This window comes from Arthrobacter sp. KBS0703, from assembly GCF_002008315.2.
Lineage (GTDB): Bacteria > Actinomycetota > Actinomycetes > Actinomycetales > Micrococcaceae > Arthrobacter.
Genome location: NZ_MVDG02000001.1, coordinates 3250555 through 3474645, shown reverse-complemented (window position 1 = coordinate 3474645; position 224091 = coordinate 3250555). Strand labels below are relative to the sequence as shown.

Here is a 224091-nt window from a genome sequence, read left to right as displayed (position 1 = left end):
GGCGCGTGGACCGGTTCACCAAAGAGTTCAACAAGTCGATCGCACTGCCAGGCGGCGCATCGCCCCGGCAGCGGCTGGACCACGCGGAGCAGGTGCTCTCCCGGCTGTTTCCCAATGTCCCGGCCATCATCCCGCTTCCCGCGCTCGGCTTTGCGATGCTGGCCCTCGCCGGAAAGCTGCTCAGGGGCGGCACGCGGCAAGGACAGGGTCAAGGACAGGGACCAGGGCAGGGGGAGGCCGGGCGCGAGGCGTGGGCCGAGCTCCAGCCGGTTCTCCGCGGACTGCCCAACAACGTCACTACGGAGATGGACCTGGACCTGTGGCGGCTTGCCACGGCCATCCGTGCCGACGCCGAATCCGCGCAGCTGCTGATCGGCCAGCCGCCCGCGCTGCTTGCCCAGCGGTTCAGTGCCGGCGAACTGCCGGCCGTGGCGCAGTCCGGCCTGGCCGGATTCCTCGAACGGTTCGGGCACCGGGCTGTTGCGGAAATCGACGTCGGGATGCCGCGGTGGCGGGACGACCCCACCCACATCCTGGGTGTCCTGGCCAACTACCTGCGGCTGGATGACCCCGCTCTCGCCCCGGACCGGCAGTTCAGCCGTGCGGAAGCCGAAGCGGAGGCACAAGTGGCGCGGCTGGTGGCGGAGGCCAGCTCCCGGGGCCGACTCCGCGGGATGATGGTCCGGGCCGCGCTCCGGCGGGCCCGGCTATTCGCCGGCCTGCGCGAACTTCCGAAGTACCAGATCGTCGTGGCCCTGGCGGAGGCCCGCCGGCAGCTGGCCGAGGTGGGCAACGCGCTGGCCGCAGAAGGACGGATCGCCCGCGCCGACGACGTCTTCTTCCTGGACTTTGCGGAAACTGCGGACGCGCTGGACGGCGCGGACATGCAGGAGCTCGTGGCGTGGCGGCAAGGGGCCTACTACCTGGAGCTGGAACGGCGCCATATCCCGCGGCTGCTGCTGTCCGACGGGACGGAGCCGGAAACGCTGGCCTCTGCCCCAGGGTCTGCCGCCGAGGGCGCCCTGACGGGGAGCCCGGCGTCGGCCGGCACGGTGACGGCCCCGGCCCGGGTGATCCTGGACCCGGTGGGTGCGCACCTGGAACCGGGCGAGATCCTGGTGGCCCCGTCCACCGATCCCGGCTGGACTCCGCTGTTCCTCACGGCCGGCGGCCTCGTGATGGAAATGGGCGGCCCCAACTCGCACGGCGCCGTGGTGGCCCGGGAGTACGGCATCCCCGCCGTGGTGGGCGTCCCCGACGCCACGTCCGTCCTGCGGACGGGCCAGGAAGTGACGGTCGACGGCGCCGCCGGCACGGTGGTGCCTAGTGGCAGCAAAGTGGCCGGCCCCTGACGACCGGCACTTACTGCGGTTCGTCAGCCGTCTTCCTGCGGCGGATGTACCGGACCACGAGCCACGCCACCACGACTGCCAGCGCCGCATAGACCGCGTAGTTGAGGAAGCGGGAGTACTGCTCCACCATCGAATATTGCTTCCCCAGCAGGACACCCAGCCCGATCAGGGCTCCGTTCCAGATCCCGCTTCCGGCGATGGTGAAGATGCTGAACGTGCCCAGATGCATCTTCTCCGCCCCCGCCGGCAGGGAAATGAGGCTGCGTACGCCGGGAAGCAGCCGGCCGAAAAAGATGGCTGACTTGCCGTGCCGCCGGAACCAGCCTTCCGCGGTCTCGAAGTCCTCCCGCTCCACGAGCGGCAGCTTGGACAGCCACCGGATCGAGCGTTCCAGCCCTACCTTCGCCCCGAGGAAATACAGAGCCAGGGCTCCCGCATAGGCCCCGAGCGTGCTGGTCACGAAGACCAGCGGCAGGCTCAGGGACCCCTGCCGGGTCAGGAATCCCGCGAGCGGAAGAATGACCTCGCTGGGGATCGGCGGGAACACCGTTTCCGCGAGCGTGAACAGCCCCACGCCCCACTCCCCAAGGGAATCAATGAACCGCGCGGCGAAGCCAACAATGCCGGTGAGCTCATCGGCGGACGTGGACATGGCACCAATACTGCTCATTTGCTCAGGCTCCTGAAGCTGGATGACGGCGTCCCATCCAGTCTGTCCCAGCGCACGGTCCTGCGATAGCTGCAGCACGAACTGGGGGCTGTCACGCGGTGAGCCGAGGCGTACCCTGAGGATATGAGCTGCGACCACGGATCGGAGTTATGATGACGCCCACTTGGCTGCGGTGGATGCCCGCCGTGGCGGTACCTGCTGTAATCGCTGCCGGAGTCCTGGCAGGGTCCGTCCCTGCCAGCGCCCGCGATCCGTTGCCCGGCAAGACTCCCGCGCAAGTGCTGGCAATGATCGCGCAGCACAGCACCAAGGCCCTGTCCGGAACGGTGGAGCAGACGTCCGAGCTCGGCCTGCCCGACGTTCCCCAGGTAGGGCCGAGCAGCGGCCCCGCCGCAGGCTCGATGGCGGACCTGCTGTCCGGTCCGCATAGCGCCCGGGTCTATGTCGACGGACCCGCCAAGGTGCGCGTGCAGGTCATGGACCGGCTGGCTGAGCGGGACGCGGTGCGGCAGGGCAACGAGGTTTGGCTGTACAACTCCAAGGACAACACGGCTACGCACCTGACGCTTCCGGGCACTGCGTCCGGCAAGACGGACAGCGGCTCCCGGATGCCGGGCAGCGTGGCAACGCCCGAAGAACTTGCCGCCCGGATGCTTGAAAAGGTTGATGCCTCCACGGACGTGGCTGTCCGCGGGGACGTTGATGTGGCTGGCCGGGCCGCATACAACCTGGTGCTCACTCCGCGTTCGCAGGGAACGCTGGTGGAGTCCGTGGCTGTCGCCGTCGACGGTGAGAGCGGCTTGCCGCTGAGCGTGGAGGTGCGGGCCCGCGGACAGCAGGAGCCGGCCTTCCGGACGGCATTCACCAGCCTCCAGCTTGGGGCGCCTGACGCCGCCCTCTTCAACTTCACGCCTCCGCCCGGTGCCACGGTCAAGGAACAGGCGGTGCCGCGGTCCGGCTTTGGCAAGCGCGACCTGGGCGAGCACGCCAAGGGCACCGCCGGCGCCGGGAAAAACGAACAGGGCAAGCTGGACAAGGACCGGAAAACGCCCGCTGCGGCTGGAAGGGCCCCGTCTGTGACCGGCTCCGGCTGGGAGGCGGTGGTCGGCTTCCCGGCCCGCGCCGGCGCCGCTGGGGCAGTCGGGCCGTCCGCCGACACGCTGCTGAATGATCCGCTTCTCCGCCAGGCAGCAGTCGCCGTGTCCGGCGGCAGGGCGATCTCCACGTCGTTGCTGAACGTCCTGCTAACGGACGACGGCCGGATATTCGTTGGCTCGGTACCCCTGGAGCGGCTGCAGGCCGCCGCCGCGAGGTGACTGCCGCTGACCGGGGCGCCGGACTCGCCATTGAAACCACGGGGCTGAGTAAGCGCTTCGGCCATCAGCTTGCCGTCAACAGCATCGACCTTGCCGTGCCGCGGGGTTCCGTCTTTGGCTTCCTCGGGCCCAACGGCTCCGGCAAAACCACCACCATCCGCATGATGCTTGGCCTGGCCGCGGCGACGGCGGGGTCGGTGCGGGTGCTGGGGCAGGACATGCCGGGCAGGCTGGACGAGGTCCTGCCGCAGGTGGGCGCCCTCGTCGAGGGGCCGGCGTTCTATCCATTCCTTTCCGGGGCGGCAAATCTGCACCGCTTTGATGCCGCGGACCGCCACGCTTCGCCTGGAACGCGGCGGGCCCGGGTGGGGGAGGCACTCGAACGGGTGGGGCTCTCACATGCCGCACGCAAGAAGGTGCGCGCCTATTCGCTGGGCATGAAGCAGCGGCTGGGCATCGCCAATGCCCTGCTCTCGCGCCGGGAACTGCTGATCCTGGACGAGCCCACGAACGGGCTGGATCCCCAGGGCACCCGGGAGGTGCGCAGCCTGGTCCGGTCGCTCGCCGCCGACGGCGCCACGGTCTTCGTCTCCAGCCACCTGCTGGCCGAAGTGGAGCAAATTTGCACGCATGCGGCCATCATGAGCGCGGGGCGCCTGGTGGCGCAGGGTCCGCTGGCTGAACTCCGCCAGGCGGGCACCGCACAGCTTCGCCTGATAACGCCCGACGCCGGAGCCGCCTCGGGCGTGCTGGTCCGGTTGGGCATGACTCCGGTCATCGGGCACCCCGACGGCGCCGACGCCGTCATCACATCCGCCCTGCCCGGCAGCGCGGTGGAGCTGTCACCGAACGGCTTCCGCAACCCGGGGGGAACTGGCGGAACTGGCGGAACGGGCGAACGGGCTGCTGCCGACGGGCTTGATGCGGCGCCGGAGGCCATCGTGGCTGCGCTCGTGGCGGACGGTGTGCGGGTCCGGGGCTTCGCCGTCGAACGAGGCAGCCTCGAGGACCGCTTCGTGGCGCTCACGGGGAGGGCTTCGATGTCGCGCAGTGACGAGTTGTCCGCACGGGGCTCCAGGACAGCAGAGGAGCCCGGCAGGGAGGGGGCCGCGCCGCAGCAGCGGCCGTCCAGCCTGCCGCTGCTCGCATCGGAGCTCAAGCAGCTCTTCCGCCGCCGGCGGACCCAGGCCCTGCTGCTGGCGCTCGCCGCGATTCCGGTGCTGATCGCCGTCGTCGTCCGGGTGTCCACGGCTGTCCCGCCCGGCCGGGGGCCGGCGTTCCTGGACCGCATCACGCAGAACGGGCTGTTCGTCGGAGTGACCGCCCTGATCGTGGCGGTCCCGCTGTTCCTGCCGCTGACCATCGGCGTCGTGGCCGGAGACACCATCGCCGGGGAGGCCGGCCACGGAACCCTCCGCTACCTGCTCGTGGCTCCCGCCGGGCGGGTTCGGCTGCTCCTCGTCAAGTATGCGGGGGCCGCCGCGTTCTGTGTTGCGGCCCCGCTGGCCGTGGCGCTCGCCGGGGCCGGAATCGGGGCGGCACTGTTTCCCGTAGGTCCCGTGACGCTGCTGTCCGGCGACGTGGTGCAGCCCGGCGAAGCCCTGAACAGGATGCTGCTGATCGCCGCCTACCAGACGGTGTCCCTGCTGGGGCTGTCGGCGATCGGGCTCTTCCTGTCCACCCTGACGGACGTGCCGGTGGGGGCCATGGCAGCCACGATCGTCCTGTCCGTCGCCGCGCAGGTGCTGGACCAGCTGCCCCAGCTGGAGTGGCTGCACCCGTGGCTGTTCAGCCATTACTGGTTCGGCTTTGCGGACCTGTTGCGCCAACCGATCGGGTGGGATTCCTTCACCAGCAATGCCGGGCTGCAGGCAGGCTACATCGCCGTGTTCGGCGCCCTGGCCTACGGCCGGTTCGTCAGCAAGGACGTGCTGTCCTAGGCGTGCTGCCCAGGGCGGAGCGGCGCTCGCACCCCGAGTCAGGCTGGCCGAGCCGGGCTAGTAGCGCGCCGCCACCGGATGGAGCTGCATGCCCGCCATCATGCTCAAATCCGTCACGGTGATGCCGGCAGACGGGTTCAGGGCCTGCACCACCCTGCCGCCGCCCAGGTAGATGGCCACGTGATAGAAGCCGGGAGCCGATCCCCAGACCAGGAGGTCACCAGGCTGCGCCTGGGACAGGGGAACGTGGACGGGTGCCTGGGCGAACTGCTCGGCGGCCGTGCGCGGCAGGTATTTTCCGGCCGCAGCGAAGGCGTTCTGGACGAGGCCCGAGCAGTCATAACCGTAGGCTCCGGTGCCGCCGTACTGGTAGAAATAGGGCTTCCCCACCTTGCCCAAGGCCACGGAGATGGCGGTCTGGTTGGAGTCTCCCGGTGACGGTGCGGGGGCGGGCTGGACCGGTTGCGGAGCCGGAACCGGAACCACGGGAGCCGGCTGGACCGGAGCGGGCCGTGCCGGAGCCGGCCGTGCCGGTGCAGGGGCGGGTGCCGGGGCAGGCGCCGGGGCAGGCGCCGGGTTTGCGGCCGCCGGTGCCGGTGCCGCGGGCCGAACAGCCGCCGGTGCAGGAGCTGCCTGTGCCGGAGCTGCAGCCCAGGCAGGGGATTGTTCCTGCGGGGAGGCCGGATCGCCGTTTGCCGTGGCCGCATGCTCCGCTGCGGCCTGATCGGCGGCTGCGGTGATGGCGGCGAGCCGGGCCTGCTGCCGCTGCCGTTCCAGGCCGTCGATTCTGGCCGACTCAAGGGCCGTCGTGGTGCGCCTCAGCGAGGCAAGCTGCCCCCACCAGGACGGTCCGCTGCGCCTTGGCCCCGGACACGGCTTTCAACTGTGCCGCGTTGGCCTGCTCGGCGGCAGCCTTGAGCGATGCGGCGGTCGTGGCGGCGTCATCGGCGGCCCGCCGGGCGTCTGCGGCGGCTGCGGTCAGCGATTCGGCCGCGGAGGCGGTGGTCTCGGCCGATTCGAAGGCGCGGCTGCGGCCGGCAGAGAGGGCCTGCAGCGTTGCCGCCTGCTCCAGGACGTCACCCTTGCCGGCGACGAAGCTGCTCAGCGCGGGGTTCAGCCCGCCGTTGCGGTACAGGTCCCCGGCCAGTTGGCCGATCTCCTTGCGGCTCTTTGCCTGCTCCTTGGCCGCGGCCTCGGCACGGGCGGTTGCCACGGCGGCGGCGTCGGTCCGGTTCCGGAGCTCCACGAGGGCGTCGCTGTAGGCGTTGTTTGCCTCGAGGGTCCGCGCGAAGGTCAGCTCCTGCGCGGACGCGGCATCAGCCAGGATCCGTTCGATGCCGGTGACCTGCGCCGCCGTCGCGCTTTCACTGGACTTGGCGGCAGCAATGTCGCCGGGCGAGGGAATCTCCGGTGCGGCCGGCAACACCAGCTCCGGCGCGGCGGCCGGAGTGTCTCTTATACACATCTAGATGTGTATAAGAGACAGCGCGGGCGCAGCAAGGCTTCCAAAAACTACGACGGCGGCGCACAGCGCGGCGGCCTTGCGGCCTGTTCCGGTCAAACTCATTCGCAAACCTCGCTGCGTTCGGGGCCGGGACGAACGAGTAAGGAGGCGGCACGAAAGTGCCCCTCTGCAAATCACCCAGCAGCACTGAGGCTACGGCTCATGTGCAACTTTGGCAACACGAGTCACATCAATAACATAAAACACAAGCGTGTCATTTGCTTGGATTTTCCGCCCGCGTGTCACGCGGCGGCGGAGCGCCAGGCTCGGGCGGCCCCGCTCTCGGCCCTGTTCAGCGCTCAGGCGTGCTGGTGGGACTCGTGCTCGGAATGGCTGGCAGGTTCCAGCTGGAAGGTGCAGTGTTCCGTGTCGAAGTGGGAGCCGAGGCACGTGGTGAGCTTGTCCAAAACCTGGTCCGCGCCCTTGGCGCTCAGGACGGCATCCTCCACCACCACATGGGCGGAAAACACGGGCACGCCGGACGTGATCGTCCAGATATGGATGTCGTGGACGGCCACGACGCCGGCCACGGACAGGATGTGCTCCCGGATCATCTGGACCTCCACACCCTTGGGCGTGGCCTCGAGCAGCACGTCCACCACGTCCCGGAGCAGGTGCCATGCACGCGGCAGGATCATCAGGGCGATGACGACCGAGGCAATCGTGTCCGCCGCGTGGAAACCGGTGAACTTGATCACCAGGGCCGCAGCGATGACCGCGAACGATCCCAGGAGGTCGCCCAGCACTTCCAGGTATGCGCCGCGCACGTTGAGGCTTTCCTTCTGCGCCGGGCGCAGGATCAGCAGCGACGCCAGATTGGCTGCTGCGCCCAGGACGGCCGCGTACAGCATAATGTCCGTCTGCACTTCCGGCGCGGAACCGATCCGGCGGATCGCCTCGGTGAAGATGACCACGGAGATCACCACGAGGATGAGCGCGTTGGCGAGGGCGGCCAGGACCTCCGCGCGCTGATAGCCGTAGGTGCGCAGGTCGCTGGCCGGGCGGGCCGCGATCCACGCGGCCAGGAGCGCGATGAATACGCCGGCGGCGTCGGAGAGCATGTGTCCGGCATCGGCCAGCAGGGCGAGGGAGCCCGATAGTGCTGCGCCGATCACCTGGATGAAGACCACGGCCAGGGTGATGGACAGGACCGCAACCAGTCGGCTGCGGTGTTTCCCGGTGGCGGTGACACCCTGCGCGTGGTTGTGGTCGTGTCCCATGCCTACAAGGCTAGTCCCAACCGAGTTCGTGGAGCCGCTGGTCGTCGATGCCGAAGTGGTGGGCGATCTCGTGGACCACCGTAATGGCCACTTCCTCCACCACGTCCTCCCGGGAGGAACAGATGTCCAGGATGGGCTGTCGGTAAATGGTGATCCGGTCCGGCAGGGATCCCGCGTCCCACCATGAATCGCGCTCGGTCAGGGGAACGCCCTCGTACAGTCCCAGCAGCACCGTGTCCGGGTCCTCATTCGGCTGGGGAGTGTAGTCATCTTCAATGAAGACCGCCACGTTGTCCATGGCCCGCGCCACTTCCGCCGGTATTTTGTTCAGGGCGTCACTGACGGCAGCTTCAAAATCGGCTTCCGACATATCAAAGCCTGCGGGTTCACCGTCGCCGTCCGGGACGATGGGAAGTCCGGGTGGCAGGTTTGCAGGCATATCCAAACTTTAGCGGGATCTCCGCCGGGTGAGCCCCACACCGACCAGGCAGATTGCGCCGCCCACCAGCCCCCATGCCGTCGGGATTTCGCTCAGCACCAGCCACGAGATCAGGACGGTGGTGCCGGGAACCAGATAGGTGGTGGCGGCCAGCTTCCCGGCGTCGATCAGCGACAGTGCGTAGGCCCAGGTGGTGAATGCAATGGCGGTCGGGAAGATGCCGAGGTACACGAGGCCCAGGGTTGCCGGCAGCGGCGCCGTCTGGAGTTCCGTCACAAGCTGGCCGCCGAACGGCAGGCAGCACACCAGGCCCACCATGATGCCGAACCACGTGGCCTGCCCGGCAGGGAACTTCCGCAGCACGGGCTTCTGGATAATCACGCTGACGGCCGCGAGAGCGGCAGCGAGGAGGCAAAGCAGCACGCCGGCCACATCCGCCGTCGACCGCTGCCCGGAACCCAGCGCGATCACGGCAACACCGCTGAACGCCACGAGGCTGCCGATGATCAGCCAGCGAGGGAATCCCTCCTTGAGGATGAGGCCGGCCATCACCGCGATGAGGATGGGGTTCACGTTGATCAGCAACGCGCTGGTGCCGGCGTCGAGCAGGTGTTCGGCGGCGTTGAGGGCCACGTTGTACCCGCCGAACCACATGACGCCGTAGGCCAGGATGGGCCACCACTCGCGTCCCCGCGGCAGCATGCGGAGTTTGGGCAGAACCACTGCGCCGAGCACGACGGCGGCAATCGCCAGCCGCCCGAGCGTCAGGGGGCCGGGGGAGAAGCTGGGGCCGACGGCGCGGATGCCGACGAAGGCGGAGGCCCAGAGCACCACGGTGACAACGACGGCCGCGACGCCCAGTTTGTTGACGGGCTTCTGCCGGGGAACCGCGGGCTGGGCCGAGGCTGGGCCGGCCGGAGGGGATTGGGAGGCGCCGGATTGGGTTGGGATTGATTGGGCGGGCGCTGCAGCGGCGGATCCTTCGTGGGGATCAGCGGGGTGCAGGGAACTGGTGTCGGCGGTGGTTGCCATGGTGACAATCTAGTCCTGTTCCGTGTCCCGGGGCTGGCGGAAATCGGTCACCTCTAGGCAAGAAACTGCCATTCTGCCGCACCCGGCGCGGGGCCGCCGTGGAGGCCGCCGCGCCGATTTTGGAATTTCCCGGAGTAGGCCCTATAGTTTTAGAGGTCCAGTTCGGAGCAACTCGGAGGGACAAAAACGAAAGGCTTCGGCCCTTTATTTTTGCCCTGAATGAGCCGGATTGAGTTCAGGCCCCCATCGTCTAGCGGCCTAGGACACCGCCCTTTCACGGCGGCGGCACGGGTTCGAATCCCGTTGGGGGTACGCAAGGAAGTGGTCAAACCGGACTAAAAAGTCTGGTAGGCTAAAGGCCTTGAAAAATTGCAGTAGCGATACTGCGAACAGCAAGAAACAAGCAAGGCCCTGTAGCGCAGTTGGTTAGCGCGCCGCCCTGTCACGGCGGAGGTCGCGGGTTCAAGTCCCGTCAGGGTCGCTCTGATTGCCAGAAGAAATTCCGGCTGTCATGGTGACATGTCACCTAGGCTCTGTAGCTCAGTTGGTAGAGCGTTCGACTGAAAATCGAAAGGTCACCGGATCGACGCCGGTCGGAGCCACATTTCGGCAAGCTCAACGCTGGCAGCTAGAACCCCGCAGTTCCTCGTGTTTACACGGGAGCTGCGGGGTTTTTTCGTTGCCTTCAAGAGTAGTAGTAGGTAGACTGGGCTACCTACTACTGCTCTGACGCCAGCGAAGGACCACTGATGACTGAAAAGCCGACGGCGCCCGGAAGCGTCCTCCCCAAGAGGCCGGCTCGCGCCGCCCTGCTTGAAGCGGCTTCGCGGCGCTTCTATGCCGACGGCCTGGCCCGAACGGGAATTGACACGATTACCTCCGAGGCGGGCGTGGCCAAGAAGAGCCTCTACAACAATTTTTCCTCGAAGGCTGACCTCGTGGCAGCGTACCTGGAGGCCCGCCACGAGGAGTGGATGGGGCTGTACCGGGCGCGGCTGGAAGCCGCCACCAGCGCCCGGGAACGCGTCCTGGCGGTCTTCGATGCCTATGCGGACCATGCCGATCTGGCCTATGAGCATGGCTTTCGGGGCTGTGGCCTGCTCAACGCTGCGGCGGAGCTTCCTGCCGGGGATCCCGGAAGGGCGGCGGTCCGGCGTCACAAGGAGGAAGTTGAGGCGCTGATATCGCAGCATGTGGCCGAACTCCTCCGGCACTCACCTGAGCGGGCCCGGACAATGGCCCGGCACCTGGCGTTCCTGCTTGAAGGTTCCATGGCCCGCGCTGGCCTTGAGGGCAATGACCGCTGCATTCAGGAAGCCCGCCAGATCGCGGCCACCCTGATCGGGACCCTGTGACTGGCGCGGGCTTCCAGGGAAGCGCGTGGGGTGCACTGTTTGTGCTGGCCGCCTCGGTGTTATGGGGCACCACGGGCACCGCGGCCACATTTGCCCCCGACGTCAGCCCGCTGGCGATCGGGGCGGTGGCAATGGGCCTAGGCGGCCTGTTGCAGGCGGCGTTTGCGGCCCGATCGATCATTGCGTTCTCGGCGTCCCTGCGCGGTCAGTGGCCCACGGTGGCTTTGGGATCGGTGGCCGTCGCAACGTACCCGCTCGCCTTCTACTCGTCAATGCACCTGGCCGGCGTGGCGGTCGGCACGGTTGTCTCCATCGGGTCGGCTCCACTCGCCTCCGCCGTCATTGAGCGGATCATGGACAAAAGAAGGTTCACCGGCCGGTGGGCCGTGGGTGCGCTGCTCGGTCTGGCTGGTGCCGCGCTGCTCTGCTTCGCGGAATCCGGGCAGGGTGATCCGGCGTCGGCCACGGACTCGGGGTGGTCCACGCCCGCCGGCATCGGCCTGGGTCTCGTTGCCGGGCTCACGTATGCGCTCTACTCCTGGGCTGCACACCGCCTGATTAACACCGGGGTGCCCTCGAGGGCCGTCATGGGTGCCGTCTTCGGCATGGGCGGCCTGCTCCTCATGCCCGTGCTGGCCGTCACCGGATCGCCGCTCCTGGCCACGTGGCAAAATTCGCTGGTCGGCACGTACATGGCGCTGGTTCCCATGTTTGCGGGGTACGTCCTGTTCGGCTGGGGCCTCGCCCGCGTCCGCGCCAGCACGGCCACCACCATTTCGCTTGCTGAGACGGTGGTGGCTGCCATCCTGGCTGTGGTGGTGGTGGGTGAACGCCTGCCGGCACTGGGATGGGTCGGCGCCGCACTCATTGCGGGCAGCCTCTTCGTTCTGGCGCTGCCTGCCCCGATGCGGCGCAAAGGGCTGGCCGAAGAATCCCCGACCGAAGACGGCATCCCTGTCCCTGCAGCGCAGACCCTGGCGTAGGCCCAGGCAGGCCTCATCTATTCCTCTGGTGCGCCGCCGGCCAGTTTCTCCGACGTCCAGCCCTGTTCGTGAAGCCGCTCGAAACCATCAAGCATCAGGTCGAGGGCAAACTCGAACTCAAACTGGTCGTCGCAGCCCGCCCCGACCACCGAACCGTCGTCGTGACTGGCGGCGGTGGCGACCTTCAGTATGTTCGGATACCGCTCCGCCATTTCACGGAACATGACGGCCTGCGCGTCCGGCGCCACATCGGCCAAATTCTCGTTTGCCGGGTCGCCGAACAATTCCTGGGTGAACCCCCACATCCGGCTGCCGAGGGCGTGCATCACATGGTGGGTGAGATCGACAGAGAACCCTCCCGCCAGGAACATGCCCATAAACGAGTCCATGTACCCAAGAACGGCAGGCGTCGTGTTGGTGCGGGATTCGAGCACCCGTCGGGCCCAACGGTGCCGCAGAAGTGCCCGCCTCGCCGAGAGAACCCTCAGCCTTACCGTGCGCTTCCAGCCCGCATCCCGGACCGGGGGGTCGATCTCCGCGACGATCGCGTCGACCATGCCGTCGAGAAGTTCCTCTTTGTTGGCGACGTGCTTGTACAGCGCCATCGGCACCACGCCGAGCTCCTGGGCGAGCCTGCGCATGCTGAGTGACTCGATGCCCACCTCATCAGCCAGCTCGACGGCGGCGGCCAGCACGCGGTCGCGGCTCAGGGGCACGCGGCGTGCAGCTTCCGTCTGCTGAGTCATCCGGACCAGCCTCCTTTTGCGGTTTCTCTTGACAAGTGTACTGCGTACACCTACTGTCGGGATTCATGAGGTGTACACCGTACACCCGGTGAGCGGAGGTAGACATATGCCAACAGAAACCATCGGCGCACCGGCGCCCGTTCGGCGTTCACGGGCCCGGTGGCCCGTGCCCGCCGCCTTGATTTTGCTCAGCCTCATCCCGGTCTTTTTCGGCGCGGTTCGTCTTGCCGAACTGCCGGGCGGCGCCGCGGTGACGCCGCAGAACGCGCGTTTCTTCGACTCGCCCTTCCCTGTGCTGATCCACATTCCCGCTGCCATTGTCTACAGTCTGTTGGGGGCATTCCAGTTCGTTCCATCACTCCGCCGGGGCAGTCGCGGCAGGCTCGGCTGGCACCGGATCGCGGGGCGGATTCTCGCGCCGGCCGGCCTGCTCGTCGGACTCTCAGGCCTGTGGATGGCGGTCTTCTACGACCTCCCGGAGGGCGACGGCGACATGCTGCTCGTCCTCCGGCTCATCTTCGGCTCGGGCATGGTGGTGAGCATCGTCCTGGGGCTGCTCGCGATTCGGCGCCGGGACTTCGTCAGCCACAGTGCGTGGATGGCCCGCGGCTATGCCATTGGAGTCGCCGCGGGAACCCAGGCGTTGGTGTCCATCCCCTGGCTCCTCCTGATCGGCCCCGCAAGCGAGCTGACCAGAGCGGTGCTCATGGGGTCGGCATGGGTGATCAATCTCGCAGTGGCCGAGTACTTTATCCGTCGGCGCGGAAATCCATCCGCGCGCGGGTAGAACCGGATCGGGCGCTCCGCAACTGCCCTTTTGCGGCTCTAAAAGGACAGCCGTGGAGCAGTTGACGGGTTAACAGGTAGTAAATGACGGGTATAAAGCAGATTTATTAAGCGGCGTTTGAATCGCCGGCCCCGATATGGCACGCGCGCGCAGACGGAGATGTAAGCGCTTGCACTTTTTCGGCCCGGCCTTCTGGGTGCGTCGAAAACCGGGTTGAACTCGGCTGACAACGTTGTCTACGGTGGAGTGCAGGCCGGGAAAGCACAACCTCCCGAGCCGCTTTACCGGGGCCTTACCCAAGCCCCGTTCTCCCCTCGACACAACGGCGTCCTCGATGACGCCTGCCGTGTCATCGGGATCTCCGGAGTGCGCGGGGACAAGGGCACATGCCCGTCTTCCACGAAATGTAACTCCGCGAGAAGAGCAAAACATGCACAAGCACCCCAACGCACCCCGGATGCTGCGGTGGCGACCCGCCGCCGCAGCTCTGGCGGCCGCCGTCGCGGCCACCACGTTCTTGGCCGTGCCGTCGGCGCAGGCAAACGAACCGTCGGATCCGCCGTCGAACACGCAGATGCCCGCCCCCACCCCGGGCTTCCCCCTGCCGACCAAGCACACGCAGCTGGCTCACGATCCGGCGGCCGACTTCACCTCCAAGTGGACCCGTGCCGATGCCAAACAGGTCATGGCCCAGAGCGACTCCACCGTCACGCCTGGCAAGAACTCCATGAGCCCGGATGTCACCATGCCGGAGATCCCTGAGGATTTCCCCGCCATGAACAACGACGTGTGGGTCTGGGACACCTGGTCCCTGACCGATGAGAACGCCAACCAGATCAGCTACAAGGGTTACGACGTGATCTTCTCGCTCGTCGCCGACCGGCACGCCGGCTACGGCTTCGACCAGCGTCACTGGAACGCCCGCATCGGTTACTTCTTCCGCAAGACCAACGCAGATCCGGCCAAGGACAAATGGAACTACGGCGGACACGTGTTCGTGGACGGCTCTTCCATCGGCAACACTGAGTGGTCCGGTTCAACCCGGCTCATGAAGGGCGGCAAGGTGAACGTGTTCTACACGGCCACCACGTTCTACGACGTCAAGGAGCGCAACGCGGGCGGCGGCGGAATCGCCCCCGACGCAGCCATCGCCAAGGCTCTGGGCAACATCCACGCCGACAAGAACGGCGTCACCTTCGACGGCTTCAAGCACACCAAGCTGCTCGAACCGGACGGCAAGATGTACCAGAACAAGGCCCAGAACCCCGGCTTCGCGTTCCGCGATCCGTACACGTTTGCTGACCCGGCCCACCCGGGCAAGACGTTCATGGTCTTCGAAGGCAACACCGGCGGCAACCGCGGCGATTACCGCTGCAAGAACGAGGACCTGGGTTACGCCAAGGGCGACCCCAACGCCGAGAAGCTCGACGAGGTCAACAGCAAGGGTGCCTACTACCAGACCGCAAACGTCGGCCTGGCAGTGGCCGAGAACAAGGACCTGACCAAGTGGAAGTTCCTTCCGCCGGTCCTGTCCGCCAACTGCGTCAACGACCAGACTGAGCGCCCGCAGATCTTCATCCAGAACGAGGGCGGCAAGAACAAGTACTACCTGTTCACCATCAGCCACCAGTTCACCTACGCAGCGGGCATGCGCGGCCCCGACGGCGTGTACGGTTTCGTGGGCAACGGCGTGCGCTCGGACTACCAGCCGATGAACAACAGCGGCCTGGCCCTCGGATCCCCGACGGACCTGAACCTTCCGTCCGAATCCCCGGAAGCCCCGACGCCGAACCAGAACGGCCGCCAGTTCCAGGCCTACTCGCACTACGTGCAGCCTGGCGGACTGGTCCAGTCCTTCATCGACAACGTCAACGGCGTCCGCGGCGGCTCCCTGTCGCCCACCGTGAAGATCAACTTCCGGGACGGCGTGTCCAAGGTTGACCGCAGCTTCGGCCAGAACGGCCTTGGCCCGTTCGGTTACCTGCCCACCAACCTCAAGGTTGGCGGCGCCGGACAGTACAAGTAAGACAGCATCACAGCATCACAGCATCACGTCTGCGGAGGCGCCCGGAGCACATCCGGGCGCCTCCCCGCGTTAACACTGTGATCTTCCGATTGTCCGGTTCCCGAATGCTGCCCAAATTGCCGTGTTCGTTCCCTTATATAAGGGGAAGGCTGCAAGGACCAGGCGCAAAGTCAACTTGGTAAGCGGGCTACGGCCCGGGCTAGACTCGCACGCCGGGGGACACTGCCGGCGCGCTGCGCCGGCCAGACAGGCCGCCGAAGCCGGCGGCGCAACCGATCCAGGAATGTTAATTGTGAAAAACCTTGCACGCCCGCTGACCGCCGCCGCCCTCTTCGCCGTTGCGGCACTCACTGCCTGCTCCGCTCCGACGGCCGGCAGCGCGCCGTCGTCCGCCTCTCCCAGCACCCCCGCTTCGTCAAGCGGCAGCCCCTCGGCGACGGCCAGTGCGTCGTCCGGCCCATTCGGAGGCTACGCCTCCGCTGCTGAGGCGTGCACGACCATCTCCGAGCAGGCCACCGGAGCCTCGCTGTTGCCGATGTCGGCCGCCCAGGGAAAGACCGCGGAACTGGAGCAGAAGAAGGCCGAACTCAGTGAAACGGCGGAGCGCGTTCCGGATGCGCTGAAGGCCGACTTCGCGAAGCTTAATGAAGTCGCCGTGGCGGGGCTGAAGGACCAGACCGTGTATTCCAGCGGCCAGTTCCAGAACGCCATGGCCCCGGTGACGAAGTGGCTGGCCGCCAACTGTTCGTAAACCGCCGGCGGAGGCTTCTGGAACCGCAGGCGAATCCGGTGCGCTGCGCCCCTGACGTTGTCGGACCTAAGGGATAGGGTTGTGTTCAACAGAAGGGGAGCGCCTGATGGAATACCAGAACCCACAACCCTCCGCCGGAGTCCGCGCGGAGGCGGCCCCGGGGCAGTCCGCGGCCAGCGGCCGCACCATCATCTCTGAGACGGCAGTGGCCAAGGTGGCGGGAATTGCGGCCCGCGCCGTGCCGGGGGTGTATTCCCTTGGAACGGGCTCTTCACGGGCGCTGGGTGCCATCCGCGACGCCGTGGGTAGCTCCGACCATGCCGCAGGTGTGCATGCCGAGGTCGGCGAGACCCAGGTCGCTGTCGATATCACGCTGGTGGCGGCCTACGGGACGCCGCTGCATTCCCTGGCCAACCAAGTCCGGGCGGCTGTCTATTCGGCGGTCGAAAAACTCGTTGGCCTGCAGGTCATTGAGGTGAACGTCGAAATCAATGACGTTTATATAGCTCCGCCGCCGAAACCCGTGGGGGCTGCGGCTGTGACTGAAAGGGAGTCGGTCCTGTGAGCCTGACGGTCGTAGGCATCGCAATCGGTGCGTTCGTGGCGTTCATGTCCTTCCAGTTTGGCCTGTGGGGATTCCTGATCTCCCTGCTGTTCATGGGCATAGGTGCCCTCCTGGGCCGCGCCGCAGAAGGGAAACTGGACCTGCGCAGCGTCATGGACGCCCTCAGCGGCCGGCGCTCCTCATCATGAGCGGGGCAGCCGAAGCAGCCATGCCGAGCCCGCCGTACAGCGGGCATAACCGGATCAGCACCCAGGCCCTCACCAGCCTGGCCAAGGCCGCAGCCGCAGAGTCCCTGGGCGTGCCGGCCCACGACGTCCGTGCGGAGTGGTCGGACGACGACGGCCTGCTGGCTTTATCCCTCGTCACGCCTATCAAGATCCCCGGCCTGACGGCCGTTCTCCGCGATCCGGAACGTGTCTCTGTGTTCGGCGGATCCATCTGGGAGCGAGCGGTCGCCGCCAAGTCCGACATCCTCACCAAGGTCACGGAACTCAGCGGTGCACGGTTGAGCAGGGTAGACATCCGCATCAGCGGGGCACACGTCACGGAGAGGGGCCGGGTTCGTTGAGTTCCGTCACTGAACAGCAGAACGAGGCAGGCGACGCGCCCGGGGAGGGTGCGGCCGGCCCGGCGCATGCCGCCCCGTTGGACATGAACCGGGTTCTGCGCCGGGAGACGCATTCCTCCCGTGCGGCAGCAGCAGGGGTCGCCGCGGCCCTGGTCGTTCTCCTCTGCCTTTATGCCCTGCTCGAGTCCGCCGTGCGCGCCATCGGCCAGCCGCCTTGGCTTATCGATCCCCAGACGGCGGCGGAACGGATCGTGGCGCTGCCGGGCGGAGTGCCTCCGCTCCTCTTGGGAGTCACGGGAGCCGTGACCGCAGCCGCGGGGCTCTTTTTCTTCCTCAGTGCCGTCCTGCCGGGCCGCCGGGCCCGTCACTTACTTGACGATCCGCGAGTAGCCGTGGTGGTTGATGACGAAGTCATCGCCTCAGCCCTTGCCCGCCGGGCTCGCCTGGCGGCGAATGTCACCCAGGAACAGGTCATGGTGGTGGTGTCCCAGCGTCAGGCAGTGGTGAATGTCCGCCCCACGTCCGGCGTGCCGGTCAGCGAGAACGCAATCCGTGAGGCGGTCGAGGACGAACTGCACTCCATGGCCCCGACCCCCATGCCCCAGGTGCGGATCAACCTCGCGACGTCCGGGGTGATAGGCGCATGAACAGCACGCCTAGGACCCTCAACAGGATCCTCATCGGGATCCTTGGATTCAAGTTGCTGGCAGTGGGTATCCTGCTCATGCTGCTGGCCACTGTTCCCGCTGTGGGGACGTGGTGGCAGTCCTGGTCGCGGGGCGTGTGGAACGTCGCCAACCAGATGTTCGAGAGCACGCGGTTCCCGGGCCGGTCGGAAAGCTGGCTTTGGATCGTCCTGGCCCTGGTCCTTGTTGTGCTGATCGGCCTCATGGTGGCCTGGGTCGCGCAGCAGGGAAAGGGCCGGACAGACCTCCTGCTGGCTGCCGAGGATCCCGGCGGGGTTCCCGGTGACATACGGATCGGAAGCGGAGTGGCCGAACAGGCGCTGAGGAATGCGCTGGCCGAACGCCCTGACCTGGCCGGTGCCACGGTTGCCACGTACGAGGTCCGCGGGCAGCCCGCCCTAAAGATCCGACTGCACCCCAGGCCGGGAGTTCCGCCGCAGGTCCTCGCCGCGGACACCTCGGCGCTGGTGGCCGCACTGGAAGCCGTGGTGGGCCAGCGCACGCCGGTGCTGGTGTACATCGCCGCGGGCGCGCGCGCCCGGTTCAGCCGTGCGGAGCGCGTCCGCTGAATTGAGGCTTCCTGATTGTGACGTCACTGTGCCCTGGTGCGTCCGGGGCCGCGGACGGTTTTGGCCCGGGGATCTTCAAGGCCATAGGTTGAAAGAGAAGGCTGGCGGCTGCCCTGCAGACGCCATTGCCCTGACCGGGCCAAAAACCCGGCGAAGCCCGTCAACAAGGAGAACACTGTGAGCGATGAAGTAACAGGAAACCAGGCTGCCAAGGACGGACTCGAAAACGCGGTTGGGCACGCCAAGGAATTTGCCGGTGAAGCGGCCGGCCACGCGAAGGAATTTGCCGGTCAGGCCACGGAAAACGTCAAGGAATTCCTCTCCGGAGATGTTGCGGACAACGCCAAGGAACTCGCCGGTGACGTGGCAGGGAACGCCAAGGAAATCGCGGGAGACGTTGCCGAGAACGTCAAGGGCCTCGGAGCCCGGATCGCCGGCTTCTTCAAGGGCGGCAAGTAGCCAGGCTCGAATTGCCGGCTCCTGCGGGCTCACCTTCGGCGAGGCGCGTACTCCGTTCCGCTGAGTGCCGTCCCGCCTGAGTGCCGTTCCGCCGGTGCACCGCAGAGCGCTGCGTTCCTTTCGGGACGCAGCGCTCTTTAGTGCAGCGCTCTTTAGTTAAGGCGCGGAGCGCGGGGCTACCCCTGTCTCTTATACACATCTAGATGTGTATAAGAGACAGTGTTGGGGGCAATGACGGCAGCGTCGAGGGTTCCGCCTGCGGGTACTCCGGATGCCCGGACTCCAGTCTCCGCAGCGGCCGGGCGCGAGGCCAGCCGTCCGGCACCTGCCCCGACAACGGCCGGTTCTCTTATACACATCTAGATGTGTATAAGAGACAGGTTCGACGGCGGCCGGTCCGCCGGCGCCGGCCTCTGCGGCACTCGAAAGTTCCACCCGGTAACCGTCCGGCACGGGAGTCGGCTCCGTGCCCATGTTGGCGATCACCAGGATGTCACGGTTCTGGAAGGCCAGGACGCCTGTTTCGGGATCGTGCATGTCGGCCCAGCAGAAGGTGCCCGACCCCAGGCCGTGGCCCTTGCGCAGCGACAACGCCGAGCGGTACAGCTCCAGCGTTGAACCCTCGACGCCGTCCTGCCGGTCAGCGGCCAGTTCCCCGAACGAGTCGGGCTGCGGCAGCCACGGAGCCGCAGGCGGGCGGTGACCAGATCCGCCGTCGGACGCAACGCCGTCGGACGCAACGCCGGCTGTGTAGCCATCGGCGAAACCGTAGCCGGGCTCGCCGGACTTCCACGGCAGCGGCACCCGGCACCCGTCGCGCCCGCGCTCAATGCCGTTGGTGCGGAAGAACGTCGGGTCCTGGCGGGCCTCAGCCGGCAGCGTGGTGTGCTCCGGAAGGCCGAGCTCCTCGCCCTGGTACACGTAGGCCGAACCCGGAAGCGCCAGGGACACCAGAGTGGCTGCCCGGGCGCGGGCCAGGCCCAGGCCGGCGTCCGGCTGCTCGTCCTCCGCCGCAATGCCCTTCGGGAACGTGGTGGGGTCGGCCAGGCCGAAGCGGGTGGTGTGGCGCACGGTGTCGTGGTTGCTCAGGACCCAGGTTGACGGGGCAGCCACCGATGCGGCCGCTTCCAAGGAGTCTTCGATGGCCACCGCCATCCTCTGGGCGTCCCAGCCGGCCAGCAGGAAATCGAAGTTGAAGGCCTGCTGCATCTCGTCCTTGCGGATGTACCGCGCAAGGCGTTCCGCGGGTTCCACCCAGGCCTCGGCCACCAGCATCCGGTCACCGTCGTACCCGGCCAGCACCCGGTTCCAGTCGCGGTAGATCTCATGCACGCCGTCCTGGTCAAAGAAGGGCGACGGCGGGTACAGCGGTGACACCGGCTGGTGCCCGGCGTCGTCTGCAGACTGGTCTTCGCCGGGCCGATCCCGGGAATGGTGGGCCGTGTGCGGCTCCACCGCTTCGCTGTGCGCGCCGGGCGCATCCGGCCGGTGCCCGGCGTCGGCCGATCCCTCCACCATGGCGGCAACGCCGTCCCAGTCCGGAAGCCCGGCCTCCTTGACCATGCCATGGGCCACGTCCACGCGGAAGCCGTCGACCCCGCGGTCCAGCCAGAACCGCAGCACCGAGCGCATCTCCTCCTGGACTTCCGGGTTCTCCCAGTTCAGGTCGGGCTGCTTGGTATCGAAGAGGTGCAGGTACCAGTCGCCGGGAGATCCGTCTGGATTTGTGGTCCGGGTCCAGGCCGGGCCGCCGAAGATGGATTTCCAGTTGTTTGGCGCCAGGTTTCCGTCGCCGGAACCCGCCACCTGGTCCTTCCCCGGCCTGAACATGTAGCGCTCCCGCGCGGCCGAGCCGGGCGCCGCAGCCAGCGCCTCCTGGAACCAGGCGTGTTCATCAGAAGTGTGGTTCGGTACCAGGTCCACGATGACCTTCAGGCCCAGGCTGTGAGCTTGGCGCAACATGCCGTCGAAGTCCTCCAGCCTGCCAAACATGGGGTCCACCTGGCGGTAATCGGCGACGTCGTAGCCGGCATCCGCCTGGGGGGATTTGTAGAACGGCGACAGCCAGATCGCGTCCACACCGAGCTTCTGAAGGTACGGCAATCGCGCCGTCACGCCCAGGAGATCGCCCATTCCGTCCCCGTTGGCGTCGGCGAATGACCGGGGGTAGATCTGATAGACGACGGCGCTGGCCCACCACGCCGTGATGTCGGAACCGGGCGTTGCAGTAGGGCGGTGGGTCATAGTTGCCTCTCCGGTAACAATTAGGTGTAAACGCTTGCATTTCCCAGCGCAACGTTACTAGTGTGATGGTCACCACATCAACCGCACTATGTCTTTTTTCTTGTCACTCAGCGAGGAGTCTCCAGCCAATGAAAACCCCGAAGTTCTTACTCCCGGTAGCTACTGCCGGTATTCTCGCCCTGACGCTTTCCGCCTGTGGTGGCGGCGGCGGAGGCGGCGGTACCCAGGCTGGCGGCGGCGACGCTGCTGCCGGCCTTGATGGGCGTGGACCAATTACATACGTCCAGGGCAAGGACAACAGCAACGTGGTCCGGCCGCTGGTGGCCAAGTGGAACGCTGCGCACCCGAACGAGAAGGTCACCTTCAAGGAACAGACGGACCAGGCCGACCAGCAGCATGATGACATCGTGCAGCACTTCCAGGCCAAGGATGCCGGTTACGACGTCGTGGATGTTGACGTGGTTTGGACGGCCGAGTTCGCCGCCAAGGGCTGGCTGCAGCCGCTCAAGGACAAGATGGCAATTGACACAAGCGCCATGCTGAAGCCCACCGTTGACAGCGGCACGTACAAGGGGACGCTGTACGCCGCGCCGCAGACCTCCGACGGCGCCCTGCTGTACTACCGCAAGGACCTGGTGCCCACCCCGCCCAAGACCTGGGACGAGATGATGAGCATGTGCTCCATCGCCAAGAAAAACAACATCGGCTGCTACGCCGGCCAGTTCAGCAAGTATGAGGGCCTCACGGTCAACGCGTCCGAGGCCATCAACTCCGCCGGCGGATCGGTCCTGGACAAGGACGGCAAGCCCAGCCTGAACACCCCCGAGGCCAAGGCCGGCCTGGAAAACCTCGCCAAGGCATACGCCGACGGCAACATCCCCAAGGAAGGCATCACCTTCCAGGAGGAACTGAGCCGGCAGGCGTTCCAGAGCGGCAAGCTGCTCTTCCTGCGCAACTGGCCGTACGTCTACAACCTGGCAACTACTGAGGGTTCGTCCGCAGTGAAGGACAAGCTCGGCATCGCTCCGATCCCCGGCGCGAGCGGCCCCGGCGCCTCCTCGCTGGGCGGACACAACCTGGCTGTCAGCGTCTACTCCAAGAACAAGGCCACTGCCCTGGACTTCGTGAAGTTCATGACCTCGGAAGAATCCGAGAAGTTCTACGCAACCCAGGGTTCGCTGGCCCCCGTGCTGGGAGCGCTTTACACGGACAAGGACCTTGTGGCGAAGCTTCCGTACCTGCCGGTCCTGAAGACGTCCATTGAGAACGCCATTCCCCGCCCGGTCAGCCCGTTCTACCCGGCGGTAACCAAGGCCATCCAGGAGAACGCGTACTCAGCCATCAAGGGCGAGAAGCCCGTGGACACTGCACTGTCTGACATGCAGAAGTCCATCGAGTCCGCCGGTGCAGGATCGTAGGTCTGCCATGGCAACCGAAGTAGGCCCGACGCCGGTCAAGGCACCGGCGTCGGGCGGTACCCCGATTCACCACGGGCCCAAGGGTGTTGGTGAGGACAACAAGATCCTGAGCCAGGGCAGGTGGGCCTCTTGGCTCCTTGCCCCCACCATCATCGCGTTGGGCATTGTGATCGTTTACCCGATCATCAGCGCCATCGTGATGTCCTTCCAAAAGGACGCCGGGCTCGACCCGGCCACCGGCCTCTTCACCGCCGGCGGCCCTGCGGGTGTCCAGAACTACGTGAATTGGCTGGCGCAGCAGTGCGCTGCCCCGGCCGGCGGAACCGTCGCCTGCCCTCCGGGAACCCTGGGCGCCCAGTTCTGGTCGGCCACCGCCACCACGTTCTTCTTCACGGTGGTCACCGTTACGCTCGAGACGGTCCTGGGCTTCTGGATGGCCATGATCATGGCCCGGACCTTCAAGGGCCGCAGCCTGGTCCGCGCGGCAGTCCTTGTGCCGTGGGCCATCCCCACGGCCGTGACGGCCAAGCTCTGGTTCTTCATCTTCGCTTTCGAAGGCATCGCCAACAAACTGTTCAACACCACTATCCTGTGGACCGGCAGCGAGTGGCCGGCGAAGTGGGCAGTGATCATCGCCGACGTCTGGAAGACAACGCCATTCATGGCGCTGCTCATCCTCGCCGGCCTGCAGATGATTCCGGCCGAGGTCTACGAGGCGGCCAAGGTGGACGGCGCCACGGCCTGGCAGCGGTTCCGGATGATTACCCTGCCGCTGGTCAAGCCGGCGCTCATGGTGGCCATCCTGTTCCGCACGCTTGACGCGCTCCGCATGTTCGACCTGCCCTACATCCTCACGGGCGGTGCCAACAACACCACCACGCTGTCGATCCTGGTGATCAACCAGATCAGGCAAGGCTTCAACTCCGCCGCGGCGTTGTCGACCATCACCTTCATCATCATCTTTCTTGTCGCTTTCATTTTTGTCCGCTTCCTCGGAGCGAACGTTGTGGAGCAAAGCGGCGCCACCGGTAAGGGGAAGAAATGACCGCCGCGACAACCGAACTGCGCGCGCAGCAGGACAGGGGCAGGAAGGCATCCCAGAACCGGGAGAAATGGGCGCAGGGCCGCACTTACATCAGCGCGGCAGTCGTCCTGATCTGGTGCCTCGCCCCGGCGTACTGGATGGTGGTGACCGCCTTCCGCGACGTCGGCTTCACCTACGACACCTCCATCCTGCCCACGCACATCACGCTGGACAATTTCAATACCGCGTTCGACACATCGTTTGGTAACCGTTTCGGCCAAGCACTGCTCAACAGCGTGTTCATTGGCGGAGTTGTCACCTTGGTGTCACTGGTCATCGGCGTGTTCGCCGCCTACGCACTGGCCCGGCTGAACTTCAAGTTCAAGTATTTGGTGCTTGGCTTCATCCTGGGTGCTTCCATGTTCCCCGGCGTTGCCCTGATCACCCCGCTGTTCCAGCTGTTCACCAACATCGGCTGGATGGGCACCTACCAGGCGCTGATCATCCCGAACATCTCGTTTGTCCTGCCGCTGACCGTTTATACCATGACCTCCTTCTTCCGCGAAATGCCGTGGGAGCTGGAGGAGTCGGCCCGTGTGGACGGTTGCACGCAGGGCCAGGCGTTCCGGAAGGTGATCATGCCGCTGGCGGCTCCGGCCATCTTCACCACTGCGATCCTGGCGTTCATTTCCTCCTGGAATGAATTCCTGATCGCCAGCCAGCTGTCCAGCGATGCGACCCAGCCGGTGACGGTGGCCATCGCCAACTTCGCCGGGGCGCAGCCTAACCAGATTCCGTACACAGCCATCATGGCGGCGGGCACCATCGTCACCATTCCGCTCGTCATTCTGGTGCTGGTGTTCCAGCGCAAGATCGTGGCCGGCCTGACGGCAGGCGCAGTCAAGTGACCGACGGAGCAGCGCCGCGTGGCGGGAAGCCGGCAGCCGGGATCGGCCACAGGCGGGTCCGCTCCGGCGAGGACTTCGACATCATCATCGGATTCCTCGGTTTCTGGGCAGTGGTGCTGCTCGTCGTCACGGTATGGATGGAGGTCACCGCCCAGCCGGCACTCGGCTGGGCGCTGGGCCTGCTGGCCACGCTGCTGGCGCTGTACGGGATGATCAGGCTGCGCAGGCGCCTTCCCGCACGCACGGCCACGCGCCGCAGCTAAGCGCCGGCCAGATTAAAATGATTGCTTGCCGCCGGGAGAACGACATGGCGGAAAACTGTACAGGGGCTTTGAGGGGACACCGTGGCGCGCACAACTGACAGGGCACAGCGCGGCGGCCACTCGGGAGTCAGCATCGAGGACGTGGCAGCGGCGGCCGGAGTGTCCACGGCCACCGTGTCCCGGGCCGTGCGCGGCCTGCCGAGGGTTTCACCGGCCACCCGGGAAAAAATTCTTGAAGTGGCCGGTGCCCTCGGGTACGTGGCGTCGTCGTCGGCGTCTGGCCTGGCCACCGGCCGCACCAAGACCATCGGCGTGCTGGCGCCCTTTGTGAGCCGCTGGTTCTTCTCCAAAGCCATCGAGGGCGCGGACCGCGAACTGCACGCGCGGCAGTACAACCTGTCCCTGTTTAACCTGGGGGGCCACGGCAGCCACCGAGAGCGGCTCTTCAGCAAAACCATGGTCTACAAGCAGATCGACGCGCTGCTGGTCCTGTGTATGGCACTCACGCACGAGGAACTCGAACACCTGCAGAAGATCGAGATCCCCCTGGTGGTGGTGGGTGGGCACGTAGAGGAATGCGCCTACATCGGCATCGACGACTACGCCGCCGCTTCCACCGCCGTCAAGCACCTGATCGACCTCGGCCACCGCGATATTGCGCTGCTCCACGGGGACGACGAAACCGACCTAAACTTCGACGTTCCGCGCGTCCGCATCCTGGCGTTCCAGGACGTGATGACTGCGGCGGGACTTGAGGTCCGTCCGGAGTGGGACGAGTGGGGCGATTTCACCGTCCGCAGCGGCCAGGAGGCGTTCCGGCGGCTGTGGGGCCAGCCGGGAACCAAGCCGACCGCCATCTTCTGTGCCTCCGACGAAATGGCCATGGGGGTCATCTTCGAAGCGCACCGCGTGGGCGTCCGAATTCCCGAGGACCTGTCCGTGATAGGGATCGACGACCACGACTTCTCCGACGCCGTGGGCCTGACCACCGTGGGGCAGCGGCCCGACGAGCAGGCCGAACTGGCCACCAAAATGCTGCTGGACGAGCTGGTGGGGATGACCGGCTCCGTGCGCTCCGCCGTCGCGCCCCACACGCTCATCGTCAGGCGAACGACGGCGCCCCCGCGCGCCTAGCGGGCGGCAATTAGCCCGCGGGAATTAGCCCGCGACAATTACCCCGCGGCAAATTGGCGCGGCCAGTGACAGGCGGGAAGCGGAGCGCCTGGTCAGGAAGCGCGGGCCAGCTGGCGGATGGGGATCCAGCGCGAGGCGAGCCTGCGGTAGGCGGCGGCCGCGCCGGTCATGTCGCCCTCGGCGAGGCACTCGATCCCAAGCCGTACGTCCATGGGGGAGTCGTCCGGGTAGACCTTGTCCGCCACGGCTCCGTAGTCGAGTTCCACCATGGAATCCGCATGGAACAGCTCCAGCCATTCCGTGAGCTGGGTCAGGTCATCCAGCATGTCCAGGTCGGGCGCCGCCAAGGCCAGGTTTGCCACCGCGTAGCGCACCCGGTCCAGGGCCTCGGATATGGTCGCCCACACGCGGACGGTGAGAATCCTGCCGCCGGCCTCCACCACGTCCTGCGGGTCGGACTCCAGGAACAGCGAGAACCAGCTGAAGGGGATTCCCCACGTGGAAGCCCGGGTGTGCACGCGGGTAATGCCGTCGCGGGCGTTGACCTGGTCGATCCGCTCCTGGTGCCGGTCCCGCTGCTCCTCTGGAATCAGCAATTCGGCAAGGGGGCCGTGGATTCCTTCCATGAGCGCGTTGGCGGCCAGGCCGGCCCGCAGCACAAGCTGGCTGGGGCAATACAGCAGGGCGGCGCCGTCGGAGGTTTCCGCGCCGGACTCTTTCGCGGCGTCGCCGCCGGTGGAAATGCCCGGTGCCCGGGTGACGCGCACCAGATCGGTACGCCCTGTGGGGAACGGATCTCCGCCGGGCCGCGTGATCCGTCCCAGCGAGGCCAGCAGCTCGGCGTTTTCGACGGCGGCCCGGGAAACTGCCCGCTTCCCGGCGGCTTTGAGGGCAGCCCGCTGGTCCTCCGGGAAAGCCTCCAGCGGTTCATAGACCCGGAGCGTGGACGAGAACGGCAGCCCGGCCTGCCCCCGGTAAAGGCTTCCCGTCATGAGTGCCTGCCTGTCATCGGCGTTCAGTCCCCATCAGTCGGCCAGTTCCACGATCACGGGCGCGTGGTCCGAGGCGCCCTTGCCCTTACGTTCCTCGCGGTCGATCGAGGCTCCGGTGACACGGGCCGCAAGGGCAGGGGAGGCCAGGACGAAGTCGATCCGCATGCCTTCCTTCTTCGGGAAGCGCAGCTGCGTGTAGTCCCAGTAGGTGTAGACGCCGGGGCCGGGAGTGTGCGGCCGCACGACGTCGGAATAGCCGGCGGCCTCGAAAGCGTGGAACGCGGAGCGTTCGGGTTCACTCACGTGCGTCATGGCATTGGCACGGAAGAAGTCGATGTCCCAGACGTCGCCGTCCTGCGGCGCGATGTTCCAGTCGCCCATCAGGGCAATCTGCGCCTCGGGGTTTTCGGTGACCCAGCCGGCGGCGTGGTTCTTCAGGGACTCGAGCCACTCGAGCTTGTAGGGCATGTGTTCGTCGTCGAGCGAGCGGCCGTTGGGGACATACAGGCTCCAGACCCGGACGCCGCCGCACATGGCAGACATGGCGCGGGCCTCTTGGATGGGGTCCTTGCCCGCCTTGCCGAACACCGGCTGGTCCACAAAGGCGCGTTCCACGTCGTCGAGCCCCACCCGGGAGGCGATGGCCACGCCGTTCCACTGGCTGACGCCGTAATGCGCCACCTCGTAGCCCATCCGCTCGAACAACTCCCATGGAAAGTTGTCGTCCTTGCACTTCGTTTCCTGGATGGCGAGCACGTCGCAGTCACTGCGCTGCAGCCAGGCCTCCACACGGTCGGCGCGGGCACGGAGCGAGTTCACATTCCAGGTAGCAATCTTCACAGTTCCTAACTTACCCAACTTGGGCCGCGGGTGGATGGTGGGCGGCCGGGGTGGGGCTGCCGGCCCGGATCCCCGGACTCTGGAATTTAGTAGGAAGTCCGAGTATATTCAGCTCCAAGATGACCCGGGTCACATGCAAAGGAGCATTCCACCATGGTGCGCGAACTGTCCCACTACGTTGACGGCCGGAGGATGGAGGGCACCTCCGGAAGGTTCAGCGACGTCTATGACCCCTGCACCGGCGAGGTCCAGGCAAAACTCCCGCTGGCCAGTGCGGAGGAAGTCCGCAACATTATCTCCAGCGCGGAAAAGGCCCAGCTGGAGTGGGGTGCCATGAACCCGCAGCGCCGCGGGCGCATCCTGCTCAAGTTCGTGGACCTGGTGAACGAGAACCTGGACGAGCTGGCCCGGCTTCTCTCCTCTGAGCACGGCAAGACGGTTCCGGACGCCAAGGGGGACATCCAGCGCGGCATCGAGGTGGTGGAGTTCGCCGCCGGCGCCCCGCACCTGCTGAAGGGCGAGTTCTCGGACGACGCCGGTTCCGGCATTGACGTTCATTCCATGCGCCAGCCGCTGGGCGTGGTGGCGGGCATCACGCCGTTCAACTTCCCGGCCATGATCCCGCTCTGGAAGTCCGGCCCCGCACTGGCCGCGGGCAACGCCTTCATCCTTAAGCCCTCCGAACGGGATCCCTCCGTGCCCCTGCGCCTGGCCGAGCTCTTCACCGAGGCGGGCGTGCCGGACGGCGTGTTCAACGTGGTCAACGGGGACAAGGAAGCCGTGGATGCGCTGCTTGAGGATCCCCGCGTCAAGGCAATCGGCTTTGTGGGGTCCACGCCCATCGCCCAGTACATCTACGCCACGGCGGCTGCCCACGGCAAGCGGGCGCAGTGCTTCGGCGGCGCCAAAAACCACATGGTGATCATGCCGGACGCCGATCTCGACATGGCCGCGGACGCCCTGATCGGGGCCGGCTACGGCTCCGCCGGCGAACGCTGCATGGCCATCTCGGTGGCTGTTCCGGTGGGGGAGGACACCGCGGACAGGCTTGTCTCACGGCTCCGGGAACGGATCAAGGGACTTAAGGTAGGCCATAGCCTGGACAAGGACTCCGACTTCGGGCCCGTCGTGGCGGCCGCCGCGAAGGAGCGGATCGAGGGGTATATCCAGTCCGGCGTGGACGACGGCGCCACCCTCGTGACTGACGGCCGCGGCCTCACCGTGGACGGGTACGAGGGCGGCTTCTGGGTCGGCCCCACGCTCTTCGACAACGTCACCAAGGACATGAAGATCTACAAAGAGGAGATCTTCGGCCCCGTCCTGAGTGTCCTCCGGGCTTCCGACTACGACGAAGCCCTGCGGCTCTGCAGCGAGCACGAGTTCGGCAACGGCGTGGCCATCTTCACGCGCGACGGCGATGCCGCACGCGACTTCGCCAGCCGGGTGCAGGTGGGCATGGTGGGAATCAACGTTCCGATTCCGGTGCCCATCGCCTATTACACCTTCGGCGGCTGGAAGGCCTCCGGCTTCGGGGACCTCAACCAGCACGGCGCGGACGCCTTCCGCTTCTACACCAAGACCAAGACAGTGACCACCCGCTGGCCGTCGGGCATCCGCCAGGGCGCCAGCTTCATCATGCCGGAAGGAAGCTGATGACCGGAACATCCCCCGACGCCAGCCCCGCAGACGCAGTTCCCGAGGAAGCAACACCCGAAGAAGTGCTGTTCGAGCGGCGCGGCCACCTCGGCGTGGTGACGTTGAACCGGCCCAAGGCCGTCAACGCGCTCACCGCCGGGATGGTATCGGTAATGCTCGATCAGCTGTCCGCGTGGGCGGACGACGACGCCGTGGCGGCCGTCCTGGTGCAGGGTTCCGGTGAGCGCGGACTGTGTGCGGGCGGCGACATCGTGGCGATTTACCGGGACATGCTCGCGGGCGGGGACGAAACGGCCGGATTCTGGGAGGCCGAATACCGGCTTAATTCGCTCATTGCGCGCTACCCGAAGCCTTACGTGGCGTTCATGGACGGGCTGGTGCTGGGCGGCGGTGTGGGCATCTCGGCCCACGGTTCCGTCCGCATCGTCACCGAACGCACCCGGATGGGCATGCCCGAGACCACCATCGGATTCGTCCCCGACGTCGGCGGCACTCTGCTGCTCTCCCGCTCGCCGGGGGAGTCGGGCACCCATGCTGCACTGACGGGGGCGCACCTGAGCGGCGCCGATGCGGTGTTCCTGGGGCTCGCGGACCACTTCGTTCCGTCCCAACGGCTCGCCGACCTTGCGGCGGCGCTGGAAACCGAAACCGCGGAAGCCGCCGTCGGGCGCTTTTCCGGCCCGGCTCCCGCCTCGGGGCTGGAGGCGCAGCGGGACTGGATCGACGCCTGCTACGCCGCGGATGACGCCGAGGAGATCGTCCGCCGGCTGCGAGCGGCGGGCGGCGAGGCCGCGGAGGCTGCGGACACCATTGAGGCGAAATCGCCCACGGCCGTCAAGGTGGCTCTGGAATCGCTGCGCCGGGTCAGGGGGCTGAGCCTCGACGAAACGCTCGCCCAGGAGTACCGCGTGGGTCTGCACTGCCTGGCCGGCCCGGATTTCCGTGAGGGAATCCGTGCGCAGGTGGTGGACAAGGACCGCAACCCGAACTGGCGGCCGGCCACGCTCTCGGAAGTGCGCGCGGACGACGTCGAGAGGTACTTTGCGCCGTTGGGGGACAGGGAGCTGGTTCTTTTGGAGAAGGAGACGGGTCATGCCTGAGGATGCAACGCCGGACGTAGCCGCAGACGATTCCGCGGCCAGGAAGGAACACATCGCCTTCCTCGGGCTGGGCCACATGGGCGGACCCATGGTCGTCAACTTGGTCAAGGCTGGTTATCCGGTCACCGGGTACGACGTCGTGCCGGCGGCGGTCGAAGCCGCCCGGGAGCACGGCATACCCGTCGCCGCCAGCGCCAGCGAAGCCGTCGCCGGGGCCGACGTGGTGCTCACCATGTTCCCGAGCGGGCAGCATGTGCTCTGTCTCTTATACACATCTAGATGTGTATAAGAGACAGGCCGGCCCGGGCTGCTCGCCGCCGCCGCCCGACACCATGTTCCTGGACTGCTCCACCATCAACGTGGACGAGGCCAGGGAAGCGGCCAGGCTGTCTCTTATACACATCTAGATGTGTATAAGAGACAGCTCCGTGGACGCGCCGGTCTCCGGCGGCGTTGTCGGCGCGGAGGCCGGCACCCTGACGTTCATGGTGGGCGCACTGCCGGAGGACTTTGAGGCGGTGCGCCCCATGCTGGACGTGATGGGCAAGCGCGCAGTCCTCTGCGGGGAGCACGGCGCGGGCCAGGCGGCGAAGATCTGCAACAACCTCATCCTGGGCGTGTCCATGATCGCCGTGAGCGAGGCGTTCGTCCTGGGCGAGAAGCTGGGCCTGACGCATCAGGCGCTGTTCGACGTCGCCTCCGCGGCGTCCGGCCAGTGCTGGGCACTGACCACCAACTGCCCCGTGCCGGGACCTGTGCCCACCAGTCCGGCCAACCGGGACTATCAGCCCGGATTCGCCGGGGCCCTGATGGCGAAGGACCTGAAGCTGGCCCTAAATGCCGTCCAGAGCACAGGCGTGGCAGCCCGGATGGGCCCGCTGGCCTCCGAAATTTACGATGCCTTTGCCGCTGAGGGCGGCGCCGGGCGCGACTTTTCCGGCATCATCACCGACATCCGGGACAAGTCCGGAAAGTAGTCTTGGATTCAGGACCAACCAACCACGTGAGGAACACGGATGACGCACGAGTACGGGAACATTCTGGTGGAGCGCCGGGGGCGCGTCGGCCTCGTAACCCTGAACCGGCCCGAGGCACTGAACGCCCTCAACAAGGCGACCCTGGATGAGCTCGTCGCCGCGGTCACGGCCATGGACACGGATCCGGGCGTGGGCGCCGTGGTGATCGCGGGGTCGGGCAAGGCGTTCGCCGCCGGCGCCGACATCAAGGAAATGGCCTCCCAGGGCTACATGGAGATGTACGACGCCGATTGGTTCCGCGGGTGGGAGGACCTCACCCGGCTTCGTATTCCACTGATCGCCGCCGTGTCCGGCTTTGCCCTGGGCGGGGGCTGCGAACTGGCCATGATGTGCGATTTCATCATCGCCGGAGACAACGCCAAGTTCGGCCAGCCCGAAATCAACCTGGGGGTTCTTCCGGGGATGGGCGGCTCCCAGCGGCTCACCCGAGCCGTGGGAAAGGCCAAAGCCATGGACATGATCCTGACCGGCCGGTTCATCGACGCGGATGAGGCGGAGCGCTGCGGGCTGGTGGCCAGGGTGGTGCCGGCCGGGGACACGGTGGAGGAGGCCCTGAAGGCCGCCGAAGTGATCGCGTCCAAGTCCAAGCCTGCGGCCATGCTGGCCAAGGAGGCAGTCAACGCGGCCTTCGAGACCGGGCTGGCGCAGGGCGTGCTGTTCGAGCGCCGCCTGTTCCATTCGCTCTTCGCCACCGAGGACCAGAAGGAAGGCATGGCAGCTTTCACCGAGAAGCGCCAGCCGGAGTTCAGGCACCGGTGAGCATGCCCCTGGCCGTGCAGCGCACTGTCAGGGGGACATCCCTGCGCATTATCCCGGCCGCGATGCTGTCGCTGTCCGGCTTCCTCCTGCTCGGGCTGGAGCAGGGCGCTCCCGGATACGCCCTGCTGGCGGCCTCGCTGCTCCTGGCCGCCTTGCTGGACAGGATATTGCTCCGGGACCTGGCGCTGATTGCTGCGGGAGTCGTCGCCATCAGCGCCGTGCCGGTCACCACGGACGTCAGCACGTCCCACATGCTCGTCATGGGATCCGCGATGATTCTGGCCGTCGGGATCCCCTACGCCGTTTCACGATTCGTCACCAGGGAGCACTCGGTGGTCTTCCCGGTCCGGACCGGGAAGAAGTGGACCCGGGCCGAGAAATGGTATCTGCCGGCCGTGGTGGTGATGGGCTACGCCCTGCTGCCCGTGTACATGATCAGGACCGGCGTCTACATGAACTGGCCGGCCGTGCATGACCCCGAAGGCATTGCCCGCCTCTTCGTGGGCACCAACGCCCTGGGCATTTGGGACGAGCTGTTTTTCATCTGCACCACGTTCGCACTGCTCCGGAGGCACCTGCCCGACTGGCAGGCCAACCTGCTGCAGGCCGTCCTGTTCACATCATTTCTGTGGGAACTGGGATTCCGGTCCTGGGCGCCGCTGTTCATCTACCCGTTCGCCCTCCTGCAGGCACGCATCTTCACGGTCACCAAGTCGCTGTCCTACATCGTCAGTGTCCACCTGCTCTTCGACTTCGTGCTGTTCCTGGTGCTGCTCCACGCCCACAACCGCGCATGGATCGACATTTTTCTGTACTAGGGCAGGCCGCCGAGGGGCCGCTGATCGAGCCTGTCGAGATCCCGCCCGTTTCCGCAGGCTGTTGGCCGTCGGGATTTCACCTGCCGTTAAGCGCGGTGCTCTAGCCTTGCACTTCAAGCAACTGGGCGGATCCGGTGACCGGCCGAACCGGCAACTGTGCGGGAAGGGAAACGATCGTGGACAATATTGCTGCTGTACTGGGACGGCTTACCGCGGATGAACTCGAGGAAATCCACGCTGCGGGGCCCCACGGCCACCTCACCCGCCGGATCGTTGAGGCGCTTGATCGCGCTGCGGGCGGGCCGGGATCCGGGCGGGGTTACTACGTGCCGGCGGGAAGCGTCAGCGGGACCGGAAGCCCGCACCTGGTCCTGCGGAGCGACGTCGCGGCGTGGCTCTTCGGGTCGCCAGCGACGGCGGCCGTGGCAAATCCGGTCTGACGCGCTGACACGGTCCCTCCGAGGCTCCGCCCCGGCGCCGTTCCCGTGCGCTGGCCAGTGCGCTGGCCTTAGCGGTGGCACGCAGCGGCTAGAGAGCCGCCGCTCGTCGGCTGCTGGTGCCGGCGGTGGCACGCCGGGCCACTGACGGCAAATTGCCGGCCTGGAAGCCGCCAGCCGGAGGATTTCCGCTGGTCTGGAGGACTGTGCCAAGGAGGCCCCGCGCTGCGTCGAGAACCTCGCTCACGTCCGAGCAGGAGAGTTCGTAGAAGAGGCGGCCGTCCTTCCGCGACGGGACGACCAGGCGCTGGCGGCGGAGAATGCCCAGGTGCTGGGACAGGTTCGATGCCTCAAGGCCCGTCCCGTCCCGCAGGCGGCTAACTGCAACCGGACCGTCAGCCATCATCTCCAGAATCAGGATTCGCGCGGGATGACCCATGGATTTGAACAGCTCAGCCTTCACCTCCGTCTGGATCACACCCTCTGGCATGTCATCCGTCATGGGATTCCTTCCGCTGAATTCCTGGTTCCGGCGCCGATAAATGTCTTCTGGTTCCAAGTATAGAGACAGAACGGTCTGTCTCGAGATATCACCCAATCCGTGCTCTGCAACATGTCGGCACGCCCCGCGGCCGGGCTGCTCGCCGCCCCGTCTTCGGCGCGGACAAGGCTTGCCAAGAGCGCCTCGGCTAGTTCACAATTTCATAAATTCATCAATTCGAACCCCGGGACATCTGCGGGGTTACGGTGCGGAGAACTTCAACTGTCCCCTGTGACGATGGCGTCGCGGGAGGACTGGGTGATCCTTGGATCCAGGAGGACTTTATGGCTGGCATGTTCGAACTTTTCATCGACTCAGACGCTTCTTTCAGATTTCAGCTCACTGCACCGGACGGGACCGTGATGGCAGTTTCCCGGGCGTTTCCGAGCAAGGCAGCCGCGGTGGAAGGTATCGCTGCCGTTCGCGAATACGCCGGCATGGGCCACGTGCGGGAGTTGCCCGAAGCGCCCGCGGAACGCCGGGCCGCACATCGCCCGGCAGCGGTGATGGGCGGAGCTGTCCGGCGGGTCCAGCCCGTCCGGCCCGAATTGCGGCCTTCCTGCAAGGATTCCGTTCCTCCCCTTTCGCTGGCGACTTCTTTCGTTCGGTATCCCGCCGGTGCCCGGGGATGAGCTGGCAGAGGGCGCCGAAGATGCCCCGATGAACATGCCGAAGACGGTCCGGACCTACTCGAGTGCGCTCGGGGAGGCAGAGTGTGCCGCCGGCACGTTCCGCTACGATGCTGCCACGCAGCGGCTGGACTGGTCGGATGAGCTCTACGCCCTTCACGGATACAGCCGCGGGGAGATCGTTCCAACGCTCGATCTGCTCCTCTCCCACAAACACCCGGAGGACAGGGACCGCTGCCAGGACATCTTTGCGTCTGCCTGCGCCTCGGGAGGGTACTTCTGCAGTTACCACCGCCTCATCGACGCCCGCCTGCGCGAGCACCGGGTCCTGACGGCGGGGGAGGCGCTGGTGGAGGCCGGGACCCTGCGGGTTGTTGACGGGTTCATCATCGACCTCACCAGCACCATGCACTGGGAGACAGAGCGCGCGTCCCGGGAAGCCGTGGCGGGAGCCATCGGCACGCGGAGCACCATAGAACAGGCGAAGGGAATCCTGATGGGGGCCCTGCGCATCCGCTCCGACGCCGCGTTCCAACTGCTTGCCACCTACAGCCAGCAAACCAACATCAAAGTGGCCAGCACCGCCGCCGACCTCGTGCAGTTGGCGAATAATCCGCAGCAGCACGCACTGCTCCGCACGTTCATCGACGAGCTGCACCGCCCCTCCGAACTCCAGCCGGGGAGAGACTCCGTTCCCGGCCGCTAGCCCGTTTGCGGGGCGCTAGTCCAGAGAGGTCATTCGGAGAAGTCCCCGGCTCCCCGGCGGAAGTCACCGAGGATGCGGATTAGCTGGTCAACATCACGGTCTGCGAAGCCGGACTGGCTGAACACTTCGGTGTTGAGCACCGCCGTCGCGCTTTTCGCAAGGGTGCGCCCCTCGGCGGTGAGCTCGATCAGCGTGGTGCGACCATCCGTGGGGTGTGGCGAACGGGCCACCAGCCCGGCCTTTTCGAGGCGGTCGACGGCGTTGGTCACCGAGGTGGGGTGGACCTGAAGCAGGGCGCTCGCCTTGTTCATGGGCAGCGCGCCGCTCCGGGCGAAGCTGAGCAGCGCCAGAAGTTCGTAGCGGGCAAACGTCAGGCCGAAGGGTTTCAGGGCGCCCTCGATCCGGGCCAGGAGAATCTGCTGGGTGCGCATGATCGCCGTGATGGCGGCCATCGGCGCGGCGACGTCCCCCCAGCCGTGGCGCTCCCAGTTGCGCTGCGCATCGGCAATGGGATCGCGGGGCAGCGGCGAGTTCATGGCTCAGCCCTGGCTTTTCAGGCCCGGGAAATCCGCTTCCGAATATTCCCTCCCGAGGCTGGCCTGAACCGCACTCCCGGACGCTCCGGCCGCGCCGGAGGCCGCTGTCTCTTATACACATCTAGATGTGTATAAGAGACAGGGGCCGGGGGCCGCGGCGCCGGACTCCGCCGGGCCGTGCCGGAGCTCCTCGCTGTGCCGCAGTTCAACGCGCCGGATCTTGCCGGAAATGGTCTTCGGCAGCTCGGCGAATTCGATCCGCCGGATGCGCTTGAACGGTGCCAGGTGCTCGCGGCAGTAGCGCAGGATCTCCTCGGCCAGCTCCGGCCCGGGCTCATGGCCGGCAGCGAGGACCACGAACGCCTTGGGCACGGAGAGCTTGAGCGGGTCAGGGGACGGGACCACGGCGGCCTCCGCCACGGCTGGATGCTCAATCAGGACACTCTCAAGCTCGAACGGGGACAGCCGGTAGTCGGAGGACTTGAAGACGTCGTCGTCGCGGCCCACGTAGGTGATGATGCCGCGCTCGTCCCGGCTGGCCATGTCGCCCGTGTGGTAGTAGCCGCCACGGAAGGCGTCCGCCGTCTTGTCCGGATCCCCGTAGTAGGACTTCATCAGGCCCACGGGCCGCGGCTCCAGGCGCAAGCAGAGTTCGCCGTCGTCGGATTCCTCCCCGGTGGCAGGGTCAACCAGCACCACGTCATACCCCGGGAGGGGCTGGCCCATGGCGCCGATCTTCACCGGCTGTCCGGGCGTGTTGGCCACCTGCACCGTGGTCTCTGTCTGCCCGAAGCCGTCTCGGATCGTCTGGCCCCAGGCGCGCTGGACCTGCCCGATCACCTCGGCGTTGAGCGGCTCGCCCGCGGACACCACCTTCGTGGGCGGGTTCTGGAGGAGCGTGAGGTCAGCCTGGATGAGCATCCGCCAGACCGTTGGCGGGGCGCAGAAACTGGTGACCTTCTCGCGGTCCATCTGCTCCATCAGGGCGCGGGCGTCGAAGCGGTCGTAGTTGTAGATGAACACGCAGGCCTCCGCGATCCACGGCGTGAACACGTTGGACCAGGCGTGCTTGGCCCAGCCCGGGGATGCCACGTTGAGGTGGACGTCGCCGGGCTCCAGGCCGATCCAATACATCGTGGACAGGTGGCCCACGGGATAGGACGTGTGCGTGTGCTCCACGAGCTTGGCCTTGGATGTGGTCCCGGAGGTGAAATACAGGAGCAGCGTCTCGTCGGCCTTGGTCGGGGCGTCCGGAGTGAACTCCGCCGGGGCCGCCGCGGACTCCGTGTACCGGAAGGCATCCGGGGCCGCGTCCGCTGCGGAGGGCCCGGCGTCGCCGATTTCAATGAGCTTGTAATCGCCGGGAACCGCGGCGAATTTGGCGATGTTGGCGCTGCCGACGGCGGCCCAGCCCGCTTCGCCGCGCTCCACGCGGTCCTTCAGGTCGGCCGGGCCCATGAGCGTGGTGGTGGGGATGAGTACGATGCCTAGCTTGATGCCGGCCAGCATGAGTTCCCACAGCTCCACCTGGTTGCCCAGCATGATGATCATGCGGTCGCCTCGTTTCACACCCTGGCCGCGGAGCCAGTTGGCCACCTGGTTCGAGCGCGCCGATAACTCGGCGAAACTGCGGCGCGTCGCCGAGCCGTCCTGCTCGACGATCACCAGCGCCGGGTTGCTCCCCGTGGCCGGATCAGCCGCAATGGCGTCGAACCAGTCGAGCGCGAAGTTGAACTCCTCCAGCCGCGGCCACTCGAAGGTGCTCCTCGCCTGGCTGTAGTCATGGCGCAGGGCGAGCAGGTGGTCGCGTGCGGCACGGAAGTCGTCGGTGACTGTCATGGGGCACCTTTCGCCTTTGGAATCCACGTCCTAGTGATCCACATCACTGTGCAATATACTAGGACATCCAAGGGTTTGGAAGAGCGAAGGGATCTATGCCCGTGCAGCCACAAAGACGTGACAGCGGACAATCAACCGAAACGGCGGCCGCCGGTACCGACGCAGCCGCGCCGCCTTTTCCGGACGCGGACCTCATGTACATCGCGGACCTGCTGCCTGCCGGGGAGCGGCAGCGCTACCTCGACACGAGGGAGTTCCTGCAGTCCCGGGTACGTGCCCAGTCCATCGACTACTGGAACCGCGAGGAGTTCCCCTTCGGGCTGCTGGCCGAGATGGGCAAGCGCGGGCTCGGCGGGCTGCAGACGGACGGCACCTCCAAGCTCTTCAAGGGCCTCATGTACGTGGAAGTGGCCCGGGCCGACGTGTCGCTGTCGGCGCTGGTGGGCATCCACAACGAACTCATCGTGGGCATGATCAACGAGCTTGGCTCCGAGGAACAAAAGCGCCGGTGGTTGCCCGGCCTGACTGCCTTCACCCAGCTGGGTGCCTTTGCGCTCACGGAGCCGGACCACGGTTCCGACATCGCCGGCGGCCTGGCCACCACCGCCCGGCTCGAGAACGGCGAATGGGTGATCAACGGCGCCAAGCGGTGGATCGGGGCCGGCACCATTGCGGACTTTGCCCTGGTGTGGGCCCGCGATGTGGCCGATCAGCAGATCAAAGGCTTCATCGTGGAGACGGACCGCCCGGGCTATGTTGCAACGAAGATCGCCAACAAGATCGGGCTGCGGATCATGCAGAACGCGGACATCGTGCTCGATGACGTCCGGATCCCGGAGGCAAACCTGCTCCCCGGCGCCACCGATTTCTCCAAAGCCAACGAGCTCCTGCGGGATTCGCGTGCCTGGGTGGGCTGGCAAGGTGCCGGGATCCAGCTGGCCGCGTTCGACGTCGCCCGTTCCTATTCGCTGCAGCGCAAACAGTTCGGCAGGGAACTGGCCCGCTTCCAGCTGGTCCAGCAGCAGCTTTCCGAGATCCTGGGCAATGCGTCCGCCTCGCTGGCACTGATGGTTCAGCTGGCCCGGATACAGGAGGACGGCAAGCTGGAAATGGCGCAGGCCGCCATGGCCAAGGCCACCACCACCAGGCTCGCGCGCGCCTCCGTGGCCATGGGACGTTCCCTGCTGGGCGGCAACGGCATCAGCAGCGACTTCGAGATGGGCAAGCTGTTCGGTGACGCCGAGATCCTTTACACCTACGAGGGCAGCTACGAGATCAACTCGCTGATCGTGGCCCGGGCCGTGACGGGGAAATCGGCCTTCGTATAGAGCCGCCGTGCTGGCTGGGGGCGCCACGGCTCCTTGGCGCGGTGCGGCGGGGCAGTTTTGCACCATTTTCCTGCCGGGACCGGTGCACGAGGGTTGGAATTCCGCGGGCTGACCCGGACAGGTCGCGGGGTCGTGGCGGCAAAGCGGTGCAGAAATGCGGGCTAAGGCAGCATCCGCCGCCTAGAACAGTGCGGCCGCAACCGTCTGCGTGACCTGATGGATGATCCCGGTGCCGCCGGGCATGCCTGCAGGGTCCTGCCCCAAGGTGTACACCACAAGCACGTAGGCCCGCGTGCCCTGGACCAGGATGGCCGCATCATGCAGGTTGCCGCCGAGCAGGCCGTACTTGTGGAAAACGTTGATTCCGTCCGGAAGGGCGGCCGGGATCAGCCACTCGTAATTCGTGTACTGCATATAGGAGAGCAGCTGGGCAGTATTGGCATCGCCGAGCAGCCGGCCGCTGAACAGCAGCGCCAATAGCTGCGCCGTCTCTGCCGCGCTGAGGGTGTTCGTCATGCGGTCGTAGGTGATGCCGATCGATGCCGCGTAGTCCTGGATCCCCTGGTGGCCGATGGCGCCAAGGATCAGTGACCAGGACTGGTTGTCACTTTGCTGGATCATCCGGCGGAGCTGGATTTCGGCCGCGGCACCGCCCATGGGCGCCGCCAGCGAGAGGAGCCCCGATTCGGCCAGGTGGTAGTAGGCGGCCGCTGCCAGAACCTTGCCCGTACTCGCCGCCACGAACTTCTCCCGGACACCGTACTGGTGGACGATGCCGTCCGCCATGTCGATCAGGGCGACCCCTACCTGGCTGGGGGCGTTTGCGCTGATGATGCCGCTGATCTGCGCCTCAAGGGCCGGGCCGATGGCCGACACCCGGGTGGCCGGGATGACGGCCGCGGCGGGAACCGGCGATGCTGTGGCACGGGTGGTGGCACTCATTGCGGGAGTTGGCTTTGCAGTGGCTTGCTTCGCGGCAGCCGTCGCCGCACGTGTTGGTGCGGGACTTGCGGCTATTGACCGGCTGGGCGGCACTGGCCGGGCGACGGCCGGATTTGCAGGGGTGGCGGCCGCCGACGGCGTCATCCCGGGCGGTGTGCCCGCCGCGCCAACGGGAGGCGAGAGGGCGGATGCATAGATCACCGCCGCGGCGGCCAGGGAGGCAGCCAGGGCCGCTGCAAGAGCGCTGAAAGGGCGGGGAAGAACTCGGCCGCCAGGCAGCCTGTGCGGGCGTCCCGGTATCGGTGTCCGGCGGTCAGGGGTCCCACGATGCCTGCCGTGGCCGCCGTTCATCGGCACGGTCCATGCACGAAATGAGGTTCACGGCTCCGGAACCGGACGCCGCCGGGACATCCAAAGCGCCACAGTGGCCAGCCTGGCGAGCACCCTGACAACGCCCCTCCCAACGCTTGTCACGCTGATTTCGGTGCACCAAGCTTCGCCGGAGGACGTTGTGAAAATCTTGAAGGCCATTCCACGGGTGAGGAAGGGAAGCGGGCCGAACCGCGCCTGGTCAGGCGATCGGTCCGCCGGCCGCAGCTTCCCGGGCGGCGGCTTCCAGCCGGTCGAAGTGTGCGGTCTTCTCCGCATCGCTCCGCATCGGGAGGTTGGGGTCGCTCGGGCCCTGCCCTGCGGCGCCGTCGATGAGTTCGCGGAGGATGTCCGCGTGCCCGAGGTGCTGGGCCGTCTCCGAACCCATATGGACCAGGATCTGCTGCAGGGTCACGTGCTTTCGCTCTTCCGGCCACCATGGCACCACGCCGGGGGCGTCGAGCGCGAGGGCCTCGATGGTGGCATCGCTGTGGTCCGCCGAGAATTGGTGCAGGGCGATGATGTCCGCGCGGGTTTCAGCGGGCGTCGCCCACATATCCGCATCAGGCTCGGCGTCGTCGTCAAGCCACGGGACGTCCCGCTCGCTCGGCCGTCCGAACACCTCGCCGAAGTAGCCCAGCTCCACGCTGGCAACGTGCTTTACGAGGCCCAGGAGGTTGGTGCCGGTGGGAGTCATGGGACGGCGGACGTCGTATTCGCCCAGCCCGTCGAGCTTCGCGAGCAGTTGGGCCCGCCGCGTCTTCAGGTAGCGGTGCAGAATCGCTTTGTCATCCATAGCGGGCACTATACCGAGAACCTTGGGCACTGGCTGTCACATTGGCCGGCCGGAACCCGGCAGTTCTGCACCACTTTGTCCCGCCGGCCGGGCACGCAAGCCAGGAATGACGGGCGGCCCGGGACTTGGAACTGCGGAAACAGGTGCAGAACTGCGCCGGAAAGCAGCGCAACCAGGCCGGGGAGAGCAAAAAACTCCCCTGTCAGTGCTGAGATCAGCACGGACAGGGGAGCTCTCAAGCCGTTACAGCGGGCGAATGTTCTCTGCCTGCGGGCCCTTGGGACCCTGGGTCACATCGAATTCGACCTTCTGGTTTTCATCCAGGGAGCGGTAGCCGCTGCTGGCAATTGCCGAGTAGTGAGCGAAAACATCTGCTGATCCGTCATCCGGAGCGATGAAGCCAAAACCCTTTTCGGCGTTGAACCATTTAACTGTGCCTGTTGCCATTACTACTACTTCCTTTGTAACCCTTTTCTGGTCCTGCTCCGACGGCAGGCAGATGCGGAGACTGTCTTCCGCTGTCTCAAACCTAGGGGGCGTACGCTGGGCGTGCAATAGCTACCGTCATCAACTGTCCCTCCTGTAACGGGAGATTCTGTCCAAAAGGTCAGCCGGACGGCGGAGGGCGAGCGCTTTTTCGCTGCAGGAACCGGACTACGGCAGGGTCCCGCCGTCGGGTTCGGTCGCAACTTCGGTGATGGTCCCGGCGGCTCCGTCCACGACGACGGTCTGGCCGGTGCGCAACCGCGTGGTGGCGTCCGGCACCCCAACCACGGCGGGGATGCCGTATTCGCGGGCCACCACGGCGCCGTGCGAAATGACACCGCCCATCTCCATTACCAGGGCGCCGGCAGTTAGGAAAAGCGGTGTCCAGCCCGGATCGGTGGACGGCGACACCAGGATTTCCCCTGGTTCCAGGTGCGCGCCTACGGGGTCCATAATCACCCTGACCCTGCCCTCGGCCGTCCCGGCCGACGCAGGTGTCCCAACGAGTGCGCCCGGGGCGCCAGCGGCGCTCGCGATGGCGGCTTCTACGTCTGTGCCGTCGGAGAGCAGGAGCCGCGGTATCCGCCTCCGCCGAAGTTCCGCATCGTAGATGCGACGGCGATCCGCGACCATTTCCTTCAGCTCGCCGCCGCGAAGCCCCACGCGGACCTCATCGAAGGTCAGGAAGAAGACGTCGTCTGCAGCCGCTATGGTGCCTGCCTTGGCCAGCTCGGCGCCGATGGCAGCGAGTTGCCGGTGGACTTCGCCAAAGACGGTCACCACGTAAAACTTGGGCAGTTCGCGCAGGCCGGCGAGCTGCCGCGTCCGGTGCAGGCAGAAAGCCACGAGGCGGCCCCGCAACGGGCTCACCGCCCCGGCCCGTGCCACGAGACTGCTGATCCTGGCTTCGGCATGGTCGGCCGCCCGGTCGAACTGCCGGTCCGGTGCCAGCTCAGGATCCTCCACCCTCAGGTAGTTGGAGATCATTCCGAGGAGGTGGTCCGGCTTCTCGGACCACCGCGGCATGCCCAGGTCGATTTCGGCCACGGCTCGGTGGCCGTACCGATCCAGGAAGCGGTGCAGGCCCGTCTGGGCCACGTGCGGCAGCTCCCCGGCGGCATAGTTGACGGCCAGTTCGTCGGGACGCCCGCGCAGGAAAGCCTCCCGCGAGGGGGCGTCGTCGCGGACGGAAACAGCCAGGCTCCAAAGTTCAAGGTCCATTTCGGTCGTCACATTGTGTGGGAGCCCGCGCAGGACTGCCTCCAGCTCACGGGGTTCGGCCACTCCGCGCAGGAGCCAGCGGGCCAGACCCAGCATGGCGTACCCGGCGGCGGGTGCCGGCAGCGTAGCCCGGATCAGGTCATCAACCATGCGGGCCGGGGCGTGCTGGGCGTGGTCAAGCCTCCTGAACGCTGTTGCGGGCTGGGGCAGGGCGAGGTCCGCCTCGAGTCGCTTTCCGTAGCGAAAAGCCCGGCGCAGCTCAGCCTTTGGCCGGAGGACGGCGCGGATCAGGGCGGGGACCAGCCATACGATCGTGGCCAAGCCCGCCGTGCCGTCCCCGCGGACCCATTCCGCTGCCCTAGTTCTGGACCGCCGGGGCGGGGCGTTGGTGAGGCCGAATCTCGGGTCGTCGAGGAGCGCGGGCAGGACAGCAGCCGATCTCCCGTCCGCGAGGGGAACCCACTTCAGCAGCATCCGGCGGCCGGACGCGGTGCGGATCAAAGGCGTCAGGTCCGCGTACATCCTCAGTCCGGGACTAACATACGTCCAGGGCGACCTGCGGTTTCCCATCATTCCCATCATCGAGAGCCCCATTGGCGTGAGGGGACGCGTCAGCCCCTGCAGCAGAGTGCCGCAGAGATACACGCGGGTTTCAGCGTCCGGCGCCGATTCCAGCCCGAAAGGCTTGGCCGACGCTGGATCAGGCAGGGGGTACAGGGTGGTGATCGGCCGTGACTGGGTCAGCCAGATTGTGCCCTCGGCGTCGAGGACCCACTCCACGTCCTGCGGTTCCCCGAAAAGCTCCTGGGCTGATAGGCCCAACGAGGTGAGTTCACGGACCTGCGCTTCGGTCAGGCTTGGGCTGGCTCGGTCGCCTGGTCCGGACTCGTTGCGTCGCGGGCTGGACTGCCGGATCTTTCCCGTGGCCGTCTCCACCACGAAATGGTCCGGAGCCACCGCTCCGGACACCACCGCCGCCCCGGGGCCGGCGCTCGCATCGATGACCGTCTCGCCGCGCGTCCCCGTGACCGGGTTTGCGCTGAACAGCACGCCGGCGGCGGCGGCGTCCACAACATGCTGAACGACGACGGCGAGGCCGACGTCGCCATGGCGGATCCCATTGGCCGAACGGTACGCCACCGCCCGGTCCGTCCAGAGTGAGGCCCAGCAGCGCCGAACCGCCTGGATCACGGCGTCGGCGCCGACGATGTTGAGGAAGGAATCCTGCTGTCCGGCGAAGCTCGCGAAGGGCAGGTCCTCGGCGGTGGCGGAGGACCGCACCGCCACCGCGGGTTCGATACTGGCGTGCGGCGCGTTGCCGGCGGGCGGCGGCTCGCTCATCGCCGCGTAGGCCGTCCGGACGGCTGCCTCCACCTCGGGCGGGACGGGTGCCGTCCCCACGAGCTCCCTGGCACGCTGCGCCATCCCGTGCTGTGCGGTGTCCCGCTGTGCATCGTCCCGCTGTGCGGTCTCCGCCTGTGCGGTCCCGCGGTGCGTGTCCTCATGGCCGGAACTGCCGGCGGCCGGCGCCTCGCCGGTGCGTGCTGTTCCGGCCGCCAGATCGTCCAGGCAGGCCGCCAGCGCGGCCAGCTCGGGAGGAACCGCCATCCGGTAGGCGGCCGTGGTCAGGCAGAACCCGGCGGGCACCGGAAAGCCGGCGTCGGCGAGCCGCCCGAGATTTAGGGCTTTCCCGCCCACGAGCTGCAGGGGCTGCGAGCCCAGCTGGCCGAGTTGCAGCACGAGCGGGTCAGGCGCGCCGCGCTCCGGAAGGCCCATGTCCTGTGCCTCGTTTCTGGGCCAGGTCCGCTCTTTGTTGCCCGTCTATGTGGCGGGGTCCGACTCCTGACCGGTGTCCTCCCACTGCACGTCGAGATTGCGGAAGACAGGTGGTCCGTCACACAGGGCTGCCATCTTGGCGGCGAAGTCCGACGTTTCCGGCCGGTTGGAGTTCTCCATTGCTGACTCATAGGAGTCGAATTCCACGATGGTGAAGTACGTCCCGGGCCGGTCGCGGTCCGCTGCTGCGATGATGCGTCGAAACGTCGGGGCCGTGGTTCCGTCGGTTCTTGACGGCCGGCCCAGCTCTTCGATCTCTTCGATCCGGGAGGTCTGGAATTCGATGATCTGCACAAACCTGGCCATGACGGCTCCTCGATGGCGGCGGTGGAAGCTGATGCGGATCACCGTAGACCCGGTGCCGGGGCAGCGCAATAGCCGCGGCCACGCAGGAGTAGGGCGCGGCACCCGCACCCGGCCTACGGCGTCAGCAGCACCTTGATGGCTCGGCGTTCGTCCATGGCCTTGTACGCCTCGGCCGCCTCCTCGAGCGGCATTTCGACGTCGAACACGCGTCCCGGGTTGATGGTTCCGGCGAGGACATCCGCCAGCAGTTCCGGGATGTACGTCCGGGCCGGAGCCATGCCGCCGCCCACCGTGATGTTGTTGTCGAACAGGTAGCGCAGCGGGATCTCCGCGCCGCCGGTCGGGACTCCCACGAACCCCAGGGCGCCGCCGGGGCGGACGGAATGCAGGGCCTGTTCCATGGACTCCTTGGTGCCCACGCACTCAAGCACGGAGTCGGCCAGCACGCCGCCGAGCAGCTCGCGGACTTTCGCGACGCCGTCGTCCCCGCGTTCCTCCACGATGTCCGTTGCGCCGAACTCGCGGGCGATGGCCTGCCGGTCGGCATGGCGAGACATCGCAATGATCCGCTCGGCTCCGAGCCGCTTCGCCGCCAGGACGCCGCAGAGCCCCACGGCGCCGTCGCCAACGACAACAACGGTCCGGCCGGCGGAGACTCCGGCGCTGAGCGCGGCGTGATGGCCGGTGGCCATGACGTCCGACAATGTCAGGAGGCTGTTCCGCAGGGCGGCATCGGGTTCACGTACATCGGAAACCTTGACCAGGGTGGATTCTGCCAGGGGGACCCGCACCGCCTCGCCCTGGCCGCCGTCGATCTTGAACCCTGAGTCGTCCTTGCCGCCCCAGCCGGCGAGGTGGTCGCAGGCGACGGTGACGCCGTTCAGGCACTGCGGGCACGTGCCGCAGCTGACCACGAACGGGGCAATCACGAGGTCGCCCTCCTTGAGCGCGGTTACGGCAGCCCCGGTGCCCTCCACAACGCCGATGAACTCGTGGCCGATGGCCGCAGGCTTGTGCGTCGGCTTCACGCCGCGGTATGGCCACAGGTCCGAGCCGCAGACACAGGACGCCGTCACCTTGACCACCACGTCGGTGGGCAGCTGGACGACGGGGTAGTCGCGGTCTTCCACCCTGATGTCTCCGGGGCCGTGGATGATGGTGGCGCGCATGGCTGCTCCTGTTACTGATTCGGGTCGGGGGCCGGTTCGGGCTGCAACGAGTCTAGCGCCGGGCCGTGCGGGTTCAGCGGGGCAGCACCGCGTCAGCGCATCCCCTCGCGGCGGATGGCTGTGGCAATGGCGGCGGCACGGGTCTCCACCCCGAGCTTGGCGTAGATGTGGGCGAGGTGGGTCTTGACCGTCGCCTCGGAGATGAACAGCCGCTGGCCGAGCTCCCGGTTGCTGAGCCCCTCGGTCAGGAGGCTCAGCAGCTCGGCCTCCCGCGGGGTCAGCACCTCGTCCGGGTTGCGCAGCTGCTGGAACAGCCGGGAGGCCACGGGTGCGCTCATCACGCTCTTGCCCTGCACAGCCCCGCGGACGGCGGCGAAGATCTCCTCCGGGGCGGCGTCCTTGAGCAGGTAGCCCATGGCGCCGGCGTCCACGGCCCGGACGATGTCGGCGTCGGAATCGTAGGTCGTGAACACCAGCACGGCCTGCCTGCGGTTGCGCTCGCGGAGCTTCCGGATGGCCTCGATCCCGTCCATGCCGGGGCTCATGGCCAGGTCCATCACCACGACGGCGGGCGAGTGCTCCTCCACAGCGGTCAGCGCCTCCTCGCCGGAGGAAGCCTCGGCCACCACCTCAATGTCCGGCTGGGTCCCGAGCAGGGCCTTGAGCCCGCTGCGGACTACGAGATGATCGTCCACCAGGAGCACGGTAATGGCGCTCATTCTTCTCCCCTCACCGGCAGTTGGGCGGCCACAATCGTTCCTTCACCCGGCGTGCTTTCCACGGAGAAGGCGCCGCCCAGCTGCTCCACGCGTTGCCGCATGGCCCGCAGCCCGTACCCTCCGGCGTCCGACGGCGGTGCTGCCGCCGCCGGATCGAAGCCGGCGCCGTCGTCGTAAATGTCCAGGGTGACGGCGTCCGGGAGGAAGCCGAGGGTAACAGTGGTGTGCGCCGCGGCGGCGTGGAGTTTGATGTTGGCCGCGGCGCTCTGCACCACCCGGAGGAGCGCGTGCCGGACCTCGGCGGGGACGGGCCGCGGTTCACCCGTGACCATCAGCCTGGCATCGGGCACGTATTGGGACGCGGCCTGCCGCAACGCGTCCGGCAGCGGAGAGGCATCGAGCCCGGGGGACGCCAGTTCATGGACCAGGCTGCGGGTATCGGACAGGTTGCGCCGGAGCAGTTCGCTGGCCTGGCGAAGGTCCTGCCGGGAGCCGGGTCCCGGCCAGGCGCGGTTGGCCGCTTCGAGGAGGAGCAGGCTGCTGGCCAGGCCCTGCGTCACGGTGTCATGGATTTCGCGGGAAACGCGCTCGCGCTCGGCGATGGTGCCGGCACGGCGTTCACTGGCTGCCAGCTGTCCCTGGGCGAGCGACACCTCGGCGTGCAGGCGGCGCTGCTCGGCGGCGTCGTGCTCTATGCGGTCGTAGATCAGCGTCAGGAGGACGCCGACGGCAAGCGGGCCCAGTAGCATGGCGAGGTCGGTGGCGTCGCTGAGCCTGAACAGCCCGACGGCGGTGGCTGCCGCCGTCGCGCCTGCCGCAATGTAGGCCACCGCGCCCGTGAACGCCGTGCGGCAGAGGAAGAAGAGGGCGAACGAGCACCAGGCGAAGCTGGGGGCGGAAATCACCAGCAGTGCCCAGGCCGCCACCAGGACGAACATCCAGACGGCCCAGGGCCGCCGGCGCTGGGCCAGGACGGCGATGACGGCGTAGAGGGCACAGGCTGCGGCCGCGAGGCCCAGGACCAGGAGGTTGTCATGCGGGCTGTGCCGCATCACGTAGCGCACCACGGACGCCACCATCAGCACTGCGAATCCCACGTGGACGGCGGCGTCAATGCGGCCCAGCCGTCCGCTGCCCTGCGTTGCGGGCGGCCGGGCGGGCAATATTTCCGGGGATGCGGCTGGGGCTGAGGGAGGCATGAGGGGATCCGGTTCCGGTGGTTGAAGTCCTAACCACCATGCTATTGCCCGCGCCGTTGCTGGTCTCTCAGCCTTTTGGCTGATCCGGCCGGCCCGAAGTACGACGCCGGTTCACCTGAAGGCCCGATGTGTCCTGTTGCGCCGGGCGGCACGATGGAATGTAGCCGTTCAGGCCGTTCAAATTTCAGGCTTAGCCAAGGAGAACCACTGTGAAGAAGTCCCAGAAGATTCTTGCCGCCGCAGCAGCCGGGGCGGTGCTGCTGACCGCCGGCGCCACTGCGGTGGCCAATGCGGGCACGGCCCCGATGGCGGCTGCCCCGGCAGCAGCGCCTGCTGCGGTGCCTGCTCCGGCAGCTGTGCCGGCGGCGGACGTCCAGCCTGTACCCGACAATGTCGTGTCCCAGAGCAGGATCAGCGTGGGGGCCTCGGCGAAGGCCGTCGGTGCCGCGCTGGCCAAGTGCCAGGCGGACAAGCTGCCGTTCGTGACCGTAGCCCTTGTGGACCGGTTCGGCACGGTGCAGGCCATCCTGCGCGGGGACAACGCAGCCGAGCACACCATCGAGTCAGCCAAACAGAAGGCCTACACCGCTGCCGCCCTTGGTGCTCCCACGAGTGAGCTGGCCAAGCGCATCACCGGCAGCGGACCCAGCATCGCCGATCTTCCGGGAACCCTGTACCTGCCGGGCGGCGTCCCGCTCAAGGTGAACGGCGCATCCGTGGCCGGGATCGGGGTGGGCGGCGCTCCCGACGGCAAGCTTGACGAGGCCTGCGCAGTGGCCGGCGCCGAGGCGATTGCCGGAACCGCGAAGTAGGCTCCGGCTCATGGCAGCGCGCATATCCAGCGGCACGGGCAGATCCGGGAGAACGTGCAGGTCCGGGGGCCCGTGCGGGTCCGGGGGCCGGCGTTCAGCCGCTCAGCCCACGATGCTGGCGCTGGCGTGCCTGGCGGCGCTTCTGGCGGGGTGCGCCCGGATCCCCGTCGACTGGAGGAACGCCCTCGGGGAGTGCGTCCGGCAACAGCGGCGCTGCTCCGCCGTCGTCGTCAGCCACGGCCGCGGTACCGGCCACTACCCGCCCTGCAGCAGCGACTGGCCCGACACAGCCTGGCGCGGCCCAGTCCCGGCCGGCCCTGTCCCGACCGGCCCTGTCCCAGGAGGCCCAAATGAAGCTGGACCAGCAACTGATCCTGGCAGCCAAAGCCGATGACGTCGCCCCCGTCACGAAGCTGATCCAGGACGGCGGGAACGTGAACGCCAAGGATGTGCTTCAGGATTCGGCATTCCTGTACGCAGGGGCTGAAGGCTTCAACGATGTCCTGCGGCTGACCCTGGCCAACGGCGCGGACGTTGCCAGCACCAACCGTTTCGGCGGAACCGCGCTGATTCCCGCTTCCGAGCACGGCCATGTGGAGACCGTGCGGATCCTCATCGCCGCGGGTGTGCCCGTCAACCACGTCAACAATCTCGGCTGGACCGCCATGCAGGAAGCCATCCTGCTGAACAATGGCGGGCCGAACCAGCAGGAAGTGGTCCGGCAGCTTCTTGCCGCCGGAGCCGACCCCAGCATCCGGGATCCGCAGGGCCGTACAGCCTTGGAGAACGCGGAGCGGCTGGGCTTTTCCGAGATTGTAGGGCTCATCCGGGCCCGGGGCTGACGGGGCAGCGGCTGAACTGGCCCGTTTTTGGACCGCCCACCGCCGCCGTGCGCCCGTCTCAGCCGGCAGGTCCCGTCAAAGCTGGGCCGGTTCAGCCAGCCGCTCCAGGGCAACTGTGAAGTCCGCCTCGGTTTTCTCCCGGATCTCTTCGACGGTGACGCCCGGGGCAAGCCGGGTCAGCGTGAGGTGCCGGTGGCCGTCGTCCGTCTTTTCCAGGTCGAAGACCGCGAGGTCGCTGATGATCCGGTCCACCACGCTGAGGCCGGTGAGCGGCAGGGTGCATTCCCGGACGATCTTGGCGGTGCCGTCCTTGGCGTTGTGCTCGGTGAGGACCACGACGCGCGGGGTGCCGGCGACGAGGTCCATGGCGCCGCCCATGCCCTTGACCATCTTGCCGGGGATGGTCCAGTTGGCGAGGTCGCCGCCATCGGAGACCTGCATGGCGCCCAGGATGGCGACCTTGACGTGGCCGCCGCGGATCATGCCGAAGGACGTGGCCGAGTCGAAGATGCTGCCGCCGGGCAGGACGGTGACGGTCTGCTTTCCGGCGTTGATGAGGTCGGCGTCCTCGTCACCCTCGTAGGGGAATGGGCCCATGCCAAGCAGCCCGTTCTCGCTTTGCAGGACCACGCGGACGCCGGCGGGCAGGTTGTTGGCCACGAGCGTCGGAATGCCGATGCCCAGGTTGACGTAGTCGCCGTCATTGAGTTCCTCGGCTGCGATGGCGGCCATTTCATCCCTGGTCCAGGCCATGGGGTTCTCCTTGGGTTTTCAAAGTTTCAGGGGGCTTAAGTGTTCGCTCGCGCCAGGTCAGGCAGGCACCGCGGCGGAGGCGGGCTCGACGCGCGGGCGGACGGTGCGCTGTTCGATGTCCTTGACACGGCCGCTGGCCTGCACCAGGCGCTGGACGTACACGCCGGGCGTGACGATGTGGTTGGGGTCCAGGGCGCCGGGCTTCACGATCACCTCGGCCTCGGCGATCGTCACGGCCCCCGCGGTCGCCACCACGGGGTTGAAGTTCCGTGCGGTGTAGCGGTAGATCAGGTTGCCGTCCGTGTCGGCGGTGTGCGCGTGGACCAGTGCGACGTCGGCGCGGATGGCGCGCTCCTGGACGTACATTTCGCCGTCGAACTCGGTCAGCGGTTTGCCTTCGGCAACCAGGGTGCCTACGCCGGTTTTGGTGTAGAACGCCGGGATGCCGGCGCCGCCGGCGCGCAGCCGCTCGGCCAGGGTGCCCTGCGGGGTGAACTCCACTTCGAGGAGCCCGGCCAGGTACTGCTCGGCGAACAGCTTGTTCTCACCCACGTAGGACGCGATGACCTTGCGGACCTGGCCGGCCTCGATCAGGACACCGAGGCCCTTGCCGTCCACGCCCATGTTATTGGACACCACGGTCAGGTCGCGGACGCCGGAATCCCGCACGGCCAGGATCAGGTCCGCCGGGATGCCGCTCAGGCCAAAGCCGCCGACGGCGAGCGTCATGCCGTCCCGGAGCACATCCCGCAGGGCCTCGACCGCTGTGGATCTAAGTTTGGACATCGCATCTCCTCATTGAGCTGGGTTGGATCGTCGGGCGTCGGATTGTCTGGCGGCGAACCCTCTCGAGACATGCTCGCCGCCCGTTCCACTTTGTGGACTCAGGCTTTGGATGTTGAGCGTACGGGCGGCCGAGATGCACTGTCAAGGCCAATATTGCCCACATACCTGGCGCTTATTACAGTGTGGACGGTAGTCTTACGCGTGTCCACATTATGGATACTAGAGGAGAATGATGAACCCGACACCCGTTCAGGGAGCCCAGGTGGTCAGCCGCGTTGCCGGACTGTTACGCATCGCGGGCCGCAGGCCCGAAGGAAGCTCCCTGATGGAACTGGTGCGCGAATCCGGCCTCACCCGGCCGACGGTTCACCGCCTCCTCACCTCTTTGGCTGCGGAAGGACTCCTGGACCACGATGCCCGGACCGGCCATTGGGTCCTGGGCCCGGAGATACTGCTGATGGGATCGGTCGCATCCACCCGGTTCCCCCTGGAGGACATTGCCAGGCCCAGCCTGAGGCGGCTCGCCGAGGAAACAGGCGAGAGCGCTTTTTTCTCTGTTCGCAGGGGCGCCGAGACCGTCTGCCTGCTGCGCGAGGAAGGCAGCTTCCCCATACGCTCGTTCGTGCTGCATGAAGGCGTCAGATTTCCGCTGGGCGTGGCGTCGGCAGGCACAGCCATCCTGGCCTTTCTGCCGGACAGCGAACAGGAGCAGGTCCTGTCGGAGTGGGCCGCCCACGCCGGAAAATTTGCAGAAGGGCATCCGGAGTCAGTCGTGCGGGCAAACCTGCAGCAAACCCGCCAGCTGGGCTATTCGGTGAACCCCGGCCTGGTACTGGAAGGCAGCTGGGGAATGGGCGCGGCCGTGTTCGACCAGGCCAACCGCCCGGCCTGGGCACTGTCCCTGACGGGGATCGAGCCGCGTTTCCGCGGAGACCGGCAGGAGTTCCTGGGCCGGCTCCTCCTCGAAGAGGCCCACCGGATCTCAGCCCTGCTCCGCACGCCCAGCGCCAGCTGACCACCCTCGGCATCTCGACAATTTCATCGACGCGGAGCACGATGGGAACTGTATCTGTAGTCTCTGACCGACAGGCTTCGAGCGCATGCCGTCGGTCACGAATCAGGGCTCTGACGGCTCAGCAGAACCACAACTTATTCCTTCGAGAACCGGAAAGTCCCGTGTTGTCGCCCGTTCGGCGGCGGGTCCGGTTCCGAGGCCTCTTCCCTTCCGTGGGCTGGGCGACATGGGAAAGCAGAAGGGTCCCGATGGATCCGCGCCGCTCTGGCATCGGTCCGACGCCGCAATCTGCGGCTCGGGCTCTCCCGGCCGCACCGCGGCTGCCAACGCCCAGCGAAAAAGGAATGGGTCGTAATGACTCTCAAACCAAAAAACCACCAAAGACCGCACCTGCTGCGCATTCTCCTCGCCTCCCTGGCGACCCTGCTCCTGCCACTCTCACTCAGCAGCGCTGCCATTGCCGACGACGAGAACTCGCCGAGGACATGGACTGTCCAAGTCGGCTCAGAGTCCTCAGACCAAGCCATCCAGGGCATGGCCTTCCTTCCGTCGAACATCTATGTCAACGCCGGGGACAAGATCAAGTGGGAGGCAAACTCCGCGGAAATCCACACCGTGACGTTTCTCGCGAAAGGCCAGCCGCTCAAGCCGTTCAACCCCTTTGACCCGCAGCAACTGAATCGGCAGGGCGGCACGACGTATGACGGCCACTCGTACTACAACTCCGGAATCATGGCCAATGTCTCCAATACCGGCTTCAAAGAGGTGGAGCATTACACCCTGAAGTTCACGCACACCGGCACATTCACCTACTACTGCGTCGTTCACGGCATGGTGATGAAAGGTACGGTGCATGTCCGGGCCGCCGGAACGGATTACCCGTTCACGCAGTCGCAATACGACCGCCAGACCAAGAAAGAGGAACGGAAGATCGTGCGGGACGGCGAGATGCAGTGGGAGGCAGCCCGCAAGCAGGCCAGCAACCACAAGGTAATCGCCGGAACGGACAACGAAACCGCCATGCTAATGCGGTTCGTCCACCACGATATAGTCGTCCACCTCGGCGACACGGTGACCTTCGTGAACACCGGTATGGGAGCGCCGCACACCGTGACGTTCGGGCATGAGCCGGCCGATGTGTTCGCGCCGGTGGGCAATCCCAAGAACTTCAAGGGCGGGGACCTCAGCTCCGGCCTGATGGAGCCCGGGGACAAATTCACCGTGACCTTCAACAAGGTGGGCGAGTTCGACTACCTTTGCGCCCTGCATGACTACATGGGCATGGTTGGAGAGGTGGAAGTCCGGCGCTGAGGGGACTCCCAGATGCCTCCTTGTGATGCCTGCAATGCCCTGCCTACCCTTGCACTACAGTGCGGGACAGCAGCAAAGGAGCCAGAGCCATGAGCACCAGGGTCTACTTCGACGAATACGGCGGCCCCCACGTCCTCCAGGTGGGAACGGAGGAGCTGCCTGAGGCCGGCGAGGGCGAGGTCCGCGTGGAATTCCGGGCCGTCAGCGTCAACCCCGTCGACTGGAAACTCGTGGCAGGCTACCTGAAGCAATGGGCACCGCTGGATCTTCCGGCGGTGCCCGGCAGTGAGGCCGCTGGCGTGGTCACGGCTGTGGGGCCCGCCTTCGAGGGGTTTGCCGTCGGCGATGAAGTGATCTGGAACGGCCTCACCGGCGGCTACCGCACGGAAGCCCTGGTCCCGGCCGAACAGCTCACTCCGATCCCTGCGGGTGTCGACTTCGAACAGGCGGCGTGCATCCCCGTGGCCGGCGGCACCGCGTACTCTGCCCTCAAGCAGCTGGGAGTGGGCCCCGGGGACACTGTCCTCATCCATGCCGCGGCCGGAGGAGTCGGCTCTGCGGCGGTCCAGATCGCCGCAGCACTCGGGGCGCGGGTGGTCGGCACGGCGTCCGAGTCCAACCATGAATACCTCCGCGAGCTGGGTGCCGAGCCCGTGACCTACGGGGCGGGACTGGCAGACAGGGTGCGGGATCTCAGCGACGCCATAGGCGATGTCACTGCTGTGTTCGACACCATCGGCAACGAGGAGGCCGTTGCCGCGACTGCCGAACTGCTTCAGGGCCGCAGCCGCGCCGTAACAACCGTTCCCGGCAAGCTCTCGGCGGAAGCCGGAATCGCCGCGGTCCGGCAACTGGAGGGACGCGTCGAGGAAGTGGCAACCCTCGCTGCGGACGGCCAGATCACCTTCACCATCTCCCACCGGATGCCGCTCATTGAGGCCGCCGATGCCCTGGAGATCAGCAGGGCGGGCCACGGCCGCGGCAAGATCGTGCTGCTGCCCTAAGCGGCCAAGCAGCTCCCGGCGTCGTGGTTCAACCCGGGTCAGAGACCTACCCTGGGCTCCTCCGGACCCTCGTGCTTCCACCAGGTGTCGAAGATGCTGACCGGGACGGTGCGCTTGTGCCGGGTCCGCAGGTACTTTTCCTCGATCAGGGCGGCGGCGGATTCGGGGACGTCGCGGCCTTCGAGATAGTCGTCGATCTGGTCGTAGCTGATGCCGAGTTCGTCCTCGTCGGTGCGGCCCGGCTTGTCGTCCAGGAGGTCGGCCGTGGGCACCTTCTTCCAGATCCGCTCGGGAGCGCCGAGGTGCTCCAGGAGGGCGCGGTTCTGCCGCTTGTCCAGACCGAAAAGCGGCAGGATATCGGCCCCGCCGTCGCCGTACTTGGTAAAGAACCCGGTCACGGATTCAGCGCCATGGTCTGTGCCGATGACGAGGTAGTTGTGCTCGCCGGCCAGGGCGTACTGGGCGATCATGCGCGTGCGCGCTTTGGTGTTGCCCTTATGGAAGTCGGAGATCCCGTTGCCGACGGTTTTTTCGAACTCCTCCTCGAAACCGTCCACGGCAGCGGAAATGTTGAAGGTCCACTCCGTCTTTGCCTTGATGAAGTCCAGAGCCGCCTGGGCGTCGTCCTCGTCATGCTGGACGCCGTAGGGGAGACGGACCGCCACGAAGTTCGCATCCGTGCCCTCGGCCTGGAGCTCCTCGACCGCGAGCTGGGCCAGCCGTCCCGCCAGTGAAGAGTCAAGTCCCCCCGAAATGCCCAGGACAAAGCCCTTGGTGCGGGTGGCCTTGAGGTACTCCTTCAGGAAAGTAACCCGTTTGCGCACCTCCTCTGCAGGATCGATCCGGGGCTGAACGCCCATTTCTTCTATGATCTTGGCCTGGAGTTCGCGCATGTGACCCAGCCTAGTCAGCGGGGTCAAGCATGCTCAACTGTGTCCTACCGAGCCGGGCACGGACTTCCCACGTCGGGGGCGGAGTTACGCCGCTGCCGGGCCTGGCGCAGGCGCGAGCCCAGTGGAGCCGCGGACCGTCAGATGCGTGGGCATCACGGACCGGCTGCGGGCGCCGCCACCCGCCAGCGGGTTCAGCTGCGCCAGCAGCATGGAGACTGCCACGCGGCCGGCCTGTTCGATCGGGGAGGCCATGGTGGTCAACGGCGGATTGCAGAAGTCCGCACCGAAGATGTCGTCGCAGCCCACAATGCTCATGTCCTCCGGAACACGGATGCCGCGTTCGCGGAGGCGCTGGAGCATGCCGATGGCGATGAGGTCGTTGAACGCGATGCAGGCCGTCACCCCGCTGTGCACGGCGGCGTCCGCGGCGGCCGCGCCGGACTGCGTCTTGGGCGCGAACGGCCCCAGCCTCCGTACTTCCACGCCGCGTTCCTCTGCCGCCTCGGATAGGGCGGTCCAGCGCCGCGTGCTGGACTGGGACGTTGCCGGTCCGGCGACGTAAGCAATCCGGGTATGGCGCAGCGAGATGAGGTGGTCGAGGGCCTGGCTCGTGGCGGACGGCGTGTCAATGAGAACCGCTGGGATGCCGGGGACGTCCCGGTTGATGGTGACCATAGGCATCTTTGCCGCCGCCGCCAGCAGCGCTTCATCGCTGAGCCGGGAAGCGGTCACCACGATTCCGTCTGCACTCTTGCGGAGCTGTTCCATAGTGCTGGCCTCCACCTCGTCCGATTCCTCCGTGTCCACCAGCAGCTGGGTGTATCCGGCAGCCTTGAGCTGAAGCTGGGTGCCCCGGATGAGGTCGAAGTAGAAGGGGTTGGTGATGTCCGGGACCAGTACTCCCACCGCGCCTGTGCGGCCGGAACTCAGCGCCTTGGCCTGGCTGTTGGGGATGTAGTGCAGCCGCGCCGCGGCCGCCTCGATCCGCTGGCGCGTCCGGATATTGACGCGGTCCGGCGTGGAAAGCGCCCGGGAAACCGTGGAGGCCGCCACACCGCAGAGCGCGGCGATGTCGTGGATGGTGGCCGGGCGGTCCACTGCTGCTGGTTGCGTCGTAGCCACGGCGCTCCTCTCTGAACGTGGTGCCGGGCCGTGGTGGCCGGGCCGTGGTGGCCGGGCCGTGGTGGCCGGGTCGGATGGGCCGCCCTGTAACTGCGGCCACAGGTCCGGTCAGCAAAGAATGCCACAGATTGTCAAAGTTTGGCAATCGGTTGTCATTTGAAGGCAGGTCTAGCTAAACTGAGATGGACAGTGTTTGTGAACTGCGTCACCGCGCCGGAGCTGGGAAAGCAGGCGCGGCGGCCGCGAAACCCAGGAGATCCGCGTGAGCAAAACAACATCCGCAGTCTGGCCCCTTTCCGGTTTCGGCGATGAGATCGACCCGGATCCCGCGGTCCAGGCCGCCGTTTTGCTGGCACTAGGCGCGAGCCACATCGAGGTCCGCAGCGCCTGGGGCACCAACGTCTCCGAGCTGGAACAGGAGCAGGTTGCCCGGCTCAAGGAGATCCTCGATGAAAAGGGCCTCAAGGTCTCGGCAGTGGCCAGCCCCATCGGCAAGGTGGACGTGAGCCTGCCGGTGGAGCACGAGCTGGAACGGCTCCGGCAGATCATCTCCGTGGCCAAGGGCCTGGACACCAAGTACATCCGCATCTTCTCGTTCTACCGGGCGGAAGGCCGCAGCCCCGAAGATATCCGCGAGGATGTCCTGGCCCGCATGGGTGCGCTGGCAGCGCTCGCGGAGGAGTCCGGCGTCGTGCTTCTGCATGAAAACGAAAAGGGCATCTACGGGGATACGCCGCAGCGCGTGCTGGACATCATGGAGTCCGTGGACTCCCCGGCGCTGCGCATCGCCTGGGACAACGCCAACTTCGTCCAGGTGGGCGTCAAGCCCTACACCGAGGGCTATGCCATGCTGCGCCCGTACCTCGACTACTTCCAGGTCAAGGACGCGCTCTCCACCAGCGGCGAAGTGGTGCCCTCCGGCGAGGGCGACGGCGAACTCGACGCCACCATCGCCGCCCTGAAGGCCGACGGCTTCACCGGTTTCGCCTCGCTGGAACCCCACCTGGCCAGCGCTCACGAGCTGGGCGGCTTCTCAGGCCCGGTGGCCTTCGGTATCGCGGCCCGTGCCTTCGCGGCGCTCGCGGCTAAGAACGGGGTTGAACTCTCTTGAGTACGACGGCGGCGGTCATCGGCTGTGGCGATGTTTCGGCTGTGCACTTCGAGGCGGTTGCAAAGCTCGACGGCGCCACGCTGGTTGCGGTCTGCGATTCGGATCCGCGGCGGCTGGCCGCCGCCGTGGCCGCCTATGGCGTGCCCGGCTTCGCCGACCATCTGAGCCTTATCGAGGCGGTCCGGCCGGACGTGGTGCATATCTGCACCCCCCATGACCAGCATGCCTCGGTGGCCGCGGACTGCCTGGAGCGCGGCGTCAACGTCATCGTGGAGAAACCGCTGGCCCACACCCTGGCGGAAGGCCGGCGGCTGGTGGAAGCCGCGTCGGCAGGCCATGCGAAAATCGCCGTGTGCTTCCAGAACCGGTACAACGCCACCGCGCAGGCCATGCACGCCCTCCTGTCCTCGGGTGAGCTGGGGGCTGTGACGGGAGCGTCGGCAACGGTGATGTGGCAGCGCTCCGCCGAGTACTACGAAAACCGCCCTTGGCGTGGAACCTGGGCCGGCGGCGGAGGCGGGCTGATGATGAACCAGGCCATCCACACCGTAGACCTGCTCCAGTGGCTGGTGGGCGACGTTGTCACGGTCACGGGGAATGCTTCCACGCGGTTCCTGGCCGGCACCATCGAAGTGGAGGACACCGCGGAATTCGTGGCGGAACATGCCAGCGGGGCCCGGAGCGCGTTCTATGCCACGCTGGCCAACGCCTTCAACGCGCCGGTGACGCTTGATGTGGTCACCGAGAAGGCCGTCCTCTGCCTGCGGGGCGACCTCACGGTCACCCATGATGACGGGTGCGTGGACGTCATTCCGGAGCGCAAGAGCGATTCCGGCGGCCGGTCCTACTGGGGTGTCTCGCACGAGCTGCTGATCAACGACTTCTACAGCCGGCTGGACGAGGCGGAGCCGTTCTGGATCAGCCCTGCTGAGGCCGAAAAATCGCTGTGCATCATCAAAGACGTCTACCGGCAGAGCTACCCGGAATTGGCTGGCAAGGTGTCCTGAGGCGCTGGCTGCGGTGACGCCTGGGGCTTGGCCGAAGCAACCGGTTGCCTTCAGTGTACTCCCGTTCGAACGACTCATTCCGGTACGAAAAAGAAATATTGCAACGATTTTGACAATCGGTTGCCAAGCGAGGCAACAGTGCGTACTGTGAATCTCACAAGGCGGATGTGGCCCACGCCACACTTGATTCATCCCGCAGGTCTTACGTTCCACGGATCCTAGGAGCCAACAATGAAGTTAGGTCCCAAAGCGGCAGCAGCCGCCCTCGTACTCAGCGCCTCGCTGGCGCTCACCGCATGTGGCGGGGGCGCCGGAGCGGGCTCAAACGCCGGCGCTGCACCAACAGCGCTCACCTTGGGCACCCTGCGTGACATCACTTCCTGGGATCCTGCCCAGGCCCACGTCGGCCATGCCCTGCAGCCGTACCAGGCAGCGTATGACACCCTGATCCTGCGCGAACCGGACGGCAAGCTCAGCCCCATGCTGGCCACGAAGTGGAAGTACAACGCCACCAACACGAAGCTCACCGTGGATCTCAGGACCGACGTCACGTTCAGCGACGGTGCCAAGTTCGACGCCGAGGCAGCCAAGGCCAACCTCGACCACTTCAAGAAGGCAAATGGTCCCCAGATGGCCCAGCTGGCTTCTGTGTCCGACGTTGCCGTGGTGGACGCGGACACCATCGACATCAACCTCACTGCCACTGAGCCCGCCCTGGAATACTTCCTGAGCCAGGCAGCTGGCCTGATGGGAAGCCCCCAGTCCCTGGGTACAGACGCCATCAAGACCGTACCGGTCGGCTCCGGCCCGTACGTGATGGACAAAGCAGCCTCCGTGAAAGACTCACAGACCGTCTTCACCGCCCGCGAGGGCTACTGGAACAAGGACCTCCAGAAGTACAAGAAGCTGACCCTCAAGATCCTTACCGATCCCACAGCCCGCACCAACGCCTTGGTTTCCGGCCAGATCGACGCCACCCTGCTGGACCCCAAAAACGGCAAGCAGGCCGAGGGCGCCAAAATGAAGCTTGAAACCAACCAGGTTGACTGGTCCGGCCTGCTCCTCCTGGACCGCGCCGGAACCAAGAACCCCGCTCTGGCCAACGTCAAGGTCCGCCAGGCCATCAACTATGCGTTCGACCGCAAGACCATCCTGGACCAGGTCATGCTCGGCCAGGGCACTCCCACGTCCCAACCGTTTGGCAAGGACAGCGGTGCCTGGACTGAAGAGCTCGAAAACTACTACAGCTACGATCCCGCCAAGGCCAAGCAACTCCTGAAGGACTCCGGCTTCGAAGGCAACGTGACTATCGACGTCCCCACCCTTCCGGGAGCTGAAACGCTCATCTCGGTTCTCCAGCAGCAGCTCGCCGACGTCGGAATCACCCTGAAGCCGGGCGCCGCGATCACCAACACCTTCACCGCGGACGTCGCAGCCCAGAAATACCACGCATTGTTCTTCAACCTCTTCCAAGGTGAGCCCACGGTAGCGATCGACCAAATCGTCTCCACCAAGGCCCTCTACAACCCCTTCAAGAACACCACCCCGGAGCTGGAGGCCAAGATCCAGGCTGTACGCACAGGTGGCGAGGACGCCGGCAAGCTGGCCCAGAACGTCAACAAGTACGTGGTGGAACAGGCATGGTTCGCGCCGCTGTTCCGTGTGAACCAGATGTATTACCACAACGACAAAGTGAACGTCACCCCGCAGGCACAGCAGGCCGTTCCGTCCATCTACAACTATTCGCCCGCCAAGTAGGACCCCATGATCAAGTTCATTGCGAAAAGGCTAGGCAGCGGGTTGGTGGTGTTGTTCGTAGTCTCGGCACTCACCTTCACTTTGCTGTACACCTCCAGCGGCAGCATTGCCCGGAACATCCTGGGTGACCAGGCCACTCCGGAGCAGGTTGCCCTGAAGGAACAGGAGCTGGGACTCGACCAGCCCCTCGTGACCCGTTACTTCGCCTGGTTGGGCGACGCCCTCTCAGGAAACCTTGGAGCCTCGTGGTTCACCTCGGAACCGGTGGCCAGCTCCCTGGCTACGCGTATCCCGGTGACCATGACGATGGTTTTCACCGCAATGATCCTGATCGCCATCTGCGCAGCACTGATCGGTGTTGCCGCGGCCGTCAAGCGCGGCTGGGTGGACAGGTTAGTCCAGGTGGGCGCGATCGTAGGCGACTCCATCCCGGGGTACGTGATCGGCGTGCTCCTTGTGACCCTCCTGGCCATCCAGCTGGGCTTCTTCCCGGCCACCAGCACCATCTCTCCCGAGGTAGGTCCGGAGGCCTGGGTCTATTCGATGACCCTTCCGGTCATTGCCCTGCTCATCAACGGCGTGACCGGCGGAGCGCAGCAAATCCGCAGCGCCGTGATCAAGCAGCTCGAGCGCGACTACGTCAGGACATTGCGCAGCCGGGGCATCGGAGAGCGGGAAATCCTCTTCAAGCACGTGCTGCGCAGCGCGGCACCGGCAGGCCTGACCGTCTTGAGCCTGCAGCTGATCGGCATGCTGGGCGGCGTGGTGATCATCGAGCAGATCTTTGCCCTTCCCGGAATGGGACCCCTCGCGGTCACCGCCACCGGCCAGTCCGATCTTCCCGTGGTCATGGGAGTGGTCATGTACACCGTGGTGGTGGTCATCGTGGTGAATCTCCTGGTGGACATCCTCAATGGTTGGCTCAACCCGAAAGTGCGTGTGTCATGAGCGATTCCGTAGAAAAAGCGGCGGTAGCCGCACCACTGGCCACCGGCCAGAGCGGCACAGTGGTCCGTTCCACCGTGATGCGCCGCCTCCTCAGGAACCCGATGGGCATCGCCTCGCTGACGATTCTAGGATCCATCGCCTTGCTGGCCATCTTCGCCCCCGTCCTGGCCCCGTTCGAGGAGAACTTCGCGAACATCACCAAGACCCTGGCACCTGCAGACTCGGTGAACATCCTGGGCACGGACAGCGCCGGACGCGACACCTGGAGCCGCCTGCTCTTCGGTGCACAGCTCACGCTGTTGTCCGCACTCCTGTGCGCCGGTGTTGCCATCGTCATCGGCCTCCCGGCCGGTCTGATCGCCGGCTACTACGCAGGGAAGTTCGAGGCCGTCTCCAACTGGGCGGTCAGCATCCTCATGAGCCTTCCGGGCCTGATCGTGCTGCTCACCATCCGCGCAGCGTTCGGACCCTCGGTATGGATTTCGATGATCGCCTTCGGCGTCCTCATCAGCCCGTCCTACTTCCGCTTGACCCGCACCGCGGTCCAGTCTGTACGCAATGAGCTTTACGTCGACGCTGCCCGGGTGTCCGGGCTCTCCGACTGGAGCATCATTGCCCGCCACATCTTCTCCGTGGTCCGCGCACCCATCATCATCCAGACTGCAGCCATTGCCGGCGTGGCCATCGCGATCCAGTCCGGACTTGAGTTCCTGGGACTCGGCGATCCCACCAAGGCAACCTGGGGCGTGATGCTCTCCGAAGGCTTCAAGAACGTCTACCTGACCCCCACGCTGCTCTTCTGGCCCGCCCTCACCATGGCGCTCACCATCGGCGGACTCGTCCTCCTCGGCAACGCTATCCGCGATGCGCTGGAAGACGGCGAAAAGATCAAGCGCCGCAAGAAAAGCGCCGCGTCTTCGGCCACAGGAGCGAACCCGACGGCGGGACCCGCCTCGGCGCGGCCGTCGCGTAAGGCTGTGGCCGCCGTCGATGCCGGAACCGAGCACCACCTCGTAAAGGTCACCAATCTCGGCGTCGGCTACCCGCAGGCCGACGGCTCCATCAAGAAAGTGGTGGACGATGTGTCCTTCCACGTGGACCGGGGTGAGATCCTGGGCATCGTGGGTGAATCCGGTTCGGGGAAGTCCCAGACGGCGTTCTCCATCCTGGGCCTGCTGCCGGACAATGCCCGCATTGTGGGCGGCGCCATCCAGTTCGATGGCAACTACACCGTGGCCCCGGGCGACGAACGCGTCAACCAGACGCGGCTGTCCAAGCTGCGGGGCAAGCGGATCTCCTATATTCCGCAGGAGCCCATGAGCAACTTGGACCCCGCCTTCACCATCGGCTACCAGCTGGTCACGCCCATGGTGCGGGTCCTGGGGATTTCCAAGGAGGAGGCCCGCGGGCGGGCGCTGAAGCTGCTGACCGACGTCGGGATCGTCAGCCCGGAACGGACGTTCAGCGCGTACCCGCATGAAGTCTCCGGGGGCATGGCCCAGCGTGTGCTGATCGCCGGTGCCATCAGCTGTGAACCGGACCTGGTGATCGCCGATGAGCCCACCACCGCGTTGGACGTCACGGTGCAGGCCGATGTGCTGGATCTCCTGCGCGAGCTCCAGCAGCGTCTGAACATTGGCGTCGTCCTGGTGACGCACAACTTCGGTGTGGTGGCGGACCTCTGCGACCGCGTGGCCGTGATGCAGAACGGCCGGCTTGTGGAGGAAGGATCCGTCCGCGACATCCTCCGGAACCCGAAAGAGCAGTACACCCGGACTCTTCTGGCCTCGATGCTCGAAGGCAAAACCCCCATGTCCATGCTTGTATCCAGCCAGAAGGAGCCGGTCGCATGAGCACCACGGAAAGCGCACCGCTTCTGACATCCCCGCTTCTGACAGTGAGCAACCTGGTTGTCGAATACCCGAGCAAGAAGTTCCGGGCCAAGCCCTTCAGGGCCCTGACGGACATCAACATCTCCATCGGCCAGGGCGAGACCCTTGGCCTGGTGGGGGAGTCCGGCTCCGGCAAGACCACCCTGGGCCGCGCGGTCCTGGGCCTGGCCCCGGTCACGGGCGGCAAAATCACCTTCGAGGGCAAGGACATCAGCCACGCCACTCGCAAGCAGCGGCGAACCCTGAGCCGCGACCTCCAGGTGGTTTTCCAGGATCCGTATACTTCGCTCAACCCCGCCCTGGAGATCGGCGACATCCTCGCCGAGCCCCTCGGCGTGCAGGGCATGGAGCAGAATGCCGCCAAGCAGCGCGTCAAAGAACTCCTGGACCAAGTGGGTCTGCCCGCGGACGCCATCCACCGCCTGCCGCGCGAGTTCAGCGGCGGCCAGCGCCAGCGCGTGGCCATCGCCCGTGCCCTGGCCCTCTCGCCCAAGCTGATCGTCTGCGACGAGCCCGTCAGCGCACTGGACCTGTCCACCCAGGCCCGGGTCCTGGACCTGTTCCTGCAGATCCAAAAGGACACCGGTGTTTCGTACCTGTTCGTCTCCCACGACCTTGACGTTGTGCGGCACATCAGCCACCGTGTGGCCGTAATGCACCACGGCGAAATCGTCGAACAGGGACCAGCCGAGATCGTTACCCGCGACCCCGAGCACCCTTACACGCAGCGCCTCCTGCTGGCGTCCCCAGTACCCGATCCGGACCGGCAGGAACAGCGCCGGGCGGATCGTCACCGACTGCTGGAAAGCCAGCGGCATCAGATTGAACAGGCCGGAGCCCTCGCCTAACGGCGGACGCCGGATTTAACACACCAGGTACAACAACGGAGGAATAACGTGGCCAAAATAGGCGTGCAGGCGATGATGCTGAAGGACAGTTTCACCGAACTCGGGGCGTTCGAAACGCTCCGCAAGGTCAGCGCGATCGGTTACAACGCCGTCGAAATTTCCCAGATCCCGATGACCGCTGAGAACGTGGCCGAGCTGGACCGCTCCCGTTCGGAGCTGGGCATGGACATCGCCGCGTTGTCCGTAGCGATGGAATCCCCCAAGGGCCGCCCCGGCGATTCGCTCCAGGACCACTTCGACAAGATAGTGGAGGACGCCAAGCGCCTGGACTCCAAGCTCCTGCGGATCGGGATGCTGCCGTTCCCGGCCATGAAGTCGATCGGTGCAGTCATCGACTTCGCCAAGCAGGCCAACGAATACGCCGAACGCCTGCAGGAACAGGGCCTCGGCCTGTACTACCACAACCACCACATCGAGTTCGCGAAGTTCGACGGCAAATACATGCTGGACATCATCGCCGAGAACTCGCCGGCCATGGGCATGGAAATTGACGTGCACTGGGTACAGCGCGGCGGCCTCGACCCCGTCCGGACCCTGCAGAAGTACGCCGGCCGCACCGCCATGGTGCACCTGAAGGACTACCGGATCGGCCAGATGCCGGAAGCAGCCTTCGGACTCCTGGATTCAGGCGACATCCTGGGGTTCATGAGCGAGTTCAAAAACGTGGTCCAGTTCGCCGAAGTGGGCGAAGGCAACCTGGACTTTCCCTCCATCATTCCGGCCGCGCAGGCCGCCGGGGCCGAATACATGCTGGTTGAACAGGACGAACTCTACGGCCGCACCGTCTGGGATGCCCTGCAGACCTCGTACGACAACCTGGTGGCCATGGGCCACGCCGGCCTGTTCTAAGACTTTCCAGACTCAGCACCAAAGAACACGGAGATTCAACAATGACCAAGAAAGTACGCCTCGGCATTATCGGCCTGGGCCAGCAGGGCGGCGCCTACGCCAAGTTCATCACGGACGGCATGGTCCCCAACATGGAGATCGGCGCCATCTGCGACACCGATCCCGCCAAGAAGGAACTGGCCTCGGCCACCTACCCGGACGCGCCCTTCTACGACGACTACATCGCCATGCTGGACAGCGGCGACGTGGACGCCGTCGTGACCTGCGTCCCGCACTTCCTGCACCCCGGAATGGGCATCGAGACCCTTAAGCGCAACATCCACGCCCTCGTGGAGAAGCCGGCCGGCGTCTACACCAAGCAGGTCAAGGAGCTCAACGAGTTTGCCGCGAGCAAGCCCGAACTGTCCTTCGCGATTATGTTCAACCAGCGCAACAACCCGCTGTACCGGAAGCTCAAGGAAATCGTCGAGAACGGCGAGATCGGTGCCATCCGCCGCACCAACTGGATCATCACCAACTGGTGGCGTCCGCAGGGCTACTACAACTCCAGCGAATGGCGCGCCACGTGGGGCGGCGAAGGCGGCGGCGTCCTGGTCAACCAGGCACCGCACCAGCTGGACCTGTGGCAGTGGATCTGCGGCGTGCCCAAGTCCGTGTATGCGAAGGTGGCCTACGGCTTCCGCCGTGACATCGCCGTCGAGGATGAAGTCACCGCGGTAGTTGATTACGGCGACGGCGCCACCGGCGTCTTCGTCACCGCCACCCACGACCTCGTGGGAACCGACCGCTTCGAGATCCTGGGCGACCAAGGCAAGATCGTCGTCGAAAACTCCAAGACTGCCACCGTCACCCGCCTGGTCAAGCCCGAGCGTGAACTCAGCGACGCCATGGACATGGACGATGTCCGCAAGCTCTTTATGGGCGAGCTGAATCCGGAGCAGTACTACTCTACTGAGGTCATCGAGTTCGAATCCGTCTGGGGCGGCCAGCATGCCGGTGTCTTAGAGAACTTCGCGTCCAACATCCTGGACGGAACTCCGCTGCTGGCCCCGGGATCGGACGGCGTTAACGGCGTCCGCCTGGCCAACGCCATCCACCTCTCCAGCTGGACCGGCACGGAAGTGGGCCTGGACTTCGACGAGGACGTGTTCCTTGCCGAGCTGAACAAGCGCATCGCGGACGAAGGCAAGTTCCCCGAACGCTCCTAGCGAAGCCCCGGGGAAGCCAAACCGGCAACCGCTGGCCAACTAAGCCCAACTAGGTCGCAATTGATGTCGTTATGGGCGCCTATAACGACATTAACTGCGACCTAGTTGGGTTGTTTCCTCGTAGGATGGGGCGGTGACTGAACCCAAGACGCCGGAAGTTGCCGCCACAACAGCGCCGGCCAAAAAGCACGGCCGGGACGGCAAGCCCAACGCCACCATTTACGACATTGCCAAGGTTGCCGGCGTCAATCCGTCCACGGTTTCCCGTGCGCTCAGCAAGCCGGGCCGGGTCAGCGCCAAGACGCAGAAACTCATCGAGGATGCCGCCGCCGAGCTGAATTACCAGGTCAACCCGTTCGCCCGGGCGCTCCCCACCGGCCGTACCAACACTTTCGGGCTGATCGTCGCGGACATCACCAACCCCACGTTCTTCGACATCATCCGCGGAGCGGAAACCACCGCCACGCTGCGGGACTATACCCTGGTGCTGGCCGAATCCGCCGAGTCCGCCGTCACCGAACTAACCGCCGCACGCCGGATGATGGCCACCGTGGACGGCCTCATCCTTGCCAGCCCGCGCATGGACGACGACGACATCCGCACCCTCGCCCGGGACAAGCCCGTGGTGGTCATCAACCGCGAGGTCGACGGCGTGCCGTGCGTGGTTCCCGACGTGAACAAGGGCATCAGCGAGGCGGTCCGCAGCCTCGCCGCCAACGGGCACACGAAGGTTGCCTTTGTTGCCGGCCCGCCGCAGTCCTGGATGTCCGCCCGCCGCTGGGAAGGCGTGCAGGCGGCCTGCGAATGGTCGCGGCTCGAGGCCGTGCGGCTGGAATCCACCAAACCAACGGTCGACGGCGGCAGGCAAGTGGCGCGCGACGTCCGGGCCAGCGGTGCCACGGCGGTGCTGACCTATAACGACCTCCTGGCCATCGGCCTCATGCAGGAACTCCAGGCAGCCGGAATGGTGGTCCCGGACCAGATCAGCATCGTGGGCTTCGACGACATCTTCGGGGCGGATTTCACCACACCGCCGCTCACCACCGTGCGTTCGCCGCTGGGGGAGTGCGGCTCGGGGGCTGCCACACTGCTGCTTGACCTCCTGCACGGCACAGGGGAGCCTGCCGCGACGCTCGGGGTCGAAACGGAGCTGGTGCTGCGCGGCTCGAGCGGACGGCTTCTGCCCGCGGGCTAGCTTTACCCGCAACCAGCCGCAACCCGGATGGCAATTTATGGCAACCGGTTGACAAAACCGAGCTGCAGGCCCGACCATTGAGCTATGTCACAGTCGATTGCAGCCAACCCAGACCGGCTCCTGCCCGCGGATCCCGGAACGCGTAGCATTGCGCGCGACCTCCTGCAGCGCGTCCAGGACCAGCCCATCCTTTCCCCGCACGGGCACGTTGACGCCGCAGTCATCGAGCACAACACCCCTTTCCCGGACCCGGCAGCGCTGCTGGTCAGCCCGGACCACTACGTCACGCGCCTGATCCACGCCAGCGGCGTCCCGCTGGACCGGCTGGGCGGCTCGAATGATTCGGAGCAGGACTCCCGCACCGTGTGGCGCGAGTTCTGCAAGGCCTGGCCGCTGTTCGAGGGCACCGCCTCCGGCTACTGGCTCCGCACGCAGTTCGACAGCGTCTTCGGCCTCCAGCAGGAGATCAGCACCGAAACCGCCGATGCCAGCTACGATGCCATCTCGGCCAAGCTGCTGGAGCCCGGTTTCCGGCCCCGCCAGCTCTTCAAGGACTTCAACATCGAGGTGCTGGCCACCACGGACGATCCCCTGGACACCCTCACCAGCCACAAGGCGATCGCCGAGGACCCCACGTTCCACGGACGCGTCCTTCCCACGTTCCGCCCGGACGCCTACCTGAACATCGCGCACCCCAGCTGGTCCGCGAACGTGGACCGGCTCATCGCGGCAGCGGGCGACGGCGCCAGCGGCTACGCCGGCTACATCACTGCCCTGGAAAACCGGCGTCGCTATTTCGTGGAACGCGGCGCTGTCTCCGCGGACCACGGCGTCCGCACTCCCGCAACGCTGAAGCTCGACGCCGGCGATGCGGCGAAGCTGTTCGACCGCGCCCGCTCGGGCCAGGCCACGGCGCAGGACCGTGAAGACTTCGAAGCCCATATGATGTACCAGATGGCGCGGATGTCCGTGGAGGACGGCCTGGTGATGACTATCCACCCGGGGTCGTACCGCAACCACCACGCACCCACGTTCAACGCCTACGGCGCCGACACCGGCCACGACATCCCCTTCGCCGTAAACTACACCGAGGCGATCCGCCCGCTGCTGCAGGACTTCGGCACCGCCAAGGACTTCCACCTGGTGCTCTTCACCCTGGACGAGACGGTGTTCTCCCGCGAACTCGCGCCGCTGGCCGGCTTCTACCCGTCCGTCTACCTCGGCGCGCCGTGGTGGTTCCTGGACGCACCGGACGCCATGCTGCGCTTCCGTTCGGCAGTCACCGAGACCGCCGGCTTCTCCCGCTCGTCCGGCTTCATCGACGACACCCGGGCCTTCTGCTCCATCCCGGCCCGCCACGATGCCTCACGCCGGATCGAGGCCTCCTTCCTGGCCAGGCTCGTGGCTGAGCACCGCGTCAGCGAGGACCGCGCCCATGAACTGATCGTGGACCTCGTCGACGGCTCGCCCCGAAGGGTCTTCAAGCTGTGAGCATCGAACTGCAGCCCGCCGCAGCTGCGCAACCAGAGGCAGAGCCTTTCTCGGAATTGCCGCAACTCAGCCGCCGCCTGCGTCCGTCCGCCAAGGCACCGGCGCGGATCGTCCACCTGGGGCTGGGCGCCTTCCACCGCTCACACCAGGCCTGGTACACCCACCAGGCATCCGACGCCGCGGACTGGGGCATCGCCGCCTTCACCGGCCGCCGCCCCGACGCCGCTCTGGCCCTCGCTGAACAGGACGGGCTCTTCACCGTCGTGGAGCGCGCCGACGGCGGAGACTCCTTCACCGTGGTCAGCAGCATCGTGGAGGCCGTGGACGGCGCCGACGTGCAGCGGCTGGCCGAACTGGTTGCCGCTCCCGCCACCGCCGTTGTCACCCTGACCATCACCGAGGCGGCCTACCGGCTCGGCGCCGACGGCCACCTCGACCGGACGGCGTCCGACGTCGTTGCCGACCTTGCGCTACTGGCATCGGACAGCGGAAACCCGACGACGCCGCTGGGCCGGCTTGTGCTGGCCCTCGCCGCCCGCCGGGCTGCTGCCGCCGGACCGCTCGCCGTGGTCTGCTGCGACAACCTTTCCAACAACGGCACCGTGGCGCACAACGCAGTGGTGGGCATGGCAGGGGCGTGGGACGCCGGCCTGGCCGAATGGATCGATGCCAACGTCAGCTTCGTCAGCACCTCGGTGGACCGCATCACTCCGCGAACCACGGACGCGGACATTGCCGCTGTCCAGGCCGCGTGCGGATACCGCGACAATTCACCCGTGGTGGCCGAGCCCTTTTCCAACTGGGTGCTCAGCGGGGACTTCCCGGCAGGGCGGCCGCGCTGGGAAGACGCCGGTGCCGTGTTCGTGGCAGACATTGAGCCCTACGAGAACCGCAAACTCTGGCTCCTGAACGGCGCGCACTCGCTGCTGGCCTACGCCGGACAGCTCCGCGGACACGCCACCGTGGCCCAGGCGTTGGCCGACCCGTTGTGTCTACAGGCCGTGGAAACATTCTGGGACGAGGCGGAAGCCAACCTTTGCCGGCAGGAAGGAAAGGCAGCCGAGCTACAGATCCCGGCCTACCGAGCCGCCCTGCTGGCACGCTTCAGCAACGCCCGGATTGCCCACCACCTCGCCCAGATTGCCATGGACGGCAGCACCAAGCTTCGGATGCGCGCCGTTCCGGTGCTGCGGGCCGAGCGTGCCGCGGGCAGGTCCGGTGCGGCCGCCGCGCTCATGATTGCCGCCTGGATGGACCACAGCGCAGCCGCCAGCGTGTTCCAGGATCCCCAGGCTGACCAGGTGGCCGCAGCCAACCGGCTCAGCGGTACGGAGCGGATCAGTGCCCTGCTGGGCCTGGTGGATCCGGCGCTGGCCGGGGACGCCGCCGTCGTCGGTCTGATTGAAGACCTGTGCGGAACGTTCGGGGAGCTGGCTGTCTCCCCGTAACGTCCTCCGTGCGTGCACTACTGCCCGGCCCCCGGATCGTGGGGAGCCGGGCGGCTGTGTATTTGGATGAACTTTCAAGGAAATTGTGGCAACCGCTTGCCAAATGATTGCCAAGTGATTAGGATTGCAACAAGAGCCAAACCGGCATCCCGGGAATCGCACCCGCCGGAGGCCACAGACTTCCCCAGCATCACCACCCAAGCATTTTTCACATTTTTTTCGCCGACTCCACGGGGCGGCACCGGGTAAAGGAGCCCAATCATGAAAAAGCTGAGCAAGCTAAGCATCGCCGGCTACGGCGCCGGAGATGCAGCCAACAACCTCGCCTTCACGACCGCCACGATGTTCCTGCTGGTGTACTACACGGACGTTGCCGGAATCTCCGCCGCCGCGGCAGGGACCCTGCTGCTGGTCGTCAGGATCTTTGACGCATTCGCCGATGTCTTCGCAGGCCGCATGGTGGACCGCACCTTCAGCAAGCGCTTCGGGAAGTTCCGTCCGTTCATCATGTTCGGCTCCATCCCGCTGCTGCTCCTGAGCGTTGCAACCTTCTCCGTCCCGCAGCTGGGCGAGTCCGGAACCCTGCTCTACGCCTATGTCACGTACGCTGCCCTTGGCCTGGCCTACAGCCTGGTCAACATCCCCTACGGCTCCCTCGCCGGCGCCATGACCCAGGAGCCGGGGGAGCGGGCCAAGCTGGGATCGGCCCGCATGGTGGGCGGCCTGCTGGTGGGTTCGGCCCTCGGCATCTTTGTAGCACCGCTCATCAAGCCGGGAGCTGACCTGCAGGGAACCTTCACCACCATCACCTTGGTGTTCGTGGCCATCGGTGCCGCCCTCTACTTCTTCACGGTCCTGACCGCCAAGGAACGCGTCCACCGCGCCGTCCCGAACGTCTCGGTCAAGCAGAGCATGGAAACCCTCAAGGGCAACAAGCCCCTCCTGATGCTTTGCGTCAGCTCCTTCTTCTTCCTCTCCGGCTACCTGGCACTGACGTCGGTGCAGCTGTACTACCTGCGCGACGTCCTGGGACGCCTTGACCTGTACCCGGTGCTCTCCATCATCCAGCTGGTATTCACGTTCGTACTGGCCGCGTTCATGCCCAGGCTGGTCCGGTCCATCGGCAAGAAGCGCGTCTACATTTACTCGTCGCTGCTCACCGTCATCGGTGGCGCCATCATCTTCCTCACCCCTGCCAGCCAGGTCTGGATCGGCTTCTCCGGCCTCGTGATCAGCCTCGTGGGCGTCCTTGCCGTCAACATCGTGGTGTGGGCCCTGGAAGCCGACACCGTGGAATACGGCGAATGGAAGACCGGCGTCCGCACCGAAGGCATCACCTACGCGCTGTTCTCCTTCACCCGCAAGACCGGGCAGGCCGTGGGCGGTGCCCTCGCCGCATACGCACTGGCCCTTGGCGGCTACAAGTCCGGAGCCGTGCAGACGGCGGACGCCGTGTTCGGAATCCAGCTCGCCGCCGGCGCCATTCCGGCCGTGCTGACCATCCTGGCCGTCCTGGTCATGTCCAAGTACAAGCTGACGGACGCCATGCACGCCGAGATCCTCACCGAGATCCGGGCCCGCCGCGTGGATGGAGAGAACTCCAACGGCGGTGCTGCCGGGACCGAACCGTCCGGCGCCGACCCGGCCGCCAAGCCGCTCGCTGCCAACTCCAACTAAGTTCCCCGACCCAGCCCCGCTCGAAAGGAATAGCTGTGAAAATCATTGCCGCGGAAGTCTTCGTGACCAGCCCGTCCCGTAACTTCGTGACGCTCCGGATCACCACGGAGGACGGCGTGACCGGCATCGGTGATGCCACCCTGAACGGCCGTGAGCTCGCGGTGGCCGCGTACCTCAAGGAGCATGTGGCGCAGCTGCTGATCGGAAAGGACCCGCACCGGATCGAGGACACCTGGCAGTTCCTGTACCGGTCCTCCTACTGGCGCCGGGGGCCGGTGACGATGGCCGCGATCGCCGCGGTGGACATGGCGCTCTGGGACATCAAGGGCAAGATCGCCGGGATGCCGGTGTACCAGCTCCTGGGCGGGGCGTCGCGGAACGGGCTGCGCGCGTACGGGCACGCCTCCGGCGCGGACATCCCGTCGCTGTTCGACTCGGTCCGCGAGCACCTGGAACTCGGCTACAAGTCCGTCCGGATCCAGACCTCCGTCCCGGGCATCAAGGCCGTCTACGGCGTCGCGGCCCAGGCGCAGGCCTCGGGCGAACGCTACGACTACGAACCCGCCGGGCGCGGCGCGTTCCCGGTGGAGGAAGACTGGGACACCCGCGCCTACCTCCGGCACCTGCCGTCCGTGTTCGAGGCCGTTCGGAACGAGTTCGGCCCGGAGCTGCCGCTGCTGCACGACGGGCACCACCGGATGACCCCGATCCAGGCCGCGAAGCTGGGCAAGGCGCTGGAACCGTATGACCTGTTCTGGCTGGAAGACTGCACCCCGGCCGAAAACCAGGAAGCGCTGCGCCTGGTCCGCCAGCACACCACCACCCCGCTGGCGATCGGGGAGATCTTCAACACCGTGTACGACTACCAGAGCATCATCAAGGAACAGCTGATCGACTACGTCCGGGCGGCCTCGACGCACTTCGGCGGGATCTCGCCGCTGAAGAAGGTGATGGACTTCGCCGCGCAGTACCAGATCAAGTCCGGCTTCCACGGCCCGACCGATATTTCCCCGGTCGGATTCGCCGCGCAGCTGCACGTGGGCCTGGCGATCCATAACTACGGCATCCAGGAATACATGCAGCACTCCGACGCCACCAACACCGTGTTCGAGCAGTCCATGACCTTCGTGGACGGCTACCTGCACCCGGGCGAGAAGCCCGGCATCGGCGTCGAATTCAACGAAGAAGCCGCCGCGGCCTACCCGTACCAGCAGGCCTACCTGCCCTACAACCGCCTCGTCGACGGCACCGTGCACGACTGGTGAGGAACGACAAATGACGCACAATCCATCTGCACCGGGCAGTTCCACACGTGGCAATGCCCCCGCCCGCCGCCTAGTCATCGTGATGGGCGTCTCCGGCTGCGGCAAGACCACCATCGGGGACCTCGTGGCCCGCGAACTCGGTGTGCCGTTCCTCGATGGCGATACCCTCCACCCGGTGGAGAACGTCGCCAAGATGGCTGCGGGCACGCCGCTGACTGACGGGGACCGCTGGCCCTGGCTCGCCACGGTGGGCAGGGAGCTCGCCTCCGCCGGTAACGGCGGCCTGGTGCTGGCCTGCTCGGCGCTCAAGCGCAGCTACCGTGACGCTATCAGGGAACAGGCGCCGGACACGGTGTTCCTGCACCTGCACGGCAGCAAAGAGGTGCTGAGGGCACGGACTGAAGGGCGTTCCGGCCACTTCATGCCGCCTGCCCTCCTCGATTCGCAGCTCGCAACGCTGGAACCGCTCGAAGCCGACGAAGCCGGCGTGGTGGTGGACATCGCGGCCCCGGTGAGCCAGGTGGTGACCGAGGCGCTGGCGGGCATCGCCGCGGCGGGCGGCAGCACCGCCGTCGCCGGTCCTACCGCTGTTGAGTACCAGGGCGCCCCGGGCACCCAACCGCGCCAGTTCGACGTCGACCTCCGGGCTTCGCCGTTCACTCTCGACGACGCGGCCGTTGCGTGGGTGGAAAGCACGATCGCCGGGATGAGCCTCGAGGAAAAGATCGGGCAGCTGTTCATCAACCACAACAACGACTACTCCCCGGAGTACCTGGACGGTGTGTTGGAGAAATACCACGTGGGCGGCATGCGCTACCGGCCCGGCCCCTCGGCCGCGGTGCAGGAGCATATCCGGTACGCGCAGTCCAAGACCCGCATCCCACTGCTGGTGGCCTCCAACCCGGAAATGGGAGGAGCCGGAAGCTGCGACGACGGAACGTTTGTGTCGACGCACCTGCAGGCCGGCTCGCACCCGGACAAGGCCATCGCCCGGCAAATGGGGCAGGTGGCCGGGGTGGAAACCGCGGCGCTGGGCTGCAACTGGGCGTTCGCGCCGATCGTGGACATCCACTACAACTGGCGGAACACGGTGATCTCCACCCGGGCCTTCGGCAACACGCCGGAGATCGTGGTGGAGCGCGCCAAGGAGTACTTCGACGGCATCAGCGAGTCGCCCACCGCCTGCGCCATGAAGCACTTCCCCGGCGACGGCATGGACGAACGCGACCAGCACGTGGTCACGTCCTACAACACGCTCGGATACGACGAGTGGAACCGGACCTACGGGCACGTGTACCGCGAAATGATCGCGCACGGCGTGCAGTCCATCATGATCGGCCACATCGGGGCGCCTGAGATTTCCCGGCATTTCCGCCCGGGGATGGCGGACAAGGACATCCTGCCGGCCACGCTGTCCCCGGAACTGCTCCAGGACCTGCTCCGCGGCGAACTCGGCTTCAACGGGCTGGTCCTCACTGACGCCTCGCAGATGATCGGCCTCACCCAGGCCATGAAGCGCAAGGACCTGGTTCCGGCCACGATCGCCGCCGGCTGCGACATGTTCCTGTTCTTCCGCAACCCCGCGGAGGACTTCCGGTACATGATGGACGGCTACAAGTCCGGCGTCATCACCGAGCAGCGCCTGCACGATGCGCTGCGCCGGATCCTGGCCCTCAAGGCAAGCCTTGGCCTGTACCGGAAATCCGCCGCGGAGCTCGTGCCGCCGGCGGCAGCGCTGGCCGTGATCGGAAGCCACGCCCACCGGGCCATCGCGGCCGGGATTGCGGACAAGACCGTCACCCTGGTCAAGGACACCGCGAACAACCTGCCCATCACGCCGGAGACGCACAAACGGATCCGGCTGTACGGCATCTCCGGCGGCTCGGACTTCACCCGGGCCGACCCTCTGGCCTACCTGGACACGGTCAAGGAGGAGCTGGAACAGGCCGGCTTCGAGGTTCACCTGTTCAAGACGGCGGACCAGCGGGAGGCGGCGGGAGAGACCGGCGTGAATTTCATGTCGATCATCTCGGAGGAAGCCACCGGCGACTACGCGGCCAGGTACGACGCCGCGTTCGTGTTCGCCAATGTGAAGGGCTTCGCGCAGGAAGCCGCCATCCGGATCAAGTGGTCCTCGCCGATGGCCGCGGAGATCCCGTGGTACGTCACCGAGGTCCCCACCGTGTTCGTCTCGCTCAACCAGCCCAACCACCTGATTGACGTGCCGATGGTGAAAACCGCCATCCACGCCCACGCCGGAACGCCCGAGGCCATTCGGGCGACCATCGAAAAAATCCAGGGCAAGTCGGACTTCCAGGGAACGTTCAACGAGAACGTGTTCTGCGATTCGTTCGACACCCGGCTCTAGGATCGGATTTTCGCTGCGGTTCCGGCCTGGCGACACAGATACGGACGGGCGCTACGGGAATTCCCGTAGCGCCCGTCCGTATCCGCAGCGACGGCCACTTTGGGCAGCGAAATCCACCTGCGAAATAGCACCCTGTCTCTTATACACATCTAGATGTGTATAAGAGACAGGCGTAGCGTTGGCTCATGGACACAACGGGGTGCGTGGTGGTCGGCGGCGGTCCGGCGGGCATGATGCTGGGCCTCCTACTGGCGCGGGCCGGCGTGGAGGTCACGGTCCTCGAAAAGCACGGCGACTTCCTCCGGGACTTCCGCGGCGACACCGTGCACGCGTCAACCATTCGCCTCATCGACGAGCTTGGCCTGGGCGGTGCCTTCCGTGAGCTTCCGCAGAGCCGCCTGCGCAACGTCGCGTTCCCCGTGCCCGGCGTCGGACTGGTCACGCTGGGTGATTTCGCCTCCCTGCGGCCGCCGTACAACTACATCGCCATGATGCCGCAATGGGACTTCCTGAATTTCCTGGCCCGCGCCGCTGCGGAGGAGCCGACCTTCACCCTTCGGATGGAACACACCGCGACGTCGCTGGTGTCCGACGGCGGCCGGGTCACCGGCGTCCGCTACCGGACCAAAGCCGGCACCGAGGGCGCGATCCGGGCGGACCTGGTGGTGGCCACGGATGGCCGGCATTCCGTGCTGCGCCAGGCCGCCGGCCTTAAACCCAAGGAATTCCCGGTGCCGTTCGACACCTGGTGGTTCAAGCTTCCCCGGTATCCCTCGGAGCAGGGTGAAGTTGCCGGGATCGTTCCGTCGTTCAAGGGTCAGGAGGCCATGATCGCGCTGTTCCGCGACGACTACTACCAAATGGGGTATCTGGGGCCCAAAGGCTCGGACGCCCGCATTCGCAGCGAAGGCGTGGAACGGTTCAGGGAACGCGTCGGCGCCCTCAGGCCGGACCTGGCGGACCGCCTGGACGCCATCAGTTCACTAGATGACCTCCACTGGCTGGACGTGCGGCTCAACCGGCTGCGGCGCTGGTACGTGGACGGCATGCTGTGCATCGGGGATGCGGCGCACGCGATGTCGCCGGCCGGGGGAGTGGGCATCAATCTCGCCATCCAGGATGCCGTCGCAGCGGCGGCGCGGCTCGCCCCTGCCCTGCTGCGGGGTCACGTGGGCCGCAAAGAGCTCGAAGCCGTTCAGCGCCGGCGGCAGATGCCCACGGTGGTGGTTCAGACGGTCCAGCGGATCATGCACCGCGTGGTGTTTGTGCCGTTGTTCACCGGCAGGAGGGCCGGGCCGCCGGCACTCCTGCCGTTTATCGCCCGCCGGGTTCCGGCGGTCCGGAAGGTCATGCCCCGCCTCATCGCCTTCGGGCCCCGGCCCGAGCACGCTCCCGGGTTTGCCCGGCGGCAGGAACCGCGGGCCGTGGCCTAGCGTGTCTCCGGCCTGACCCCGCGGGCAGCCAGACCGCCGGTCCGTCACAAATCCGCCACGCACTAAACTTGGACCCATGACTGCCACCCCGGACTCTGCATCCGACACTGCTGCCCGTGCCCGCCTGCTGGAACTCATCAAGGAGCTCGCCGTGGTCCGCGGCAAGGTCATCCTGTCCAGCGGAGCCGAGGCCGACTACTACATTGACCTGCGCCGCATCACCCTTCACCACGAGGCCTCCAGGCTCGTGGGGCAGGTCATGCTGTCACTGATTGACGACGCCGGCATCGACTTTGAGTGCGCAGGCGGCCTCACGATGGGGGCAGACCCCGTCGGCACCGCTGTCATGCACGCCGCCACTGACGCGGGCCGCACGGTGGACGCGTTCGTGGTCCGGAAGGCCCAGAAGTCCTATGGCATGGGCCGGCAGGTCGAAGGGCCGTCCGTGGAAGGACGCAAGGTTCTGGTCCTGGAGGATACGTCCACCACCGGCGGCTCTGCCCTGACCGCCGTCGAGGGCGTTCGGAAGGCCGGCGGCAACGTCGTGGCCGTTGCCGTGATCGTCGACCGCGACACCGGAGCCAAGGAAAAGATCGAAGCCGAAACCGGCGTGCCGTACCTGTTCGCCTTCGGCAAGGACGAGCTCGGACTGAGCTGACCGGCCTCCCCTGGTGGACGGCACACTCCGGGTGGCCTAGTATTTCCGTACCCCGGAAGTCCCTTCACTTGGAGTACCCCGTCATGCGCCCGTCGGATCAAGCCCTGAGCAGTGTTGAGCAAATCCAGAACCTCATTCTGGAGAGCGCCGATTTTGAGGACTTCCTCAACGAGCTGGCGCGGTACTCGGCGCGCCAGGTGGCGGGGGACGGTGACGACGCCCTCTGCGGCATCACGCTGCTGAGGGACCGCAAGGCGGCGACGATCGGCTGGAGCAGCGACTCCGCCCGCGAGGTGGATGAAATCCAGTATTCGCTGTCCCAGGGGCCGTGCCTGACGGCTGCGGAGGAAGAACGGGAAGTTCACGTTCCGGATCTCTTCGAAGAAGACCGCTGGGGCCCGGATTACGCCAACGCGGTCGCTTCGCACGGGCTGCGTTCGGTGTTGTCGCTTCCGTTCAATCTGCAGGGGGACGCGAAGGCCGCGCTCAACCTCTACTCCGACGTGCCCCACAAGTTCAACGACGTTTCCGCGGCCCGCGCCCGCGGGTACACCCGGGAGATCTCCCAGGCCCTGCGCCTGGCGGTCAGGTTTTCACTGCACACGGACAGCGCTACCAACCTCCGTGCGACGTTGGAATCGCGGACCGTCATCGACATCGCCGTCGGCATCGTCATGGCGCAGAACCGGTGCAGCCAGGAGACGGCCGTCCGCATCCTCACCGATGCTTCGAGCCACAGCAACGTGAAGCTTCGCGACATCGCCGCGTCGCTGGTGAATTCGGTGGGAGGCGCGGAGGCCCGCACCCACTTCGAGGAGCCCGGGAAAGTTCAGGCGGGCTAGCCCGGTTGCCGGCTGCCTGTTGACGGTTGCTTGTGCGGCGGCACTGCCCGGGATAGGCTGTCCGAGGTTGAGCCGTCGGCCATAGACACCCCTTTTGGAGTACCTATGGACAACCAACTCAATCCCCTCATTAAGATCGACGACGCCGCCGGTACCGCTCGGATCGATATCCGGGGAAGCCTCACCCAGGCGTCCCGCCCGGAGCTGATGCACCAAATCCAGCGCGTCCGCCGGATGGGCATCTCTTCGCCCATCACCGTGGATCTTTCTCACGCAGCGTTCGTGGAGTCAGTCGCCCTCGCCGGTCTCCGATTCGATCTCAACGCCCTCGACGCCGGCGCGCGGCAGGTGCCCGTGGCAGGCGCACCAGGGGTGTTCCTTGAGGTCATGTCCACGCGCGACCACGCCGTGGCGGAATCCCGCCCTGACTTCACCGCCCTGACGAACCCGTCAGAGCTGTCCGAAGCGCTGGAGGACGCCGGGCTCCGCCCGCTATCCGACTATTCCCGTGACGAGCTGCTGGCTGCGAGCGACTCGGTCTTCGGGTTGCTGGACGATCCAGCCGGGCATTCCGGGCAGGAACTGCTGGCCCGCTACGACGCAATCGTCGAGGAGATCGCCCGCCGGGAACTGGCCGAGCCGGCCGAACCGGCTGAGAAGCATGCCCCGAGCAACTGACCGGGAGCCTCAACTTGCGGTCGCCAGCTTGCCGGGGCCGGTGAGCCGTGGCTGCGGCCTGAGCTGTGCGTGGGGTTTGAAGTGTGCCTAGGGTAGTTCAGTGCCATACGAAGGAGCCGCTGGTCAGGCGGGTCAGGGGAAGCGGCCGGGCGCAGACGCAGCCCGGCTGCTCCGGCGTGCCGCGGAGCTGAAGCGGTTCTCACGGCGGACATTCCTCGCCGGGGCGGGCGCTTCGTCCGTGCTGGCAGCTGACATGCTGCTGACCCGGCAGGTCCAGGAGGAGCGCCAGGTCAACAAGATCCTGGTGGTGGAGGACGACTTCGCGAAGAGCTACTTCCCGAATGCCAGCTGGATCCTGTTCCCGGGCTACAAGACCAGCTGGGAAGAAGCCCAGTGGATCCTGAACTCGCTGCGCGGAACGCTGCGCCAGCGCGGGCAGCTGGCGGCCGTGGGCTATTCCAACCTTGGCCTGGACATCGACCAGCTGGTCATCGCCGTGATCGAGCACGTCCGGGCCAACAAGCTCACCAAGCTCTACTTCTACGGGCACAGCTTCGGCGGCATGGTCGCGACCCAGGTGGCGGCCCGGCTGCTCGAACTCCACGGCGCCGAGGTGGAGCTGATCGTGCTCGACTCCAGCCCCTACAGCAAGTACGACGTCCTCGACCAGAGCTGGTTCGACGGCGTGGTGTTCCTGTACGAAAGCGGCTTCCGGATCCCGTCCGTGCTGCGCGGAAGCTACGAGTTGGGGGAGCGTGTGGTGCACAAGGACGAGCGCACGTGGCGGCAGATCCTGGATCAAACACTGGAGCAGCTGTCGCCGATTGCCCCGTCCAGCGTGCTGATCCAGTCCGAGTCGGCCTACATCTACCACTTCGACGCCACCCGGTTTGCGGGCCGGATCGGGACGACCAAGATGGCTTACATCGGAAACCCCCGGGACCAGACCGTCAATTACCAGACCGCCCGCCAGTCCTGGGCCCGGACGTTCGCCGACAACATGGTGTCCTCGGACCGTCAGACGGACGGAGCGTTGCCCGCCCACGCCAGCCCGGGCTGGAATCCGTTCGTCTACCGGCCCATCCTGGCGGCATTGCAGGACGAGATCTTCCCGCTGCCGTCCGGCGGGCGGAAAATGACGCCGTTCTAGGCCGCCGGCCCCGAACCCGGCCACGACCTTACGGCCGGTTCCCGTCAGATCTGGTTCTTGAGATCCGCCACGGAGTTCAGCACCTGGTTGGGGCGGAACGGGTAGGCTGCGATGTCCTCGCGCTGCGTGATTCCGGTGAGCACCAGCACCGTGTGCAGCCCCGCCTCCATGCCGGCGATGATGTCCGTGTCCATGCGGTCGCCGATCATGGCCGTGGTTTCGGAGTGGGCATCGATCTGGTTCATGGCTGAACGGAACATCATGGGATTCGGCTTCCCCACGATGTACGGTTCGCGGCCGGTCGCCTTGGAGATCAGGGCGGCGATGGCGCCGGTGGCCGGCATGGGCCCCTCCTTGGAGGGGCCGGTGGCGTCGGGGTTGGTGGCAATGAAACGCGCCCCCGCCAGGATCAGCCGGATCGCCATGGTGATCGCCTCGAAGGAGTACGTGCGCGTCTCGCCAAGCACCACGAAGTCGGGATTCTGGTCGGTGAGGATGAAGCCGGCCTCGTGCAGCGCCGTCGTGAGTCCCGCTTCTCCGATGGTGTACGCGCGGTTGCCGGAGTCGGAGCCCTGCACCTGGTCCTTCAGGAACTGCGCCGTGGCCAGGGCCGAGGTCCAGATGTTCTCCTCCGGGATCTCCAGTCCGGAAGCACGCAGCCTCGCGGCGAGGTCCCGTGGAGTGAAGATGGAGTTGTTGGTCAGCACCAGGAACCGCTTGGACGTGTCCACCCAGCGCTGGATCAGCTCGGCCGCTCCCGGGACCGGCTGGTTTTCGTGCACCAGCACACCGTCCATATCGGTCAGCCAGCACTCGATGTCCTGGCCGCTGCGATATACCGCAGCGTTTCCCTTGACCTGATCCGCTTTTGCCACGTTTGCCTCCGCCGGTGATGATTGCTTCCGGAGCCCAGTCTAGTGTTGAGGGGTGACTCAAACGCCCGGGACCCCAGCAGAACCCCAACCAGCCGCAGAGGAAACGCCGGAGCCAAAGCCGGAGGTCGGCGTCGGGCCCTGGGAAGGCGAGTGGCCGCAAGGCGACCACTGGGACCCGGACCTCCTCTCGGACGGAGACCGGCGGAACGTAGTGGACAAATACCGCTACTGGAAGCACGAGGCGATCGTGGCGGACCTCGATTCCAAGCGCCACGACTTCCACATCGCCATCGAAAACTGGCAGCACGACCTCAACATCGGCACCGTGGTGCGCACCGCCAATGCCTTCCTAGCCAAAGAGGTGCACATCATCGGACGACGACGGTGGAACCGCCGCGGGGCAATGGTCACCGACCGCTACCAGCACGTCCGCCACCACCCCACCGTGGAGGACTTCGTCGCCTGGGCGCAGGGGGAGGGGCTGGCGATCATCGGGATCGACATCTTCCCGGACTCGGTGCCGCTGGAGACGTATGAACTGCCGCGGAAGTGCGTGCTGGTCTTCGGGCAGGAAGGCCCGGGACTGACCCCGGAGGTGCATGAAGCCGCCGAGGCCACGTTGTCGATCGAACAGTTCGGCTCCACGCGCTCCATCAACGCAGGCTCGGCGGCGGCGATTGCCATGCACGCGTGGGTGCGGCGCCACGTCTTCAGCCAGCACGTATAGCCGCGGCCCGTTCGCCGGACCGGAACAAAGTGTTACCCGGCCGCGTGACCCGAAACACTGCCCCGGCGCAGAACTGGCTAGGATCTGTCTCTTATACACATCTAGATGTGTATAAGAGACAACCCGCAGACGAAATTCACTTTAGGAGTCAGCATGCCCATTGCAACCCCCGAGATCTACTCCGAGATGATCGACCGCGCAAAGGCGGGCGGCTTCGCATTCCCGGCGGTCAACGTCACCTCTTCCCAGACCCTGAACGCCGCCCTGCGCGGCTTCGCCGAGGCCGAGTCCGACGGCATCGTCCAAGTCTCCACCGGCGGTGCCGCCTACTGGTCCGGCGCCTCCACCAAGGACATGGTTGCCGGCTCCCTGGGCTTCGCCGCATTCGCCCGCGAGGTGGCCAAGAACTACGGTGTCAACATCGCGCTGCACACCGACCACTGCCCCAAGGACAAGCTGGACGGCTTCGTCCTCCCGCTGCTGGCAGCCTCCGAGGCCGAGGTCAAGGCCGGCCGCAACCCGCTCTTCAACTCCCACATGTGGGACGGTTCCGCCGAGACGCTGCAGGAGAACCTGCGCATCGCCCGTGAACTGCTGACGCGCACCGCTGCAGCCAAGATGATCCTCGAGGTCGAGATCGGCACCGTCGGCGGCGAGGAAGACGGCGTCGAGCACGAGATCAACGAGAAGCTCTACACCACCGTGGAAGACGCCCTGGCCACCATCGACGCCCTGGGTGCCGGCGAGAACGGCCGCTACATCACCGCGCTCACCTTCGGCAACGTGCACGGCGTGTACAAGCCGGGCGGCGTGAAGCTGCGCCCGGAGATCCTCAAGGACATCCAGGCCCAGGTGGGAGCCAAGATCGGCAAGGACAACCCGTTCGACCTCGTGTTCCACGGCGGCTCCGGCTCTTCCGACCAGGAAATCGCCGACGCCGTTTCCTACGGCACCATCAAGATGAACATCGACACGGACACCCAGTACGCCTACACGCGTCCCGTGGCCGACCACATGTTCAAGAACTACGACGGAGTGCTCAAGGTGGACGGCGAAGTGGGCAACAAGAAGACCTACGATCCCCGCGTATGGGGCGCTTCCGCCGAGGCCGGCCTCGCCGCCCGTGTTGTTGAAGCCACCCAGCAGCTCGGTTCGGCCGGAAAGACGTTCTAACCGTGTCTGACGAGTTCCGCAAGAACCTGATGGGCCCCGAGCCCACGCTCCTGCCTGCCGAGACCGAGGTCTCCGCGCAGCTGGACGCGGGCCAGGAAGCACTGGACCTCGTGGCCAAACACCCCACGTCGTCGCAGTTGTGGGCCGTGCTCGCCAAGGAAGCGTGGGCGGAGGGGCGCACCATTGAGGCCTACGCCTACGCGCGGGTGGGCTACCACCGCGGCCTTGACTCGCTGCGCCGCAACGGCTGGCGCGGAGTGGGTCCCATTCCGTGGGAGCACGAGCCCAACCGCGGCTTCCTGCGGGCGCTGTACTGGCTCGGAAGCGCGTCTGCGGCCATCGGTGAGACTGAGGAAACGGAACGCATCGAGAAGTTCCTGAACGACTCGGATCCGGCGGCCAAGGCCGCCATCCAGGGCGAAAACCTCAACTGAACCAAAAACGACGTCGGCCCCTCACCTGCTGGTGAGGGGCCGACGTCGTTGTGTCCGGTGGTTCAGAAACCTAGCTGGCGGCCTTGGCCAGGCCCGTGCGGGCCATCGCGTCGGCGTATACCACGTGCATTTCATCGAGGTACTGCTGCTGCCGCGCGGGCGTTCCCGCGAAGGCGCGGCCGCTGAGGGAGCGGACCTTGTAGGTCTTCAGGCCGCGGCGCCAAAGTAGCGGGACCTCGGTCTTAAGCAGCAGGCCCGCGAGCCGGTTGGCCTCCGTGCCGTGGGCGACGATCACCGAGGCACGCGGCACCAGGGCCAGGAACTTCAGCAGCGGCTTCAGGCCGGCGGAGATCTGGTCAGGGGTGAACTTGCCGTTCGGTTCGCCGGCGGTGTGCCACGGGTGCACGTTCCAGGGCATGATGAACTCCGGCCGGAGGCCGAGCTTCCACTGCACACCGAGCATGCGGGTGGCGGCGTCGTCGTCGCCCGGGGTGATGAAGCCCGACGGGGAGGCGGTGCCGATGTTGGAGTAGAGGCTGATGATGCGGCATTCGTCGACGTCGTGCATGGGGTCGACATAAGGAACCTGGGTGCCCGGCTTGGTGCCCTGCAGGGCGTCGCACAATTCATTAACAGCGGCGACATTGGGTTCGTAACGGCGGCTCAGGAGTTGTTCACGGAAAGATTCAGTAGCCAAGGCTGTCATGTAAGTGCTGTGTCTCCTGCGGGGATCGGTCACGCTGCCGTACCGGAAACGGGCGCGCCAAGTCCGGGTCGGTTTGAAAATGTGGTGTGGATCGATTCCTGGTCGATCCTTATCAGTTTAGCAAGCCCCGCAAAATGTACCGCTCACTGCACCGCTTGCCTCCCGGCGAAACAGGCGCCGCAGCGGACGGCCAAAGCAAGACATCCGCTGGCCATCGGCTAAACTTGGGTGGTAAGAGCCCCGGAACTCTTGCGTCTTTGCCCATCGGCCGATGCCGAGAGTGAGGTCGCTGACATTCGGGGCATTCTCATGAACGGCGCTGCCTTCCGGCCAGCCACCGGGGTGCAACTCCCCGGTGAATGTAACGGAAGTCGGCCCGAACGAATGGGGGAGGATCCCATGCCAGCAATCGTGATCGTCGGAGCCCAATGGGGCGACGAAGGCAAAGGTAAGGCCACTGACCTGCTCGGCGGCCGCGTCGACTACGTCGTGAAGCCGAACGGCGGCAACAACGCCGGACACACCGTCGTCGTGGGCGGTGAGAAGTATGAGCTTAAGCTCCTTCCTGCCGGCATCCTGAGCCCGAACGCAGTTCCGATCATCGGCAACGGCTGTGTGGTGAACCTTGAGGCCCTGTTCCAGGAGATCGACGGCCTGGAAGCCCGCGGCGCGGACACCTCCAAGCTGCGCATCTCCGCGAACGCCCACCTCGTGGCGCCCTACCACCAGGTGCTGGACAAGGTCACGGAGCGTTTCCTTGGCAGCCGTGCCATCGGCACCACCGGCCGCGGCATCGGCCCCGCGTACATGGACAAGGTGGCCCGCCTCGGCATCCGAGTGCAGGACGTCTTTGACGAATCCATCCTGCGCCAGAAGGTGGAAGGCTCGCTGCGCCAGAAGAACGAGCTCCTGGTCAAGGTCTACAACCGCCGCGGCATCCTTGTGGACGAGATCGTCGACTATTTCCTCTCCTTCGCGGAACGGCTGCGCCCGCTGGTCATCGACAGCACGCTGGTGCTGAACACCGCCCTGGATGAGGGCAAGGTGGTGCTCATGGAGGGCGGCCAGGCCACGTTCCTGGACGTGGACCACGGCACGTACCCGTTCGTGACGTCCTCCAACCCGACCGCCGGCGGCGCCTCCGTGGGCTCCGGCATCGGCCCCACCCGCATCTCGCGCTCCATCGGCATCATCAAGGCCTACACCACGCGTGTGGGCGCCGGCCCGTTCCCCACCGAACTCTTCGATGAGATGGGCATCTACCTGCAGAAGACCGGCGGTGAGTTCGGCGTCAACACCGGCCGGCCGCGTCGCTGCGGCTGGTACGACGCCGTCCTGGCCCGCCACGCTTCCCGCGTCAACGGCTTCACGGACTACTTCGTCACCAAGCTGGACGTCCTCACGGGCATCGAGCAGATCCCGGTGTGCGTCGCGTACGACGTCGACGGCGTCCGGCACGACGAAATGCCCATGACCCAGACCGAGTTCCACCACGCCAAGCCCATCTTCGAGTACTTCGAGGGCTGGACCGAGGACATCACCGGAGCCCGCACGCTGGCCGATCTGCCCGAGAACGCCCGCAACTACGTCCTGGCCCTCGAGAAGCTCTCCGGCACGCGGTTCTCGGCGATCGGCGTGGGCCCGGACCGGGACCAGACCATCGTTGTCAACGATCTGATCAACGACTGACGCTCCCGGCCACATCCTCGGCGGTTCCGACGGCGGCGGGTCACCTCTCGGAGGCGGCCCGCCGCGGTCGTTGCCGGCAACGGGCGGAGTGTCGGTCCCCGGCTGTCGGCGCTCTGCCCTAAGCTCACTCAGGTGGGAAATCTCAGCATCGATGACAGTGAATGCCTGACTGTGGTTCCGGTGCTGGACGGCCAGACGCGCATCGACGAACTGCTGATGGACCTGGGTGATGTGCGCAGCGTGCACGCACTGGTCCAGATGCTGCCCGAGGCCGGCGTTGACGGCGTTCCCGGCGGGCAGCTGCGCCTGTTCTGACCTTCCACGGGCACCCCTAGTTGCCGTGGGCGACCCTAGCCGCCGCGGGCCCCTGACGTGACCTTGACTCCCTGTGAGCGGGGCCTCCGCCGCGGCACGCCACCCCGTCCTAAGGGGACTTCCGCCGAAAAGGAATTCCGGCGGACGCGTAACCTCAGGCCCCGGCGGTTCGATTACCTCTGTGTAAGCGCCGGGCCGGTGGTTGTCCCCATCAGCCTCCAGCCCGGCCTTCAACCAACCAAAGGATGTTTTTTTCTTATGAAGAGTGTTAGCAAGACCACCAGGATTGCTGTCGGAGCCGCCATCATCGCTGTCGGAGGATTCTCGGGCATCGGACTGGCCCACGCGGCCCAGGTCTCCGGCTCACAGCATGCAGAGGTGACCCCAGCTACGCCCGCCGTCCCCGCTACCCCCGAGCTCCCGGCTGTGCCCGCCGTTCCGGCTTCCCCCTCCGTCAAGACCCCTGCGGTCAAGGCCCCTGCGGTCAAGGGCGCCGAGGTTTCCGGCAAGGCCAAGGTCTCGGCCGAGCACGGCTCCGCCGCCGCCAAGGTTGACGCGGCCGCCGGTGTTCCGGCTGTTCCCGCCACGCCCGCTGTTCCGGCAGTCCCCGCCACGCCTGCGGTTCCGGGTGTCGCCGGCGTTCCGGCCACCCAGAGACAGGGCTGTGCCGGCCACGCCGGCAGTTCCCGCCGTTCCGGGTAGCGCGCGCGTCCCGGCTGTGCCGGCAACCCCGGCCGTCCCGGCTGTACCGGCAACCCCGGCTGCGCCGGCTGTTCCGTCTGCAGACCTGCCCAAGCTCGGCAAGTAGGCACGGACTTTCCCGAATAGGGCCACAAGGTGTGCGGCGGCTAGGCTTACTACCGCCGCACACTCGCCGTAAGGGAAGGACAGCTCCTTGGCAGTTCAGCTGACCGATGACGAATTGGCAGCCGCGTTGGCTGGCGATCCTTCAGGTTTCAGCGCCGTCTACAGCATTATTTCCCCTGCCGTGCTCGGTTATTTCCGGGCCCGCGGCGTTGACGACGCCGAAGCCCTCACACAGGACGTCTTCGTTGATGTCCTGCCCAAACTCGTTGGCGTCAAAGGCGGTCACTCGGGCCTGCGGACCTTCATTTTCTCGGTGGCCCATGCCCGGCTCGTCGACCACCGGCGCCGGTACGCCAGAGCACCCCAGCTGACCGAATACGATCCCCTGGCTGACGAACGGTATTCCAGCTCCGCCGAAGACGAGGTCCTCGGCTCGCTGGGCGGTATGTCCTCCACCCTGGCCATGCTCAACGACGAGCAGCGTGAAGTCCTGGTACTGCGGATCGTCGCGGACCTCTCCGTCGAACAGGTGGCCGGCATCATGAACAAGACCCCGGGCGCGATCAAGCAGCTCCAGCGCCGCGGACTAATAGCCCTGCGCGAACTCGTTAAGGAAAAGGACTACACACCATCATGAGTGTCTCGCCCACAGGCCGGGAAGAAGGGGATATCCAGGCGATCCTCCAGGATTCCGGGTTCGAAGAGGACACGGACCTACGCAGGTCGCTGGAAGATTTGCGCGCGTTCGCCCTGGACGGCCCCCCTGAACCGCGCGCGGACCTCCAGGCCCTGCTGACCCCCGGCGTTACGCTCCTGGACGTCCGCCGCCGCAACCGGAAACGCCGGATGGGCGTCGTAGTCGGCGCCGCTGTGGTCGGGGCCATGGGCCTTGGCGCCGGCGCCGTTGCTGCCTCCGGCGAGGACTTCCGCCTCAGCGTCAGCCATGCCGTGGTGAAGATCCTCGAGCCGGCCAGCCAAGCCCCCGCGGCGACCACGGATGCGCCGGCTTCGGCTCCTGACGCATCGGTCCCGCCCGGGGCGCCATCAGCGGCCGTGACGCCGTCTCCCTCGGCAACACCGTCAGGATCAGCCGCGGCGGTAAAGTCTGCCCGTCCTCAAGCGGCTGCATCTGCGAGGCCGGCGTCTGCCAGGCCGACGCCCGGCAATGCGGCGTCTGCTCCCGGTGGAAAACAGGCCCAAACTCCGGTGGCGCCGCTGCGGCCGACGCCCGTGCCGGCAACTGCCCGCGGCGCCCGGTCCGGCACATCTAGATGTGTATAAGAGACAGGTCCGGCACAGCCCGGCGCCGGTTCGAGGCCCCTGCACAGCCTGCTTCCGCTGCTCCCAACTCTTCCGGGGAGCGTCCCGGGCCCCGTGCCAGGGAAGCCCTGAACCCCTGATTCCGGCTCGGGAAACGGGGCAGGAAAAAGTTTCAACGTTTTTTCGAAGTGGCGTAACCTCCGGGCCGGTCCCGACGATTACGTAGGTGAAAGGCCGGGCTGGAATGTGTCCCCCATCAGGTTCCAGCCCGGCACTTCCTTTCTTGCCTCCGGCGGTTTCAGCTGCCGTTGAGGCCCGCCATCCGCCGAGGGCCCGCGTGAGCGGTACGGCTACGCCAGCACCTGCCGCTTCGAGGAGATCACGCCGGTGTCGAAGCCGGCCAGGTGAAGGCCGCCGTGGAAGCGTGCATGCTCGATCTTGACGCAGCGGTCCATGACGACGTCGAGACCGGCGGCTTCCGCTTCCTTCGCCACGTCCTCATGCCACGAACCCAGCTGCAGCCACAGCGTCCTGGCGCCGGCAGCGATGGCTTCGCCCAGGACGCCCGGCAGGTCGTCGTGCTTGCGGAAGACGTCCACGATGTCCGGGCTCTCCGGCAGGTCCGCCAGCGAGGCGTACGTCGGCTGGCCCAGGATTTCCTTCACCACCGGGTTCACGAAGTACACCTTGTAGCGCGTGGACGACTGCAGGTACGTGGCCACAAAGTAGCTGGCCCGGGACGGCTTGTCGGAGGCGCCCACGATCGCAATGGACTTCGCCTGCCGGAGCAGGTTCAGGCGCTCCGGAGCTGTGGGGCCTTCCCAGGTGCGGTCCGTCGTGCTCATGCCCGTGCTCCAATCGTGCAGGTGTCGGCTTCGGTGGTTGCCTCGCCGCTGGGCGAGCCTGCCGAAACCAGGGTCTCTGCAGTCTCGACCACCGGTGCCGACGCCGCGTCCAGGGCCTGGTCCAGGTCCCACAGGATGTCGTCGATGTCCTCGAGGCCCACCGAGATGCGGACCAGGTCCTCCGGGACACCTGCAGACTCGAGCTGCACGGGACTGAGCTGCTGGTGCGTGGTGGAGCCGGGGTGGATCACCAGGGTCCGGGAGTCGCCTACGTTGGCCAGGTGCGAGGCGAGCTGCAGGGACTCGATGAACTTCTGTCCCGCCGCACGGCCGCCCTTCACCCCGAAGGAGAACACCGAGCCGGGACCCAGCGGCAAATACTTCTGCGCCCGCTCAAAGTGCGGGTGGGACGGCAGCCCGGAGAAATTCACGTAGGCCACGCGCTCATCCGCCTCGAGCCACTCAGCGACGGCCTTGGCGTTCTTCAGGTGCTCGTCCAGGCGCTGCGGGAGGGTTTCCACCCCCTGCAGCAGCTGGAAGGCAGACAGCGGCGAAAGGGCCGGCCCGATGTCGCGCAACTGCTCGCAGCGCAGCTTGGTGAGGAAGCCGTACTCGCCGAAGTTGCCCCACCAGGAGACGTTGCCGTAGGAGGCCACCGGCTCGGTCATGGTGGGGAACTTGCCGTTGCCCCAGTTGAACCGGCCGCTCTCCACGATCACGCCGCCCAGCGTTGTGCCGTGTCCGCCCAGGAACTTGGTGGCGGAATGGATCACGATGTCCGCGCCGTGTTCGATCGGCCGCACGAGGTACGGCGTGCTCAAGGTGGCGTCCACGACCAGGGGGATGCCGGCGTCGTGCGCCACCTTCGCCAGGCCCTCAAGGTCCTGGACCTCCGACGACGGGTTGGCCACCACCTCGACGAAGATCGCCTTGGTGTTCTCCCGGACGGCGGCCGCGTAGTCGGCGGGGTCGGTGCCGGGAACGAACGTGGTGTCGACGCCGAAGCGGCGCAGGGTGACATCCAGTTGGGTGACGGTTCCGCCGTAGAGCTGGGAGGCAGCCACGATGTGGTCGCCGGCCTGGGTGAGCGCGGCGAAGGTGATGAATTCCGCGGCCATGCCCGACGACGTTGCGACCGCGCCGATGCCGCCCTCAAGCGAGGCGATGCGTTCCTCGAACGCCGCCACGGTGGGGTTGCCGATGCGCGAGTAGATGTTGCCGTACTTCTGCAGGGCGAAGAGGTTGGCGGCGTCCTGGGTGTCCTTGAACACGAAAGACGTGGTCTGGTAGATGGGCACCGCGCGGGCGCCGTGCTCGGCGTCGGGGGTGCCGCCGGCGTGCAGGGCGCGGGTGCGGAAACCGAACTTGCGGTCGGCCATCAGACAGCCACCGACTCAGCGGCTGCGGCAACCGGCGTCCCGGACAGGTCCAGCTCCGTGCCGTTCTTGCGGGCCAGGTCCGCCTCGAGTTCACGGACGATCGGCAGGATGTCCTGGCCGAACGCGGCGACTTCCTCCTGGAAGTGCAGGTAGCCGGTGAGGAACAGGTTCACGCCGATCTTCTTGAACTCCACGATCCGCTCCGCGATCTGTTCCGGCGTGCCGATGAGCTGCGTCTTGAAGCCGTCGTTGTACTGCACCAGGTCCTCGAAGCTCGAGTCGGCCCACATGCCCTTGCCGTCCTTCGTGGACGCCCCGGCTTCCTGCACGGCGTCGCGGAAGCCCTGGACTGCGGGCTTGTGCGCCTTCTCCACGATCTCGCGGAGGGTGTCGCGGGCCTCTTTTGCGGAGTCGCGCGCGATCACGAAGCCATTGAGGCCGAAACGGGGTGCGGCAAGCCGTCCCTCAGTGCCGCGCTGTGACTCGCCGGACGCTGCCACCACGCCTGCGATGTTCTCCTTGAAGCCCTCCAGGTCCTTGCCGTTGGAGAAGTACCAGTCAGCCACGCGGCCGGCGGTGGCCTGGGCCGCGGTGGAGTTGCCGCCGAAGAAGATCTCCGGGTGCGCGCGGCCGGGAACGTCCACGGGCGCCGGGTTCAGCGTGAAGTCCGTGATGTTGTAGTACTTGCCGGACTGGCTGTATTCCTGCTCGGTCCAGAGGCCCCGCAGGACCCTGATGAACTCCTCCGTGCGGACGTAGCGTTCGTCGTGCTCCAGCCATTCGAGGCCGAAGCTGGTGAACTCGTTCTTGAGCCAGCCGGAGACGATGTTGACGGCGGCCCGGCCGTTGGAGATGTGGTCCGCGGTGATGATGTACTTGGCCAGCACGCCGGGGTGCCACATGCCGGGGTGGACGGCGGAGATGACCTTGAGGCGCTCGGTGGCCGCCAGGAGGGCGAGGCTGAAGGACGTGGCCTCGTGCTGCTTGTCGGCACCGTAGGAGGCGGCGTAGCGGGTCTGCGTCAGGGCGTATTCGAAGCCGGAGTCCTCGGCGATCCGGGCCAGCTTCTTGTTGTAGTCGAAGTCCCAGCCGGTGCGCTGTTCGATGGTGGAGACCACCAGGCCGCCGGAAACATTGGGGACCCAGTAGGCGAACTTGAGCGGCTCGGAAAGACGGGCAACGTTGCTGATGTCGTTCATGGTTATTCCTTTACTTCTGTCCGTTGGGGGGAGAGGCCGGGACGGCTGCGGCATAGTCGCGCAGCGCGTCCTGGATTCCGGCGATCGCCGGTTCGTTCTGGAGCGACGTGGTGTCGCCGAGGGCGGTTCCCTCGAAAAGCTGGGTGAGCAGCCGGCGCATGATCTTGCCGCTGCGGGTCTTTGGCACATCGGGGACGACGACGACGTCCCGCGGCTTCGCGATCGGCCCGATCGCCGTCGCGACGTGGTTGCGGAGCTCGGAGGCCACCTCGCAGGTAACCCCTCCCTTCAGCACAACAAACGCCACGATCGCGTGGCCGGTCTTGGGGTCCGCCACCGGACAGACGCCGGCCTCCACCACTGAGGGGTGGGAGACGAGGGCCGACTCGATCTCGATGGTGGAGAGCAGGTGCCCGGAGACGTTGAGGGTGTCATCCACCCGCCCGAGGATCCAGATGTCGCCGTCGGCGTCGTACTTGGCGCCGTCGCCGGCCAGGAACCAGCCCTGCTCCGCGTACTTGCGCCAGTACGAATCGAAGTAGCGCTGCGGGTTGCCCCAGACGGTGCGCGCGATGGCAGGCCCGGGTCTGTCCACCACAATGAAGCCCTGCACGCCCGGCGGAACCGTTTTGCCGGCGTCGTCCACGATCCGGGTGCTGACGCCGGGCAGCGGGCGGGCCGCGCAGCCTGGCTTGAACTCGGTGTCCGTCGGGGCGGGGGAGAGGATGGTGGCGCCGGTCTCGGACTGCCACCACGTGTCCACCACGGGTGCGGTGCCGGCGCCGACGTTCTGCCGTAGCCACCGCCAGGCTTCCGGGTTGACGGCTTCGCCCACGGTGCCGAGCATCCGGATGGAGGAGAGGTCGTAGGTGTCGGGGACGCCGTCGGGGAACCAGCCCATGAGCGAGCGGACCAGGGTGGGCGCTGTGTAGTACTGCGTGACGCCGTAGCGCTCGATGATCTCGAAATGCCGGCCCGGGTGCGGCGTGTTGGGCGTACCTTCGAAGATCACCTGGGTGGCGCCGTTGGAGAGCGGCCCGTAGATCTCGTAGGTGTGGGCGGTGACCCAGGCGAGGTCAGCGGTGCACCAGTGCACGTCCCGGTCGCGGAGCGCTGGGTCCGGGTTGCTGAACAGGTGTTCGAAGCTCCAGGAGGCCTGCGTCAGGTAGCCGCCGGAGGTGTGCACCAGGCCTTTCGGCTTCCCGGTGGTCCCGGAGGTGTACATGATGAACAGGGGAGTTTCGGCGTCGAACGCCTCGGGTTCGTGGACGTCGGAGGCCTGCCCGACGGCGTCATGCCACCACACGTCTCGGCCTGGGGTGATCGGGACGGTCGCCAGCTGCTCCGACGCAGTGGTTCGGTTGACCACCAGGACGTGCTGGATCTCGTTGTCGCCGGAGACGGCGGCGTCGGCGTTGTCCTTAACGGGAACCGCGACGCCGCGGCGGAACTGGCCGTCCGTGGTGACCAGGAGCTTGGCCCGGGTGTCCTCCACCCGGAACTTGAGGGCTTCGGCCGAGAACCCGCCGAAGACGAGTGAATGGATGGCGCCGATGCGGGCCACGGCAAGGGTGATGATCACGGTTTCGGGGATGACCGGAAGATAGATGACCACGCGGTCGCCCTTGGTGATGCCCAGATCCAGGAGGGCGTTGGCGGCCTTGGACACTTCCCGCTGCAGTTCGGCGTAGGTGATGGCGCGGCGGTCACCGGGCTCACCTTCGAAGTGCAGGGCCACTTTCTCGCCGCGGCCGGCCGCAACATGGCGGTCCACGCAATTGTAGGCAACGTTGAGTTTGCCGCCCTCGAACCAGGTGATGTCCGGGCCGGTGCCGGCCTCAAGGTCCGCCGGCACCCGCCGGTGGGCAGTGTGCCAGGGTTTGCCGCCGTTCGCGCCGGCGTTCTCCGGTGCGGTTTCCCAGGCGAGCCGGAGTGCCTGTGTCTCCCAGAAGGCGACAGTGTCTTCCAACGACGTGTCTTCCAGGGACACGTCTTCCAGGGGCGCGTCCTCCGGGGAGGACGCGCTGGGGTTGGTGCTGCTGTGACGCGCCGGCCCGTCCGAGGAAGCGCCGTGCACTGCGCCGTCCATGGGCTCGGTCGAGGACCATCCCGAAGAGCCGCGAGGGGAGCCGGGCGCGTCACGCAGCCCTGCTTCGATCGCCGTCGCGTTCGAAGTGGTTTGTGGGTGTTCTGCTGCCTGATTTTCCAAGGTGGAAATCCGGGCAAGCGAGGGCAGGGCAGAAGAAATCTCAGGTGTCATTGCGGTACTCCATCGGTCCTGGCAGTAGCACCCTCGTGTTGCCCCTCAAAAGGAGAAACAGTTCCGTGGGAATGGTCGTCTCACGTCACCGGGGTTGCTGCGGCTTCATCGATCCAGGTCTCTCGGCCGCTCGGGATGGTCACTATCCACTAAAACCGAGGCGAACCATTACACATAATTCCAGCCTTATTCCTGCGTAATATTCGTTCACGGCTGCACAGGCCGCTTCAACTTCGTTCATTTCTTCGGCAATCATGTCCAATGGCCGCAGGAGTAGGCTTGATCCATGGCCCACGTTAACGATCGAGCAGTCATTGAACGCCTCATGCGAACCAAGGGGACGTGGGCAATCGTCGGCCTCAGCACCAACGAGTGGCGCTCTGCCTACGACGTCGCCCTGTATGTCCGGGACCGCATGGGCATGGAGATCATCCCGGTGAACCTCCCCGGCGACGACGTCCACGGCGAGAAGGGATACCGTTCCCTGGCCGAGATCCCGGCGGAGAAGCACCCCATCGACGTCGTGGACTGCTTTGTTAATTCGCAGAAGGTGGGCTCCGTGATTGACCAGGCCATCGCGGTGGGCGCCAAAGCGGTCTGGCTCCAGCTGGGAGTCTTCGACGACGCCGCGGTGGAGCGCGCGAAGGCAGCGGGTCTGGACGTCGTGGTGAACTCGTGCCCCGCCCGCGAAGGCTGGCACGTCGGCCTCTGAGCCGGCCCGTCGGTTTTTACTCAGGGCTTGAGGAACTGCGGGTAGTGGCGTTCGGTCACATCCGGATGGGCGCGCATCCTGCCCTTGAGCATGTTGAGGCCAAAGGAAGCGAGCATCGGGTTGGATGGGTCATCGGTGATCCCCCGGGCCTGCGCCTTCAGCTCCTCCGGGAGGGGCACCGGATCGATCACCGCATCCAGCCGCGGTGACCAGAAAAACGGCACGGAGTAGCGGTCCACGCCAGGTGGCGGGGCCTGCACCCGGTGGATGGTCGCTACGAGATAGCCCCCGGTTGCCACCTCCAGCATCTCGCCAAGGTTCACCACCAGAGCGCCGGGAAGCGGTTCCACGGAGGTCCACTCGCGGGCCCCCGGCGGGAGCACCTCCAGGCCGCCTACTGTGTCCTGAAGGAGCAGGGTCACGAAACCGTAATCGGCGTGCGAGCCCACGCCCTGGTCGCCGGCCGCTTCGACAACTCCGCCGACGTAGTGGACAAGCTTGCCCATCCAGGCGGGTGCGTCCCGGAAGGGTTCGTCAAAGTAGTCCTCCGGCAGTTGGAGGGAGACAGCGATGGCCCGCATCAGTTCGCCGCCCACCGTGGACATGAGCCCGGCCCAGGCCATCGCGGCCTGCTCCAGCTCCGGCAACGAATCCGGCCACATGTTGTGGCCCTGGAGGAGCCAGTATGGCTGGTCGAGGGGATAATCCAGTACGGGTTCACGGTCGGGGGAGTAGTCGATCTGCTCCCGGGCATCCGCCCTTCCCTGCGTGACCTCCGTGCCCATCCGGGTGTAGCCGCGGAAATGCGGGGAGAGCCGGTTGTCCAGCTTCATCCGCTCCTCGAGGGGCAGATCAAAGAAACGCCTGATGGTTGCCAGGAGGTCTTCTGCCTGGCCGGGCGCGGCCCCGTAGCCGATAAGTTGGAAGAAGCCGACCCGGTGCGCGGCATCGCGGAGCTGTCCAATGAAGCGCGGACTGAACTGTCCGTCGGCCTGACGCGCGGCGCCCAGGTCCAGAACAGGTATCGTCTCCTGATCCTGTGACATAGTCGCAGACTAGCACCGGCGTGGAAGGCTTTGTAGGCTCGCTGCATGGACACAGCCGAACTCAGGGAGATCTGCCTCAGCTTTCCGGGGGCCTTCGAGGACTTCCCCTTCGGCCCGGAGACGTCCGTCTTCAAGGTACGGGCCGCCGTGGCCGGAGGCGCGCGGCATGCGGCCAAGATGTTCGCGGCCTCCGCAATGGATCCGGACGACTGGTCCGTGAGCCTCAAATGCGAGCCGGCGTTGGCGGAGCAGCTTCGCGCGGCACACCCCGAAATTACCGGCGCCTGGCACATGAATAAAACGCACTGGAACGGCGTGCGGCTCGACGGATCATTGCCGGACGACATGATCCGCGACATGGTGGAGGATTCCTACTGTCTCTTATACACATCTAGATGTGTATAAGAGACAGGAGCAGCTTGGCTGGGCGCGTTTGGCCGGCGCCCGCGTGTCTCTTATACACATCTAGATGTGTATAAGAGACAGGCGCTGGAGCCCCCGCCGCAGACGGCGGCTCCGGCCCCGGCTCCGCATCCGTCGATGCGGGCAGCACGGGACCTCGGCGTTGACTGAAAAGCGCCTGGCACGCGGCGAGCTCAACTACCCCGGCATCGGTTCCACCGAGTACGGCCAGCCCCCGGAGGGATTCCCGTGCCTGGTGTCGCAGAACTACCTCGGCGAAGGCCTCGCCGTCTACCGCAGGGTGGTGCGCGGAGTGCTGGCCTGGGAGCTGCAGCGGCGGTCCGGGCTGCGGGTCCGCACGGAGTCCGCCGTCGTGGTCCCGGGCGCGCGCGTGGTGAGCGGCTTCGGCATCGGTCCTTTCCGCATCAACGCCCCGTGCGAGGTTGTGTGGGTCCACCGGCCGCTGCCGGGCGACGGGCCGCAGTCGGCGGGCTTCGCCTACGGCACGCTGCCGGGTCATCCCGAGCGGGGCGAGGAGGCGTTCGAGGTCCAGATCGATGCGAGCGGCAGCGTGTTCCTCAAGATCACGGCCTTCAGCCGGCACTCCAACTGGTTCTACACGGCGGGCGGCGCCTTTGCCAGGCGGGCGCAGAGCCTCATCACTTCCCGATACATTGAAGGTGCACGCCAACTCACCGCAGGTGAAAGCTGATCAGGAGAAGGTACATGCTGGACCAAAAGACCCTTGACCGTTTATGGAATTTCGAGGATCCGGAGCTGTCCGAGCAGCATTTCCGGGACGCGATATCCGACCAGAAATACGACGCCGACGAAAGGGCCGAGCTCGCCACCCAGCTGGGGCGTGCGATCGGACTGCAGGGCCGCTTCGAAGAGGCGGACGCGCTGCTGGATTCAATTGACGGGGAGGACGAGCCGACGATCGGCGTCCGGATCCTGCTGGAGCGCGGACGGGTCCTGAATTCGAGCGGCCACGCCGCGATGGCGGTGCCGCTGTTCGAGCAGGCGGCCGAACTCGGTGACCATCTCGGCGAGGAGTTCCTCGCCGTGGACGCGCTGCACATGCTGGCCATTGCGGACTCCGCGCATGCGGAAACCTGGACCCGGAGCGCCCTGGAGTACGCGTCCACCGCCCACGACGCCTTCGCCAGGCGCTGGATGGTGGCGCTGCACAACAACCTGGGCTGGACGCTCCATGACTCAGGCCGGCTTACCGAAGCCCTGGTGGAGTTCCAGCTGGCCGAACAATGGGCGGAGCGGGCAGGAACGCCGGCCCAGCAGCAATACGCCCGTGCGGCGATCGAGGAATGCGAGCAGGCCCTGGCCGGTGAAAGAATTGTCCCTTTGGGTGCAAAAGCTGACCCCAGCAATCCACGATTGGAAGGCAATCTCCCGTGATCTTTATTGTCGTTAAATTCAAGGTCAAGCCCGACTGGTCCGAGAAGTGGCTCGACCTCGTGGCTGACTTCACCGAGGCCACCCGGCATGAGCCCGGCAACCTCTGGTTCGACTGGTCCCGCAGCGTGGACGATCCCCACGAGTTTGTGCTGGTGGAAGCGTTCAAGGACGACGCCGCGGGGGACCACGTCAACAGTGCCCACTTCAAGAAGGCCATGGCCGACATGCCGCAGGCACTCGCGGAGACACCGCACATCATCAGCCGCCAGCTCGACGGCGAGGGCTGGGACCGGATGGGCGAACTCACCATCTGACCCGTCGCTACGATTAAGCCATGTGGATCGGATGGATTGAGTTCGACATCCTTCTCGGGGACGTCCAGAGCCTTAAGAAGAAGCGCTCCTTCATCAGGCCGCTGCTGGCGGAGGTCAAGCGCCGCTTCGACGTCTCCGTTGCAGAAGTCGGGGACCATGAGCAGTACCGGCGCGCCCGGGTGGGGGCCGGACTGGTCGCCGCCGACCGGGCGCACCTTGTGGAGGTGCTCACCGCCGTCGAGCGCTTCGTGGCTGCCCGGCCGGAGATCGAGCTGCTCAGCGCGCGGCAGCGCGAACTCCACAGCGAGGACTAACGAGCAACGCGGGGTCACTTAGCGCCCAATCCGAGGGATTTATGGGCGGTAAGTGACCCCGCGTTGGTTCAAGCAGGGAACCCTTAGCCGAAGTACTTCGGCAGCGTGGCCTCGTGGGCTTCGCGGAGTGCATCAAGCGGAAGCGGATCCACACCGTTGATCTCCAGCTGGCCGCTGGCTGCGTCCACCACGCCGATGCGAAGGTGCGCAAAGCCCCGGGCGGTGCACATGTCCGTGAAGCGGACTTCCTCGGAGCGCGGGACGCCCACGATGGCGCGGCCCTGGGACTCGGAGAACAGCGCCGTGAACAGGTCAACGCCGTCGCGGTCCAGGACATCCTGGAGCGCGATCCGGGCACCCACGCCGTAGCGCAGCGAGGATTCCACGAGGGCTGCCGCGAGGCCGCCTTCGGAGAGGTCGTGCGCGGAGTCCACCATGCCGTCGCGGGACGCGTTGATCAAAATTTCACCCAGTGCACGTTCGGCGGCGAGGTCAACCTTGGGCGGCAAACCGCCCAGGTGTCCGCGCATGTTGGACCATTCCGAGCCGTCCAGTTCCGCTGCAGTGGTGCCCAGCAGGTAGATGGCCTGGCCGTCTTCGCGCCAGCCCGACGGCGTGCGGCGGGCGACGTCGTCGAGCTTGCCCAGCACAGCCACCACAGGGGAGGGGTGGATCGGGGTGGTGCCGGTCTGGTTGTACAGCGAGACGTTGCCGCCGGTGACCGGGATGCCCAGTTCCATGCAGGCGTCCGACAGGCCGCGGATGGCCTCAGCAAGCTGCCACATGACGTCCGGGTCCTCGGGGGAACCGAAGTTCAGGCAGTCGCTGACGGCCATCGGCACGGCGCCGGAGGTGGCAACGTTGCGGTACGCCTCGGCCAGCGCGAGCTGCGCGCCCTGATATGGATCGAGGTAGGTGTAGCGGCCGTTGGCATCGGTGGCAAGGGCCACGCCCAGCCCGGTTTCCTGATCTACCCGGACCACGCCGGCATCGTCCGGGAACGCCATGGCCGTGTTGCCGCCGACGTAGCGGTCGTACTGGTTGGTGATCCAGTCCTTGCTGCACATGTTCGGCGAAGCCACGAGCTCGGTGACGGCAGCGGCCAGTTCCGCCGGGGCGGCGGGGCGGCCGGCATCCTGGACCGATCCGGTGAAGGAGTCGGCCTGGACGGAGTCCTGCCATTCGGGGCGGGCGTACGGGCGGTCGTAGACCGGGCCGTCGTGTGCAACGGTGCGCGGGTCGACGTCGACAATGACTTCGCCTTCCCACGTAATGATCAGGCGGCCGGTGTCGGTCACCTCGCCCAGCCAGGAGTACTCCACGGCCCACTTGTCCATGACCGCTTCAAACGCTGCGATGTTCTCGGGGGTGACCACGGCCATCATGCGTTCCTGCGACTCTGACATCAGGATTTCGCCCGGGGTCAGGGTGGGGTCGCGGAGCAGGACCGAGGTCAGTTCGACCTCCATGCCGCCGTCGCCGTTGGAGGCGAGCTCGGACGTGGCGCAGGAGATGCCCGCGGCGCCCAGGTCCTGGATCCCTTCAACCAGTGAGCCCTTGAACAGCTCCAGGCAGCACTCGATCAGGACCTTCTCGGCGAAGGGGTCGCCCACCTGAACGGCGGGGCGCTTGGACGGCTTGGTGTCGTCGAAGGACTCGGAGGCCAGCACGGAGGCGCCGCCGATGCCGTCGCCGCCGGTGCGGGCACCGAACAGCACCACCTTGTTGCCCTTGCCGGAAGCGTTGGCGAGGCGGATGTCCTCGTGGCGCATGACGCCGACAGCCAGCGCGTTGACCAGCGGGTTGCCCTGGTACACGGAATCGAAGACCATCTCGCCGCCGATGTTGGGCAGGCCGAGCGAGTTGCCGTAGCCGCCGATGCCCGCAACGGCGCCGTGCATGACACGGGCCGTGTCCGGGTGGTCGATGGCGCCGAAGCGCAGCGGGTCCATCACGGCCACCGGGCGGGCGCCCATGGAGATGATGTCGCGGACGATGCCGCCGATGCCGGTTGCGGCGCCCTGGTAGGGCTCCACGAACGACGGCGAGTTGTGGGACTCGATCTTGAACGTGACGGCCCAGCCGTCGCCCAGGTTGGTGACGCCGGCGTTTTCGCCGATGCCCACCAGCATGTCCTTCTTCATTTCCTCGGTCACCTTCTCGCCGAACTGGCGCAGGTGGTTCTTGGAGGACTTGTAGGAGCAGTGCTCGCTCCACATCACGGAGTACATGGCGAGCTCGGCGCCGGTCGGGCGGCGGCCCAGGACCTTGACGACCTCTTCGAACTCGTTCTGCTTCAGGCCCAGCTCGGCCCAGGGCAGTTCGGTGTCAGGGGTTTTGGCGGCGTTCTCGACGGTGTCGATGTTGAACTTCCGGGCGGTCTCCACGGGCGCTGCCACTGAGGGTGTCTCCGTCATTTGTTTGCTCCCACGATCTTGTTCAGGACAGAGGTGAAGAAGGCGAGGCCGTCGGTGTCCGATCCGCCGATTCCATCGAGGGACTCGGGACCGTAGCCCACCTCCACCGCGTGCTCCGGGTGGGGCATGAGGCCCACCACGTTGCCGGCGGCGTTGGAGATGCCGGCGATGTCGCGGCGGGAGCCGTTCGGGTTGAAGCCCACGTAGCGGAACACGACGCGGCCTTCGGCCTCGAGGGCGTCGAGGGTTTTCTCGTCGGCGATGTACTGGCCGTCCTGGTTCTTCAGCGGCACCGTGATCTCCTGGCCTGCCTCGTAATCGAGAGTCCAGTCGGTGCTGTTGTTTTCAACCCGCAGCACCTGGTCGCGGCACATGAACTTCAGGTGGTCGTTCTTGATCATCGAACCGGGCAGCAGGTGCGACTCGGTGAGGATCTGGAAACCGTTGCAGATGCCCAGCACGGGCAGCTTGGCATCGGAGTTGGCGGCGTCGATGATCTTGGACATCAGCGGCGCAAAGCGCGCGATGGCGCCGGCCCGGAGATAGTCGCCGTAGGAGAAACCGCCGGGAATGACGACGGCGTCCACCTCACCGAGTGCGTTGTCCGCGTGCCACAGCGGCACCTGTCTCTTATACACATCTAGATGTGTATAAGAGACAGTCGCTACGATTAAGCGCGGGCGGCTTGTCTCTTATACACATCTAGATGTGTATAAGAGACAGGTCGTCCAGCGTTCCCGGGAAGGTGACGACGCCGATTCGGGCGCCGGCCAGCCGCGGCTCGGCGGCGACGGCGATTGCTTCGCCGATCAGGGGAAGTTCAGTCATTTCAGGCCTCGACGACCTCGACGTTGACGACGTCCTCGATCACGGGGTTGGACAGCAGGGTCTCCGCGGCTTCGCGGGCCTGGGCCAGGATTGCGTCGGTCACCTCACCGTCGACGGTCAGTTCGAAACGCTTGCCCTGGCGGACAGAGCTAAAGCTGGTGAAGCCCAGGCGGGGGAGTGCACCCACGATGGCCTTCCCCTGCGGGTCCAGAATCTCGGGCTTGGGCATGACGTCGACAACGATCCGGGGCATCCGGTAACTCCTGTGCGTGAGCATTGGGTAAGGGCGCAGCGGAGTGGTGCCGTCTCACGCCATTCCGCTGTGGCCTGGGTGGTACAAATGGCACGACATGGACGAGCGCTCCGCGAGCTTGCTTGCCTATTCTACCGGCCCCGGCGGCGCACTCCGTATTCGGGGCTGCCGGCGCCGGCGCGCATGAAGGGCGACGGCGGCTCTGGCCCGCCGTCCCCGCCGTCAGTAGGATTGCGGAATGGGTGAGAAACCGAAATCCGTACTGTTGCCGATGGTTGCTGCCGCTGTCTTCGCGGGGCTGGGGAAAATGGTCCTCCAAAAGATCAAGGCTGACCGCGCTGCCAAACAGCACCGGGTCGCAGGCCCGGTGGACGAAAAGACGCGCCAGTGGATCAGTGACGTGGTCCGCACGCCCCGGCAGTAGCCGATCCACCAGGGCGCTACCGCATGCCGCACCGGCGGGTGCCCCTCGCGGGCGCCCGCCGGTTGCTTTTAACGGACCGTTTTCGAGTGACAACCCCAAAATTGTGTTTGTGTCCTATGTCATAACTACCTATCAGTAGGTACTGTGGGATCGGCTGCCGTTCGCATGGCCTGACAAGACCTGCCAACCAACGTGACACGACACCGTTGCGCCCGGCAGCGTAGCCGGGGCCGTTCCTTATGAAAGGTTCAAATCACTCGTGAAATCAGCAGGAAAAAGCTTCTTCCGAAGCCGGGGGGCCCGGAAAGCAGCCGCACTGTGTGTCGGTTTGCCTTTGCTCCTTTCATCGCTAGCAGCCTTGCCGGCCACCGCAGCCCCGATCCAGGGCACGCCGCCGGCAGCCCAGCAAAAGAACATCAATCCGAACGACTACCAGGCGGGCCGCTACATTGTGGTCCTGACCGAAAAGCCCGCCGCCACGTACGACGGCGGCACACCGGGGCTGCAGGCCACTAAGCCGCGCTCCGGGCGGAAACTCGACGCCGACCGGGCCGAAGTGAAGCGGTACCAGACCCATCTTGAGGCGAAGCAGACGGCGGTGGCCCAACAGGAGAACGTGCAGATCCGGCACCGCTACACCGCGGCCTTGAACGGCTTTAGCGCAACGCTGACGGCGGACCAGGCCGTGAACCTCGCCAAGAACCCCGGCGTCCTCGCAGTCGCTCCGGACACCCAGCGGGCACCGGACTACTCCACCACCGATTTCCTGAAGCTCAGCGGGGCCAAAGGCACCTGGAACACCAAGTTCGGCGGCCAGAACGGCGCGGGCAAGGGCGTCGTGGTGGGCGTCATCGACTCCGGGTACACGCCCTCCAGCGAGTTCTTCGCAGGCAGCGACGTCAAGCCCCTCACCGGCGAACCGCAGGTCGGCGTCCCGTACCGCACCGGCGACGGCAAGATCGCCATGCTGAAGTCGGACGGCAGCACCTTCGAGGGTGACTGCCAGGCAGGCGAAGGGTTCGACGGCAGCGCCTGCAACTCCAAGGTCCTCAGCGCACGCTACTTCTCCGACGCCTTCGAGGCAACGGTGGCCAAGAAGGACCGCGCGCCGGAAGAGCTCATTTCCCCGGTTGACGTCGCCAGCCACGGCACCCACACCGCCAGCACCGCCGCCGGCAACGCCAACGTGGAGTCGTTCGTGGACGGCCGCAGCTTCGGAACCACGAGCGGCGTTGCCCCGGCAGCCAAGCTCTCGATCTACAAGATCTGCTGGGAAGACAATGACCCCGCCACAGGCGGCTGCTACACCTCGGCATCCATTGATGCCATCAACCAGGCCGTGCTGGACGGCGTTGACGTCCTGAACTACTCCATCTCCGGAACCACGTCCACCACCACGGATCCGGTATCCCTGGCGTTCCTGTCAGCCGCCTCCGCCGGAGTCTTTGTGGCCGCTTCGGCCGGAAACTCCGGCCCCGACGCCAGCACGGTCAACCACGGGGAACCGTGGGTCACCACCGTAGCAGCGAGCAGCTTCTCCCAGGAGCTGCAGGGCACGGTGGAGTTCTCCGACGGCAGCAAGTTCCGTGGGGCCAGCATCATGAACCGCGAAGTAGCGGGCGCCGGCGTCGTGCTTGCCGCCGATGCAGCTTCCGGGCAGGATCCCGCTCCGCGGCTGTGCGGCCCGGGCTCGCTGGACCCGGCGAAAATCGCCGGGAAAGTGGTGGTCTGTGACCGCGGCACGTACGACCGCGTGGCCAAGAGCGCCGAAGTGGCGCGCGGCGGCGGCGTCGGGATGATCCTGGTGAACGTGACCGCATCGTCGCTGGACGCCGACAAGCACTCCGTCCCCACGGTCCACCTCAACCCGCCGGCCACCGAGACGATCAAGGCCAAGGTGGCGGCAAACCCGGCCATCACCGTCTCCCTCATCAACAAGGACACCACGGGACTGCCCGCCGAGGCGCAGCCCCAGATCGCCGGCTTCTCTTCGCGCGGACCGCTGATTGCCACGGATTCGGATCTGCTGAAGCCCGACGTCGCAGCGCCCGGCGTCGCCGTGCTGGCCGGTGTCTCGCCGATCGGCGCCGGGGGTGACAAGTTCGGATTCATGTCTGGCACGTCCATGGCCTCGCCGCACGTGGCAGGTTTCGGCGCCCTCATCCTGGGCAAGAACCCGGCGTGGTCGCCGGCAGCCGTCAAATCGGCCATGATGACCACCGCGGGCGACGTCAAGCTCGCCGACGGCAAGAAGAACACCGATGTGCTGGCCACCGGTGCCGGGCAGGTTGATCCGGCCCGCGTACTGGATCCGGGACTGGTCTACGACGCCGACGGCGATGACTACCTCAGGTTCATCCAGGGCACCGGCGTCGATCTGGGCATGCCCGGCCTCGGCGTCGCCAAGCCCCGCGACATGAACGTCCCGTCCTTCTCCCTCGGCAATCTTGCCGGCAAGATCGAGGTCACCCGCACGGTGACCGCACTGACGCCCGGCGTGTACCGCGCCAAGGCCAGCGTGCCGGGAGTGAAGGTCACGGTCACGCCGTCCATCCTGCAGTTCGGCGCGGCCGGCGAGAAGCGCACGTTCAAGGTGTCCTTCGAAAACCAGAGCGCAAAGTTGGGGCAGTTCGCCACGGGTTCGCTCACCTGGCAGGGGGCCAACAAGAACGTGGCGTCGCCGATCGCGGTCCGTCCTCAGTCAGTGGTGGCGCCCAAGAACGTCGCGTTCACGGCTCCGGCAGGCAACGGGGCCGGAAACATCAGCATCGTTTCGGGTTCCAACTCGCCCACGAACGTGACGCTGGACGGACTGTCCAAGGCGGATTCCTCCGCCATTGAGCTGGTTCCGGGGCCGTTCAAGTACGCTGCCGATGCGTCGAACTTCGTCAAGACGGTGGAGGTCCCGGCGAACGTCCCTCTGGCCAAGCTGTCCGTGTTCTCCGCGGATGAAAGCGCCGACTTCGACATGGTGGTCGTCACGCCCAGCGGCCAGTCCGTCGTTGTCGCGACGGCTGCCGCCAGCGAATCGGTCTCCATCCCCAACCCGGCCCCGGGCAAGTACCGGATGTTCGTGAACCTCTACGACAGCCCCAAAGGCCAGGCCACCAAGGCATCCGTGGACGCGGCTGTCCTTGGCGCAAACGAGGGCAACGCAACAGTGACGCCGGACCCCGTGCGGCTTGACAACGGCAGGGCCGGCCAGCTCGCCCTGGCGTGGAAGGCCCTGGCTCCGGGGTCCTACATTGGCCGGGTGACGTTCGACGGTGCCAGTGCACCGACGTTCGTCAGCGTCGTGGTGACACCGGGAGGCAGTGCAGGGGTCCCGCCGGCTTCGGAAAATCCGAAGAAAAAGAAGGAAACGGGGAAGGTCGTCAATGACGACCTGACGCGGACTCCGGATAACTCCATCTAGGAAGGTCCCGGATCCGGGTTCCCTTTGTTGGGGTCCTGACAGCGATGGCCGGCGGTTAACACCGCCGGCCATTGCCGTTAAGCGGGAGTCCTGCTGAGACGCCGGCTACTCCGGCGCTGCCGGGCACCTGACCGGCGGAAGATGGCTCAGATGGCACCTGCAGACCCGGCAATTCCGCCCAGGAGCGGGGACAGTGCGCGCCAGCGCGCAATCTCGCAGCCGTCCGTCAGCGAGAACCGCGACTGCACCGTGCGTCCGCCATAGTGGCCGGTCACCACTGCCACCTGCGGACCGCCATACTGCTGTGTGCAGAGTTTGGGCGGGCCAGGCTCGGGGAAGAAGATCCGCTCGCCGAAGCGTTCGACGGCGGCAATCGCCCCCGCGGGGTCCGGCAGCGTTGATTCGGAGAGGCGGCCGGAACGGCAAACCAGCGTGAAGACGTGGGCAGGACTGCCGGGGGACTCGGTCAGGGTGACCGTCAGGTCGAAGTCGGGAGCCGGTTCCGCGCGGCTCACGGCCGCTCCTCCGCGGCCAGGGCATCGAACATCGGCGCCAGCTCCGCCAACAGGCGGGCCCGCAGCACCTGGGCCTCCGCGGAGAAAGCCCGCTGGTGCTCCACGTAGGCTGCCTTGCCCTCGGCCGTCTCTATCCGGATCGGCGGGTAGCCCCAGTCCGTGAGGTCGTAGGGTGAGGCCTGCATGTCCATGGCCCGTACGCGCCAGGACAACTCGAAGCAGTCCATTATGAGTTCGCTGGGCAGGGCCGGCGAGAGCTTGTAGGCCCATTTGTACAGGTCCATGTTGGCGTGCAGGCAGCCGGGCTGCTCCATGGTCCGCTGGTTCTCCCTGCTGGGCGAGAATTCGTTCAGCGGTTGGGCGTCCGGCGAATAGAAACGGAACGCGTCAAAGTGCGAGCAGCGGATCCTGTTGTCCTCGACCACCTTGTCGGTGCCGGAGGCGCCCAGCCGCAGGTTCAGGTATTCGTGGCGGAGCTCGAATTTCTCCTGCCGGTAGACCATGGCCCATTCATGCAGGCCGAAGCACCCGAACTGGGCCGGGCGGGCGGCGGTGCCTGCCAGGATGATCTGGGCGAAGACCAGGGCGTCGCGGCGCTCGGCCAGGAACGAGGCCCGGTCCAGGGTCACGGCAACGCTGCCGGCCGGCAGGCGGGCGGCGGCAAGTTCGGCGGTGCTGAGCGTGCGGTAGTACTTCCAGCCCGCCCGCGCCGCTGCGTCCGTGCCGGAGAGCACGGCGCCGTCACCCGGATGCCAGCGCATGAGCTGGCCCGGCTTCTGCGTGTAGTAGGTGAAGAGGAAATCCTCCACCGGGTGCTTGCGGCCGGCCGAACGGCGTTCAAGGTAGGGGTCGGCGTAGCGGCGCACGCGCTCGGCATGGGCGGCCTCGCGCGCCCGCCAGTCGTCCGGAGGAAGCACATGCGGCTGGGCGGCCGGAGTCGTGCCCGGCAATGTCCTGAGGTGCTCCACAGTCCTAGACAGACCCGCTGGAGGAACCGAGGACGTCCTGGGCGGCGTTCCAGGCGCCGATTTCGCAGCCGTCGCGCAGGGAGAACGTTGTCTCCACAGGCGTGCCGTCGACCACTCCCGTGACGGTGGCAACCTGCGGGCCAGCGTACTGCTGGGTGCAGGAGACATCCTTGCTGGGCGCAGCGCGGTTCAGGATGGCCGCATTCTTCTTCAGCGCCGTGCAGGCCGCAGCGGCCTTGGGATGCTGGCTTTCGGCCACGGGAACGCCGCCCTTGCACACCAGTGTGTAGTTGACGGCGGTTCCGTCTTTGGACGCCTTCACGGTGATGGAGAGCTCGGCGTCGCCGGTGCCGGGCCCTGACGGCAGCGGCGACGCAGCAGGCGGTGCCGGAGCGGGAACGGTGGTCTCGGCGTCGGGCGGCGTGCTGCCCGCAGGGGAAGACGTTCCCGGGCCGGGCGTGACTCCCGGCGATTGTGTTCCGGTGCCGGGGGCTTCGCTGGTGGGCGTCGCCGAAGGCTGACCGGGTCCGGTGCCTGGGGTGCAGGCGGCAAGCCCGCCCATCGCTCCGAGGGCGAGCAGCACAGAAATCAGTTGCTTGCGCATGCCGGGTCTCCTCAAGTTTTTCCCATTCTACCGTCGGCGGCTTCCGGCCGCCCGAACGGGCCGGTAACGGTATCGGCCGATTGCTAACGGAAGGGTATCGATTCTTCGCGGCGTCCGCGGTATCTTTCTGACATTGACGGGTGCGCGGTAAAAACCAAAAAGTGATGACGCCCATGGGGGGCAGAGCGTCCAGTTCACAGGACCAAAGGTCTACAGGTCCAAGAACAAAGGAAGGCATCTCCCCATGACCCCCCATCCAAAAACCCCCCGCCCCGGCAGCAGACGGCTACCCGCAGTACTGGCCGTTGGTCTTGCAATGGTCATCAGCCAGGGCTTGGCCGCGCCGACGACGGCCGCGCCAGGGCCGGTATCCGCACAGGCGGCCGCAAGCCCCGGCGGCTCATCGCTCGACGGCCGCTACATTGTGATGCTCAAGGACAAGCCGCTGGCGACGTATTCGGGCGGTGTGCCCGGCATTCCCGGCACGGCGGTCCCGAAGGGCAAGAAGCTGAATCCCTCCGGCCCCAACTCGCGTAAGTACGACGCGCACCTCAAGGCCAAGCAGAGGCAAGCGGCCGCCGCGAAGGGCGTGACCATCAACAGGAGCTTCACCCTGGCCGTCAACGCCTTCAGCGCCGTACTCTCGGCGGCGCAGGTCAAGGGGCTGGCCGGTGACGGTAACGTGCTGGCCGTGGTCCCCGACAGCCTGCGCAAGCCCGACTACTCCACCAGCGATTTCCTCGGCCTTCCCGGCGGCGACGGCGTCTGGAATGAGCACTTCGGCGGCAAGCGCGATGCCGGTAAGGGTGTGGTTGTGGGAATGCTGGACACCGGCTACTCGCCGGAGAACCCTTTCTTCGCCGGCGACGAGGTCAAACCGTTGTCGGGCCGCCCCAAGGTCGGCGAACCCTTCCGTCTCCAGGACAACGTCATTGGCATGCAGAAGGCCAACGGCGGAACGTTTGTCGGGAACTGCGTCAGCGGTGACGGCTTTGACGGCACCGAGTGCAACAGCAAAGTCCTTGGCGCCAGGTTCTACGACCAGGCCTACAAGGCCGCGGTTCCCCCTGAGCTCCGGTCGCCGCTTGAAAAGTTTTCCCCGGTGGACGTGAACGGCCACGGTTCGCACACCGGCAGCACCGCGGCCGGGAACAGCGACGTCACCCAGGTGGCGGGCGGACGGGACTTCGGCAAGAGCTCGGGCGTCGCCCCGGCGGCGAAGATCGCCGTATATAAGGTCTGCTGGGAAGGCGCAGTCCCGGAGGCAACGGGCTGCCTGGAATCCGACATCCTCAACGCCATCCAGGATGCGGTCCTGGACGGCGTGGACGTACTGAACTACTCCATCTCCGGCAACAACAATTCAACGGTTGACGCCGTTTCCCTGGCCTTCCTCAACGCCGCGGCCGCCGGCGTGTTTGTGGCGACGTCGGCAGGCAACTCCGGTCCGGGGGCGGGCACGGTGAACCACGCGGGTCCCTGGCTGACCAGCGTTGCGGCCTCCACGTTCGACAACTCCCTGCGTGGAACCGCTGAGCTGTCCAACGGCGCGAAATTCGCCGGAGCCAGCGTGATGAGCACCGAGGTGGACTCGAAGCCCATCGTCCTGGCAGTAACCGTGAAGGCGGCCGCTGCCGTGGACGCGAACGCGGCCCTCTGCGCTCCCAACACCCTGGACCCGGCCAAGGCGGCCGGAAAGATCGTGGTCTGCGACCGGGGTGTGGTGCCGCGCGTCGACAAGAGTGACGAGGTGAAGCGGGCCGGCGGTGTGGGCATGGTGCTGGTCAACCTCACCCCGGGATCCCTCGACGCGGACCTGCACAGTGTTCCCACCGTCCACATCGACGACCCCAAGATCAAGGATGTGGTCACGGCGAATCCGGGGCTGAAGGCAAGCCTCAAGGCCACTGACACCACGGGCGCGAAACTGCCGCCGGTGCCGCAGATCGCGGAATTCTCCTCCCGCGGGCCAACGCTGGCGTCCGACGGCGACCTGCTGAAGCCCGACGTCACTGCTCCCGGCGTGGCAGTCCTGGCGGCCGTTTCGCCGATAGGTTTCAAGGGCGAGGACTTCGGGTTCCTGTCCGGCACATCAATGGCCGCGCCCCACATTGCCGGCTCCGGCGCCCTGCTGCTCGGAAAGCACCCGCAGTGGTCGCCGGCGGCTGTGAAGTCCGCCATCATGACCACCGCCTATGACCTGGTCAACGCTGACGGTGCAGCCGTGCACGACGTCTTCGCGCAGGGCGCAGGTCACGTGGATCCCGCCAAATTCTCGTCCCCAGGGCTCGTCTATGACGCGGGAATCGCCGACTGGATGGGCTTCCTCCAAGGGCAGGGATTCCAGTTGGGCGTGGCGGCGATTGCCGCCAAGGATGTCAATGTGCCGTCAATTGCGCTCGGTTCGCTGGCCGGCAGCCAGACCGTCACCCGCAGCGTTACGGCACTGACAGCGGGAACCTACCGGGCGGCTATCTCGCTCCCCGGCGTCACCGCAACGGTGAGCCCTGCCGAGCTGACCCTGGCTGAGGGTGAAAGCGCCACTTTCACCGTCACTTTCACCACTTCCGGAGCTGCGCTGGACACTTACTCCATGGGCTCGCTGACCTGGACCTCGTCCAAGAACAGCGTCCGCTCGCCGGTGGCGGTGCGGCCCGTAGCGCCGTAGCCGTCAGGACAACAGCGTACGACGCCGGCACTCACCACAGGTGGTGAGTGCCGGCGTCGTCCGTGTGGCGCGTTTGCCGCTTGCGCCGAAGCGCCGGCGCTTTCCGGGGCGCTAGTTCCGGGCAGAACCGGTGGCGGCGATGAGGTCCATCATGGTGCGGTGCAGGCTTGCCACCTGTTCCCGGGTCAGGCCCAGCCTCGCCATCATGATGCCGGGGACCTCGGTGGCCTGCCGGCGCAAGTCGGCCCCGGCGGGGGTCAACGCGACGGCCAGGGCGCGTTCGTTTCCTTCGACGCGCCGCCTGGTGATGAGCCCGGCCGCCTCCAGGCGGCGGAGCAGAGGCGAAATGGTGGCGGGCTCCTGGGCCAGGGCGTCGCTGATGTCGCGGACTGAGCGCGGGCTTGATTCCCACAGGCACAGCATGACCAGGTACTGGGGATGGGTGAGCCCGAGCTTGTCCAACACCGGTTTGTACGCGCCGACGACGCTGCGGGAGGCGACGGTCAGGGCAAAGCACAGCTGGCGTTCCAGCAGGAGATCGTCCTCGAGCACATCGGAGCCTGCGTCTGGCCCCGTGGCTGAGGGTACGGCAGGGGCTTCCGATCGTCCGGTCATGGGCATCCCTTCGATAGTTAGTGCACTAATAATTAGTGTATCGTTGTTTCCAGCAGTGTCCTGGAAATGGAGTGTGGAAACCGTGGAAAAAGAGAACGCATCACAGAGGTTCATGCGCGCAACCGGCAAGCTCAGGGCGATCTTCGGCCCGGCCAACCGGAGTTCCCTGGGGCATGACATGACCGAGGAGAATCGGAAGCTGCTCGCCCAGCGCGAGGCCGAGACCCAGCAGTGGGAAACGGTCCGGCGGCCGGACGGCAGCACGTATGTGGTGCCGCGCAACCCCGAGGACAAGTCCCTGCGCTAAGCCCCCAGCCTTCTCCTGCCCCGCGGCCATGGCGCATGACTCTCACGCTCCGCAGAGGGCCATTTTTCGTGGTCCCGGCGTAAAATAAGGGCACGGCAGTACGGACGAGCGGTTGCTCTCCGCCTTCGATCAGGGAAGGGGGTGGGACTTGTGGCACATGTGCTTGCTGGCTTTATGGATATGACCGACAGGCTCCGGTTCATATTCGGCCCTGCCACCCAGGGCGATCCGGCCGCCCCGGTGGTTCATATGCACGACGATTTTGAACACGCTTCAGAGGACGATCTGGCCCAATTTGAAGTCGAGACGGATTCCGAGGGGCACCATTATGCAGTCCGCAAGAGCGACCTCAAGTAGGGCGCCCGGAACCTGTCCTTAGCGGCCGGTGCCGCCGTAGACGGTGGCTTCGGCTTCGCTGTCCAGATCGAAGGCCTTGTGGATGGCGCGGACCGCGTCATCCAGGAGGTCTGCGTGCGTCACGACCGAGATGCGGATCTCTGACGTCGAGATCATGTTGATGTTGATGCCCGCTGCGGACAGCGCCTTGAAGAAGGTGGCGGAGACGCCCGGGTGTGACCGCATGCCGGCGCCGATCAGGGACAGCTTGCCGATCTGTTCGTTGTATTCGATGCTCTCGAAGCCGATCTCCTGCTGGGCCGCGCGGAGTGCGGCCAGGGCATCCGCCCCCTCGACGATGGGGAGCGTGAAGGAGATGTCGGTCCGGCCGGTGCCGTGCGTGGAGACGTTCTGCACGATCATGTCGATGTTCGAATGCGCGTCAGCGATCACCTGGAAAATCGCGGCGGCCTTGCCGGGAATGTCCGGAACGCCCACAACCGTGACCTTCGCTTCCGAGCGGTCGTGTGCAACACCGGAGATGATTGGCTGCTCCAAGGCAACTCCCTCTTGAGTCGTGATCTTGTCGTCGGCGCCGGGCAGGACCCAGGTGCCTTCGTGCTGGCTGAATGAAGAACGGACGTGCAGCGGCACGCCGAAACGCCGTGCGTATTCAACGCACCGCAGGTGGAGGATCTTGGCGCCGGAGGCAGCCAGTTCCAGCATTTCCTCGCTGGAGATGCGGTCGATTTTCTGCGCGGACGGCACAACGCGGGGATCGGCGGTATAGATGCCGTCCACGTCGGTGTAGATCTCGCAGACGTCGGCTTCCAAGGCGGCGGCGAGGGCGACTGCCGTCGTGTCTGAACCGCCGCGGCCCAGGGTGGTGATCTCGTTCGTGGTGCGGCTCATGCCTTGGAAGCCCGCAACGATGGCGATGTGTCCCTTGTCCAGTGCGGTCCGGATGCGGTGCGGATCGACGTCGATGATCCGCGCCTTGCCGTGGATTCCGTCGGTGATCATGCCGGCCTGGGAACCGGTGAAGGACTGCGCGGACGCGCCGAACTTGTTGATCGCCATCGCCAGCAGCGCCATGGAAATGCGTTCGCCGGCGGAGAGAAGCATGTCCATTTCCCGCGCCGGGGCGGAATCGGTAACCTGCGCGGCGAGGTCCAGGAGTTCATCGGTGGTGTCGCCCATCGCGGAGACGACGACAACGACTTCGTTGCCGGCCTTCTGCGCATCGACCACGCGCTTCGCAACCCGCTTGATGCCCTCAGCGTCGGCCACCGAGGAACCGCCGAACTTCTGCACAATGAGCTGCGTGGTGACGGAGTCACTGGCGGCCAGCTCCTGCTGCTGAGGTTCGGTCTTCACTTCGGTACTGGGCATACTCATGCGTGCACCCTCACTGGATCAATCGGAGTTTTGGCGGCCAGGCGGCCTTGCGGCGCGACGGCGTACTAATGCCAACAGTTTATCGCCGCCGTCCGCCTCGCGTTGAATTGTGACCCTGGGACGGTCAGCTCAGGGCGTTGCGGCGGCCTTCGAAGGCCCGGCCCAACGTGACTTCGTCGGCGTATTCGAGGTCGCCGCCGACGGGCAGGCCGGAAGCGAGCCGGGTGACCGTGATGCCGATCGACTTGAGCATCCGTGCCAGGTACGTCGCCGTCGCTTCCCCCTCCAGGTTCGGGTCGGTGGCAATGATGATTTCCTGGATGGCGCCGTCATTGAGCCGGGTGAGGAGCTCGCGGATCCGCAGCTGCTCCGGGCCGATGCCGGCGATCGGATTGATCGCACCGCCCAGCACGTGGTACCGGCCGCGGAATGACCGGGTGCGCTCCACGGCCAGGACGTCCTTGGATTCCTCGACAACACAAATGACCGTCGGGTCCCGGCGCGGGTCCCGGCAGATGTTGCACAGTTCCTGCTCTGTCACGTTGCCGCAGGCCGTGCAGAACTTGACGCGTTCCTTCACCGTGGTGATGGCCTCCACCAGGCGCTTCATGTCCTGGGGGTCGGCCTCCAGAATGTGGAAGGCCAGCCGCTGGGCCGACTTCGGCCCTACGCCGGGGAGGCGTCCGAGCTCATCAATCAGCTCTTGAACTGCACCCTCGTACACAATGTCCTCGATTACTTGGTTGGAAGACCTCCGGCCGGCATGGGCGGAGAGGGGCCGGGCAGGGACGCCCGGCTGTCAGGCGGTGACGGGTTGGCTAATAGCGGGGCAGCAGCGGGCTTCCGTCCAGGGACCGTTCCTCAATGAGCTTCCCGCCCAGAATACGCTCGACGGCGGCCCGGCCAAAGACGCCCGACTCCTCGATGGTTTCGTCGTCCGCGCTGGGAATGTCCTGCACGTACGGCGCGGCAGATTCGGTCTGCCGGGCAGGCGCCTTGGCCCGCCCTGCCTCGGCCTCGGGGCTGTTGGACAGCCTCTGGTACAGGCTCAGCTTTCCGCTGCCGGGCACCGGAGGCGCGGCTGTCGCCACACCTGCCGGGGCGGGAGCGGCCGCCGGGCCAGGCTGTGTAGCCGGGGCAGCGCTCGGTGCGAAGACCGGCACGCGCACCTCTGTTGATACGGCGACGGCCTGCGCGGCGGGCGACTGAATACTCGGCCCCGGGACGCCGTAGTCATGGCTGCCTGAGGCCTGGGCGGATGCCATGGCGTAAGCGGGGGCGAACTGGGGCACGTCCGATTCGGGCACCTCGGCCGGCGGGGGAGTACCGCCGTTGCCCGGCGGCTGTGCCGTGCCCGTCGCCGGGACCGGCGCATCAGGGACGCTGGTGGCCGGGCGGTCTGTCCGGGGAATCTGTGCCGCTGCCGGCTCATAGCTCGGGGCGGCCGGCTCCGGAGGGACCGTTTCCGACGCGTCACCTGACTCGCCTTGGGATTTGCCGACATTGGTCTCCGAACCGAGGAGCCACACACCGGGGGCCTGCTCAACGGCACGCGACCAGGGATCGTCGGACGCGTTCCGTGTGGGTGTGGGGTCAGCGGTGCCGGGCGCGTTGGTGGCCGGGCCGGCCGCAGCGGGTGAAGCAGGGGCGGCGGTGGCAGGAGCAACCGTAGCCGGAGCTGTGCTGGGCCGGTCGGGCGAAGACGGGGCAGGGCGTGCCGGAGCCTGGCGTGGCGGCTCCCAGTCCATGGGGGGTTCTTCATCCAGGGGCGGCGCGTCCTCGTCGAGCGGCGGCCCCCAATCGTCGTCCGGGTAGGAGTAAGCGCCGGCCTGCGCGGCGTCGAACGCCTGCGGAGGCGAAGCTTGCGCCGGTGAGGACTGCCCGCGTGCCGGCGACTGGTCATCACCTGCACTGCCGGGGCCCGAACCCGCAGGCGTGGAACCAGCAGCCCCGGCCGTTTCAGCCCCGACCGCTTCGGCCGGGGTGGATCCGGCGGAAGCCGCTGACGGAGAAGACACAGCCGAGGATGACACAGCCGGACTGGAAACGGTGGGGGTGGAAACGGTCGGCGCGGAAACGGGCGGCGCAGAAGCGGCGGGCTGCGTTGCCGGGACCGGACCCGCCCCCGAAGGGACTCCGTCCGAAGGACCGGCGGCGGAAATGCCGGCGGCGGAGGTGGCCGCAACTGACGCTGCGCCGCTTTGTGCAACCGGCGCGGACTCGGGTGCCGAAGGCGGCGTTGAGTCGGGCGCGGCAGGGGCAAGCCCCCAATCCGCATCCGTGGTGGTAGCCGGGACGTCCCGGCTAGTAGGCGCTTTTGGGTTTGGCTCAGAGCTCGCTGAGCTGCTGGACCCGGCCGCCACAGCAGTGATCTGGCAGTCGATGCCGATCGTCTTATGGATGGCCTGCCGCAGATTTTCGGAATGATCCGCCCGGCCGAAGGCACCGGCCAGCCCGGACGTCGTGAAGACGAGGGTGAGCACCTGGCCGTCGAACTGGCCGACCTGGGCGTTCGGCTCCACGAGGGCCCACGTGCTGCGCTTGATCTTGGTGAGGGTCTGCAGGACCTCCGGCCACGCGCGGCGAAGAACCTCGACGTCGGCACCTGCGCCGGCCGGTGCCGTTGCCGCGCGCTGCGGCGGGCAGACTGTGCCGCGGCCGGTTCCGGCCGTGCCTCCGGACCCCGGGCAGGTGCCGGTTGGACAGCCTGCGCAGCCTGCTCTCCGGGAGCGGGCCGGGGCGCCTGCAGGGGCTGGGCGGCGGGGCTTTGCGGAGTAGCCTCCCGGCCGGCGTCGGCACGCGGTGCCGAAGCCGCCCCGCGGGCGCCGGCAGGTGCCTCATCAACCGGCCAGTCATCGGTACTGATTCGGGGTGCGGCGAGGGGCTCCCGCCCGGCTGGCGCGGCGGCGGGGAGGCCGCCCGTTGCGGGCAGCCGGAGGCGCGGCAGCGGGCGGCTGGGCGGCCGGATCTGCTGGTGCTGACGGGGATGGTGCAGAAGCGGCCGGGGCAGGCGCGGCAGCGGCGGGAGCATCGGCAGCCGGGGCCGGCAGAACGGGAGCAACGGGAGCCGCGGCCGGCGGAACAGGAGCTGCAGAAACAGCCGCAGCAGGCGAAGGGGCGGCAGACACGCCGGCGGGAGCGCCGACGTCGTTCCCTGCGTAGTTCAGCCTCCGCTCCACGCGGTCAATCCGGGCCGCGATCCCGCGTTCGGTCTGTTCGGAGCTGGGCAGCAGGATGCGGGCGCAGAGCAGCTCGAGGTGCAGCCGCGGCGACGTGGCGCCGGTCATTTCCGTCAGCGCGGTATTGGTGACGTCGGCTGCGCGGGAAAGCTCGGCGGCACCCAGGTTGTGCGCCTGGTTCTGCATCCGGGCAATCTGGTCCGCGGGCATGCCGCGGAGGATGGACTGGGCGCTTTCCGGCATTGCCTGGACGATGATGAGGTCCCGGAAGCGTTCCAGGAGGTCCTCGACGAAGCGGCGGGGATCGTGGCCGGTCTGGATAACGCGGTCCACTGCCCGGAAGACGGTGGCGGCGTCAGAGGCTGCGATCGCCTCGACGACGTCGTCCAGGAGCGATGCATGGGTGTAGCCAAGGAGCGCCACGGCAAGCTCGTAATCCAGGCCATCGGGGCCTGCGCCCGCCATCAACTGGTCAAGGACGGAGAGGGAATCGCGGACGGACCCGGCGCCGGCGCGGATGACGAGCGAGAGCACGCCGGGCGCCACGGGCACGTTTTCCTGCTGGCAGAGAAGCTCCAGATAGGCCATCAGCGGCTCGGGCGGCACCAGGCGGAAGGGGTAGTGGTGCGTGCGTGACCGAATGGTCCCGATGACCTTGTCCGGCTCGGTGGTGGCGAAGATGAACTTGATGTGTTCCGGGGGTTCTTCAACGATCTTCAGCAGGGCGTTGAAGCCCGCCGAGGTGACCATGTGGGCCTCGTCGATAATGAAGATCTTGTAGCGGTCCCGCACCGGAGCGTACGTGGCGCGCTCACGGAGGTCCCGGGCGTCATCCACGCCGCCGTGGCTGGCGGCGTCGATCTCGATCACGTCGAGTGATCCGGAGCCGCCGCGGGCCAGTTCCACGCAGCTGGGGCATACGCCGCAGGGGGTGTCCGTGGGGCCCTTGGCGCAGTTGAGGCAGCGGGCCAGGATGCGGGCGGAGGTGGTCTTGCCGCAGCCGCGCGGACCCGAGAACAGGTAGGCGTGGTTCACCCGGTTTTTGCGCAGTGCCGTCATGAGCGGCTCCGTGACATGTTCCTGCCCGATAACGTCCGCGAACGAATCGGGGCGGTATCTACGGTAAAGGGCAGTAGTAACAGTCACAGAGAAAACCCTACCAATCGGGACTGACATAAAAGACCCCTCATGCACCCGCCAGAGCCCGCTTACCCTTGCTACCTTCCGGTCCTGGGGGAGTTCAACAGGATGACGCCACATGAGGGGCCGTCAGACAGTTTACCCGAAGTTTAGGCGTGCCCCGAATCGGCTCCGGCACTGCCGTCCGGGCGCCGATATCGGGCCTCTCACCGATGCCCGTTCACGGGCCAGGTCATGAAGGCGGGCTCCTCATAAGGGTGGGCCGCCCGCAGCGCCCGGATGACGGCGTCGAGCATTCCGTCGTCCACCACGCACTCGATCCGGACTTCGGCCACCTGCTCCGGCACGCCCCTTGCGCCGATGAAGGGCTCGGCGCCGGCGAGGGGCGTGAAGCGCCCCGTGCCCGGAGCCGTAAACGCACAGTGCGAGTAGTTGCCGAGCCGGCCTGCGCCGGCATCCCCGATGGCGGCGAGCACTGCCTCGGCGTGTGATTCCGGGACATAGGCAACGAGGGCGTGGAGCTGGGACATGGCAACCATCCTGCCAGCCGGGCACCCGCGCGTCACCGTTCGCTGACCGGCGGCCGGGCGGGTGCAGTGCCTCCCGTCGCCGGCCTGTGTGAAGCCCCCGGCTGGCCCAATTGGGCGATGCCGAAAAGTTCAGGTATTCTAGTATCTGCTTTTGATTCAGAAGCTACTGGAGAATTCGCCTAGCGGCCTATGGCGCACGCCTGGAACGCGTGTTGGGTTAACGCCCTCGGGGGTTCAAATCCCCCATTCTCCGCCATCGGAAAACCCGGTTTCGACATTGTCGGAACCGGGTTTTCTGGTTCCTACGCCACGCCCAGCCGGCGGAGCCGCTCCCGCGCCGAGCGCTCACTTGGCCCGGTCCGGTCCAGTGCAAGGCGCACGACGGCGAGGGTCACCTGGGCGGCGATGGTCACCGGCAGCGGCAGGGGACCAAGCCGGGCGGTCCGCAGGCCGAGCATGGCGCGGTACCGGGGCTCCAGGCTGAGCACCGCGGCCTCGAACAGGACGCGGTAGCCGGGTTTCAGGAGCGGATGCAGGGGCGGATTGCGGATGAAGGCGACAGTTTCGGCAACCCGTTCGTCGGCACGAAGACCGCCCGAGGCGAACCACGCGTCCAATTCGGGTTTCAGTTCGGCCTCGCTCAGCGGAGGAGAGTCCACGCCCATCAGCCGTCCCGCCTGCGCCCACTCCCGGACGTACGCGTCGGGACCGCCCGGGATAGACCCGCCCCACCGCTTGTGCGCGCAGAGGAACGAGTCGGTGAAGGTGACGTGGACCCACCGGAGCAAGTCGGGATCGTTCGCCGAGTAGTCCCGGACCTCACCCTGTCCATCCGTGTACTTTCCGTGCACCGACTCATGGATCCGCTGCACGCGCTTGCACGCGGCGAGTGCGTCGGCCTGGGAACCGTACGTGACGGCGTGGATCCAGCGGGTTGTCCTGGCGAGGCGGCCCAGGGCGTCCTCGCGGAATTTCGAGTGGTCGTGGACCCCGGCAAGGACGCCGGGGTGAAGCGACTGCATGAGCAATGACCGGATGCCTGCGATGAGCGCGGGCATGCCCCCGTGGACGGTCCAGACAGCTGAGCCCGGGAGGAAATATCCGGGGTCGTCCCCTTGGCCAAACATGAGCGCCCAGTCGGGCGGCTCCTCCGGGCTTCCGGTGAGCGCGCGCCGAACTTCGGACCGCCATTCCCTCAGGAAATTCCGCATGTTTCCATTGTTGCCCAGGGACGCTGGCGGCTTAAGCCTATAAATAACACCGTATTTAGCCCCCCAGTTTTGGGGGTTTCCCGCGGACTGAGCGTGTGGCCACAATGGAGGACAATGCTCGTCGCGATAGGAGTTTGGCGGGTCCTAATTCAGGAGAAATCAGTGGCAGCTCATGGGGGACACGGACACGCGCCGAGGGTTATCGGACCTGGGCGGATCGCCTTGCGGAGTCTCTCCGCGGCCGTGGTCGTTGGGTTCTCCGTCTTCGCCTTTGGGTTCCAGGGACCGGCCGGTTCAGTGCAGCAGCCCGTCGGGGACGCCATCCCGCTGACACCTCCTTCCGGCGTTGTGGGCCCATCCCTGCTTGATCCGGACACCACGCACGAAGGCCATGCCCTGGGCGAGCCGGCCGCGGACGCCCTGGCCAAGGTCCCTTACGGCCGGACGGTGGTGGACACGTCGACTGCAAAGACCGGAACCAAGCCGCGGACGCCGGGCGTGGCGTCCTCTGAACTGAAGCGGCCCGGCGAGGGCTTCCTCATGGCGCCGCTTGAAGTGCTCAACCCGACTTCTCCGTTCGGAGTGCGCCATAACCCGCTGACCGGCGAAGATGGCGAATTCCACTGGGGCCAGGACTTCGCCGCCGCCTGTGGAACCCGCGTCTACGCGGCCGACTCCGGGGTGGTCCGGGCGGCCGGATGGCACCCCTGGGGCGGTGGCAACCGTGTGGAGATCGACCACGGTAACGGGCTGATCACCACGTACAACCACCTCCAGGGCATAGCAGTCGAAAAAGGCGATCAGGTACGGGTTGGCGAGGTCATTGCAGAAGTGGGCACTACCGGAGCTTCCACCGGATGCCATCTGCATTTCGAAGTGATCAAGGACGGACAGCACGAGGACCCGATGAAATGGACCCTGCTGCCCATCCGGCAGGTGGACCGGCTGACTCCGGCGGTCCTGACCAGTTTCGACCCCAGCACCGCCCTCACCTCGGGCTGGGCGATCCCCGCCCTGCCGGGGAACACCGACGACAGCCTGTCTCCTGTTGCTGCCGCGTTGGCCGCCAAGCCGCGGACCAGTTCCGCGGCCAGCCTGCCCCGGACCGCACTGGCACCCAGCTCGTCGTCGCCACGGCCGTCCTCGACGCCGACCGCCACACCCACCAAACCGACGGCCCCTGCGACGCCGAAACCGACGCCTACCCCGACGCCGCCTGCGACGCCCACTCCGACGCCGACACCCACCCCCACGCCGACACCCACCCCGACTCCCACGCCAACGCCGCCTCCGGCGGAGCCGACACCGCCACCGGTTGAACCGGCACCGGTGGAGCCGCCGCCCGTGACCACCGACCCGGCGCCCGTCGACCCCGTTCCTCCCACTGAACCTGCCCTGACGGCGGAGCCGGTACCGACGGAGTCCGTGCCGGTGACAGATCCCGTCCCAACGCCGTCGGCCACGGAAAGCCTGGCCCCGTCCCAGCCGGAGCCGGTTCCCACGGCTGATCCGGCGCCTGTGCCGTCGTCGACGGTTGTTCTAACTGATGCTTCTGCGGCAGCCGCCTCAGGGGCCGTGCCTGAAGGAGTAGTGCCGGTGGAGCCCGCCGCCGCGCCGTAGGTGCGGCGGCGGTTGCCCCGCCGTCCGGCTGGTCCGCCAGCCGGGTTAGGAGGTCGAAGGAATGCAGCGGGAGCCAATACCGTTGTCACTAATGACAGCTATGCACCCGGTCAGAAGGCACCATGTGACTTCCCTCCCTACGATTCCGCTGACACTGAACGACGGAACCGCTACCGATTTCGGACGCTTCACAGGGAACGCAATGCCGGTGGTTAACTCGGCCTCCGAGTGCGGTTTCACGCAGCAGCATGGCGTCACCTTCCCCCTCACCGCCAAGGCAAACGTCCGACGCGAAGCGCGGCACCCCCTGTACGGCGAGCTGACCATCAAGAAGACGTTTCTGCCGGGCACGGTCACGTGGAACTTCGAGAAGTTCCTGGTCAACCGTGACGGTGAAATTGTGGGGCGGTTCGCCTCCGCCGTGGATCCGGCGTCGCCGGAGCTGCGGCAAGCCATCAAGGCGGTCATCGAGTGATGCCCGCCGTCATTAAACGAAAGCGAGGAAGGTAGCCCGAAAGCGGCGGCGCAGCCGTAATTTTTCAACATGCCAACTCCAGTTTCCCCAAAGTTCGCTTTTTATCTGGTTGGATGGAGCGTACTGAGAGGGACACAGGAGGCGCCCCGCTTCCTCACTACCGCGAAGGCAGCAATGGAGCTCATCGAGGCCGAGCACCCCCGGCCACGTCATTTTCTACTCCACCTGAGTGACCCCCACCTGCTGGGAGGTCCGGACCCCCTTTATGGAGCCGTAGACAGCGAAGCCCGCCTGATCCAGCTTTTCGACGAGGTTCAAGCCTCGGGCGCGCGGCCCGAAGCCGTGATCTTCACCGGCGATCTGGCGGACAAAGGCGACCCCGAGGCGTATGCCAAGCTTCGTGCCATCGTTGAACCGGCGTGCAGGGATCTCGGTGCCAAGGTCATCTGGGCTATGGGTAACCATGACAACCGTGCCAACTTCCGGGCCGGCCTATTGGACCAGCCCGGCAACGACGATCCTGTGGACCACAGCTACTATGTGAACGGCCTGCGGGTCATCACCATGGACACCTCCGTGCCCGGGTTCCACCACGGCGAGCTCAGCGACGGTCAGCTTGACTGGCTTGCCGCCCAGCTGGAGACGCCCGCCCCGGACGGCACCATCCTCGCGCTGCACCACCCGCCGGTGCCCTCCGTCCTGGACCTCTCCGTGCTTGTGGAGCTCCGTGACCAGGCTGCCCTGGCCGCAGTGGTCCGCAACTCTGATGTCCGCACCATCCTCGCCGGGCACCTGCACTACTCGACCACCGGCACGTTCGCCGGTATCCCGGTGTCGGTGGCCTCCGCCACCTGTTACACCCAGGACCTGAACGTTCCGGTGGGCGGCACCCGCGGACGCGACGCCGGGCAGGCCTTCAACCTGGTGCACGTCTATGAGCACACGATCGTGCATTCGGTGGTTCCGCTGGGAGCCGCACCGACCGTCGGGGAATACGTGAGCCCGGAAGAGACGGAACGGCGGCTGGCCGCTGCCGGCATCCGCATTCCCGATCAGGCAAAGCGCCAGGTCCTGACCACCAAATAGCAGCCCGCCCCGGCTGCCTCGCGGCCCGGGGCAATCAGCTGTGCCCGGCTGCTTTTCCGTCCCCTGCTACTTTTCCCAGGGCGCCTTGATGGGGTAGAACTTCTCCAGGAAGTCGGTGACGAGTTCCGCCCGTTCCTCTGCCGGAACCTCCGGGAAGCTGCCGTCATTGAGGCAGAAGAAATCCATGTTGCGCTTGGACAGCAGCTTGGGGAGGTAGTTCAGGCCGGCGCGGGCCGTGGTGTCCACGTACCTGACCCTGGCCGCCGTCTGCGTCACCGCGCGTCCGGTGAGCAGAGCGTAGTAGTGGTAGAAGGAATTGGTCACGGAGATGTTGTCCGCGGCACGGAACGTGCTGGCCGCCGTCTTGGCGAACTCCGCGGGGAACTCCTGCTCCATCTGGGCGATCACGCTGCGCCGCAGCGGTGCGGCCGTGTGCTCAAGGTGCCGGGTGGTGATCCGGCCAAAGCGGTCCCACAGCAGTTTGCGGTTCACCCGCGCGGCGTTTTCGAATCCGCTGCGCTCAGCGTCGTTGTCACCGAGGCCGATGCGGGTCTCCGCCTCGATGAACTTGGTGATGCCGCCCGGCGTGAAGAACATGTCCGGTCCGACCGGCCGCCCGAAGAACATGTCGTCATTGGAGTACAGGAAGTGCTCGGACAGGCCCTCGATATGGTGCAGCTGGCACTCGACGGCCTGGGAGTTGTGCGTCGGCAGCACGGAGGGGTCCGCGAAGAACTCCTCGCTGTTGACGATCGTCACCGACGGGTGGTCCGCCAGCCACGCCGGCGCGGGGGAGTCCGTGGCAATGAAAATGCGGCGGATCCAGGGTGCAAACATGTACACGGACCGGAGCGCATACTTGAGCTCATTGATCTGGCGGTAGCGCGCCTCGTGGTCGTCGCCTTCTCCCACGACGGCTCCGGCCATCCGTGCCCGCCGGGCTGCGATGTATTCCGGAGAGCTTCCGTCCACCCACGAGAAGACCAGGTCGATGTCGAAGCTGATGTCGCTCGCGTGGTCCGCAAACATGTTCTCGATGGTGGGCCAGGTGTGGCCGTAGCGCTCAACGGTTCCACGGACGGCGTCGTTTGCCAACATGGTGCGGCGGGTGAGCGAATTCTCGATCGGCAGGATCACTTCGTTGCCCTGGAAGCTCCACAGCTCCACCTGCACGCCGGCGGAAGCGCCGAATTCGAAGCCGCCGGTCGGCTCCACGCGGGGACGGTACAGCCGGAAGATCCGTGCCTGCCGGTTGGTTGAGAGTTCACCGTCGGCCACCAGCACGGCCGTTTTCTTCTTGGCGTCAACGGTCATCGAGTAGAACGGTTCGTTCCGGCAGGCGTCCACGAGGGCGGCGCGAAGCTTCTTCCGGTTCTTCCAGTCCAGCGCGATCACCGGGCGGTCGTTATTGCCCCGGACCAGCAGGTAATCCAGCCCGGCCGCGGCCAGCACGTTCCGGAGGAACAGCAGGTCCTCCACCATCGCCTGGTACGGCGTCCGGTTCTCATTGATCAGCGCATACCGGCCCGAGCGGCGCACGACGTCGGGGCGATGCTTGAGGCGCGCAACAGCCGCCGGCGACGTTACTTCCGCATGCGCGGGTACGTCCTCGGATGCCTGGCCGCCGTAGTAAATATCATCCTGAACCGTTACGTCTGTAATGGTGATTCTCCGTGCTGTTCGGGGGTGGGGTCTTACTTGCATGATAGTCCTGCCGAAAAAACTGCAGGGAAATTACTGGCGCCGCTGCGGCGGCAGCGGGCTCAGCCAGCCAGCGCTTCCCTCCACCTGTGAAGGAAGGCCCCTCCGGCGTCGTCGTGAATCACCGTTCCGTCCAGGCCCAGATCGGCGGCCGTGAGGACGTCATAGGGCTTGACCGGCACTCCGTCCGTGGGCCGGACGTCCACGTGCTTGACCTGGTGGTCGTTGTGGTGCAGCCAGTCGGCCATGGCGTAGTCCGTCCGGGAATCGCCCACTGTCCGCCACGCCTGCGGCGTGATGCCCTGGGCCGCCAGCAGCTCCACCGCCCTGCTCGCGCCCAGGTCCTTGCCGAGGCGGACCGACTCGATGTCCGTCGAGATGATGGTGGGATCCACGCGGTAATCGATCTGGTCATCGGAATTCGGTGCGTGGTGGTCCAGCCTGACCACGCCCAGCCCGTGGCGCCCCATCAGCTCAACCGCCTCCGCGTCGAACAGCTCCTGCTCGGCGAGGTACTCCCCGCTGGGCACCTCGATGTGCTGCTCCACGGACACCATGGCGCGCTTCGTTTCGTCAAAGAACATGTGCGAGGCGTAGTCCTCGGCCACCATCCGGCGGACGTCGTCCCCGAACGCGGCGGGGACGGCGAGCTCGTGGTCCACGTGGATTGGACCCGGACCTGCCGCGGTGTAGCTGAACCACACGGCGCCTTTTTCGCAGATGGCGTGGATCAGGGTCCCGGCAGGCATCCCCGCGGCGATCATCGGCTCCATGACCTGCTCGCGGATGAAGGCGTCCGAACGGCCGGTGTTGAAGATGACCGGAACTCCCGCCGAGGCCAGGGCCACCAGGTCGGCAATGATTTCCGGCTTGACGTCCCGCGTGACGGGGCTGGCGACCGGACCGTCGACGTCCAGGAGCAGGGCAAGGGCAGGAGCCGACGGCGTGTGGGCGCCAAGGCCGGCGGCGGCAGCATTCGCAGGGGGTGCAGTCATGCTTCCATTCTTACAGCCGGCGCCGGCCGGCCGGCGGTGGCGGGCGGAAGTCGGCCCGATGTGACACATGGTTACTGTTTGGCTACAACCTCCGGGCCGGGCGGGTTCCACATTCCCTTGGACCGGCAAGGTGCTTAGCATTGCATGGTGATATTCAAAGCTGTGGGCGAGGGACGCCCTTACCCCGACCATGGTTTCAGCACGCCCAAGGACTGGGCCGCCCTTCCGCCGCGGCCGGTGCGCCTGGATGAACTCGTGACCACCAAGCGGACCCTGGACCTTGAAGCCCTCCTGGCCGAGGATTCAACATTTTTTGGCGATCTCTTCCCGCATGTTGTGCAGTACAAAGGCACGCTCTATCTGGAGGATGGCCTGCACCGGGCGGTCCGCACGGCCCTTCACCAGCGGACCGCCATCCACGCCCGTGTGCTGGTGATCGATGGCTAGAAAACCCAAGGATGCCTCGGTCCTGCACGGGCACCGCGTCATCACCGGGCCGGAGCTTCGGGCCACCTTCGCGGAGCCGGACGACACCGTGGACAACCCGGTCCGGCTGCGGCGGCGCATCCTGCACGGCGTGGTGCTGGTCCTGCTCCTTGCCCTCATTGTCGCGGCAATCATGGGCGCCGTGGGCGTCATGAACGGCCAGATCAAGTTTCCGACGGCGATCCAGACGCAGGAGAAGGCGTCGCTCTGCCCCGACACCACGTTCAACTACACACCCAATGCCAAGGTAAAGGTCAACGTCTTCAATTCGACCAGCCGGGCGGGCCTGGCCAAATCCGCGGCCAACGAGTTCCGCGCCCGGAAATTCGCTGTCGGTGCCGTGGGCAACACCGAGACAGGCTACCGCGGCGTGGCAGCTGTCGTTTCCGGGGCAGCCGGACAGTCCGCGGCCTTCAGCGTGCAGCGGAACGTGCCGGGCTCGGACTATTTCCAGGACGGCCGCACGGACGCCAGCGTGGACGTTATCCTGGCCGGCGACTACCGCGGCCTGATGAAGCCCGCGCTCGTTGACCAGACGCCCGGCCAGCTCAGCTGCCCGCGGGAAAGCCGGCGCATTGCTGATGACTCCCGGTGGCCGGTTATTCCCACCCAGGGCGCCAAGCGCTGATCTTCAGCCCGCCGCCTCCGGCGGAGGGCTGAGGCGCACGGGGCGGCCGCCGTCGTCGAACCTGGCGCCGGCCCCCAGCTGGATGAACCGGACAGTCCGTGAGATGCGCTCTTCCAGGTCCTCCGGCTCGTCGCTGCCTCGGGCGGCGCTGGAGGACAGCGTTCCGTGGATGAGCTGCGCCTGCTGCCTTGCGTCTGCTGCCGGCAGGTATCCCTGCTCCATGCCGTCGCTCAGGATGTCCTGGAGCAGGTTGCTGAGGCCGCCCACGTGGCCGGCCAGCTTGGCGAAGGACGAGGGTGAGAGCACCGCACCCATGGCGGGCCCGGGCGGCAGGTGGCGGCGGCTGAGGTCCTCGACCTGCGCCCGCACATACAGCGCCAGACGGTCCACCGGGTTGTCCAGGCGGGCGAGGGAGTCGCGCAGCTCGGCCAGGAACCGCTCGGTCTCTACCAGGGCGTAGGCGATCAGCAGCTCTTCGATGTCGGCGTAGTAGTTGTAGACGGCCGTGCGGCCAACGCCAGCGTGCCGCGCCACGTCCGTCATGGTGAGCCCGGGCAGCCCGTGTGTGAAGAGGAGCTCGCCGAACGCCTTCAGGATGCGGCGCTGGGTGTCGGCGCGCTGCGCAGCGTTGCTGGGGGCCGAAATCCGTGGCATACGCACACTTTACCGCGATCTGTCAGTAAACCAGGTCATGTTTTTGCTGTCTGGGGCGAAGTGGCGCCGGTAGAGTGTGCGTTATTCCTTGCAACTGGGGCGTTGTGGAACATCATGGCCATCACATGTGAACGGACCGCGAATTTGAAGCGGGTTCCTCCCGCAAACGGCCGCGCCACAGCAAACGCGGTTTCAGTGCGTCGGGGCTGTCCTTCATGGTCCGCTGGGCGTTCGCGGTGTCCGCCGCGATGCTGGTGGCAGGCCTGGTGGAGTACGCCGTAGCCAGGCAGCAGATCATCGACCGTTGGCTGGAAGGATACCGGCTGACCTTCGAGGCGGTGGCCGCGGAACTCGAGGAATCGCCGGCCGCCGATTTGGATCCGGCCAAGCGTGAGCAGGCGGTTGCTGATGAAATCCACCACCTGCAGCGCAGCCAGGGCACCGTCTATGTGGGTCTGTTCCGCTTGGACGGAACGCTGATCGCCTGAGGCGACGGCCAGGTGGGCGCGGGCGAGTCGGAGACCGCTGACGCAACACGTTTTTCCGAGATGCTTTCGACAGGCACCACAACCGTGGAAACCGAATCGGAAATCGGAGGCACCGGCGTGACCAGGTACGAATTCCTGGTGCCAGTGTCCGCGCCGGAAGGAACGCTGGTGCTGGAAATTGACCAGCGCGCGGAAATAATCACCGGACTGGTCGGGAACCTGGGGTCCAACAAACTCCTCGGACTGCTGGCGGCGATACTCGTGGCGGACCCCCTTGTCCTACGTGTTCGGGGGCCGGGCACTGCAACGCCGCCACGTGCACGCGCGCCTGCAGGCTGACGCGGACCCGCTGACGGGGCTTTCGGGGCGCCGCCCGTTCCAGCCGTCGCTGGAGGCCACGCTGACCAACAAGAAGTACGGGGTGGTGACCCTCGCACATGCTCACCCGGCTCTTGCAGCCCGGACTTACGGCTACCGGCCGGCCCGTCATCGCCGGTCAGGGCTACCTCCTCGGCCGGCCGGGTGAACAGCCGGTGGGACTTGACACCCATCTGGACGTCCTGGACCAGCTCGCCAAGGACACGGAACCCGACCGGGACGACGTCAACGACGCCTTCTACGGCACCACGTAGGGCCGTTCCGCCGCCAGGCGGTGCCGCATGGTTCGGGAGCGTGCCGCCGTCGTAGGCGCTTTAGGTGCTGCAGCCGTCCGGTCCGCAGGCGTCGGCCGCTGCATCCGCGGCGGCCGAACCGTCGGTGCCGACCATGACCAGGGGATGCGAATCCTGCCAGGCCTGTTCGAGTGCCATGGTGAACGTCGCGGCGGGCTGGGCACCGGAGAGTCCAAACTTGCGGTCGATCACGAAGAACGGCACACCGCTGATGCCCAGGGCGCGTGCCTCGGCGAAGTCGTGCCGGACGTCGTCGGAGTATTTGTCCGTGCTGAACAGCTCGGCGACGTCGGCGGCATCAAGGCCCAGGTCTTGGCCGAGGGAGGTCAGGTACTCCCGGCTGCCGATGTCCCTGCCGTGCTCGAAGTGATCGCTGAGCAGCCGTTCCTTGGCCTCGTCCTGCTTGCCGTGGGTGGCCGCGAGGTGGATGAGCCGGTGGGCCGTGAAGCTGTTGGCAACGACGACGGCGTCGAACCGGTAGTTGAGCCCCTCGCCCTGGGCCTGGGCTGCCACATGGTCAAACATCTCGGACACCTGCTCCGGCGCCATGCCCTTGCGGGTGCTGAGGTAGTCCAGTTCGGTGCCGTCGTAGTGCTCCGGCAGGGAGGGATCCAGCTGGTAGCTGCGCCATTGCACGTCTACATCGTCACGGTGCGGGAATTCGGCCAGGGCGGCCTCGAACCGGCGCTTGCCGATGTAGCACCACGGGCACGCGACGTCTGACCAGATTTCAATCTTCATGCCTGCGACAACCGGCGCTTCCGGCGGGACATTCCCGGTTCAGCTGTTGGCTTGCTCACTGCCGGTCCGCGCGAACTGGCAGCTAAAGACCTCAAGGCAGGAATTTAAGGTCATTACCTGCCAGTTCGCGCTTCGGAGCTGCGTTTCGGGCTACGGGAGGGCGCGCTCCATGACGAAGTCGTGCTCCACCGTGGCGCCCAGGGTGAACGACTTGGTGCCGACCTTCCGGAAGCCTGATTTCTCGTAGAAGCGGATGGCCTTGGCATTCTGGCTGTTGACTCCGAGCCACATTCCGCGCGCACCGGTGGCTGCGGCCTCGCCGAGGCTGGCGTGCACCAGCTCCGCCGCGGCGCCCAGCCCGTGGTGGTCGGGGTGCACGTAGCACTTGCTGAGCTCGGTGGCCGGCAGGGCGGTTAGGGCGGCGGCAACGTCCGGATCCCGGGCCGGACGGTCCACGAGCATGCTGTAGCCGCGGAGGTCGCCGTCGGAGTCGATCACCAGGACCGTGACGTCGGGGTCTGCCAGATAACTTCGGAAGTTTGATTCGCTGAGCGTCGCCTCGAGGTGTGCCGCGATATCGGCAGGGGAGGACTCCGGCGGGCAGGCGAGCGGAAAGGTGACGGCAGCAAGCCCGGCCAGTCGGCCGGCGTCGTCCACGGTTGCTTTTCGGATGGCGTGCGTCATGCCCAAAATCCTATGCCGCTGTGTCCTTGAGGTGGGCCCTGATGCTGTCGACCACCAGCTGGTGGTCGTCATCGGAGGACAGCCCGGAAACCGTGACAGCAGCGACGACGCCCGTGCCCGGGACACGGACAGGGAAGGAGCCTCCGGCTAGCGTGTAATCCTCCGCTGCGAGCCACCCGCCTTGCGTGGGGTCGAAGCTTTTGGCCGAGAACTCCTCGGTCAATAGCGCTGTGCTGCGTTCAAAGCGCAGGGTACTGGCCGACTTGCGGCGGATCCACTCCTCCTGGTCGGCCGTGGCTCCTGGCAGGACACAGCGGAACAGCACGAGGTTGTGGCGCCGGATATCGATGGCCACAGCGTGGCCCTCGGCGATCGCGCGGTTGGCGATGAGCGAGCCGAGTCGCCACGCGTCGTGATGGTCAAAGCACGGAAAGACGAGCTCTTCCTCGTGCCGGCGCAGTTCGGTGATCCGCGGCGAGTCGGTGTCAGTCATTCGGAACCGTTCCCTCAACGGGAGTGTCGGCATCGTAGCTGAGCCCGATCTGGCGGCGGATTTTGTCCATCGCCGCCATGACGGCGACCGTCTCGCTTGGAGGAAGAATGGTGCCGGCGGTATCGCCTTCCCTGACCAGTCGCTCCAGCTCGGCGGCCTGGTACTGCATACCCCGGCTGGCGACAGGCTGCTCGTAGCGTTCAACAACGCTGCCATCCACGGCATGAACGGTGAACGGCACGGGGTTGTACCAAGTGGATTCGAGGTCGATCCACCCTTCGGTCCCGATGATCATGGCCCGGTTGGCGCTGGCGGCGTCCAGTTCGCAGTCCACGATGGCCTGCTGGCCGCCGGCATAGTCAAAGATGGCTGCAGTCTGCCGGTCCACGCCCGTCGCAGTCATGGAGGCACTGGCGCGAATCGTCTCCGGCGCTCCCAGGATGTCGAACGCAAAAGAGATCGGGTAGATGCCGAGGTCCAGGAGCGCTCCCCCGCCCAGTGCAGGATCATTCAGCCGGTGGGCGGGGTCCTTGGGCAGGCTCTGGTTGTGGCTGGCCACCACCTTCCGGACCTCACCGATGGTGCCTTCCTGGATGATGGCGCGGAGGCGGATCATGTGCGGGAGGAATCGGGTCCACATGGCTTCCAGCGCCACGAGCCCCTTGGATTCCGCGAGATCAACAATGTCCTGGGCTTCGCTGGCGTTCATGGTGAACGGCTTCTCCACCAGCACATGCTTGCCCGCATTCAACGCCAACAAGGCATTGGCGTGGTGGAACGGGTGCGGCGTGGCGATGTACACCACGTCAACCGACGGGTCTGCCACCAGGTCTTCGTAGCTGCCGTGTGCCGTTGCCACGCCGTACTGCTCGGCAAACGCCTTGCTCGAGTCCAGCGAGCGTGACCCGACGGCCTGCACCGTGAAGCCGTTCTCGGTCAGGTCCTGCGCCTGCAGCCCGGCGATGAATCCTGTGCCGAGGATGCCCCAGCGGATTGCACCGTCGGAAGTGCCGGTGGGTTGATCAGTCACGAACGTGGTCCTTTGGTGAGTCGGTGTTGGCGAGCGGATACGCCACAAACGCAAAGCGCTTGGAATCCGGTGCCCAGCTGTTGACATTGAGGGTCCCCTGGCCGCCGAAGAGGGGCCAAGTGTGAAGCGGTGCGGTCCAGTCGTTGGTGGAGACAAGCACGACGGCGACCGGCAAGTTCGCGGGGTGGCCCTCCGTGCCTGCGGGGAAGCGGATGTAGCTGGCCAGCTCCCCGTCGGGGGAGAGGTGCGGGAACCAGTCGACGGTCCCGCTCTCAAGGAGGCGCTCGAAACCGGTTCCGTCAACCTGCACGCGGGCAAGCTGGGCGTGGCCGCGGAGAGCGCTGAAGGACTCGGTATTCAGGTAGAGCCACTTTCCGTCCGGCGAGTATTCCGGTCCGTCGCAATGGCCGGGGCCGACATCAACTCCGGCGGTAGCACCGCCGTCGGACGGTATGGTCCTGAGGCGGCCCGGCTGCGTAAAGTCGCCGGCCGCGATACCCACGTAAGCGAGCTCGCCGCCGTCTGGACTCACGCCGTGCAGGAAGTGGAAGGAGCCGTCGTCGTCGGTGATCCGTTCCACCGGACCGCCGCTCAAAGCTGCCCGGTAGATGTGGCCGTCGTTCGCCGACAGGAAGATGCCGGTGCCGTCAGGAGCGAGGACGTGGTCGTTGTTCAGGTCCGGGATGCCGGTGAGCGGGACCTGTTCGAGTGTCCGGCCTGCAACATCAAAGCTCCACAGTTTCCCGTCGCCGTTGAGGATGAGGGCCGAGCCGTCCAAGGTCCAGTTCGGCGCTTCGAGGAGGAACTGGTCGGTGCTATAGACGAGTTCGGATTCGCCCGTGACGGACGCAATCCAGACCTCGCAGCGCTGGCCGGGCCGAAGGGTACACAGCATGTTTAGAGCTCCTTGATCCGGATGTTTCGCCACCGGCACTGCGCGCCCTTGCCCCAGCGGGCCTCGCCGAACATGGAGTCATTGTCGTGGACTTCCAACGCGATGTGCCCGCGCTCGCCGAGGACACCCAGGACATCCGCCGGGTGGTAGTTCGGCGAGTCCAGGCTGGCTGTGTCCAGTTCGGCGATCTTGAGACCGTTGACCCAGGTGGTGATGACCGGCAGGGCGCCGACGCAGCGGATGCGGAGTTCGTTCCAGTCGTCCCAGCGCCAGATGTTGAGGAAGTCCTCGACGTCGGCGGCGTACCTAAGGCGGGCACGCTTTTCTTCCGTGACAGGCTCCACGGATGTGGCCGGGTTGTCCGCAATCAGTCCGGTGGGCCGCCCGTCTGCGTCCGTGGCCACGTTGACGGCGAAGGGCACGGCAGAGAAGCTCGCCAGTCCGTTGCCGAAGAACCCGCCAATGCCGCCGGAGGGACGGTGGTCCACGAGCACCTGGAAACCTTCCCACGTATCCGGCCGGCGCCGGATCATCACACCGGTGTCTGCCGGCCAGTCCGGGCGCATTTCCAGCACGAGTTCGAAGTCGCCGAACGCCTGCTCGCTCACCAGGTAGCCGCCGTAGCCGCTGCCGGGGGAGTCCTGCTCGCCGACCAGGATGCCGTCGTCCACGAACCAGCGGGCCGGGTGCTTCTCGGGTTCCACCGGCGGGGTCAGGCCCAGGGCGGCAAAGCGTTCCAAGAGGGCCGGACCGCCCGGATATTCGGTGCCATAGACGCGGGGTACCGATCGCCAGCCGGTCAATGTGGTGCCGTCGAACAGCGGGACAAAACCGTCACCGCCCCCGGGCGTTTCAATGCCTGACATGACCTAGTCCTTGCTGCTGAAGGCGGCGTCGAAGGACGTCTGGGAGGCGGGGAAGTCGAATGTCTTGAGCGCTGCGAGGGCTTCGGGGGCGCCGTGGAGGCGGTCCATGCCGGCGTCTTCCCACTCGATGCTGATGGGGCCGGTGTAGCCGATGGCGGTGAGGGCGCGGAAGGAGGATTCCCAGGGGACGTCGCCGCGTCCGGCGGAGACGAAGTCCCAGCCGCGCCGCGGGTCGCCCCAGGGCAGGTGGGAACCCATGACGGTGTTCCGGCCGGTGGGGCGGAGCTTGGTGTCCTTGCAGTCCACGTGGTAGATCCGGTCCTTGAAGTCCCAGATGAAGGAGACGGGGTCGATGCCCTGCCACATGAAGTGGGACGGGTCCCAGTTCAGCCCGAACGCGGGACGGTGGCCGATCGCTTCGAGGGTGCGGACGGTGGTCCAGTAGTCGTAGGCGATCTCACTCGGGTGGACTTCGTGGGCGAAACGGACCCCGCACTCGTCGAAGACATCCAGGATGGGGTTCCAGCGGTCCGCGAAGTCCTGGTAGCCGGCCTCGATGACCTTTTCCGGCACGGGCGGGAACATCGCGACGTACTGCCAGATGGAGGAGCCGGTGAACCCGACCACGGTGTCCACGCCGAGGGCTTTGGCGAGCCGGGCGGTGTGCTTCATTTCCTCGGCAGCGCGTTGGCGGACACCTTCGGGGTCGCCGTCGCCCCAGACTTTGGACCCGACGATCGCTTCGTGGCGGAAGTCGATGGGGTCATCGCAGACGGCCTGGCCCTTGAGGTGGTTGGAGATGGCCCAGACCTTGAGGTTGTACTTTTCCAGGACGGCGAGTTTGGAGTCGACATAGCCGGGCTCGTCCCAGCGCCAGGCATCCAGGTGGTCCCCGGAAACGGCGATTTCCAGGCCGTCGTAGCCCCAGCCGGAAGCCAGGCGTGCGACTTCCTCGAACGGGAGGTCGGCCCACTGGCCGGTGAACAGGGTGTACGGGCGGGGCATGTCAGGCTCCTTCAATGGCGGGGACGGGGGAGGCGGTGAGCTGGATGATGGAGGACTTGGCGTTGGCGGATTCTTCGATGGCGGCCAGCACCCGCTGCACGGCCAGGCCTTCCTCGAACGACGGCGAGGGCTGGGTGCCGCCGTCGATCGCGGTAAGGAAGTCCCGGATTTCGTGCGTGAAAGTGTGCTCCCAGCCGATCACGTGGCCCTGCGGCCACCAGGCAGCCATGTACGGGTGTTCGGGTTCGTTGACCAGGATCCGCCGGAAGCCCTGTTCCCGGACCGGGAGAGTGGCGTCCAGGAAGCCGAGTTCGTTGATGGCTTCCAGGTCGAACAGGAGGGAGCCCTTGTCCCCGTAGATCTCCAGTTTCAGGGAGTTTTTTTGGCCGGTGGCCATGCGGGAGACCTCCACGGAGGCGATGGCCCCTGAGTCCAGTGTCAGCGTTGCCCAGGCGGCGTCGTCGACCGTTACCTCTTCGGGGCCGTCCGCCCCGGGGCGGCTGTTCACGAAGGTGTGCAGCCGGCCCGAGACCTCGGTGACGGTGCCGCCGAGCAGGAACATGACCTGGTCGATCGCGTGGGACGCGATGTCGCCCAGCGCTCCGGACCCGGCGGTTTCCTTGTTCAGCCGCCATGTCATGGGGGAATCCGGGTCTACCAGCCAGTCCTGCAGGTAGACGGCACGGACGTGCCGGACCGTCCCGAGCCGGCCTTCGGCGATGAGCTCCTTCGCGAGGGCCAGGGCGGGCACGCGGCGGTAGTTGAAACCGATCATGGACTGCACGCCGCGTTCCCGGGCGGACCGGGCCGTGTCCGCCATGGCTTCGGCCTCGGCCAGGGTGTTGGCCAGTGGCTTTTCCACCAGGACGTGCTTTCCGGCCTCGAGCGCCGCGATGGCGATCTCGGCGTGCATCCAGCCCGGGGCGCAGATATCCACGATGTGGATGTCGTCCCGCTCCAGGACCGAACGCCAGTCAGTGGCGGTTTCGGCCCAGCCGTATTTCGCGGCGGCTTCGGCGACCTGGGCGGCGTCCCGGCCCACGAGCAATTTCTGCTCGAAGGCCGGGACGTCGAAGAAGGACGAAACGTTCCGCCAGGCGTTCGAGTGGGCCTTGCCCATGAACGCATAGCCGATCATTGCAACGCCCAGCGGTAGGGTGTCCGGGTTGGTGCCGTCCGTGCTTTCGGGGGAGTTCATGGCCTGGTTCCTAGAGGGTGGAAGCGGTGGGGTCCCAGTCCTCGGGGAGGACCGGCGACGCAGGGGCGGAGCTTTCGACGTCGACAAAGGTGCCGGATTCAACGGATTCGGAAATCGAGACCATGGTGTCCAGCACGTGGTAGGCCAGGTTGCCCGTGGCGCGGTGCGGAACCCCGGCCCGGATGGAGCGGGCCATGTCCAGCACGCCCATGCCCCGGCCGTTGGCGGCGCCGGTCGCGGGAATGACCGTCCACTCTTCGTCGCCGGCGCGCCAGAGCTTGATGTCGCCGTCGAAGTAGTTCGGATCCGGCAGCGAGATGGTGGCCTCCGTGCCCGTGATCTCCACGAAGCCCATCCGCAGCCGCGGCGACTCGAACGAAAAGACGCTGTGCGAGGACTGTCCGCCGTCGAACTGTGCCATCGCGCTGACATGGGTGGGGACCTCCACCGTGAACTCTTCACCCAGCTTGGGCCCGGAGCCGATGACCCTGACTTCCTTGGCTTTGGAGCCGATGGCTGCCACTTTGCGCACGGATCCGAACGTCTGGACCAGCGCGGTGAGGTAGTACGGGCCCATATCGAACAAGGGACCGGCACCGTGCTGGAAGAGGAACGCGGGGTTCGGGTGCCAGGATTCCGGCCCGGGGGTCTGGAACGTGGTCATGGCGGTCAGCGGGGTGCCGATGTCGCCGCGCTCGATCAGTCGCCGGGCCGTCTGCAGCCCCGCGCCAAGGAACGTGTCCGGTGCGCAGCCGAGCCGCAGTCCGGCAGCGTCGGCGGCCTTGAGGAGCCCCAGCCCTGATTCCCGGTCCAGCGAGAAGGGCTTCTCCGTCCACACATGCTTGCCGGCATTGACGGCGGCCGTGGCCACCTCCACGTGCGCGGCAGGGATGGTCAGGTTGACGATGATTTCGACGTCGGGATGGTTCAGGGCCGCGTCCACCCCGCCGAACTCGGCGATCCCGTATTCCTTCGCCCGCGCCGCCGCGGCATCTTCGAAGAGATCGGCGATGACGTGGACCTTCAGGTCCGGGAACACGGTCAGGTTGTCCAGGTACTGCTTGCTGATGTTGCCGGCGCCGATGACCGCTACGCCGACCGGGCCCCGCTTCATGGAGGAGGTGCTCATGCCCGTGCTCCTTCGGACTGGGCGCCTTCGGACGCTCCGGTGTTCAGGAAGGCAAGGCTCTGGGCGATGCCGTCGAAGATGTCGCCGGAGTAGTCATCAAACTCCACGACGCCCACTTCCAGGGACTTGGCGGCGCCGATGACGTCCCACACTGCGATCTTGCCCTGCCCGGCGGGCTGCTGGGCCTTGGTGTCGGTGGTGGCCGGGCCGTCCTTGATGTGGATGAACTTCACCCGGTCCCCGAGCTTGGCCAGGATGTCCACCGGGTCCTGGCCGCCGACGGCAACCCAGTAGGTGTCCACTTCCAGGACCAGTTCCGGGTCCAGGAGATCGGCGAAGTATTCCAGCGCAGTGCGTCCCTCGATGATGGACTCCAGTTCCCAAGCGTGGTTGTGGTAGCCGACACGTATGCCGTATTCAGCTCCCTTCTTCGCTGCCGCGTTGAGCTTGGCAGCGGTGGCCTGGATGTCCTCGGCCTTCTGCCAGTGTTCGGCAGGCAGGTAGGGGTCGATGACGGTGCTGATGCCAAGTTCCTTCGCGGCGGCAAAGATCTCATCCTGGTCCTGGCTGAGCAGCGGCGCGTGCCCAGACGGGGCGGTCAGGCCGTTCTCCTTCAAGGCGGCACCTAGTTCGGCTGCCGTGGCCACGAAGTTGTACGGTTCAACCTGGGTGAAGCCGATCTCAGCGACCTTCCTGATGGTGCCGGGCAGGTCCTCCTGGACGGCATTGCGCAGGGTGTAGAGCTGAAGTGAGTAAGACATGGGGTTCCTTTGCGGGAGCTTGTTCGAAAAAGGGTTCAGAGCCGATGGCGGCGCCGTCTGGTAGCTGGTTACCGGCCGGCGAGGGATCCGCCGATGCCGCCGACGCTGAAGTATTTGTTCAGTGTGGCGAAGACGATGACGGGTGGGAGCATCATGATCACCGCGAGGGCCATGACTCCGGACCAGTCCGTGTTGTTTTGCTGGAAGAAGGACTGGACGCCCATGGGGAGGGTGAAGATTTCGTTGGAGCGCAGGAACACGATGGCTACGAGGTAGTCGTTCCAGGCCAGCAGGAAGGCAAAGATCGCGGTGGAGAGGATGCCGGGCAGGGAGTTGCGGAGGACGACTTTGGTGAAGGAGCCGAAGACGGAGCAGCCATCGATCCAGGAGGCTTCTTCGAGGCTGATGGGGATGGAGTCGAAGTAGGCGGCCATCATCCAGGTGGCCACGGTCATGGTGGAGCCGACGTAGATGATGGTCAGTCCCATGAGGTTGTCCACCAGGCCCATGGCTGCGAACAGGATGAAGAGCGGGACCACGGAGGTGATGACAGGCAGGGACTGCATGACGAACAGGAGCAGGGAGTAGCCAGAGACTGCTTTGGAGCGGCCGCGGGAGAGGACGTAGCCGGCCGGGGCTGCGACTGCGACGGAGACCACCACGGTGGAGAGGGTGGTGACGAGGCTGTTCTGCAGCCAGGTGGCGGCCAGTGTCGTGGAGAAGACGTTGCTGAGGTTCTCGAACGTCAGGCCGGTCGCTGTGCTGTTGGGGCCGGGGGTGAAGGCGAGGACCACCGTGACCATGATGGGTACGAGGACTATCGCGGTGATGAGAAGGATGGCGGTGAAGCGCCACCACTGGCCGCGGTGGCCGGCTTCGGAGAGGACGCGTTTGTTCTTGGCCGGGCCGGCGACGCCGAGGACGGGGCCGGACTGGGGGTGGGCGTGGACTACTGCGCTCATTATTCGACGCTCGACTTTCGGATCTGGCGGTACAGAAGAACGGAGATGACCACCAGGGTCATGGTCATGAGGAACGCGATGGCCACGCCGGGTCCGGTGGTGAAGTCCTGGAAGACCGTGCGGTAGGCCAGGACCACGAGGGAGGTGGTGGCGTCAACGGGGCCGCCGCCGGTGAGCAGGTAGATGGTGGGGAAGTCGTTGACGCAGAAGATGGTCATCAGGATCCAGCTGATGTAGGTGGAGCGGGCGATCAGCGGCAGGGTGATCTGGCTGAACTGCTGGAAGCGGGTGGCGCCGTCCATGCTGGCCGCTTCGTAGACGGTGCTGTCCACGGAGGCCAGGGCCGCGGAGATCATCATCATCATGAACGGGAAGCTGACCCAGACTTTGAAGATCATCACGGTGACCGCGGCCAGGGTGGGGTCCGCGAGGAACAGCGGAGTGCCCAGGCCCAGGTTGCGGTACAGGGAGGGGACGAGGCTGTCCGGTGTGGCCACCAGCCAGTTCCAGGCGGTGGAGGAAACGACGATGGGGACCACCCAGGGCAGGAGCAGCAGGACCTTGAAGGTGCCGCCGGCCGGGATCTTGGTCCGTAACAGCAGGGCCAGCCCCAGTCCGACAGCCCACGAGCCGAAGACACCGACGATGGTGAACAACAGCGTGAACTGCGCGGCCTTCCAGAACGCCGGCGAGGCCAGCACGCTTTGGAAGTTTTCGATGCCCACGAAGTCACCGGTTTGGATCAGGTTGCCGTTGTGGGTGGCTTGGACGCCGGCTTGGAAGAGCGGGTAGCCGTGGATCAGGACGAGCAGGACGACGGAGGGCAGCAGGAGCCAGAAGAACGTCCTGCTGGTCTGCGCGCTGAGCTTGCTCTTGCGATTCTGCCCGGGTTGCGGGGACCCGCCCCCGGATCCGCCGGGGGCAAGCCCTCGACGGGCCCGGGCGAGGCCGGACGGTGCTGTTGTGGACGACATGGTGCTGGCCGCCTATTTCTTGAGAATTGACTTGAGGCCGGACTCAAAAGCCTGCAGAGCGGACTTGGCATCGGTCTTGCCGGTGAGAACGGTCTGGGTGAACTGGTTCAAGGCCTGACCGCCGTCCAACGCCGCCAGGTCGGCGCTCAGGGCCGTGCCCTGGGAAGCGAAGGTCTTGGCGATCGGCACGTATTCCTTGACGATCTTCACGTTGTTGGGATCGGAAGTAAATTCGGGCATTTCGGTGATGGACTTGAACACCGGAAGGGCGTTCATGAGCTTCTGCTTCCACAGTTCCTTCAGCTGGCCCATGTAGTAGACCAGGAACGCCTCGGAGGCTTCCTGCGACGGCGTGTTCGTGTACATCATGATGTTGTTCGGGAAGATCAGCGCCGCTTTGTCCCCGTGCGGGCCGGCAATCGGGCTTGCCACAACGATGTCTCCGGACGTGTCGCCGACGCGGGCGGGAACTCCCAGCGTCAACATGCCGTACGCGGCCTTGCCATCCTTCCACTGGGCGTTGAGGTTGTCCGTGGTGTAGCTGACCGCGGCAGGATCGATGATGCCGTTGGACACCAGCTCGAGCATAAACTCGATGGCCTCTACGTTGCGGTCGTTCATGACGTCCAGTTGGCCGTCCTTGCTGAACACGCCACCGCCATTGTTGAGCATCATCATGATCATGAGGTGGTTGCCGATGTTGTTGCCCGCACCGGAGCCGGTGGCGAAGCCGACGGCTCCGACACTCTTCAGCTTCTTGCCGGCCTCAAGCAGGGTTGCCCAGTCCTTGGGAACATCGACACCGGCCTTCTCGAACAGGGACTTGCGGTACCAGAGCGGACGGATGTCCAACTGCCAGGGAACCGCCACGTAGCCCTTGGCTGTCTTGAAGGGCTCAACCACGCCCGGCAGGAAGTCGTCGAACTGGCCGTTCTTCTTCAGTGCTTCGATGACCTTGTCGGCATAGGCGATCTGGCCCTGCTGCTCAAACTGGAAGGCCTGGAAGCCACCGCCGGTGGACACTGCCGGTCCGGTCTTGGACGCGATGGCCGAGGAGAACGTCTGGTAGAAGTTGTTCCACTGGATGAGCTGGTAGCTGGCCTTGCTGTTGGCTCCGGAGAAACCTTCAGCGATCTTCTTTGCGGTTTCGTTGTACGCCGGGGTGGCCCACGGCATGTCCCAGAACTTGATGGTTCCGCCGGCGCTTCCACCGCCGCCCTGTGACGCGGAGCCTCCGCCACAGGCGGCCAGGAGGGGTACGGAGGCCGCTGCTGCGGCGAAGCCCAGGAACCCCCGCCGGGAGAAGGCGGAAGATGCGATGGAGGGTTTGGTAGACACGATGGTTTCCTTTCAGGGCCCGGAGTGACTGGATGCCCGGGTCCTTCTCGACAATGAGTGGATGGAGACTGGAACTGCAGGTGGAGCGGTAGGGCGGTCTAACTGCGGAGTTGGTTGAGGAGTGAGATAACTGCTGTGAACTGCGCCAGGTCGTTGGACCCGGCCCCGGAAGAAAGAATTGAGTGGAGCCTGGACCAGCTGGTCCGGTGGGAGGACTCATACAGCGTGGGAAGCGTCGTTGCTCCTTCTTTGGTTACGGCACGGACCACGGCAGGCCAAGCTGCCGCCGGGTCCGGAAGGACGACGTCGGCACGCCCGGTTGAGGTGAGAATCGAGAGGGTTGCCGTGGTCGGCAGAACAGATGTGAGGATGCCCTGCAAGGCGACGGGCGCTCCGCCGGCCAGAACGCCGGCAACTGTGTAGCCGCTTGCGTTATGCTGAACCATCCGCAGGTTCCGCACCCCGATCCCGCACTGCACCAGGACGGCCAACTGATCTGTCAGCAGGTGCAGGGGATCGGTCCCGAGGCCGGCCACGGCGACCGAGTCAAGCAGGACTGCGTCGCTGACGGACGCGGCGATTATGCTATGGACATTTTCGCTGGCAGGCGCCAGGGCAGCGTTTCCGGCCCACTTCTGGTCGATTACCACCACGGCTCCGGCGGCGTCGGCGACGCCGGTGAGTTCGGTAGGGTCTTCGGATACTGGGCCGGAAACCACCACGCCCTTGGCATCGTTCCGGATCGCAGTGGCGGCCCGTTCGGTCCACCCTGCATGGCCGGAAATTGCAACGACATCCGGTGCGGATTCCGTAGCGGGAGCGAGCGACAGCGGAAGGGAAGCGACGACGGCGGGTACGGCACCCGCGGCTTCGGCCTGGGGATCCGCGTACACGGAAAGCTGTGTGGTCATGCGTTGATCTCCTGCTCTGCTGTTGTCTCGCTGGCGGCGCTGCCAGCATCAACCCGGCCCGTATTTGCGCGGTCCGTATCGACCCTGCCCGCGGCGGCCTCGGCGATCGCCAGCGCAAACTCAAGGTCGTGGATAAGAGTTTCGGCCGAGGGCGGCTGGCCGGTGCCGTTGGCCAGCTCCGCCAGTTTTCGCCACTCGCCTTCGTATCCGTTGTGGCCGAAGGGCCCCAGGACTGTGGTCTGTCCGGACGTCCTGATCCGCGCTGTTGCCGAGCCGGCGTGGACGTAAGACGGCGTGAAGTCGATCTTCAGTGCGGCGTGATCTCCGATTGCCTCAAACTCCCAGGCTGGTTCCCAGGTGCCGTTCATCGCTGCGCGGAGTTCGATGGCTACGTTTCCGGCCCGCAGGGAGATGACATAGCCAAACGGGCGAACGATTTCAGCGTGCAGGACCTCCACGGCCGCAAAGTCGGGGGTGAAACGGCGAACCAGGGGCAGGTCGTGGATGGCCAGGCCCATGACGCCGCCGGTGAGCATTGCCTTGATGACTTCCGGATCGGTAGAATCGCGGGCCTCCACAGGGACGCGGCCCACGATCTCGGTGGCGAAATCTTCGAAGCGCGGGTTGGGCGGCAGCACGATGGAGGACCGGACCGTGTGGACCTGCTCGGGCAGGTCGCCCCAGGCCTCCTCCGCGGCTAGCCAGCCCGGATCGAAGGTGTGCATGGCACCAACGAGGATTGGTACGCCGGTTTCCGCGGAAACGGCGGAAATGGCCGCTGCCTCTTCGCCGTTCATGGCGAATGGCTTTTCGCATAGGACGGCTTTCTTGCCGGCCCGGCAGGCCGCAATGACCTGGGCTGCGTGGAACTGGTGCGGGCTGCAGATGGCAACGATGTCCACGGCCGGGTCCGCCAGGAGTTCATCCACGCTTGTGCTGAAGCGTGCACCTACCCGGCCTGCCACTGACTCGGCCACGGCAGGGTCAACGTCCATGATGTGGCGGACTTCGAGAATATCCACCAACCGTGCGAGGGACGGGAGGTGGATCGCCTGCGTTACAGGTCCCGCGCCCAGAATGCCGACACCCAGGAGGGCCGGTGATACCTGTGCTTGGCTCGACAAGTTGCCTACCTCTTTGTATTAGCTGGAGCGTTTGGCTGGGACTTTCTGGCGATGGCTCGTCTGAGTGACACCGCTCACACATCAAGCTAGAACTACTTTTGACGATCGTCAAGCAAAAGTTGAGATATTCTCGACAATCTTTCTTTGGCGTGACATGCATAAGCCCTTCGTGCTATCACTGATTCATGAATCCCACGACCGGAAAAGTGTCCGGCGCCGAAGCCGGAACAGACGGCGCCCCTGAAGGTGCGGGGAGTCTTTCCCGGGCAGGCGATCTTTTTCAGCTGCTGCGCGACGGTAAGGCCCGCACACGGGCCGAGCTGGCCCTGACCACGGGCCTGGCGCGGTCCACCGTGGCCTCACGCATAGATGCCCTGATTTCCTCCGGACTGGTTGGGCCCGCGGGCGAGGCAAGGTCCAGCGGCGGCAGGCCGCCGTCGCGGTTTGCCTTCAAACCGGCCGCGCGGGCAGTGCTGGCTGTCGACGTCGGGGCGACGCACGTGATCATTGCGGTCACCGACCTCGGCGGGAACATTCTTACGGAGCGGCGCCTGGCCCAGGACGTGGCCGAGGGGCCAGAGGCCGTGCTGGGGCGGATTGTCGCCGAGGCTACGTCGCTGCTCGCGGAGACGGGACGGGCGCCGGGGGACCTTGCCGGCATCGGAATCGGGCTGCCCGGCCCCGTGGAACACGCCACCGGAATGCCGGTGAAGCCCCCCATCATGCCGGGCTGGGACGGGTTTGACGTCGTCCGCTACGTCCAGCGCTCGTTGCCTGTTCCGGTACTGGTGGACAACGACGTCAACATCATGGCGCTGGGCGAACGCACCGCCCACTGGCCTGAGCACGACAATTTCCTGTTCATCAAAGTGGCTACGGGCATCGGCGCCGGCATCATCAGCAGCGGTGAATTGCAGCGCGGCGCCAACGGCACGGCCGGGGACCTTGGCCATGTCCGGGTTCCCAGGGGCGACGAGGTCCTGTGCCGGTGCGGCAATTACGGCTGCCTTGAGGCGCTGGCTTCGGGCCCGGCGGTGGCCCATTCACTGGCGGCGCAGGGGCTCAAGGCTGAAAACGGAGGGGACGTGCTTCGCCTGGTGGCCGCGGGCAACCTGCCAGCCATCCAGGCGCTGCGCCAGGCAGGCCGGGACGTCGGCGACGTGCTCGCCACGGTGGTGAACCTGCTCAACCCCTCCGTCATTGTGATCGGCGGCAGCCTTGGCCAGGCCGGGGAGCATCTCATGGCAGGCGTGCGCGAAGTTGTTTACCGGAGATCCCTGCCCCTTGCCACCACGCACCTGCGCATCGGCCTGTCCATGGCGGGAGACCAGGCAGCCGTACTGGGTGCGAGCCAGATGGTTACCCAGCATGTGCTGTCCCCGGCGGTCATCGAGGCCACGCTGCAGGCTACGGGGTAGTCGGAACAGCCAGACCGACATTCAGACTGAAGTGAAACGGAGGCATGAAACGTGAGCAATCAGCAGCCAGCACCCCTGAAGGTCGGGGTTGTCGGCATCGGATGGGCCGGTCAACAGCACATCAAGGCCTACAAGGATATTGCGGGCGTGGAACTCGTGGCCGTGGCCGCCATGGAGGAGGACCTCCTGGCCAGTCTCAAGGCCGAGTACAGCATTCCCCACACGTTCGCCCGCTGGGAGGACCTGATCGAGCTCGAAGGACTCGACGCCGTCAGCGTGGCGGTGCCCACGTTCCTGCACGCGCCGATCGCCATCGCGGCGCTCGAACGCGGCCTGCACGTCCTGAGCGAAAAGCCGCTCGCCCGCAACGGCGAAGAGGGCCTGCAGATGGTCGAGGCCGCGCGCAAGGCCGGCCGCGTCCTGGACGTTGCCTTCAACCACCGCCGCCGGGGCGACATCCAGAAACTGAAAGGCATCATCGACGCCGGCGAACTCGGCCGTCCGTACTACGCCAAGGCATCCTGGCTCCGCCGCCAGGGCATCCCCATGCTGGGAAGCTGGTTCACGAACCCCGCGCTGGCCGGCGGCGGACCGCTGGCGGACATCGGCGTGCACGTCCTGGACTACGCCCTGCACCTGCTCGGTGAACCGAAGGTCCTGTCCGTCTCGGCGTCCACCCACTCCGAACTGGGCCACCGCGGCCTCGGCGGCAATGCCCGGTACACGGCGATGAACGCGACCCACAAGTTCGAAGTGGAAGACTTCGCGTCGGCATTCATCCGCCTTGAGGGCGGCGGCACGCTGATCCTCGAGGCCGGCTGGGCGGCCTACCGGCACGAAGACGACCTGATGGACTTCACCGTCTACGGAACCGACGGCGGTGCCGAACTGCGCGCCGTCGGCGCCTCCAACGCCCCCGTTGCGGACCTCCGCATCTTCAAGGAGAAGGACGGCGAAAACGCGGACTACGAAGTGGTGGCCGAACCCGGCCGCGCACACCAGGCCGTGGTGGAAGACTTTGTGGAAGCCGTCCGCGGGGGCGAGACTGTGTGGGGCGCCCACGACGGCGCCCTGGCGCTGAGCCGCGCACTGGTGCTCGATGCCTGCTACAAGTCCGCCCTCGAACAGCGCGAAGTGAGGCTCTGACATGACTGACAAACTCAACATCCTGGTGTGGAACGAAGGCGTCCATGAGGCCCGCAACCAGCCGGAGACCATGGCGGAGATGTACCCCAAGGGCATTCACGGCGCCATCGCCGACGGGCTGAAGGGCTTCTACCCGGATTCCGGCATCACCACGGCCACGCTGGCGGACCCCGAGCACGGGCTGTCCGAGGAGACCTTGGCCGCGACGGACGTTCTGCTGTGGTGGGGCCACGTGGCCCACGCCGAGGTCAGCGATGACGTGGTGGAGCGCGTCCAGCGGCATGTCCTGGGCGGCATGGGGCTGATCGTCCTTCACTCAGGGCATTTCGCCAAGATCTTCACCCGGCTCCTGGGGACCACATGCTCGCTTAAGTGGCGCAACGACGGCGAACGCGAACTCGTGTGGACGGTCAAGCCGTCGCACCCGATTGCCGCCGGCGTGGAAAGCCCCCTCGTGATCCCGAAGCAGGAGATGTACGGCGAGCTCTTCGACATTCCCGAGCCGGACGACCTCATCTTCATCAGCTCCTTCGAAGGCGGCGAAGTGTTCCGCTCCGGTGTCACGTTTTCCCGCGGGAAGGGCCGGATCTTCTACTTTAGCCCGGGCGACCAGGAGTATCCCGTCTACCACCAGCCCCAGATCCAGCGGGTTGTCGCCAACGGTGTCGGCTGGGTGGCGCAGCCGAAGCAGTTCCGGGAAGCGCCCGGGGTGGCCAACGCGCAGCGGGACTGGTACCTGGCCTGAGCGTGCTGAATAACTGACGAGGGCCCCGGCGGGCAGGAGTGCAGCGATGCGCTCCTGCCCGCTGACTTTTTCCATCGAATTGGCCGCGGCATGATAGCAATGAAAGTGATGAGCCCCTTTACCGTGCCTCCGCTTACCGTGCACCCGCCAGCCGCCCCCGCCGCCGTATGAAAGCCCGCCCGGGCTCCAAGGTCCCCAGCAGCTGGATTCTGCTCGCCTGCATCGGACTGATCGCCCTGAACATGCGGGGTCCGTTCGTGGCGGTAGCCCCGGTGGCCGGGGCGATGCAGCAGGACCTGGGCTTTTCGCCCGTGGAACTCGGGCTGCTGACCGGCATTCCCGTGCTGTGCTTCGCCCTGGCCGCGCCCCTCGCCTCACTGGCAGGCCGCCGGCTCGGCGCGGAAGTGGCCATCACCCTGACCCTCCTGGGCGTCCTTGCCGGCGTTGTGGTCCGGTCCGCCGGGGGCGGTGCGCTGGTCATGCTCGGCACGGTCATTCTGGGCGTGGCCATCACGATCGGCAACATCGCGGTGCCGCTCATCATCCGCCGGGACTTTTCCCCGCGCCGCCAGGGCACCGCGATGGGCATGTACACGGCGGCCTTGAATATCGGCTCGTTCCTCACGTCCGTCGTCACGGCACCCCTGGCCGAGGCCGCCGGCTGGCGCCCTGCCCTCGCCGCCAGCGCCGTGTTCGCCGTCGCCGCCATCGGCTTCTGGCTCCTCGCGGCCGGCCGCGGGGCTTTCGTTCCGGCGCCGGACGACGGATCGGGCGGCCCTCCCGCCGCGGGCCGCCCCGCCTCACGCTGGACCACCGTGGGGCTGACCGCTGGGTTCGCCGGGCAGGCCATTTCCTATTACGGAGTCACCGCGTGGCTTCCCACCCTTCTCTCGGATGAGCTGGGGATGGCTCCGGCCGCCGCCGGAGCGGGGTCGTCGCTTTTCCAGATCCTCGCCATCGCGGGCGGAATGGGCGTTCCGCTGGTGGCCAGGTTTGCCAGTACGACGGCGGTGGCCCTCACCTTGGGTGCCATGTGGCTGACCGTGCCGCTGGGGCTGCTGTTCGCTCCCCAGCTGTGGTGGCTGTGGTCCTCCTTCGGCGGGATCGCCCAGGGCGGCGGCATCACGCTGATCTTCATCGCCATCATCAAACTGGCGCGCGATCAGGCCTCGGCTGGGCGGATGTCGGCGGTGGTCCAGGGGACGGGGTACTGCTTCGGCGCGGGGGCGCCCACGCTGCTGGGTTATGTGCACGGTGTTTCAGGTTCGTGGGACGGCCCGCTACTGATCATCCTGGGTTCCGTTCTGCTGTTCATCCTCGGAACCACGCTGTCCGTCCGGAAGGTGCCGAAACAGCGCTAAGGCGGGCGCCGCCGTCGTACATCCTTCCCCCGCACAACAGCGCGAACCGGCAGCTTATGCCCTCAAACCTGGGTTTTGGGGTCATTAGCTGCCGGTTCGCGCTCTGAACATGGGTTCCGTTGCCGGGCTGCCTCCCCGGATTTCGGGGGTGCTGTTGCGAAGGCGTGGCAGCCCGGCGGACGGAAATCTAGGCGGCGGCCAGTTCGTCCTCGATCGCCTCGGCCGTGGCGTCCGCGCCTTCGCGGGCTTCGTGCAGGTAGCGGGCGTAGGCCGGAACGGTGAGGAAGCTGGGGAACTTGTCGGTCAGCGTGACCTCCTCGAAGATGTCGCGGGCGTCGTTGAAGCGGTCGCCGTCGAAGCGTTCCAGCCCGGCGAACTCCTCGTCCAGCATGTCCTCGACCCATTCGCGGGTGATGATTTCGCCGTGGTCGGTGATGGCGCGGGAGTAGATCCACTGCCAGATCTGCGAGCGGGAGATCTCCGCGGTGGCGGCGTCCTCCATCAGGTTGTGGATGGCCACGGCGCCGTTGCCGCGCAGCCAGGATTCGATGTAGCGGATGCCCACCTCGATGTTGTTCCTGATGCCCTGCTCCGTGATGGTGCCCTGGGTTGCGGCCACGTCGATGAGCGCGCGGTCGTCCGGGGTGACGTCCTCGCGGAGGCGGTCCAGCTGGTTGGGCCGGTCGCCGAGCACGGCGTCGAACACGTCGCGGCAGACGGGAACCAGGTCGGGGTGGGCCACCCAGGAGCCGTCGAAGCCGTCGGCGGCCTCGCGGGTCTTGTCCGCGCGGACCTTCTTGAAGGCATCGGCGTTGGCGGCCTCGTCCTTGCGGTTGGGAACGGCCGCGGCCATTCCGCCGATCGCCATGGCGCCGCGCTTGTGGCAGGCGCGCACCAGTTGCTCGGTGTAGGCCCGCATGAACGGCTGGGTCATGGTCACCTGGCCGCGGTCCGGCAGGACGAACCGGGGGCCGCGGGTCCGGAAGTTCTTGATGAGGGAGAAGATGTAGTCCCACCGGCCGGCGTTCAGTCCGGAGGCGTGGTCCCGCAGTTCGTACAGGATCTCCTCCATTTCGAAGGCTGCCGTGATGGTTTCGATCAGCACGGTGGCGCGGATGGTGCCCTGCGGGATGCCGAGCAGGTCCTGGGCCAGGATGAAGATGTCGTTCCAGAGCCGGGCCTCAAGGTGGTTTTCGATCTTCGGCAGGTAGAAGTAGGGGCCCTTGCCCTGGGCCAGCAGGCGGCGGGCGTTGTGGAAGAAGTACAGGCCGAAGTCCACGATCCCGCCGGCCACGGGCGTGCCGTTGACGAGCATGTGCTTCTCGGGCAGGTGCCAGCCGCGCGGACGGACCACGATGGTGGGCAGGTCCTCGGCCGGGCGGAGCTTGTACTCCTTGCCCTCCGGGGACGTGAAGTCGATCCGGCGTTCCAGCGCGTCCGTGAGGTTGAGCTGGCCCTGGATGACGTTGCGCCAGGACGGCGTGGAGGAGTCTTCCATGTCCGCGAGCCACACCTTGGCGCCGGAGTTCAGCGCGTTGATGGTCATCTTCTTGTCCACGGGCCCGGTGATTTCCACGCGGCGGTCCTCCAGCCCCGGTGCCGGCGGAGCGACCCGCCAATTGGGATCGTTGCGGACGGACTCTGTTTCGCGGAGGAACCGCGGGTCCTGGCCGGCAGCGATCTGCTCACGCCGCTGTCTCTTATACACATCTAGATGTGTATAAGAGACAGCTCCTCGCGCCGCCCGGCCGTGGCGTTGTGCAGCTTGGCCACAAACGCCAGCGCATCCGGCGTCAGTACCTCGCTCTGCCGGCAAATGGGCTGGGCGGTCAACGTGATCCCGTTGATAGTGAAGTTGTCGGTGAAGCTGTTCATTTCAATTGCTCCTAAATAGGAAGAACGACGGCGACACGCACTCAGGTGCGGTCCTCACCAGGCCGAAGGTGTCGGCGTTGCGGCAGCCTGCGTAAAAGGGGCCCTGTGCCCGGGTCCGTCCTCGCTCAGCGAGGTCGGACCCGGGCATGGGGAATAGCAGGCAGAGCAATGCCGGACCGAAGGCCGCAGGCAAGTCCCGCCGTCGAACGAGTGCTAGTGGAACTGGCCTTCTTCGGTGGATCCCACCAGGGCCAGGGTGGATGCGTTCGGGTTGAGCGCAGTGGCGATGTCGTCGAAGTAGCCGGTGCCGACTTCGCGCTGGTGCTTGGTCGCGGTGTAGCCGCGGGATTCGGAGGCGAATTCCTTTTCCTGGAGCTCGACGTAGGCGCTCATGCCTTCACGGGCGTAGCCGTGGGCGAGGTCGAACATCGAGTAGTTCAGGGCGTGGAAGCCGGCCAGGGTGATGAACTGGAACGTGAAGCCCATGGCGCCGAGTTCACGCTGGAATTTGGCGATGGTGGCGTCGTCCAGGTGCTTGCGCCAGTTGAACGACGGCGAGCAGTTGTAGGAGAGCATCTGGTCCGGGAACTCGGCCTTGACGGACTCGGCGAACTTGCGGGCCAGCTCCAGGTCCGGGGTGCCCGTCTCCATCCAGATGAGGTCGGAGTACGGGGCGTAGGCCTTGGCGCGGGCAATGCAGGGTTCGATGCCGTTGCGGACCTTGTAGAAGCCCTCCGCGGTGCGGACCGGCTGCCCGCCTTCGCGGAGGATGAATTCCTGGTCGCGCTCGTCGACGTCGGAGGTGATCAGGGTTGCCGCCTCGGCGTCGGTCCGGGCGATGACCACCGACGGGGTGCCGGCGACGTCCGCGGCCAGGCGGGCCGCGTTCAGGGTGCGGACGTGCTGCTGGGTGGGGATCAGCACCTTGCCGCCGAGGTGGCCGCACTTCTTCTCCGAAGCGAGCTGGTCCTCCCAATGAACGCCTGAGGCGCCGGCCTGGATCATGGATTTCATGAGTTCGTAGGCGTTCAGCGGTCCGCCGAACCCGGCTTCGGCGTCAGCGACGATCGGGACCATCCAGTCCTCGACAGTCTGGATGCCCTCGGAGAATTCGATCTGGTCCGCGCGGAGGAGGGCGTTGTTGATGCGGCGGACCACCGTGGGAACGGAGTTGGCCGGGTACAGCGACTGGTCCGGGTAAGTGTGGCCGGAGTTGTTGGCGTCGGCGGCCACCTGCCAGCCGGACAGGTAGATGGCGCGGAGGCCGGCCTTGACCTGCTGCACGGCCTGGTTGCCGGTGAGGGCTCCGAGAGCGTTGGTATACCCGCCGGTCTTGTGCTCTTCGGTGAGCTGCTTCCACAGCTTCTCGGAGCCGCGGCGGGCCAGCGTGTGTTCTTCGGAGACGCGGCCGCGGAGTCGGACGACGTCCGAAGCCTTGTAGTCACGGGTCACACCTTCCCAGCGGGGGTTGGCGGCCCACTCGAGCTCCAGTGCGGCGGCCTGCTGCTCGGGCGTCTGCTGGGTGGGCTCAAATGCTGCAGTCATCTTTGTCTCCTTGTTTGTGCTCCGGATTGTCCAGGCCGGCCCTTTCCTGCGCCTTTGCAGTTCGGGGCCGGCTGGACCGGTGCGGTGTTTCTTTCCGTGAGATCTACTTTTCGGCACTTTCAAGAGAGTTACTAGATGAAAACCATGGAAAGAAATGCGTTTCTTCGCGTATGCTCAATAAATGTCGCCTACGAGCTGGAACCGCAAAGCCGCCACCCCGCCGTCGTCCCCTGCCGCCCCCGAACTGGACGTCATCAGCCTGGGCCGCCGCGTACGCCACCTGCGCAAAGCGGCGGCCATGACCCTCGATGACCTGAGTGCCGCCGTCGGCACCGCGCCGAGCCAGCTGAGCCTGATCGAGAACGGCAAGCGTGAGCCCAAACTGGGGTTGCTGCAGCAGTTGGCGGTTGCCCTGGGTGTCAGCATCGACCAGCTGCTCGGGGCGGAGCCGCCCAACCGCCGCGCGGCGCTGGAGATCGAGCTGGAACGGTATCAGCGCAGCCCCCTCTACGGCTCGCTGAACCTGCCGAAAATCCGCATCAGCTCGCGGCTTCCGATGGATGTGCTGGAGTCCATGGTGGGCCTGCAGCATGAGCTGGAGCGCAGGCTCAACGAGCAGACGGCGACGCCGGAAGAGGCCCGCCGTGCCAACGGTGCGCTGCGTGCCATGATGCGCGAGCGGAACAACTATTTTCCGGAGTACGAGGCGGAGGCACAGAAGGTCCTTGCTTCGGTGGGCCACACCAGCGGTCCGCTGTCCCACCACGTCATCGCTGACATCGCCGGGCACCTCGGGTTCAGCCTGCACCACGTGGGCGATCTGCCGCATTCGACCCGCTCCGTGACGGATCTTAAGAACCGCCGAATTTATCTCACGCAGAACCAGCGCACCGATCACGACCCCCGTTCGGTGCTGCTGCAGGCCCTGGGACACTACGTCCTGGGCCACCAGACGCCGTCCAACTACGGAGATTTCCTGATGCAGCGAGTGGCCACGAACTACTTCGCCGCGGCGCTGATGCTGCCGGAGCAGGCCACCGTGGAGTTCCTGCAGAAGGCCAAGCAGGCCAAGGAAATCGCCGTGGAGGACATCCGGGATGCCTTCGCCGTGTCCTATGAGACCGCGGCGCACCGGTTCACGAACCTCGCCACCCAGCACCTGGACATCCGCACGCACTTCCAGAAAACCCACAAGAGCGGCATCATCTACAAGGCCTACGAGAACGACGGCGTGACGTTCCCGCAGGATCACACCGGCGCCATTGAGGGCCAGCCGTCGTGCAAGAACTGGACGTCGCGGGTGGTGTTCGACGTGCCGGACAAGTTCAGCGCCTACAGCCAGTACACGGACACCCCGTCGGGGACCTATTGGTGCACCGCGCGGACCGAACGCTCCGCGAATGGCGAATTCTCGCTCTCCGTCGGCGTGCCCTATGCGCAGGTGAAGTGGTTCCGCGGCAGGGAAACCACCGAGCGGTCCAAGTCCACGTGCCCGGACGAGAACTGCTGCCGCCGCCCGCCGGCCTCGCTGACGTCGGAGTGGGCCGGCAATGCCTGGCCGTCGGCGCGGGCGCACTCGCACCTGCTGGCCGCCATGCCCCCGGGCGCTTTCCCCGGTGTGGACGAGACCGAGGTGTACACGTTCCTTCAGGCGCACTCGGGGAGCTGAGGGGGCCGGTGCGCTGACGGGCGGCTCCCTGCGCGGCTCCCTGACTTCCCCCGCGGATCCTGCGCGGACGCACACGGCCGGACCGGCAACCTGGGAAGCGCCTCAAGGTGGGCGGACTATATTGGCCCTGTCAGCACATCAAGCCGATCGCGGGAGCGTGCACTCATGGCCAAGGAACTTGCAACCCAGCTCGTCGAACAACTGCAGGCTGCCGGAGTGCAGCGCATTTACGGGATCGTGGGGGACAGCCTCAACCCGATCGTCGACGCCGTCCGCAAGACGGGCGGCTCCCAACAAGGCGGCATTGACTGGATCCATGTCCGGCACGAGGAGGCGGCAGCCTTTGCCGCCGCCGCTGAAGCCCAGCTGACAGGCAAGCTTGCAGTCTGCGCGGGTTCCTGCGGCCCCGGGAACCTGCACCTGATCAACGGGCTCTACGACGCGAACCGCTCCGGGGCGCCTGTATTGGCCATTGCATCGCACATTCCCAGCAAGCAGATCGGCAGCGGCTTCTTCCAGGAAACCCACCCGGACCGGATCTTCAACGAATGCTCGGTGTACTCCGAACTGGTCAGCACTGCGGAACAGGCGCCCCGCGTGGTGCACAGCGCCATCCAGCACGCCGTCGGACTCGGGGGAGTCGCCGTCGTCACCCTTCCGGGTGACATCGCCGGGTTGGACGCCACGGCTGAAACGCCGGTTCCCGCGGCGTTCGTGCCCGCAACCCTGGTGCCGGCGCCGGAGAGCGTCCAGAAGCTGGCCGATGCGATCAACGCGGCGGAGAAAGTAGCCATCTTCGCAGGCGCCGGCGTGCAGGGCGCCCACGACGAGGTGATCGCCCTCGCAGAGCTGGTCCGGGCACCGATCGGCCACTCGCTCCGCGGCAAAGACTTCATGCAGTACGACAACCCGTACGACATCGGGATGACCGGGCTGCTGGGCTACGGTGCCGCCGCCGAGGGGATCGAAGACGCGGACCTGCTGATCCTGCTCGGCACCGATTTTCCCTACGACCAGTTCCTGCCGGGCACGCGCACCGCCCAGGTGGACCGCGCCGCCCACAGGCTGGGGAGGCGGACCGACGTCGACATCGCCGTCCATGGCGACGTGCTGCCGACGCTCTCGGCGCTGATGCCCTTGCTGACTGCGAAGAAGAGCCGCCGCTTCCTCGACCAGATGCTCAAGAAGCATGACCGGCTCATGAACAAAGCCGTGGGCGCCTACACCCGCAAAGTGGAAAAGAAGCAGCCAATCCACCCGGAATACGCCGCCTCCCTGCTGGACCAGGTGGCCGCGGAGGATGCCATCTTCACGGCCGACACCGGCATGTGCAACGTCTGGACTGCGCGGTACATCAATCCGCTGGGCACCCGCCGGCTGATCGGATCCTTCCTGCACGGCTCCATGGCCAATGCCCTGCCGCACGCGATCGGCGCGCAACTGGCCTATCCCGGACGCCAGGTGGTTTCGGTCTCGGGCGACGGCGGGCTGTCCATGCTGCTTGGCGAGCTCATCACGGTCGCCGCCTACCGGCTGCCGGTAAACGTGGTGGTGTTCAACAACTCCACCCTGGGCATGGTCAAGCTTGAGATGCTGGTGGACGGGCTGCCCGACTTCGGCGTCGATGTGCCCGACGCGAACTATGCGGCCGTTGCCCAGGCTCTCGGCTTCCATTCGGTCCGCGTCACGGATCCCACCCGGATAGAGGAGGCCTACCGCGAGGCGTTCGCCCACCCCGGACCGTCGCTGGTGGAACTCGTCACGGATCCCAAGGCGCTCTCGATTCCGCCGAAGATCAAGGGTGCGCAGGTCCTCGGCTTCGCCACCGCCATGTCCAAGGTGGTTTTGAACCGTGGCGCCGGCGAGGCCGTCAGCATGGCCCGGAGCAACCTGCGCAACATCCCCCGGCGCTGATCGAACTCCCGCTTCCGGGGCGCCACTGGAACCCGCCGGCGCCCAGCACCTGACAGAGCGTGGACCCGGAACGTGCAGGAAGCCAGCGGGCGTTAGCGAAAACGTTGCGAACGGTCAGCGGGCGTCGGGACGTGAGACCGAAACGACAACAAACCGTGACCGCGCAGGCATCGATACTGTCAGACCCTGCTGGTTGACTGTGGATAGGCGGTCATCCGCGGTTTGTCTGAGGGGCGGCAATGAAGAGGAATCGAGTGGCTAAATTGATGGCGGCAACTGCCGTGGTTGCGTTGACGGCATGCTCGGCGCCGTAACCCGGACTCCTGAAGGCCGACGGCGTCGAACGGGTTTCGGTGCAAGTCGCCGGTTACGGCGCGGAGCTGCGGTCCCTCCGCGACTCAGCCCTGACGCTCGGGGAGGCGCTGCTTGCTGACGGCGGCGACGGCGCCAACGGCAACGTGGTAGCGTCACCGGGCAGCCTGCTGATTGCACTGGCCATGCTGCGCGCCGGCGCGTCGGGGGAGACAGCTGCCGAGATGGACGCCGTCCTGAAGCTTCCTGCCAAAGACCGGGACGAAGCCATGAACGCGCTGCTGGCTTCCCTGGAAAAGTTCGACGGCGACCCCGGCTCCGTTGACGAGGCGAACCCGCCCCGGAAGCCGGTCATGCACCCGGCCAACGGACTCTTTGTGGACAAGGACGTCACTACCGGTGCGGCCTACCTGGACACGCTGGCACGGCACTACGGCACCGGAGTGTATCCGGTGGACTTCAGTGACGAGGCGGCCACCAAACCTGCCATCGACGCGTGGGTGGATAAGAACACCGGCGGCCGGATCAAGAAAGCGCCCGCGGAGTACGACCACCGGAACACCTTCAGCCTCCTCAACGCGCTGTACTTCGCCGCCGCATGGAATGTCCCGTTCGATCCCGGCAACACGTCCGACCTGCCGTTCACCACGGCCGAGGGCAAGGAGATCACCGCTCCCGCCATGCACAACCTGCTGCCGATGAAGTACGCGGAAGGGCAGGGCTGGCGGGGCGTGGACCTTCCCTATGCCGACGGCTTCCTGATGCGGCTGGTCCTGCCCGGCCCCGCCGCCGGCACGGCCGAGGGCAAGGCCGCGGGGACGTTGTTAAGCGCGGGAATGTTGGCTCAGATCGCACGGGCCATGGATTCCGCCCGCCAGCAGACAGTCCAGATCCAGCTGCCGCGATGGGACCACAAGTGCAGCTTCGACCTCCGCAAAGTCCTGGGTTCCTTGGGACTCAAGAAGACCCTCAGCACCACCACCGACTTCGACGCCATCCAGCCCCAAATGATGGTCACCCAGGCCGCGCAGGCCGCCAACATCACCGTCGCGGAGAAGGGCACGGTGGCAGCCGCCGTCACCCAGATCAACGGCATGGTCACGAGCGCACCGCCGCAGCCGGACCGGACCATCGAGTTCGACAGGCCGTTCCACTACGAGATCATCCACATCGAGACGGGCCTCCCGCTGTTCATGGGGACGGTGGCCGATCCCCGTTCCTGACTCGGGTGAGCCTGCGGCCGCGTAGTTACCGCGGCCCGCCCTGCCACAGCGCGTCGAACGGGGCGCCCGACGCCACGCGGTTGCGGATGCCGGCGGTGACAAAGGACTTGGCCGTCCGGGCCGCCTCGAGCGGAGTGGCACCCTTGGCCAGCTCGGCCGTCACCGTGGCGGCCAGCGAACAGCCGGCGCCCGAGACGGCCACCTCGCCCACCTTCGGCGCAGAGAGGACTTCGAGGGTCTCACCGTCGTAAAAGACGTCGACGGCGTCGGGTCCGGTCAGCCGCACGCCGCCCTTGGCCAGCACGGCGGCGCCGCTGAGTTCATGGATGCGCACGGCCGCGGCCTTGAGCGATTCGACATCCGTGATCTCCAGCCCGGACAGCGACTCTGCTTCAAAATGGTTCGGCGTGACAAACGTGGCCAGCGGCAGGATCTGCGCCTTGAGGGCCTGGTCCGTGTCCAGCGCATGCCCCGGCTCCTGGCCCTTGCAGATCAGCACGGGATCCAGCACCACATTGGTGAAAGCGCCGCCGGCCAGCGCCGAGGCGACGGTCTCGATCGTGGCAGGGCTGCCCAGCATGCCGATCTTTACGGTGTCCAGCACGGAAGGTGCGCCCGAAGCGGCACCGTAGGCCGCCGTCGTCGCTTCCAACTGGTGCGCAATGACCGCCTGGTCCACCGGAACGAAGCGGTGGTTCCAGCTGTCCGAGGGATCGAACGACACGATGCAGGTGAGGTTGGCGATGCCGAATACGCCCAGTTCCTGGAACGTCTTGAGGTCGGCCTGCGCGCCGGCGCCGCCGGTCGCCTCCGAGCCGGCGATCGCCAGGACGACGGCGGGAGTGGTCCGGTCTGGGGTCGCGGTAACTTCAGCACTGGTCATGGTCCCATCCTGCCATCGGGGGCGAACGTCCCGCATTGTGCTCATGAACAGTATGACCAAAACGCAGGCGGTCCGGATCACGGGCACTAGGGTGGCGGACGGCGTTGCTTGCTTGCGGCGCCGAATCGAGGAAGGTTCACTGATGAGCACCCAACTGTCCGAAGCAGCCCAGACCCGGCGAGCGGTGAGCAATATTCTCAAAGGCTCCGCCGGCAACCTCGTGGAGTGGTACGACCTCTACGTCTACACAGTCTTCGCGGCCTATTTCCAGTCGCACTTCTTCAATTCCAAGGACGAGCTGCAGGCCGGCCTTGAGGCGATGGCCGTCTTCTCGACGTCGTTCCTGATGCGCCCGATCGGCGCCTGGTTCTTCGGCCGCTATGCCGACCGCAAGGGACGGAAGGCCGCGCTCACGCTGAGCGTGACCCTGATGTCCGCCGGATCCTTCGCCATCGCGATCCTTCCGACCACCCAGCAGATCGGTGTCTGGGCGCTGCTCCTGCTCATCCTCGTGCGCCTGATCCAGGGCTTCTCGGTCGGCGGCGAATACGGCACCAGCGCCACGTACATGTCCGAGGCGGCCACATCGAAGCGCCGCGGGTTCTTCTCCAGCTTCCAGTACGTCACCCTGATCGGCGGCCAGATGCTGGCCCTGCTCGTCCTCGTGGTCCTGCAGAACGCCATCTCCAAGGGTGACCTGACCGAGTGGGGTTGGCGCATTCCGTTCGCGATCGGCGGCGTGGCCGCACTCGTGGTCCTGTGGCTCCGGCGCTCGATGGAAGAGACCGTGTCCGCGGAGCAGGTCGAGGCGGCCAAGGTTCCGGCCGTGGCCGGCGTTGCCCAGCCGGGCACCATGAAGCTCCTGTTCACCCAGTACTGGAAGCCGCTGCTCATCTGCATCGGTGTCACCCTGGGCGGCACCGTGGCGTTCTACACGTACACCAACTTCATCCTGAAGTTCATGAACGATACGTCCGGGATCGACAAGACCGACACATCGGTGATCAACTTCTGGGCCCTCTTCATCTTCATGCTGCTCCAGCCCGTCTACGGGATCATTTCGGACAAGGTGGGCCGCAAGCCGCTGCTCCTGTGGTTCGGCATCACCGGGGTGCTCTTCACCTGGCCGCTGCTCTCCACCCTCGCCGGGACCAAGGATCCGTTCACCGCCTTCCTGCTGATGATGGGCGGCCTGCTGATTGTGGGCGGCTACACCTCGATCAACGCCCTCGTGAAGGCCGAACTGTTCCCGGCCTCCATCCGCGCGCTCGGCGTCGGACTCGGCTATGCCGTCGCCAACTCACTGTTCGGCGGAACCGTTCCGCTGCTGGGTGCCGCGTTCCAGAAGGCCGAGCGCGTGGACCTGTTCTTCACCTACGTCACCGTGGCCATTGCGATCTCGCTCCTGGTCTACATCTTCGCGCTGAAGAACAAGAAGGCCACGCACCTGGACCGCGAGCAGGGCGACGCCTGGTCGCCGGCAGCTGGTGCCGCAGGCGGCACGGACGCCGGCCGCAGGGACGACGACGAGGACCTCATCGACGCCTCGCGCCGCTAGGTCCGCGCGCCGTTTCGACGGTTCCATGCACACACGACGCCCCGCAGCGTCGAGTGTGGACGGAACCGTCGAAACGGGCGGGTACGACGGCGGGTGGCTGGCCGGGGTGAGAGAATGGACCGCGGTTCCGGCGGCCATTCGGCAGCGGACCATCCAGTGCTAATACAGCCGGCTGACCGCGCGTTCCCCTGGCAGGGCGCGGGTCACCGAGCGAACCACTATGAATGGAACACCATGACTTCCGCCAAGACTTTCGCTTCCGCAGCTCCGCCCAGGTTTGCCTCCATCGGCTCGCCGTACTTCGGCATCATGCTCGCCGTCATGGCCGTGGTGCTGATCCTTTCCAACATCGGCGCCTCCAAGGGCGTGGTGCTGGGCCCGATCGTGACCGACGGCGGCTTCTTCCTGTTCCCGCTGGCCTACATCCTGGGTGACGTCATCAGCGAGGTGTACGGCTTCAAGGTGGCGCGCAAGGCCATCATCACCACGTTCGCGCTCTCGGTGTTCGCGTCGGTCTGCTATTGGATCATCATCGCGCTGCCGGGGTTCGACGACGAGTTCGGCGCCTCCAAGCAGGCAGCCCTGGAGGGTGCGCTCGGCCCGGTGCCGCAGATCGTGCTGGCCTCCATGCTGGCGTTCCTGGCCGGTCAGACCATCAATTCCTGGATCCTGGTGAGGATGAAGGCGCGGACCGGCGAGAGGTCGCTCTGGGCCCGCATCATGGGTTCCTCCGTGGCCGGCGAGTTCGTGGACACGCTGATCTTCTGCAGCATTGCCGCGTCCGTCATCGGCATCGCCGACTTTGGCATGTTTGTGAACTACGTGGTGGCGGGATTCCTCTACAAGACCCTGGTGGAGTTCCTCTTCGTGCCCGTGACGGCGCTGGTCATCGGCTGGGTCAAGAGGCGGGAACCGAGCTACGGCGCACTGAGCCAGACAGCGTAGCCCGGCCGCCCGCCGTCGTACGTTTTCAGGCCGCCGGCCGCTGCCGCTTCGACGGTTCCCGCCCCGCTCGACGCTGCGGGACGTCGAACCGGCAGGGAACCGTCGAAACGGCGGGAGTGCCGGGACGATGAGAGTCACGCGGCCGGACCCCTGCCGAGCGCCCGGAGCACCCGGTACTTGAATTCCGCCTCGCTGAACAGGTCCTTCCATTCGACGCGAAGGAAGATCCAGCCCTGCTCCATGAGTGCCTTCTCGCGCCGGCGTTCGGCAAACAGGACCTCGCCGGTGGGCTGGTAGTCGAAATACTTGACCTTGCCGTCGAATTCGAGCGCGACTTTCTTCCTGGGCCAGGCGAAGTCGAAGCGGTGCTCGCCGAGCGGCGTGCGCACCACGTACTGGGGCTCGGGCATCTCGATCCTGAGCCTGTGCAACAGTTCCCTGGTCAAGGATTCCCCGGGCGACTCGGAACGCGGATCCGCCAGTTCGACGGCCCTGCGCAGCGCGACGACACCATTGCGCCCGGCCAGCTCGGCGCAGCGGGCCCGCAGGACCTCGAGGTCCGCGCCAAGGCGACAGGCGTGGTCCACAAGGATGAGGGACTGCCGCAGGTTGAACATCAGGCAGCAGTCCACCACCGTCCGCTCGAGGGACGTGCAGGGGAGCCCATCCACGAAGCTCACGTCGCCCCGACCCAAGGCCCGGGTATGGGCAACGACGCCGGCGCCGTGCGAAATTCCGGACGGGCACGTCGCCTGGGTCAGGTGGATCCGGTCATCGACGTTCCACAGGTGCAGCCGGCGCAACCGGGCACCCGAGGTGTGGCTGTAGACAAAGCCGCCGGGCGACGTCGTAAGCGTCCCGTGCGCGTGGGCGTGGACCAGATACCGGCTGCGCGTAACCGGTTTCAGTCCGTTCCACCAGCTGCCGCGGACATAGCAACCGCGGCGGGGACGCGCCAAGTCACCGCTCTGCACCAAACGGGTGATGGCGCGGTGCTGGACACCGGCGCTGAGCAGTTCCTGGGTGCGCCACATCCTGCCGGCGGGAAGCTGAAGATTCGGTTCGGTCATGGTTCCAGCGTTGGCCTTGAACGGAACGGGTTCCAGACCCCAAGTTGGCTATGTGGAAATCCGGCTAGACGGTTCCCCGCTGCGCTCGACGCGGCCGTACGTCTGGTGCGCAGGGAACCGTCGTAACGGCGGGGACGGACCGGGCCCCCGCTAGGAGTAGTACCGCGCCAGGGTCTCCGCCTTGAACTCGAAGAAGTCCCCGGATTCGATGGCCAGCCGGGCGTCGTCCACCATCTTCACCACGAAACGCTCGTTGTGGATGGAGATGAGCGTGGCGGAGAGCATCTCCTTGGCCTTGAACAGGTGGTGGATGTAGGCGCGGGAGTAGTTGAGGCAGGCGTAGCAGTCGCAGCCTTCCTGGAGCGGGCCGAAGTCGCGCTTGTACTTCGCGCCGGACAGGTTGTACCGGCCGGTGGGGGTGTAGAACGCGGAGTTCCGGGCCACGCGGGTGGGCGAGACGCAGTCGAAGGTGTCCGCGCCGTTTTCGATCGCCGTGAAGATGTCGTCCGGTTCGGAAATGCCCAGCAGGTGCCGCGGCTTGTTCTCCGGGAGTTCCTCGTTGCACCAGCGCACGATCGTGCCGAGGTTTTCCTTCTCCAGGGCCCCGCCGATCCCGTACCCGTCAAAGGCCATGGCGCCAAGATCCCGGCAGGCCTTCCGCCGCAGGTCCTCGTACTGCGCGCCCTGGATCACGCCGAACAGCGCCTGGTAGGGCTTGCCCGCGCGCTCCGACGTCAGGCGGAAGTGCTCGTCGAGGCAGCGGAGGGCCCACAGCCGGGTGCGCTCCAGCGACTCTTCCTGGTAGCCGCGCGAGTTCTGCAGCGTCGTGAGCTCGTCGAAGGCGAACATGATGTCCGCGCCGATCTGGTGCTGGACCTGCATGGAGATCTCGGGGGAGAATCGGTGCCGGTCCCCGTTGAGGTGGCTCTTGAACCACACGCCGTCGTTGTCCACGTGGGCCAGTCGCTCCTTGCCCGCGGCCACGGCGTCGTCGGGTCCGGACTGGTCCACGGACTTCATGTCGATGACCTTCTTGAAGCCCGAGCCCAGGCTCATCACCTGGAATCCGCCGGAATCCGTGAAGGTGGGGCCCGGCCAGTTCATGAAGGCGCCCAGCCCGCCGGCCTCGTCCAGGACGTCCGGACCCGGCTGGAGGTAGAGATGGTAGGCGTTGGCCAGCAGGGCCTGCGCCCCCAGTTCCGCCATGGATTCGGGCAGCACCGACTTCACTGTCGCTTTGGTTCCGACGGCGATAAAGGCCGGCGTCTGGATCTCGCCGTGCGGCGTGGCGATGGTGCCGGTCCTGCCGAGGAACTCGCCACCGTTGGCGGACACCTGCTCGGCGGAGGGGCGGCAGGATTCGGTGAGCCGCTTGCCCACACGGAAAGAGAATTCCGACTGGCGGGCGGGCGGTTCCGGTTCAGGATTGGCTGGCACGGTTCAAGTGTGCCAGCTAACCCGCGTGAAGCCTCAGTGGATGGGTTCCGATGTGGGGTAGTTCTCAGAGCGCCAGTCGTCCCACAGGGTGCGGATGGTCTCCAAGCTGTGGGCCCCCAGATCGTACGTCGACAGGATCACCATCGAACCGCCGTCGGGCCTGACATCCGGGATGACAGGCTGGTCCGCCACGATCAGCAGGCCTTCGCCGTGCTCAGCGTAGCTGTGCACGGTGAGCCCCACCTGGTGGTTCGTTTTGTACCAGACCTTGCCCGAGATCTCCTCGCCGGTGGCCAGGGTGAGCGAATAATTCTCGCCCGCGGCGGGGACGTCTTTCAGGCCAAGTTTTTCGATCGCCGACCCCCCGCTTCCGGGAACCGAAAAGAAGCAGGTCCGGCGCTTGCCGTGCGGATGCCGTTCCAGGGCGAACCGCAACTGGTGGAGGAACGTGAGCCAGCCCTGGGTGATGTCCTCGTCCCAGGCAGCCCATTCGGAGTTGTGGTCCATCGCGGCGCGGGTGACGTTGACCTCGGTGCCGGTGGGGACTGGCTTCAGCGTGAAGATGTCACCGCCGTTGACGGTCAGCGTGGTGTGGTCCGCGCTTTCGACCACGGCGCTGCTGAAGTAGATCTCATTGATTTCCGCCGTGAGGTCGTCTGCCTCCCAACCATGCCACTGGGCGACCTTGGAGGGTTCACGCAACATTGTCCAAACCTGCGGCGCGTCCGAGTTGATCACAACGCTCAGATTGTTCGTCATGGCCTGAATCTACAACTTCGGCACAGCCCGGGCTAGAGCAGAAACGGAATCACCTGGGCCCGCGCCGGACGGTCGATGAGCTATCCCCGGACGGATTCCAGTTCATTGGCGATCCGCCGTTCCAGTTCCCCGGCGCTGATGGTCTGCGACCCGCCGTGCGCACGCAGGAACAGCAGCGACTCGAGGCGCAGCAGGCGCCATTCGCGCTCGGCCTCATGGTTGGAATTGTCCATGGACCGGAAAATCTCTTTGTCGTACAGGTTGGGTTCATTCAGCGACCGCTGGCGCACCCGGGCCTGCATCCGGGCCTTGAACGGATCCGTTTCCTGGTTTTCCGGGGACCGGAGCAGCTTCTCGTAGACCGCCGCCCGGTCCTTCTGCCCCGTCTGCCGGCAGATGTAGGTGGACAGGGCGAGGGATGCCTCCACGGACGCCCAGCGGCCCGGGTTGCCATCGAAAGGCAGCACGTTGAGCAGGTCGGCCACGGACAGCGCGGCGTCGGGATCCTTGAGAATGATGAACAGTTCGTGCGCGAGGTCGCTGAGATCCTTGAGGCAGCTGCCGGACTTCGTGTTGATGCCCTTCACCAGCTTGTCGGCGAGAAGCAGCACGCCCACGGAATCCGGATGCGCCTCGGCGACGCCCTCCACCACGGATTCAGGGGTCCCGGCGGGCTCCGGGATCAGTGCCAGGTCTTCGGCGCTGGGCCCGATCACCGCGGGCGTCGTGGCAGGCATGGGAGGTACGACGACGGCGGCAGGCGCCGCCGGCACGGCCGCCCCGCCACCGGGGTTCCCCACCGACTGAAGCGGAATGGCGGCGTCGGACTCATCGGGGGAGCTGTCCTCCCCCGTAGCCTTGGTACAGGCGACGTTCCCACGGGCGACGGCGTCCGCGGAGCCGCCCGGAGCGGGTTTATCAGAGTCGGACTGCGGCCCGAAAATCCGCACCGAGGATCCGGCGGCGACGCGCAGCATGCCGCCGCCGGTGAGGGTTGCGAGAACGATCGCAGGAGTGCCAAAATCGTCGTTTTCGATTTCCACGGAATAAATTTCCGCGGACCGTTCGCCGTCCGGCAGGAGAAGGTGGTCGCCCGCCTGCAGAGATCCAGCCTGCTGTTCGCGGAAGTTCTGGGCAGCTGGTGGGTGGGTCATCGGGAGTCCTTAAGTTCTCTTGCGGTCCGCCCAACAGTCTACAAAGGAGCGAGTGCGAAGTCGGGGAGGCGCGGACGCCCGGGCGTCAGCTGCCTACGCCGGCGTAAGCCAGGGCCTGCCGGACCAGCGCCCCGCGGCCGCCGCTGAATTCCAGCTGGACACCCTCGCTGAGCACTTCCTGCGGGGTCATCCAAGTCAGCTCCAGGGCGTCCTGGCGCGGCTCGCATTCGCCGGTCACAGGGATGATGTAGGCCAGCGAAACCGCGTGCTGGCGGTCGTCGGTGAAACCGGTGTGCGACGGCGCGGGAAAGTATTCGGCAACGGTGAACGGCACGGGGCTCACGGGCAGCTGCGGGAAGGCCAGCGGGCCGAGGTCCTTCTCCATGTGGCGCAGCAGGGCCGCGCGGATGGTCTCGCGGTAGAGCACGCGGCCGGAGACCAGGGACCGGACCATGGTGCCGTCCTCGTCCGCCTGGAGGAGCGTGCCCACCTCATTCACAAACCCGAGCGGATCGAGCCGGACCGGCACGGCTTCCACATAGACCATGGGAAGCCTTCCGCGGGCCTCGAACAGGTCTTCGTCGGACAGCCAGCCGGGATTGGGGTCGGGGGTGCGCACGTTCATGGTTAAGTTCTACCCCATCCCCACACGTCCGGCCGCCGATGCGTGAGATCTCAGCTCTTAGCGGATGGCTTACAGCGCCGACCGGGGCATGCAGGTGGTCCCCGGACATGTCCACCACCAGCACGCCCGTCACCGAGGCGTGAGATCCCGGCGCTTAGGCACAAGCTAAGTGCCGAGATCTCACGCCTCGAACCGCGGAGCTACACCGGACGCCTGGCTGACACCCACAGCGTGGGCGGCACGTGGGAACCGGGGGCGGCATTTCCGGCCGCATCCGGATTGTCCACGTGAAGGGTGCGTCCGAACGCCTCCTCCGTCATCGTGACCTGGTGCCCTGCGGCGGTGAGCCGCTCACGCAAGGCGTCCAGATCGCCGTCGTACTCAAAACCGAAGCCGGACCGCGCCGGTCCGGAACCCGGACGCACCATCAGCACCCCGCCGTTCTTGGCGGTGAAGTCGGCCGTTTCGTCGTCGTCGGGCACGGGGCGGAACCGGGCGCCGATGCTCCGCAGCGTACCGGCCGCCGCCGCGGCATCCTCGGTGAACCAGACCGCCACCACCTTCAGCGCCGGGTCGGCGCCGGCACACTGGACGTTGTGGGCGGCCTTGTCCGCCAGGAAGCTGAAGCCGTCCACCCCGGTGATCCGGCAGGAATCGCCGATGTCCGGCGGTACGAGCTCGGCAGGCGTGGTCCCCGTTTCCGCGCCCGCCAGGTTGGTGCGCCGGGCGAACTCCTCGGGGTCGCCCACTTCCACCCCGAAGGAGGTGATGCCGTCCTCCGCGGTGCCGGCCGGGGTGTGCTGGAGCGCCAGCCGGCCTGACCAGGCGTCGAACTCTTTCCAGGAGTCGTCGTCCAAGGTCTTGACCATGCCCAGGTCCGTGAGGAGCCGCTCCCACGGTTCCATCCGGGAGGTGAAATGAACGGGGCGGGCACGCAGCATGGGGTCTCCTCGGATTCGGAAAGCGCCGTCATGGCCATGATGCCACGACTTGATTCGTCCGGCACCGGGGGCAGAATAGGCGCATGGCTGTTGAACTCGACGAACTCCTGGTCAAGGATGCTGCTGAATGGCGCACGTGGCTCGAACAGCACCATGACACCAGTCCGGGCGTGTGGCTGGTGCTGCACAAGAAGGGCGGCAGCACCACGGAACTGGACTACGAAGCTGCCCTCAATGAAGCACTCTGCTTCGGCTGGATCGACGGTCAGGGCAGGCGGCGCGACGACGACAGCTCGTTCCAGCGGATGACGCGCCGCGGGCCAAAGAGCGTCTGGTCCGCACGGAACGTGGACCGCATCGAGAAACTCGAAGCCGCGGGCAGGATGACCGCGGCGGGCCGGACCGCCGTCGAAGCCGCCAAGGCGGACGGCCGCTGGGAAGCCGCGTATTCGGGGCAGGCGACGGCGGAAGTCCCGGCCGATCTTGCCGCCGCGATTGCGGCCGTCCCGGAGGCCCAGGCCATGTTCGACGTCCTGACGTCCGTCAACCGCTACGCCCTGATCTACCGCACCAACTCGGTGAAGCAGGCATCCACCCGGGAACGCAAAATTGCGGGCTTCGTGGAGATGCTGGCGCGGGGCGAGACGCCGTATCCGCAGAAGAAACGCCCTGCGGACCGGGCGGGGGCCTGACAGCGAACCGGAAGAGACTGCTGCGGCGCGGTAAAATTGATGCCACTCCCAACACGATCGGCGGACATGCAGAGGTTTTCCCTACGCAGGCTCAGCCCGCGTGCCACCGGGATTGCGGTGGCGGCGGCACTCACGCTGGTGCTGGCTGTCACGGTTGCGGTCGGCCTGGCCGGCTCCGGGCCAGGGCAGGGGCAGGGCCTGTCTCTTATACACATCTAGATGTGTATAGGGCGGGGCGGGGGCCCCGCCGTCCGGGCCGCCGCCGGCGCCCGCCCAGCAGTCGTTCGCCAGGCCGGAGGGGGCCTCCCAGTTCCGCCCCGGCTACCACCTGACCCCCGCGAAGGAATGGATGAACGATCCACAGCGGCCGTTCATGCTGGACGGGGTGTGGCACTACTACTACCTTTACAACGCCGACCACCCGGAGGGTAACGGCACCGAGTGGTACCACGTCACCAGCACCGATCTGGTGCACTGGAAGGACGAGGGCGTGGCCATCGAGAAGTTCAAGAACGGCCTGGGCGACATCGAAACAGGCAGCGCCGTGGTGGACCAGGACAACACGGCAGGGTTCGGCAAAGGCGCAGTGGTGGCGGTGATGACGCAGCAGGACAAGGGCATTCAGCGCCAGTCCCTGTATTACTCCACGGACAAGGGCTACACGTTCAAGCCGTATGACCGGAATCCCGTGATGGACAACCCGGGCAAGGAACACTGGCGCGACCCGAAAATCATCCGCGACGAGGCCAGGGGCCAGTGGGTCATGGCCCTGGCCGAAGGCGGGAAAATCGGCCTGTACACCTCGCGCGACCTGAAGGACTGGCGCTACGCCTCCGGCTTTGAGCGCAAGGGCCTGGGCATCCTCGAATGCCCGGATCTTTTCCAGCTGGACGTCGACGGCGACCCCGCCAAGCGCACCTGGGTCCTGGCCGCGAGCGCCAACGGATCCGGCGAGGGGCGGACCACGGGCGTGGCGTACTGGACCGGAACCTGGGACGGGACCACGTTCACGCCGGCTGACGGGAAGCATCAGTGGCTCGACGCCGGATCCGACTTCTACGCTGCCGTCACCTGGGATGATCCCCGCCTTCCGGACAACCAACGGACGGCCTCCCGGCACGCCATCGGCTGGATGAACAACTGGACGTACGCCCGCCAGCTGCCGACCACCGACTGGCAGGGCGGCGCCGACTCGATCGTGCGGGACATCCGCCTCAAGACCGTCCAGGGCAGACCCTCCCTCGTGTCCGCGCCTACCGGCGCCATGGCAACCCTGGAAGGCGCCGCCACGACAGCGGGCAGCAGGCCCGTCACTCCCGGCGGCGCAGGGGACCTTCCCGTCCCCGGCAGCGGTGCCTACCGGCTGGACGTCACCCTCGAAAGGACGCAGGCCGACGACGGCACGGAGGCACTCCTGAAGCTGGGCAGCGGCTCGGCGGACTTCGCCACGATCGGGTACAACTTCGCGGAGGGCACGGCGTCGCTGTCCAGGGCCGCGGTGGTGCCCGGTGCGGAGGCGCTGGGCCCGGTCTTCATGGACCGGAGAACCGCCCACAGTCCGCCCCGCGGCTCAACCGCCGCCGGCCGGGGGAGCGTGGAGCTGACCGTGTTCGTGGACTATTCCTCGGTTGAGGTGTTCGTCAACGGCGGCGAGCAGACCCTGACCTCCTTGGTGTTCCCCCGGGAGGGACAGCACACGCTCAAGATTGCCACCACCGGTGGCAACGTCACCCTGAAGTCCTTCAAGTACACGCCGCTGGCCACCGCCAGGTAGCGCGGGTGCGGCGGTTCCGTCAGGCCAGCGCGCCGAGGGCCTGGGCCACCACCACGGCCGAGGCCGAGGACCACGCCTGCGGATGGCACGATGCCGGGTAGGGCACCGCGTGGCCGGATTGGGACGCGGGTGCGCCGGCGAACAGCTCCGGCAGGCGGTGCCCGAAGGACTCCGAGGCCGTCAGCAGCCCGTCCGCGAGCGTGCGGGCCTCTGCCGTGAAACCGTCGGCGAGGAGCCCGCGGATGGCGATGGCGGTGTCGTGGCTCCACACCGAGCCGCAGTGGTAGCTGTAGGGCCAGAAGCCGGCCGCCCGGTTGGACAGTGTGTGGATGCCGTAACCGGTGAACAACTCCGGGCTGAGCAGCCGCGCCGCCACGAGGCGCGCCTCCTCCGGGGACAGGATGCCCGTGCCGAGGAGGTGGCCCATGTTGGATCCCGGGATGTCCAGCGGCACGCCGCCGCCGTCCAGCGCCATGGCCGGAAAACTGCCGGCGGCGTCTTCCACCCAGAAGCGCTCGCGGAACCGCTGCTGCAGGGCGGCGGCGAAGTCCCGCAGGTCACCGGCGGTGGAGCCCCCTGCGTCCGCGTCGGTGGCGTCCAAGAGCTCCGCCGTGGCCAGGGCGGCCTGGTAGGCGTAGGCCTGCACTTCCGCGAGGGCGATGGGTCCGTCGGCCAGCCGTCCGTCGCGGAACTGCATGGCATCCGCCGAGTCCTTCCAGCCCTGGTTGCTCAGGCCATGGCCGGTGGGGTCCTGGTACGTCAGGAAACCGGAGCTTCCCGCCGCTCCGCCGGGGTTGGCGGCCGAGAGCAGCCACGCCGCGGCCTGGCGGGCGTTCGGCAGCAGGGCTCGGACGGCGTCGTCGGCCTTGCCCGTGTGCCACAGCTCGGACAGAAGGCACAGCCACAGAAGCTGTCTCTTATACACATCTAGATGTGTATAAGAGACAGGGAGGGAGGCGGAGCCCCTCGCTCTCCAGTACGAGTTCCTTGGAGCGCAGCTCGTGCAGGATCTTGCCGGGTTCCTCCGCTGCCTCCGGATCCGACGTGGTGCCCTGGAATTCCGCCAGGGCGCGGGCGTGCCCGCCGCCAGCGCGGCGTCGAGCGGCAGCAGCATGCGGGCGGCCCACAGCGAGTCCCGGCCGAACAGCGTGAAGTACCACGGTGCGCCGGCGGCGATGAAGGGGCGTCGGGCAGCTGGCGGGTGGCAAGGCGCAGGCCGTCCAGCTCGTCCAGCGAATTTTCGAGGAGCGACTGCAGCGGACCGGAAGGCACAGCGTGGGCCGGAAACGTGAGCGAGGAAGGCGCGGCGGCCACCACGGCGCCGCCGTGGTCATCCAGCACGGCTTGCCATTCGGCCTCGTAGGGCCGTCCGCGGCCCGCGGTGCCGCGCCACAGCAGCTGCCGGCCCGGCCCCGTGCTGCCGGGGGCCGAGACGGTGAGGTTCCGGCCGTCGTCGTGCCAGCGCAGCACGGCGTCATCCGCCACGGGTGTCTCTTATACACATCTAGATGTGTATAAGAGACAGGCCGGATGCCGGCCATGTCGGTGAAGTCTGCGTCGAGCTCGAAGCCGAGTTCGACGTCGATCTCCTCGAGGGACGTACTGATCCGCAGCGCGTGCCGGACCACACCGGGAGTGACGGTCCAGGTCTGCAGGAGTTCGACGGCGGGATCCGCCGTGTGCCCGGCGATCCCCCTGATGAGTCCCCGAACCCGCAGGACGCCGCCCGGGGCCGGGTCCACCGACACCTGCTCCGGCTCCATGCCGTTGACGGTGACGGCCGCCCGGCAGAGCATCCGGGTGTCGCCGTGCAGGAGCCCCGTGAACGTGGGGCCTCCGGAGAGCCGGCCGTCGGCGTCCAGCCACAGCTGGGTAGGAGCGGCAACTGAACAGTACTGACGGTGAAGACCCGGCTGAACACTCATGCGCCCAGCCTACGCGTGACGCTTGGAGGCCGGGATTTCGACAGGCTCAATCAGCGGCGCAGGGCCCAGCGGCGTGCCCAATCAGCGGCGCAGGGCTCAGTCGGCGTCGATCGGGAAGGCCACGGCTTCGCCCACCACGCGCAGGCACAGTTCGGTGCCGGGCTGGGCGATGGACGCGTTCCAGTGCCGGATGGTGATCACTTCGCCGCCGCCGGGGTAGCGGTGGTCCTTCATGGCTCCGGCGAGCTGCGGCGGCACGGCCAGCTTCAGCCGCACGGTGGTCTCGGGGCCGAAGTAGTCGGTGTCCACCACCACCCCGCGGATGGGCCCGTCCTCGGAAATGCGGATCTGCTCGGGGCGGAGCATCAGCTGGACGCGGCCCTGTGCCGGCGGGCGCCGGACCGGGATGCCGCCCAGTGAGCATGTGGCCAGGGAGCCTTCCATCCAGGCGTCGAGGATCACGGCGTCGCCCAGGAATTCGGCAGTGGCACGGTCCGCCGGGCGGGTGTAGACGACGAACGGGTTGCCGATCTGCGCCAGCTTGCCGCCGCGCATGACCGCGACCTGGTCGGCGAAGGACAGGGCTTCGGCCTGGTCGTGGGTCACCAGGATGGTGGTGACGCCGGCCTCGTTGAGGACCTTGGCCACGGCCCGGCGGGTTGCGACCCTCAGGCCCGCGTCCAGGGCGGAAAACGGCTCGTCCAGGAGCATGAGCTCGGGCTCGCGGGCCAGCGCCCGGGCCAGTGCGCCCCCTGTCTCTTATACACATCTAGATGTGTATAAGAGACAGCCGCTTGGCCATGGCGGTGTCCAGGAGACCATTTCCAGCAGGTCATTGACGCGGGCAGCGACCGCGCGCCGGCCGCCGTCGAGCTTTGCGGCGCTGAGCCCGAAGGCGATGTTCTGGCCCACGGTCAGGTGCGGGAACAGGGCGCCGTCCTGGGCCACGTATCCGACGTGGCGCTTGTGCGCCGGCTTCCACACGCCGTTGCCCGCCACCGGGCTGCCGTTGAGCAGGATGGTGCCGGTGCCGGGGTGTTCGAAGCCGGCGATCAGCCGGAGCAGCGTGGTCTTGCCGGAACCGGAGGGACCCACGATGGCGGTGGTCCCGCCCTTGGCCACGGACAGGTTGACGCCCTTGAGGACGGCCTGGGAACCGAAATCCTTGGTGACCGAATCGATCTCCAGGTGGCTGTTGGTGCTGGGCGCCACGGAGGCTGAGACCCGTGGTACCGGGAGCCTGGACGGGGATTGTTCGGTCACTGTCCCGCTACTTTCTTGGACTGCTGGAAGAGCAAATAGGTCATGGGTGCCGAGATCACGATCATCAGCAGGGCATAGGGAGCGGCGCCGGCGTAGTCGATTTCGCTGCTCTTGCTCCAAAATTCCGTGGCGAGCGTCCTCGTGCCGTTGGGGGAGAGAAGCAGCGTTGCGGTGAGCTCGTTGGCGATGGCCAGGAAGACCAGCGCCGCGCCGCCCGCCGCCGCCGGGGCGGTCAGCCGGAGCGTCACGCGGAGGAAGGACAGCAGCGGCGGGCTGCCCAGGACCTGCGCCGCCTCGTCCAGCTCCTTCGGTGCCTGCGCCAGCCCGGCCCGGATGTTCACCAGTGCCCGGGGCAGGAACAGGAGCACGTAGGCCGCGATCAGGACGCCTGACGTCTGGTACACGCCGGGGACCAGCCGGATGCTGACGGTGACGAAGGCCAGGCCCACCACGATGCCGGGCATGGAACTCGTGACGTAGTTGGACAGCTCCAGTGCCTTGCTGAACCAGCCGGCGTGCCGCACGGCAAGATACGCCATGGGGAACGCGACGACGGTGGTGACGACGGCGCCGGCCAGGCCGTAGCCGAGGGTCTGCACGAGGGCGGGGACGAATTCGTCGGCGGTCCAGATGTCCGCGCCGCCCGCGACAATCCAGCGGAGGACGAAGACCAGCGGCAGCCCGAACGCCAAGGCGGTGAGCGCGAGCAGGAAGAGCTGGGCCGGGAGCTGGTAGGCGTGCAGCGGAAGCCTGAGCGCCTTGGCCTGGGCGCCCGAGCCCACCCTCGCGTACCGCGCGTTGCCCCGGCTCCGGACCTCGGCCAGCAGCAGGATGAGGCAGAAGAACACGAGCACGCTGGCCAGCATGTTTCCGGCCGTGCCGTTGAACGTGGAGCGGTACTGCACCATGATCGCCGTGGTGAACGTGTCGAACCGGATCATGGCGAAGGCGCCGTACTCGGCGAGAAGGTGCAGCGACACCAGGAGGGCGCCGCCGGTCATGGCGATCCGCAGCTGCGGCAGGACCACGCGGAAGAAGGACCGCCAGGCGCCGAGCCCCAGCGACGCCGCGGACTGTTCCACCGCGGGATCAAGCCGGCTGAGGGTCGCTGCGGCCGGGATGTAGACGAGCGGGAAGTAGGACAGGGTGGCGATCAGCACGCCGGAGGACAGGCCCTCGAGCGACGGCACGGCGGACACCCACGCATAGCTGTTCACGAAGGCAGGAATGGCCAGCGGGGCCGCGAGGAGCACCGCCCAGATCTTGTGGCCGCGGAGCGTGGTCCGCTCTACGAGCCAGGCGCCGCCCACACCAAGGACCAGGCACAGCGGCACGGTGATGGTGATCAGCAGGACCGTGTTCAGCAGCAGCTCCCCGACGCGCGGCCGGAAGATCAGCGCCGCCGCCGTGTCCCAGCCGGTTGCGGCCGTCATGAAGGCGACGTACCCCAGCGGGACGAGGGAAAACAGCGCGATCAGCACTGCGAGGACAGCTACGGCGGAAACGCCGAAAGGCGGGCGGGGGCGTTTACCCCGGCCCGCCGTCGTCGTGCTTCCGGAAATCTCCGGCGCCGATGGATCGGTGATCACGGAATTACAGCAGTCCTGCCTTGGTCATCTGTTCGGTGACCTTCTGGGAGTTGAGCTTGGCCGGGTCCACGGTGGGGGCCTGGAGGTCCTTGATGGGGACCAGCTTCTCGTTGGCCGGGACGTCCGAAGCGATCGCGTACTCGAAGGACGTGCCCTTCTGCAGGATCTCCTGGCCCTTCTTGCCCGTGATGAACTTCAGGAAGGCCTGGGCCTTCTCGGCGTTCTTCGAGGATTTCAGCACACCGCCGCCGGAGACGGAGAGGAAAGCGCCCGGGTCCTGGTTCTTGAAGTAGTACGGCGAGACGTTCTTCGAGTTCTCACCGGTCTTGGCCTGGTCGCCGTAGTAGTAGTAGTGGTAGATCAGCGCGGATTCCACCTCGCCGGCGTTGACGGCCTTCATGGCGGTGCTGTTGCCCTTGTAGACCTTGGCGTTGTCCTTCATGCCCTTGAGCCACTCTTCGGCGGCAGCCTCGCCCTTGAGCTCGACCAGGGCGGCAACGATGGCCTGGAAGTCGGCGCCGGACGGTGAAGCGGCCCACTTGCCCTTCCACTCCGGCTTGGCCAGGTCCAGCATGGACTTGGGCAGCTTGTCTTCGGTGAGCTTGGTCTTGTCATAGACCAGGACGGTGGAGCGGGCGGCGATGCCGGTCCACTTGTTGGTGCTCGGGCGGAACGCTTCGGGAACCTGGGCGACAGTGTCCTTGTCCACGTCAGCGAACAGCCCGGCGTTCTCCACCTGGGCCATGGCGGGGGAGTTCTCCGTGAGGAAAACGTCCGCCGGCGAGGCCTGGCCTTCCTGGACGATCTGGTTGGACATCTCGGTGTCGTCGCCCTGGCGCAGGGTGACCTTGACGCCGGTTTCCTTGGTGAACTCGTCCACCCATTCCTGGGTGAGGCTTTCGTGCTGGGCGTTGTAGACCGTGATCTCGCCGTTGGCAGCTGCTGCGGTGCCGGAGCCGGCGGGGGCGGGGGAGCCGCCGCAGGCCGACAGTCCGAGGGCTGCGGTGGCTGCGAGTGCGATGCCGGCCAGCGCATTGTTGCGGATCTTCATCGGGGCTTCTTTCTGCAAAAGTCTGGTGGACCGGGGTCCGGGTGAGCTGGGGAAGTTAGGTGAAGCTCACTTCGAAAACTGTAGGTTAGCCAAACCTAAGCATCCAAGCCGCGGAGGCCTTAAGTGACGAGGATCACATCAATTACGTAACTATTGCGTGCCGTAATTGGTTCCCGAGGCTAGTGCGGGCGGCGGCGATGGCCGCCGCCGCTTCGAGCGTCATCCATGCCTGGAGCTGGGTGGAAAGCTCGACGGCGGTGCCCGGCGGATAAGCGTCCCTTGCGGGCAGTGCCGGCTCGGACGAGAAGACCAGAAGGTCCGCGCTGCCGCGTTTCGCCAGTGCCTCGCCGGCGGAAACGGTCCGCCGGCCGGCCCAGAACGCCTCGGCAGTGTCCGTGACCAGGCGCGCGGCGGTAGCGCGGGTCGCCTCCGGCAGGCGTCCGTCGCGGGCGGCGAGCGCCAGGTACCGCGTCAGAATCCCCGTGAACAGGCCGCCGTCGCCCATTCCGTCACAGCGGAGGACGGCGGCGCCGGAGGTGCCGGAGGTGCCGGGGTCCGTTGCGCCGGATCCGGGGAGGGTGAGGTGCCGTGCCACGGCTTCCACCACTTCCGCCGCCCGCGCCAGGTTGGCGGTGCCGCCGAGTTCCAGCAGGGCGCCGAGGACCGGGCCCTGGTTGTAGGTGTAAATGGTGTCCACCAGGAAGGCCTCGCCCGCCGCGTTGATCCGGAGGCCGTCCTGGTAGAGGCCGCGGACGGGGTCGAAAAGCTTGGCGTCGAGCCAGTCCAGCAGCGCCTGTGCCCTGGCCGGGTTGCCGGTCCGTGCGTAGTACAGCGCCACCGGTGCCGTGGCCGGGGTGTTCTTGAAGTCCCTCTTTGTGCTCCAGAATGTTCCGCCGCCAAGGTCGTCCGTCGAGGCCGAATCGAACTGCAGTGTCAGGCTCTTCCGGATGCGGCCGTGGCGCCGGCGGCCCGGCCTGCGGCTCTCCGCCGCCAGCTGCTCCAGCCGAAGGGTGGCCAGTGCCAGCCAGGCCATGTCGTCGTAGTAGCTGTTGACGTACGACAGGAAGTTGCGCAGCCGGATCCCCGTGACAAGCCGCGAAGCGAGCCGGCCCGCGCTGGGGCGGCGTTCGCCGTCGAACTTTGCCGGCGGCTGCCCCGTGGTCCCGAGTTCACGGCGGCCGGTGTCCACGAGGCAGTCCAGGTAGTGCGCCTGCCACCAGTAGTGCCAGGGGCGGGCGAGGTTTTTGAGGCGGCCGGAGGGCCGGAGGATGGCGGCGATGTGGGTCCCGGGCAGGAAGAACAGGCGCTGGCCGAACAGCCTGCTGACCGAGCGGGCGGCCGCGTTGGCGCGCTCTGCCCACTCCGGGGCGGCGGAGTCAGGTTCACGCTGTTCCTGGTGTGCCGCCGCCGGGCCGGTGGACTCCGCGTCGGGCTGCATCATGTGGCCAGCCTAGCGAATGGCGGCAACCGCGGGGCCAGGGTGTGCACCCGGGCGGGCTTTCAGTTAACATTCACTAACTAATGTTCGCGGCCGGTGGCCGGTTCCACATCAAGGAGGATGTATGGACATCAAGGGTTCCGTCGCGCTGATCACGGGCGGGGCGTCCGGCCTGGGCGCTGCCACGGCCCGGAGGCTGTTCGACGCCGGTGCGTCCGTCGTCCTCGCGGACCTGGGGTCCTCGGCCGGCGCCGCGTACGCCGACGAACTGAACGCCGGCGCGGCCGCCGGAAACACTGCCGTCTTTGTTCCCGCTGACGTGACCAACGAGGAACAGGTGCAGGCCGCCGTCGACGCCGCGGCAGAACTGGGTCCGCTGCGGATCGTGGTGAACTGCGCCGGCGTGGCCACGCCCGGGAAGGTCCTGGGGCGCGACGGCGTCCTGCCGCTGGAAACCTTCAACCGCGTCATCCAGATCAACCTGGTGGGCACCTTCAACGTCATCCGGCTGGCCGCCGCGGCGATGGCCGCAACGGAACCCGCCGTCACGGAACTGGGCGGGGAGGAACGGGGCGTCATCATCAACACGGCCTCCGTCGCCGCGTTCGACGGCCAGATCGGCCAGCCGGCCTATGCCGCGTCGAAGGGTGCGGTGGCGGCCATGACGCTGCCGCTGGCCCGCGAACTGGCCCGCTCGCTGATCCGGGTGGTGACCATCGCGCCGGGCATCTTCGAGACGCCCATGATGGCCGGCCTGCCGCAGGAAGCCCAGGATTCGTTGGGGAAGCAGGTGCCGCATCCGTCCCGCCTGGGCCGGCCGGCCGAGTACGCCAACCTCGCCGCGCACGTCGTGGACAACGCCATGCTCAACGGCGAAACCATCCGGCTCGACGGCGCCATCCGGATGGGCCCGAAATGACGCAGGCCACCGGCGTGGAGGCGCTGCCCACCGCCGACTTCTTCGACTACGAGTCAATGCTCAGCGCCGCCGAACAGCGGAAACTCCAGGAGCTGCGAAAATTCCTGGCCGCCGAGATCGCACCGTACGCGGGGGAGTGGTGGAACAAGGCCGAGTTCCCCGCGCACATCCTGCCGAAGCTCGCAGCCCTGGAGCTGAGCACGCCGGCACAGCGCGGCTACAGCCATCTGTTTGCCGGGCTGGTGATCGCGGAAATGACGCGCGTGGACACCTCGATCGCCACGTTCTTCCTGGTCCATCATGATCCTGTCTCTTATACACATCTAGATGTGTATAAGAGACAGCGGAACCGGCTGCTGGACGACGCTTCAAACCTGCGGACCACCGGGGCTTTCGCCCTTACTGAACCGGAGCACGGCTCGGACGTCGCCGGCGGCATGGAAACCCGGGCGCGCCGGGTGTCGGCCCCGGCCGGGGCTGCCGACGGCGGCGACTGCTGGGTGCTCAACGGCGCCAAGCGCTGGATCGGCAACGGGACGTTCTGCGACTACATGCTGGTGTGGGCCAGGGACGAGGCCGACGGCGCCATCCGCGGCTTCATCGTCGATGCCCGCCTGCCGGGAGTGAGCCGGAGCCGGATCGAGAACAAAATTGCGCTGCGCACGGTGCAGAACGCGGACATTGTGTTCGAGGACGTCCGCGTCCGAGAGGCCGACCGGTTTGCCGGGATCAACGGCTTCGAGGACACCAACGCCCTGCTCCGCGGGTCACGGATCATGGTGGCATGGCAGGCGGTGGGGCAGCAGCTGGCGGCGTTCGACGTCGCCCGGCGGTACGCCGTCGAGCGCCAGCAGTTTGGCCGTCCGCTGGCGAAGTTCCAGCTCATCCAGCAGCAGCTGGTCACCATGCTCGGGAACGCCGTGGCGAGCATGGGCATGATGGCGCGGATCGCGCAGCTGCAGGACCGCGGCGCGGCCGACATGGCGCAGGTGGCCCTGGCCAAGTCCTACACCTCGGCTCGGATGCGCGAAACCGTGGCGATGGGCCGATCCCTGCTGGGCGGCAACGGGATCGTCACGGACTACCGGATGGCCAAGATCTTTGCCGACGCCGAGGCCATCTACACGTACGAGGGCTCCTACGAGATCAACACCCTCATCGTGGGCCGCGCCGTCACCGGGGTGTCCGCGATCGTCTGAGCCGTCATGTCCGTTCGCGCTCAGTCACCGAGAGCGGGCTGCTTTTCGCCTGCTTCGACGCGGAAGTCCAGGCTGTTGTTCTTCACCGGCATGGGGCACGTGCCGTAGGGCGTGAAGGCGCTGGGGTAGTTGATGGCCCGGTTGAAGTCCAGGATGACGGTTCCGTCGGGCCTGGGCCGGGTGGTGGAGACCTTCCGCCACTCGTCCGTGGTGTCGCCGTTGGTTTCGTCGTGGAATGTCACGGTCAGGGCGCCGAGCTTCTCCTCTTCGGCATGGAGCCGGTACTCGTGGTCCTTCCCGGGCAACCGGAACACCAGCTCGCCGACGCTCCGGTGCACGCCGTCCACCAGCGGGTTCGCGGTGGCGATCGGAACGTCCTCGGGCTTGGGAAACGCCTCATACCGTGCCTCAAGCACCAGGTCCGGGCGGTAATCAAAGGTGGGCACGCCGTCGAACCCGGTGAACACCGGCGACGTCGAATCACGGGTGCGGATGGCGTACTTGTCGGCCCGCATGGCCAGCTCCACCACCACCTGTTTGCCGTCCCCGCCGCCGAACTGCACCCACATCAGGGACTCCTCGTCCGCGAGCTGCGCAGTGATGGTGCCGTCCACGGGCTCCCCCGTTTCCACCAGCGTGAGCCCGTCCGAGGCCGCGGCGGTGAGCGCCGCCGTCGTGCCGTCCGTTGACCACAGGCCGGGGGCGAGGTCGACGGCGGACGGCTTGCTTTCCAGCCACTGGAACGATGTCAGCGTCAGCCAGCCGTAGTCCGCGGCGAGGGCGGTGTTGCGGCTGCTGCGGAAGCGGCGCCAGCGTTCCAGCTGGGCGTCCGGTGCGGTGCTCATGGTTCCTCCAAGGTGGGTGTCATTCTGGCCAGCTTAGGCGTCAACCCGCCACGGCGGGACTTCATTCCGCAGCCGCCGCCCCCTTGGGCTGCCTGGCCGCGGGCGGCCGGCGTAGCCTTGGAATTGGGCATTTACCCGCGCCCGATGATGTTGCCCGCAGGCCCTTACCGCGCCCGGCCGGCGGAGTTCAAGGGCAGGACAGCATCTGAGACATATTCCCGGCGTCCCGCCGGCTGCGGGTAACATCCCATAGGAACAAGTAACCCGGCTCACAGTATCCAGCGCAGTGTACGAGCCAAGTCCGAACCCTCGAAAGATAGTTTCCATGGCTGACACTGCATTGAATTCAGAAACAGATCTCGCCGCCGAACTCCGCGCCGACGTGCGCCGCGTCTCCACCCTGCTGGGCGAATCGCTGGTCCGCCAGCACGGCCCGGAGCTCCTCGAACTGGTGGAACAGGTGCGCCTGCTCACCAAGGAGTCGAAGGAAGCCGCCCGCGGCGGAGCGGACGCCACGGGCCCGTGGAGCGCGCACGACGTCGTTGCCCAGGTCCGCGAGCTGCTCGCCTCCCTGCCGCTTGAGCAGGCAACCGACCTGGTGCGGGCCTTTGCCTTCTACTTCCACCTGGCCAACGCCGCCGAACAGGTCCACCGGGTCCGCGGCCTGCGCACCCGGCAGGAGAAGGACGGCTGGCTGGCCAAGGCCGTGGCGGACATCGCCGGTCAGGCCGGCCCGGCGGTGCTCCAGGAAGTGGTCAACGAGCTGGACGTGCGCCCCATCTTCACCGCGCACCCCACCGAGGCCTCGCGCCGCTCCGTTCTGGACAAGATCCGCAAGCTCTCCGACGTGCTGGCCGAGCCCACCGAGGAAGGCACCTCGGCCCGCCGCCGCCAGGACCGCCAGCTGTCCGAGATCATCGACCAGATGTGGCAGACCGACGAACTCCGCCAGGTCCGGCCCACCCCGGTGGACGAGGCCCGCAACGCCATCTACTACCTGAGCAGCATTCTCACCGACGCCCTTCCGGAGATGCTCACGGACCTGTCCGAACTGCTGGGCGAGCACGGCGTCACCCTGCCGGCCCAGAACGCGCCCATCAAGTTCGGCTCGTGGATCGGCGGGGACCGGGACGGCAACCCGAACGTCACTGCCGCGGTCACGCACGAGATCCTGCAGCTGCAGAACCAGCACGCCGTCCGGCTCAGCATCGCCCTGATGGACGAGCTCATCTCCATCCTGTCCAACTCCACCTCCCTGGCCGGCGCAGACCAGGTGCTGCTCGACTCGATCGACGCCGACCTCGCGAAGCTGCCCGGCCTGGACCGGCGCGTCCTGGAGCTCAATGCCCAGGAGCCGTACCGGCTCAAGCTGACCTGCATCAAGGCCAAACTCATCAACACCGGCAAGCGCGTGGCCGCAGGCTCTGCCCACCAGCCGGGCCGGGACTACACGTCCACCGAGGAACTCATCTCGGAGCTTGAGCTGCTGGAACTTTCGCTGCGCAACCACTCGGCGGCCCTCGCCGCAGACGGTGCCTTGGCCCGCGTCCGGCGCGCCATCGCGTCCTTCGGCCTGCACCTGGCCACGCTGGACATCCGCGAGCACGCCGACCACCACCATGACGCCGTCGGGCAGCTGATGGACCGCCTGGGCGGCCCGGGCATCCGGTACGCGGAACTGACCCGCGACGAGCGCCTCGAGGTGCTGAGCGCGGAACTGGCGTCCCGCCGTCCGCTCTCCGGCCACCCGATCAAGCTCGACGGCGTTGCTGACGGCACGTACGACGTCTTCCGTGAGATCCGCCGCGCCCTGCGCACGTACGGCCCCGACGTCATCGAAACGTACATCATCTCCATGACCCGCGGCGCCGACGACGTCCTGGCCGCCGCCGTCCTGGCCCGCGAAGCCGGCCTGGTCAGCCTCTTCGGCGACGCCCCGTACGCGAAGATCGGCTTCGCGCCGCTGCTCGAAACCGTGGAGGAGCTCCGTGCCTCCGCGGAGATCGTGGACCAGCTGCTGTCCGATCCCTCCTACCGCGAGCTGGTCCGGCTGCGCGGCGACGTCCAGGAAGTCATGCTCGGCTACTCGGACTCCAACAAGGAGTCCGGCGTAATGACCAGCCAGTGGGAGATCCACAAGACCCAGCGCAAGCTCCGCGACATCGCGGCCAAGCACGGCGTCCGGGTCCGACTGTTCCACGGCCGCGGCGGCTCCGTGGGCCGCGGCGGCGGGCCCACGTACGACGCCATCATGGCCCAGCCGAATGGAGTGCTCGAAGGAGAAATCAAGTTCACCGAGCAGGGCGAGGTCATCTCGGACAAGTACTCGCTGCCGGAACTGGCCCGCGAGAACCTGGAGTTGTCGCTGGCCGCCGTCATGCAGGGTTCCGCCCTGCACCGCACCCCGCGCACGTCCGATGACCAGCGCGAGCGGTTCGGGCACGTCATGGAGACCATCTCCGATGCCGCCTTTGCCCGTTACCGCAGCCTGATCGACCACCCGGACCTGCCGGCGTACTTCCTGGCCTCCACCCCGGTGGAGCAGCTGGGTTCGCTGAACATCGGTTCCCGCCCGTCCAAGCGCCCGGACTCCGGTGCCGGCCTCGGCGGCCTGCGGGCCATCCCGTGGGTGTTCGGCTGGACCCAGTCGCGGCAGATCGTGCCCGGCTGGTTCGGCGTGGGCTCCGGGCTGAGGGCTGCCCGTGAAGCCGGTAACTCGGCCCAGCTCGTGGAGATGATGCACGGCTGGCACTTCTTCCGCTCGGTGCTCTCCAACGTGGAGATGACCCTGGCCAAGACCGATATGGACATCGCCGGCTACTACGTGGACACCCTCGTTCCGGAGGAGCTGCACCACCTGTTCCGGGCGATCCGGGAAGAGTACGCGCTCACCGTCGCCGAAATTCAGAACCTCACAGGCGAGAACGTGCTCCTCGATGCGCAGCCCACGCTGAAGCGTTCGCTGGAAATCCGCGACCAGTACCTCGACCCCATCAGCTACCTCCAGGTGGAACTCCTGCGCCGCGTGCGCGAAGGCGCGAAGGACGGCACCATCTCCGGCGCCGAGGTCGACGAACGCCTGCAGCGGGCCATGCTGATCACGGTCAACGGGGTAGCGGCCGGCCTGCGCAACACCGGCTAAGCCCCGGCGCCGGGCCGCTGGCAGTGCTTGCCGGGACCGTCGGCCGCTGGCCGAGCCTGTCGAGACCGGGGTTTCGACAGGCTCACCCGGCGGCCTCAACCGGCGTGCCGGGTGCCGGCGTCTCCGTAGTGCACCACGATGGTCCGGCGGCGCGTGCCGTCGTCGGAATAGGAAACCGTGCTGACCGGAACGCCGTAGAGGGCGGAAAGCTCAGTGTCCGTGAGCAGGTCCGCGGCCGGTCCGGTCCGTGCGCCGTTCCGCCCCAGCAGGACCACCCGGTCCGCGAGGTGCAGGGCATGGTCGGGCTGGTGGGTGCTCAGCAGCAGGGCCATTCCGTCCGCCATCAGTTCGCGCAGGAGCGTCAGGACGCGCACCTGGTTTTTCAGGTCAAGGCCCGTGGCAGGCTCGTCCAGCACCAGGAGGGGCGAGCCGGCCACGATGGCCCGGGCGATCAGGATCAGCTGCTGTTCACCGCCGCTCAGCGTCGGGAACAGCCGGTCGCCCAGGCTGGTGGCGCCCGCCCTGTCCATGGCCTCGGCGGCAGCGGCGCGGTCCGCCGATCCCGGCGTCCGGAAGACACCCACCTGCCGTGCCCGGCCCATCAGGACCATATCCAGCGCGCGGTAGGCGAACGCGCTGCCATGGGCCTGCGGCACGTAGCCGGCGTTGTCGGTCCGCCGGACCGTCCCTTCCGCGGGTGCCAGCAGCCCGGCGGCGCAGCGCACCAGCGTGGTCTTGCCGCTGCCGTTGGGCCCCAGCACTGCCGTGGCGCTGCCCGGTGGAACACGGAAGCTGACGCCGCGGAAAACCCAGTTCTTCAGGCTGTAGCCGAACCCCACCCCGTCGAGCTCAAGCATTTTCCCAGATCCTCTCCCGGTTCCGCCGCAGCAGCACGAAGAAAACCGGGGCGCCGATCAGGGCGGTGAGCACGCCCAGCGGGATCTCGCCGGCGGTCGCGGTGCGGGCCACCGTGTCCACGAGCACGATGTATGCCCCGCCGAGCAGGAAGGACACCGGCAGCAGCACCCGGTGGTCCGGCCCCACCCACATCCGGGCCAGGTGCGGCACCTGTCTCTTATACACATCTAGATGTGTATAAGAGACAGGCGACCGCGCCGCCACGATCAGCGCCACCGCGACGAGCACCGCCCAGCGCAGCGGGGGGCCGCACGCCGAGGGCGGCGGCGTCGTCGTCACCCAGGGAAAGCACATTGATCCGCCAGCGCAGGGCCACCAGGACCACGGCGCCGCCGAGGATCGGGACGAGCGCGACCATCACCTTGGTGAACGTGGCTGAGGATACGCTGCCGAGCAGCCAGAAGACGATGGCCGGCAGCGTGGTGTTGGGGTCCGCGATGTACGTGACCAGGGCGACGAGGGCTGAGAAGAAGGAACCCGTCACCACGCCGCCGAGGACGATCATCAGCATGGGCGTCCCCGCGCGGCCCGAGGTGATCAGGAACAGCGTGCCGAGGGCCACCAGGCCAAACACAAACGAGCCCGCCACCAGGAGGACCGAGCCCAGGCCGAGCAGCAGGGCCAGCGCACCTCCGAAGGACGCCCCCGCGGAGACCCCGATGATGTCCGGACTGACCAGCGGATTGCGGAAGATGGCCTGCAGGGCGGCGCCGCCGATTGCCAGGCCGCCGCCCACCAGCAGGGCGAGCAGGATCCGGGGCAGGCGGACCAGCAGCACCACGTTTTGTTCGGTGCCGCTGGCTTCGACGGGGACCGGGACGAGCTGGGCTGTGAGGATCTGGACCACATGCCAGAGCGGCACGCTGTACCGGCCCACAGCCAGCGCCAGCAGCCCCACCGCAATCAGCAAAGCGGCCGTGAGGGCGATGGGGGCGAAGATTGCCGGTTCGCTCCGCCGGTCGCGCGGGCGCGGGACGGAGGCATTCCGCCCGGCACGCACTCGGCGGTTTTTCAGACGCGGGGACCTGGCTTCATCCAGCATTGAATTGCTGATAGTGGGCGGAGCCGCCGTTGGCCGCGGTCCAGAGAATCTTGTCCAGTTCCGCCGCCGTGAGCTCGTGGTCGTAGAGGAACTGGAAGTACTCGGCGGCCTTGCCGCGCAGGGGTGACTGCTGCTGCGGGAAGGCGATGTCGGCGAGCCAGTGCCACATCAGCGGGGACTCCTGCCCGGGCGGATCCCAGCGGTAGCCGCCCAGGGGCACCTTGTAGACGCGGTGCGAACGGACGGCGGACACGTTCCGCCACACGGGATCCGAGTAGATGTCCTGCGGCAGGGCGGAGTCGAAATTGCCCAGCAGGATGATCTCCGGGTCCCAGCTCAGGACCTGTTCCACGTCCAGCCCCACCATGCCTGACCCCGGCAGCGGATCCTTGCCAGTGGCGGGGTTGGTGCCGCCCACCAGCTTGATGTAGAAGTCGTTATAGCTGTTCGCCGCGGCAACCTTGAGGCCTTCCGTGAAGCGGTTGAAGTAGAGGATGCTGGGGCCTTCGGCGCCGCGGCCGGCCGCCTGGGCCTTGATCGCCGCCAGTTCCTGGTCACTCCGCGTTTTGATCTCCGTGGCCCGCTCGGGTTTGCCGAGCATGGCCGCGAACATGGCCACCCAGACGTCCACATCCTCCTGCCGGCCCGTGTTTTTCAGCCCGACCACCTGGAGGCCTGCCTTTTCCAGGGGTTCAACGAGCTGCTCGTCCGACCACTGGATCACGACGTCGGGGTTCAGGGCGCGCACGCTCTCGACGTTCGCGGTGAAGTCCTGGGTGGCTATCTCATGCGGGACGCTCAGCGCCTTGGGAAACATGGTGCCCATGATGCCGTCGCGCATCGCCACCCACGACACATTGTGCATGGCGGCGAGATGGTCCGCGGTCCGGTCGACGGCGACCAGCAGCGACGCCGCCGGCATGGGGATGGTCACCACCCGCGTGACCGGCCGGGAGAACGTCACTGTCTTGCCGCGCTGGTCCGTGATGCTGATGCTGTCCGCGCCTGAACCGCCGCTGCTGCCGGAAGGGGACGACGGCGGTGCGGAGCCGGATGCGCCGCATCCGGCGAGGAAGGCTGCGGAGCCGCCGGCCACCAGCACTTGGAGGGCAGTGCGTCGGTTAAGATCGGCGACTCCCATAGTCTGACCTCCTGCGCGTCGGTCTTCACAGCATCCGCTTGAAGGGCAGGGCTGTCAACGCTTTCATCCGGGGGTCCGGGCCTTGTCGCTGGCAGACCCCGGTGCTACTTTCAGAGGACGCTTGCAGAAGGTGGCCACGTGATGGTTATCGATGGTGCCCAGTTGTTTGTCCGCTACGCTTACCCGCCGAATTCCCGCGGGAGTTGCGGGCCTCCGGACAGTGATGCCCTGCTGCACTACGGCCAGTCCGGCGTCACGGACCAGGGGCTCCGCGAGCTGGCCAAAGGCTTCGCCGGAGCGTGGCCGTACCTGGAACTCATCGCCGGCTCGCACGGCATATCCGATCCCCTTGATGCGCGGGTGGTCGAAGCGTACTGGGTGGGCAACAGCCTGCTGGACTCCGTGGGTATCACCAACATCGGCAACTCCATGGAGGACCGGTTCCGGGCCCGCACCGGGCGGCAGTTCCGGCATCTGGTGGAGGGGGTACTGGCCGGCGGAGTCCCGCACCACAGTTTCCACGTCTTCGAGATCTATCCGTGGCTGGGCCTGCTCCGGGACGAGCGCCGGCATGCCACGGCGTTGAACGTGCTGGACCGGTGCCGGATCAGGTGGGGCCAGGTGCTGACGATCACCGGCGACGAGGCCGTGGTGCTGTCCCGGCCGCTCGTGTGGGACGGCACGGCGCTGGCGGCGGGCGAACCTGTGGCGGAATCCGCCAAGTACGCCGTGAACGGAACAGGATTCGTGGCGGACCTGGCCGTGGGCGACGTCGTGTCCCTCCACTGGGACTGGGTGTGCGACCGCCTGACACCGCACCAGCTGCAGCAGCTGAAGCTCTTCACGGCGCGCCACCTCAAGATTGCCAACAGCGGCGTTGAACACCGCGGCGCGGCAATCGCGCTCGGGCGCTGAACCGGCTCGGAGGCTGAACGAACCGGCCGTCTATGCCGGTCCTAACCGCCGGTCCTCGCCGGCCTCGCCTTCTGGTTCCCTTGCCCGGCCCATCAGTTCCAGGCCGCCCATTGCGCGTTCCGCGCCTGCCGCGTCAACCCGTTCCAGGGCGAAACCCATGTGGATGAGAACCCAGCTGCCGGGTTCGAGCGGGCCTTCGTCCAGCAGGCCGATGTTGATTCTCCGGGGCACCCCGGCCACATCGACGAGTGCGAGCTGGTCGCCGTAGCCCTCGACGAGCTCGATGACCTGGCCGGGTATTCCGAGGCACATAGCCGGTACCGCCTTAAGTGGTGGTGTGTTGGTCCAGGAGTGAGCCGACGACGGCGATCGCCTCGGGGACGGCGGCCGTGACCGCGTCAGAGAGGCCGATGCCTTCGGCCACGTCGGCAGGCACGCAGCCCACGACGTACGTGAGGGGCAGTTCACCGCCCAGCGAGCGGAGGCGGCCCAGCACTGCCACGGGATCCATGCCGTGGGGATCCAGGGACGCTCCGCGGCCAAGATCCTCTGGCCGGACCCGCAGCACCCGGATACTTCCGGGTGCCGTTACCCCGGCTGCGTCCGGCGGCACCGCGTCCACAAGCACCAGGACATCCACCCCGCCGAGGAGATCGTAGGCCAGATGCATGCCGCGGATGCCGTAGTCCACGAACCGGACGTCCCGCATCGCCGGGGTCTCGGCGGCCAGCCGCCGGGCGACTTCCGGGCCGAACCCGTCGTCCCGCAGAAATATGTTCCCCACGCCTGCCACGAGGACGCGGGCCGCCCTCTCCGGGGATTCCGCGGACCGTGGCCCGGAAGGAGCTGTGCGGGACCTGCCGCCCGAGGTCACATCTGCCTTATTTTCAGGTAGCGCTGGATGTCCGGAACTGCACGGATCCCCGTATAGACAGCCCAGAGTGCCATCGCCGCCATCACCGTTACGGTCGCCATTCCTATTGTTTTCATTGCGGCTTTTCCTTTCCCTCCCGGGTCCCGGGACCGCTTCCTGGCCGCAGCGGTTCGAGCGGTTCCAGTTCTTCGGGCGCATAGTAGAACGAGCGGCCGTAGCCCTCATGGAGGTCCGCGGCCGGGTCCTTCTCGAGCACCAGGCCCACATGGGTGCTGCCGTCGACGTCGAAATGGACGCTCGTGACGCGTCCGGTCTGACCGGCAAAAAACAGGTCCTGCGCATCAGCCCGCCGGCTGGGATTCACGCGCACGCGGCTGCCGCGGGCCACCGGGACCCCGTTGATCACGACGGCGTCCTCGTCCGGCCGAACGCTGGCATCCGCCTCCGGATCCCACCAGGGCCGGTCCTCGATGCTGCCGCCGGGTGAAGTCCCGGACGCGCCGCCCCCTGGAGCTTGGCCCCCTGTAGCCTGGTCCTCGGTAGCGGCACCGTCGGAGGCGACGGCCGTCGGCCAGGTGAGCCCCGGCGGGTCGGCCAAGGCGCGGGGATTGCGCAGGATCCCGTGAAGCTGCTGGAGCTCTTCCGGCGACATCGCTTCGCAGCGGTCGATGATCGCCGCCGCGCGCGGATCCGTGGCCCGTGCCTCAGTCTTCTCCTCGTCGGTCAGCGTCAGCACGCGCAGGGTGAGGATCTCGTCGATTTCCGTCGAGTCGTACAGTGCCACGGAACTTTCCGGGGCCACCGCGGGGTGGTCGTAAAGAATGATGGGCGAGACCAGCAGCACGTCCGTCTGCCCCTCGGGCCCGGCCAGAACCGGCCAGCAGCGGTGCTGGGAACAGGACCGCGCGGCGGCCCGCGCCGCGTCTGGCGGTTCAAGCAGCGACACGAAGTCCCCGTCCCGCAGGCTCAGGAGCAGGTGCGCGCCGATGAAGGACGCGGCGATGGCGTCCTGCCTGCCGCCGGCCGCGGCAAGTGCCGCCGCGGTGTTCGCCGCCGCTACCCTCAGCCGCAGGAGCCCGTCCGTCATGGCGGTGGCCTCCAGCCTGACTTCCCCGTGCAGGGCACGACGGCGGCGCACCAGCCGGCCGGCAGCCTGGCCGACGCTGCCGGCGAGCTCCTCGACGTCCCGGCCCGCGGGAACGGTCACCGGCAGGACCAGTCCTGCCTCCTGGAGCCGGGCCACGGAAAAGGTCCCAGGCTGACTTCCTGTTCGACGGCCTCGTCCCAGCTCAGCCAGCGCGCGGCACCGACGGCGAGCTCATCCACCGGCCTGAACCCGCCGCCGTCGTCCGCTTCTTCAGCGACGCGCGACTGCAGCTGCAGGAAGCGCAGATGGACTTCCAGCTCTGCCTGCGGACCCGGGGCCAGCAGGCAGTCGGCGAACATGTGCGGTTCCTCCCCGGCGCCGGCCTCGGCGGCGCCGGGCGGACCGAGGATGCCAAACTGCCAGCGGGCCTGGTTCTTCTGCGACGACGCGCGGTACGGGTACAGCAGGTAGCCCTCGTAGAGGACGGCATCCGCCACCGCGCGGGCGAGGCTCAGGCTCATGTTCATCGGAGCGGGTCTCCGCTCACGCCGGCGGCTGCCTTGGCCAGCAGGGCTTCCACCGCGGCCTCCCAGGACGTCAGGCCCCGCGCCGACTTGTAATGCGACAGGGCCGCCAGGACGTCGCGGTCCAGCCGGATCCAGCCGGCGTTGGGGAAATACTGGTCCATCAGCCGGTGCCAGGCCGCCACGGGAAGCCGGTAGGAGGCTTCGAGGTCCCACGGCACCTGCTCCACGCCGAATCCGGCCGCGCCCTTGGTGAAGACGGTTCCGGAGAACAGCAGTTCCAGGGGGATCTCGCCGCCGCGCAGGGCATGCAGGTACTTGGCCGCTGCCACGTCGAAGTCAAACGTGCAGGGCAGCGGCAGGTCCACCTCGGTGCTCCCGGTGAACCCCTGCACCATGGTGCTGCACTGCATCCAGAGAAATGACTTGAGGGTGGTCGGCCAGCGGCCGCGATCACCGAAGAGATCCAGGAGCCCGTCCTCCTCCTCGGGCTCGTAGCCGCGGCGCTGGGGCAGAATGCGGACCTGGCAGCGCAGGGCGATGGCATGGACCACGGCTCCAGTGGCCTCGGTGAGCCGCAGCCGTGCGGTTAGCTGCGGGGCCGCGGCGTAGGGCTCCGGCTGGATGTCCACGACGCCGAAGGTCAGCTCGGTCACGGCGGGCCCCCCGCCAGGAAACCGCGGTTGGTCCCGGGCGCCGGCTTGCTGCGGCTGCTGACGCGGTCGAAGAACGCGGCGAGCTGCTCGCGGGCCTCCTGCCCGCCGTCGAACCCGCGCCAGCGGCGGCGCAGCTGCCCCACGAGTTCGTAGCAGGCGTCCACGGGGACGAGGTGGCAATCGGCCTGGGGCCTGTCCGGCCCCGGGCCTCGGATCAGCAGCGCCTCGGTGTCCGGGGCTGCCATTCCCAGGGAGGGATTGCGGGCCAGCACGGCGCCCCAGGCCTCCAGGGGCAGCTCGGATTCCGTCGCGCCGGCGGGGCCGGGGTAGAACGCGACTGTCCGGTCAAGCTTGGAACTGCGGAAGAAGAAGGCCAGGCCGACCGGAATCTCCAGCTCATCCCACTGGCCCGGGCCAAGTTCAAAGTCCGGAAAGGAGACGTACCTGTCCGGCACAGCACGGTACCGGAGGTGGGCGGCGCTGTCGGTGAAGAGGAGGTAGCAGGGTCGGCACGTGCACATCATGGCGTGGCTCTCCAGGTCCACCACGTGCTGGTGCTGCTCTGCGATGGGTTCGCCGCACATCTCGCAGCGCTCGCCGGCCACGGGCGCCGGCCGGCTGGTGGCGATCCTGCGGAGCAATGCCACGGGCAGGCCGCCGGCCCCGGGGGCTGTGTTCATGTCAGCGCCCTGTTCATGGCATCCACCCCGTTCACGTCAGCCGCCTTCTCCTGCGGCAAGGGCACGGCCACGGACATGACGCCGCCGCGGACCAGGAGGGGCAGCGGATCCAGGTGCAGGCTCCTGTCTTCAAGGCAGGAACCCGCCTGCCGTACGTCGAAGTGTCCGCGGCAGGTGGGGCAGCGCAGCAGGCCGCCGCCCGTCGGCGCCGCGAGGGCCCGCTGCAGCGTGGCGCCCGCCATGGAGCCGGTGCAGCGCGGGCAATAGTCCCTGTAGGCGTAGACGTCCTGCCCGGTCCGGCATGCGAGCACCGCGTAGCCGGCGATCAGGAAGCCGGCCACGTCGCCGGGCTCGAGCCCGGCGATCTCCGGCACCGCCTCCCACGTACCGCCGTTCATTTCATGCCAGGCGTCCGCGGGCGCGCCCTCCGCCGGGCGGTTGACCCGGACCAGCAGTGCGTCCACCGGAATTAGTGCCGGAGTGGCGGCCGGCTTTTCCTCTTCGACCACTTCAATCGCGGTCACCTCCGGTGCCGCGGATTCAATCGCCTGTCTCTTATACACATCTAGATGTGTATAAGAGACAGGCCCTGGCACGTGCCGAGCAGCCTCAGCCGGACCACGCCCTCCGCGCTGATGCCCAGCAGGTCGACGTTGCCGCCGTGCGATCCCAGGTAGGGCCGGACGCTGTCCAGGGCCCCGGCGACGCGCGCCTCCACGGATAGCGGGTGCAGGCCATGGACCACCAGCAGGCCGGACACGAGGTCGTCGGCGGTCAGCGCCGCCAGCGTCGCGTCGTCGAGCTTGCCTTGGTCGTCGAGGATTTCCAGGATCCGCTGCAGGCCGGCCCCGTAGAGGTCGGTCACCTGCCGGACTAGGTCCTCGGCCCGGCCGCGGGCCACCGCCCCGCCGGCCCCGAGGGCGTCGAGGAGAGTGCCGATCCGGTCGCCGGTCTGCAGCGGCCGGTCACCGCCTGCCATTGCCTGTTACTCGCCGGTGAGCGTCTGGGTGGGGGAGTGCAGCTTCTCCAGCGTCTGGCCGTTGCCTAGATACATGTGGACACCGCAGGGGAGGCAGGGGTCAAAGCTGCGGACGGTGCGCATGATGTCGATGCCCTTGAAGTGCTCGCGGTCATTCTCCTCGAAGATTGGCTGCCCCTGCACGGCGTCCTCGTACGGTCCGGCGGTGCCGGATGAATCCGTGGGGCTCGCGTTCCAGGGGGTCGGCGGATAGGGGTGGTAGTTGGCGATCTTGCCGTCGCGGATCACCATGTGGTGGGAGAGGACGCCGCGAACGGCTTCCGTGAAGCCGCAGCCGATCGCCTCATCGGGGACCTCAAAGGTTTCCCAGGTCTTGGTGCGGCCGGCACGGATTTCCTCCAGTGCCTTTTCCGCGAAGTGCAGCGCAGCCGCGGCCGCGTAGGCCTGGAAGTACGTGCGGGCCCGGTTGCGTTCCAGGGTGTTGCTCCACTGCGGGATGTTCCATTCGAAGGACACCGGCCCCTTCAGCGCCGTCTTGGGCAGGTTGATCTGGACGCTCCTGCCGGTGGCCTTGATGTAGCCGATGTCCACGAGGCCGGCGAGCGCCGTGGCCCAGAGCCGGGCCAGCGGGCCGCCGCCGGTGTCCAGCGCCAGGTTGTCCTGGCCGTCGAACCAGCGCGGGGACATGACCCAGCTGTACTTCTCCGAAAGGTCCCGCTTCTGCGGCCTGGGGTTCGTGTGCTGGTTCCAGGGGTGGCGGCGGTCCACGGGGTTGCCCAGCGGATCATGGGTGACGAACATTTCCTGGTCTTCCCAGTCCTCGTAGTACGACGAACCGAGCATGATCCGGATGCCCAGGTTGATCCGCACCAGATCAGTGGTGACGAGTTTCCCGTCCACCACGACGCCTGGCGTGACGAACATCTTCCGGCCCCACTCGGTCATGTCCTTGTACTCGAAGTTGCAGTAGTCCGGGTCCTGGAGCGAGCCCCAGCACCCCAGCAGCGTGCGGCGCAGGCCCACCTGTTCGTAGCCCGGCAGGGCTTCGTAGAAGAAGTCGAACAGGTCGTCGTGCATGGGAACGACCTTCTTCATGAACTCGACGTACCGCATGAGGCGGGTGATGTAGTCGGTCATCAGCTGGATGGTGGCAACCGTGCCCACGCCGCCCGGGTACAGCGTGGACGGGTGCACGTGGCGGCCCTCCATCAGGCAGAACATCTCGCGTGTGGCCCGGCTGACCTGGAGTGCCTCCCGGTAGAACTCCCCGGTGAACGGGTTCAGCGACCGCATGATGTCCGCGATGGTCCGGTAGCCGTGCTCGCCTTCACGGGGAGCCCGGGTGTTTTCCGCCTTCGCCAGGACGCCGGGGTTGGTCTCCGACACCATCTTTTCGCAGTAGTCCACGCCGACGAGGTTTTCCTGGAAGATGTTGTGGTCGAACATGTACTCGGCCGCTTCGCCGAGGTTCACAATCCATTCGCCCAGGTTCGGCGGCTTCACTCCGTAGGCCATGTTCTGCGTGTAGCAGGAACACGTGGCGTGGTTGTCTCCGCAGATTCCGCAGATGCGGCTGGTGATGAAGTGGGCGTCCCGCGGGTCCTTGCCTTTCATGAAGATGGAATAGCCGCGGAAGATCGAGGAGGTGCTCTTGCACTCCACCACCTGGTTGTTCTCGAAATCGATCTTGGTGTAGATGCCGAGGCTGCCGACGATCCTCGTGATGGGGTCCCAGTTCATCTCCACCAGGTTGTTGTTGCCCGTTCCGCTCCCGGAATTCATTGGAATCGTGGAGGTCATTGTGCTTCGCCTGTCTGGAAGTTCGCCTGTCTGGAAGTGGGGTGGTTACCAGGTGCGCTGGGCGCCGGTGAGGAGCTCGCGCCCGGGCCGGCGCCACTTGGGCTCCTGGTCCAGGGTGTGGGTGGTGATGCCCCGGAGGGCCCTGATGGCAGATCCGTAGGGGCGGATGGTGCTGGTGGAAAGCTTGCCGCCGGGCGGCTCGTCCATGAACGGCATGAACTTGTCCGGGAAGCCCGGCATGGTGCAGCCGATGCAGATCCCGCCGACGTTCGGGCAGCCGCCAATGCCGTTCATCCAGCCGCGCTTGGGCACGTTGCACTTGACCACAGGGCCCCAGCAGCCGAGCTTGACGATGCACTTGGGGGAGCCGTACTCCGTGGCGAAATCGCCCTGCTCGTAGTAGCCCGCCCGGTCGCAGCCTTCATGGACGGTCTTGCCGAACAGCCAGGTGGGCCGCAGGTTGTCGTCCAGCGGGATCATCGGGGCCTGGCCGGTGGCCTGGTAAAGCAGGTAGGTCATGGTCTCGGAGAGGTTGTCCGGCTGGATGGGGCAGCCGGGGACGCACACAATGGGGATGCCCGCCTTGGACTTCCAGCCGTACCCGAGGTAGTCCGGAACTCCCATCGCCCCGGTGGGGTTTCCCGCCATGGCGTGGATGCCGCCGTACGTTGCGCAGGTGCCGGCGGCGATGATCGCCGTGGCTTTCGGCGCCAGGCGGTCCAGCCATTCGCTCGTAGTGATGGGCTGGCCGGTCTCGAGGTCGTTGCCGAACCCGCACCAGTATCCGCCCGGCTCGTGAAGTTTTTCGTTCGGAATGGAGCCCTCGACCACGAGGACAAACGGCTCCAGCTCCCCGCGGTCCGCCTTGCGGAACCACTCGAGGAAGTCATCGGCCCCTTCCTGGGGCCCGCACTCGAAATCGATCAGGGGCCAGTGCATGGCAATCCGGGGCAAGCCGGGCAGTGCACCGAGGGCTATCTCCTCGACGCTGGGCTGTGTGGCGGCCGTCAGGGCGACCGAATCGCCGTCGCAACTGAGTCCGGCGTTGATCCACAGCACGTGGATGAGGGCTTCTTCGGCCTTGAGGGATGTTTCAGTAGGCATCGGTGCCTCTTTCGGTGGCCCCGGGAGGGGCTCAGTGAGCGTCTGTCAGCGAATCAGTCAAGGAGTCTGACCGGGAAATGCCTGACCGGGATGTGGTGCCGCCGAGCCAGTCATACCAGGCGCGGAGACCTTCGCCTGTAGCGGCCGAAACTGTCAGGAATTCGGCCCGCGGGTTGACCTGCCGGATGCGGCGCAGGCACGCGTCGACGTCGAAATCGACATACGGGAGCAGATCCGACTTGTTGATGATCACCAGGTCGGCTGCCATGAACATGTGCGGGTATTTCTGCGGTTTGTCATCACCTTCCGTCACGGAGACGATTACCACCTTGGCTGTCTCGCCAAGGTCAAACAATGCGGGGCAGACCAGGTTGCCCACGTTTTCAATGAAGACTGTGGAGCCCGGCCCGGGGTCCAGGGCGTCGAGCCCGCGCCGGAGCATGTCGGCGTCGAGATGGCAGCCGGCGCCGGTGTTGATCTGGATGACCGGCCGGCCCACCGCGCGGATGCGGTCCGCGTCCAGGGACGTCTCCTGGTCCCCCTCTATGACGCCGGCGCGGAGGCTCTCGCCCAGATCCGCCAACGTGCGGACCAGGAGGGTGGTCTTGCCGGCGCCGGGCGAACTCATCACGTTGAAGGCCCGGATGCCACGGCCTTCCAGCCAGCCACGGTTCCTTGCCGCCAGCAGGTCGTTCTTGGCCAGCAGATTCTGTTCCAGCGAGATGGTTTCCGTGTTCGGGGACGGGTGGTGATGACCCGGACCGTGATCCGGACCGTGATCGTGATCATGCGGGTGGCTGTGCTCGTGATCGTGCGGGTGCGGGTGCGGGTGGCCGGGGTCATTGACGTGGAGGCGCAGCTGCTCATGCTCCGGTGTGTGCCCTGTTCCCTCGAGGCTTGAGACCCGGGTGTTCGCTTCGTCGCCGCAGCCGCACGTTGTACACATCTTCTACGCCACCTCCACCGACATCAGCATGAGTTCGCGGCCGTGGAGAATTTCGACGTCCGCACTTCCGCAGGGGCAAAGCAGGATCAGGTCTGGCAACTCGAATTCGCCTTGGCAAGTGCGGCACCGGGCCAGCCCTCGGGGCTCGTCGATCCACAGCCGCGCGCCCGCCAGGGGGGTTCCCGCAGAGACCACGTCGAAACAAAACCGCATGGCATCCGGGAGTACGCCGGAGAGGGTGCCGACGCGCAGGTTGACCGCGGTCACCGTCCGTTCGCCTGTACGGTCCAGAACGGCGTCCACAAGGCCCTGCGTGATGGAAAGTTCATGCATGGCGGCACTCCTTCCTGCCAAGATAGGCTCGCCCCGGATAAAGCGCAACCATCCAAAACTGACACGGTCCCGTCCTGCCGCGAGTAGGCGAAGTCATCCCGTCAGCGCCCTTCCAGGCACCCTCCGCCAACGGACAGCTGAGGCCCTTGGAAGCCTGATCCCGGGGCCTCAACCGCCCGGTCGCGCAGACGTTTTGGCAGACGTTAAGGTTGGAGGATGCCGTCGTTCCAGACCAGACTCAAGATCACCGGGCTCAAGCCGGGCAACCCTCCCGAAGCCGTGATGGCGGCCGCCGTGGAGGCCCTGGGCACCCGCCACCACGTGGAATCCAACCAGCTGGAACTGGCGGGCGGCGTGCCCCAACTGAACCTGCGTTTCCTCGTGGAAGCCACCGAATACAGCGGTGAGAACAGCCAGGCCCGGGAGTCGGCAGCGATGATGCGCGACGCCGTCGAACGCGTTGCGGTGACCGGCTCGCTTTCCGTGCTCCGCCGGAACCGCGGCCGCTGGGCGCCCGTCTGACTGACCCGTGAGCCGGTTGTCCTGCTCAGGGGAGCGGGCCGGCCGGCCCGTCCGGTTCGTCCACGGGGGACCGGCTGCCGCGCCGACGCGTGGCGATCACGCCCACCAGGGCCCCGATCACCAGGCCCACGCCCAGGCCGATCAGTGAGCTCGCCCAGAACGGCAGGCGGGTCGCGGAGCCGGTGAAATAGCCGAGGCCCACCAGCCAGGTCGCCCAGAGCACCCCGCCCAGTCCCGCGCACAGACTGAAGCCGCGGGTGGAAACATCGGCGATGCCGGCCGCCGCGGACGTGGCAAGCCGGCCGCCGGGAATGAACCGGGCCCCGATGATGGCGCCGTAGGTGGAGGAACGTCCAGCCTTGGCGATGGCTTCGTGGATGCCGCGGTGGACTTTTCGGCCCCACGGCCAATGGTCCAGGACATGGCTGAGGCGGCGTTTGAACAGCTGGAACACTATGACGTCGCCGAGCCACGAAGCCGCCGCGGACAGGCTGCCGATCAGGAACAGGTTGGCCCGGCCCTCCGCGGATAGCGCCCCGCCGGTGATCAGGACCATCTCCGACGGGATGGGCGGAAAAATGGCATCCCCGAGAACCGCCGGAATGATCCAGAAGTAGATCGCGGCTCCCCAGGTGTCCGCGTTGCCGAAGTCCATTCGCACAACGTATCGCACTTGGCGCCCCCACGCTGCGCAGTCCTTCGCCGGGACGGGCCGCGGTGCCACACTGGCAGCATGAGGATCGAGATTGTTCAGGGTGACATCACCGCGCGGCCCGTGGATGCGATCGTGAACGCGGCAAATTCGTCACTCATGGGCGGCGGCGGTGTGGACGGCGCCATTCACCGGGCGGCAGGGGCGGAGCTGCTCGAGGCATGCCGGCTGCTGCGCTCCGGCGAGCTGCAGAACGGCCTGGCGGTCGGGGCGGCCGTGGCCACTCCGGGATTCCGGCTGCCGGCCACCTGGGTGATTCACACGGTCGGGCCCAACCGTCACGTCGGCCAGACAAACCCCGCGCTGCTGGCGTCCTGCTTCACCGAGAGCCTGCGGATTGCCGAGGGCCTCGGCGCGCGGTCTGTCGCCTTCCCCGCGGTCGGTGCCGGCGTCTATGGCTGGGATGCCCGCCGGGTGGCGCAGGTGGCGCTCGAGGCCGTCCGCGGGTATGCGGGCCGCTCGATTGAGCCCGGCGTGGTGCTGGTGGAGTTCGTCCTGTTCAGCGCCGAGGTGGCGGCGATTTTCCGCGACGTCCTTAGCGGCGGTGCTGGTCCGTCCGCAGCTGGTCCCGCTGAGGCGGGCGGCGGCCGGAGCTAACCCGGCGTGGGCGGAACTGCCGCTGTCAGCGGACTTCGCTCAGCTCAAGCCGGCTGCGGTACTCCACCGGCTTCCTGGTGATGGGGTCGACAAATCGGATGCCGCGGGCCAGCAGCTGGAGCGGCTTGGTGTAGTCGTCCGGGGCCTTGTCCAGCAGGTCCGGGTAAAACGCGTCGTGCAAAATGCCCAGGCCCAGCGAGGCCATGTGCACCCGGAGCTGGTGCGTCTTCCCGGAGTGCGGCTCGAGGCGGTACAGCGCGCGCGAAACGGAGGCGGGCGGGCCGCCGTCGGAAGAACCCGAGGCTGGCGGGCCGCCTTCGGAAGTCCCGGCGTCGAACGTCCTGATCAGGTCGATGCGGGTCTCCGCATTGGGCTCGCCGTCGATCACCTCGGCGAGCAGGTAGCTGCGGGACTTGGTCATCCGGTTCCGGACCACCACGGGGAAGTCGACGGCGGGATGCCCGGCAGCCGGCTCGGCGGCGGCGACGCACTCGTATTCCTTCTGCACCTGGCGTTTCTCGAACAGCACCTGGTAGTTGCCGCGGGTTTCCGGGTTGGTGGAGAGCAGCAGGATGCCGGCAGTCATGCGGTCCAGCCGGTGCATCGGGATGAGATCAGGGAGGTTGAGCTGGTTCCGGAGCCGGACCAGCGCCGATTCCTGGATGTACGTTCCGCCGGGCGTGGTGGGGAGGAAGTGTGGCTTGTCCACCACGAGGATGTGATCGTCCTGGTGCAGGATGTTCAGCTCCACGGGCAGCCGCGTCTCCGGCGGGAGGGTGCGGTAGTACCAGATGAAGGTGTGGTCCTCGAGCCGGGTGCGCCGGTCCAGCGGGATGCCGCCCTCGCCCACGATCTCGCCGGCGTCGAACCGGTCCTCGATGCCCTGCGGGTCGATGTGCCCCCAGCGGTGCATCATGTAGTCCATTGCGGTGGTCCAGGGCCCCTCGTCCGGCAGCCGCAGGCGGGTGGCGTTCACGCCGTCGCGCACGGGAAGGGGGGATTGCATCACCGGTCCATTCTACCGGCGCCTCCTCCCGCCGTTTCGACGGTTCCCTGCGCCCTAGATGCAGCCCGACGTCGAACCGGCAGGGAACCGTCGAAACGGCCACCGACGGTAAAAAAGTTCTTGACAAATAAAATTGTCGGTAGGCACAGTGGAAGCATGTTGGACATCGAAGTGATCGAGGACCCCGCGGCCGCGGAGGCTTCCCTGGACCCGATCCGCACCTGGATTCTCCACGAGCTGGCCGAACCCTGGTCCGCCACGCAGCTTGCGGGGAGGGTGGGCCTGCCGCGGCAGAAGGTGAACTACCACCTCAAGGCCCTGGAGCGGCACGGGCTAGTGGAGCTGGTCGAGGAGCGCCGCAAGGGAAACGTCACCGAACGCGTGGTGCAGGCGACGGCGGCCTCGTACCTGATCTCACCCGCGGCGCTTGCCTCCGTGGCGCCGGATCCGCACCGGTTTTCGGACCGGTTCTCGGCCTTCTGGCTGCTGGCGCTGGCAGGCCGGATGGTCCAGGAGGTGGGCAAGCTCATCACCGGTGCCGCGGCCGCCCGCCAGAAACTCGCCACCTTCGCGATCGACGGCGAGATCACCTTCCGCTCCGCCGCGGACCGCGCCGCTTTCGCCGAGGAGCTGGGTGTCGCCGTCACCCGCCTCGTGGACAAACCGGGCTGAGCATCGGCGCGGTGGCTGTCTCTTATACACATCTAGATGTGTATAAGAGACAGGCGCGGCCGCGGGCACCGGCTCGTCGTCGCCCTTCACCCGACGCCCAAACCCGCCCCAACGTCAACAACAAAGCCAGTATCAGCTAAGGAGCAGGACAATGACTGACAACCGCGAATTCGAGATCGTGTACGACGCCGAATTGCCCGGCACCCCCGAGCGCGTCTGGGAAGCCGTTACCAAGGACACCCCGGCGTGGATGTTCCCTACGGACCAATGGCCCGCCGTCCGGACGGTGGACGAATACCCCAGCCGTCTCGTGACCAGGATGGACGGGCCTGACGGCTGGTTCAACCAGTTGGAGCACGTGCTGGAACCGCTCGACGGCGGCCGCGCCAAACTCCACTACGTCCACAGCGGCATCTTCGTGGACAACTGGGATGAGCAGTACGACGGCGCCAGCAAGCACACCGAGTTCTACCTTCACACCCTGGGCCAGTACCTCAAGCACTTCGACGGCAGGCCGGTGGTCTTCACGGACGTGCAGGCGCCGGCGTCGTCCCAGTCCCCGGACGGCTTTGCGCGGCTGAAGAAGGCGCTGGGGGTGGAAGGCGCGTCCGCCGGTGACGCCGTCGACGTGGAGCTCGACGGCGTGGGGCGGCTTTCGGGGGAAGTGGACTTCGCCAATGAGCACTTCCTGGGCCTGCGCACCGGGGAGGCGCTGTACCGGTTCTTTGGCCGCAACTCCTTCGGCGCCCCCGTGGGCATGACCGCGCACGACTTCGGCGGTGCCGGCGACTCCGCGGCCACGGCCTCGGCCTGGGGCCGGTTCCTCGAACGGGTCTACGCGTAGCCACTCAGCACCGGAGCGCGACCCGGGCGCGACGCGCCTGTTGCCGCGGGAGGCGCAAATGGCCCGGCGACACCCGAATTCCGGTGTCGCCGGGCCGTTTGCGTGTCGCCGCGCAGGTTGAGTGTCGGGGGATGCCGGCGGGCGTGTCAGGCGGCCCAGCCGCGGGCGACGGCATCCAGCGCCGAGGCGTAGACCGCTGCCCAGTCGGTGTGGGGCGGCCCGACCTGGGCCAACTCCAGGCTCACGAGGCCGTGAACCTGTCCCCAGATGGCCGAGGCGATCACGTCCACGTGCGCTGGCCGTAAGGTGCCGGCCGCCTGGGCAGAAGCGACGGACTCAATCAGCGGGGCCATGGCGTCTGCGGCGGCGTCGGGGCTGGGCTGGCACTCGACGTACGCCGCCAGCGCGCCGCCGAACATCAGCCGGTAGAGGGCCTGATGCTCCAGCGCCCAGGTCCGGTAGGCCACGCCGAGGGCGGGCAGGCCGCCGGGCGCCGCGGCCACCTGTGAGTCGCGGAACGACCGGAATCCGTCGTCCACCACCGCAGTCAGCAGCTGGGACTTTCCGCCGAACAGCGAATAGACGGCGCTGGTGGACGTCTGCGCGGCGGACGCGACATCGCGCAGCGTGACACGCGCCGGCCCTTCCCTGTCTACGAGGTCCGCCGTGGCGGCCAGGAGTTCCTGTCTGAGTGAATCGTTGTGCACCACGGGTCTTGCCATGGTGTCCATTGTTTCATAACCTTGTTTCGTAACGGCGTTATGAAACGCAGGACATGTGGCGACCACGCTGAACATGAGGACCACACAAGGAGCAGCCATGGCACAACAGGTATTCCCGGGCCGCTACACCGCCGACCCGGAGCGCGAGTCGGTGACCGTATTCCTGATCGGCATGCGTGCGAACCGGTGGTGGAAGGCCGCCACCGTCGCCAAGGTGGCTGCCGCCATGCCCAGGATGCTCCGGCACCTGGCGGGCGATCCGGCGTCCGGCATGCTGGGATGCGAGCAGTGGTTCGGGCGTACCACCATGCTGCTCAGCTACTGGGAAAGCCCCGAGCACCTGCGCAAATTTGCGGCGGACAGGGAGTCCCCGCATCTGGAACCCTGGCGCCGCTTCATGAAGGAGGTTGCCGGAACCGGTGATGTCGGCGTGTGGCATGAAACGTACCAGGTGCCCGCCGCCGGGATCGAGGTCATCTACAACGGGATGCCGCTCTTTGGCCTGGCCAAGGCTACGACGCATGTGCCGGTCGGTGCCGGCAGCAACACGGCGAAGCAGCGCATGGGCCGGCCGGCGGGGCGTGTCGCGGGCAGTCCGTCCGGGAAGGGCTAAGACGCGCAATCGGCCCCGCGACGCGCAAAATGCCTGGGGACCATGGAATTCCGGTGTCCCCGGGCATTTTCCGCGTCGCCAGGCAATTTGTGCCTCCCCGGGCGTCAGGCGATGGCCACGGCGGGGGAGTCCCGGAGTGTCCGGCGCAGCTGCGGGGCCGCGTCCAGCCTGTCCTGGGCCGAGCGCAGCGCCAGGACGGCCGTCTCGAGCTGGTCCGGCGGCAGCGTGAAGGGGATGCGGAGATGGTTTTCAAAGACGCCGCCCACTCCGAAGCGCGGGCCTGCGGCGAGGCGGATGCCAAGCTCCGGAGCGATGACGGCCAGTGCCGTGCTGCTGGGAGCGGGGAGCCGGCACCAGACGGCAAGGCCGCCGTCGGGGCGTTCCGGCTGCCACTGCGGCAAATGGCCGTGCAGCAGTTCCAGCAGTGCCGAGCGACTCTCCCGGAGCGCGGCCAGCCGCCCGGGCAGCGGCTCCGTCAGGTTGCGCACCAGGTGCGCGGCCGCGAGCTGCTCCACCACGGGCCCGCCGAGATCCATGGTGGTGCGGACGGCGGCGAAGCGCTGGATCATGCCTTCCGAAGCGCGGATCCAGCCCGTGCGCATGCCGGCCCAGTGGGACTTGCTGAGCGATCCGATGGACACCACCGCCGGACTGAAGGAGGCCAGCGGCGCCGCGGTGCCGCCGTCGAGGTTCAGTTCGCGGAGGGTTTCGTCCGCCACCAGGACGGTGCCGGCCGCTGCGGCGGCCCGGACCAGCCGGCGGCGCTGGGAATCGGGCATCAGGCGGCCCGTGGGGTTGTGGAAGTCGGGCACCATGTAGGCCATCTTGGGCCGCTGCTGCATCAGGGCCGCCTCCGTGGCGGCGATGTCCCAGCCGGCCTCGGGCGCAGGCGGCAGGGCCACCGGAACCATCCTTCCGCCGGCCGCCCGGATGGCATCGAGCGCGTTCGGGTACGTGGGGTGCTCCACCAGCACGCGGTCCTGCCGGGCGACGAGGGTGCGCAGCACGATGTTCAGCGCGTGCTGGGCGCCCGACGTCACCAGGATCTGCGCGGCAGACGTGGGGACCCCGATGGCCGTGTACCTCCCGGCAATGGCTTCGCGGAGGGCGGGAACTCCGAGGGCGTCGTAGCCGAATCCGGGCAACAGGGCGGGTAGTTCCGTCAGGGCGGCGGCAAAGGCCCGGTGGACGGCTTCGCCGCTGGCGGGGAGGGAAGCGTAGGCGAGGTCGATGACGCCGTCAGGAACCGCGAGTCCAGGCGCGCCGGACAGCCCTGCCCCGTCCGCCTGTTTCCCCGGGGACTGCGCCGCTGAGCGGGGCAGGCACGTGCGGCCCCGGGTTCCCTGGCCGCTGCTCAGGAAACCCTGGTCCCGCAGGGAGGCGTAGGCCGCCGTGACGGTGGTGCGGCTGACGGCGAGCGTGGCGGACAGGGTCCGCTCGCTGGGGAGCGCGGTGCCCAGCGGGATGCGCCCGTCCAGGACAAGAAGCCGGACGACGTCGGCCAGCTCACGGTAGGCGGGCCCGGCGCCGAGGTGCCACTGGCCTAGGAGCCGTGCGAGGGCGGTGGGGGTGAGGGAACCGGACATCAGGCCAGTATCTCAAACTGGCCATGGAAAACAAGGCCAGTTGTGGCGCAGGATGGTTCAATGATGATCCGCAGACTCGTACAGCTCTTCACCGGTCTCGCCATGTATGGCATTTCCCTGGCCATGTTTATCCGCGCCGGACTCGGCCTGGACCCATGGGACGTGTTCCACCAGGGCGTGGCGGGACGAACCGGGCTGAGCATCGGCGCGGTGGTGATCATCATCAGCTTCCTCGTGCTCCTGCTGTGGATTCCGCTGCGCCAGCGGCCCGGGTTCGGGACGCTGTGCAACGCCGTCCTGGTGGGCGTCTTCGCCGACGTCGGGCTGGCCCTGATCCCGTCCTTTTCCCACCTCGGCGGCCAGATCGCCCTGCTGGGAGGCGCCGTGCTGCTTAACGCGGTTGCCTCCGCCTGCTACATCGGTGCCCGCTTCGGACCGGGCGCCCGCGACGGACTCATGACCGGCCTGGCCCGCCGCACCGGCTGGTCCGTCCGCGTGTCCCGGACGCTGATCGAGGTGGTGGTCCTCGCCGCGGGCTGGCTGCTGGGAGGATCCGTGGGCGTGGGCACCGTGGTCTACGCACTGGCCATCGGTCCCTTGGTCCAGCTCCTGTTGCCGCGCTTCATGGTCCCGGCGGCCGTCCCCGCTCAGGTCCGTGCGGACGGGTCCGGGAACGAGGCCGCGGAAGAAACCGGGGAGCCGGTGGCTGCTCCGTAGCGGCGGCCGCCCTGCGTCTTCGGGGCGCATCGGGCGTGGCGACGGGACCTGCGCCTCGCGTCAGGCCGGGCCGGCACCGATGAGCTGTCTCTTATACACATCTAGATGTGTATAAGAGACAGGATGAGCGGCTGGCAGTTGGGGCAGAAATAGATGTCGCGCTCCTCGGTGACCAGCTCCGGCGAACCGGCCGACCTTGCGGGCGCCGTCTTGCCCAGCACACCGCGGCGGATGGGGGTCCGGCAGCGCAGGCAAGGCTGGTGCTCGCGCCGGTAGACCCAGTAGCCGGGACGCCCGGCCGCCCGGCCCACGGGAGTGCCCCGCGCGTTAAGTACGGTGGTCCGCCGGCCCGGTCCGAGGTTGGCCTCAAGAAGCTGCTTGGCGTCGGCAAACACGGCCTGCAGATCCGTCACGGCCGCGACAGGTGATGCCGGGTGGACTCCGGCCAGGAAGCACACCTCGCAGCGGTAGATGTTGCCGATGCCCGCAAGGTTGCGCTGGTCCAGCAGGGCCACCCCGACGGGCACGTCCGGCGCCGATGCCACGCGGAGCTCGGCCTCGGCGGGATCCCAGTCCGGCCCCAGCAGGTCCGGCCCGAGATGTCCCACGGCCTTGTCCTCGTCCGCGGTCTTGATGACCTCCAGCACGCCAAGTGAGAACCCGACGGCGTCTGCCGCCGCCGTGCGGAGGACGCACCGTGCTGTGAAGCCGGGCTTGCGCCACCGGCCGCCCGGCGGGTAGACCTGCCAGCTGCCTTCCATCTTGAGGTGCGAATGGATGGTCAGCCGGTCGTCGGCCGGGCCCACCAGGCGCATGAGGAGATGCTTTCCCCGCGGCACGACCTCCTGGACGGTCCAGTCCCGGAGGTTAAGGGTGGCGAAGCTGGGCACGCGAAAGTCGGACGCCAGGAGCGTTTGCCCGGCAAGGGCGGCGTGCAGCTGGTTCGCCGCGCGCCAGACGGAGTCACCCTCAGGCACGGATTCTCAGTCCTTTCGGCGTGGAGTAGGCCCCGGCCGCGGTCAGGGCCGCGGCCACCGGGGTGTCGAGGATGCCGTGTCCGTTGACCTTTTCCATGACGAGTTTGTCCACGGCGCCCCGCTTCACCACGTCCACGAGGGCAGCGCCGGCGGCGGCGAGAACGGGCTCCTCCTCGGTGAAGACGAGCAGGGTCTTGCCCCCGCGTTCCACGTAAAGCACCAGCGCGCCGTCGACCATCACCACCAGCGCCCCCGCCTTGCGCCCCGGGCGGTGGCCGCTGCCGGCCTCGACGCTGAGCGCGGGCCACGGCAGGGCGGCGCCGTACGGGTTGGCGGGATCCGTGGCGGCGAGGGCCAGGGCCACCGGTTCGGGTTTGGCCAGCTGCGTGTCCTCCCGAATAGGAGCGCAGGCGGTCCACCGTGGCAGGCACGGCGAACTGGGCCGCCCCGAGGTGCTCGACGAAGTAGCCGCGCCGGGCAGCGTCCGGCCTCCTCCAGCCGGGCCAGCACCTTGTACATGAGTCCGAATCCGCCCAGGATGTTCTCGGCCATGACCGAGCCGCGGGTGACCACGCCGTACCGGTCGAGGAGCAGTTCGGCTGTGGCGCGGGCGTGGATGGTGGGGTCCAGCTCGGGCGCCGGGAGCGCCGACCAGCGCCCGGCCGCCAACGGCGGTGTGGGCGGCGAACCGGTCACCGATCCGTACCGCCCGCCAGTGAGCCCCGGGGAGCCGAGCAGCCCTGTCCCGTGCGAGCGCCCCAGCCGGCTCAGCCGCGGGGCACGGGCGCGCGGTGCGCGGGCAACCTGCCGGTGGGCGGTGTGGCCGCCGGCGATCAGGGCCCGGACGGGAGCGAACGTGTCTCCTGTCACCCGGCCCGCCCAGGCAAGGTCCCACAGCGCCGACACGATTTCCTGGTCGCCAAGCACCGCGTCCATTCCGCCGGCGACCTCCGTCAGCTGACGGAAGAAATAGCCCCCGCCGTTGGCCTGGAGATAGTCCAGCAATCTTTGCTGGGCATCTCCGGGCTCAAAATCAATCGCCGGATTCAGGGTCAGCTCGGCCGAGTCCGCCACGTGCAGGCTGATCCAGCCGTCGTTGCCGGGCAGGGAGCCGGCCCCGGACCACAGCACCTCGCCGGCTGCCATGAGCTCGTCCAGCATGGCCGGCTGGTAGTTCGACACCCGGCTGGCCAGAACCAGGGGTTCCCACGCGGACGCCGGAACCGGCACCCCGGACAGCTGGTCGATGGCCGTGACCACCCCGTCCAGGCCGCGCAGCGCAGGCTGCCCGCGCCCGGTCCCGGGTGTGCGGACGTTCTGCCAGGCGGGAAGGAACCGCCCGTAGGCGGCGGTGTCCACCGGTTCCACTTCGGCACGAAGCGCGGCCAGGGAGCGGCGCCGCAGCTTGCGCAGGACCTCGGCGTCGCACCACTCGCTGCCGGCGGCGGCAGTGGTGGCGGACGCAGGGACGGCAGATGTTGGGGCCTCGGGCACAGGAGAAGTGGCTGCGCCGTGGCCGGTGTCCGCGGAGGTAGCATGGCCCGCCGCCGGCTCGGTGTGGGGCCGGAATTCGCCCTCCACCAACCGTCCGTCCGCGGCGAGGCGTTTCAGCGCCGTGCCGACGACGGCGACACCAAGTCCCAGCCTGGCCGCGGCTTCCGTGGCCGTGAAGGGGCCGTGGGTGCGCGCGTAGCGGGAGACGAGGTCCCCCAGAGGATCCGCTACCGGCTCGATGAAGGCAAGGGGAACGCCCATGGGAAGGGGGACGCCGATGGCATCCCGCAGCCGCGCGGCATCTTCCACTGCAGCGAACCGATCGACGCCGCCGATGGTCACCTTGATGGCGCGGTTGGCCCGTTGCAGCATAACGAGGTGCGCGACGGCGATCGCCACGAGCGTCTCGGCAGGCTCGGTTTCGACGGCTTCGACGGCCTCGGTTTCGGCAGGCTCAACCGGCGGCGCGGTGGTTTCGGCGGGCTCAACCAGCGATGTGGTGGTTTCGACGGCTTCGGTTTCGGCAGGCTCAACCGGCGGTGCAGTGGCGAGTCTCTCGGCCACCTCCGTCGGCGCCAGCGGACCGAGGAGCCGCAGCAGATCGGCAACCCCCTCGACGCCGCGGACTTTCCGGTCCGGAGCGAGGCGCTGCAGTTCGCGCTCGGTGGCTTCGATGACCCTTGCGTCCAGGAGTTCCCGAAGCTCCACCCGGCCAAGGAGCTCGTTCAGCAGGGTGGAATCCAGGGCGAGGGCGGCGGCACGGCGCTCGGCCAGCGGGGAGTCGCCCTCGTAGAGGAACTGCGCCACGTAGCCAAAGAGCAGCGACTTCGCGAAGGGCGACGGCTGCTGCGTGGTTGTCTGCACGATCCGCAGTTCGCGCCGTTCCACGGATGCCGCAATTTCCTTCAGGGCCGGCAGGTCGTAGACATCCTGCAGGCACTCCCGCACGGTTTCCAGCACGATGGGGAAGGACGGGTACTTCCGCGCGACATCCAGCAGCTGGGCGGACCGCTGGCGCTGCTGCCACAGCGGCTGCCGCTTTCCGGGGGTCTGCCGGGGCAGCAGCAGGGCACGCGCCGCGCACTCGCGGAAGCGGGAGGCGAACAGGGCGCTGCCGCCCACCTCCGCCGTCACGATCTGCTCCAGCTCCTCGGGGTCGAACAGGAACAGTTCGGCGCCGGGCGGTTCGTCCTCCATCATGGGGACGCGCAGCACGATGCCGTCGTCGGCCGCCATGGCGGAGCCGTCCAGACCGTAGCGCTGGTGCAGGCGCTGACCCACGGCAAGTGCCCAGGGCGCGTGGACGGGCATGCCGAACGGGCTGTGCAGGATGACCCGCCAGTCGCCGAGTTCGTCGTGGAAGCGTTCCACGACGAGGGTGGTGTCGCTGGGGACCACGTCCGTGGCCAGCTTCTGTTCGTTGAGATACTGCAGCAGGTTGTTGGCGGCGAAGTCGTCAAGACCGCTGGCCTTGCAGCGTTCGGTGGCAGGGCCGACGTCGGACGCCGACAGTTCGCGCACAAAGGCGCCCAGGGCGCGGCCCAGGTCAACCGGCCGTCCCAGCGAGTCGCCCTTCCAGAACGGGAGCTTTCCGGGCTGGCCGAAGGCCGGCGAGACGAGCACGCGGTCGTGCGTGATGTCCTCGATTTTCCAGCTCGTGGCCCCGAGCGCGAAGATGTCGCCTACGCGGGATTCGTAGACCATCTCCTCATCGAGTTCGCCCACGCGCCGGCCGCCCTTTGCCGTCGACGCGGCACCGGTGGCCTTGCCGTCCCCCGGTGCTCCGGCAGGGGAGGCCGACCCCTCCGTCTCGGTGCCGATGATGTAGACGCCGAACAGGCCGCGGTCCGGGATGGTTCCCCCGGAGGTGACGGCCAGGCGCTGCGCCCCCGGCCGGCCTTCGATGGTGCCGGCATTGCGGTCCCAGACGATGCGCGGACGGAGTTCGGCGAATTCGTCCGAGGGGTAGCGTCCGGCGAGCAGGTCCAGGGTGGCTTCAAAAGCGGAGCGGGGGAGCGTGGCGAAGGGCGCCGACCGCCGCACCGTGGAAAACCACTCCTCGACGTCGATGCTGCCCAGGGCGGTGGCGGCGACGGTCTGCTGGGCCAGGATGTCGAGGGGATTGGCCGGGACGCTGAGGCGCTCGATCTTGCCGTCCAGCATGCGTTCCACCGTGATGGCGGTGTGGACGAGGTCGGCGCGATGCTTGGGGAAGAGATACCCCTGCGAGATTTCGCCCACCTGGTGGCCGGCGCGGCCCACCCGCTGCAGTCCGCTGGCCACGGACGGCGGCGATTCCACCTGCACCACAAGGTCCACCGCGCCCATGTCGATGCCGAGTTCCAGGGAGGACGTCGCCACCACGCAGCGCAGCCGCCCCGATTTGAGGTCGTCCTCGATCATGGCCCGCTGGTCCTTGGACACCGAGCCGTGGTGCGCCCTGGCCAACAACGGATCAGCGCCCGCCGTGCTGCCGGCCTGCGCCATCATGTGCGCGGGCGTGGCCGTGGATGTGGGCGGTGTCCCCGCCGCGGGCGACGACGGATCCTCCCAGCCGCCGCCGACCGCAATGAGCTGGCGCTCGGCGTGGATCTCGTTGAGCCGCGCGGTCAGGCGTTCCGCCAGCCGGCGCGAGTTGGCGAAGACGATGGTGGACTGGTTGGCCAGCACCAGGTCCACGATCTTTTCCTCCACATGCGGCCAGATCGAGGCCTGCGGCTGCAGCCCCGAGGCGGGACCGGAGTCGAAGGCTCCGGCGGCGCCCTGCAGATCGGACATGTCCTCCACAGGGACAGACACGGTGAGGTCCCAGTTCTTGCGCGACGGCGGGGCCACGATCTGGACCGGAGCCGAACCGGCCAGGAACTGCGCCACGAGCTCCCTCGGCTCCACCGTGGCGGACAGGCCGATCCGCTGGGCAGGCTTGGGCAGCAACGCGTCAAGGCGCTCCAGGGAGACCGCGAGGTGGGCCCCCCGTTTGGTGCCGGCGACGGCGTGGACCTCATCGACGATGACGGTGTCCACCTCGCTCAGCGTTTCCCGCGCCTTGGATGTCAGCATGAGGAACAGCGACTCCGGGGTGGTGATGAGGATGTCCGGCGGGTTGCTCAGCAGGGCGCGGCGGTCCGAGGCAGGGGTATCGCCCGATCTGACGCCGACGGTGATCAGCGGGGCCGGCAGGTCCAGCCTCTTGGCGGTCTGCGTGATGCCGATGAGGGGCGATCGGAGGTTGCGTTCGACGTCGACGCCGAGCGCCTTGAGCGGCGAAATGTACAGTACGCGGGTTTTCCGCTTTGGTTTCCTTGCCCGGGGCTGTTTGGCCGCCCGGGCACCGCCGGGACCTGGGGCGGGAGCGTCTTCCAGCCCCGGCAGCTCCGCGGGCAGGGCCGCTCCGGAAACCAGCAGCCGGTCCAGCGCCCAGAGGAACGCAGCCAGGGTTTTACCGGAGCCCGTGGGCGCCACGACAAGGGCGTGCGAACCGGAGGAAATGGCTGCCCATGCGCCCTGCTGGGCGGGCGTGGGCTCGGCGAACGCGCCCAGGAACCACTCCCGGGTGGGCCGGCTGAACTGGCCCATCGCGTCCACCGTAGATGTGCCGCCGGGCGTGCCGGCGGGCTCCTGCGACTGCATGCCTCCATCATGCCCCAAAGCACTGACAGTATTGCCGGCGCCCTCTGCCGAGAGGCCTGGGCCGGCCCCTCCGGCTCACTCCGCCGGCGGTAGGTCGTGCGTGGCCGGCCCCTCGAGGACCTTCCCGTCGTGGCTGAACCGGGAGCCGTGCAACGGGCAGTCCCAGGATTTCTCGTTGTCGTTCCAGTGGAGCACCCCGCCGAGGTGGGTGCAGACGGCGGACAGGGTGCACGTGGTTCCGTCCACGGTTGACGCTGCGATGGGTTTGCGGCCCCGCAGGGCCAGGGCGCCCGTCCCTTCCGCAGGCGGGGTGCCGGATTCCGCGGGCAGTTTCCTGAGGCCGGCCCGCGCCCAGTCCTTCGCAACAGTCGCGGCAACGTCCGCGTTGAGCGCCACGGCGGATGCCGCGCCGGGAGGGGACGTGACGCGGCGGTGAATGGCGTTGGCCCAGGGCAGGTGGCCTCCGAGGATGTCCGCGGTGATGCCAAGGGACGCGGCCACCGCGTTGGTCATGCCCCACTTGTTGTACCCCGTGGCGAAGTAGATGCGGCCCCGCCCGCGCGGGAATCTTCCAAAGAACGGCATGAGGTTGGTGGCCTGGTAGTCCTGCGCGGACCAGGTGTGGGTCACCGCTGCGTCCGGAAAATGTGAGGCAGCCCAGGCCAGCAGTTCGTCCAGGTGCGCCTGTTCGGACCGCGGCCTGCCCACGGGGTGTCCGTTGCCGCCCACCAGCAGCAGGCGCCGCCCGTCCGCCGGGTAATCCCGCAGTGACCGGACAGGCTGTTCCACGGACAGGTACATGCCGTCCGGCGGCTCGGCGCCTTCGGGCAATTGCAGGGACGCGGCGTACGAGCGGTTGGGCTTGAGTTTGGCGAAGTACAGGCCGCGGTTCAGGATGGGCGTGCCCGTGGCCAGCACCACTTCGTTGGCATGCACCCTTCCGTGGTCCGTCTCAACCACTGCCGGGTCCGTGCCGCCGACGTTCTGGACGCGGACGCCGGAGACGATCGTGCCGCCGTGCGAGCGCACGTCCTCGGCCAGGGCGAGGACAACGTCCATCGGATTGATCTGCGCCTGCCCGCGGAGGCGCAGGGACCCGCGCACCGGGAAAGGCAGCCCGGCATCGCGGACATAGTCCACCTCGACGCCGGCGGCGAGGGCGACGGCGAGCTCCTCGCGAAGCGCCTCAGTCCCCTTTGGCGTGGTGGCGTAGGTGTATGCGTCGCGTTCCTGGAACGGCACCCTGCGGGTTTCAAGGTACCGCAGCAGCCAGGCCTGCCCTTCGCGGTTGGCTGCCACATAGGCGTCCACGATCTTCGCGGAATACTGATGCCGCAGGCCGGACAGAACGGTTCCCTGCAGCAGGGTCACCTTGGCGGTCGTGTTGCCAGTGGCCACGGCCCCGGGACTTCGCGCCTCCAGGACCAGGACGTTCTGGCCTGAACGGGCCAGCAGGAGTGCCGTCACCAGCCCGGTCAGGCCGGCGCCGACCACCACGGTGTCATAGGCTTCCCCCTGGCTGAACTCGTCGCCGGTGAAAGTATCGGTGCGGTCCAACCAGAGTGATGTCACGAATATCTACCCGCCTTCGGCCCGTGCTCAGTCCGCGGGGCAATCCCGCGATAGGCCCGGTGCGGTCAGCAAGGACCCTGAGTAACCGCAAGTGTACTGACGGATGGGTGACCGGAACAGGCTCGGGGCCGGAACGGGCGAACGGCGGCGCGCATAACCTAGCGCGCCTGGAACGCCCCGATGCTCAGGAGCTCAATGGAGGCGTTGCTGCAGGCATCCGACGGCCGGGGCACGAACAGCGACGCCGTGTCTTCGGGCGGGTAGACCCGGAAGCCGGCCGCGGCCGCCTTGACGCAGTCAGGGTAGTTACCCGCCTGCGTGTAGCGGAGCACGGCCGTTCCGGACTGGCCCGGTGCCAGCAGCACGTCGCCGACTGGAACCGACGTGTCGCGCCGCGCCGGAGCACCGATCGGCTGGCCGTTGGGGCTGTTGGTCAGCGAGACGCCGGCGAAGCCCTTCAAGTGGCAGGAGGACGGGCCACTGTTCGTCAGGATCAGTTCCATGTAGACGCTGCCGGCCGCGCCTCCGCCGGTGGCGTCCGTCGTGGCCTTCAGCGTGGCCGCTTTACACGTTTGGACGCTGCCGGAAGTGGCCTGCCCGGAGGGCGGTGAGGCTGACGGATTGGCGGGTGCCGCCGAAGAAGAGGACGACGACGGCGGGGACGTTTCGGGGGCAGCCTGGCTGCCGTCCGCACTGGGGGAGCCCGTACCCGGTTCCGAGCTCTGCTGCCCGGCCGGCTGGCTGGGGCCGCAGGCGGTCAGCAAGAGCGCCAGTGCGGCAGCCGCCGTCGTGCATATCAGTCCGTTGGTGATTCGCTGAAGCCTCATGACTTTACCTTTGCGGCCGTTCCTGCCGGAGTCAACGAAGGCGCGGCAGCCGGACGAATTTGGTGCCCGGATTGTGACATCGGTGCCTCCGGAGCCCGGTGGTCGGCAGTCATTCGGCGGCGCCGCTAATTTTCCGGCCGTGATGCAACGATAAACCTTGCATTGCCGCAGAAATGGCGGAATTACGGGCCAAATTTGCGTTGATAAGGCGATTTGGCTGTGCCAGAATGAACTTGGTCTCACTTGTCCATCACTTGGATGAATCTAATTCAAACAGGTGCTAATAGCTCATAGTCAGGCGACGGCCAGTCATACAGCCGCCGCCGGCATTGCCCCTTCGATATATGGGGCAACGCAGGGTTGAGGGAGGCAACTCGGCATCCGTCCGCGGCAACGCCGCTGCGGAGGGTTCCTGAATAGGCGCATCAGTCATTGGCACCGGCAACGCCGCCGGAGCCAATAACGATGGGGGCTGAGGATATGACCGGTTGGCTCGTCCGCTGGAGTCTTAAATTTCGTTTGATCATTTTGGCCGCTGCAGTCGGCATCTTAGGGTTCGGAATAACGACCCTGCCGACCATGCCAGTGGATAATCTTCCCGAATTCTCCCCGCCACACGTGGAGATTCAAACCGAAGCACTTGGGTTGTCGGCCGTGGAGGTCGAACAGCTCATTACGTCGCCCATGGAGGCTGACCTACTCAACGGTGTTGCCTGGCTTGACGAGATCCGCTCAAAGTCAGTTCCGGGCCTGTCGTCCATTGAGATGGTCTTTGAACCGGGCACTGATATTTTCCGCGCACGGCAGCTGGTGGCGGAGAGGCTGACGCAGGCCTTCGCGCTGCCCAACGTCTCGGCGCCGCCGGTGCTGATGCAGCCGCTGTCATCAACGAGCCGCGTCATGATGGTCCAGCTCACGTCCGAGGACGTGTCGCAGATCGACATGTCGGTTCTCGCACGGTGGAACATCAAGCCGGCCCTGATGGGTGTTCCCGGCGTGGCCAACGTGTCCATTTTCGGCCAGCGCGAACAGCAGCTTCAGGTGCAGGTCGACCCGGAGAAGCTCCGGGCGAGCAACGTCACGCTCAACCAGGTGATTGAGACTGCCGGCAACGCCGTGTGGGTCTCGCCGCTGAGCTTCCTTGAGGCATCCACACCGGGCACCGGCGGATTCCTGGAGTCTGCGAATCAGCGGATCGGTATCCAGCACGTCCTTCCCATTAGGACTCCCGAGGACCTTGGCAAGGTCAGCATCGAGGGAGCCCAGAACAAGGCGCTGAAACTCTCCGATGTCACCACCCTGAGCGAGGATCACCAGCCGCTGATCGGTGAAGCGGTCACGGGCAAGTCCCCGGGCCTCCTCCTCGTCATCGAGAAGTTCCCCGACACCAGCGTCGGCGAAGTCACCAAGAGCGTCGAAGATGTCCTGGACGGACTCCGCCCAGGCCTCGCCGGTATCACAGTGGACTCCACCGTGTTCCGTCCGGCATCCTTCGTGGAGTCGGCCGTCGGCAAGCTCGGTGTGGCGCTGCTGGTGAGCCTGTTGGTAGTGACCGCCGCCGTCGGACTGATCTTCCGGTCCTGGCGCTACGCACTCCTGGCTTTCGTTGCCGTTTCGGTGGCCGCCATGGCTGCCGCACTCGTGCTGCAGTTCCAGGGTGCCGTGCTTAATACGATGGCCTTCGCCGGGCTTGTACTCGCCCTGGTGGTTGTCATCGGCGACGTCATCACGGATCTCTACAGCTTCCGGCAGGAAAGGACGGACGACCCGGCAGCAAGGGAGGGCCTGCTCCTGCACGCACTGCAGCGCTCCCGGGTTCCTGTTCTCTTCGCCGGCCTTGCCGCCCTGCTGGCCGTTGCACCGTCCCTGTTTGTTCCCGGCGCCCAAGGGGCATTCCTCAAACCGCTGGTGCTCTCCTACCTGCTGGCTACGGCTGTTGCGATGCTCGTGGCGCTGACAGTCACGCCGGCACTGGCCAGCCTTCTGTTGCGCGGACACCGTCGGCAGCGGCGCACGCCAGCCTTCGTCCGGAAGTTCAAGCTCGGCTACCGTCGGTCCACCAAGTCCTTCACCGGAACTGTGGCCACCGTATTTGCGCGAGCGGCGGCGGTCATGGCCATTGCGGCCATTGCGGTTGTTCCCGGGCTGACCAGGGACCTGCCGGTGGTCGCTTCGGTTCCTGACCGGACGATCCTCGTTCAATGGGATGCCGCCGCCGGTACAGGCACCGACGTCATGAACAGGGTGATGACCAGGGCCACTGACGAGCTGCGGTCAATTCGCGGCGTCTCGGCGGTCGGCGGTCACGTGGGTCGTGCCATCACGTCAGACACATCATCCGACGTCAATTCCAGTGAGATCTGGGTGACCATGGATGACAATGCGAACTACACCAGGGTCCGCTCCGAGGTCAGGGAAATCGTGGAGGGCTATCCGGGCCTCACGCCCACTGTCACGACCTACCCGGAACAGCAGCTGGCCGCCGCCACGGTATCCGATGAGCAGCAGTTCACGGTACGTGTCTACGGTGTTGACCTGGCGATCCTCCGCGAGAAGGCTGAGGAAGTCCGCGAGATCCTGTCCCGCACGAACGGCGTCGTCGATCCGCGGGTGGATGTCACGGTTGACCAGCCTGTTGCCGAGATCGAAGTGGATCTGGCAGCGGCTCAAAAGGCAGGCATCAAGCCGGGCGACGTCCGGCGTGCCGCAGCCACCGTCCTCCAAGGCATTGAAGTCGGCTACCTGTTCGAGCAGCAGAAAGTCTTCCAGGTCATCGTCAAGGGAACGCCGGCCACGCGCAACAGCATCAACAGCGTTACCGACATGGTGGTGGACAAGCCCGACGGCGGCCATGTCCGGCTCGGCGATGTTGCCAAGGTGACACTCCGTCCGAACCAGACGGTGATCCAACATGACGACACCTCGAGGCGCCTCGACGTTGTGGCCAGCATTCAAGGACGGGATCTTGGTGCCGTCAAGGCAGAGGTCCAGACAGCGATCCGGTCGCTTCAGTTCCCGCTGGAATACCACGCCGAGATTCCGCCGCAGTACGGTGAGCAACAGGCTGCCGGCGCACTCATCTGGTGGCTTGCAGCAGCAGCCGCTGCGGGTGTCCTGGTCCTTCTCCTCACGGTTCTTGGCAGCTGGCGGCTCGCGGGGCTGTCCTTCGTGCTGTTGCCGGTCGCCCTGGCCGGCGGTGTGGTGGCCGCCGAGATAGCGGGCGGAATCGGCTCTGTGTACGTGCTGGTGGCCCTCGCCGCGGTCCTGGCCATTGCGATCCGCGACGTCGTCCTGCTGATGGGGACCTACCAGTCCCTGCAGAGCAAGGATCCCGCCGCATCTTCGGCAGCTCACATGGAACACGCAGCGTCCGAACGGCTCGTGCCGACCATTCTGTCCGCAGTCATTACAGGGCTGGCATTGGTGCCACTTGTCCTGCTTGGCGGGGCAGTCGGCTCTGGCATGCTGCTGCCGCTGGCGCTGATCGTGTGGGGCGGCCTGATCACGTCGGCCCTGCTCACCCTTTATGTCCTGCCCGTCCTGTTCCTCCGTTTTGGTCCGGCCGCTAACACGGACTGGGGGAGCTCATTGGTGATTAACAACGGACGCGTTCTGCCAGAGAGGTCGGAATTGTCATGAAAAGCAATAGTGGTTTTGGGGGCTGGCGTTCTATTCTCGTGCTGGTCTTCGCAGCGTCAATGGGCCTCTCCGGGTGTGCGGCGGTAAAAACTGCCGCCGCTCCCGCCGGGCAGGCCGCGGCCACCATGGAAAAGGCGGGCCCGGATCTGAACAGGCTGACGCTGACAGACAAGGCTGTGGAAAGGCTGGAGGTGACCACGGCGAAGGTCACCAAGGGCACCGGCAGCGCCTTGGAAATCCCGTACGGCGCACTGGTTTACGATGCAAACGGTAAGACCTGGGTCTACACGAATCCGGAGCCGCGGGTCTACATCCGGGCCGCTGTAACGGTGGACCGGATCACCGCCAACAAGGTCCAGCTCCGGTCCGGCCCGCCGGCAGGAACCGATGTTGTCACGGTGGGCGCAGCGGAACTGTTTGGCGCCGAATTCGGTACGAAGGGGCATTGACATGCGCCGGATTGTCGGGTTCAGCCTGAAATTCCGCGCCTTGGTGGTGGCCATAGCAGTGGCAATAATGGCGTTCGGCGGCGTCCAGCTCAGCACGGCATCGGTGGATGTCTTCCCGGAGTTCGCGCCACCGAAGGTCGAAATCCAGACCATCTGCATCGGCCTGACTGCGTCCGAAGTGGAAGAGCTGGTGACCGTTCCACTCGAAGACGCCCTCAACGGCGTCGAAGGACTCGACGAAATTCGTTCCAAGTCCGTCGAGCAGCTGTCCTCGATCGTGCTCCTCTTTGCCCCGGGGGCTGACCTGCTCAAGGCCCGCCAGCTCGTCTCGGAGCGCATCGCCAACGTCACTCCGTCACTGCCTACCTGGGCGGCGCCGCCGGTGATGCTGCAGCCGCTGTCATCCACCAGCCGGGTCATGAAAATCGGCCTGACGTCGGATGAGCGTTCGCTGATGGAAATGTCCATGATCACCTACTGGAAAATCCGCGCCCACCTTCTGCGGGTGCCCGGCGTGGCCAACATCGCCATCTGGGGCGAACGGCTGCAGATGCTTCAGGTCCAGGCCATCCCGGCGAAGATGAAGGCCAACGATGTCTCGCTGAATCAGGTCATGGAAGTCACAGCGGATGCGCTGGATGCCGGCCTGCTCCAGTATTCTCCGGGGGCCGTCATTGGTACCGGCGGCTACATCGGGACGCCCAACCAGCGCATCGGCGTCCAGCATGTGCTGCCCATCACCACTCCCAAGGACCTCGCGGAGATCACCATCGAGGAGAAGAACGGGAAGCCGCTGCGCCTCGGTGACGTGGCCAATGTAGTGGAAGACCATCAGGCGCTCATTGGCGATGCCGTGATCAACCAGGGCGAGGGGCTGATGCTCATCGTTGAGAAGCTTCCATGGGGCAACACCCTGGAAGTCACGAAGGGCGTGGAGGAAGCGCTGCGGCAGATGGAGCCGGGGCTGAGCGGCATTAACGTCGACACGGAGATTTTCCGTCCGGCGACCTTCATCGAGGAGTCCCTCAATAACCTCAGCCGTGCGCTCCTGCTCGGCTGCATCCTCGTGGTCATGGTGCTGGGAGCGTTCCTCTTCCAGTGGCGGACGGCGCTCATCAGCCTGATCGCGATCCCGCTCTCGCTGGTGACGGCTGCGTCCGTTCTCTATCTGACCGGTGCTTCTGTGAACACCATGGTCCTGGCCGGGCTGGTGATCGCCGTGGGGGTGGTGGTGGATGATGCCATCATCGACATCGAGAACATCATCCGAAGGTTGAGACAGCACCGGGCTTCCGGTGGAACCCGCTCCACCGCCTCGGTGGTCCTGGAGGCCTCGTTGGAAGTCCGCGGACCGATCGTCTATGCCACGCTGATCATCATCGCAGCCGCGGTGCCGATCTTCTTCCTCCAGGGACTCACGGGCGCTTTCTTCAGGCCTCTGGCCATCTCCTACACGCTGGCGGTGCTGGCATCGATGGCTGTGGCCTTGACAGTGACCCCTGCCCTTGCACTGATCTTCATGCGCAAGGTCCCGTTAAAGGAGCAGGAACCACCCTTGGTCCGCGTGCTCAAGCGCGGTTACCGCTGGGTCCTGAGCCGGATCATCAGGCGTCCGGCGGCGGGTTACGCCACCTTCGGCGCCATGGCGGCCATCGGTGCCATCACAGCACCGCTGCTGGGGCAGTCGCTTCTGCCGGACTTCAAGGAGCGCGATTTCCTGATGCACTGGCTGACCCAGCCGGGCACGTCGGTCACGGAGGAGTACCGCGTCAGCCAGAAGGCCTGCACGGAACTGCTGACCATCCCGGGGGTCCGGAACTGCGGATCCCATATCGGGCAGGCATTCAACGCCGACGAGGTCGTGGGTGTGTATTTCGGTGAGAACTGGATCAGCGTCGACCCAGCAGCGGACTATAGCAAGACGCTGGCCTCAATCCATGAAGTCGTGGACGGGTATCCCGGGATCGTGCGCGACGTTCAAACCTACCTGAAGGAGAGGATCCGTGAGGTTCTGACGGGCGCGAGCGACGCCGTCGTCGTCCGGCTTTACGGGGACGACCTGGGGCTCCTGCGTTCAAAGGCCGCGGAAATCCAGGCGATCTTTGAGCAGACCGAAGGAACCGTTTCCCCCCATACGGCCCTGCAAAAGGACATTCCACAGATCAATATCGAGGTCAATCTGGAACGGGCCCAGAGCTACGGTCTGAAGCCCGGCGACATCCGGCGGGCCGCGGCGACGCTGGTCGCCGGTGAAGAAGTCGGTGACGTGTACAGGGGCGGCAAGGCATATGACGTGCAGGTCTGGAGTCCGCCAGAGGTCCGCTCCGACATCACCAGCATCAGGAACCTTCCCATTGATACCCCCAGCGGTCAGAAAATCCTGCTGTCCGATGTGGCTAGTATCCAGCTCAAACCGACCCCGAACGTCATCCAGCGCGATGCACACTCGAGGCGGATCGATATCGAGTCCAATGTGAAGGAAGGCCAGCTGGGCCACGTTGTTGCGGCCATGGAGGAAGGACTCAAGAAAGTGGAGTTGCCTCCGGGCTTCCATACGAAAATCCTGGGCGAGTTCCAAGAACGCCAAGCGGCAACCAACACGCTGCTGACCCTCGCCATCGGGGCGCTGGCCGTGATTTACCTACTCCTGCAGGTGGCCTTCGGCAGCTGGCGGTTGGCCACACTGGTGATCCTCACGCTGCCGATCGCCCTCGTGGGAGGCGTGTTCGCGGCCTTCCTAGGAGGCGGAGTGCTGTCACTGGGCTCCATTGTGGGCTTCCTGACCGTCATGGGCATCGCGGCAAGGAACGGCATCCTGCTCATCAACCACTGCCAGCACCTGGAGAAGTATGAGGGCATGCACTTTGGCCCGGAGCTGGTGCTGCGCGGGGCGGGGGAGCGGCTTTCACCGATCCTGATGACCACGCTCGCCACCGGGCTGGCCCTCGTTCCGCTGGTGGTCCTGGGCAACATTCCGGGCCACGAGATCGAGCATCCCATGGCGCTCGTGATCCTCGGCGGGCTGGTGACGTCCACGCTGCTCAACCTCTTCGTGGTTCCGTCGCTGTACCTGCGGTTCGGCAAGCCGAAGGAGCGCCGTCACCAGGCGCCGCCGAAGGAGCCCGTACTGGCTAACGCGTAGCTGTCACTCCGCTCAACCGGCCTGGCCGGTCCGCCGCCCACGTCCCGCCAATCGCGGGAACGTGGGCGGCGGCGGTGCGGGCACCGTCTGCGGGTCGGTTCCCGCCCGTCTGCGGCGCAGCTCGAGCGCCAGGCTGTCCTGCCCCCGGGCCATCGCCCACCGGTGGTTGGCGGAGAACCCGGGCTTCAGCAGCCAGCTGAGGCGCCGCAGCAGCGGCTTGGCGGCGGTCACCCGCCAGTCATAGGTGATGACGGCCTCCGGGCCGTCCTGCTCGAAGGTCCACCGCCCGGTGCCGTCCAGGTCGCCGGTGGCCCGGATCGCGAACCCTTTATTGGTTATTGGTTCCGTGACGGTCAGCGTCCAGCGGAGGGTGTAGGGCAGCCAGCCTTTGGTGTGGAGCCTGGCCATCCGGCCCACGCCGTTCTCCTGGCCCGCGTGCAGGAGTTCCGCGGACAGGTAGACCGACGGCCACCAGCGGGCCAGGCCGACGGGGTCGCTCAGCAGTTCAGCGACGTCGTCCGTGGTTCCGGCCACGCGCCAGGTGGTCAGGAAGGCGTAGTCGGCGCTTCTGGCATTCATCGCGGGCTCCTGACGGTGGGAGATCTGGAGTCCATTCAAGCGCTTGCCGCCGGTCTACTCAATGCCTTCTCGAAGACACTGGGGCCTTCTCAACGCACCGTGGACGCGCCGGTGCGTGCCTGAGGTGCGGGACCGCCCCTCGCTTCGGGTACCGGGTTCAAGAGCCGCCTATGCGGCGTTAACAGGCCGGCCATAGACTCATGGCGTAAGTCGATTTCTCTCACGCAAGGAGTAGTCATGAATTACGAAGGCACCGGCAACGAGAAGGCTGTGGCGGCCACAGACCTCAACCGGACGCACATCGGACTCACGGTCAGCTTTCAGCCCGATGAGGCCACCCTGGTGTTCGGACGGATCGGCGCGATCGCCCGGAAGGACGCCGGAGTGACCATCGCTTTGGAAGGAGTGGACAGCAGCGGCGGCCTCCGGACCACCTACACGGTGTCCCCGACCCAGAACGTCTATGTCCAGCCGGACATGCTCACCAACACCGAATCCACCATCAAGGACCTGTTCGGCAAGGTCCAGGAAAATCTGCGCGGACACAAGGGAGACCAGCACCCCGCCGCAATGTAGCGCCGGAGCGAAGAAACGGACCCGCAACAAAGCAAAGGGCCCTGCTTCCCTTGTAAACAAAAGGAAGCTAGACGAAAGGAACACTTCATGAAGAAAATCCTCATGGTACTGACCAGCGTTTCCGAGATCGGCGATACCGGAGAGAAGACCGGCTACAACGTGGCCGAAGCTGCACATCCCTGGAAGGTTTTCAAGGATTCCGGGCATTTCGTCGACTTTGCGTCCATCAAGGGCGGCCAGCCCCCGCGCGACGAGGTGGACTCAGAAGATCCCATCCAGGTCGCCTTCACGGAGGACGAGACCACGCGCGCCGGCCTCTACAACACTGCCCGCGTCGACGTCGTTGATCCCGAACAGTACGATGCCGTCTTCCTCGTGGGCGGCCACGGCACCATGTGGGACTTCCCTGACAGCGAAGGCCTGCAGAATCTGGTGGCCAGCGTCTACAACGCCGGCGGCTTGGTGGGCGCGGTCTGCCACGGACCGGCTGGCTTGGTGAACGTGGAACTGGCGAACGGGTTCCGCCTCGTCGAGGGCCGGAAGGTGGCCGCCTTCACCAACGACGAGGAGGTCGCCGCAGGGAAGGACAAGGTCATCCCGTTCTTTCTGGCAGACCGACTTGAGGAACAGGGCGCCACCCACGTCTCCGCTGGCGTCTTTGAGGAGAAGGTCGTGGTTGACGAGCGGCTGGTGACCGGCCAGAACCCGGCCTCAGCCGCCGGCGTGGCCAAGGAGATGGAGAAGCTCTTCGCACAGGTCATCCACCAGGAAAAAGCCGAGGAACAGCACGAGACGGAGGCTCTGCGCGCCGAGAAGGACGCCGAGAAGAACGCCAAGAAGGCTGCCGCGGAAGCGGAGCACTAATACCAACAGCGCACTGAAACTGGCGGCCGCCCCGACAACGGGTACGTCCCAGACAAAGCAGAAGGCCCTGCTTCCCTTGGTTAACAAGGGAAGCAGGGCCTTTCTCATTCGTGGAGACGATGGGATTTGAACCGGCGACCAGCGGCCGGAGGGGGTCGGCGGGGATGCCATCACGTGCTAGGCTCCCCAGAATCACGCGACCGATGCAAGTCGCAATCACTCAGGAGACTCGCTATGCCGGACACCACCTGCCACATGTCGATCTCGCTGGACGGCTTCGTCGCCGGTCCGGACCAGAGCCGCGAGGCCCCCCTGGGCAAGCGGGGGCTGGAGCTGCACCGCTGGCACATCGGCGACCCGCGAGCCAACGATGCCGACAAGGTCGCGAGTGAGTGGCTCATGCGCCCGCGGGGTGCGTATGTGATGGGTCGGAACATGTTCGGCCCGGTCCGCGGGGACTGGGATGAGGAATGGACCGGGTGGTGGGGAGCCGAACCGCCGTACCACGCGCCGGTGTTCGTGCTGACGCGTTTCGAACATGACCCGATTCAGATGGACGGCGGGACGACCTTCCACTTCGTCACCGAGGGCTTCGACGCGGCCTACGCCGCAGCCTGCCAGGCCGCGGGGGACAAAGGCGTGGACATCGCCGGCGGGGCTTCGACCGTCCGACAGGCACTGATCGCCGGCGTCATCGACGAACTCACCCTAGACATTGCACCGGTCCTGCTCGGTGCGGGCGAGCGCATTTTCGACGGGGTTGAATCCTTCGGTTTCGAACCCGCCGAGGTGCTTCACTCACCGCTGGCCACCCACATCCGCTATCGCCGCGTCAGCTAACTCCGTAGGCGCTTCCGGCGCAAACTTAGCGGCTGGGCGGGCACGCCGTAGGAAAAGCATTGCCAATGGGCCTATTCCTGGGCAAAACAAAACCCCCGCTCCCTTTGTAGATAAGGGAAGCGGGGGCCTTGCCATTTGGCGGTGACGGTGGGATTTGAACCCACGTTGGCTTTGACACCAAACAACATTTCGAGTGTTGCACCTTCGGCCGCTCGGACACGTCACCAACCTGTATAGGGTACCGGAGCAAGGCGCGCATCCACAAAACGGCGCTCTCCGGGGTCCGCCACGCGGCCCGTGCCGGCCCGGTTCTTCGCGCTCGCGCGGCCGGGGCACTAGATTCATCAGCAAGATGAGTATTTCCCAGCAGCCTGCAGAAGCAACCGCCTATTGGACCGTCGGCCCCAACCAGGGCGAGCTCCGCGCCGAGGAGCTGCCCGCGCCGGGCCCCGGGGAGGCACTGGTCCGGACGCTGTACTCCGGAATCAGCAAGGGCACCGAACTCGTGGTGCACCATGCGTCCGTTCCGCCCTGCGTAGCAGAGCAGATGCGGGCCCCGCACCAGGAAGGCGTCTTTCCCTGGCCGGTGAAGTTCGGGTACCTTTCCGTGGGCATTGTCGAGGAAGGTCCGGAGGACTGGGCAGGCCAGCCGGTGTTCTGCCTGCATCCGCACCAGGACCGGTACGTCGTCCCGCTCGCCTCGCTCACCCGGATTCCCGACGGCGTGCCGCCCCGCCGCGCGGTGCTCACCGGCACGGTGGAAACCGCCGTCAACGCGCTTTGGGAGGCGGGGCCGAGGCTCGGTGACCGCATCGCGGTGATCGGCGCCGGACTGGTGGGCGGCATGGTGGCCACGCTGCTGCGGACCTTTCCGCTGGCGAGGCTCCAGCTCGTCGATTTGGACCCCGCACGCAAGGAACTGGCCGATGCCCTGGGCGTCGACTTCGCGCACCCGGATGACGCCCTTCCGGACTGCGACATCGTCTTCCATTGCTCCGCCTCGGAAGGCGGCCTGGAACGCAGCCTCAAGCTGGTCGGGGACGAAGGCGAGATCATCGAGATGTCCTGGTACGCGGACCGGCGGGTCAGCCTGCCGTTGGGGGAGGACTTCCACGCCCGCCGGCTGTCCATCCGCGCGAGCCAGGTGGGAGCCGTCGCCAGGGCGCGCCGGCACCGCCGCACCAACGCAGACCGACTGGAGACCGCGGCGGGCCTGCTGAAGGACCCGGTCTTCGACGCCTTCCTCACGGGCAGCTCCGCGTTCACGGAACTGCCCGACGTCGTCCGGCAGCTTTCGGACGGCACCCTGGATGCGCTGTGCCACGTCATCGAATACCCGACCACAGAAACCATGAGGTAAACAAGTGTTCAGCCTGACCGTCCGCCGCCACTTCATGATCGCCCACAGCCTTCCCCGGGAGGCGTTCGGGCCCGCCCAGGCCCTGCACGGGGCCACGTTTGTGGCGGAGGTGACCTTCCGCCGTCGGGCCCTCAACGACGACGCCATCGTCCTGGACATCGGCGCGGCCGGCGGCATCCTCGAGGAGGTGCTCGCCGGGCTCAACTACCGCAACCTGGACGATCACCCGGATTTCGCCGGCAAGCTCAGCACTACCGAGGCACTGGCGCAGTACATCGCGGAGGCCGTGGCGGGGCGGCTCCGTGAAGACGGCGACGGCCGCGAACTGGCCGGCCTGGACGTCACCCTGCGGGAAAACCCGGACGCCTGGGCCTCCTTCGCCCTCGACCTCTCCCGCGGTTAGCCGCATCATGCAACCCCGCCCGTCCGCGGTCCGGCTGCTCGTCCCCGGCAACATCCGCCACAACTCGGGCGGCAACGTCTACAACGCGGCCCTGGCGCGCGGACTCTCGCAGCTGGGCGTCAGAGTGGACGTGGAACCGGTGGAGGGTACATGGCCGGTAGGCAACACTGAAGAACGACGGCGGCTGGCTGGCCTGCTGGTCCGGGGAACCGGAAACGGTGATGCAGTCACAATCGTGGACGGGCTCATCGCCTCCGGCGCTCCTGACGCACTGGAAGCGGCCGTTGAGGGCGGGCAACGCCCGTGGATCCTGCTGCACATGCCGCTGATCGACCATCCGGAACTCGAGATCCGGGCGCTCCGCGCGGCCGCCGGCGTGATCTGCACCAGCGGTTCCGCCGCCGCTGACATCACCCGGCGCCACGGCGCCGCCAGGGTCCACGTCGCGCTGCCCGGCACGGAGAAAGCCGAGCCTGCCGTGGGTTCCAATCCGCCGCACCTGCTCTCCGTGGCTGCCTTGCTGCCGAACAAGGACCAGATGCTCCTCCTCGGCGCCCTCGCCCAGGTGCAGGACCTGCCATGGACGGCAGCACTGGTCGGTTCCGATGAGGCGGACCCGGACTACGCGCGGGAGGTCAGGGGAGCCCTGGGCGAGTACGGACTGGAGGGCCGCGTGCGGCTTGCCGGCGAACTGAGGGGATCCGCGCTGGAAGAGCAATGGCATGCGGCCGACCTCAGCCTGCTGGTGTCCAGGGTTGAGGCGTTCGGGATGGCGGTTACCGAGTCGCTCGCGCACGGCGTTCCCGTGGTGGTCCGCAGCGGCACGGGCGCCGTCGAAGCGCTGAACCTGGGTGCCGTGGACCTGGCCGCGCAGGAAGGCGGCGGATCCCGGCTGCCGGGGGCCGCCGTCGTCCTTGACACGGACCCGGCACCGCTCGCCGCGGTGCTGCGCGGCTGGCTCAGCGGGCCGGAGCTGCAAGCGCAGTGGCGCCAGGCGGCGCTCGCCGGAAGGGACCGGCTTCCTGGCTGGGACGCGACCGCCCGGCAGGTCCTGGAAATCATCGGCGGACCGGCACCTGGGCCCGGCCATTCCTCGGAACGGCGTGCTGATGGACAATGAGCCCATGACCATCCACGTCTCGTCCTCTGGAAGCCTCAACGCAGCGGGACTCAGCGCGGCAGGACTCAACGGCGCGGACCTGACGCCGGAACTGCTCCGCGCCTGGGCCTGGCACCGGCAGGGGCTGGACGGCACGCTCGCCGGGGCCACACCGGAAGAGGTGTTGGCCCGGGCCGGCTGGGCGAGGTCGGTGGGCGGCGCCAACCCGTACCTCACCCTGTTCGCCCGCGCCGGGATCCGCCGCGACCGGGTGGACCAGGACGTCCTTGACCTGAGGATCCACGAGCTTCCCGCGGCGCGCGGCTGCACCTACGTCCTGGGCCGGGAGGACTTTGCCTGGGCCCTGAGCCTGGGCAAGAACGCGGAAGAAGCCTTCAGGGTGCTCGGCAGGCTGGGAGTGGACCGGGGCGAGATGACGCTGCTTGAAGAGCAGATCCTGCATGTGCTCTCGGAGGCCGAGGGCCCGATGGATCCCAAACAGCTCAAGGACGAGCTGGGCGAATCGGTCCGGAGCCTTGGCGAGGAAGGCAAGAAGAAAGGCGTGGCCACCACGCTGCCCACGGCCCTGGGACTGCTGCAGGCCGACGGGCGGATCCGGCGGGTTCCCGTCAACGGACGCCTGGACCAGCAGCGCTACGCCTACACCCTCTGGTCGCTGCCGCCCGGCAAGCTCGGCGCGGAGCAGGCCCGGACCGAACTGATCAGCCGGTACCTGGGCTGGACGGGCGGCGCCACCCTCAAACAGTCCCAGTGGTTCACCGGCTTCACGGTGGCCCACAGCAAGGCCGCGCTGGCCGAGGTCGGAGCCGTGGAGCAGCCCACCGCCGGCGGCGACGTGCTGTGGATGCTGCCCGACGACGTCGAACGCCTCGCGGTGTTTGCGCCGCCGGAGGAGGAACAGATCCAGTTGCTGGCCGGAACCGACTCGCTCGTCCTGCAGCGGCGGAACTCCGCCGACCTGTTCGCGGAGGC

Annotated in this window: 215 protein-coding genes, 5 tRNA genes, 1 other RNA gene and 7 pseudogenes (2 of these 228 cut by a window edge); 117 read left to right on the top strand and 111 right to left on the bottom strand. The window is 66.8% G+C overall.

The features are described from left to right. Window positions 1-1352, top strand: partial view of a PEP/pyruvate-binding domain-containing protein gene (locus B1A87_RS16135; RefSeq protein ID WP_078029142.1) — the 3' end only. It extends 1414 nt beyond the left edge of the window; 1352 of the gene's 2766 nt are visible here — the last part of the coding sequence; its start codon lies off the left edge, out of view; it ends in the stop codon at window positions 1350-1352. A gap of 10 nt (window positions 1353-1362) precedes the next feature. Here the strand turns inward: B1A87_RS16135 and B1A87_RS16130 are convergent, their stop codons facing one another. Further along, window positions 1363-2022, bottom strand: a complete 660-nt coding sequence (locus B1A87_RS16130; protein WP_078029143.1) for a DedA family protein — start codon at window positions 2020-2022, stop codon at window positions 1363-1365. Between the two features lie 152 nt (window positions 2023-2174). On the opposite strand from B1A87_RS16130, the gene B1A87_RS16125 reads away from it, so the two are divergent. From B1A87_RS16125 to B1A87_RS16115, 3 genes and pseudogenes are all read left to right on the top strand, one after another. After that, window positions 2175-3338 (top strand): DUF2092 domain-containing protein, encoded by a 1164-nt coding sequence (locus B1A87_RS16125; protein ID WP_078029261.1) that lies wholly within the window; start codon window positions 2175-2177, stop codon window positions 3336-3338. Then, window positions 3335-4392, top strand: a pseudogene (locus B1A87_RS16120) (ABC transporter ATP-binding protein). The gene B1A87_RS16125 and the pseudogene B1A87_RS16120 overlap by 4 nt, the downstream one beginning before the upstream one ends. Beyond that, the gene (locus B1A87_RS16115) at window positions 4379-5278 is read left to right on the top strand and encodes an ABC transporter permease (RefSeq protein ID WP_144275916.1); all 900 of its coding nucleotides are present in this window, start codon (window positions 4379-4381) and stop codon (window positions 5276-5278) included. Before B1A87_RS16120 ends, B1A87_RS16115 begins: the two are co-directional and overlap by 14 nt. 57 nt (window positions 5279-5335) lie before the next feature. Here B1A87_RS16115 and B1A87_RS24695 read toward each other — a convergent pair whose 3' ends face one another. The 5 genes from B1A87_RS24695 to B1A87_RS16095 form a co-directional block, all read right to left on the bottom strand. Continuing rightward, window positions 5336-5764 (bottom strand): C40 family peptidase, encoded by a 429-nt coding sequence (locus tag B1A87_RS24695; RefSeq protein ID WP_313902483.1) that lies wholly within the window; start codon window positions 5762-5764, stop codon window positions 5336-5338. 310 nt (window positions 5765-6074) lie between these two features. Beyond that, the gene (locus tag B1A87_RS24690) at window positions 6075-6743 is read right to left on the bottom strand and encodes a hypothetical protein (protein ID WP_313902482.1); all 669 of its coding nucleotides are present in this window, start codon (window positions 6741-6743) and stop codon (window positions 6075-6077) included. Between the two features lie 338 nt (window positions 6744-7081). Then, complete coding sequence (locus tag B1A87_RS16105; RefSeq protein WP_078029146.1) at window positions 7082-8002, bottom strand: cation diffusion facilitator family transporter; 921 nt, start codon at window positions 8000-8002, stop codon at window positions 7082-7084. Between the two features lie 10 nt (window positions 8003-8012). Then, window positions 8013-8441 carry a metallopeptidase family protein gene (locus B1A87_RS16100; protein WP_078029147.1) on the bottom strand — a complete coding sequence of 143 codons (429 nt, stop codon included), beginning with the start codon at window positions 8439-8441 and terminating at the stop codon, window positions 8013-8015. 9 nt (window positions 8442-8450) lie between these two features. Next, complete coding sequence (locus tag B1A87_RS16095) at window positions 8451-9473, bottom strand: DMT family transporter (RefSeq protein ID WP_078029148.1); 1023 nt, start codon at window positions 9471-9473, stop codon at window positions 8451-8453. Window positions 9474-9712: 239 nt separating this feature from the next. On the opposite strand from B1A87_RS16095, the gene B1A87_RS16090 reads away from it, so the two are divergent. The 5 genes from B1A87_RS16090 (at window position 9713) to B1A87_RS16070 (ending at window position 11811) form a co-directional block, all read left to right on the top strand. Next, window positions 9713-9785: transfer RNA gene (locus B1A87_RS16090), tRNA-Glu, on the top strand. Window positions 9786-9880: 95 nt separating this feature from the next. Then, window positions 9881-9954: transfer RNA gene (locus tag B1A87_RS16085), tRNA-Asp, on the top strand. 48 nt (window positions 9955-10002) lie between these two features. Beyond that, window positions 10003-10075: transfer RNA gene (locus B1A87_RS16080), tRNA-Phe, on the top strand. A 147-nt stretch (window positions 10076-10222) separates the two neighbouring features. Then, window positions 10223-10828: a TetR/AcrR family transcriptional regulator gene (locus B1A87_RS16075; protein ID WP_078029149.1), complete on the top strand. Its 606-nt coding sequence runs from the start codon at window positions 10223-10225 to the stop codon at window positions 10826-10828. Next, window positions 10825-11811 carry a DMT family transporter gene (locus tag B1A87_RS16070; protein WP_260680897.1) on the top strand — a complete coding sequence of 329 codons (987 nt, stop codon included), beginning with the start codon at window positions 10825-10827 and terminating at the stop codon, window positions 11809-11811. Before B1A87_RS16075 ends, B1A87_RS16070 begins: the two co-directional genes overlap by 4 nt. Before the next feature lie 17 nt (window positions 11812-11828). Here the strand turns inward: B1A87_RS16070 and B1A87_RS16065 are convergent, their stop codons facing one another. Continuing rightward, complete coding sequence (locus B1A87_RS16065; RefSeq protein ID WP_078029150.1) at window positions 11829-12557, bottom strand: TetR/AcrR family transcriptional regulator C-terminal domain-containing protein; 729 nt, start codon at window positions 12555-12557, stop codon at window positions 11829-11831. A gap of 106 nt (window positions 12558-12663) precedes the next feature. On the opposite strand from B1A87_RS16065, the gene B1A87_RS16060 reads away from it, so the two are divergent. From B1A87_RS16060 to B1A87_RS16020, 9 genes are all read left to right on the top strand, one after another. Further along, window positions 12664-13344, top strand: coding sequence for a DUF2306 domain-containing protein (locus B1A87_RS16060; protein ID WP_078029151.1), 681 nt, complete (start codon window positions 12664-12666; stop codon window positions 13342-13344). A gap of 430 nt (window positions 13345-13774) precedes the next feature. Beyond that, complete coding sequence (locus B1A87_RS16055; RefSeq protein ID WP_144275844.1) at window positions 13775-15370, top strand: glycoside hydrolase family 68 protein; 1596 nt, start codon at window positions 13775-13777, stop codon at window positions 15368-15370. A gap of 292 nt (window positions 15371-15662) precedes the next feature. Continuing rightward, window positions 15663-16121 (top strand): hypothetical protein, encoded by a 459-nt coding sequence (locus B1A87_RS16050; protein WP_078029152.1) that lies wholly within the window; start codon window positions 15663-15665, stop codon window positions 16119-16121. Window positions 16122-16227: 106 nt separating this feature from the next. Then, the gene (locus tag B1A87_RS16045) at window positions 16228-16686 is read left to right on the top strand and encodes an Asp23/Gls24 family envelope stress response protein (protein ID WP_078029153.1); all 459 of its coding nucleotides are present in this window, start codon (window positions 16228-16230) and stop codon (window positions 16684-16686) included. Beyond that, the gene (locus B1A87_RS16040) at window positions 16683-16874 is read left to right on the top strand and encodes a hypothetical protein (protein WP_078029154.1); all 192 of its coding nucleotides are present in this window, start codon (window positions 16683-16685) and stop codon (window positions 16872-16874) included. The genes B1A87_RS16045 and B1A87_RS16040 overlap by 4 nt, the downstream gene beginning before the upstream one ends. Beyond that, window positions 16871-17254: a hypothetical protein gene (locus B1A87_RS16035; RefSeq protein WP_078029155.1), complete on the top strand. Its 384-nt coding sequence runs from the start codon at window positions 16871-16873 to the stop codon at window positions 17252-17254. Before B1A87_RS16040 ends, B1A87_RS16035 begins: the two co-directional genes overlap by 4 nt. Further along, window positions 17251-17901, top strand: coding sequence for a DUF6286 domain-containing protein (locus B1A87_RS16030; RefSeq protein WP_078029156.1), 651 nt, complete (start codon window positions 17251-17253; stop codon window positions 17899-17901). The genes B1A87_RS16035 and B1A87_RS16030 overlap by 4 nt, the downstream gene beginning before the upstream one ends. Then, the gene (locus B1A87_RS16025; RefSeq protein WP_078029157.1) at window positions 17898-18509 is read left to right on the top strand and encodes a hypothetical protein; all 612 of its coding nucleotides are present in this window, start codon (window positions 17898-17900) and stop codon (window positions 18507-18509) included. Before B1A87_RS16030 ends, B1A87_RS16025 begins: the two co-directional genes overlap by 4 nt. Window positions 18510-18686: 177 nt before the next feature. Next, a complete protein-coding gene (locus B1A87_RS16020) occupies window positions 18687-18968 on the top strand; it encodes a hypothetical protein (protein WP_078029158.1) in 282 nt (93 codons plus the stop codon). A gap of 189 nt (window positions 18969-19157) precedes the next feature. On the opposite strand, the gene B1A87_RS16015 is transcribed toward B1A87_RS16020, so the two are convergent. Continuing rightward, window positions 19158-21212, bottom strand: coding sequence for a glycoside hydrolase family 13 protein (locus tag B1A87_RS16015; protein WP_260680895.1), 2055 nt, complete (start codon window positions 21210-21212; stop codon window positions 19158-19160). A gap of 128 nt (window positions 21213-21340) precedes the next feature. Here B1A87_RS16015 and B1A87_RS16010 point away from each other — a divergent pair, with 128 nt between their 5' ends. The 5 genes from B1A87_RS16010 to B1A87_RS15990 all read left to right on the top strand — a co-directional run bounded on the left by B1A87_RS16010 (window position 21341) and on the right by B1A87_RS15990 (window position 25959). Then, window positions 21341-22630 (top strand): ABC transporter substrate-binding protein, encoded by a 1290-nt coding sequence (locus tag B1A87_RS16010; protein WP_078029160.1) that lies wholly within the window; start codon window positions 21341-21343, stop codon window positions 22628-22630. A gap of 7 nt (window positions 22631-22637) precedes the next feature. Continuing rightward, the gene (locus B1A87_RS16005; protein ID WP_078029161.1) at window positions 22638-23675 is read left to right on the top strand and encodes a carbohydrate ABC transporter permease; all 1038 of its coding nucleotides are present in this window, start codon (window positions 22638-22640) and stop codon (window positions 23673-23675) included. Then, a complete protein-coding gene (locus B1A87_RS16000; protein ID WP_078029162.1) occupies window positions 23672-24562 on the top strand; it encodes a carbohydrate ABC transporter permease in 891 nt (296 codons plus the stop codon). Before B1A87_RS16005 ends, B1A87_RS16000 begins: the two co-directional genes overlap by 4 nt. Further along, window positions 24559-24825: a hypothetical protein gene (locus B1A87_RS15995; RefSeq protein ID WP_078029163.1), complete on the top strand. Its 267-nt coding sequence runs from the start codon at window positions 24559-24561 to the stop codon at window positions 24823-24825. Before B1A87_RS16000 ends, B1A87_RS15995 begins: the two co-directional genes overlap by 4 nt. An 81-nt stretch (window positions 24826-24906) precedes the next feature. Then, a complete protein-coding gene (locus tag B1A87_RS15990; protein ID WP_078029164.1) occupies window positions 24907-25959 on the top strand; it encodes a LacI family DNA-binding transcriptional regulator in 1053 nt (350 codons plus the stop codon). A 92-nt stretch (window positions 25960-26051) separates the two neighbouring features. Here B1A87_RS15990 and B1A87_RS15985 read toward each other — a convergent pair whose 3' ends face one another. Both B1A87_RS15985 and B1A87_RS15980 read right to left on the bottom strand, forming a co-directional pair. After that, window positions 26052-26951 (bottom strand): hypothetical protein, encoded by a 900-nt coding sequence (locus tag B1A87_RS15985; RefSeq protein ID WP_078029165.1) that lies wholly within the window; start codon window positions 26949-26951, stop codon window positions 26052-26054. A 33-nt stretch (window positions 26952-26984) separates the two neighbouring features. Then, a complete protein-coding gene (locus B1A87_RS15980) occupies window positions 26985-27791 on the bottom strand; it encodes an exodeoxyribonuclease III (RefSeq protein WP_078029166.1) in 807 nt (268 codons plus the stop codon). Window positions 27792-27944: 153 nt separating this feature from the next. Between B1A87_RS15980 and B1A87_RS15975 the strand changes: the two genes are divergently transcribed. From B1A87_RS15975 to B1A87_RS15950, 6 genes and pseudogenes are all read left to right on the top strand, one after another. Continuing rightward, window positions 27945-29444, top strand: a complete 1500-nt coding sequence (locus B1A87_RS15975) for a CoA-acylating methylmalonate-semialdehyde dehydrogenase (RefSeq protein ID WP_078029167.1) — start codon at window positions 27945-27947, stop codon at window positions 29442-29444. After that, window positions 29444-30547: an enoyl-CoA hydratase/isomerase family protein gene (locus tag B1A87_RS15970; RefSeq protein WP_078029168.1), complete on the top strand. Its 1104-nt coding sequence runs from the start codon at window positions 29444-29446 to the stop codon at window positions 30545-30547. The genes B1A87_RS15975 and B1A87_RS15970 overlap by 1 nt, the downstream gene beginning before the upstream one ends. Next, window positions 30540-31524 (top strand): annotated as a pseudogene (gene mmsB, locus B1A87_RS15965) (3-hydroxyisobutyrate dehydrogenase). The gene B1A87_RS15970 and the pseudogene mmsB overlap by 8 nt, the downstream one beginning before the upstream one ends. Before the next feature lie 39 nt (window positions 31525-31563). Next, on the top strand, window positions 31564-32343 hold the full coding sequence (locus tag B1A87_RS15960; protein WP_078029170.1) for an enoyl-CoA hydratase: 780 nt from the start codon (window positions 31564-31566) through the stop codon (window positions 32341-32343). Window positions 32344-32345: 2 nt separating this feature from the next. Beyond that, a complete protein-coding gene (locus B1A87_RS15955) occupies window positions 32346-33161 on the top strand; it encodes a type II CAAX prenyl endopeptidase Rce1 family protein (RefSeq protein WP_078029171.1) in 816 nt (271 codons plus the stop codon). Window positions 33162-33337: 176 nt separating this feature from the next. Continuing rightward, complete coding sequence (locus B1A87_RS15950; protein ID WP_078029263.1) at window positions 33338-33601, top strand: hypothetical protein; 264 nt, start codon at window positions 33338-33340, stop codon at window positions 33599-33601. Window positions 33602-33689: 88 nt separating this feature from the next. Here B1A87_RS15950 and B1A87_RS15945 read toward each other — a convergent pair whose 3' ends face one another. Further along, window positions 33690-34100 (bottom strand): helix-turn-helix transcriptional regulator, encoded by a 411-nt coding sequence (locus B1A87_RS15945; RefSeq protein WP_078029172.1) that lies wholly within the window; start codon window positions 34098-34100, stop codon window positions 33690-33692. A 323-nt stretch (window positions 34101-34423) separates the two neighbouring features. Here B1A87_RS15945 and B1A87_RS24685 point away from each other — a divergent pair, with 323 nt between their 5' ends. Then, on the top strand, window positions 34424-34771 hold the full coding sequence (locus tag B1A87_RS24685) for a YegP family protein (RefSeq protein ID WP_078029173.1): 348 nt from the start codon (window positions 34424-34426) through the stop codon (window positions 34769-34771). 28 nt (window positions 34772-34799) lie between these two features. After that, window positions 34800-35474 (top strand): PAS and ANTAR domain-containing protein, encoded by a 675-nt coding sequence (locus B1A87_RS15935; protein WP_078029264.1) that lies wholly within the window; start codon window positions 34800-34802, stop codon window positions 35472-35474. Between the two features lie 29 nt (window positions 35475-35503). On the opposite strand, the gene B1A87_RS15930 is transcribed toward B1A87_RS15935, so the two are convergent. Both B1A87_RS15930 and B1A87_RS15925 read right to left on the bottom strand, forming a co-directional pair. Beyond that, window positions 35504-36010, bottom strand: coding sequence for a MarR family winged helix-turn-helix transcriptional regulator (locus B1A87_RS15930; RefSeq protein WP_078029174.1), 507 nt, complete (start codon window positions 36008-36010; stop codon window positions 35504-35506). A gap of 111 nt (window positions 36011-36121) precedes the next feature. Beyond that, entirely contained in the window at window positions 36122-37849 is a 1728-nt protein-coding gene (locus B1A87_RS15925; RefSeq protein ID WP_144275843.1) for an AMP-binding protein, read from the bottom strand. A gap of 194 nt (window positions 37850-38043) precedes the next feature. Here B1A87_RS15925 and B1A87_RS15920 point away from each other — a divergent pair, with 194 nt between their 5' ends. Beyond that, the gene (locus B1A87_RS15920; protein ID WP_395940278.1) at window positions 38044-39177 is read left to right on the top strand and encodes an acyl-CoA dehydrogenase family protein; all 1134 of its coding nucleotides are present in this window, start codon (window positions 38044-38046) and stop codon (window positions 39175-39177) included. A 180-nt stretch (window positions 39178-39357) separates the two neighbouring features. Here B1A87_RS15920 and B1A87_RS15915 read toward each other — a convergent pair whose 3' ends face one another. The 8 genes from B1A87_RS15915 to B1A87_RS15880 all read right to left on the bottom strand — a co-directional run bounded on the left by B1A87_RS15915 (window position 39358) and on the right by B1A87_RS15880 (window position 48220). After that, a complete protein-coding gene (locus tag B1A87_RS15915; RefSeq protein WP_139362878.1) occupies window positions 39358-40119 on the bottom strand; it encodes a serine hydrolase in 762 nt (253 codons plus the stop codon). A 571-nt stretch (window positions 40120-40690) separates the two neighbouring features. Beyond that, window positions 40691-41284, bottom strand: a complete 594-nt coding sequence (locus B1A87_RS15910) for a DinB family protein (protein ID WP_078029178.1) — start codon at window positions 41282-41284, stop codon at window positions 40691-40693. A gap of 243 nt (window positions 41285-41527) precedes the next feature. Beyond that, window positions 41528-41731, bottom strand: a complete 204-nt coding sequence (locus B1A87_RS15905; protein ID WP_013599688.1) for a cold-shock protein — start codon at window positions 41729-41731, stop codon at window positions 41528-41530. Between the two features lie 207 nt (window positions 41732-41938). Then, window positions 41939-44767, bottom strand: a complete 2829-nt coding sequence (locus B1A87_RS15900) for a PEP/pyruvate-binding domain-containing protein (protein ID WP_078029179.1) — start codon at window positions 44765-44767, stop codon at window positions 41939-41941. Between the two features lie 45 nt (window positions 44768-44812). Beyond that, window positions 44813-45133 (bottom strand): hypothetical protein, encoded by a 321-nt coding sequence (locus tag B1A87_RS15895; protein WP_078029180.1) that lies wholly within the window; start codon window positions 45131-45133, stop codon window positions 44813-44815. A 113-nt stretch (window positions 45134-45246) separates the two neighbouring features. Next, window positions 45247-46302, bottom strand: a complete 1056-nt coding sequence (locus B1A87_RS15890) for a zinc-dependent alcohol dehydrogenase family protein (RefSeq protein ID WP_078029181.1) — start codon at window positions 46300-46302, stop codon at window positions 45247-45249. A 92-nt stretch (window positions 46303-46394) separates the two neighbouring features. Continuing rightward, entirely contained in the window at window positions 46395-47021 is a 627-nt protein-coding gene (locus B1A87_RS15885) for a response regulator transcription factor (RefSeq protein WP_078029182.1), read from the bottom strand. Then, window positions 47018-48220, bottom strand: a complete 1203-nt coding sequence (locus B1A87_RS15880) for a sensor histidine kinase (protein WP_078029183.1) — start codon at window positions 48218-48220, stop codon at window positions 47018-47020. The genes B1A87_RS15885 and B1A87_RS15880 overlap by 4 nt, the downstream gene beginning before the upstream one ends. Window positions 48221-48429: 209 nt before the next feature. Here B1A87_RS15880 and B1A87_RS15875 point away from each other — a divergent pair, with 209 nt between their 5' ends. Further along, a complete protein-coding gene (locus tag B1A87_RS15875) occupies window positions 48430-49032 on the top strand; it encodes a heme-binding protein (protein WP_078029184.1) in 603 nt (200 codons plus the stop codon). 94 nt (window positions 49033-49126) lie between these two features. On the opposite strand, the gene B1A87_RS23110 is transcribed toward B1A87_RS15875, so the two are convergent. Beyond that, window positions 49127-49288, bottom strand: coding sequence for a hypothetical protein (locus tag B1A87_RS23110; RefSeq protein WP_185982346.1), 162 nt, complete (start codon window positions 49286-49288; stop codon window positions 49127-49129). Window positions 49289-49382: 94 nt separating this feature from the next. On the opposite strand from B1A87_RS23110, the gene B1A87_RS15870 reads away from it, so the two are divergent. Next, window positions 49383-49874: an ankyrin repeat domain-containing protein gene (locus B1A87_RS15870; protein WP_078029185.1), complete on the top strand. Its 492-nt coding sequence runs from the start codon at window positions 49383-49385 to the stop codon at window positions 49872-49874. Window positions 49875-49949: 75 nt separating this feature from the next. Here the strand turns inward: B1A87_RS15870 and B1A87_RS15865 are convergent, their stop codons facing one another. Beyond that, complete coding sequence (locus B1A87_RS15865) at window positions 49950-50627, bottom strand: CoA transferase subunit B (protein ID WP_078029186.1); 678 nt, start codon at window positions 50625-50627, stop codon at window positions 49950-49952. A 57-nt stretch (window positions 50628-50684) separates the two neighbouring features. Next, window positions 50685-51413: a CoA transferase subunit A gene (locus tag B1A87_RS15860; RefSeq protein WP_078029187.1), complete on the bottom strand. Its 729-nt coding sequence runs from the start codon at window positions 51411-51413 to the stop codon at window positions 50685-50687. Between the two features lie 232 nt (window positions 51414-51645). On the opposite strand from B1A87_RS15860, the gene B1A87_RS15855 reads away from it, so the two are divergent. From B1A87_RS15855 to B1A87_RS15845, 3 genes are all read left to right on the top strand, one after another. After that, the gene (locus B1A87_RS15855) at window positions 51646-52428 is read left to right on the top strand and encodes an IclR family transcriptional regulator (protein WP_078029265.1); all 783 of its coding nucleotides are present in this window, start codon (window positions 51646-51648) and stop codon (window positions 52426-52428) included. A gap of 354 nt (window positions 52429-52782) precedes the next feature. Next, window positions 52783-53739 carry a plastocyanin/azurin family copper-binding protein gene (locus B1A87_RS15850; protein ID WP_078029188.1) on the top strand — a complete coding sequence of 319 codons (957 nt, stop codon included), beginning with the start codon at window positions 52783-52785 and terminating at the stop codon, window positions 53737-53739. A gap of 89 nt (window positions 53740-53828) precedes the next feature. After that, window positions 53829-54743 carry an NADP-dependent oxidoreductase gene (locus B1A87_RS15845; RefSeq protein WP_078029189.1) on the top strand — a complete coding sequence of 305 codons (915 nt, stop codon included), beginning with the start codon at window positions 53829-53831 and terminating at the stop codon, window positions 54741-54743. Between the two features lie 38 nt (window positions 54744-54781). Here the strand turns inward: B1A87_RS15845 and nadE are convergent, their stop codons facing one another. Further along, window positions 54782-55636, bottom strand: coding sequence for an ammonia-dependent NAD(+) synthetase (gene nadE, locus B1A87_RS15840; RefSeq protein WP_078029190.1), 855 nt, complete (start codon window positions 55634-55636; stop codon window positions 54782-54784). Window positions 55637-55720: 84 nt separating this feature from the next. Beyond that, complete coding sequence (locus B1A87_RS15835) at window positions 55721-56758, bottom strand: LacI family DNA-binding transcriptional regulator (protein WP_260680894.1); 1038 nt, start codon at window positions 56756-56758, stop codon at window positions 55721-55723. Between the two features lie 262 nt (window positions 56759-57020). On the opposite strand from B1A87_RS15835, the gene B1A87_RS15830 reads away from it, so the two are divergent. From B1A87_RS15830 to B1A87_RS15740, 19 genes are all read left to right on the top strand, one after another. Further along, window positions 57021-57869 (top strand): sugar phosphate isomerase/epimerase, encoded by an 849-nt coding sequence (locus B1A87_RS15830; RefSeq protein WP_078029192.1) that lies wholly within the window; start codon window positions 57021-57023, stop codon window positions 57867-57869. Continuing rightward, on the top strand, window positions 57866-58876 hold the full coding sequence (locus B1A87_RS15825) for a Gfo/Idh/MocA family protein (protein ID WP_078029193.1): 1011 nt from the start codon (window positions 57866-57868) through the stop codon (window positions 58874-58876). The genes B1A87_RS15830 and B1A87_RS15825 overlap by 4 nt, the downstream gene beginning before the upstream one ends. A 231-nt stretch (window positions 58877-59107) precedes the next feature. Next, a complete protein-coding gene (locus tag B1A87_RS15820) occupies window positions 59108-60634 on the top strand; it encodes an ABC transporter substrate-binding protein (RefSeq protein WP_078029194.1) in 1527 nt (508 codons plus the stop codon). Between the two features lie 6 nt (window positions 60635-60640). Then, window positions 60641-61582 carry an ABC transporter permease gene (locus B1A87_RS15815; RefSeq protein WP_078029195.1) on the top strand — a complete coding sequence of 314 codons (942 nt, stop codon included), beginning with the start codon at window positions 60641-60643 and terminating at the stop codon, window positions 61580-61582. Next, window positions 61579-63435 (top strand): dipeptide/oligopeptide/nickel ABC transporter permease/ATP-binding protein, encoded by a 1857-nt coding sequence (locus B1A87_RS15810; protein WP_078029196.1) that lies wholly within the window; start codon window positions 61579-61581, stop codon window positions 63433-63435. Before B1A87_RS15815 ends, B1A87_RS15810 begins: the two co-directional genes overlap by 4 nt. Then, window positions 63432-64322, top strand: coding sequence for an ATP-binding cassette domain-containing protein (locus tag B1A87_RS15805; protein WP_078029197.1), 891 nt, complete (start codon window positions 63432-63434; stop codon window positions 64320-64322). The genes B1A87_RS15810 and B1A87_RS15805 overlap by 4 nt, the downstream gene beginning before the upstream one ends. Before the next feature lie 48 nt (window positions 64323-64370). Continuing rightward, window positions 64371-65231 carry a sugar phosphate isomerase/epimerase gene (locus tag B1A87_RS15800; protein WP_260680893.1) on the top strand — a complete coding sequence of 287 codons (861 nt, stop codon included), beginning with the start codon at window positions 64371-64373 and terminating at the stop codon, window positions 65229-65231. Window positions 65232-65272: 41 nt separating this feature from the next. Further along, on the top strand, window positions 65273-66439 hold the full coding sequence (locus B1A87_RS15795) for a Gfo/Idh/MocA family protein (protein ID WP_078029199.1): 1167 nt from the start codon (window positions 65273-65275) through the stop codon (window positions 66437-66439). A 133-nt stretch (window positions 66440-66572) separates the two neighbouring features. Beyond that, on the top strand, window positions 66573-67634 hold the full coding sequence (locus B1A87_RS15790; RefSeq protein WP_144275842.1) for a LacI family DNA-binding transcriptional regulator: 1062 nt from the start codon (window positions 66573-66575) through the stop codon (window positions 67632-67634). Between the two features lie 84 nt (window positions 67635-67718). Next, a complete protein-coding gene (gene uxaC, locus B1A87_RS15785) occupies window positions 67719-69125 on the top strand; it encodes a glucuronate isomerase (protein WP_078029216.1) in 1407 nt (468 codons plus the stop codon). Between the two features lie 2 nt (window positions 69126-69127). Further along, window positions 69128-70573 carry a mannitol dehydrogenase family protein gene (locus B1A87_RS15780; RefSeq protein WP_260681060.1) on the top strand — a complete coding sequence of 482 codons (1446 nt, stop codon included), beginning with the start codon at window positions 69128-69130 and terminating at the stop codon, window positions 70571-70573. A gap of 261 nt (window positions 70574-70834) precedes the next feature. Then, window positions 70835-72250: a glucuronide transporter gene (gene uidB / locus B1A87_RS15775; protein ID WP_078029218.1), complete on the top strand. Its 1416-nt coding sequence runs from the start codon at window positions 70835-70837 to the stop codon at window positions 72248-72250. 35 nt (window positions 72251-72285) lie between these two features. Further along, a complete protein-coding gene (gene manD / locus B1A87_RS15770; protein ID WP_144275841.1) occupies window positions 72286-73515 on the top strand; it encodes a D-mannonate dehydratase ManD in 1230 nt (409 codons plus the stop codon). Window positions 73516-73597: 82 nt separating this feature from the next. Next, window positions 73598-75883: a gluconokinase, GntK/IdnK-type gene (locus B1A87_RS15765; RefSeq protein ID WP_078026802.1), complete on the top strand. Its 2286-nt coding sequence runs from the start codon at window positions 73598-73600 to the stop codon at window positions 75881-75883. Between the two features lie 230 nt (window positions 75884-76113). After that, window positions 76114-77316: an FAD-dependent oxidoreductase gene (locus tag B1A87_RS15760; RefSeq protein WP_260680892.1), complete on the top strand. Its 1203-nt coding sequence runs from the start codon at window positions 76114-76116 to the stop codon at window positions 77314-77316. A 76-nt stretch (window positions 77317-77392) separates the two neighbouring features. Then, a complete protein-coding gene (gene pyrE, locus B1A87_RS15755) occupies window positions 77393-77974 on the top strand; it encodes an orotate phosphoribosyltransferase (RefSeq protein ID WP_078026794.1) in 582 nt (193 codons plus the stop codon). 83 nt (window positions 77975-78057) lie between these two features. Then, a complete protein-coding gene (locus tag B1A87_RS15750; RefSeq protein ID WP_078026793.1) occupies window positions 78058-78816 on the top strand; it encodes a GAF and ANTAR domain-containing protein in 759 nt (252 codons plus the stop codon). A 105-nt stretch (window positions 78817-78921) separates the two neighbouring features. Next, window positions 78922-79494, top strand: a complete 573-nt coding sequence (locus B1A87_RS15745; protein ID WP_078026792.1) for a hypothetical protein — start codon at window positions 78922-78924, stop codon at window positions 79492-79494. 100 nt (window positions 79495-79594) lie between these two features. Then, complete coding sequence (locus tag B1A87_RS15740; protein ID WP_078026791.1) at window positions 79595-80644, top strand: thioesterase domain-containing protein; 1050 nt, start codon at window positions 79595-79597, stop codon at window positions 80642-80644. Between the two features lie 44 nt (window positions 80645-80688). On the opposite strand, the gene B1A87_RS15735 is transcribed toward B1A87_RS15740, so the two are convergent. Next, entirely contained in the window at window positions 80689-81519 is an 831-nt protein-coding gene (locus B1A87_RS15735; protein ID WP_078026790.1) for an HAD-IIA family hydrolase, read from the bottom strand. 52 nt (window positions 81520-81571) lie between these two features. On the opposite strand from B1A87_RS15735, the gene B1A87_RS15730 reads away from it, so the two are divergent. The 3 genes from B1A87_RS15730 (at window position 81572) to B1A87_RS15720 (ending at window position 83853) form a co-directional block, all read left to right on the top strand. Beyond that, window positions 81572-82246 (top strand): RNA methyltransferase, encoded by a 675-nt coding sequence (locus tag B1A87_RS15730; RefSeq protein WP_078026789.1) that lies wholly within the window; start codon window positions 81572-81574, stop codon window positions 82244-82246. Between the two features lie 153 nt (window positions 82247-82399). Then, window positions 82400-83419 (top strand): class II fructose-bisphosphate aldolase, encoded by a 1020-nt coding sequence (fbaA, locus tag B1A87_RS15725; RefSeq protein WP_078026788.1) that lies wholly within the window; start codon window positions 82400-82402, stop codon window positions 83417-83419. 2 nt (window positions 83420-83421) lie between these two features. Continuing rightward, window positions 83422-83853 (top strand): DUF3151 domain-containing protein, encoded by a 432-nt coding sequence (locus B1A87_RS15720; protein ID WP_078026787.1) that lies wholly within the window; start codon window positions 83422-83424, stop codon window positions 83851-83853. Window positions 83854-83923: 70 nt separating this feature from the next. Here the strand turns inward: B1A87_RS15720 and B1A87_RS15715 are convergent, their stop codons facing one another. Continuing rightward, a complete protein-coding gene (locus B1A87_RS15715; protein ID WP_078026786.1) occupies window positions 83924-84559 on the bottom strand; it encodes a uracil-DNA glycosylase in 636 nt (211 codons plus the stop codon). Window positions 84560-84958: 399 nt separating this feature from the next. Here B1A87_RS15715 and B1A87_RS15710 point away from each other — a divergent pair, with 399 nt between their 5' ends. The 6 genes from B1A87_RS15710 (at window position 84959) to B1A87_RS24110 (ending at window position 88770) form a co-directional block, all read left to right on the top strand. After that, on the top strand, window positions 84959-86248 hold the full coding sequence (locus B1A87_RS15710; RefSeq protein ID WP_078026801.1) for an adenylosuccinate synthase: 1290 nt from the start codon (window positions 84959-84961) through the stop codon (window positions 86246-86248). Window positions 86249-86380: 132 nt separating this feature from the next. Further along, entirely contained in the window at window positions 86381-86563 is a 183-nt protein-coding gene (locus B1A87_RS15705) for a hypothetical protein (RefSeq protein ID WP_139362685.1), read from the top strand. Between the two features lie 258 nt (window positions 86564-86821). After that, on the top strand, window positions 86822-87265 hold the full coding sequence (locus B1A87_RS15700; RefSeq protein WP_144275840.1) for a hypothetical protein: 444 nt from the start codon (window positions 86822-86824) through the stop codon (window positions 87263-87265). 193 nt (window positions 87266-87458) lie between these two features. Then, complete coding sequence (locus tag B1A87_RS15695) at window positions 87459-88007, top strand: RNA polymerase sigma factor (RefSeq protein ID WP_078026784.1); 549 nt, start codon at window positions 87459-87461, stop codon at window positions 88005-88007. Then, window positions 88004-88651, top strand: coding sequence for a hypothetical protein (locus B1A87_RS15690; RefSeq protein ID WP_144275839.1), 648 nt, complete (start codon window positions 88004-88006; stop codon window positions 88649-88651). Before B1A87_RS15695 ends, B1A87_RS15690 begins: the two co-directional genes overlap by 4 nt. Continuing rightward, window positions 88642-88770, top strand: coding sequence for a hypothetical protein (locus tag B1A87_RS24110; protein WP_260680891.1), 129 nt, complete (start codon window positions 88642-88644; stop codon window positions 88768-88770). Before B1A87_RS15690 ends, B1A87_RS24110 begins: the two co-directional genes overlap by 10 nt. A gap of 210 nt (window positions 88771-88980) precedes the next feature. On the opposite strand, the gene B1A87_RS15685 is transcribed toward B1A87_RS24110, so the two are convergent. The 4 genes from B1A87_RS15685 to acs are packed head-to-tail and all read right to left on the bottom strand — an operon-like array spanning window position 88981 to window position 94142. Beyond that, on the bottom strand, window positions 88981-89475 hold the full coding sequence (locus B1A87_RS15685; protein ID WP_078026782.1) for a CoA-binding protein: 495 nt from the start codon (window positions 89473-89475) through the stop codon (window positions 88981-88983). Beyond that, the gene (locus tag B1A87_RS15680) at window positions 89472-90854 is read right to left on the bottom strand and encodes an O-acetylhomoserine aminocarboxypropyltransferase/cysteine synthase family protein (RefSeq protein ID WP_078026781.1); all 1383 of its coding nucleotides are present in this window, start codon (window positions 90852-90854) and stop codon (window positions 89472-89474) included. Before B1A87_RS15680 ends, B1A87_RS15685 begins: the two co-directional genes overlap by 4 nt. Next, complete coding sequence (gene sfnG / locus B1A87_RS15675; protein WP_078026780.1) at window positions 90854-92053, bottom strand: dimethylsulfone monooxygenase SfnG; 1200 nt, start codon at window positions 92051-92053, stop codon at window positions 90854-90856. The genes B1A87_RS15680 and sfnG overlap by 1 nt, the downstream gene beginning before the upstream one ends. A 10-nt stretch (window positions 92054-92063) precedes the next feature. After that, window positions 92064-94142 carry an acetate--CoA ligase gene (gene acs, locus B1A87_RS15670; protein WP_395940277.1) on the bottom strand — a complete coding sequence of 693 codons (2079 nt, stop codon included), beginning with the start codon at window positions 94140-94142 and terminating at the stop codon, window positions 92064-92066. Between the two features lie 457 nt (window positions 94143-94599). Between acs and B1A87_RS15665 the strand changes: the two genes are divergently transcribed. Beyond that, the gene (locus tag B1A87_RS15665; protein WP_078026779.1) at window positions 94600-95025 is read left to right on the top strand and encodes a CoA-binding protein; all 426 of its coding nucleotides are present in this window, start codon (window positions 94600-94602) and stop codon (window positions 95023-95025) included. A gap of 20 nt (window positions 95026-95045) precedes the next feature. Here the strand turns inward: B1A87_RS15665 and B1A87_RS15660 are convergent, their stop codons facing one another. Continuing rightward, a complete protein-coding gene (locus B1A87_RS15660; RefSeq protein ID WP_078026778.1) occupies window positions 95046-96071 on the bottom strand; it encodes an isopenicillin N synthase family oxygenase in 1026 nt (341 codons plus the stop codon). A 45-nt stretch (window positions 96072-96116) separates the two neighbouring features. On the opposite strand from B1A87_RS15660, the pseudogene B1A87_RS15655 reads away from it, so the two are divergent. After that, window positions 96117-96540 (top strand): annotated as a pseudogene (locus B1A87_RS15655) (MmcQ/YjbR family DNA-binding protein). Here B1A87_RS15655 and B1A87_RS24105 read toward each other — a convergent pair. Then, window positions 96527-96658 (bottom strand): hypothetical protein, encoded by a 132-nt coding sequence (locus tag B1A87_RS24105; protein WP_260680889.1) that lies wholly within the window; start codon window positions 96656-96658, stop codon window positions 96527-96529. The pseudogene B1A87_RS15655 and the gene B1A87_RS24105 sit on opposite strands and share 14 nt — an antisense overlap. Here B1A87_RS24105 and B1A87_RS15650 point away from each other — a divergent pair. The 4 genes from B1A87_RS15650 to B1A87_RS15635 are packed head-to-tail and all read left to right on the top strand — an operon-like array spanning window position 96637 to window position 98517. After that, window positions 96637-97185 carry a DUF1990 family protein gene (locus B1A87_RS15650; RefSeq protein WP_078026777.1) on the top strand — a complete coding sequence of 183 codons (549 nt, stop codon included), beginning with the start codon at window positions 96637-96639 and terminating at the stop codon, window positions 97183-97185. The two genes, B1A87_RS24105 and B1A87_RS15650, sit on opposite strands and share 22 nt — an antisense overlap. 14 nt (window positions 97186-97199) lie before the next feature. Beyond that, window positions 97200-97889, top strand: coding sequence for a hypothetical protein (locus B1A87_RS15645; protein WP_260680888.1), 690 nt, complete (start codon window positions 97200-97202; stop codon window positions 97887-97889). Then, entirely contained in the window at window positions 97886-98203 is a 318-nt protein-coding gene (locus tag B1A87_RS15640; RefSeq protein ID WP_078026776.1) for a putative quinol monooxygenase, read from the top strand. Before B1A87_RS15645 ends, B1A87_RS15640 begins: the two co-directional genes overlap by 4 nt. Window positions 98204-98223: 20 nt before the next feature. Further along, complete coding sequence (locus B1A87_RS15635) at window positions 98224-98517, top strand: DUF503 domain-containing protein (RefSeq protein ID WP_078026775.1); 294 nt, start codon at window positions 98224-98226, stop codon at window positions 98515-98517. A gap of 83 nt (window positions 98518-98600) precedes the next feature. Here B1A87_RS15635 and purL read toward each other — a convergent pair whose 3' ends face one another. The 3 genes and pseudogenes from purL to purS form a co-directional block, all read right to left on the bottom strand. Next, the gene (purL, locus tag B1A87_RS15630; RefSeq protein WP_078026774.1) at window positions 98601-100934 is read right to left on the bottom strand and encodes a phosphoribosylformylglycinamidine synthase subunit PurL; all 2334 of its coding nucleotides are present in this window, start codon (window positions 100932-100934) and stop codon (window positions 98601-98603) included. After that, a pseudogene (gene purQ, locus B1A87_RS15625) lies at window positions 100931-101762 on the bottom strand (phosphoribosylformylglycinamidine synthase subunit PurQ). Before purQ ends, purL begins: the two are co-directional and overlap by 4 nt. Window position 101763: 1 nt before the next feature. After that, the gene (purS, locus tag B1A87_RS15620; protein WP_056631212.1) at window positions 101764-102015 is read right to left on the bottom strand and encodes a phosphoribosylformylglycinamidine synthase subunit PurS; all 252 of its coding nucleotides are present in this window, start codon (window positions 102013-102015) and stop codon (window positions 101764-101766) included. Between the two features lie 238 nt (window positions 102016-102253). Here purS and B1A87_RS15615 point away from each other — a divergent pair, with 238 nt between their 5' ends. Continuing rightward, entirely contained in the window at window positions 102254-102439 is a 186-nt protein-coding gene (locus B1A87_RS15615; RefSeq protein WP_078026772.1) for a hypothetical protein, read from the top strand. 316 nt (window positions 102440-102755) lie between these two features. After that, a complete protein-coding gene (locus B1A87_RS15610; protein WP_078026799.1) occupies window positions 102756-105854 on the top strand; it encodes a S8 family serine peptidase in 3099 nt (1032 codons plus the stop codon). Between the two features lie 146 nt (window positions 105855-106000). Here B1A87_RS15610 and B1A87_RS15605 read toward each other — a convergent pair whose 3' ends face one another. The 3 genes from B1A87_RS15605 to B1A87_RS15595 are packed head-to-tail and all read right to left on the bottom strand — an operon-like array spanning window position 106001 to window position 107941. After that, window positions 106001-106369 carry a serine protease inhibitor gene (locus B1A87_RS15605; protein ID WP_078026771.1) on the bottom strand — a complete coding sequence of 123 codons (369 nt, stop codon included), beginning with the start codon at window positions 106367-106369 and terminating at the stop codon, window positions 106001-106003. Beyond that, entirely contained in the window at window positions 106366-107319 is a 954-nt protein-coding gene (locus tag B1A87_RS15600; protein ID WP_347033655.1) for a 3-methyladenine DNA glycosylase, read from the bottom strand. Before B1A87_RS15600 ends, B1A87_RS15605 begins: the two co-directional genes overlap by 4 nt. Before the next feature lie 22 nt (window positions 107320-107341). Beyond that, complete coding sequence (locus tag B1A87_RS15595; protein WP_078026769.1) at window positions 107342-107941, bottom strand: SSI family serine proteinase inhibitor; 600 nt, start codon at window positions 107939-107941, stop codon at window positions 107342-107344. Between the two features lie 316 nt (window positions 107942-108257). Between B1A87_RS15595 and B1A87_RS15590 the strand changes: the two genes are divergently transcribed. Beyond that, window positions 108258-110609, top strand: coding sequence for a S8 family serine peptidase (locus B1A87_RS15590; protein WP_260680887.1), 2352 nt, complete (start codon window positions 108258-108260; stop codon window positions 110607-110609). A gap of 111 nt (window positions 110610-110720) precedes the next feature. Here B1A87_RS15590 and B1A87_RS15585 read toward each other — a convergent pair whose 3' ends face one another. Further along, window positions 110721-111224, bottom strand: a complete 504-nt coding sequence (locus B1A87_RS15585) for a MarR family winged helix-turn-helix transcriptional regulator (RefSeq protein ID WP_078026767.1) — start codon at window positions 111222-111224, stop codon at window positions 110721-110723. A gap of 112 nt (window positions 111225-111336) precedes the next feature. On the opposite strand from B1A87_RS15585, the gene B1A87_RS15580 reads away from it, so the two are divergent. After that, on the top strand, window positions 111337-111531 hold the full coding sequence (locus B1A87_RS15580) for a hypothetical protein (protein ID WP_395940276.1): 195 nt from the start codon (window positions 111337-111339) through the stop codon (window positions 111529-111531). 150 nt (window positions 111532-111681) lie between these two features. Then, window positions 111682-111888: a hypothetical protein gene (locus B1A87_RS15575; protein WP_078026797.1), complete on the top strand. Its 207-nt coding sequence runs from the start codon at window positions 111682-111684 to the stop codon at window positions 111886-111888. 18 nt (window positions 111889-111906) lie between these two features. Here the strand turns inward: B1A87_RS15575 and B1A87_RS15570 are convergent, their stop codons facing one another. From B1A87_RS15570 to B1A87_RS15550, 6 genes are all read right to left on the bottom strand, one after another. After that, window positions 111907-113265 carry an aspartate kinase gene (locus B1A87_RS15570; RefSeq protein ID WP_078026766.1) on the bottom strand — a complete coding sequence of 453 codons (1359 nt, stop codon included), beginning with the start codon at window positions 113263-113265 and terminating at the stop codon, window positions 111907-111909. Window positions 113266-113389: 124 nt separating this feature from the next. Next, window positions 113390-113989 carry a recombination mediator RecR gene (gene recR / locus B1A87_RS15565; RefSeq protein WP_078026765.1) on the bottom strand — a complete coding sequence of 200 codons (600 nt, stop codon included), beginning with the start codon at window positions 113987-113989 and terminating at the stop codon, window positions 113390-113392. A gap of 94 nt (window positions 113990-114083) precedes the next feature. Then, a complete protein-coding gene (locus tag B1A87_RS25095; protein ID WP_260680886.1) occupies window positions 114084-115283 on the bottom strand; it encodes a hypothetical protein in 1200 nt (399 codons plus the stop codon). 834 nt (window positions 115284-116117) lie between these two features. Further along, window positions 116118-117590 carry a DNA polymerase III subunit gamma and tau gene (locus B1A87_RS25090; RefSeq protein ID WP_395940256.1) on the bottom strand — a complete coding sequence of 491 codons (1473 nt, stop codon included), beginning with the start codon at window positions 117588-117590 and terminating at the stop codon, window positions 116118-116120. A 28-nt stretch (window positions 117591-117618) separates the two neighbouring features. Next, window positions 117619-117715, bottom strand: an RNA gene (gene ffs, locus B1A87_RS15555) — signal recognition particle sRNA small type. Window positions 117716-117790: 75 nt separating this feature from the next. After that, window positions 117791-118114, bottom strand: a complete 324-nt coding sequence (locus B1A87_RS15550; protein ID WP_078026763.1) for a hypothetical protein — start codon at window positions 118112-118114, stop codon at window positions 117791-117793. 168 nt (window positions 118115-118282) lie between these two features. On the opposite strand from B1A87_RS15550, the gene B1A87_RS15545 reads away from it, so the two are divergent. Then, window positions 118283-118370: transfer RNA gene (locus B1A87_RS15545), tRNA-Ser, on the top strand. Window positions 118371-118416: 46 nt separating this feature from the next. Here B1A87_RS15545 and B1A87_RS15540 read toward each other — a convergent pair. Next, window positions 118417-119325: an oxygenase MpaB family protein gene (locus B1A87_RS15540; protein ID WP_078026762.1), complete on the bottom strand. Its 909-nt coding sequence runs from the start codon at window positions 119323-119325 to the stop codon at window positions 118417-118419. Between the two features lie 243 nt (window positions 119326-119568). On the opposite strand from B1A87_RS15540, the gene B1A87_RS24090 reads away from it, so the two are divergent. The 3 genes from B1A87_RS24090 to B1A87_RS15525 all read left to right on the top strand — a co-directional run bounded on the left by B1A87_RS24090 (window position 119569) and on the right by B1A87_RS15525 (window position 122506). After that, window positions 119569-120945 carry a M23 family metallopeptidase gene (locus B1A87_RS24090; protein WP_260680885.1) on the top strand — a complete coding sequence of 459 codons (1377 nt, stop codon included), beginning with the start codon at window positions 119569-119571 and terminating at the stop codon, window positions 120943-120945. Window positions 120946-121069: 124 nt separating this feature from the next. Further along, entirely contained in the window at window positions 121070-121420 is a 351-nt protein-coding gene (locus B1A87_RS15530; RefSeq protein ID WP_078026761.1) for a hypothetical protein, read from the top strand. A 174-nt stretch (window positions 121421-121594) separates the two neighbouring features. Then, on the top strand, window positions 121595-122506 hold the full coding sequence (locus B1A87_RS15525) for a phosphodiesterase (RefSeq protein WP_078026760.1): 912 nt from the start codon (window positions 121595-121597) through the stop codon (window positions 122504-122506). 66 nt (window positions 122507-122572) lie between these two features. Here the strand turns inward: B1A87_RS15525 and B1A87_RS15520 are convergent, their stop codons facing one another. Continuing rightward, window positions 122573-124210, bottom strand: coding sequence for a stealth conserved region 3 domain-containing protein (locus B1A87_RS15520; RefSeq protein ID WP_078026759.1), 1638 nt, complete (start codon window positions 124208-124210; stop codon window positions 122573-122575). Window positions 124211-124269: 59 nt separating this feature from the next. Next, window positions 124270-125202: a hypothetical protein gene (locus tag B1A87_RS15515; RefSeq protein WP_078026758.1), complete on the bottom strand. Its 933-nt coding sequence runs from the start codon at window positions 125200-125202 to the stop codon at window positions 124270-124272. A 147-nt stretch (window positions 125203-125349) separates the two neighbouring features. Between B1A87_RS15515 and B1A87_RS15510 the strand changes: the two genes are divergently transcribed. Together B1A87_RS15510 and B1A87_RS15505 are read left to right on the top strand one after the other, a co-directional pair. Beyond that, window positions 125350-125649, top strand: coding sequence for a type II toxin-antitoxin system VapB family antitoxin (locus B1A87_RS15510; RefSeq protein ID WP_104140389.1), 300 nt, complete (start codon window positions 125350-125352; stop codon window positions 125647-125649). After that, window positions 125642-126316 carry a LytR C-terminal domain-containing protein gene (locus tag B1A87_RS15505; protein ID WP_078026757.1) on the top strand — a complete coding sequence of 225 codons (675 nt, stop codon included), beginning with the start codon at window positions 125642-125644 and terminating at the stop codon, window positions 126314-126316. The genes B1A87_RS15510 and B1A87_RS15505 overlap by 8 nt, the downstream gene beginning before the upstream one ends. Window positions 126317-126319: 3 nt before the next feature. Here the strand turns inward: B1A87_RS15505 and B1A87_RS15500 are convergent, their stop codons facing one another. Continuing rightward, window positions 126320-126970, bottom strand: a complete 651-nt coding sequence (locus B1A87_RS15500; protein ID WP_078026756.1) for a TetR/AcrR family transcriptional regulator — start codon at window positions 126968-126970, stop codon at window positions 126320-126322. A gap of 215 nt (window positions 126971-127185) precedes the next feature. Between B1A87_RS15500 and B1A87_RS15495 the strand changes: the two genes are divergently transcribed. The 3 genes from B1A87_RS15495 (at window position 127186) to B1A87_RS15485 (ending at window position 128090) form a co-directional block, all read left to right on the top strand. Continuing rightward, on the top strand, window positions 127186-127458 hold the full coding sequence (locus B1A87_RS15495) for a hypothetical protein (RefSeq protein WP_078026755.1): 273 nt from the start codon (window positions 127186-127188) through the stop codon (window positions 127456-127458). Window positions 127459-127542: 84 nt separating this feature from the next. Then, complete coding sequence (locus tag B1A87_RS15490) at window positions 127543-127797, top strand: hypothetical protein (RefSeq protein ID WP_139362684.1); 255 nt, start codon at window positions 127543-127545, stop codon at window positions 127795-127797. Between the two features lie 98 nt (window positions 127798-127895). Beyond that, the gene (locus tag B1A87_RS15485; protein WP_078026753.1) at window positions 127896-128090 is read left to right on the top strand and encodes a hypothetical protein; all 195 of its coding nucleotides are present in this window, start codon (window positions 127896-127898) and stop codon (window positions 128088-128090) included. 60 nt (window positions 128091-128150) lie between these two features. Here B1A87_RS15485 and B1A87_RS15480 read toward each other — a convergent pair whose 3' ends face one another. From B1A87_RS15480 to B1A87_RS15410, 15 genes are all read right to left on the bottom strand, one after another. Further along, entirely contained in the window at window positions 128151-128870 is a 720-nt protein-coding gene (locus B1A87_RS15480) for a DsbA family oxidoreductase (RefSeq protein ID WP_078026752.1), read from the bottom strand. Between the two features lie 150 nt (window positions 128871-129020). After that, on the bottom strand, window positions 129021-129554 hold the full coding sequence (locus B1A87_RS15475) for a GNAT family N-acetyltransferase (RefSeq protein ID WP_078026751.1): 534 nt from the start codon (window positions 129552-129554) through the stop codon (window positions 129021-129023). Window positions 129555-129564: 10 nt separating this feature from the next. Further along, window positions 129565-130047 carry a heme-degrading domain-containing protein gene (locus B1A87_RS15470; protein ID WP_078026750.1) on the bottom strand — a complete coding sequence of 161 codons (483 nt, stop codon included), beginning with the start codon at window positions 130045-130047 and terminating at the stop codon, window positions 129565-129567. Beyond that, window positions 130040-131077 carry a Gfo/Idh/MocA family protein gene (locus B1A87_RS15465; protein WP_078026749.1) on the bottom strand — a complete coding sequence of 346 codons (1038 nt, stop codon included), beginning with the start codon at window positions 131075-131077 and terminating at the stop codon, window positions 130040-130042. Before B1A87_RS15465 ends, B1A87_RS15470 begins: the two co-directional genes overlap by 8 nt. Then, window positions 131070-131972: a biopolymer transporter Tol gene (locus B1A87_RS15460; RefSeq protein WP_078026748.1), complete on the bottom strand. Its 903-nt coding sequence runs from the start codon at window positions 131970-131972 to the stop codon at window positions 131070-131072. The genes B1A87_RS15465 and B1A87_RS15460 overlap by 8 nt, the downstream gene beginning before the upstream one ends. Before the next feature lie 2 nt (window positions 131973-131974). Then, window positions 131975-132838 carry a DUF1080 domain-containing protein gene (locus tag B1A87_RS15455; protein WP_078026747.1) on the bottom strand — a complete coding sequence of 288 codons (864 nt, stop codon included), beginning with the start codon at window positions 132836-132838 and terminating at the stop codon, window positions 131975-131977. A gap of 3 nt (window positions 132839-132841) precedes the next feature. Further along, on the bottom strand, window positions 132842-133843 hold the full coding sequence (locus tag B1A87_RS15450; RefSeq protein WP_144275837.1) for a sugar phosphate isomerase/epimerase: 1002 nt from the start codon (window positions 133841-133843) through the stop codon (window positions 132842-132844). 1 nt (window position 133844) lies between these two features. Continuing rightward, window positions 133845-135041, bottom strand: coding sequence for a Gfo/Idh/MocA family protein (locus tag B1A87_RS15445; protein ID WP_078029844.1), 1197 nt, complete (start codon window positions 135039-135041; stop codon window positions 133845-133847). A gap of 10 nt (window positions 135042-135051) precedes the next feature. Beyond that, complete coding sequence (locus B1A87_RS15440) at window positions 135052-136170, bottom strand: Gfo/Idh/MocA family protein (RefSeq protein ID WP_078029845.1); 1119 nt, start codon at window positions 136168-136170, stop codon at window positions 135052-135054. Then, on the bottom strand, window positions 136167-136931 hold the full coding sequence (locus tag B1A87_RS15435) for a sugar phosphate isomerase/epimerase (protein ID WP_078029846.1): 765 nt from the start codon (window positions 136929-136931) through the stop codon (window positions 136167-136169). The genes B1A87_RS15440 and B1A87_RS15435 overlap by 4 nt, the downstream gene beginning before the upstream one ends. 68 nt (window positions 136932-136999) lie before the next feature. Beyond that, window positions 137000-137893 (bottom strand): carbohydrate ABC transporter permease, encoded by an 894-nt coding sequence (locus B1A87_RS15430; RefSeq protein ID WP_078029847.1) that lies wholly within the window; start codon window positions 137891-137893, stop codon window positions 137000-137002. Continuing rightward, window positions 137893-138867 (bottom strand): carbohydrate ABC transporter permease, encoded by a 975-nt coding sequence (locus B1A87_RS15425; protein ID WP_078029848.1) that lies wholly within the window; start codon window positions 138865-138867, stop codon window positions 137893-137895. The genes B1A87_RS15430 and B1A87_RS15425 overlap by 1 nt, the downstream gene beginning before the upstream one ends. A gap of 12 nt (window positions 138868-138879) precedes the next feature. Continuing rightward, window positions 138880-140205: an ABC transporter substrate-binding protein gene (locus B1A87_RS15420; RefSeq protein ID WP_185982344.1), complete on the bottom strand. Its 1326-nt coding sequence runs from the start codon at window positions 140203-140205 to the stop codon at window positions 138880-138882. A gap of 98 nt (window positions 140206-140303) precedes the next feature. Continuing rightward, window positions 140304-141116, bottom strand: coding sequence for a hypothetical protein (locus B1A87_RS15415; RefSeq protein WP_078029849.1), 813 nt, complete (start codon window positions 141114-141116; stop codon window positions 140304-140306). After that, entirely contained in the window at window positions 141113-142240 is a 1128-nt protein-coding gene (locus tag B1A87_RS15410) for a Gfo/Idh/MocA family protein (protein ID WP_078029850.1), read from the bottom strand. The genes B1A87_RS15415 and B1A87_RS15410 overlap by 4 nt, the downstream gene beginning before the upstream one ends. Before the next feature lie 185 nt (window positions 142241-142425). Here B1A87_RS15410 and B1A87_RS15405 point away from each other — a divergent pair, with 185 nt between their 5' ends. The 4 genes from B1A87_RS15405 to B1A87_RS15390 all read left to right on the top strand — a co-directional run bounded on the left by B1A87_RS15405 (window position 142426) and on the right by B1A87_RS15390 (window position 146910). Then, window positions 142426-143658, top strand: coding sequence for an ROK family transcriptional regulator (locus B1A87_RS15405; RefSeq protein ID WP_078029851.1), 1233 nt, complete (start codon window positions 142426-142428; stop codon window positions 143656-143658). A 51-nt stretch (window positions 143659-143709) separates the two neighbouring features. Next, window positions 143710-144804 (top strand): Gfo/Idh/MocA family protein, encoded by a 1095-nt coding sequence (locus B1A87_RS15400; RefSeq protein WP_078029852.1) that lies wholly within the window; start codon window positions 143710-143712, stop codon window positions 144802-144804. Between the two features lies 1 nt (window position 144805). Beyond that, on the top strand, window positions 144806-145549 hold the full coding sequence (locus tag B1A87_RS15395) for a ThuA domain-containing protein (protein WP_078029853.1): 744 nt from the start codon (window positions 144806-144808) through the stop codon (window positions 145547-145549). 167 nt (window positions 145550-145716) lie between these two features. Continuing rightward, complete coding sequence (locus B1A87_RS15390) at window positions 145717-146910, top strand: CynX/NimT family MFS transporter (RefSeq protein ID WP_078029854.1); 1194 nt, start codon at window positions 145717-145719, stop codon at window positions 146908-146910. A 187-nt stretch (window positions 146911-147097) separates the two neighbouring features. Here B1A87_RS15390 and aceB read toward each other — a convergent pair. After that, a pseudogene (gene aceB / locus B1A87_RS15385) lies at window positions 147098-148785 on the bottom strand (malate synthase A). A 213-nt stretch (window positions 148786-148998) separates the two neighbouring features. Beyond that, window positions 148999-150330 (bottom strand): isocitrate lyase, encoded by a 1332-nt coding sequence (gene aceA, locus B1A87_RS15380; protein WP_078029856.1) that lies wholly within the window; start codon window positions 150328-150330, stop codon window positions 148999-149001. 181 nt (window positions 150331-150511) lie between these two features. On the opposite strand from aceA, the gene B1A87_RS15375 reads away from it, so the two are divergent. The 3 genes from B1A87_RS15375 (at window position 150512) to B1A87_RS15365 (ending at window position 155448) form a co-directional block, all read left to right on the top strand. After that, window positions 150512-151999 (top strand): helix-turn-helix transcriptional regulator, encoded by a 1488-nt coding sequence (locus B1A87_RS15375; protein WP_078029857.1) that lies wholly within the window; start codon window positions 150512-150514, stop codon window positions 151997-151999. A 165-nt stretch (window positions 152000-152164) separates the two neighbouring features. Next, window positions 152165-153913, top strand: a complete 1749-nt coding sequence (locus tag B1A87_RS15370; RefSeq protein WP_078029858.1) for a pyruvate dehydrogenase — start codon at window positions 152165-152167, stop codon at window positions 153911-153913. Between the two features lie 323 nt (window positions 153914-154236). After that, complete coding sequence (locus B1A87_RS15365) at window positions 154237-155448, top strand: serpin family protein (protein ID WP_260681058.1); 1212 nt, start codon at window positions 154237-154239, stop codon at window positions 155446-155448. 25 nt (window positions 155449-155473) lie between these two features. On the opposite strand, the gene B1A87_RS15360 is transcribed toward B1A87_RS15365, so the two are convergent. Continuing rightward, window positions 155474-156331, bottom strand: a complete 858-nt coding sequence (locus B1A87_RS15360; protein WP_078029859.1) for a hydroxymethylpyrimidine/phosphomethylpyrimidine kinase — start codon at window positions 156329-156331, stop codon at window positions 155474-155476. 142 nt (window positions 156332-156473) lie between these two features. Between B1A87_RS15360 and B1A87_RS15355 the strand changes: the two genes are divergently transcribed. Continuing rightward, window positions 156474-157889, top strand: coding sequence for an MFS transporter (locus tag B1A87_RS15355; protein WP_078029860.1), 1416 nt, complete (start codon window positions 156474-156476; stop codon window positions 157887-157889). 234 nt (window positions 157890-158123) lie between these two features. Further along, window positions 158124-158834 (top strand): queuosine precursor transporter, encoded by a 711-nt coding sequence (locus B1A87_RS15350; RefSeq protein ID WP_078029861.1) that lies wholly within the window; start codon window positions 158124-158126, stop codon window positions 158832-158834. 134 nt (window positions 158835-158968) lie between these two features. Here B1A87_RS15350 and B1A87_RS15345 read toward each other — a convergent pair whose 3' ends face one another. From B1A87_RS15345 to B1A87_RS15320, 6 genes are all read right to left on the bottom strand, one after another. Then, the gene (locus B1A87_RS15345; protein WP_078029862.1) at window positions 158969-159904 is read right to left on the bottom strand and encodes a type IV toxin-antitoxin system AbiEi family antitoxin domain-containing protein; all 936 of its coding nucleotides are present in this window, start codon (window positions 159902-159904) and stop codon (window positions 158969-158971) included. 150 nt (window positions 159905-160054) lie between these two features. Then, complete coding sequence (gene tgt / locus B1A87_RS15340; protein ID WP_078029863.1) at window positions 160055-161341, bottom strand: tRNA guanosine(34) transglycosylase Tgt; 1287 nt, start codon at window positions 161339-161341, stop codon at window positions 160055-160057. Between the two features lie 33 nt (window positions 161342-161374). Continuing rightward, window positions 161375-162100 (bottom strand): hypothetical protein, encoded by a 726-nt coding sequence (locus B1A87_RS15335; protein ID WP_078029864.1) that lies wholly within the window; start codon window positions 162098-162100, stop codon window positions 161375-161377. Between the two features lie 80 nt (window positions 162101-162180). Beyond that, entirely contained in the window at window positions 162181-163254 is a 1074-nt protein-coding gene (locus tag B1A87_RS15330) for a DUF6707 family protein (RefSeq protein WP_078029865.1), read from the bottom strand. 85 nt (window positions 163255-163339) lie between these two features. After that, window positions 163340-163879: an NUDIX hydrolase family protein gene (locus B1A87_RS15325; RefSeq protein WP_078029866.1), complete on the bottom strand. Its 540-nt coding sequence runs from the start codon at window positions 163877-163879 to the stop codon at window positions 163340-163342. Between the two features lie 200 nt (window positions 163880-164079). Beyond that, window positions 164080-164820: a VOC family protein gene (locus B1A87_RS15320; protein ID WP_078029867.1), complete on the bottom strand. Its 741-nt coding sequence runs from the start codon at window positions 164818-164820 to the stop codon at window positions 164080-164082. Between the two features lie 83 nt (window positions 164821-164903). Here B1A87_RS15320 and B1A87_RS15315 point away from each other — a divergent pair, with 83 nt between their 5' ends. Then, entirely contained in the window at window positions 164904-165512 is a 609-nt protein-coding gene (locus tag B1A87_RS15315; RefSeq protein ID WP_078029868.1) for a YdeI family protein, read from the top strand. 66 nt (window positions 165513-165578) lie between these two features. After that, the gene (locus B1A87_RS23100; RefSeq protein WP_185982343.1) at window positions 165579-165731 is read left to right on the top strand and encodes a hypothetical protein; all 153 of its coding nucleotides are present in this window, start codon (window positions 165579-165581) and stop codon (window positions 165729-165731) included. On the opposite strand, the gene B1A87_RS24085 is transcribed toward B1A87_RS23100, so the two are convergent. Next, window positions 165718-165840, bottom strand: coding sequence for a hypothetical protein (locus B1A87_RS24085; protein ID WP_260680883.1), 123 nt, complete (start codon window positions 165838-165840; stop codon window positions 165718-165720). The two genes, B1A87_RS23100 and B1A87_RS24085, sit on opposite strands and share 14 nt — an antisense overlap. 21 nt (window positions 165841-165861) lie before the next feature. Between B1A87_RS24085 and B1A87_RS15310 the strand changes: the two genes are divergently transcribed. Beyond that, window positions 165862-167286, top strand: a complete 1425-nt coding sequence (locus B1A87_RS15310; RefSeq protein ID WP_144275836.1) for a glycoside hydrolase family 32 protein — start codon at window positions 165862-165864, stop codon at window positions 167284-167286. Window positions 167287-167305: 19 nt separating this feature from the next. Here the strand turns inward: B1A87_RS15310 and B1A87_RS25085 are convergent, their stop codons facing one another. The 6 genes and pseudogenes from B1A87_RS25085 to B1A87_RS15285 all read right to left on the bottom strand — a co-directional run bounded on the left by B1A87_RS25085 (window position 167306) and on the right by B1A87_RS15285 (window position 174552). Beyond that, complete coding sequence (locus tag B1A87_RS25085; protein WP_395940275.1) at window positions 167306-168211, bottom strand: amylo-alpha-1,6-glucosidase; 906 nt, start codon at window positions 168209-168211, stop codon at window positions 167306-167308. Beyond that, a complete protein-coding gene (locus B1A87_RS15305) occupies window positions 168204-169211 on the bottom strand; it encodes a glycogen debranching N-terminal domain-containing protein (protein WP_144275835.1) in 1008 nt (335 codons plus the stop codon). Before B1A87_RS15305 ends, B1A87_RS25085 begins: the two co-directional genes overlap by 8 nt. Window positions 169212-169307: 96 nt before the next feature. After that, a pseudogene (locus B1A87_RS15300) lies at window positions 169308-170474 on the bottom strand (ABC transporter ATP-binding protein). Continuing rightward, a complete protein-coding gene (locus tag B1A87_RS15295) occupies window positions 170471-172063 on the bottom strand; it encodes an iron ABC transporter permease (protein ID WP_185982342.1) in 1593 nt (530 codons plus the stop codon). Before B1A87_RS15295 ends, B1A87_RS15300 begins: the two are co-directional and overlap by 4 nt. Before the next feature lie 4 nt (window positions 172064-172067). Then, window positions 172068-173114 (bottom strand): iron ABC transporter substrate-binding protein, encoded by a 1047-nt coding sequence (locus B1A87_RS15290; protein ID WP_078029871.1) that lies wholly within the window; start codon window positions 173112-173114, stop codon window positions 172068-172070. Window positions 173115-173256: 142 nt separating this feature from the next. After that, a complete protein-coding gene (locus tag B1A87_RS15285; protein WP_144275915.1) occupies window positions 173257-174552 on the bottom strand; it encodes a glycoside hydrolase family 76 protein in 1296 nt (431 codons plus the stop codon). Window positions 174553-174676: 124 nt separating this feature from the next. On the opposite strand from B1A87_RS15285, the gene B1A87_RS15280 reads away from it, so the two are divergent. Then, the gene (locus tag B1A87_RS15280; protein WP_078029872.1) at window positions 174677-175471 is read left to right on the top strand and encodes an SDR family NAD(P)-dependent oxidoreductase; all 795 of its coding nucleotides are present in this window, start codon (window positions 174677-174679) and stop codon (window positions 175469-175471) included. Beyond that, window positions 175468-176670 carry an acyl-CoA dehydrogenase family protein gene (locus B1A87_RS15275; protein ID WP_144275834.1) on the top strand — a complete coding sequence of 401 codons (1203 nt, stop codon included), beginning with the start codon at window positions 175468-175470 and terminating at the stop codon, window positions 176668-176670. The genes B1A87_RS15280 and B1A87_RS15275 overlap by 4 nt, the downstream gene beginning before the upstream one ends. Window positions 176671-176690: 20 nt before the next feature. Here the strand turns inward: B1A87_RS15275 and B1A87_RS15270 are convergent, their stop codons facing one another. Continuing rightward, entirely contained in the window at window positions 176691-177515 is an 825-nt protein-coding gene (locus tag B1A87_RS15270) for a DUF1684 domain-containing protein (RefSeq protein ID WP_078029874.1), read from the bottom strand. Between the two features lie 325 nt (window positions 177516-177840). Between B1A87_RS15270 and ppc the strand changes: the two genes are divergently transcribed. Further along, window positions 177841-180657 (top strand): phosphoenolpyruvate carboxylase, encoded by a 2817-nt coding sequence (ppc, locus tag B1A87_RS15265; protein ID WP_078029875.1) that lies wholly within the window; start codon window positions 177841-177843, stop codon window positions 180655-180657. A gap of 95 nt (window positions 180658-180752) precedes the next feature. On the opposite strand, the gene B1A87_RS15260 is transcribed toward ppc, so the two are convergent. Genes B1A87_RS15260 through B1A87_RS15250 form a run of 4 tightly spaced genes read right to left on the bottom strand, consistent with a single transcriptional unit; the run spans window position 180753 to window position 183758 of the window. After that, window positions 180753-181514, bottom strand: coding sequence for an ABC transporter ATP-binding protein (locus tag B1A87_RS15260; protein ID WP_078029876.1), 762 nt, complete (start codon window positions 181512-181514; stop codon window positions 180753-180755). Then, window positions 181507-181779 carry an iron chelate uptake ABC transporter family permease subunit gene (locus tag B1A87_RS24080; RefSeq protein ID WP_260680882.1) on the bottom strand — a complete coding sequence of 91 codons (273 nt, stop codon included), beginning with the start codon at window positions 181777-181779 and terminating at the stop codon, window positions 181507-181509. The genes B1A87_RS15260 and B1A87_RS24080 overlap by 8 nt, the downstream gene beginning before the upstream one ends. Beyond that, on the bottom strand, window positions 181733-182575 hold the full coding sequence (locus B1A87_RS15255; protein WP_260680881.1) for an iron ABC transporter permease: 843 nt from the start codon (window positions 182573-182575) through the stop codon (window positions 181733-181735). The genes B1A87_RS24080 and B1A87_RS15255 overlap by 47 nt, the downstream gene beginning before the upstream one ends. A gap of 31 nt (window positions 182576-182606) precedes the next feature. After that, entirely contained in the window at window positions 182607-183758 is a 1152-nt protein-coding gene (locus B1A87_RS15250; protein WP_078029878.1) for an ABC transporter substrate-binding protein, read from the bottom strand. A gap of 141 nt (window positions 183759-183899) precedes the next feature. Between B1A87_RS15250 and B1A87_RS15245 the strand changes: the two genes are divergently transcribed. Next, window positions 183900-184673, top strand: a complete 774-nt coding sequence (locus B1A87_RS15245; protein WP_078029879.1) for a DUF6390 family protein — start codon at window positions 183900-183902, stop codon at window positions 184671-184673. Between the two features lie 30 nt (window positions 184674-184703). Here the strand turns inward: B1A87_RS15245 and B1A87_RS15240 are convergent, their stop codons facing one another. From B1A87_RS15240 to B1A87_RS15195, 13 genes are all read right to left on the bottom strand, one after another. Further along, window positions 184704-184985, bottom strand: a complete 282-nt coding sequence (locus tag B1A87_RS15240; RefSeq protein ID WP_078029880.1) for a HypC/HybG/HupF family hydrogenase formation chaperone — start codon at window positions 184983-184985, stop codon at window positions 184704-184706. Between the two features lie 13 nt (window positions 184986-184998). Beyond that, complete coding sequence (locus B1A87_RS24075) at window positions 184999-185457, bottom strand: hydrogenase maturation protease (protein ID WP_260680880.1); 459 nt, start codon at window positions 185455-185457, stop codon at window positions 184999-185001. A gap of 86 nt (window positions 185458-185543) precedes the next feature. After that, window positions 185544-185663: a DUF6893 family small protein gene (locus B1A87_RS25080; RefSeq protein ID WP_395940255.1), complete on the bottom strand. Its 120-nt coding sequence runs from the start codon at window positions 185661-185663 to the stop codon at window positions 185544-185546. Further along, entirely contained in the window at window positions 185660-186790 is a 1131-nt protein-coding gene (locus tag B1A87_RS15230) for a hypothetical protein (protein WP_260680879.1), read from the bottom strand. Before B1A87_RS15230 ends, B1A87_RS25080 begins: the two co-directional genes overlap by 4 nt. Next, window positions 186751-187161, bottom strand: a complete 411-nt coding sequence (locus B1A87_RS24070) for a hypothetical protein (protein WP_260680878.1) — start codon at window positions 187159-187161, stop codon at window positions 186751-186753. The genes B1A87_RS15230 and B1A87_RS24070 overlap by 40 nt, the downstream gene beginning before the upstream one ends. Then, a complete protein-coding gene (locus tag B1A87_RS15225) occupies window positions 187158-187814 on the bottom strand; it encodes a DUF6084 family protein (protein WP_078029883.1) in 657 nt (218 codons plus the stop codon). Before B1A87_RS15225 ends, B1A87_RS24070 begins: the two co-directional genes overlap by 4 nt. Next, complete coding sequence (locus tag B1A87_RS15220; protein WP_078029884.1) at window positions 187811-188494, bottom strand: DUF5947 family protein; 684 nt, start codon at window positions 188492-188494, stop codon at window positions 187811-187813. The genes B1A87_RS15225 and B1A87_RS15220 overlap by 4 nt, the downstream gene beginning before the upstream one ends. Next, window positions 188491-189090, bottom strand: coding sequence for a hypothetical protein (locus tag B1A87_RS23325; RefSeq protein WP_221937589.1), 600 nt, complete (start codon window positions 189088-189090; stop codon window positions 188491-188493). Before B1A87_RS23325 ends, B1A87_RS15220 begins: the two co-directional genes overlap by 4 nt. Then, a complete protein-coding gene (locus B1A87_RS23320; RefSeq protein ID WP_221937588.1) occupies window positions 189060-189473 on the bottom strand; it encodes a NifU family protein in 414 nt (137 codons plus the stop codon). Before B1A87_RS23320 ends, B1A87_RS23325 begins: the two co-directional genes overlap by 31 nt. A gap of 6 nt (window positions 189474-189479) precedes the next feature. Next, window positions 189480-191273 carry a nickel-dependent hydrogenase large subunit gene (locus B1A87_RS15210; protein ID WP_078029886.1) on the bottom strand — a complete coding sequence of 598 codons (1794 nt, stop codon included), beginning with the start codon at window positions 191271-191273 and terminating at the stop codon, window positions 189480-189482. 45 nt (window positions 191274-191318) lie between these two features. After that, a complete protein-coding gene (locus B1A87_RS15205; RefSeq protein ID WP_078029887.1) occupies window positions 191319-192377 on the bottom strand; it encodes a hydrogenase expression protein HypE in 1059 nt (352 codons plus the stop codon). A 31-nt stretch (window positions 192378-192408) separates the two neighbouring features. Next, complete coding sequence (gene hypB, locus B1A87_RS15200; RefSeq protein WP_078029888.1) at window positions 192409-193323, bottom strand: hydrogenase nickel incorporation protein HypB; 915 nt, start codon at window positions 193321-193323, stop codon at window positions 192409-192411. A 3-nt stretch (window positions 193324-193326) separates the two neighbouring features. Then, window positions 193327-193656 (bottom strand): hydrogenase maturation nickel metallochaperone HypA, encoded by a 330-nt coding sequence (locus tag B1A87_RS15195; protein WP_078029889.1) that lies wholly within the window; start codon window positions 193654-193656, stop codon window positions 193327-193329. Between the two features lie 216 nt (window positions 193657-193872). On the opposite strand from B1A87_RS15195, the gene B1A87_RS15190 reads away from it, so the two are divergent. Further along, window positions 193873-194178, top strand: coding sequence for a hypothetical protein (locus B1A87_RS15190; RefSeq protein WP_078029890.1), 306 nt, complete (start codon window positions 193873-193875; stop codon window positions 194176-194178). Between the two features lie 25 nt (window positions 194179-194203). Here the strand turns inward: B1A87_RS15190 and B1A87_RS15185 are convergent, their stop codons facing one another. After that, complete coding sequence (locus B1A87_RS15185; RefSeq protein WP_078029994.1) at window positions 194204-194833, bottom strand: DedA family protein; 630 nt, start codon at window positions 194831-194833, stop codon at window positions 194204-194206. A gap of 78 nt (window positions 194834-194911) precedes the next feature. Here B1A87_RS15185 and B1A87_RS15180 point away from each other — a divergent pair, with 78 nt between their 5' ends. Continuing rightward, complete coding sequence (locus B1A87_RS15180; protein WP_078029891.1) at window positions 194912-195487, top strand: O-acetyl-ADP-ribose deacetylase; 576 nt, start codon at window positions 194912-194914, stop codon at window positions 195485-195487. Window positions 195488-195512: 25 nt separating this feature from the next. On the opposite strand, the gene B1A87_RS15175 is transcribed toward B1A87_RS15180, so the two are convergent. Further along, complete coding sequence (locus B1A87_RS15175) at window positions 195513-196493, bottom strand: RluA family pseudouridine synthase (RefSeq protein WP_078029892.1); 981 nt, start codon at window positions 196491-196493, stop codon at window positions 195513-195515. A gap of 156 nt (window positions 196494-196649) precedes the next feature. On the opposite strand from B1A87_RS15175, the pseudogene B1A87_RS15170 reads away from it, so the two are divergent. Both B1A87_RS15170 and B1A87_RS15165 read left to right on the top strand, forming a co-directional pair. After that, window positions 196650-197324: pseudogene (locus B1A87_RS15170) on the top strand (ArsR/SmtB family transcription factor). Further along, complete coding sequence (locus tag B1A87_RS15165; protein WP_078029894.1) at window positions 197317-198009, top strand: SRPBCC domain-containing protein; 693 nt, start codon at window positions 197317-197319, stop codon at window positions 198007-198009. The pseudogene B1A87_RS15170 and the gene B1A87_RS15165 overlap by 8 nt, the downstream one beginning before the upstream one ends. A 146-nt stretch (window positions 198010-198155) precedes the next feature. Here B1A87_RS15165 and B1A87_RS15160 read toward each other — a convergent pair whose 3' ends face one another. Further along, a complete protein-coding gene (locus B1A87_RS15160; RefSeq protein WP_260680877.1) occupies window positions 198156-198731 on the bottom strand; it encodes a TetR/AcrR family transcriptional regulator in 576 nt (191 codons plus the stop codon). 97 nt (window positions 198732-198828) lie between these two features. On the opposite strand from B1A87_RS15160, the gene B1A87_RS15155 reads away from it, so the two are divergent. Further along, entirely contained in the window at window positions 198829-199344 is a 516-nt protein-coding gene (locus tag B1A87_RS15155) for a DUF4188 domain-containing protein (RefSeq protein ID WP_078029895.1), read from the top strand. Between the two features lie 104 nt (window positions 199345-199448). On the opposite strand, the gene B1A87_RS15150 is transcribed toward B1A87_RS15155, so the two are convergent. Continuing rightward, entirely contained in the window at window positions 199449-200930 is a 1482-nt protein-coding gene (locus B1A87_RS15150; protein ID WP_078029896.1) for a PLP-dependent aminotransferase family protein, read from the bottom strand. Between the two features lie 60 nt (window positions 200931-200990). On the opposite strand from B1A87_RS15150, the gene B1A87_RS15145 reads away from it, so the two are divergent. After that, window positions 200991-201647 (top strand): YitT family protein, encoded by a 657-nt coding sequence (locus B1A87_RS15145; RefSeq protein ID WP_260680874.1) that lies wholly within the window; start codon window positions 200991-200993, stop codon window positions 201645-201647. Between the two features lie 101 nt (window positions 201648-201748). Here B1A87_RS15145 and B1A87_RS15140 read toward each other — a convergent pair whose 3' ends face one another. From B1A87_RS15140 to B1A87_RS15125, 5 genes are all read right to left on the bottom strand, one after another. Further along, window positions 201749-202624: an Fpg/Nei family DNA glycosylase gene (locus tag B1A87_RS15140; RefSeq protein WP_144275833.1), complete on the bottom strand. Its 876-nt coding sequence runs from the start codon at window positions 202622-202624 to the stop codon at window positions 201749-201751. Continuing rightward, window positions 202617-202868 carry a hypothetical protein gene (locus B1A87_RS24065; protein WP_260680873.1) on the bottom strand — a complete coding sequence of 84 codons (252 nt, stop codon included), beginning with the start codon at window positions 202866-202868 and terminating at the stop codon, window positions 202617-202619. Before B1A87_RS24065 ends, B1A87_RS15140 begins: the two co-directional genes overlap by 8 nt. Beyond that, complete coding sequence (locus B1A87_RS15135; RefSeq protein WP_260680872.1) at window positions 202862-207748, bottom strand: DEAD/DEAH box helicase; 4887 nt, start codon at window positions 207746-207748, stop codon at window positions 202862-202864. Before B1A87_RS15135 ends, B1A87_RS24065 begins: the two co-directional genes overlap by 7 nt. Window positions 207749-207823: 75 nt before the next feature. After that, the gene (locus B1A87_RS15130; RefSeq protein ID WP_078029900.1) at window positions 207824-209320 is read right to left on the bottom strand and encodes an FAD-dependent oxidoreductase; all 1497 of its coding nucleotides are present in this window, start codon (window positions 209318-209320) and stop codon (window positions 207824-207826) included. A gap of 158 nt (window positions 209321-209478) precedes the next feature. Next, window positions 209479-210147 (bottom strand): DUF4232 domain-containing protein, encoded by a 669-nt coding sequence (locus B1A87_RS15125; protein WP_078029901.1) that lies wholly within the window; start codon window positions 210145-210147, stop codon window positions 209479-209481. Window positions 210148-210612: 465 nt separating this feature from the next. Between B1A87_RS15125 and B1A87_RS15120 the strand changes: the two genes are divergently transcribed. Genes B1A87_RS15120 through B1A87_RS15110 form a run of 3 tightly spaced genes read left to right on the top strand, consistent with a single transcriptional unit; the run spans window position 210613 to window position 217377 of the window. Further along, complete coding sequence (locus tag B1A87_RS15120; RefSeq protein ID WP_313902480.1) at window positions 210613-213786, top strand: efflux RND transporter permease subunit; 3174 nt, start codon at window positions 210613-210615, stop codon at window positions 213784-213786. Further along, a complete protein-coding gene (locus B1A87_RS15115; protein ID WP_078029903.1) occupies window positions 213783-214235 on the top strand; it encodes a hypothetical protein in 453 nt (150 codons plus the stop codon). The genes B1A87_RS15120 and B1A87_RS15115 overlap by 4 nt, the downstream gene beginning before the upstream one ends. Before the next feature lies 1 nt (window position 214236). Then, window positions 214237-217377 carry an efflux RND transporter permease subunit gene (locus B1A87_RS15110; protein ID WP_078029904.1) on the top strand — a complete coding sequence of 1047 codons (3141 nt, stop codon included), beginning with the start codon at window positions 214237-214239 and terminating at the stop codon, window positions 217375-217377. Window positions 217378-217389: 12 nt separating this feature from the next. Here the strand turns inward: B1A87_RS15110 and B1A87_RS15105 are convergent, their stop codons facing one another. Then, the gene (locus tag B1A87_RS15105; RefSeq protein WP_144275832.1) at window positions 217390-217956 is read right to left on the bottom strand and encodes an SRPBCC family protein; all 567 of its coding nucleotides are present in this window, start codon (window positions 217954-217956) and stop codon (window positions 217390-217392) included. Between the two features lie 237 nt (window positions 217957-218193). Between B1A87_RS15105 and B1A87_RS15100 the strand changes: the two genes are divergently transcribed. The 3 genes from B1A87_RS15100 (at window position 218194) to B1A87_RS15090 (ending at window position 220236) form a co-directional block, all read left to right on the top strand. Then, a complete protein-coding gene (locus tag B1A87_RS15100; RefSeq protein ID WP_078029905.1) occupies window positions 218194-218532 on the top strand; it encodes a hypothetical protein in 339 nt (112 codons plus the stop codon). 87 nt (window positions 218533-218619) lie between these two features. Beyond that, window positions 218620-219396 carry a type 1 glutamine amidotransferase domain-containing protein gene (locus tag B1A87_RS15095; protein ID WP_078029906.1) on the top strand — a complete coding sequence of 259 codons (777 nt, stop codon included), beginning with the start codon at window positions 218620-218622 and terminating at the stop codon, window positions 219394-219396. Window positions 219397-219630: 234 nt separating this feature from the next. Beyond that, on the top strand, window positions 219631-220236 hold the full coding sequence (locus tag B1A87_RS15090; RefSeq protein ID WP_078029907.1) for a dihydrofolate reductase family protein: 606 nt from the start codon (window positions 219631-219633) through the stop codon (window positions 220234-220236). Window positions 220237-220372: 136 nt separating this feature from the next. Here the strand turns inward: B1A87_RS15090 and B1A87_RS15085 are convergent. Continuing rightward, a tRNA-Ser gene (locus B1A87_RS15085) sits at window positions 220373-220462 on the bottom strand. Window positions 220463-220588: 126 nt separating this feature from the next. On the opposite strand from B1A87_RS15085, the gene B1A87_RS15080 reads away from it, so the two are divergent. The 4 genes in view from B1A87_RS15080 to B1A87_RS15065 are tightly spaced (at most 7 nt apart) and all read left to right on the top strand, a layout consistent with a single transcriptional unit that may run on beyond the window. Continuing rightward, window positions 220589-221596, top strand: a complete 1008-nt coding sequence (locus B1A87_RS15080) for a zinc-binding alcohol dehydrogenase (protein ID WP_078029908.1) — start codon at window positions 220589-220591, stop codon at window positions 221594-221596. 4 nt (window positions 221597-221600) lie between these two features. Further along, window positions 221601-221999, top strand: a complete 399-nt coding sequence (locus B1A87_RS15075) for a 6-carboxytetrahydropterin synthase (protein WP_078029909.1) — start codon at window positions 221601-221603, stop codon at window positions 221997-221999. Window positions 222000-222006: 7 nt separating this feature from the next. Next, window positions 222007-223119, top strand: a complete 1113-nt coding sequence (locus B1A87_RS15070; RefSeq protein ID WP_078029910.1) for a glycosyltransferase family 4 protein — start codon at window positions 222007-222009, stop codon at window positions 223117-223119. Between the two features lie 4 nt (window positions 223120-223123). Further along, window positions 223124-224091, top strand: partial view of a DNA glycosylase AlkZ-like family protein gene (locus tag B1A87_RS15065; protein WP_144275831.1) — the 5' portion only. 286 nt of this gene lie beyond the right edge of the window; 968 of the gene's 1254 nt are visible here — the first part of the coding sequence; its start codon is at window positions 223124-223126; its stop codon lies off the right edge, out of view.

Coding starts and splice junctions, on each gene's coding strand:
- B1A87_RS15585 (WP_078026767.1), bottom strand. CDS start 111,224: ATGACCGGACGATCGGAAGCCCCTGCCGTACCCTCAGCCACGGGGCCA.
- B1A87_RS15880 (WP_078029183.1), bottom strand. CDS start 48,220: ATGCCTCCCTCAGCCCCAGCCGCATCCCCGGAAATATTGCCCGCCCGG.
- B1A87_RS15345 (WP_078029862.1), bottom strand. CDS start 159,904: ATGACCGAACCGAATCTTCAGCTTCCCGCCGGCAGGATGTGGCGCACC.
- B1A87_RS16125 (WP_078029261.1), top strand. CDS start 2,175: ATGACGCCCACTTGGCTGCGGTGGATGCCCGCCGTGGCGGTACCTGCT.
- B1A87_RS15110 (WP_078029904.1), top strand. CDS start 214,237: ATGCGCCGGATTGTCGGGTTCAGCCTGAAATTCCGCGCCTTGGTGGTG.
- B1A87_RS15260 (WP_078029876.1), bottom strand. CDS start 181,514: ATGCTTGAGCTCGACGGGGTGGGGTTCGGCTACAGCCTGAAGAACTGG.
- B1A87_RS15210 (WP_078029886.1), bottom strand. CDS start 191,273: ATGACCTCCACGATTCCAATGAATTCCGGGAGCGGAACGGGCAACAAC.
- B1A87_RS15865 (WP_078029186.1), bottom strand. CDS start 50,627: ATGGCCTGGACCAGGGATGAAATGGCCGCCATCGCAGCCGAGGAACTC.
- B1A87_RS23320 (WP_221937588.1), bottom strand. CDS start 189,473: ATGGCAGGCGGTGACCGGCCGCTGCAGACCGGCGACCGGATCGGCACT.
- B1A87_RS24070 (WP_260680878.1), bottom strand. CDS start 187,161: ATGAACATGAGCCTGAGCCTCGCCCGCGCGGTGGCGGATGCCGTCCTC.
- B1A87_RS15310 (WP_144275836.1), top strand. CDS start 165,862: ATGAACGATCCACAGCGGCCGTTCATGCTGGACGGGGTGTGGCACTAC.
- sfnG (WP_078026780.1), bottom strand. CDS start 92,053: ATGAACGACATCAGCAACGTTGCCCGTCTTTCCGAGCCGCTCAAGTTC.
- B1A87_RS15145 (WP_260680874.1), top strand. CDS start 200,991: ATGATGATCCGCAGACTCGTACAGCTCTTCACCGGTCTCGCCATGTAT.
- B1A87_RS15855 (WP_078029265.1), top strand. CDS start 51,646: ATGAACCCGACACCCGTTCAGGGAGCCCAGGTGGTCAGCCGCGTTGCC.
- B1A87_RS25080 (WP_395940255.1), bottom strand. CDS start 185,663: ATGAAAACAATAGGAATGGCGACCGTAACGGTGATGGCGGCGATGGCA.
- B1A87_RS15985 (WP_078029165.1), bottom strand. CDS start 26,951: ATGACGGGAAGCCTTTACCGGGGGCAGGCCGGGCTGCCGTTCTCGTCC.
- B1A87_RS15320 (WP_078029867.1), bottom strand. CDS start 164,820: ATGCTGCGTGCCCGCCCCGTTCATTTCACCTCCCGGATGGAACCGTGG.
- B1A87_RS15615 (WP_078026772.1), top strand. CDS start 102,254: ATGGGTGAGAAACCGAAATCCGTACTGTTGCCGATGGTTGCTGCCGCT.
- B1A87_RS15715 (WP_078026786.1), bottom strand. CDS start 84,559: ATGACAGCCTTGGCTACTGAATCTTTCCGTGAACAACTCCTGAGCCGC.
- ppc (WP_078029875.1), top strand. CDS start 177,841: ATGGCTGACACTGCATTGAATTCAGAAACAGATCTCGCCGCCGAACTC.
- B1A87_RS15205 (WP_078029887.1), bottom strand. CDS start 192,377: ATGCCTACTGAAACATCCCTCAAGGCCGAAGAAGCCCTCATCCACGTG.
- B1A87_RS15090 (WP_078029907.1), top strand. CDS start 219,631: ATGCCGGACACCACCTGCCACATGTCGATCTCGCTGGACGGCTTCGTC.
- B1A87_RS16035 (WP_078029155.1), top strand. CDS start 16,871: ATGAGCGGGGCAGCCGAAGCAGCCATGCCGAGCCCGCCGTACAGCGGG.
- purS (WP_056631212.1), bottom strand. CDS start 102,015: ATGCCCCGGATCGTTGTCGACGTCATGCCCAAGCCCGAGATTCTGGAC.
- uidB (WP_078029218.1), top strand. CDS start 70,835: ATGAAAAAGCTGAGCAAGCTAAGCATCGCCGGCTACGGCGCCGGAGAT.
- B1A87_RS15330 (WP_078029865.1), bottom strand. CDS start 163,254: ATGACCCACCCACCAGCTGCCCAGAACTTCCGCGAACAGCAGGCTGGA.
- B1A87_RS15680 (WP_078026781.1), bottom strand. CDS start 90,854: ATGGCCGACCGCAAGTTCGGTTTCCGCACCCGCGCCCTGCACGCCGGC.
- B1A87_RS15285 (WP_144275915.1), bottom strand. CDS start 174,552: ATGCAGCCCGACGCGGAGTCCACCGGCCCGGCGGCGGCACACCAGGAA.
- B1A87_RS15690 (WP_144275839.1), top strand. CDS start 88,004: ATGAGTGTCTCGCCCACAGGCCGGGAAGAAGGGGATATCCAGGCGATC.
- pyrE (WP_078026794.1), top strand. CDS start 77,393: ATGACTGCCACCCCGGACTCTGCATCCGACACTGCTGCCCGTGCCCGC.
- B1A87_RS15325 (WP_078029866.1), bottom strand. CDS start 163,879: ATGAACGTGCGCACCCCCGACCCCAATCCCGGCTGGCTGTCCGACGAA.
- B1A87_RS15290 (WP_078029871.1), bottom strand. CDS start 173,114: ATGAAGATCCGCAACAATGCGCTGGCCGGCATCGCACTCGCAGCCACC.
- B1A87_RS15810 (WP_078029196.1), top strand. CDS start 61,579: ATGAGCGATTCCGTAGAAAAAGCGGCGGTAGCCGCACCACTGGCCACC.
- B1A87_RS15760 (WP_260680892.1), top strand. CDS start 76,114: ATGATGCTGGGCCTCCTACTGGCGCGGGCCGGCGTGGAGGTCACGGTC.
- B1A87_RS15250 (WP_078029878.1), bottom strand. CDS start 183,758: ATGGGAGTCGCCGATCTTAACCGACGCACTGCCCTCCAAGTGCTGGTG.
- B1A87_RS15975 (WP_078029167.1), top strand. CDS start 27,945: ATGGTGCGCGAACTGTCCCACTACGTTGACGGCCGGAGGATGGAGGGC.
- B1A87_RS16015 (WP_260680895.1), bottom strand. CDS start 21,212: ATGACCCACCGCCCTACTGCAACGCCCGGTTCCGACATCACGGCGTGG.
- B1A87_RS15660 (WP_078026778.1), bottom strand. CDS start 96,071: ATGTCACAGGATCAGGAGACGATACCTGTTCTGGACCTGGGCGCCGCG.
- B1A87_RS15105 (WP_144275832.1), bottom strand. CDS start 217,956: ATGAATGCCAGAAGCGCCGACTACGCCTTCCTGACCACCTGGCGCGTG.
- B1A87_RS15475 (WP_078026751.1), bottom strand. CDS start 129,554: ATGACGCACGCCATCCGAAAAGCAACCGTGGACGACGCCGGCCGACTG.
- B1A87_RS15595 (WP_078026769.1), bottom strand. CDS start 107,941: ATGCGCAAGCAACTGATTTCTGTGCTGCTCGCCCTCGGAGCGATGGGC.
- B1A87_RS15430 (WP_078029847.1), bottom strand. CDS start 137,893: ATGAGCGCAGTAGTCCACGCCCACCCCCAGTCCGGCCCCGTCCTCGGC.
- B1A87_RS15945 (WP_078029172.1), bottom strand. CDS start 34,100: ATGACGGATGACATGCCAGAGGGTGTGATCCAGACGGAGGTGAAGGCT.
- B1A87_RS23100 (WP_185982343.1), top strand. CDS start 165,579: ATGCAGAGGTTTTCCCTACGCAGGCTCAGCCCGCGTGCCACCGGGATT.
- B1A87_RS15460 (WP_078026748.1), bottom strand. CDS start 131,972: ATGCTGTGTACCCTTCGGCCCGGCCAGCGCTGCGAGGTCTGGATTGCG.
- B1A87_RS15155 (WP_078029895.1), top strand. CDS start 198,829: ATGGCACAACAGGTATTCCCGGGCCGCTACACCGCCGACCCGGAGCGC.
- B1A87_RS16060 (WP_078029151.1), top strand. CDS start 12,664: ATGCCAACAGAAACCATCGGCGCACCGGCGCCCGTTCGGCGTTCACGG.
- B1A87_RS15970 (WP_078029168.1), top strand. CDS start 29,444: ATGACCGGAACATCCCCCGACGCCAGCCCCGCAGACGCAGTTCCCGAG.
- B1A87_RS15095 (WP_078029906.1), top strand. CDS start 218,620: ATGAAGAAAATCCTCATGGTACTGACCAGCGTTTCCGAGATCGGCGAT.
- B1A87_RS24690 (WP_313902482.1), bottom strand. CDS start 6,743: ATGTGTATAAGAGACACTCCGGCCGCCGCGCCGGAGCTGGTGTTGCCG.
- B1A87_RS15390 (WP_078029854.1), top strand. CDS start 145,717: ATGAAAGCCCGCCCGGGCTCCAAGGTCCCCAGCAGCTGGATTCTGCTC.
- B1A87_RS15850 (WP_078029188.1), top strand. CDS start 52,783: ATGACTCTCAAACCAAAAAACCACCAAAGACCGCACCTGCTGCGCATT.
- B1A87_RS15180 (WP_078029891.1), top strand. CDS start 194,912: ATGAGGATCGAGATTGTTCAGGGTGACATCACCGCGCGGCCCGTGGAT.
- purL (WP_078026774.1), bottom strand. CDS start 100,934: ATGACGGAGACACCCTCAGTGGCAGCGCCCGTGGAGACCGCCCGGAAG.
- hypB (WP_078029888.1), bottom strand. CDS start 193,323: ATGTGTACAACGTGCGGCTGCGGCGACGAAGCGAACACCCGGGTCTCA.
- acs (WP_395940277.1), bottom strand. CDS start 94,142: ATGGACGGCGCAGTGCACGGCGCTTCCTCGGACGGGCCGGCGCGTCAC.
- B1A87_RS15710 (WP_078026801.1), top strand. CDS start 84,959: ATGCCAGCAATCGTGATCGTCGGAGCCCAATGGGGCGACGAAGGCAAA.
- B1A87_RS15870 (WP_078029185.1), top strand. CDS start 49,383: ATGAAGCTGGACCAGCAACTGATCCTGGCAGCCAAAGCCGATGACGTC.
- B1A87_RS15125 (WP_078029901.1), bottom strand. CDS start 210,147: ATGAGGCTTCAGCGAATCACCAACGGACTGATATGCACGACGGCGGCT.
- B1A87_RS15930 (WP_078029174.1), bottom strand. CDS start 36,010: ATGAACTCGCCGCTGCCCCGCGATCCCATTGCCGATGCGCAGCGCAAC.
- B1A87_RS15355 (WP_078029860.1), top strand. CDS start 156,474: ATGAGCACCCAACTGTCCGAAGCAGCCCAGACCCGGCGAGCGGTGAGC.
- B1A87_RS15665 (WP_078026779.1), top strand. CDS start 94,600: ATGGCCCACGTTAACGATCGAGCAGTCATTGAACGCCTCATGCGAACC.
- B1A87_RS15580 (WP_395940276.1), top strand. CDS start 111,337: ATGCGCGCAACCGGCAAGCTCAGGGCGATCTTCGGCCCGGCCAACCGG.
- B1A87_RS15280 (WP_078029872.1), top strand. CDS start 174,677: ATGGACATCAAGGGTTCCGTCGCGCTGATCACGGGCGGGGCGTCCGGC.
- B1A87_RS24685 (WP_078029173.1), top strand. CDS start 34,424: ATGGCTGGCATGTTCGAACTTTTCATCGACTCAGACGCTTCTTTCAGA.
- B1A87_RS15360 (WP_078029859.1), bottom strand. CDS start 156,331: ATGACCAGTGCTGAAGTTACCGCGACCCCAGACCGGACCACTCCCGCC.
- B1A87_RS24110 (WP_260680891.1), top strand. CDS start 88,642: ATGTGTATAAGAGACAGGTCCGGCACAGCCCGGCGCCGGTTCGAGGCC.
- B1A87_RS15450 (WP_144275837.1), bottom strand. CDS start 133,843: ATGCCCCGCCCGTACACCCTGTTCACCGGCCAGTGGGCCGACCTCCCG.
- B1A87_RS15335 (WP_078029864.1), bottom strand. CDS start 162,100: ATGACGAACAATCTGAGCGTTGTGATCAACTCGGACGCGCCGCAGGTT.
- B1A87_RS15455 (WP_078026747.1), bottom strand. CDS start 132,838: ATGTCAGGCATTGAAACGCCCGGGGGCGGTGACGGTTTTGTCCCGCTG.
- B1A87_RS16005 (WP_078029161.1), top strand. CDS start 22,638: ATGGCAACCGAAGTAGGCCCGACGCCGGTCAAGGCACCGGCGTCGGGC.
- B1A87_RS15100 (WP_078029905.1), top strand. CDS start 218,194: ATGAATTACGAAGGCACCGGCAACGAGAAGGCTGTGGCGGCCACAGAC.
- B1A87_RS15160 (WP_260680877.1), bottom strand. CDS start 198,731: ATGGCAAGACCCGTGGTGCACAACGATTCACTCAGACAGGAACTCCTG.
- B1A87_RS15245 (WP_078029879.1), top strand. CDS start 183,900: ATGGTTATCGATGGTGCCCAGTTGTTTGTCCGCTACGCTTACCCGCCG.
- B1A87_RS15765 (WP_078026802.1), top strand. CDS start 73,598: ATGGGCGTCTCCGGCTGCGGCAAGACCACCATCGGGGACCTCGTGGCC.
- B1A87_RS15750 (WP_078026793.1), top strand. CDS start 78,058: ATGCGCCCGTCGGATCAAGCCCTGAGCAGTGTTGAGCAAATCCAGAAC.
- B1A87_RS15445 (WP_078029844.1), bottom strand. CDS start 135,041: ATGAACTCCCCCGAAAGCACGGACGGCACCAACCCGGACACCCTACCG.
- B1A87_RS15915 (WP_139362878.1), bottom strand. CDS start 40,119: ATGAGTGCCACCACCCGTGCCACAGCATCGCCGGTTCCCGCCGCGGCC.
- B1A87_RS15175 (WP_078029892.1), bottom strand. CDS start 196,493: ATGCAATCCCCCCTTCCCGTGCGCGACGGCGTGAACGCCACCCGCCTG.
- B1A87_RS16095 (WP_078029148.1), bottom strand. CDS start 9,473: ATGGCAACCACCGCCGACACCAGTTCCCTGCACCCCGCTGATCCCCAC.
- aceA (WP_078029856.1), bottom strand. CDS start 150,330: ATGACTGCAGCATTTGAGCCCACCCAGCAGACGCCCGAGCAGCAGGCC.
- B1A87_RS15520 (WP_078026759.1), bottom strand. CDS start 124,210: ATGCAAGTAAGACCCCACCCCCGAACAGCACGGAGAATCACCATTACA.
- B1A87_RS15070 (WP_078029910.1), top strand. CDS start 222,007: ATGCAACCCCGCCCGTCCGCGGTCCGGCTGCTCGTCCCCGGCAACATC.
- B1A87_RS16000 (WP_078029162.1), top strand. CDS start 23,672: ATGACCGCCGCGACAACCGAACTGCGCGCGCAGCAGGACAGGGGCAGG.
- B1A87_RS15305 (WP_144275835.1), bottom strand. CDS start 169,211: ATGAGTGTTCAGCCGGGTCTTCACCGTCAGTACTGTTCAGTTGCCGCT.
- fbaA (WP_078026788.1), top strand. CDS start 82,400: ATGCCCATTGCAACCCCCGAGATCTACTCCGAGATGATCGACCGCGCA.
- B1A87_RS15500 (WP_078026756.1), bottom strand. CDS start 126,970: ATGCCACGGATTTCGGCCCCCAGCAACGCTGCGCAGCGCGCCGACACC.
- B1A87_RS15440 (WP_078029845.1), bottom strand. CDS start 136,170: ATGAGCACCTCCTCCATGAAGCGGGGCCCGGTCGGCGTAGCGGTCATC.
- B1A87_RS15315 (WP_078029868.1), top strand. CDS start 164,904: ATGGCTGTTGAACTCGACGAACTCCTGGTCAAGGATGCTGCTGAATGG.
- B1A87_RS15895 (WP_078029180.1), bottom strand. CDS start 45,133: ATGGCCAGGTTTGTGCAGATCATCGAATTCCAGACCTCCCGGATCGAA.
- B1A87_RS16045 (WP_078029153.1), top strand. CDS start 16,228: ATGGAATACCAGAACCCACAACCCTCCGCCGGAGTCCGCGCGGAGGCG.
- B1A87_RS15925 (WP_144275843.1), bottom strand. CDS start 37,849: ATGACAGTCACCGACGACTTCCGTGCCGCACGCGACCACCTGCTCGCC.
- B1A87_RS15645 (WP_260680888.1), top strand. CDS start 97,200: ATGCTGGACCAAAAGACCCTTGACCGTTTATGGAATTTCGAGGATCCG.
- B1A87_RS15820 (WP_078029194.1), top strand. CDS start 59,108: ATGAAGTTAGGTCCCAAAGCGGCAGCAGCCGCCCTCGTACTCAGCGCC.
- B1A87_RS15435 (WP_078029846.1), bottom strand. CDS start 136,931: ATGTCTTACTCACTTCAGCTCTACACCCTGCGCAATGCCGTCCAGGAG.
- B1A87_RS15165 (WP_078029894.1), top strand. CDS start 197,317: ATGACTGACAACCGCGAATTCGAGATCGTGTACGACGCCGAATTGCCC.
- B1A87_RS15745 (WP_078026792.1), top strand. CDS start 78,922: ATGGACAACCAACTCAATCCCCTCATTAAGATCGACGACGCCGCCGGT.
- B1A87_RS15960 (WP_078029170.1), top strand. CDS start 31,564: ATGACGCACGAGTACGGGAACATTCTGGTGGAGCGCCGGGGGCGCGTC.
- B1A87_RS15935 (WP_078029264.1), top strand. CDS start 34,800: ATGAACATGCCGAAGACGGTCCGGACCTACTCGAGTGCGCTCGGGGAG.
- uxaC (WP_078029216.1), top strand. CDS start 67,719: ATGTCACAGTCGATTGCAGCCAACCCAGACCGGCTCCTGCCCGCGGAT.
- B1A87_RS15375 (WP_078029857.1), top strand. CDS start 150,512: ATGTCGCCTACGAGCTGGAACCGCAAAGCCGCCACCCCGCCGTCGTCC.
- B1A87_RS16025 (WP_078029157.1), top strand. CDS start 17,898: ATGAACAGCACGCCTAGGACCCTCAACAGGATCCTCATCGGGATCCTT.
- B1A87_RS15220 (WP_078029884.1), bottom strand. CDS start 188,494: ATGAACACAGCCCCCGGGGCCGGCGGCCTGCCCGTGGCATTGCTCCGC.
- B1A87_RS15515 (WP_078026758.1), bottom strand. CDS start 125,202: ATGACTGCACCCCCTGCGAATGCTGCCGCCGCCGGCCTTGGCGCCCAC.
- B1A87_RS15505 (WP_078026757.1), top strand. CDS start 125,642: ATGGCTAGAAAACCCAAGGATGCCTCGGTCCTGCACGGGCACCGCGTC.
- B1A87_RS15685 (WP_078026782.1), bottom strand. CDS start 89,475: ATGAGCACGACGGACCGCACCTGGGAAGGCCCCACAGCTCCGGAGCGC.
- B1A87_RS15815 (WP_078029195.1), top strand. CDS start 60,641: ATGATCAAGTTCATTGCGAAAAGGCTAGGCAGCGGGTTGGTGGTGTTG.
- B1A87_RS15080 (WP_078029908.1), top strand. CDS start 220,589: ATGAGTATTTCCCAGCAGCCTGCAGAAGCAACCGCCTATTGGACCGTC.
- B1A87_RS15190 (WP_078029890.1), top strand. CDS start 193,873: ATGCCGTCGTTCCAGACCAGACTCAAGATCACCGGGCTCAAGCCGGGC.
- B1A87_RS15700 (WP_144275840.1), top strand. CDS start 86,822: ATGAAGAGTGTTAGCAAGACCACCAGGATTGCTGTCGGAGCCGCCATC.
- B1A87_RS15590 (WP_260680887.1), top strand. CDS start 108,258: ATGGTCATCAGCCAGGGCTTGGCCGCGCCGACGACGGCCGCGCCAGGG.
- B1A87_RS16055 (WP_144275844.1), top strand. CDS start 13,775: ATGCACAAGCACCCCAACGCACCCCGGATGCTGCGGTGGCGACCCGCC.
- B1A87_RS15470 (WP_078026750.1), bottom strand. CDS start 130,047: ATGACTGACACCGACTCGCCGCGGATCACCGAACTGCGCCGGCACGAG.
- B1A87_RS15195 (WP_078029889.1), bottom strand. CDS start 193,656: ATGCATGAACTTTCCATCACGCAGGGCCTTGTGGACGCCGTTCTGGAC.
- B1A87_RS15890 (WP_078029181.1), bottom strand. CDS start 46,302: ATGCGCGCCACCATCATCCACGGCCCCGGAGACATCAGGGTGGAAGAC.
- B1A87_RS15425 (WP_078029848.1), bottom strand. CDS start 138,867: ATGTCGTCCACAACAGCACCGTCCGGCCTCGCCCGGGCCCGTCGAGGG.
- B1A87_RS16010 (WP_078029160.1), top strand. CDS start 21,341: ATGAAAACCCCGAAGTTCTTACTCCCGGTAGCTACTGCCGGTATTCTC.
- B1A87_RS15845 (WP_078029189.1), top strand. CDS start 53,829: ATGAGCACCAGGGTCTACTTCGACGAATACGGCGGCCCCCACGTCCTC.
- B1A87_RS15395 (WP_078029853.1), top strand. CDS start 144,806: ATGACTGACAAACTCAACATCCTGGTGTGGAACGAAGGCGTCCATGAG.
- B1A87_RS15485 (WP_078026753.1), top strand. CDS start 127,896: ATGCTCACCCGGCTCTTGCAGCCCGGACTTACGGCTACCGGCCGGCCC.
- B1A87_RS15910 (WP_078029178.1), bottom strand. CDS start 41,284: ATGGATGACAAAGCGATTCTGCACCGCTACCTGAAGACGCGGCGGGCC.
- B1A87_RS15185 (WP_078029994.1), bottom strand. CDS start 194,833: ATGGACTTCGGCAACGCGGACACCTGGGGAGCCGCGATCTACTTCTGG.
- B1A87_RS15120 (WP_313902480.1), top strand. CDS start 210,613: ATGGGGGCTGAGGATATGACCGGTTGGCTCGTCCGCTGGAGTCTTAAA.
- B1A87_RS15885 (WP_078029182.1), bottom strand. CDS start 47,021: ATGAGCGCCATTACCGTGCTCCTGGTGGACGATCATCTCGTAGTCCGC.
- B1A87_RS15275 (WP_144275834.1), top strand. CDS start 175,468: ATGACGCAGGCCACCGGCGTGGAGGCGCTGCCCACCGCCGACTTCTTC.
- B1A87_RS15905 (WP_013599688.1), bottom strand. CDS start 41,731: ATGGCAACAGGCACAGTTAAATGGTTCAACGCCGAAAAGGGTTTTGGC.
- B1A87_RS15635 (WP_078026775.1), top strand. CDS start 98,224: ATGTGGATCGGATGGATTGAGTTCGACATCCTTCTCGGGGACGTCCAG.
- B1A87_RS15405 (WP_078029851.1), top strand. CDS start 142,426: ATGAATCCCACGACCGGAAAAGTGTCCGGCGCCGAAGCCGGAACAGAC.
- B1A87_RS15805 (WP_078029197.1), top strand. CDS start 63,432: ATGAGCACCACGGAAAGCGCACCGCTTCTGACATCCCCGCTTCTGACA.
- B1A87_RS15150 (WP_078029896.1), bottom strand. CDS start 200,930: ATGTCCGGTTCCCTCACCCCCACCGCCCTCGCACGGCTCCTAGGCCAG.
- B1A87_RS15350 (WP_078029861.1), top strand. CDS start 158,124: ATGACTTCCGCCAAGACTTTCGCTTCCGCAGCTCCGCCCAGGTTTGCC.
- B1A87_RS15240 (WP_078029880.1), bottom strand. CDS start 184,985: ATGTGCCTCGGAATACCCGGCCAGGTCATCGAGCTCGTCGAGGGCTAC.
- B1A87_RS15480 (WP_078026752.1), bottom strand. CDS start 128,870: ATGAAGATTGAAATCTGGTCAGACGTCGCGTGCCCGTGGTGCTACATC.
- B1A87_RS16100 (WP_078029147.1), bottom strand. CDS start 8,441: ATGCCTGCAAACCTGCCACCCGGACTTCCCATCGTCCCGGACGGCGAC.
- B1A87_RS15495 (WP_078026755.1), top strand. CDS start 127,186: ATGGTCCGCTGGGCGTTCGCGGTGTCCGCCGCGATGCTGGTGGCAGGC.
- B1A87_RS15415 (WP_078029849.1), bottom strand. CDS start 141,116: ATGACCACACAGCTTTCCGTGTACGCGGATCCCCAGGCCGAAGCCGCG.
- B1A87_RS16115 (WP_144275916.1), top strand. CDS start 4,379: ATGTCGCGCAGTGACGAGTTGTCCGCACGGGGCTCCAGGACAGCAGAG.
- B1A87_RS15135 (WP_260680872.1), bottom strand. CDS start 207,748: ATGCAGTCGCAGGAGCCCGCCGGCACGCCCGGCGGCACATCTACGGTG.
- B1A87_RS15525 (WP_078026760.1), top strand. CDS start 121,595: ATGGAGCTCATCGAGGCCGAGCACCCCCGGCCACGTCATTTTCTACTC.
- B1A87_RS15570 (WP_078026766.1), bottom strand. CDS start 113,265: ATGAGTATGCCCAGTACCGAAGTGAAGACCGAACCTCAGCAGCAGGAG.
- B1A87_RS15550 (WP_078026763.1), bottom strand. CDS start 118,114: ATGTCCCAGCTCCACGCCCTCGTTGCCTATGTCCCGGAATCACACGCC.
- B1A87_RS15955 (WP_078029171.1), top strand. CDS start 32,346: ATGCCCCTGGCCGTGCAGCGCACTGTCAGGGGGACATCCCTGCGCATT.
- B1A87_RS15860 (WP_078029187.1), bottom strand. CDS start 51,413: ATGTCCAAACTTAGATCCACAGCGGTCGAGGCCCTGCGGGATGTGCTC.
- nadE (WP_078029190.1), bottom strand. CDS start 55,636: ATGCGCGAACTCCAGGCCAAGATCATAGAAGAAATGGGCGTTCAGCCC.
- B1A87_RS15115 (WP_078029903.1), top strand. CDS start 213,783: ATGAAAAGCAATAGTGGTTTTGGGGGCTGGCGTTCTATTCTCGTGCTG.
- B1A87_RS15370 (WP_078029858.1), top strand. CDS start 152,165: ATGGCCAAGGAACTTGCAACCCAGCTCGTCGAACAACTGCAGGCTGCC.
- B1A87_RS16105 (WP_078029146.1), bottom strand. CDS start 8,002: ATGGGACACGACCACAACCACGCGCAGGGTGTCACCGCCACCGGGAAA.
- B1A87_RS16130 (WP_078029143.1), bottom strand. CDS start 2,022: ATGAGCAGTATTGGTGCCATGTCCACGTCCGCCGATGAGCTCACCGGC.
- B1A87_RS16065 (WP_078029150.1), bottom strand. CDS start 12,557: ATGACTCAGCAGACGGAAGCTGCACGCCGCGTGCCCCTGAGCCGCGAC.
- B1A87_RS15920 (WP_395940278.1), top strand. CDS start 38,044: ATGTACATCGCGGACCTGCTGCCTGCCGGGGAGCGGCAGCGCTACCTC.
- B1A87_RS15270 (WP_078029874.1), bottom strand. CDS start 177,515: ATGAGCACCGCACCGGACGCCCAGCTGGAACGCTGGCGCCGCTTCCGC.
- B1A87_RS15795 (WP_078029199.1), top strand. CDS start 65,273: ATGACCAAGAAAGTACGCCTCGGCATTATCGGCCTGGGCCAGCAGGGC.
- B1A87_RS16075 (WP_078029149.1), top strand. CDS start 10,223: ATGACTGAAAAGCCGACGGCGCCCGGAAGCGTCCTCCCCAAGAGGCCG.
- B1A87_RS15900 (WP_078029179.1), bottom strand. CDS start 44,767: ATGGGCCTTCCGGAGCGCGGCGCGCCTGACCCGCTCGTGCTGCAACTC.
- B1A87_RS15540 (WP_078026762.1), bottom strand. CDS start 119,325: ATGCGGAATTTCCTGAGGGAATGGCGGTCCGAAGTTCGGCGCGCGCTC.